General features: G+C 42.1%; 183 protein-coding genes, 3 tRNA genes, 3 rRNA genes and 3 riboswitches (2 of these 192 running past the window's edge). Of the genes, 82 read left to right on the top strand and 107 right to left on the bottom strand.

Annotated elements, in window-relative coordinates:
• Positions 1 to 583, top strand: the 3' end of a protein-coding gene (locus QYC40_RS15450) for a sensor histidine kinase KdpD (protein WP_301991030.1). It extends 1,292 nt beyond the left edge of the window; only the last 583 of its 1,875 coding nucleotides appear in the window; its start codon lies off the left edge, out of view; it ends in the stop codon at positions 581 to 583.
• Positions 584 to 603: 20 nt separating this feature from the next.
• Entirely contained in the window at positions 604 to 1,293 is a 690-nt protein-coding gene (locus QYC40_RS15455; RefSeq protein WP_301991031.1) for a response regulator transcription factor, read from the top strand.
• Positions 1,294 to 1,825: 532 nt separating this feature from the next.
• Here QYC40_RS15455 and QYC40_RS15460 read toward each other — a convergent pair.
• The 4 genes from QYC40_RS15460 to upp all read right to left on the bottom strand — a co-directional run bounded on the left by QYC40_RS15460 (position 1,826) and on the right by upp (position 4,265).
• Positions 1,826 to 2,368, bottom strand: a complete 543-nt coding sequence (locus tag QYC40_RS15460; protein WP_301991032.1) for an ATP-binding protein — start codon at positions 2,366 to 2,368, stop codon at positions 1,826 to 1,828.
• A 12-nt stretch (positions 2,369 to 2,380) separates the two neighbouring features.
• Positions 2,381 to 2,983 carry a nicotinamide riboside transporter PnuC gene (gene pnuC, locus QYC40_RS15465; protein WP_301991033.1) on the bottom strand — a complete coding sequence of 201 codons (603 nt, stop codon included), beginning with the start codon at positions 2,981 to 2,983 and terminating at the stop codon, positions 2,381 to 2,383.
• Between the two features lie 61 nt (positions 2,984 to 3,044).
• The gene (locus QYC40_RS15470; protein ID WP_149524809.1) at positions 3,045 to 3,518 is read right to left on the bottom strand and encodes a ribonuclease H-like YkuK family protein; all 474 of its coding nucleotides are present in this window, start codon (positions 3,516 to 3,518) and stop codon (positions 3,045 to 3,047) included.
• A 102-nt stretch (positions 3,519 to 3,620) separates the two neighbouring features.
• Positions 3,621 to 4,265: a uracil phosphoribosyltransferase gene (gene upp, locus QYC40_RS15475; RefSeq protein ID WP_301991034.1), complete on the bottom strand. Its 645-nt coding sequence runs from the start codon at positions 4,263 to 4,265 to the stop codon at positions 3,621 to 3,623.
• A 113-nt stretch (positions 4,266 to 4,378) separates the two neighbouring features.
• On the opposite strand from upp, the gene uvrB reads away from it, so the two are divergent.
• Positions 4,379 to 6,412 (top strand): excinuclease ABC subunit UvrB, encoded by a 2,034-nt coding sequence (gene uvrB / locus QYC40_RS15480; RefSeq protein ID WP_301991036.1) that lies wholly within the window; start codon positions 4,379 to 4,381, stop codon positions 6,410 to 6,412.
• Between the two features lie 70 nt (positions 6,413 to 6,482).
• Here uvrB and QYC40_RS15485 read toward each other — a convergent pair whose 3' ends face one another.
• From QYC40_RS15485 to QYC40_RS15495, 3 genes are all read right to left on the bottom strand, one after another.
• Positions 6,483 to 7,649: an alpha-hydroxy acid oxidase gene (locus QYC40_RS15485; protein WP_301991037.1), complete on the bottom strand. Its 1,167-nt coding sequence runs from the start codon at positions 7,647 to 7,649 to the stop codon at positions 6,483 to 6,485.
• A 118-nt stretch (positions 7,650 to 7,767) separates the two neighbouring features.
• A complete protein-coding gene (locus QYC40_RS15490) occupies positions 7,768 to 8,295 on the bottom strand; it encodes a DUF4833 domain-containing protein (protein WP_301991038.1) in 528 nt (175 codons plus the stop codon).
• Between the two features lie 68 nt (positions 8,296 to 8,363).
• Complete coding sequence (locus QYC40_RS15495) at positions 8,364 to 8,546, bottom strand: hypothetical protein (RefSeq protein ID WP_301991039.1); 183 nt, start codon at positions 8,544 to 8,546, stop codon at positions 8,364 to 8,366.
• A 183-nt stretch (positions 8,547 to 8,729) separates the two neighbouring features.
• Between QYC40_RS15495 and QYC40_RS15500 the strand changes: the two genes are divergently transcribed.
• The gene (locus QYC40_RS15500; RefSeq protein WP_301991040.1) at positions 8,730 to 10,112 is read left to right on the top strand and encodes an APC family permease; all 1,383 of its coding nucleotides are present in this window, start codon (positions 8,730 to 8,732) and stop codon (positions 10,110 to 10,112) included.
• 89 nt (positions 10,113 to 10,201) lie between these two features.
• Here the strand turns inward: QYC40_RS15500 and metE are convergent, their stop codons facing one another.
• Positions 10,202 to 12,511 carry a 5-methyltetrahydropteroyltriglutamate--homocysteine S-methyltransferase gene (metE, locus tag QYC40_RS15505; protein WP_301991041.1) on the bottom strand — a complete coding sequence of 770 codons (2,310 nt, stop codon included), beginning with the start codon at positions 12,509 to 12,511 and terminating at the stop codon, positions 10,202 to 10,204.
• A gap of 70 nt (positions 12,512 to 12,581) precedes the next feature.
• Positions 12,582 to 12,681, bottom strand: a riboswitch (SAM riboswitch).
• Positions 12,682 to 13,046: 365 nt separating this feature from the next.
• Complete coding sequence (ahcY, locus tag QYC40_RS15510) at positions 13,047 to 14,363, bottom strand: adenosylhomocysteinase (protein ID WP_301991042.1); 1,317 nt, start codon at positions 14,361 to 14,363, stop codon at positions 13,047 to 13,049.
• Between the two features lie 165 nt (positions 14,364 to 14,528).
• On the opposite strand from ahcY, the gene QYC40_RS15515 reads away from it, so the two are divergent.
• Positions 14,529 to 14,939 (top strand): BrxA/BrxB family bacilliredoxin, encoded by a 411-nt coding sequence (locus QYC40_RS15515; protein ID WP_149524801.1) that lies wholly within the window; start codon positions 14,529 to 14,531, stop codon positions 14,937 to 14,939.
• A gap of 110 nt (positions 14,940 to 15,049) precedes the next feature.
• The gene (locus QYC40_RS15520; RefSeq protein WP_301991043.1) at positions 15,050 to 16,699 is read left to right on the top strand and encodes an amidohydrolase; all 1,650 of its coding nucleotides are present in this window, start codon (positions 15,050 to 15,052) and stop codon (positions 16,697 to 16,699) included.
• Here the strand turns inward: QYC40_RS15520 and QYC40_RS15525 are convergent, their stop codons facing one another.
• Entirely contained in the window at positions 16,700 to 17,623 is a 924-nt protein-coding gene (locus tag QYC40_RS15525; protein WP_301991045.1) for a hypothetical protein, read from the bottom strand.
• Positions 17,624 to 17,713: 90 nt separating this feature from the next.
• On the bottom strand, positions 17,714 to 18,595 hold the full coding sequence (gene lipA / locus QYC40_RS15530; protein WP_149524798.1) for a lipoyl synthase: 882 nt from the start codon (positions 18,593 to 18,595) through the stop codon (positions 17,714 to 17,716).
• 482 nt (positions 18,596 to 19,077) lie between these two features.
• On the opposite strand from lipA, the gene carB reads away from it, so the two are divergent.
• On the top strand, positions 19,078 to 21,897 hold the full coding sequence (gene carB / locus QYC40_RS15535) for a carbamoyl-phosphate synthase large subunit (protein ID WP_301991046.1): 2,820 nt from the start codon (positions 19,078 to 19,080) through the stop codon (positions 21,895 to 21,897).
• Positions 21,898 to 22,393: 496 nt separating this feature from the next.
• On the opposite strand, the gene QYC40_RS15540 is transcribed toward carB, so the two are convergent.
• Both QYC40_RS15540 and QYC40_RS15545 read right to left on the bottom strand, forming a co-directional pair.
• Positions 22,394 to 23,467, bottom strand: a complete 1,074-nt coding sequence (locus tag QYC40_RS15540) for a formylglycine-generating enzyme family protein (protein WP_301991047.1) — start codon at positions 23,465 to 23,467, stop codon at positions 22,394 to 22,396.
• Positions 23,468 to 23,729: 262 nt separating this feature from the next.
• Complete coding sequence (locus tag QYC40_RS15545; RefSeq protein WP_301991049.1) at positions 23,730 to 25,142, bottom strand: Gfo/Idh/MocA family protein; 1,413 nt, start codon at positions 25,140 to 25,142, stop codon at positions 23,730 to 23,732.
• Between the two features lie 442 nt (positions 25,143 to 25,584).
• Between QYC40_RS15545 and QYC40_RS15550 the strand changes: the two genes are divergently transcribed.
• A complete protein-coding gene (locus QYC40_RS15550; RefSeq protein ID WP_301991051.1) occupies positions 25,585 to 26,001 on the top strand; it encodes an OsmC family protein in 417 nt (138 codons plus the stop codon).
• Between the two features lies 1 nt (position 26,002).
• Here QYC40_RS15550 and QYC40_RS15555 read toward each other — a convergent pair whose 3' ends face one another.
• The 6 genes from QYC40_RS15555 to QYC40_RS15580 form a co-directional block, all read right to left on the bottom strand.
• Entirely contained in the window at positions 26,003 to 27,013 is a 1,011-nt protein-coding gene (locus QYC40_RS15555; protein ID WP_301991053.1) for a LacI family DNA-binding transcriptional regulator, read from the bottom strand.
• Positions 27,014 to 27,044: 31 nt separating this feature from the next.
• Positions 27,045 to 28,472 (bottom strand): S41 family peptidase, encoded by a 1,428-nt coding sequence (locus tag QYC40_RS15560; protein WP_301991055.1) that lies wholly within the window; start codon positions 28,470 to 28,472, stop codon positions 27,045 to 27,047.
• A 105-nt stretch (positions 28,473 to 28,577) separates the two neighbouring features.
• Positions 28,578 to 30,050 carry a S41 family peptidase gene (locus tag QYC40_RS15565; RefSeq protein WP_301991056.1) on the bottom strand — a complete coding sequence of 491 codons (1,473 nt, stop codon included), beginning with the start codon at positions 30,048 to 30,050 and terminating at the stop codon, positions 28,578 to 28,580.
• Positions 30,051 to 30,055: 5 nt separating this feature from the next.
• Positions 30,056 to 30,610, bottom strand: a complete 555-nt coding sequence (locus QYC40_RS15570) for an HAD family hydrolase (protein ID WP_301991057.1) — start codon at positions 30,608 to 30,610, stop codon at positions 30,056 to 30,058.
• Positions 30,611 to 30,617: 7 nt separating this feature from the next.
• Entirely contained in the window at positions 30,618 to 31,085 is a 468-nt protein-coding gene (locus QYC40_RS15575) for a hypothetical protein (RefSeq protein ID WP_301991059.1), read from the bottom strand.
• Between the two features lies 1 nt (position 31,086).
• Complete coding sequence (locus QYC40_RS15580; RefSeq protein ID WP_301991060.1) at positions 31,087 to 31,740, bottom strand: ABC transporter ATP-binding protein; 654 nt, start codon at positions 31,738 to 31,740, stop codon at positions 31,087 to 31,089.
• Between the two features lie 135 nt (positions 31,741 to 31,875).
• On the opposite strand from QYC40_RS15580, the gene sucC reads away from it, so the two are divergent.
• From sucC to QYC40_RS15595, 3 genes are all read left to right on the top strand, one after another.
• Positions 31,876 to 33,075 (top strand): ADP-forming succinate--CoA ligase subunit beta, encoded by a 1,200-nt coding sequence (gene sucC / locus QYC40_RS15585; RefSeq protein ID WP_301991061.1) that lies wholly within the window; start codon positions 31,876 to 31,878, stop codon positions 33,073 to 33,075.
• A 562-nt stretch (positions 33,076 to 33,637) separates the two neighbouring features.
• A complete protein-coding gene (hemL, locus tag QYC40_RS15590; protein WP_301991062.1) occupies positions 33,638 to 34,951 on the top strand; it encodes a glutamate-1-semialdehyde 2,1-aminomutase in 1,314 nt (437 codons plus the stop codon).
• A gap of 67 nt (positions 34,952 to 35,018) precedes the next feature.
• Positions 35,019 to 35,834, top strand: a complete 816-nt coding sequence (locus QYC40_RS15595) for a hypothetical protein (RefSeq protein ID WP_301991064.1) — start codon at positions 35,019 to 35,021, stop codon at positions 35,832 to 35,834.
• 151 nt (positions 35,835 to 35,985) lie between these two features.
• On the opposite strand, the gene QYC40_RS15600 is transcribed toward QYC40_RS15595, so the two are convergent.
• The 5 genes from QYC40_RS15600 to QYC40_RS15620 all read right to left on the bottom strand — a co-directional run bounded on the left by QYC40_RS15600 (position 35,986) and on the right by QYC40_RS15620 (position 40,363).
• The gene (locus QYC40_RS15600) at positions 35,986 to 36,612 is read right to left on the bottom strand and encodes an FMN-dependent NADH-azoreductase (protein ID WP_301991066.1); all 627 of its coding nucleotides are present in this window, start codon (positions 36,610 to 36,612) and stop codon (positions 35,986 to 35,988) included.
• A gap of 60 nt (positions 36,613 to 36,672) precedes the next feature.
• The gene (locus tag QYC40_RS15605; protein ID WP_301991068.1) at positions 36,673 to 37,257 is read right to left on the bottom strand and encodes a Crp/Fnr family transcriptional regulator; all 585 of its coding nucleotides are present in this window, start codon (positions 37,255 to 37,257) and stop codon (positions 36,673 to 36,675) included.
• 88 nt (positions 37,258 to 37,345) lie between these two features.
• Positions 37,346 to 38,365 carry an N-acetyl-gamma-glutamyl-phosphate reductase gene (argC, locus tag QYC40_RS15610; protein WP_301991069.1) on the bottom strand — a complete coding sequence of 340 codons (1,020 nt, stop codon included), beginning with the start codon at positions 38,363 to 38,365 and terminating at the stop codon, positions 37,346 to 37,348.
• Positions 38,366 to 38,417: 52 nt separating this feature from the next.
• Positions 38,418 to 39,605 carry an argininosuccinate synthase gene (gene argG, locus QYC40_RS15615; protein WP_301991070.1) on the bottom strand — a complete coding sequence of 396 codons (1,188 nt, stop codon included), beginning with the start codon at positions 39,603 to 39,605 and terminating at the stop codon, positions 38,418 to 38,420.
• A gap of 41 nt (positions 39,606 to 39,646) precedes the next feature.
• Positions 39,647 to 40,363: a GNAT family N-acetyltransferase gene (locus QYC40_RS15620; RefSeq protein ID WP_301991071.1), complete on the bottom strand. Its 717-nt coding sequence runs from the start codon at positions 40,361 to 40,363 to the stop codon at positions 39,647 to 39,649.
• A 505-nt stretch (positions 40,364 to 40,868) separates the two neighbouring features.
• On the opposite strand from QYC40_RS15620, the gene QYC40_RS15625 reads away from it, so the two are divergent.
• On the top strand, positions 40,869 to 41,099 hold the full coding sequence (locus tag QYC40_RS15625) for a hypothetical protein (protein ID WP_149524780.1): 231 nt from the start codon (positions 40,869 to 40,871) through the stop codon (positions 41,097 to 41,099).
• Positions 41,100 to 41,387: 288 nt separating this feature from the next.
• Here QYC40_RS15625 and QYC40_RS15630 read toward each other — a convergent pair whose 3' ends face one another.
• Entirely contained in the window at positions 41,388 to 43,505 is a 2,118-nt protein-coding gene (locus QYC40_RS15630; protein WP_301991074.1) for a S9 family peptidase, read from the bottom strand.
• A gap of 158 nt (positions 43,506 to 43,663) precedes the next feature.
• Between QYC40_RS15630 and QYC40_RS15635 the strand changes: the two genes are divergently transcribed.
• Both QYC40_RS15635 and QYC40_RS15640 read left to right on the top strand, forming a co-directional pair.
• Positions 43,664 to 45,295: a S8 family peptidase gene (locus QYC40_RS15635; RefSeq protein WP_301991076.1), complete on the top strand. Its 1,632-nt coding sequence runs from the start codon at positions 43,664 to 43,666 to the stop codon at positions 45,293 to 45,295.
• 71 nt (positions 45,296 to 45,366) lie between these two features.
• Entirely contained in the window at positions 45,367 to 45,555 is a 189-nt protein-coding gene (locus QYC40_RS15640) for a hypothetical protein (protein ID WP_301991077.1), read from the top strand.
• A gap of 159 nt (positions 45,556 to 45,714) precedes the next feature.
• Here the strand turns inward: QYC40_RS15640 and QYC40_RS15645 are convergent, their stop codons facing one another.
• The 9 genes from QYC40_RS15645 to QYC40_RS15685 form a co-directional block, all read right to left on the bottom strand.
• Positions 45,715 to 47,019 carry a TolC family protein gene (locus tag QYC40_RS15645; protein WP_301991078.1) on the bottom strand — a complete coding sequence of 435 codons (1,305 nt, stop codon included), beginning with the start codon at positions 47,017 to 47,019 and terminating at the stop codon, positions 45,715 to 45,717.
• A 4-nt stretch (positions 47,020 to 47,023) separates the two neighbouring features.
• Positions 47,024 to 50,101, bottom strand: a complete 3,078-nt coding sequence (locus tag QYC40_RS15650; RefSeq protein WP_301991079.1) for an efflux RND transporter permease subunit — start codon at positions 50,099 to 50,101, stop codon at positions 47,024 to 47,026.
• Between the two features lie 9 nt (positions 50,102 to 50,110).
• A complete protein-coding gene (locus QYC40_RS15655) occupies positions 50,111 to 51,175 on the bottom strand; it encodes an efflux RND transporter periplasmic adaptor subunit (protein ID WP_301991080.1) in 1,065 nt (354 codons plus the stop codon).
• 209 nt (positions 51,176 to 51,384) lie between these two features.
• Positions 51,385 to 51,765: a response regulator transcription factor gene (locus QYC40_RS15660; RefSeq protein WP_301991082.1), complete on the bottom strand. Its 381-nt coding sequence runs from the start codon at positions 51,763 to 51,765 to the stop codon at positions 51,385 to 51,387.
• A 669-nt stretch (positions 51,766 to 52,434) separates the two neighbouring features.
• A 5S ribosomal RNA gene (gene rrf / locus QYC40_RS15665) occupies positions 52,435 to 52,546 on the bottom strand.
• A 96-nt stretch (positions 52,547 to 52,642) separates the two neighbouring features.
• Positions 52,643 to 55,524, bottom strand: a 23S ribosomal RNA gene (locus QYC40_RS15670).
• Positions 55,525 to 55,749: 225 nt separating this feature from the next.
• Positions 55,750 to 55,823, bottom strand: a tRNA-Ala gene (locus QYC40_RS15675).
• A 12-nt stretch (positions 55,824 to 55,835) separates the two neighbouring features.
• Positions 55,836 to 55,912 (bottom strand) — tRNA-Ile (locus QYC40_RS15680).
• A 122-nt stretch (positions 55,913 to 56,034) separates the two neighbouring features.
• A 16S ribosomal RNA gene (locus QYC40_RS15685) occupies positions 56,035 to 57,563 on the bottom strand.
• The 16S, 23S and 5S rRNA genes sit together here with 2 tRNA genes alongside, the layout of an rRNA operon.
• Before the next feature lie 1,195 nt (positions 57,564 to 58,758).
• Here QYC40_RS15685 and QYC40_RS15690 point away from each other — a divergent pair.
• A complete protein-coding gene (locus QYC40_RS15690) occupies positions 58,759 to 60,039 on the top strand; it encodes a hypothetical protein (protein WP_301991083.1) in 1,281 nt (426 codons plus the stop codon).
• 1 nt (position 60,040) lies between these two features.
• Here QYC40_RS15690 and QYC40_RS15695 read toward each other — a convergent pair whose 3' ends face one another.
• Positions 60,041 to 61,198: an acyl-CoA dehydrogenase family protein gene (locus tag QYC40_RS15695; protein WP_301991084.1), complete on the bottom strand. Its 1,158-nt coding sequence runs from the start codon at positions 61,196 to 61,198 to the stop codon at positions 60,041 to 60,043.
• Positions 61,199 to 61,646: 448 nt separating this feature from the next.
• On the opposite strand from QYC40_RS15695, the gene QYC40_RS15700 reads away from it, so the two are divergent.
• From QYC40_RS15700 to QYC40_RS15725, 6 genes are all read left to right on the top strand, one after another.
• Positions 61,647 to 63,176: an aldehyde dehydrogenase family protein gene (locus QYC40_RS15700; protein ID WP_301991085.1), complete on the top strand. Its 1,530-nt coding sequence runs from the start codon at positions 61,647 to 61,649 to the stop codon at positions 63,174 to 63,176.
• 5 nt (positions 63,177 to 63,181) lie between these two features.
• Positions 63,182 to 64,471, top strand: a complete 1,290-nt coding sequence (gene lat, locus QYC40_RS15705) for an L-lysine 6-transaminase (protein WP_301991087.1) — start codon at positions 63,182 to 63,184, stop codon at positions 64,469 to 64,471.
• Between the two features lie 228 nt (positions 64,472 to 64,699).
• Positions 64,700 to 66,571: a DNA mismatch repair endonuclease MutL gene (gene mutL / locus QYC40_RS15710; protein WP_301991088.1), complete on the top strand. Its 1,872-nt coding sequence runs from the start codon at positions 64,700 to 64,702 to the stop codon at positions 66,569 to 66,571.
• A gap of 19 nt (positions 66,572 to 66,590) precedes the next feature.
• Positions 66,591 to 67,313 (top strand): rhomboid family intramembrane serine protease, encoded by a 723-nt coding sequence (locus QYC40_RS15715; RefSeq protein WP_301991089.1) that lies wholly within the window; start codon positions 66,591 to 66,593, stop codon positions 67,311 to 67,313.
• A 9-nt stretch (positions 67,314 to 67,322) separates the two neighbouring features.
• The gene (locus tag QYC40_RS15720; protein ID WP_301991091.1) at positions 67,323 to 68,198 is read left to right on the top strand and encodes a rhomboid family intramembrane serine protease; all 876 of its coding nucleotides are present in this window, start codon (positions 67,323 to 67,325) and stop codon (positions 68,196 to 68,198) included.
• The gene (locus QYC40_RS15725) at positions 68,198 to 69,307 is read left to right on the top strand and encodes an endonuclease/exonuclease/phosphatase family protein (protein ID WP_301991092.1); all 1,110 of its coding nucleotides are present in this window, start codon (positions 68,198 to 68,200) and stop codon (positions 69,305 to 69,307) included. Before QYC40_RS15720 ends, QYC40_RS15725 begins: the two co-directional genes overlap by 1 nt.
• On the opposite strand, the gene QYC40_RS15730 is transcribed toward QYC40_RS15725, so the two are convergent.
• The gene (locus QYC40_RS15730) at positions 69,304 to 70,905 is read right to left on the bottom strand and encodes a S41 family peptidase (protein ID WP_301991093.1); all 1,602 of its coding nucleotides are present in this window, start codon (positions 70,903 to 70,905) and stop codon (positions 69,304 to 69,306) included. The genes QYC40_RS15725 and QYC40_RS15730 overlap by 4 nt on opposite strands.
• Positions 70,906 to 71,043: 138 nt before the next feature.
• Between QYC40_RS15730 and QYC40_RS15735 the strand changes: the two genes are divergently transcribed.
• The 4 genes from QYC40_RS15735 (at position 71,044) to QYC40_RS15750 (ending at position 74,223) form a co-directional block, all read left to right on the top strand.
• Positions 71,044 to 71,610 (top strand): hypothetical protein, encoded by a 567-nt coding sequence (locus tag QYC40_RS15735; RefSeq protein ID WP_301991094.1) that lies wholly within the window; start codon positions 71,044 to 71,046, stop codon positions 71,608 to 71,610.
• 48 nt (positions 71,611 to 71,658) lie between these two features.
• Entirely contained in the window at positions 71,659 to 72,009 is a 351-nt protein-coding gene (locus tag QYC40_RS15740) for a n-acetylglutamate synthase (protein ID WP_301991096.1), read from the top strand.
• 278 nt (positions 72,010 to 72,287) lie between these two features.
• Positions 72,288 to 73,685, top strand: coding sequence for a class II fumarate hydratase (gene fumC / locus QYC40_RS15745; protein ID WP_260044670.1), 1,398 nt, complete (start codon positions 72,288 to 72,290; stop codon positions 73,683 to 73,685).
• A 34-nt stretch (positions 73,686 to 73,719) separates the two neighbouring features.
• Complete coding sequence (locus tag QYC40_RS15750; RefSeq protein WP_301991097.1) at positions 73,720 to 74,223, top strand: fumarate hydratase; 504 nt, start codon at positions 73,720 to 73,722, stop codon at positions 74,221 to 74,223.
• A 37-nt stretch (positions 74,224 to 74,260) separates the two neighbouring features.
• Here the strand turns inward: QYC40_RS15750 and QYC40_RS15755 are convergent, their stop codons facing one another.
• The 3 genes from QYC40_RS15755 to QYC40_RS15765 all read right to left on the bottom strand — a co-directional run bounded on the left by QYC40_RS15755 (position 74,261) and on the right by QYC40_RS15765 (position 77,795).
• A complete protein-coding gene (locus tag QYC40_RS15755) occupies positions 74,261 to 75,367 on the bottom strand; it encodes a toxic anion resistance protein (protein WP_301991099.1) in 1,107 nt (368 codons plus the stop codon).
• Between the two features lie 6 nt (positions 75,368 to 75,373).
• Entirely contained in the window at positions 75,374 to 76,159 is a 786-nt protein-coding gene (locus tag QYC40_RS15760) for a hypothetical protein (RefSeq protein WP_301991100.1), read from the bottom strand.
• Positions 76,160 to 76,304: 145 nt separating this feature from the next.
• Positions 76,305 to 77,795 carry a hypothetical protein gene (locus QYC40_RS15765; RefSeq protein ID WP_301991102.1) on the bottom strand — a complete coding sequence of 497 codons (1,491 nt, stop codon included), beginning with the start codon at positions 77,793 to 77,795 and terminating at the stop codon, positions 76,305 to 76,307.
• A 130-nt stretch (positions 77,796 to 77,925) separates the two neighbouring features.
• On the opposite strand from QYC40_RS15765, the gene yiaA reads away from it, so the two are divergent.
• From yiaA to QYC40_RS15790, 5 genes are all read left to right on the top strand, one after another.
• The gene (gene yiaA, locus QYC40_RS15770) at positions 77,926 to 78,393 is read left to right on the top strand and encodes an inner membrane protein YiaA (RefSeq protein ID WP_301991104.1); all 468 of its coding nucleotides are present in this window, start codon (positions 77,926 to 77,928) and stop codon (positions 78,391 to 78,393) included.
• A gap of 87 nt (positions 78,394 to 78,480) precedes the next feature.
• Complete coding sequence (locus QYC40_RS15775; protein WP_301991105.1) at positions 78,481 to 79,434, top strand: DUF2157 domain-containing protein; 954 nt, start codon at positions 78,481 to 78,483, stop codon at positions 79,432 to 79,434.
• Entirely contained in the window at positions 79,424 to 80,491 is a 1,068-nt protein-coding gene (locus QYC40_RS15780; RefSeq protein ID WP_301991106.1) for a DUF4401 domain-containing protein, read from the top strand. The genes QYC40_RS15775 and QYC40_RS15780 overlap by 11 nt, the downstream gene beginning before the upstream one ends.
• On the top strand, positions 80,478 to 80,972 hold the full coding sequence (locus QYC40_RS15785; protein WP_301991107.1) for a GDYXXLXY domain-containing protein: 495 nt from the start codon (positions 80,478 to 80,480) through the stop codon (positions 80,970 to 80,972). Before QYC40_RS15780 ends, QYC40_RS15785 begins: the two co-directional genes overlap by 14 nt.
• A 565-nt stretch (positions 80,973 to 81,537) precedes the next feature.
• Positions 81,538 to 82,206, top strand: coding sequence for an OmpW family protein (locus QYC40_RS15790; protein ID WP_301991109.1), 669 nt, complete (start codon positions 81,538 to 81,540; stop codon positions 82,204 to 82,206).
• A gap of 118 nt (positions 82,207 to 82,324) precedes the next feature.
• On the opposite strand, the gene QYC40_RS15795 is transcribed toward QYC40_RS15790, so the two are convergent.
• The gene (locus QYC40_RS15795; RefSeq protein WP_301991110.1) at positions 82,325 to 82,699 is read right to left on the bottom strand and encodes a DUF3127 domain-containing protein; all 375 of its coding nucleotides are present in this window, start codon (positions 82,697 to 82,699) and stop codon (positions 82,325 to 82,327) included.
• A gap of 65 nt (positions 82,700 to 82,764) precedes the next feature.
• Between QYC40_RS15795 and QYC40_RS15800 the strand changes: the two genes are divergently transcribed.
• The 8 genes from QYC40_RS15800 to QYC40_RS15835 all read left to right on the top strand — a co-directional run bounded on the left by QYC40_RS15800 (position 82,765) and on the right by QYC40_RS15835 (position 90,100).
• The gene (locus tag QYC40_RS15800) at positions 82,765 to 83,928 is read left to right on the top strand and encodes a class I SAM-dependent RNA methyltransferase (protein ID WP_301991111.1); all 1,164 of its coding nucleotides are present in this window, start codon (positions 82,765 to 82,767) and stop codon (positions 83,926 to 83,928) included.
• On the top strand, positions 83,906 to 84,574 hold the full coding sequence (locus QYC40_RS15805; RefSeq protein ID WP_301991112.1) for an HD domain-containing protein: 669 nt from the start codon (positions 83,906 to 83,908) through the stop codon (positions 84,572 to 84,574). The genes QYC40_RS15800 and QYC40_RS15805 overlap by 23 nt, the downstream gene beginning before the upstream one ends.
• A 174-nt stretch (positions 84,575 to 84,748) precedes the next feature.
• A complete protein-coding gene (locus tag QYC40_RS15810; protein WP_301991114.1) occupies positions 84,749 to 85,603 on the top strand; it encodes a phosphodiester glycosidase family protein in 855 nt (284 codons plus the stop codon).
• A 12-nt stretch (positions 85,604 to 85,615) separates the two neighbouring features.
• Positions 85,616 to 86,377 (top strand): glycerophosphodiester phosphodiesterase family protein, encoded by a 762-nt coding sequence (locus QYC40_RS15815; RefSeq protein ID WP_301991115.1) that lies wholly within the window; start codon positions 85,616 to 85,618, stop codon positions 86,375 to 86,377.
• Between the two features lies 1 nt (position 86,378).
• Complete coding sequence (locus QYC40_RS15820) at positions 86,379 to 87,230, top strand: endonuclease/exonuclease/phosphatase family protein (protein WP_301991116.1); 852 nt, start codon at positions 86,379 to 86,381, stop codon at positions 87,228 to 87,230.
• A gap of 166 nt (positions 87,231 to 87,396) precedes the next feature.
• Positions 87,397 to 88,173, top strand: a complete 777-nt coding sequence (locus QYC40_RS15825; RefSeq protein ID WP_301991117.1) for a DUF4197 domain-containing protein — start codon at positions 87,397 to 87,399, stop codon at positions 88,171 to 88,173.
• 30 nt (positions 88,174 to 88,203) lie between these two features.
• The gene (gene pepT / locus QYC40_RS15830) at positions 88,204 to 89,457 is read left to right on the top strand and encodes a peptidase T (protein ID WP_301991119.1); all 1,254 of its coding nucleotides are present in this window, start codon (positions 88,204 to 88,206) and stop codon (positions 89,455 to 89,457) included.
• A gap of 76 nt (positions 89,458 to 89,533) precedes the next feature.
• The gene (locus tag QYC40_RS15835; RefSeq protein WP_301991121.1) at positions 89,534 to 90,100 is read left to right on the top strand and encodes a nitroreductase; all 567 of its coding nucleotides are present in this window, start codon (positions 89,534 to 89,536) and stop codon (positions 90,098 to 90,100) included.
• A gap of 33 nt (positions 90,101 to 90,133) precedes the next feature.
• On the opposite strand, the gene QYC40_RS15840 is transcribed toward QYC40_RS15835, so the two are convergent.
• From QYC40_RS15840 to QYC40_RS15895, 12 genes are all read right to left on the bottom strand, one after another.
• Positions 90,134 to 90,775, bottom strand: a complete 642-nt coding sequence (locus QYC40_RS15840; RefSeq protein ID WP_301991122.1) for a hypothetical protein — start codon at positions 90,773 to 90,775, stop codon at positions 90,134 to 90,136.
• Positions 90,775 to 91,311: an RNA polymerase sigma factor gene (locus QYC40_RS15845; protein WP_301991124.1), complete on the bottom strand. Its 537-nt coding sequence runs from the start codon at positions 91,309 to 91,311 to the stop codon at positions 90,775 to 90,777. Before QYC40_RS15845 ends, QYC40_RS15840 begins: the two co-directional genes overlap by 1 nt.
• A gap of 246 nt (positions 91,312 to 91,557) precedes the next feature.
• On the bottom strand, positions 91,558 to 93,246 hold the full coding sequence (locus tag QYC40_RS15850) for a hypothetical protein (RefSeq protein ID WP_301991126.1): 1,689 nt from the start codon (positions 93,244 to 93,246) through the stop codon (positions 91,558 to 91,560).
• 16 nt (positions 93,247 to 93,262) lie between these two features.
• The gene (locus QYC40_RS15855; RefSeq protein WP_301991129.1) at positions 93,263 to 93,697 is read right to left on the bottom strand and encodes a lipocalin family protein; all 435 of its coding nucleotides are present in this window, start codon (positions 93,695 to 93,697) and stop codon (positions 93,263 to 93,265) included.
• Positions 93,698 to 93,872: 175 nt separating this feature from the next.
• Positions 93,873 to 95,126 (bottom strand): YeiH family protein, encoded by a 1,254-nt coding sequence (locus tag QYC40_RS15860; protein ID WP_301991131.1) that lies wholly within the window; start codon positions 95,124 to 95,126, stop codon positions 93,873 to 93,875.
• A gap of 15 nt (positions 95,127 to 95,141) precedes the next feature.
• Positions 95,142 to 96,053, bottom strand: coding sequence for a TIGR01777 family oxidoreductase (locus tag QYC40_RS15865; protein WP_301991132.1), 912 nt, complete (start codon positions 96,051 to 96,053; stop codon positions 95,142 to 95,144).
• Positions 96,053 to 97,486 carry an NAD(P)/FAD-dependent oxidoreductase gene (locus QYC40_RS15870; protein ID WP_301991133.1) on the bottom strand — a complete coding sequence of 478 codons (1,434 nt, stop codon included), beginning with the start codon at positions 97,484 to 97,486 and terminating at the stop codon, positions 96,053 to 96,055. The genes QYC40_RS15865 and QYC40_RS15870 overlap by 1 nt, the downstream gene beginning before the upstream one ends.
• A gap of 235 nt (positions 97,487 to 97,721) precedes the next feature.
• Positions 97,722 to 99,515 carry an acyl-CoA dehydrogenase family protein gene (locus QYC40_RS15875; protein WP_301991135.1) on the bottom strand — a complete coding sequence of 598 codons (1,794 nt, stop codon included), beginning with the start codon at positions 99,513 to 99,515 and terminating at the stop codon, positions 97,722 to 97,724.
• A 35-nt stretch (positions 99,516 to 99,550) separates the two neighbouring features.
• The gene (locus tag QYC40_RS15880) at positions 99,551 to 100,723 is read right to left on the bottom strand and encodes an acetyl-CoA C-acyltransferase (RefSeq protein ID WP_301991136.1); all 1,173 of its coding nucleotides are present in this window, start codon (positions 100,721 to 100,723) and stop codon (positions 99,551 to 99,553) included.
• Positions 100,724 to 100,946: 223 nt separating this feature from the next.
• Positions 100,947 to 101,306, bottom strand: a complete 360-nt coding sequence (locus QYC40_RS15885) for a four helix bundle protein (RefSeq protein WP_301991137.1) — start codon at positions 101,304 to 101,306, stop codon at positions 100,947 to 100,949.
• Between the two features lie 74 nt (positions 101,307 to 101,380).
• The gene (locus QYC40_RS15890; RefSeq protein WP_301991138.1) at positions 101,381 to 103,807 is read right to left on the bottom strand and encodes a 3-hydroxyacyl-CoA dehydrogenase/enoyl-CoA hydratase family protein; all 2,427 of its coding nucleotides are present in this window, start codon (positions 103,805 to 103,807) and stop codon (positions 101,381 to 101,383) included.
• 13 nt (positions 103,808 to 103,820) lie between these two features.
• Positions 103,821 to 104,279, bottom strand: a complete 459-nt coding sequence (locus QYC40_RS15895; protein ID WP_301991140.1) for a MarR family winged helix-turn-helix transcriptional regulator — start codon at positions 104,277 to 104,279, stop codon at positions 103,821 to 103,823.
• Positions 104,280 to 104,553: 274 nt separating this feature from the next.
• Between QYC40_RS15895 and QYC40_RS15900 the strand changes: the two genes are divergently transcribed.
• Positions 104,554 to 105,516, top strand: coding sequence for an isopenicillin N synthase family oxygenase (locus QYC40_RS15900; protein WP_301991142.1), 963 nt, complete (start codon positions 104,554 to 104,556; stop codon positions 105,514 to 105,516).
• 66 nt (positions 105,517 to 105,582) lie between these two features.
• On the opposite strand, the gene QYC40_RS15905 is transcribed toward QYC40_RS15900, so the two are convergent.
• From QYC40_RS15905 to QYC40_RS15920, 4 genes are all read right to left on the bottom strand, one after another.
• Positions 105,583 to 106,350: an outer membrane beta-barrel protein gene (locus QYC40_RS15905; RefSeq protein ID WP_301991143.1), complete on the bottom strand. Its 768-nt coding sequence runs from the start codon at positions 106,348 to 106,350 to the stop codon at positions 105,583 to 105,585.
• Positions 106,350 to 107,480, bottom strand: coding sequence for a PCMD domain-containing protein (locus QYC40_RS15910; RefSeq protein WP_301991144.1), 1,131 nt, complete (start codon positions 107,478 to 107,480; stop codon positions 106,350 to 106,352). The genes QYC40_RS15905 and QYC40_RS15910 overlap by 1 nt, the downstream gene beginning before the upstream one ends.
• Positions 107,481 to 107,645: 165 nt before the next feature.
• Positions 107,646 to 108,005: an MmcQ/YjbR family DNA-binding protein gene (locus QYC40_RS15915; protein ID WP_301991145.1), complete on the bottom strand. Its 360-nt coding sequence runs from the start codon at positions 108,003 to 108,005 to the stop codon at positions 107,646 to 107,648.
• A gap of 459 nt (positions 108,006 to 108,464) precedes the next feature.
• Positions 108,465 to 109,025 carry a thioredoxin family protein gene (locus tag QYC40_RS15920; RefSeq protein ID WP_301991146.1) on the bottom strand — a complete coding sequence of 187 codons (561 nt, stop codon included), beginning with the start codon at positions 109,023 to 109,025 and terminating at the stop codon, positions 108,465 to 108,467.
• Between the two features lie 270 nt (positions 109,026 to 109,295).
• Here QYC40_RS15920 and dnaK point away from each other — a divergent pair, with 270 nt between their 5' ends.
• A complete protein-coding gene (dnaK, locus tag QYC40_RS15925; RefSeq protein WP_301991147.1) occupies positions 109,296 to 111,215 on the top strand; it encodes a molecular chaperone DnaK in 1,920 nt (639 codons plus the stop codon).
• Positions 111,216 to 111,356: 141 nt separating this feature from the next.
• Here dnaK and QYC40_RS15930 read toward each other — a convergent pair whose 3' ends face one another.
• The 3 genes from QYC40_RS15930 to QYC40_RS15940 all read right to left on the bottom strand — a co-directional run bounded on the left by QYC40_RS15930 (position 111,357) and on the right by QYC40_RS15940 (position 114,790).
• Positions 111,357 to 112,040 (bottom strand): TIGR02117 family protein, encoded by a 684-nt coding sequence (locus QYC40_RS15930; RefSeq protein WP_301991148.1) that lies wholly within the window; start codon positions 112,038 to 112,040, stop codon positions 111,357 to 111,359.
• A gap of 229 nt (positions 112,041 to 112,269) precedes the next feature.
• Positions 112,270 to 113,184, bottom strand: a complete 915-nt coding sequence (locus QYC40_RS15935; protein ID WP_301991150.1) for a sugar phosphate nucleotidyltransferase — start codon at positions 113,182 to 113,184, stop codon at positions 112,270 to 112,272.
• Positions 113,185 to 113,239: 55 nt separating this feature from the next.
• Positions 113,240 to 114,790 carry a helicase HerA-like domain-containing protein gene (locus tag QYC40_RS15940; RefSeq protein ID WP_301991151.1) on the bottom strand — a complete coding sequence of 517 codons (1,551 nt, stop codon included), beginning with the start codon at positions 114,788 to 114,790 and terminating at the stop codon, positions 113,240 to 113,242.
• A 184-nt stretch (positions 114,791 to 114,974) separates the two neighbouring features.
• On the opposite strand from QYC40_RS15940, the gene QYC40_RS15945 reads away from it, so the two are divergent.
• The 3 genes from QYC40_RS15945 to QYC40_RS15955 all read left to right on the top strand — a co-directional run bounded on the left by QYC40_RS15945 (position 114,975) and on the right by QYC40_RS15955 (position 117,760).
• Positions 114,975 to 115,337, top strand: coding sequence for a hypothetical protein (locus QYC40_RS15945; RefSeq protein WP_301991152.1), 363 nt, complete (start codon positions 114,975 to 114,977; stop codon positions 115,335 to 115,337).
• 114 nt (positions 115,338 to 115,451) lie between these two features.
• Complete coding sequence (locus QYC40_RS15950; RefSeq protein ID WP_301991153.1) at positions 115,452 to 117,041, top strand: SulP family inorganic anion transporter; 1,590 nt, start codon at positions 115,452 to 115,454, stop codon at positions 117,039 to 117,041.
• A 71-nt stretch (positions 117,042 to 117,112) separates the two neighbouring features.
• Positions 117,113 to 117,760 carry a carbonic anhydrase gene (locus QYC40_RS15955; RefSeq protein ID WP_149524717.1) on the top strand — a complete coding sequence of 216 codons (648 nt, stop codon included), beginning with the start codon at positions 117,113 to 117,115 and terminating at the stop codon, positions 117,758 to 117,760.
• A 76-nt stretch (positions 117,761 to 117,836) separates the two neighbouring features.
• On the opposite strand, the gene QYC40_RS15960 is transcribed toward QYC40_RS15955, so the two are convergent.
• Complete coding sequence (locus QYC40_RS15960) at positions 117,837 to 119,114, bottom strand: FAD-dependent oxidoreductase (RefSeq protein ID WP_301991154.1); 1,278 nt, start codon at positions 119,112 to 119,114, stop codon at positions 117,837 to 117,839.
• 93 nt (positions 119,115 to 119,207) lie between these two features.
• Between QYC40_RS15960 and QYC40_RS15965 the strand changes: the two genes are divergently transcribed.
• The gene (locus QYC40_RS15965) at positions 119,208 to 120,878 is read left to right on the top strand and encodes a glutamine--tRNA ligase/YqeY domain fusion protein (protein WP_301991155.1); all 1,671 of its coding nucleotides are present in this window, start codon (positions 119,208 to 119,210) and stop codon (positions 120,876 to 120,878) included.
• An 83-nt stretch (positions 120,879 to 120,961) separates the two neighbouring features.
• On the opposite strand, the gene QYC40_RS15970 is transcribed toward QYC40_RS15965, so the two are convergent.
• From QYC40_RS15970 to rimM, 3 genes are all read right to left on the bottom strand, one after another.
• On the bottom strand, positions 120,962 to 123,976 hold the full coding sequence (locus tag QYC40_RS15970) for a DUF2723 domain-containing protein (protein ID WP_301991156.1): 3,015 nt from the start codon (positions 123,974 to 123,976) through the stop codon (positions 120,962 to 120,964).
• A 228-nt stretch (positions 123,977 to 124,204) separates the two neighbouring features.
• A complete protein-coding gene (locus tag QYC40_RS15975; protein WP_301991157.1) occupies positions 124,205 to 125,161 on the bottom strand; it encodes a methylenetetrahydrofolate reductase in 957 nt (318 codons plus the stop codon).
• A gap of 45 nt (positions 125,162 to 125,206) precedes the next feature.
• A riboswitch (SAM riboswitch) is annotated at positions 125,207 to 125,305 on the bottom strand.
• A 79-nt stretch (positions 125,306 to 125,384) separates the two neighbouring features.
• Positions 125,385 to 125,912, bottom strand: coding sequence for a ribosome maturation factor RimM (rimM, locus tag QYC40_RS15980; protein WP_301991159.1), 528 nt, complete (start codon positions 125,910 to 125,912; stop codon positions 125,385 to 125,387).
• A gap of 355 nt (positions 125,913 to 126,267) precedes the next feature.
• Between rimM and QYC40_RS15985 the strand changes: the two genes are divergently transcribed.
• Together QYC40_RS15985 and QYC40_RS15990 are read left to right on the top strand one after the other, a co-directional pair.
• Complete coding sequence (locus QYC40_RS15985) at positions 126,268 to 129,351, top strand: SusC/RagA family TonB-linked outer membrane protein (protein WP_301991161.1); 3,084 nt, start codon at positions 126,268 to 126,270, stop codon at positions 129,349 to 129,351.
• Positions 129,352 to 129,369: 18 nt separating this feature from the next.
• Positions 129,370 to 131,091 (top strand): RagB/SusD family nutrient uptake outer membrane protein, encoded by a 1,722-nt coding sequence (locus QYC40_RS15990; protein WP_301991162.1) that lies wholly within the window; start codon positions 129,370 to 129,372, stop codon positions 131,089 to 131,091.
• Positions 131,092 to 131,728: 637 nt separating this feature from the next.
• On the opposite strand, the gene QYC40_RS15995 is transcribed toward QYC40_RS15990, so the two are convergent.
• A complete protein-coding gene (locus tag QYC40_RS15995; RefSeq protein ID WP_301991164.1) occupies positions 131,729 to 132,259 on the bottom strand; it encodes a 30S ribosomal protein S16 in 531 nt (176 codons plus the stop codon).
• A 225-nt stretch (positions 132,260 to 132,484) separates the two neighbouring features.
• Between QYC40_RS15995 and QYC40_RS16000 the strand changes: the two genes are divergently transcribed.
• The 6 genes from QYC40_RS16000 (at position 132,485) to QYC40_RS16025 (ending at position 142,287) form a co-directional block, all read left to right on the top strand.
• Complete coding sequence (locus QYC40_RS16000; RefSeq protein ID WP_301991166.1) at positions 132,485 to 135,841, top strand: exodeoxyribonuclease V subunit beta; 3,357 nt, start codon at positions 132,485 to 132,487, stop codon at positions 135,839 to 135,841.
• Positions 135,842 to 135,850: 9 nt separating this feature from the next.
• Positions 135,851 to 138,742: a PD-(D/E)XK nuclease family protein gene (locus tag QYC40_RS16005; protein WP_301991168.1), complete on the top strand. Its 2,892-nt coding sequence runs from the start codon at positions 135,851 to 135,853 to the stop codon at positions 138,740 to 138,742.
• A 123-nt stretch (positions 138,743 to 138,865) separates the two neighbouring features.
• Positions 138,866 to 139,777, top strand: coding sequence for a LysR family transcriptional regulator (locus QYC40_RS16010; RefSeq protein ID WP_301991170.1), 912 nt, complete (start codon positions 138,866 to 138,868; stop codon positions 139,775 to 139,777).
• Positions 139,778 to 139,837: 60 nt separating this feature from the next.
• Complete coding sequence (locus tag QYC40_RS16015) at positions 139,838 to 140,878, top strand: c-type cytochrome (RefSeq protein ID WP_301991172.1); 1,041 nt, start codon at positions 139,838 to 139,840, stop codon at positions 140,876 to 140,878.
• Positions 140,879 to 140,882: 4 nt separating this feature from the next.
• Complete coding sequence (locus QYC40_RS16020) at positions 140,883 to 141,356, top strand: DsrE family protein (RefSeq protein ID WP_301991173.1); 474 nt, start codon at positions 140,883 to 140,885, stop codon at positions 141,354 to 141,356.
• Between the two features lie 4 nt (positions 141,357 to 141,360).
• On the top strand, positions 141,361 to 142,287 hold the full coding sequence (locus QYC40_RS16025) for a substrate-binding domain-containing protein (protein ID WP_301991174.1): 927 nt from the start codon (positions 141,361 to 141,363) through the stop codon (positions 142,285 to 142,287).
• Between the two features lie 35 nt (positions 142,288 to 142,322).
• On the opposite strand, the gene QYC40_RS16030 is transcribed toward QYC40_RS16025, so the two are convergent.
• The 9 genes from QYC40_RS16030 to QYC40_RS16070 all read right to left on the bottom strand — a co-directional run bounded on the left by QYC40_RS16030 (position 142,323) and on the right by QYC40_RS16070 (position 151,625).
• Positions 142,323 to 143,192, bottom strand: a complete 870-nt coding sequence (locus tag QYC40_RS16030) for a cupin-like domain-containing protein (protein WP_301991176.1) — start codon at positions 143,190 to 143,192, stop codon at positions 142,323 to 142,325.
• 146 nt (positions 143,193 to 143,338) lie between these two features.
• Complete coding sequence (gene gldN / locus QYC40_RS16035) at positions 143,339 to 144,391, bottom strand: gliding motility protein GldN (protein WP_301991177.1); 1,053 nt, start codon at positions 144,389 to 144,391, stop codon at positions 143,339 to 143,341.
• A 21-nt stretch (positions 144,392 to 144,412) separates the two neighbouring features.
• Positions 144,413 to 145,936, bottom strand: coding sequence for a gliding motility protein GldM (gene gldM, locus QYC40_RS16040; RefSeq protein ID WP_301991178.1), 1,524 nt, complete (start codon positions 145,934 to 145,936; stop codon positions 144,413 to 144,415).
• A gap of 50 nt (positions 145,937 to 145,986) precedes the next feature.
• Complete coding sequence (gene gldL, locus QYC40_RS16045; RefSeq protein WP_301991179.1) at positions 145,987 to 146,640, bottom strand: gliding motility protein GldL; 654 nt, start codon at positions 146,638 to 146,640, stop codon at positions 145,987 to 145,989.
• Between the two features lie 44 nt (positions 146,641 to 146,684).
• The gene (locus tag QYC40_RS16050) at positions 146,685 to 147,980 is read right to left on the bottom strand and encodes an SUMF1/EgtB/PvdO family nonheme iron enzyme (protein ID WP_301991180.1); all 1,296 of its coding nucleotides are present in this window, start codon (positions 147,978 to 147,980) and stop codon (positions 146,685 to 146,687) included.
• Positions 147,981 to 148,369: 389 nt separating this feature from the next.
• Positions 148,370 to 149,179, bottom strand: coding sequence for an IS3 family transposase (locus QYC40_RS16055; RefSeq protein WP_301990011.1), 810 nt, complete (start codon positions 149,177 to 149,179; stop codon positions 148,370 to 148,372).
• Positions 149,180 to 149,214: 35 nt separating this feature from the next.
• Positions 149,215 to 149,613, bottom strand: coding sequence for a transposase (locus QYC40_RS16060; RefSeq protein WP_301990012.1), 399 nt, complete (start codon positions 149,611 to 149,613; stop codon positions 149,215 to 149,217).
• Positions 149,614 to 149,869: 256 nt separating this feature from the next.
• Positions 149,870 to 150,637: a uroporphyrinogen-III synthase gene (locus tag QYC40_RS16065; RefSeq protein ID WP_301991182.1), complete on the bottom strand. Its 768-nt coding sequence runs from the start codon at positions 150,635 to 150,637 to the stop codon at positions 149,870 to 149,872.
• Positions 150,638 to 150,647: 10 nt separating this feature from the next.
• Positions 150,648 to 151,625, bottom strand: coding sequence for a DUF4271 domain-containing protein (locus tag QYC40_RS16070; RefSeq protein ID WP_301991183.1), 978 nt, complete (start codon positions 151,623 to 151,625; stop codon positions 150,648 to 150,650).
• A gap of 46 nt (positions 151,626 to 151,671) precedes the next feature.
• Here QYC40_RS16070 and QYC40_RS16075 point away from each other — a divergent pair, with 46 nt between their 5' ends.
• Positions 151,672 to 152,238 (top strand): DNA-3-methyladenine glycosylase I, encoded by a 567-nt coding sequence (locus QYC40_RS16075; protein WP_301991184.1) that lies wholly within the window; start codon positions 151,672 to 151,674, stop codon positions 152,236 to 152,238.
• Here QYC40_RS16075 and QYC40_RS16080 read toward each other — a convergent pair.
• Both QYC40_RS16080 and QYC40_RS16085 read right to left on the bottom strand, forming a co-directional pair.
• Complete coding sequence (locus tag QYC40_RS16080; protein WP_301991186.1) at positions 152,219 to 152,779, bottom strand: phosphoribosyltransferase; 561 nt, start codon at positions 152,777 to 152,779, stop codon at positions 152,219 to 152,221. The genes QYC40_RS16075 and QYC40_RS16080 overlap by 20 nt on opposite strands.
• A 2-nt stretch (positions 152,780 to 152,781) precedes the next feature.
• Positions 152,782 to 154,857, bottom strand: a complete 2,076-nt coding sequence (locus QYC40_RS16085; protein ID WP_301991188.1) for a transglycosylase domain-containing protein — start codon at positions 154,855 to 154,857, stop codon at positions 152,782 to 152,784.
• A 115-nt stretch (positions 154,858 to 154,972) separates the two neighbouring features.
• On the opposite strand from QYC40_RS16085, the gene QYC40_RS16090 reads away from it, so the two are divergent.
• Positions 154,973 to 156,034: an Mrp/NBP35 family ATP-binding protein gene (locus tag QYC40_RS16090; RefSeq protein ID WP_301991190.1), complete on the top strand. Its 1,062-nt coding sequence runs from the start codon at positions 154,973 to 154,975 to the stop codon at positions 156,032 to 156,034.
• Positions 156,035 to 156,402: 368 nt separating this feature from the next.
• Here QYC40_RS16090 and QYC40_RS16095 read toward each other — a convergent pair whose 3' ends face one another.
• From QYC40_RS16095 to QYC40_RS16120, 6 genes are all read right to left on the bottom strand, one after another.
• Positions 156,403 to 157,911 (bottom strand): RagB/SusD family nutrient uptake outer membrane protein, encoded by a 1,509-nt coding sequence (locus QYC40_RS16095; protein ID WP_301991191.1) that lies wholly within the window; start codon positions 157,909 to 157,911, stop codon positions 156,403 to 156,405.
• A gap of 20 nt (positions 157,912 to 157,931) precedes the next feature.
• Complete coding sequence (locus QYC40_RS16100) at positions 157,932 to 161,132, bottom strand: SusC/RagA family TonB-linked outer membrane protein (RefSeq protein WP_301991192.1); 3,201 nt, start codon at positions 161,130 to 161,132, stop codon at positions 157,932 to 157,934.
• A 713-nt stretch (positions 161,133 to 161,845) separates the two neighbouring features.
• Positions 161,846 to 162,532: a TonB family protein gene (locus QYC40_RS16105; protein WP_301991193.1), complete on the bottom strand. Its 687-nt coding sequence runs from the start codon at positions 162,530 to 162,532 to the stop codon at positions 161,846 to 161,848.
• A 66-nt stretch (positions 162,533 to 162,598) separates the two neighbouring features.
• Positions 162,599 to 163,477, bottom strand: coding sequence for a DUF1735 domain-containing protein (locus tag QYC40_RS16110; protein ID WP_301991194.1), 879 nt, complete (start codon positions 163,475 to 163,477; stop codon positions 162,599 to 162,601).
• A gap of 9 nt (positions 163,478 to 163,486) precedes the next feature.
• Positions 163,487 to 165,067, bottom strand: coding sequence for a SusD/RagB family nutrient-binding outer membrane lipoprotein (locus QYC40_RS16115; RefSeq protein ID WP_301991195.1), 1,581 nt, complete (start codon positions 165,065 to 165,067; stop codon positions 163,487 to 163,489).
• 12 nt (positions 165,068 to 165,079) lie between these two features.
• A complete protein-coding gene (locus tag QYC40_RS16120) occupies positions 165,080 to 168,220 on the bottom strand; it encodes a SusC/RagA family TonB-linked outer membrane protein (protein ID WP_301991196.1) in 3,141 nt (1,046 codons plus the stop codon).
• A 406-nt stretch (positions 168,221 to 168,626) separates the two neighbouring features.
• Between QYC40_RS16120 and trmD the strand changes: the two genes are divergently transcribed.
• From trmD to dusB, 5 genes are all read left to right on the top strand, one after another.
• On the top strand, positions 168,627 to 169,304 hold the full coding sequence (trmD, locus tag QYC40_RS16125; protein ID WP_301991197.1) for a tRNA (guanosine(37)-N1)-methyltransferase TrmD: 678 nt from the start codon (positions 168,627 to 168,629) through the stop codon (positions 169,302 to 169,304).
• A gap of 245 nt (positions 169,305 to 169,549) precedes the next feature.
• On the top strand, positions 169,550 to 170,953 hold the full coding sequence (locus tag QYC40_RS16130) for an anthranilate synthase component I family protein (RefSeq protein WP_301991198.1): 1,404 nt from the start codon (positions 169,550 to 169,552) through the stop codon (positions 170,951 to 170,953).
• Position 170,954: 1 nt separating this feature from the next.
• Positions 170,955 to 171,527 (top strand): aminodeoxychorismate/anthranilate synthase component II, encoded by a 573-nt coding sequence (locus QYC40_RS16135; RefSeq protein ID WP_301991201.1) that lies wholly within the window; start codon positions 170,955 to 170,957, stop codon positions 171,525 to 171,527.
• Positions 171,528 to 171,564: 37 nt separating this feature from the next.
• A complete protein-coding gene (gene trpC, locus QYC40_RS16140) occupies positions 171,565 to 172,356 on the top strand; it encodes an indole-3-glycerol phosphate synthase TrpC (RefSeq protein WP_301991202.1) in 792 nt (263 codons plus the stop codon).
• Positions 172,357 to 172,608: 252 nt separating this feature from the next.
• Positions 172,609 to 173,604 carry a tRNA dihydrouridine synthase DusB gene (dusB, locus tag QYC40_RS16145; protein WP_301991204.1) on the top strand — a complete coding sequence of 332 codons (996 nt, stop codon included), beginning with the start codon at positions 172,609 to 172,611 and terminating at the stop codon, positions 173,602 to 173,604.
• An 86-nt stretch (positions 173,605 to 173,690) separates the two neighbouring features.
• Here the strand turns inward: dusB and QYC40_RS16150 are convergent, their stop codons facing one another.
• From QYC40_RS16150 to QYC40_RS16160, 3 genes are read right to left on the bottom strand one after another with little or no spacing between them, the layout of a single operon-like run.
• Entirely contained in the window at positions 173,691 to 175,178 is a 1,488-nt protein-coding gene (locus QYC40_RS16150; protein WP_301991206.1) for a lipopolysaccharide biosynthesis protein, read from the bottom strand.
• Position 175,179: 1 nt separating this feature from the next.
• Positions 175,180 to 175,461: an acylphosphatase gene (locus QYC40_RS16155; protein WP_301991207.1), complete on the bottom strand. Its 282-nt coding sequence runs from the start codon at positions 175,459 to 175,461 to the stop codon at positions 175,180 to 175,182.
• A gap of 32 nt (positions 175,462 to 175,493) precedes the next feature.
• A complete protein-coding gene (locus QYC40_RS16160; protein WP_301991208.1) occupies positions 175,494 to 176,657 on the bottom strand; it encodes an amidohydrolase family protein in 1,164 nt (387 codons plus the stop codon).
• Between the two features lie 167 nt (positions 176,658 to 176,824).
• Positions 176,825 to 176,956, top strand: a riboswitch (TPP riboswitch).
• A gap of 56 nt (positions 176,957 to 177,012) precedes the next feature.
• Here QYC40_RS16160 and QYC40_RS16165 point away from each other — a divergent pair.
• From QYC40_RS16165 to QYC40_RS16175, 3 genes are read left to right on the top strand one after another with little or no spacing between them, the layout of a single operon-like run.
• A complete protein-coding gene (locus tag QYC40_RS16165) occupies positions 177,013 to 179,475 on the top strand; it encodes a TonB-dependent receptor (protein WP_301991210.1) in 2,463 nt (820 codons plus the stop codon).
• 38 nt (positions 179,476 to 179,513) lie between these two features.
• Positions 179,514 to 179,972, top strand: a complete 459-nt coding sequence (gene dtd / locus QYC40_RS16170) for a D-aminoacyl-tRNA deacylase (RefSeq protein ID WP_301991211.1) — start codon at positions 179,514 to 179,516, stop codon at positions 179,970 to 179,972.
• Positions 179,973 to 179,983: 11 nt separating this feature from the next.
• Positions 179,984 to 180,310 carry a nucleotide pyrophosphohydrolase gene (locus tag QYC40_RS16175; RefSeq protein WP_286650321.1) on the top strand — a complete coding sequence of 109 codons (327 nt, stop codon included), beginning with the start codon at positions 179,984 to 179,986 and terminating at the stop codon, positions 180,308 to 180,310.
• Between the two features lie 16 nt (positions 180,311 to 180,326).
• Here QYC40_RS16175 and QYC40_RS16180 read toward each other — a convergent pair whose 3' ends face one another.
• Positions 180,327 to 181,085: an endonuclease/exonuclease/phosphatase family protein gene (locus tag QYC40_RS16180; protein WP_301991213.1), complete on the bottom strand. Its 759-nt coding sequence runs from the start codon at positions 181,083 to 181,085 to the stop codon at positions 180,327 to 180,329.
• Positions 181,086 to 181,149: 64 nt separating this feature from the next.
• Between QYC40_RS16180 and ggt the strand changes: the two genes are divergently transcribed.
• Positions 181,150 to 182,844 (top strand): gamma-glutamyltransferase, encoded by a 1,695-nt coding sequence (ggt, locus tag QYC40_RS16185; RefSeq protein ID WP_301991214.1) that lies wholly within the window; start codon positions 181,150 to 181,152, stop codon positions 182,842 to 182,844.
• Positions 182,845 to 182,874: 30 nt separating this feature from the next.
• Here the strand turns inward: ggt and QYC40_RS16190 are convergent, their stop codons facing one another.
• Together QYC40_RS16190 and QYC40_RS16195 are read right to left on the bottom strand one after the other, a co-directional pair.
• Positions 182,875 to 184,197, bottom strand: a complete 1,323-nt coding sequence (locus QYC40_RS16190; protein WP_301991216.1) for a DNA recombination protein RmuC — start codon at positions 184,195 to 184,197, stop codon at positions 182,875 to 182,877.
• Positions 184,198 to 184,219: 22 nt separating this feature from the next.
• Complete coding sequence (locus QYC40_RS16195) at positions 184,220 to 185,407, bottom strand: formimidoylglutamase (RefSeq protein ID WP_301991217.1); 1,188 nt, start codon at positions 185,405 to 185,407, stop codon at positions 184,220 to 184,222.
• Between the two features lie 208 nt (positions 185,408 to 185,615).
• Between QYC40_RS16195 and QYC40_RS16200 the strand changes: the two genes are divergently transcribed.
• Both QYC40_RS16200 and QYC40_RS16205 read left to right on the top strand, forming a co-directional pair.
• Entirely contained in the window at positions 185,616 to 186,623 is a 1,008-nt protein-coding gene (locus QYC40_RS16200) for an NAD-dependent epimerase/dehydratase family protein (protein WP_301991218.1), read from the top strand.
• 15 nt (positions 186,624 to 186,638) lie between these two features.
• Positions 186,639 to 187,934, top strand: a complete 1,296-nt coding sequence (locus QYC40_RS16205; RefSeq protein ID WP_301991220.1) for an HAD-IB family phosphatase — start codon at positions 186,639 to 186,641, stop codon at positions 187,932 to 187,934.
• Positions 187,935 to 188,316: 382 nt separating this feature from the next.
• Here the strand turns inward: QYC40_RS16205 and QYC40_RS16210 are convergent, their stop codons facing one another.
• The 7 genes from QYC40_RS16210 to QYC40_RS16240 form a co-directional block, all read right to left on the bottom strand.
• Positions 188,317 to 188,892: a 5-formyltetrahydrofolate cyclo-ligase gene (locus QYC40_RS16210; RefSeq protein ID WP_301991221.1), complete on the bottom strand. Its 576-nt coding sequence runs from the start codon at positions 188,890 to 188,892 to the stop codon at positions 188,317 to 188,319.
• A 69-nt stretch (positions 188,893 to 188,961) separates the two neighbouring features.
• Positions 188,962 to 189,522 (bottom strand): elongation factor P, encoded by a 561-nt coding sequence (gene efp / locus QYC40_RS16215; RefSeq protein ID WP_149524671.1) that lies wholly within the window; start codon positions 189,520 to 189,522, stop codon positions 188,962 to 188,964.
• Positions 189,523 to 189,572: 50 nt separating this feature from the next.
• The gene (locus QYC40_RS16220) at positions 189,573 to 190,193 is read right to left on the bottom strand and encodes an ATP-binding cassette domain-containing protein (RefSeq protein WP_301991223.1); all 621 of its coding nucleotides are present in this window, start codon (positions 190,191 to 190,193) and stop codon (positions 189,573 to 189,575) included.
• An 18-nt stretch (positions 190,194 to 190,211) separates the two neighbouring features.
• On the bottom strand, positions 190,212 to 191,006 hold the full coding sequence (lpxA, locus tag QYC40_RS16225; protein ID WP_149524669.1) for an acyl-ACP--UDP-N-acetylglucosamine O-acyltransferase: 795 nt from the start codon (positions 191,004 to 191,006) through the stop codon (positions 190,212 to 190,214).
• A gap of 10 nt (positions 191,007 to 191,016) precedes the next feature.
• Positions 191,017 to 192,411 (bottom strand): bifunctional UDP-3-O-[3-hydroxymyristoyl] N-acetylglucosamine deacetylase/3-hydroxyacyl-ACP dehydratase, encoded by a 1,395-nt coding sequence (locus QYC40_RS16230; RefSeq protein ID WP_301991224.1) that lies wholly within the window; start codon positions 192,409 to 192,411, stop codon positions 191,017 to 191,019.
• Positions 192,412 to 192,446: 35 nt separating this feature from the next.
• Positions 192,447 to 193,484: a UDP-3-O-(3-hydroxymyristoyl)glucosamine N-acyltransferase gene (lpxD, locus tag QYC40_RS16235; protein WP_301991225.1), complete on the bottom strand. Its 1,038-nt coding sequence runs from the start codon at positions 193,482 to 193,484 to the stop codon at positions 192,447 to 192,449.
• Between the two features lie 18 nt (positions 193,485 to 193,502).
• The gene (locus tag QYC40_RS16240; protein ID WP_301993713.1) at positions 193,503 to 194,759 is read right to left on the bottom strand and encodes an HD domain-containing protein; all 1,257 of its coding nucleotides are present in this window, start codon (positions 194,757 to 194,759) and stop codon (positions 193,503 to 193,505) included.
• Positions 194,760 to 195,194: 435 nt separating this feature from the next.
• On the opposite strand from QYC40_RS16240, the gene QYC40_RS16245 reads away from it, so the two are divergent.
• The 6 genes from QYC40_RS16245 to QYC40_RS16270 all read left to right on the top strand — a co-directional run bounded on the left by QYC40_RS16245 (position 195,195) and on the right by QYC40_RS16270 (position 201,323).
• Positions 195,195 to 196,751, top strand: a complete 1,557-nt coding sequence (locus tag QYC40_RS16245; protein WP_301991226.1) for a PglZ domain-containing protein — start codon at positions 195,195 to 195,197, stop codon at positions 196,749 to 196,751.
• A gap of 787 nt (positions 196,752 to 197,538) precedes the next feature.
• The gene (tsaE, locus tag QYC40_RS16250) at positions 197,539 to 197,949 is read left to right on the top strand and encodes a tRNA (adenosine(37)-N6)-threonylcarbamoyltransferase complex ATPase subunit type 1 TsaE (RefSeq protein WP_301991227.1); all 411 of its coding nucleotides are present in this window, start codon (positions 197,539 to 197,541) and stop codon (positions 197,947 to 197,949) included.
• 62 nt (positions 197,950 to 198,011) lie between these two features.
• Positions 198,012 to 198,560 carry an RNA polymerase sigma factor gene (locus QYC40_RS16255; protein ID WP_301991229.1) on the top strand — a complete coding sequence of 183 codons (549 nt, stop codon included), beginning with the start codon at positions 198,012 to 198,014 and terminating at the stop codon, positions 198,558 to 198,560.
• On the top strand, positions 198,557 to 199,327 hold the full coding sequence (locus QYC40_RS16260) for an anti-sigma factor (protein ID WP_301991231.1): 771 nt from the start codon (positions 198,557 to 198,559) through the stop codon (positions 199,325 to 199,327). The genes QYC40_RS16255 and QYC40_RS16260 overlap by 4 nt, the downstream gene beginning before the upstream one ends.
• Before the next feature lie 3 nt (positions 199,328 to 199,330).
• Positions 199,331 to 200,134, top strand: coding sequence for an outer membrane beta-barrel protein (locus QYC40_RS16265; protein WP_301991232.1), 804 nt, complete (start codon positions 199,331 to 199,333; stop codon positions 200,132 to 200,134).
• Between the two features lie 139 nt (positions 200,135 to 200,273).
• Positions 200,274 to 201,323 (top strand): ABC transporter ATP-binding protein, encoded by a 1,050-nt coding sequence (locus QYC40_RS16270; RefSeq protein ID WP_301991234.1) that lies wholly within the window; start codon positions 200,274 to 200,276, stop codon positions 201,321 to 201,323.
• 13 nt (positions 201,324 to 201,336) lie between these two features.
• Here QYC40_RS16270 and QYC40_RS16275 read toward each other — a convergent pair whose 3' ends face one another.
• Both QYC40_RS16275 and QYC40_RS16280 read right to left on the bottom strand, forming a co-directional pair.
• On the bottom strand, positions 201,337 to 202,203 hold the full coding sequence (locus QYC40_RS16275; protein WP_301991236.1) for an alpha/beta hydrolase: 867 nt from the start codon (positions 202,201 to 202,203) through the stop codon (positions 201,337 to 201,339).
• Between the two features lie 3 nt (positions 202,204 to 202,206).
• Positions 202,207 to 203,418, bottom strand: coding sequence for an alanine dehydrogenase (locus QYC40_RS16280; protein WP_301991237.1), 1,212 nt, complete (start codon positions 203,416 to 203,418; stop codon positions 202,207 to 202,209).
• Between the two features lie 132 nt (positions 203,419 to 203,550).
• Here QYC40_RS16280 and QYC40_RS16285 point away from each other — a divergent pair, with 132 nt between their 5' ends.
• The 4 genes from QYC40_RS16285 (at position 203,551) to QYC40_RS16300 (ending at position 207,711) form a co-directional block, all read left to right on the top strand.
• On the top strand, positions 203,551 to 205,485 hold the full coding sequence (locus QYC40_RS16285) for a nucleoside-diphosphate sugar epimerase/dehydratase (protein WP_301991238.1): 1,935 nt from the start codon (positions 203,551 to 203,553) through the stop codon (positions 205,483 to 205,485).
• A gap of 73 nt (positions 205,486 to 205,558) precedes the next feature.
• Positions 205,559 to 206,233, top strand: a complete 675-nt coding sequence (locus QYC40_RS16290; protein ID WP_301991239.1) for a tetratricopeptide repeat protein — start codon at positions 205,559 to 205,561, stop codon at positions 206,231 to 206,233.
• 68 nt (positions 206,234 to 206,301) lie between these two features.
• Positions 206,302 to 206,790 (top strand): 6,7-dimethyl-8-ribityllumazine synthase, encoded by a 489-nt coding sequence (gene ribH / locus QYC40_RS16295; RefSeq protein WP_301991240.1) that lies wholly within the window; start codon positions 206,302 to 206,304, stop codon positions 206,788 to 206,790.
• Positions 206,791 to 206,988: 198 nt separating this feature from the next.
• Positions 206,989 to 207,711 (top strand): hypothetical protein, encoded by a 723-nt coding sequence (locus QYC40_RS16300; protein WP_301991241.1) that lies wholly within the window; start codon positions 206,989 to 206,991, stop codon positions 207,709 to 207,711.
• A gap of 39 nt (positions 207,712 to 207,750) precedes the next feature.
• Here the strand turns inward: QYC40_RS16300 and QYC40_RS16305 are convergent, their stop codons facing one another.
• Positions 207,751 to 210,234 (bottom strand): family 20 glycosylhydrolase, encoded by a 2,484-nt coding sequence (locus QYC40_RS16305; RefSeq protein ID WP_301991243.1) that lies wholly within the window; start codon positions 210,232 to 210,234, stop codon positions 207,751 to 207,753.
• Positions 210,235 to 210,350: 116 nt separating this feature from the next.
• Here QYC40_RS16305 and QYC40_RS16310 point away from each other — a divergent pair.
• Together QYC40_RS16310 and QYC40_RS16315 are read left to right on the top strand one after the other, a co-directional pair.
• Positions 210,351 to 210,422 (top strand) — tRNA-Glu (locus QYC40_RS16310).
• 175 nt (positions 210,423 to 210,597) lie between these two features.
• On the top strand, positions 210,598 to 211,479 hold the full coding sequence (locus tag QYC40_RS16315) for a DUF72 domain-containing protein (RefSeq protein WP_301991244.1): 882 nt from the start codon (positions 210,598 to 210,600) through the stop codon (positions 211,477 to 211,479).
• 279 nt (positions 211,480 to 211,758) lie between these two features.
• On the opposite strand, the gene QYC40_RS16320 is transcribed toward QYC40_RS16315, so the two are convergent.
• The 3 genes from QYC40_RS16320 to QYC40_RS16330 form a co-directional block, all read right to left on the bottom strand.
• Positions 211,759 to 212,187 (bottom strand): cold-shock protein, encoded by a 429-nt coding sequence (locus tag QYC40_RS16320; RefSeq protein WP_301991245.1) that lies wholly within the window; start codon positions 212,185 to 212,187, stop codon positions 211,759 to 211,761.
• A gap of 350 nt (positions 212,188 to 212,537) precedes the next feature.
• The gene (locus QYC40_RS16325; RefSeq protein ID WP_301991246.1) at positions 212,538 to 212,756 is read right to left on the bottom strand and encodes a hypothetical protein; all 219 of its coding nucleotides are present in this window, start codon (positions 212,754 to 212,756) and stop codon (positions 212,538 to 212,540) included.
• A gap of 207 nt (positions 212,757 to 212,963) precedes the next feature.
• On the bottom strand, positions 212,964 to 215,633 hold the full coding sequence (locus QYC40_RS16330) for a DUF5916 domain-containing protein (RefSeq protein ID WP_301991248.1): 2,670 nt from the start codon (positions 215,631 to 215,633) through the stop codon (positions 212,964 to 212,966).
• A 242-nt stretch (positions 215,634 to 215,875) separates the two neighbouring features.
• Here QYC40_RS16330 and QYC40_RS16335 point away from each other — a divergent pair, with 242 nt between their 5' ends.
• Positions 215,876 to 216,115 (top strand): hypothetical protein, encoded by a 240-nt coding sequence (locus QYC40_RS16335; RefSeq protein WP_301991249.1) that lies wholly within the window; start codon positions 215,876 to 215,878, stop codon positions 216,113 to 216,115.
• A 99-nt stretch (positions 216,116 to 216,214) separates the two neighbouring features.
• Here QYC40_RS16335 and QYC40_RS16340 read toward each other — a convergent pair whose 3' ends face one another.
• From QYC40_RS16340 to kduI, 5 genes are all read right to left on the bottom strand, one after another.
• Positions 216,215 to 217,720, bottom strand: a complete 1,506-nt coding sequence (locus QYC40_RS16340) for a RagB/SusD family nutrient uptake outer membrane protein (RefSeq protein ID WP_301991250.1) — start codon at positions 217,718 to 217,720, stop codon at positions 216,215 to 216,217.
• Positions 217,721 to 217,736: 16 nt separating this feature from the next.
• Positions 217,737 to 220,862, bottom strand: a complete 3,126-nt coding sequence (locus QYC40_RS16345; protein ID WP_301991251.1) for a TonB-dependent receptor — start codon at positions 220,860 to 220,862, stop codon at positions 217,737 to 217,739.
• A gap of 378 nt (positions 220,863 to 221,240) precedes the next feature.
• Positions 221,241 to 222,011 carry an SDR family NAD(P)-dependent oxidoreductase gene (locus QYC40_RS16350; protein WP_301991252.1) on the bottom strand — a complete coding sequence of 257 codons (771 nt, stop codon included), beginning with the start codon at positions 222,009 to 222,011 and terminating at the stop codon, positions 221,241 to 221,243.
• A gap of 6 nt (positions 222,012 to 222,017) precedes the next feature.
• Positions 222,018 to 223,136, bottom strand: a complete 1,119-nt coding sequence (locus QYC40_RS16355) for a DUF4861 family protein (RefSeq protein WP_301991254.1) — start codon at positions 223,134 to 223,136, stop codon at positions 222,018 to 222,020.
• Position 223,137: 1 nt separating this feature from the next.
• The gene (gene kduI, locus QYC40_RS16360) at positions 223,138 to 223,983 is read right to left on the bottom strand and encodes a 5-dehydro-4-deoxy-D-glucuronate isomerase (protein ID WP_301991255.1); all 846 of its coding nucleotides are present in this window, start codon (positions 223,981 to 223,983) and stop codon (positions 223,138 to 223,140) included.
• Positions 223,984 to 224,331: 348 nt separating this feature from the next.
• Here kduI and QYC40_RS16365 point away from each other — a divergent pair, with 348 nt between their 5' ends.
• Positions 224,332 to 225,900, top strand: a complete 1,569-nt coding sequence (locus tag QYC40_RS16365) for an MFS transporter (RefSeq protein ID WP_301991256.1) — start codon at positions 224,332 to 224,334, stop codon at positions 225,898 to 225,900.
• Here QYC40_RS16365 and QYC40_RS16370 read toward each other — a convergent pair.
• Both QYC40_RS16370 and QYC40_RS16375 read right to left on the bottom strand, forming a co-directional pair.
• On the bottom strand, positions 225,890 to 226,915 hold the full coding sequence (locus tag QYC40_RS16370) for a LacI family DNA-binding transcriptional regulator (RefSeq protein ID WP_301991257.1): 1,026 nt from the start codon (positions 226,913 to 226,915) through the stop codon (positions 225,890 to 225,892). The genes QYC40_RS16365 and QYC40_RS16370 overlap by 11 nt on opposite strands.
• Before the next feature lie 397 nt (positions 226,916 to 227,312).
• A complete protein-coding gene (locus tag QYC40_RS16375) occupies positions 227,313 to 227,825 on the bottom strand; it encodes a hypothetical protein (RefSeq protein ID WP_301991258.1) in 513 nt (170 codons plus the stop codon).
• Between the two features lie 396 nt (positions 227,826 to 228,221).
• On the opposite strand from QYC40_RS16375, the gene QYC40_RS16380 reads away from it, so the two are divergent.
• The 3 genes from QYC40_RS16380 to QYC40_RS16390 all read left to right on the top strand — a co-directional run.
• Positions 228,222 to 228,788, top strand: coding sequence for an RNA polymerase sigma factor (locus QYC40_RS16380; protein WP_301991259.1), 567 nt, complete (start codon positions 228,222 to 228,224; stop codon positions 228,786 to 228,788).
• Between the two features lie 76 nt (positions 228,789 to 228,864).
• On the top strand, positions 228,865 to 230,001 hold the full coding sequence (locus QYC40_RS16385; RefSeq protein WP_301991260.1) for a FecR family protein: 1,137 nt from the start codon (positions 228,865 to 228,867) through the stop codon (positions 229,999 to 230,001).
• Between the two features lie 294 nt (positions 230,002 to 230,295).
• On the top strand, positions 230,296 to 230,686 hold the 5' end (the start) of the coding sequence (locus QYC40_RS16390) for a SusC/RagA family TonB-linked outer membrane protein (RefSeq protein ID WP_301991262.1). 2,951 nt of this gene lie beyond the right edge of the window; 391 of the gene's 3,342 nt are visible here — the first part of the coding sequence; the start codon lies at positions 230,296 to 230,298; the stop codon falls past the right edge of the window.

A 230,686-nucleotide genomic window follows, 5' to 3' on the forward strand; every position in this document is an offset into this window, starting at 1 on the left:
CAAACTCGCCAATATCATTTATGACGAAAATGTGCGCTTAGGCTCTCACATCGAGCGTGTGCTTAATATTGCCCGACTGGAAAAAGAAAATCTAAAAATAGAACGCACCAATGTGCAGATCAACAACTTAGCCAATGCGGTATTAGAAAGCATGAAGCTGCAGTTGGAAAAAGCGGAAGGAAGCTTGAACATACACCTGGATGCCGAGCATGATTTGGTGATTGGAGATGAACTCCACCTATCGAATGTCATGTACAATCTTGTGGATAACGCCATTAAATACAGTAAAGATCGGCCTGAAATTACATTTAAAACTTTCAATCGCGGAAAGAATATCGTTATTGCTGTTTCCGACAAAGGAATCGGTATGACGAAAGATCAGTCGGAGAAGATTTTTGACCAATTTTACCGTATTCCGACCGGAAATATCCATAACGTGAAGGGCTTTGGATTGGGATTAAGCTATGTTAATGACATTATAAAACGCCTCAATGGAAAGATCACTGTGAAAAGTGAGAAAGATAAAGGCACACAATTTGAAGTAACTTTACCATTAAAGCATGCCTCACAAGAGGTTGCTTAATAAAATAGCAAAGGAATTATATGAATCAAAAAATATTATTAGCCGAAGATGACCCTAACTTGGGCGATCTTTTGAAAGACTATCTGGAACTAAAGGGCAAATTTGATGTGGTATTGAGCAAGGATGGTCAAGAAGCATTGGAAGCCTTTAGAAAGGATAATTTTGACTTATGTATCCTCGATGTCATGATGCCTAAAAAGGATGGCTTCTCCTTAGGTAAAGACATTCGTAAGATCAATCAAACTATACCAATCATCTATGCGACAGCAAAAGGGATGATGGAAGATAAAACCCAAGCTTTCGAGTTAGGCGGCGATGATTATATCACCAAACCATTCCGAGTAGAAGAACTACTCCTAAGAATAAACGCACTCCTAAAAAGAGCTGCAAAAGACAAAGATGAAGAAGTTGCGGATAAATTCGAAATTGGCGATTACTTCTTCGATTACACCAGTCAGATTATATCTTACAAGGGTCAACAACAAAAATTATCTACAAAAGAAGCCGAGCTTCTTCGTCTGTTATGCTTAAAAAAGAACGATGTCCTAACCCGCGAGGAAGCACTAGTTAAAATCTGGCATGACGACAATTATTTCACCGGCCGTAGTATGGATGTTTTCTTAAGTAAATTGAGAAAGTACCTGAAAGAAGACCCCAACGTCGAGATCGTCAATGTACATGGTAAAGGATATAAGCTTTTGGTAAGCTAGTTTTTTTTAGATATAAGATATTAGATTTTAGATATAAGAACCTGCAGCAGTGCAGGTTCTTTTTTTTGTCGCTGCTTTTTAGGAAGAGGATTCTGAATTAGGAGAGGATGAAAATTGTCTTGAACCAGGGAAAAGAGGATTTTAGGATTGACAGGATGTTTTGTCTTTGAACCAGGAAAGGAAGGATGCAAGGATAATCAGGATCAGCGAATTGGTAAAGTTGGAGACGTTTAGTGAAACGTCTTTACGCGGTTCGTCATGATTACCGCCTATATAGTCCAAAATTGTATAGAAGCCAATTGGACGCCAATGAGTAGAGACGTTTCACTAAACGTCTACTATAAAACACAATCGCCCCCTCATATGTCACAATACCCGATCCTGTCAATCCTAAAATCCTTTTTTTCCTGGTTCAAGACAATAGTACTTAGTATAAAGACCCAGCGTAACATTCTGCTCACCCCTAAATCCTTCCTTACTCTCTCTTCAAAATAAGAAAAACTGCACTGTTGCAGTTTCTAATATCTAAAATCTAATATCTGACATCTAAATAAAATCCCACTTCCCGAAGTCCGTTCTGTAGTCTTTCCTCTCCCAATCCTGATACGATCTTATAGTTGGCATTTAGGGCATCTAGCTCATCTTTCCAGACCTGCATAAAGTGCGCTCTTTCTGTTGGAAAGTCTCTAAGTGGGTCATCTTCCCAAGGAAGATCGATATCCATGAGCAGATAAAAATCATAATGCCTTTTCTTAATTTCATCGGTTACAACCTTTGGCGTGTCATTGAAAAGATGGTCGCACCATATCTTGACGGTCAGAATTGTCGTGTCACAAACGATTATAGAAGGCTTAGACGCAAGGAACGCGTCTTCGAGTGCTACTTGTCCATAAAACATGTTGACTTCGTCCTGAAGCGTGTATTCGCGATTTAAATGTTCGCAATAATATCTCGCATATTCCGGAACGGCTAATGTCTTTAGCTCGCTGGCGAGGTATTTCGCCATGGTCGATTTCCCGGTAGACTCCGGTCCGACGACAGCGATCTTGATAGTCTTGTTTTCAGTAGCCTGCATAAAAACACAATATTACTGAAAATTAAGATAGCTTTTTCGCCAATCTCGATATCCATTCCACGCAATAATTGTGAAAGCAATGTATAAAATCGCTGTTAGAATTAAGTCCTTGTGGATATAGAGCGGGATATAACATAAATCAACAAACACCCAGAGCAACCAATTTTGTAGTACTTTGCGCGTCATCAAGAACTGGGCAACCAAACTGGTCGCAGTACAGAACCCATCAATGTAAGGCACATCGGAATTGGTTTTCTGATCTAGGAAATAACCGAGAATACCTGCAATCAATAAAATAATCACAATAGTCAATCCCAATTGCTTGCTGTTGAAGGATGTAATCGGCTTCTCCTCGGAATGTGCTCGCCTATTCCAATAATACCATCCGTATATTGCTGTGCCGAGGAAGTAAACCTGTAAAGCAGAATCCCCATAAAGTTTAGCATGATAGAAAATATACAGATAGAGGCTAACACTGATAATACTAATTGGCCAGTTCCATATATTTTGTCTTGCGGCGAGGAATACACAGAGGAATCCAGAGATGGTTGCAAGCCACTCCAACAAGCTGGTTTCTAGAAATTGTTGGTAAAGTTGAGAGAGAAAATCCTGCATTCTTCAGTTATTAAGGATAACTAAAGATAGCAATAATAAAGAAAGAAAGGTCCTCTACAAGCTATTGAACCAATTTATTGGCGCAGTTTGTACTTGCAAAAGATTCTGGTTTCGCCTTGAAGATGAATCCCATTCCCAAGATATAGCCCATGGCTTCTTTGAGTGCGGTATTGGATTGAAAGTTGGGATTGGTGTTGATGTCAGCGTGGACTTCAAGGTCTACGGAATACTGGTCGAGAAGTGGACAAAGCTCGTAAGCCGTTTCGATGGAGTGTTGTACTTCAAGGAGCATCCTCTCTTTGATACTCATGTTGTGCATTTTGCGATCCTTATGGATGAACATAAAGCCACCGCGATGTTCCCGGAGGAAGACAATAACCGTCGCGAATTCGACAATACCGCGCTTAACTTGGGAGTCGGTGCCGATATAAACCTTTAATTTGTTACCTAGGTTCTGTTCGCGGATAATGGTGTCCTCAACTGCGGATAGGATCGGGAGCTTTAATAATTCTCCATTGTATTTTTGCCATTCCATATACAAAGGTTTTGTTGTCTAAATGTACTGATAAACTGTTCATTATATTTTGATTATATATTAACTAATTGCTAAATGTTTGTTTACTCCTCTGTGAAGCTATTATTCTTTATTGCCATATGCAAGATCACCGGCATCCCCTAAACCAGGAACGATATAAGACTTACTCGTCAACTCATTATCGACCGCCCCTACCCAAACTTGAACTTCCGGAAGGAATGCCCTAACATGCTGAATCCCCTCTTCTGAAGCAATCACTGTCGCGATGTGAAGCTCTTTGATATTATACTCACTCAATAAATCCTTACAGCAAAGTACCAGGCTCTTTCCCGTCGCCAGCATAGGATCAGCCATGATGACCACCTTGTCGTCCAGATTAGGCGTGTTCTGATATTTCTTATGGATTTCAAACTCTCCGCTTTTCTTAGTGTGACGATAGGCGGCAATAAAAGCACTGTCAGCACGATCAAAAACGTTTAATAGTCCTTGATGAAATGGCAAACCCGCGCGCATAATCGTAGCAATAACAGGCTGCTGCGGCATCAAGTGTGTATTTGCCACGCCTAGCGGAGTTTCCACGTTGACATAATGGTACTCTAATGTCTTACTGATTTCATAGGCCATTACTTCTCCAAGACGTTCTAGATTCCGCCGAAACCGCATCCGATCTTGCTGTATCCGTACATCTCTTAATTCTGCCAAAAAATGATTGGCAATGCTGTTCTGTTTTGTTAAGATCGTTATCATGACAAAAAGTCTTGTTGTTAAGCAATTTAATAATTATTTTTCGCAATTGAGTGCGTTAATCAGTTATTCTAGAAACGGAATAATATTTGATAAATTAGCGTGGAAAGGGAAGCATGAAATTTCAATTAACATCTGAATATAAACCCACTGGCGACCAGCCTCAAGCAATCAAAGAGTTAGTTGCTGGCGTTGAACAGGGAGAGCAATATCAAACATTATTAGGGGTAACGGGATCCGGTAAAACATTTACTGTGGCGAATCTAATTCAAGAAACGCAGAAACCAACCCTTATTTTAAGCCACAATAAGACTTTGGCAGCACAGCTGTATGGAGAATTTAAACAGTTCTTCCCCAATAATGCGGTGCATTACTTCGTGTCTTATTACGACTATTATCAACCGGAAGCATTTATAGCTTCTTCCAACACGTATATTGAGAAAGATTTAGCAATCAATGAGGAAATAGAGAAACTTCGATTAGCAACGACTTCTGCGCTGATGTCGGGACGTAGAGACGTTATTGTGGTCTCCTCCGTATCCTGTATTTACGGTATGGGTAACCCTGAAGATTTCTCCCGGTCGATCTTCCGATTTGGCGTAGGTACCACCATTAGCAGAAATGCTTTTTTACATAAATTGGTGGAAATCCTCTACGCAAGGACTACGGCAGACTTCAAACGCGGTACGTTTAGAGTAAAGGGTGATACTGTGGATGTCTATCCCGCTTATATGGATAACGCTTACCGCATTTCTTTCTTCGGCGATGATATCGACGAGCTAAGCGAAATAGATCCCGTGTCGGGAAGAACGCTGCAAAAGCATGAGACCCTAGCTTTATTTCCCGCGAATCTTTTCGTTACACCAAAGGAAAAGTTTACCCAATCAATTTGGGGTATTCAGGAGGAATTGGTCCATCGCAAGGCGCAGCTGGAAGATGAAGGCAAGATGCTGGAGGCCAAGCGACTTGAAGAGCGTGTTAATTACGATTTAGAGATGATGCGCGAACTCGGCTACTGTTCCGGAATTGAGAACTACTCCCGATTTTTCGATGGTAGACAGCCAGGCATGCGCCCCTTCTGTTTGATTGATTATTTTCCGGATGATTATCTGATGGTGATTGATGAAAGCCATGTAACCATCCCACAATTGCGTGCGATGTATGGTGGTGACCGATCAAGAAAGATCTCTTTAGTAGAGCACGGCTTCCGATTGCCGGCGGCATTAGATAACCGTCCATTGAACTTCCCGGAATTCGAATCCCTGACCAATCAAACGGTATATGTTTCGGCTACTCCAGGGGATTATGAATTGCAACAGACCGAAGGTGTTGTTGTCGAGCAAGTCATTCGTCCTACAGGTTTATTAGACCCTATTATAGAAGTCAAGCCTGCTATCAACCAGGTCGATGATTTCTTGGAAGAAGTCGATAAGACCATTAAAGAAGGCGGAAGAGTGCTAGCGACAACCCTGACGAAACGGATGGCGGAAGAACTGACTAAGTATATGACCCGCCTGAATATCAAAGTCCGTTACATCCACTCTGAAGTAAAAACCTTAGAACGCGTGGAAATACTTCGCGGACTGCGCTTGGGCGAATTTGATGTCCTTGTTGGTGTCAACCTATTAAGAGAGGGTTTAGATTTACCGGAAGTGACGTTAGTCGCTATATTAGACGCGGACAAAGAAGGTTTCTTACGGTCTGAACGTTCCTTAATCCAAACGATTGGACGTGCGGCACGTAATGAGAAAGGTCGCGTAATTATGTATGCAGACAAGATGACGGATAGTATGCGGATTACCATCGATGAAACAAACAGACGTCGTGATAAGCAAATCAGTTACAACTTAGAACATGGCATTACCCCGCGTACCGTTGGAAAAACAAAAGAAGAGATTCTAGAGCAAACGTCGGTTGCTGATATGGGCGTAGGACCAAAAGCTTATATTGAACCGGATGCGGCCGCTTCAGTTGCTGCCGATCCACTGATCGAATACATGAGCGATAATGAAATGAAGAAAGCGATAGAAACAGTTCGCAAGCGGATGGAAAAAGCAGCTAAAGAGATGGAATTCTTAGAGGCAGCAAAATTACGCGATGAGATGTTTGCGTTGGAGAAAGCCTATGAAGACAAATTCGGAAAGAAATAGATTCCTCGATTCTTAGAAGAACGCATTATATAGCATTAAAAAGCCACCTTAATTAGGTGGCTTTTTTAGTTTATTTTATCAGTCTACCCGGAAACTGTGTTATATTTTCTAGCGTTAATTGTTGCATAACCTGATACAATTGTGCTTTGAACATCGTTATGGTATGATCGGCACCCTCATCTCCTAATGCTCCGACACCATACATAAATGGGCGTCCCATAAAGTTGAAGTCTGACCCCACGGCATAGGCTCTTCCTAAATCCACCCCAGAGCGTATCCCGCCATCCAACATAATCTTTATCTTTTCCTTATACAGCGGATTTGAAGCCAATTTAATCAATGAATTTATCGAAGACTCACCAGCATCGATTTGTCGGCCACCATGGTTTGAAACAATGACCCCATCGGCACCTACTTGTATTGCAGCTTCCATATCCTCATCGGTGGTAATACCTTTTAACACTAAGGGTCCTTGCCAGATATCACGGATCGCTTTCACTTTCTCCACATTCACTTTCCCCGTGAAAGTACGGTTCATAAACTGTCCGAGTTGCGCAAGATCTAATCCCTTTTCCATATAAGGTTTCAACGTGGCGAAGGAAGGAATCCCGTGCTGAAGCGTCTTAATCCCCCAAGTCGGACATACCATTGCCTGCAAGATGTTTTGGATATTCATCTTAGGCGGCATAGAAAGACCCGATTTAATTTCACGATATCGCAAGCCGAATGAAGGAACATCCACCAATACCACCAAAACAGGACATTCAACATCTTTTAAACGACGTAGAATATCATCTCTCAAGCGATTCTCGGTAGGATGATAAAGCTGAAACCAGGCCTTCCCATCGGATACCTCGGCGATGCGTTCAATAGAACTGGTAGAGACCGTGCTTAAGGTATAAGGTATATCATGCTTGGCAGCGGCTTTCGCTAATATTTCAGGTGCATTAGGCCACATTAATCCTTGTAATCCAATCGGTGAAATCCCAAAAGGAGCAGCATAAGTTCGGCCGAATAAGTTAACCGACATATCAATATCCCCTGCAACATGCAGATACTGCGGCTTTAGAAGAATATCGTCAAAATCATTCTCATTTCTTGCTAAGTTGAGCTCTTCATTGCAACCTCCTTCGAGGTAGTCAAAAGCAAACTTAGGAATTCTTGACTTCGCTTTACGCTTTAAATCAGTAACTGACGGATATTTTGAATTGTATTTGAATAGTATTTTTTTACTCATGGATCTAAATTGATCGGTTAGAACGTTAGACGTCTAATTTAAGGCAAATAATCGACAAGACTGTCCTGTACTCTGATGTACAGGATAGAAAATCGGTAATTAGGAAAATACTAGGAGTTTAATCTTTTATGACCAATTTCTCAACAACAGATCGGTGCCCCGCTTTCCCATAGAAAATTATATGATCCACCTTGGTTCCAAGACCCGATGTTCCCTCCTTCTGTTGAATAAAAATACGCTCTACACGCATTTTCACGTTGTTAACCGTGGTTTCAACATAGGAACCCTTATGTGATTTGATGTGCAGGAAAAACTTTTGACTTGGCAGGGAAACGATGGACGCTTCATAAGTATCCGAATCTACAACTTGCGTAGATATGCCATAAGCGAAGTTTCGCTGAATTACGGAGAGTGGTTTAATTTTTCCATCCTCATCGAATAATTCACGATATACTTCGATGGGATCCTTCTTATTGATGTTGCCATCATCAAGCCGATTCAAAGCGTAGATATAAGTATTATGCCCTCGATTGTGTTGGATGTAAAATAGAACATCCGTCATGTTCGAGGGTTTGGGGTATCCTGATTGCGCAAGAACCGGGAGGATCAAATTAATCAGGCAGACTAATAGCAGCGTATGCTTCATGTGATATGAAATTTGCTTTAAATTACAGCAAATTATATTAAGCAGAGGTAAAGTTTTAGTAAAAAAATTTAATCTACTCCACCGCCACGATTCATGAATTTTGAAATTAACCAAATAATCAAGGCAACAACAATAACTACCATGATAATTCCGGACCACATACCTGCTTTAAAAATCCCTTCAATTGCAGCACAGCTACTTAATAAAGTAGTTACTGCGAATACCATAACTCCTAATGATAATCTGTTCATATTGTTTTCTTCTTTTATTTCAAAACAATAACGATAACAAATAGTTTGAGCTATTCTATTCTTTCCAACGACTTGCTATTCGAAAGTTGCGATAAACCGGTGTGAGTCAGTAAGCTAAAATTTTAGACTCCCCCTTAATTTGTTTCAATTTATTTGTACGTTTATTTTTATAAATCCTAAATAATGAAAAAACAATTATCCCTCTGGGATGGAATCATGATTGTCATGGGTTCGATGATAGGTAGTGGTATCTTCATTGTGAGCTCAGATATGATGCGACAACTTGGCTCCGGATATTGGCTTATTGCCGTATGGTTGATTACCAGCATTGCAACCATTGCAGCCGCAATATGTTATGGCGAGCTCTCCTCGCTGTTCCCAAAAGCAGGCGGACAATATACCTATCTCACAGAAACCTTCGGTAAAATGACGGGCTTTCTTTATGGCTGGAGCTTGTTCGCTGTTATTCAGACGGGAACAATTGCAGCCGTCGCAGTTGCCTTTGGCAAATTTACGGGCTACCTCTTCCCGCAACTAAATGATGCCCCTCCGCTTTACCAAAACGGCAGTTTCATGATCACCTGGATGCAGATCCTCGCTATTCTCGTCATACTCCTGCTGACCTATATCAATACAAAGGGAATACAGAGCGGAAAAATCGTACAGTTTCTTTTTACATCCTCTAAAATCATTGCTTTGATCCTGCTAATAATTGGGGGCGTCTATTTAATAAAATCAAATTTCTTCTTCGAAAACATTTCCTACAGATGGCATGCCTTTCAAAATCTAAAAGGGGAAGGCTGGACTAGTATTTCTGGGGCTACACTGATGGGAGGAATCGCTGCTGCAATGGTAGGTTCCATTTTCAGTAGCGTAGCATGGGAGAATGTGACCTTTGTAGCTGGTGAAATGAAGAACCCCAAACGTGATGTCGTGCGTTCTATGGTGATTGGGACCACCTTAGTCATGGTCTTGTATCTATTCTGTAATTATGTTTATCTCTCAGCACTCAACCGCGATGAGATTGCATTTGCGGCAAACGACAGGGTTGCCGTAGCAGCGGCTGAAAAGCTGCTGGGACATAGTGGCACTATTGCGATGGCCTTGTTGGTTATGGTTTCGACATTTGGCTGTGTGAATGGAATTGTGCTTTCTGGTGCTCGCGTATTTCAGACAATGGCAAAAGACGGCCTTTTTCTTAAACAGGCGATCGCGAACAATAAGCATGATGTTCCCGAAAGATCGCTGTGGTTACAAGGGATATGGGCATCCCTACTGTGCCTTAGTGGACAATACGGTAACCTATTGGATATGGTGTCCTTCGTTATTGTCATCTTCTATATGATCACCGTATTTGGCGTCATCTATCTGCGCGTGAAGAAACCTACGCTAGAAAGAAGTTATAGAACATTCCTCTATCCGATTACGCCATTGATCTATCTCATTATAGGAACTGTATTCTGTGTGCTATTAATCTTGTTCAAGCCGAACTATACCTGGCCAGGATTTATCCTCATTATGATGGGTGTACCAATCTATTACCTGAGCATACGAGCAAATAAATAGCATAGTCGCCGGAAATAGCACAAAAAAACGGTCTGCATATCACTACGCAGACCGTTTCATACGATATTTTATATTACTACAAGCTAAGTTTATTCAGCTCTTAAAATCTTAGCGGCTTCCACCATAGATTCTAGTGCAGCTTTTGTCTCAGGCCAAGCACGAGTTTTCAAACCACAGTCAGGGTTAACCCATAATTGCTCAGCAGGAACTACCGCTTTTGCTTTACGAAGTAAATTCACCATTTCTTCCGTGCTAGGAACACGTGGAGAGTGGATATCATATACACCAGGACCAATATCGTTAGGATATTTAAAGTCAGCAAATGCATCTAATAATTCCATTTGAGAACGTGAAGTCTCGATTGTGATCACGTCAGCATCCATTGCAGCGATATCTTGGATGATATCGTTGAATTCTGAATAACACATGTGCGTGTGGATCTGTGTATCATCATCAACGTTTGACGAAGAAACGCGGAATGAACGTACAGCCCAATCTAAATATGCTTGTTGATCACCTTTACGCAATGGTAAACCTTCGCGAATTGCTGGCTCATCAATTTGAATAATCTTGATACCTGCTTTTTCTAATGCTTGAACTTCGTCAAGAATAGCTAAAGCGATTTGGTATGTCGTTGTCGAACGAGGTTGATCGTTACGTACGAAAGACCATTGTAAGATCGTAACAGGACCTGTTAACATCCCTTTCACTGGACGGTTAGTCAATGATTGTGCATATGCTGACCAACGTACAGTCATATCTTCAGGACGGTACACATCACCATAAATTACCGGAGGTTTAACACAACGAGAACCGTATGATTGAACCCATCCGTTTTGTGTGAATGCGTATCCTGCTAATTGCTCACCGAAGTACTCAACCATGTCGTTACGCTCGAATTCACCGTGTACTAATACATCGATATCTAATTCTTCCTGTAAACGGATTGTTCTTTCAGTTTCTTCTGCGATCTCTTTGTCGTATTGCTCTTGTGTGATTGCACCTTTTTTCAAGTCAGCTCTCCATTTACGAACATCTTTCGTTTGTGGGAATGAACCGATTGTTGTTGTTGCGAATCCTGGCAAGTTAAATTTCGCTTGTTGAGCAGCTTTACGAGCATCGAAGCCTGAAGTACGTTTTGCGTCTTCATCAGTAATGTTATTAACGCGCTCTTTAACTTCAGGTTTGTGGATTAATGGCGATGTACGACGGCTTTCTGCAGCAGCTTTGTTTGCTTCGAAACGCTCTTGCGTCGCAGCATCAACTTCACCATCTGCTAATACGGCTAAGTCTTTAACTTCCGCTAACTTTTGTTTAGCAAATGCTAACCAGTTTTTAACTTCTTTAGGAAGCGACTCTTCGTTATGCTCGTTATCTAAATCGAAAGGAACGTGCAATAATGATGATGAAGGAGCAACCCATACGCGGTCTTTTCCTAAAGCATCTACTGCTTGTTTGATTTTTACTAAAGAGTTTTCGTAGTCATTTTTCCAGATGTTTCTTCCTTCAACAATACCTAAAGATAAAGTCAATGAAGCTGGAACTTTTGATAATATAGTGTCAAGCTGATTTTCACCACGAACCAAGTCTAGGTGTAAAGCGTGAACCGGAAGACTAACTGCTGTGTCTTCGTTGTCACGTAGCGCTTCGAAATAAGTAGCAACGATTAATTTAACGCCTTTCGCAGCAGCAGCAAGTTTTTCAAAAACTTTACCGTACAATGCGCGAGTAGCATCATCAATATCAAGCGCTAAGAAAGGCTCGTCGATTTGAACGTATTGAGCACCAGCTTCCGCTAATTTTGATAAGATTTCTTCGTATACAGGAAGTAAGTTGTCGATAAGGTCGATACGGTTAAATCCTGATTCTTTTTCTTTACCTAATAATAAGTAAGAGATTGGGCCAAGGACAACTGGCTTAGTTTCGATACCCAATTGTTTAGCTTCGTTATATTCGCTTAAGAATTTTTCAGAAGTTAATTTGAATTCTTGGTTTTTTACAAACTCAGGAACGATATAGTGGTAGTTCGTGTCGAACCATTTTGTCATTTCCATAGCCGTAACATCTACGCCACCCTCTTGGAAACCACGTGCCATCGCAAAATATAAGTCTAAGTTATATTGGCGATCGATTTTATTTAATAATGAATTGTAACGAGCAGGGATTGCACCTACAGTTAAAGATAAGTCTAATACTTGATCGTAAAAAGAGAAGTCATTTGATGGGATCAAATCGATACCCGCCTCTTGTTGAGTCTTCCAGTTGCCTTCACGGATTTTCAGTCCAGCTTGCAATAATTCTTCCGCGCTAATTTTTTTCGCCCAGTAAGCTTCGTTAGCTTTCTTTAGCTCGCGGAATGCACCCACACGTGGGTAACCTAAGTTGTTCGTTAATAACATACAGTATTGAATAAATTTTTAATCTACTATTTTACTTTGCTAGAGAAGGCCACTTAGGACTAGTGAACTTGGCTTATCATTCCTTTTTAAAGGTAGAATTTAGCACCTTGTCAAGAGACAGGTTGCTAAGGCTTCATCGGGTCTATTCCCTCTGCCTTTCTCTATAAGCGACGGCTAAGATATGGAGAAGATTTGAATAAAACAAAAAAAGATTTTAGATATTAGATTTTAGACATTAGACTCTTGTTTGAACAAAAAAAGTAGTTAGTATTTAGTAGTTAGTAGTTAGACCTAGGGCGGAAAACCATTTTTAGGCATTAGATAAGAGAACCTGTCTTGAAGCAGGAAACGAAGGATTCAAGGATTGACAGGATATTTGGCATGCGGTAAAAGTGAGGGACAAATTGCCCACCATAGGTCTTTATACTAAGTACTAAATACTAAATACTATTTCAAAACAAACCAAAAAAAAGAACCTGCATTGCTGCAGGTTCTAAAATCTTACATCTAATATCTAAAATCTAGATTCTAAAATCTAGTAACGATACGCTTCCGGTTTGTAAGGACCTTCTACGGTAACACCGATATAGGCTGCTTGTTCTTGTGTTAGTTCCTCTAATTCTACACCGATATGAGCTAAGTGCAAACGAGCAACTTTCTCATCTAGGTGTTTAGGAAGTGTGTACACTTGTTTTTCGTATTGGTCTGTATTAGTCCACAACTCCAGTTGCGCAAGCGTTTGGTTAGTGAACGAGTTTGACATCACGAAAGAAGGGTGACCAGTCGCACAGCCTAAGTTTACTAAACGGCCTTCAGCTAATAAGATAATATCTTTACCGTCGATGGTATATTTATCAACTTGCGGTTTGATTTCCACTTTAGTCGATCCGTAGTTTTCGTTTAACCAAGCAACATCGATTTCATTATCGAAGTGTCCGATATTACAAACAACTGTTTTATCTTTCATTGCTTTGAAGTGTTCTGGACGAACGATATCCTTGTTACCTGTCGTCGTTACAACGATATTAGCTTCAACGATCGCATCAGCCATTTTCTTCACTTCGAAACCTTCCATTGCTGCTTGCAACGCACAGATAGGATCAATTTCCGTAACGATTACGCGAACTCCCGCTGAACGTAACGATTCTGCAGAACCTTTACCCACATCGCCGTAACCTGCTACAACCGCAACTTTTCCTGCTAACATTAAGTCTGTAGCGCGACGGATCGCATCTACTAAAGATTCGCGGCAGCCATATTTATTATCAAATTTCGATTTAGTAACCGAGTCATTTACGTTGATTGCTGGTAAGTGCAATGTACCGTTTTTCATGCGCTCGTATAAACGGTGCACGCCGGTTGTAGTCTCTTCAGAAAGACCTCTGATGCCATCGATTAACTCAGGGAATTGATCGAACACCATATTGGTCAAATCACCACCATCATCTAAAATCATATTTAAAGGTTGACGTTCTTCGCCGAAGAATAAAGTCTGCTCAATACACCAGTTGAATTCCTCTTCGTTCATCCCTTTCCAGGCGTAAACCGGAATTCCCGCTGCAGCGATTGCCGCAGCCGCATGATCTTGTGTTGAGAAGATGTTACATGATGACCAAGATACATCTGCACCTAATTCTACCAATGTCTCGATTAACACAGCAGTCTGAATCGTCATGTGCAAACAGCCGGCAATACGAGCACCTTTTAAAGGTTTAGAAGCACCAAACTCTTTACGAAGGCTCATTAATCCTGGCATCTCTGCTTCTGCCAATTCTATTTCTTTACGACCCCATTCTGCTAAAGAGATATCTTTCACTTTGTAAGGTACGTAGGTAGTTTCTAATGATGACATAAATAATCTTTATTTTAGTTTTTTGCGATACAAAATTACTTGATAGCCAACTCAATTCAAAATGCAATAGCATTATACCTGTAGAAATTGACATTAACTTGAGGAACCTTGCTTGACGTAACTCAGTTTTAAGACTATATTTGCATAAACTAAAAAGTAAAGAAAATGTACCCAGAATATCTAGTAGCTCCAATGCGTCAAGAACTTGTAGACGCAGGATTCCAAGAATTAAAAAGTGTTGAAGAAGTTGATGCAGCGATCCCTTCTGAAGGAACTGTGTTCGTTGTTGTAAACTCCGTATGTGGTTGTGCGGCAGCAAATGCACGCCCTGCTGCGAAAGCTGCAGTAAAAAACGCTAAACATCCGGACAAATTAGTTACGGTATTTGCAGGTATGGAAAAAGACGCTGTAGATAAAGCACGCCAGTATATGTTGCCTTATCCTCCATCGTCTCCAGCAATGGCATTATTTAAAGATGGACAGCTAGTCCACATGATAGAAAGACACATGATTGAAGGCCGTCCGGCTCAAATGATTGCTGACAACTTAGTCGCAGCATTTGACGAATACTGCTAACAATCTTTGTATTTTGAATTTTGAATACTGAAAAAGCTTCTTTTATTTTTAAAAGAAGCTTTTTCTTCATACAGACTTTTCTTTGTATTTTTAGCGATCAACCAACAATTATGAGAAAGGCAAGCCTTTATATTTGCATACTATTCAGTATATCCCTTTTGTTTTCCTGCACCAGCAATCAGCAGATTGACTTAATCGTATACAACGCCAAGGTGTATACGGTAGATTCTTCGTTTCGAACGGTTGAAGCCATCGCCATTAATAATGGTGTTTTCATAGACCGCGGGAATTCGCAAGACCTACTCAATAGATACAATGCTAAAGAAAAGATTGATGCTGCCGGCAAGTTCATCTACCCCGGATTTTACGACTCGCATGGACACTTCTTCCTCCTGGCGGATGCTATGGACGAAGTCAATCTCTTGGGCACGGCTTCCTATGATGAGCTCCTCAGTAGATTACAGACTTATATAGCGGCAAATCCGGATAAGAAATGGATTATTGGTAGTGGTTGGGATCAAAACCTATGGCCGGATAAGCAATTCCCGACCAAAGACTCTTTGGATAAATATTTTCCGGATGTTCCAATCTTCCTTTCTCGTGTAGACTACCATGCTGCTTTGGTCAATAGCAAAGCATTAGCAGCAGCCTCTATCGACAGTGTTTTTATGGTCGAAGGTGGACTGATTTCATCGAATGAAGAAGGTGAATTAGACGGTATCTTGTTGGACAATGCAATGAAGCTCGTTAGCGAGCATATTCCGGTGCAGAACAACGATGTTCTGGTGAAGATGCTTCAAAGAACCCAAGACTCATTATTTTCGGTAGGATTAACCAGCATAGTGGATGCAGGTTTGACCGAACAGCAGATCGACGCACTGAAAGTCTTTTACAACGCCGATTCTTTGCAGATTCGTAACTATGCGATGGTCGCTGCCAATGCGAAAAGCGTAAAGAATTACCTGCGTTCCGGTACCTTTGAGTCTGAGCGTTTAACGGTACGTTCCTTTAAGCTTATGGCAGATGGGGCCCTGGGCTCCCGCGGTGCCTGTTTACTGCACCCCTACCATGACGCGCCGACGAACGGCTTTTTATTGCAGAGCCCCGAAGAATTCGACGATATAATTAAGCAATTAGCTAAAAGCAATTTCCAGGTAAACACGCATGCCATTGGAGATTCTGCCAATCGTCTTATCCTGGACACCTACGGCAAATATCTTAAGGATTCGAAAGACCGTAGATGGCGTATTGAGCACGCCCAAATCATTGCACCCGGCGACTTTAAGAAATTTAAACAGTTCTCCATTATCCCTTCTGTACAGCCTACGCACGCGACTTCTGATATGTATTGGGCAGAAGAACGCTTGGGACATGAGCGCATGAAGGGAGCTTATGCTTATCGAGATTTATTGGAACAATATGGATTGCTCGCTTTGGGAAGCGATTTTCCCGTGGAACATTACAATCCCTTATACGGATTCCACGCAGCAGTTGCTCGCGTCGACAAGAACAATTTTCCGAAAGGCGGTTTTCAATTCGAGAATGCCATCACCAGAGAACAGGCTTTACGCGGCATGACGATCTGGGCGGCCTATGCTTGTTTCCAAGAGAAGAAAAGAGGAAGCATAGAAAAAGGCAAGGATGCCGACTTTATTATCCTGGATGAAGACATCATGCAGGCTGCTCCGGAAAAGCTCCGCGATATTAAAACCCTGCAAACCTTCGTGGCAGGTGAATCAGTCTTTAAAAGAAATAGATAACTATAAATTAGCGAGCTCATGTAGCTCGTTTTTCTTTTGTACACGGTAGATCAACCAACAGAATAACAGCGCAATGGGCAGCCCTAGCATCACATAAACAAACAACATAAACTTTAAGTAGTACAACGAAAGAATATCGCGCTCGACCTCTTGCCCCATATATACGTTGTCGTATTTGCTATTGTAATAGCTATGTGTGGCTGCCAATGCTTGAAACATGCGACGAACTTTATTCTTAGGCAATGCTTCCAGATATGCAAAGTCGCTAATATCGCGCATCTTAAAATGATTGTAGGAACGCCGCAGATGCTCGCCCACTTCTCTCTCGCTACCCCCGATTGCATCTATAATGGAAACGTAGTCCGTATATTTAAAGCCCATCCAAGCCTTGGCCGTTGTCAGATAGGGAACTTTTTTCGAGAACAGTGGTACGACGAACAGGGTAATTAATTCTACCTTTCCCACGTTGGTACCCCCAGCCAACTCGAAATAGGAAAAAGGAATAACACGCATGCGATCCACATGCCAATCATTTAACTCAATAAAATCGAAAGACTCGTAAGGTTTAATATCATTGACCGACTCCAAACGCACCACTTCCGCTAAATTATAGCGAATGCTCTTCCCCATGGGAATAAAGATAAACACGGAAATTAGGCATAGCGACAGGTAAAGGTAAATGTCGACCGCATAGACTTGTGAAAATAGACGGCGCCCCAGATATAAACCTTTAAAATATCGATCGCGCAGAAACCAGATGCTCGCAACGCTAACAAAAATAGGGACTAGCCACATTGCCCACGATGGCCAAAAAGAGCTCCCCCTAATGGAAAAGGCGGCAAAGATCAACCCCAGAACCATAATGATCGTAAAACTCAACAGGATATAAGGCAAAAAAATGTGTTTCCAAAAGGAATGCTTCATAAGGACAGTTTTGGTTTATGAAATATAACAAAACTTTATCAATGAGCGGAACGCACAAAAAAACCTTAGCGAGGCTAAGGTTTCTATATCTTATTGCATATCAAATAAATGTTTCTCTGCGTGGTAAGATGAACGAACCAAAGGTCCTGATTCCACATACTTGAATCCCATCTTCAAACCAATTTCTTTATACTTCTCGAAAGTTTCTGGTGTTACCCACTCCACTACCGGATGGTGTGCCTTTGTAGGCTGTAAATACTGACCGATGGTCAAAATATTCACGCCCGCATCGTATAAGTCTTGCATAGTTTCTACTACATCCTCTTCTGTCTCGCCAAAACCTAGCATAATGCCCGATTTTGTCCGCAAACCAGCAGCAGCAATTCTACGTAAGCATTCCAAGGAGCGATCATATTTCGCTTGGATGCGCACTTCTCTTGTCAGGCGTCGTACTGTTTCAATATTATGAGAAACGACCTCAGGACGTACAGCGATCAAACGATCTAGGTTCTCCCACTGTCCCTTGAAATCGGGAATTAAAGTTTCTAAGGTTGTTTCAGGGCTTTCTCTACGAATAGCTAAAATAGTCTCCGCCCAAATCGTTGAACCTCCGTCTTTCAAATCATCACGGTCAACCGATGTAATTACACAGTGCTTTACCTGCATCAACTTCACCGAGTTTGCAACACGATTAGGCTCATCTGTATCAACTGCCAACGGACGTCCGGTGGCTACCGCACAGAAAGAACACGAACGCGTACAGATATTTCCTAAAATCATGAAAGTAGCCGTACCTGCACCCCAACACTCTCCCATGTTCGGACAGTTACCGCTTTCGCAAATCGTATGTAATTTATGCTCGTCAACCAGGCCTCTCACGTGGCGGTATTCTTTACCCACAGGAAGCTTAACACGCAACCAATCTGGTTTACGCTGTGTCTGGTTTGCTGGAATAACCGGTAGTTCAATCATAGCACAAAGGTAAACATATTTAATTTATTAGTTAGATATTAGATATAAGATTTCAGATATTAGACCAGATCCTGACAATCCTAAAATCCTTCCTTTCCTGGTTCAAGACAAGTTCTAATATCTAAAATCTAACCCCGCCCTAGGTCTAAATGCTAACGCCTCCCTACTAAATACTAATCAAACCCCAATCAAACCCGCTCGTGAGCGGGTTTGATTGGGGTATGAAAGGGTTATACATTGGGTTTATAAAGGGTTTGATCTATCGAATTCTCATTTTTGTGGTATAGCATTGTGGTGGGTGGGCGTTATGGGGCAAGGGTCTGGATAAAGTAAAATTCTAAATAAATATTCGTTCATTATTAAAATAAAAAATGTAACTTTGCACTCCGACAAAGCAGTCGGAATTCCCTCTTACTATCAGACATTTCCTTGTCTGTTTTGTCGGCAACAGTTTTTGTATTTAACAATTGAAATAAATAATAATGCCTAGAAACACCTCCATTAATTCGGTATTAATCATTGGATCTGGACCTATTGTCATCGGTCAAGCCTGTGAATTTGATTACTCAGGATCTCAAGCAGCCTTATCTTTAAAAGAAGAGGGTATTTCAGTTTCCATCATCAACTCTAACCCTGCAACCATTATGACTGATAATGTTGTAGCGGATCATGTTTACCTACTTCCATTAACATGCGAAAGTATTGAGCAGATTCTTCAAGAGCGTCAAATCGATGCTGTTCTACCTACGATGGGTGGACAGACAGCATTGAACTTGTGTATTGAGGCTTCGAATCGCGGACTTTGGGAAAAGTATAACGTGAAAGTAATCGGTGTTGATGTTGCAGCGATTGAAAAAACAGAAAACCGCGAGGAATTCCGTCAATTAATGATCGACATCGGCGTTGGGGTTGCGACTTCAAAAATCGCTAACTCTTTCTTAGAAGGTAAAGAAGCGGCACAAATCATTGGTTTCCCATTGGTTATCCGTCCTTCTTATACATTGGCTGGAACCGGAGGTGGGTTCGTACATAAGAAAGAAGATTTTGACGCAGCTTTAAATCGTGGTCTTCATGCGTCGCCAACACACGAAGTATTGGTTGAGCAAGCGGTATTAGGTTGGAAAGAATTTGAGCTCGAGTTATTGCGCGATACAAATGATAACGTAATTATCATCTGTACGATCGAGAACTTTGACCCAATGGGTATCCACACAGGAGACTCGATCACGGTAGCTCCGGGTATGACCCTATCTGACAAATGTTACCAAGATATGCGTAATCAGGCGATCAAGATGATGCGCTCGATCGGTAACTTCGCTGGCGGTTGTAACGTTCAGTTCTCCGTGAATCCGGAAAATGAAGAAATCATCGCAATCGAAATCAACCCTCGCGTATCTCGTTCTTCAGCATTAGCATCGAAAGCAACAGGTTACCCTATCGCGAAGATTGCTGCGAAATTAGCAATCGGTTATAACTTAGACGAGCTTCAGAATCAAATTACAAAAACTACTTCAGCTTATTTCGAGCCTACGTTAGACTATGTAATCGTGAAAGTTCCTCGTTTCAACTTTGATAAATTCAAAGGTGCAAATAAAGAATTAGGCTTGCAGATGAAAGCTGTTGGTGAGGTGATGGCAATCGGTCGTACATTCATCGAGGCGCTTCAAAAGGCAGCACAATCATTGGAAACTGGCCGCGCGGGTCTAGGTGCCGATGGTCGTCAATCTAGAAACTTAGAAGAAATCATGTACAGCTTGGAGCATCCAAGTGCTGATCGTCTTTTCCATATTAAAGATGCTTTCGAACTAGGTGTTCCATTGGAATCTATTCGTAAAGCAACACTTATCGACAAGTGGTTCTTGGTACAAATTCAAGAGCTAGTTCAATTAGAAGGCGAATTACGTCGCTACCAATTGAACAATATTCCTCGCGATTTCTTCATGACCTTGAAACAAAAAGGATATTCTGATTACCAAATTTCATGGTTGTTGGGGAATGTGACGGAAGATGAGGTTTATGACCGTCGTAAAGAATTAGGTATTAGTCGTGTTTATAAAATGGTGGATACTTGTGCGGCAGAATTTCCTGCACATACACCTTACTACTACTCGACTTTCGAAGATGAGAACGAATCTATCGTTTCTGATCGCAAGAAAATCATCGTATTGGGTTCAGGTCCTAACCGCATCGGTCAGGGTATCGAATTCGATTACTCATGTGTACACGGATTATTAGCTGCGAAAGAGTGTGGGTACGAAGCAATCATGGTTAACTGTAACCCTGAGACGGTTTCTACTGACTTCAACATGGCAGATAAATTATACTTTGAGCCAGTATTCTGGGAGCATGTTCGCGAAATCATCGAACTAGAAAAACCAGAAGGTGTAATCGTACAGTTAGGTGGTCAGACAGCATTGAAGATGGCTGAGCGCTTAGAAGCTTTAGGTGTGAAAATCATCGGTACTTCATTCGAGGACATGGACTTAGCGGAAGATCGCGGTCGTTTCTCGGACTTATTGAAAGATTTAGATATTCCTTATCCTAAATATGGTGTTGCTACGAATGCAGAGGAAGCATTGAAGGTGGCAAACGAAGTTGGTTACCCAGTTTTAGTACGTCCTTCATATGTATTGGGTGGACAAGGAATGAGCATCGTGATCAACGATGAGGACTTGGAGAAAGCAGTAGTTACCCTATTGAAGAGCCTTCCAGGAAACCAGATCTTAATTGACCATTTCTTAGACAGAGCGGAAGAAGCAGAATCGGATTCCATCTGTGATGGTGAAGATGTACACATCATCGGTATGATGGAGCACATTGAGCCTGCAGGTATCCACTCGGGCGACTCATCGGCGGTATTGCCTCCATTCAGCCTATCAGAAGCTGTTCAACAAAAGATGGAAGAGTATTCGATCAAACTAGCGAAAGCGTTGAATGTGAAAGGTTTATTGAATATCCAATTTGCGATCAAAGATGAGAACGTATATGTAATTGAGGCGAACCCTCGTGCATCACGTACAGTTCCTTTCATCGCGAAGGCATACGATGTTCCTTACATCAATATCGCTACGAAAGTGATGTTGGGCGAAAACAAGTTGAAAGACTTTACCATCGTTCGTAAGTTAAAAGGATATGCAATCAAAGAACCTGTGTTCTCATTCTCGAAATTCCCTGAGGTTGATAAACAATTAGGTCCTGAGATGAAATCAACTGGTGAAGCAATTCGTTTCATCAAAGATTTGAACGATCCTCACTTTAGAGAATTGTACAGTCAAAAATCAATGTTTTTAAATGCACAGTAGACGTTAGATTTAAGACATTAGATATAAGAACCTGCAGCAATGCAGGTTTTTTTGTTTTTAGGGTTGTCAATTTTTGAGAAAGGGGGATTCTATTAAGCTGTCTATTTTTGGGAAAGAAGGGTGGCTTTAGTCGGGTGTGTTTGCTGGAAAGAAGGGCGCTTTGTCTGAACCAGGAAAGGAAGGGTTTAAGGATTGTCAGGATCGGGCATGGCGTATGAATGGCCTGCATAGGTCTTTATACTAAGTACTAACTACTAAATACTATTCCTGAACCAGGAAAGGAAGGATGCAAGGATTGTCAGGATCGGATTGAAATGCAGTGTCATGGAGAAAGAATGAGCAGGATCCTGTTTATCCTTTCATCCTTCCTTTCTTGGTTCAAAGACAAAACATCCTGACAAACGTCACATCCTTCCTTTCTAAACCGAAAGTTCAGTCTAGATATTAAGCGGAAATAAAAAAAACCTGCACTGCTGCAGGTTCTTATATCTAAAATCTAATGTCTAATATCTAAAACTTTCACACACCTAAAACCCACATTATTTGTTGGAGAGTTGACCTCTCCTTTTCCTCGGCTGCCGGCTTTATAGCGTTCGCAGTATTGATCGTTACAGAGGAAGGAGCCGCCACGCTGTACGCGTTTTACGGCGCCGGGTTCTTGTGGGTCATAAGATTCGGCAGGACCTTTTGGGTTTTCTTTTGGGGAATTTGCGTAGTAATCTGGTCGGTAAAAATCGGAACACCATTCCCACACATTGCCCTCCATGTCATATAGTCCATAAAGGTTTGGTGGGAAAGATTTCACAGGAGCAGTGCTTTCATAGCCGTCTTCTTTGCTGTTATGGGTTGGAAAGGTTCCTTGGAAGATATTGGCCATCCATTCACCATGTGGCGTTTTTTCGGATCCCCAATAATAGGTTTCATCGCTGTGTTTTCCCTCTTTTGCAGCGAATTCCCATTCGGCTTCGGTTGGCAATCGCTTTCCTGCCCATTTTGCATAGGCTTCAGCATCTTCATACGCTAATTGGGTGACAGGGTGATCGCCTTTCCCCTCTATACTGCTTTCGGGGCCTTCAGGATGACGCCAATTTGCTCCGGGGATATAATCCCACCATTGAAGGTGGTTCTGCATTCCCTGCACCTTATTTGGCGCTTTGAACACTGCAGATCCCGGAACAAGCACCTTTGGATCAACATTCGGAAAATCTTTCGGATCTAAAGGACGTTCTGCTACTGTAATATATCCGGTGGCTTCTACAAATGCAGCATATTGATCATTCGTGACTTCATGCTCATCCATATAGAATGGTGACAGCGTTACTTCGTGAACAGGCTTTGCATCTGCGAAATTTGAAGAGCCCATCTGAAAGGTTCCTCCTTTTATGTAAACCATCTTGACGGTATCTTTTCCCTGTTGTGCAATATTGGCGTTTTTAATCGCCGTAGCACGCGATGGAACGGCCTCAGCATGACAGATCATCTGTGAGGAATCCACTGTAATGGGCTGTTGAGCGAAACCTGGCAATATAGTAGTCGAAGCAATTAAGATAGTGAAGATGAGTTTTCCCATAGATGTAGGCTTTTGCTAGTAATCAATACAAATATAATAGGCTTTTTTAGAATTGAAAGAAATAGTCTACCAATTTAGTAGCATTTCTTACTTAGGGGATGAATTAGCCCAAACATAAAGTAAAAATAGTATTTGCACAAAAAAAGGGGGTTTCCAATAAATTGGAAACCCCCTCTACATTCTTTCAGATTCTACAAGCTATATGACCTATGATTAGGAAGTCCTACTCTAAGGTCTAATATCTTCAATCTAATATCTATTCTTACTGAACATTCAGTTGAACATCTTTTTTGGTCTCTACTTTAGCGCGGATTCCAGTGTTACCACCGCCATTTAAAGTCATGTCATGAGGTTTATTGGTTTTCCAGTTGCCTCTAGTGAAGTCAGGGATATCCACTGTTCTGCTGTTTTTAGCTACCGACTGAACACTCAAAGGAACTACAGCACTCCAAGATGCACCATCATATACAGTTTGATCCAATGGAAGACCATTTCTTAGACAGTCGATTAAACGCCAGTCCATCATAAAGTCCATACCACCGTGACCTCCAACTTGTTTCGCTTGCTCACCGATGAACTTCACTAACTCTGGTGTGTATTTGTCGTATAACGCTTTCAACTCCTCAGGCTTAATATAGCTGTGTCCGAATGCAATACCTTCTTTAGGATATTTCTGCGCGAAACCTTTTGTACCGCTCAATAAGTGGATACGGGAGTACGGACGAGGTGAAGTAACATCATGTTGGATCATCATCGTTTTACCTTTTTCTGTTTTGATCAAGGTTGTATCCATATTTCCTCTATAGCGTTTGCCAACAAATTCTTGGAAGAATGAATCTTTACCTGCCAACTCACGCGCTTTATCCGCCATCATGAAGTCGTTAGATTGCATAGCAACAAGATGATTCATTTTGTCACCGCAGTTGATATTCAAACATTGAGCGATTGGACCAATACCATGCGTTGGGTATAAGTTACCATTCATCTTTATGTTTTCGCGCAATCTCCACATATTATCATAACCGTTCTTGTTGAAGTTAAGGTCTAATAAGTCGTGGATATATGCACCTTCTGCATGTACTAATTCACCGAACATGCCTTGGCGAGTCATGTTAAGAGTCAACATTTCGAAGAAGTCATAACAACAGTTCTCCAACATCATACAATGTTTTTTAGTTGCTTCCGAAGTCTTAACAACTTCCCAAATCTCAGCGATTGTTAAACCAATTGGAACTTCCGTTGCTGCGTGAGCACCAGACTTCATCGCTTCAATTGCCATTGGAGCATGGTATTCCCATGGAGTACAGATATAAACTAGATCTAACTCTTCATTCTTAAGCATGGTTTTCCAACCATCCTCACCTGAATAAGCTTTCGCTTCTTTAAGACCTTTTTTGGTTAAGATAGTTTGAGCCTTGGTTACACCGTCTGCATGTCTGTCGCATAATGCAACAATCTCTGCACCTTCAATATATGAAATACGATCCACAGCACCGGGACCACGCATTCCTAATCCAATAATTGCGACCTTTACTTTGTCAATTTTCGGCGCTGCAAAGCCCGACATATTAAAGTTTTGGGAAGCAAATACTTCGTTTTGTAAAGACGGTAGAGTTATCGCAACACTCGATAACAGGCCAGCCTTCTTCAAGAAATCTCTACGCGAATTATTCATGGTAAATATTTAAATAAGATCTAATTTACAAAATCTTGGGTTTACAAAATTAAGGGGGACACGAAATCCCCCTAAAAATCACCTATTTTAAAACAAACTAAACAGTCAAATTGAAAATACTATCAAATAAATGAACGGTATAATTTGGTTAGGAGTATTATGCATAACTCCATATACAATGATAAAACGAATTTTGAAAAAACAAAAATGATTTGTGCATGCAAACGTTTGTCCTATTTACACAACCGATTGCTTTTCTGTCAAAATCTTGTTATAAAGGCAATTAAGGTCGTGATATCAGCAAATTGTCCTCTCATAAAAGACACTGGGTTGGAATTGCTATTTATTATTGGAACATCATCATTATTGCGTCAAGAGCGCTATAGCGATACATAAATCAACAGGAAATTAGCTATTTTTGATAGACACAATTATCGAAACAATGAAAGTAGAACTACAACGTAAAAATCAAGCTGTTCATTTTGAAGCGTCAGCTCCATCTTCTTCAGTGAAAGTAAATATTGATGGTCCGGATTCTATCGGCGGAGAAGGAAAGGGCGTTCGACCAATGGAATTGGTCTTGATTGCCTTAGGGTCTTGCAGTGTATTCGACCTCACAACCATTTTGGAGAAGCAACGTCAGGAAATTGAAGATATACAAGTGGAGGTGGAAGGACAGCGACGCGATGAAATCCCGAACATCTTTACAAAGATTCACATTACGTTTAAGTTGAAGGGCAATATTGACGAGGTAAAAGCCCAGAAAGCCGCAGAACTAGCAGTGAAAAAATATTGCTCTGTTCATGATATGTTAGCTGCCGGAGGTGTAGATATTACCTACAGCATTCAGCTTGTATAATTTACTTCAATACTAATTTAGAAGGGAAAACAACTTCTTGTGGAGTTTCTACATATTCCTTCTTATCTATACAATCGAATAATATCTCGGCAGCACGGTGAGCTTGCTGTTCGGGATACTGTTCGATACTACCCATAGGCGGATTGTCCATATATTTCCATAACGGATAATTCGCATAACTAATGAAATACATATCTTGATTTAATACAATTCCGCGAAGTTTTGCGTAACGGATAAGATCAAGCGTTACGAAATCATTAAAAGATACCACGGCTGAGGGTCTGTCAGCTAAAGAGCATAATTTCTCCATTGCCTCCTCATTGCCATGTTCCGTTAAGTCGGTATGTACAATATAATTGCTATCAAACGGAATTCCGTTCTTAGTTAATGCCTCGGTATAGGCAGCCGTGCGTTCTTTACTGGCTAGTAAAGATTCAGGACCATTAATCAACGCTATCTTGTTGTGTCCACGCTCGATAAATGCGCTAATTGCCTCTATCATACCTGAAGAAAGGTCGCTATATACCTTATGAACATTGGGTAAGTCCGGTACGCAGTCGAAAAACACAACTGGAATTTCCGTTTTGGCTAAGACCTCCATGAAGTCTGTGTCGCCGGTGTTTTTTCCTAGCGAAACCAGGATACCATCGACACGATGCTTTTTGAAGGTTTGGACGATATTCAACTCCCGCTGCTCATCATCTAAGGATTGCCCTAGCAGTACGGTATATTTTTTCTCCTCAGCGACATTCTCAATTGCAGAGATAGCTTCGGAAAAGAAAGGCTCAGAAAGTTTGGATAAAATAACACCAATCGTAAAAGTCTTACGCTGTTTGAAGAAGATAGCAGTTTGGTTCGGCTCATAGGCCATTTCCTCTGCCATCTTTTTAACGCGCATGGTAGTGACCAAACCGATACTTGGATGGTCATTCAACGCTCTGGACACCGTGGAAGGTGAAATTTTAAGCTTGCGCGCAATTTCTTTTATTGTGGTCGGTTTATTTCCTGCCATGTCGTAAAGTTAAGAATTAAATAATGAAGTTTTAATTCTTTATTAAGTCCCTCTCACGCAACTTATTTATCCTATTTAAAGGCGTTGTAGAAGACGAACCGAATCTTGTGGATGCTCTTGCTTCACGAGCTGTCGTCGTCAAGGATCCTGTAGACAAGTAACTCAATGCTGCGGCTACCATATTCTCATTAGGGTTTCCGAAATCCAGTGTGACATTATCCGTTACATTTTTGATATCCGCCGGAATACCATCCCAATAGTCAGTATATCCTGAAGCATTCACTACTTTGAACGAGGCAACCCAAAGACCGATTTTATCCATAATATCTTGACGGTAAAATCCTACTGGCTTCCCAAAGGTTGCCGACTTTTCTGCCACTAGCTTCACATCCATGTATGGCTTCAATACGCTAATAACAATCTCTGCTGCCGAAGCGGTATATTCTGTAACCAGGAACACTACTTTTTGAATTTCAGTAGTATTGTTTTTATGAAAAATTTCATTGTCAAACTGTGCGTTTCTTCCTGATTTGTACTTTTCTAGATTCTTATTGACATCATATGAGAACATCAATTTTCCGTCACCATTGCTGTTGATGATTTTATTTGCTAGGTATATCGCCGTACTGACATAGCCGCCTGTATTTACTCGAAAATCTAATATTAGTTCATTAACATTGTTTTTCTGGAAATTGTCAAATGCTGCGTTAAGATCGTTTAACATTGCTGTACTGTTACCTCTATCATCGGTCATCTCTTCGAAGGAAGACAAAGCGAGATAGCCGTATTTTTTAGTCCCAACAGTAAGCACGGAATCTTTAGTAACAGGGTTGATGTCATAACTGGTATAAGTCATCTCAGGAACCACAACCTCCTTACCATCGCGCAATACTTTCAGATTTAAATTTGGACCGTCCAATGCCTTTTGTATGTAGGATATGTTATTTTGGCTCATATCCGTATTTCCGTTCATTTCAATTATACGGTCTCCCCTACGCATTCCTTTACTTTCTGCGGGTGACCCACCTTCAATAAAATAGGCATAGAGATACACGGCATTATTTACTCGTGCAAATGTTAAGTAAATTCCGTAGCCATCTGCCAGATCTGCTCGCTTCGCCCTTGAACCGCCATCAGAACTAATATCGTCAATCCTTGAAAATCGATCGATTGGACCATTGTAGCCGGCATGAAAGGGAGTCTGCTGCATCAAAGCACTAAGTACGTTATCCGGAGTATTATATTTATCGGTAAAGCTAGAGATCGGATCATAAGTCCCTACAGACTCTGTCCAATAAGACTGTTCTTTATAATAGTAGTAAACACTATCGCGAAGTTTTTGCTCGTCCGTTCTCGAAGAAATCGGAGTTTCAGGCCTCGGTGGAGGACTTATTTTAGTTATATCTTTTTTGCAACTGAATAATATCAGCAATGCAAAAAGGGGTATTAATTTTTTCATTCAATTTAACGCTTGATGATGTTTTTCAGAGGTATACGAACAAGTAAACTTACTCACCAAAATTCAGACCAATCGATATTAAAAAAGATTAATACCCTAGCTAAATTATTTTATTTGTGGAATATCCTTGTCATTCGCAAATTTGAACATACTCATGGAAATATCGCTTTGCAATGGAACATCAAAAGCTTTAGGCCTGATCTCCTGTCCCGTACTTGTTCTTCGGGTAGACGCCGATGCAGACTGGTAAGTATTATTAGCGATGTGATATAAAGCATCTGCAAACATACGCTCATTAGGATCTCCTAAGGCGTGCTGTATATCATCCGTTGAGTTTTTCTTTGTACCAACTAATCCGCTGAAGTAATTACCATCTCCATTGCTATTCAGCGTTTGGAAAGACGTGATATACAGCTCAGCATAATCATGAACGACGCCAAGCCCGAAGAAACCTACCGGTTTACCATATGAACCAACGCCATTCTGACTAATGATTTCCACTTGCATATGCGGAATAAGCGAATTCATCAACAACTCACTTGCTGACGCTGTACTCTTCGTGACCAAAAAGTAGATTTTAGAGAGATTCAAATTGTTCTCTTTCTTGAATTTCACAGATTTAAATGGCGCTTTCGGATCGCTTTCATCATCCCAACCCCAGCCTTTCAGGTACTCATTAATTTTATAGCTATACATGACACCTGTTCCAACCTTTGTTGGAGCAAGCAAGTTTGCCAATAGTTCTGCCGCATTGGTTGATCCACCTCCATTATAGCGTAAATCTACCACCAGCTCCTGAATACCCTGAGTTTCCAAATTCTTAACGGCCTGCACCAATCCATTGTAATAACTGTTTGTACTTGTCTTTGTAAGAACTTCAACAAAGGAGGTATATGCCAAATAGCCTACTTTCTTCCCGCCACGCTCTATAACTTTATTGGCGATAATAGGATCGATCTGATAGTTTTTCGCGGTCAAATTAACCGTAGACACCTTGCCATCCGTCGGACTTTTAACCTGAATACTGACATTCTCTGAGCCGCCAAATAATTTATTCACCAAGGCAAAACCTTGATTCTTTTGCGTCGTATAATCTATTTTACTATTGCCATCTATACTCAACACTTCCATACCCCGCACGACACCCGCAGCTTCGGCAGGTGAGTTCTTCTGCACAAGCTTGATATAAAGCTTTGCATTTTGCGCAGTTTGGTCCGGAGAGAAATAATCAGGCACCAATCCGAACTCTTTATGCAATCCTTGACCGATCTCTTCACCTACTACCCCTTCACGGTCGATAAAACTGAATCGATCCAATGTCGTATAGCCCTTAACCTTGTCAAGCACTTGCTCCGCTGTAGAAAGATTCCCTGTAAAAGCACGTAAATCAATCTCATCGTTACTCTTCATCTTAGGCTCAGGGATTGAATCTGTCCATAACGATAGTACAAGAGAATAATAATAGGTGGAGTCGCGAAGTAATATTTCTTTATCGGCATCCGGATTAGGCCCATCCTTCTTGCAGGATGCTAACGCTGCTAAGAAAAGAGCGAGAGCAAGAGTAATTCTGAATTTCATAGATTTTATCTAGTCAAATTGGTAGCTGTAAAATGTAAATCTTCCGCATCTACATTATTTTCAGAAGCAATATAACTAAAAGGTTCAATATCTCGGAAAGCTAATTCGTCAACAAAATAAACTTTGAGTTTCTTATCATAACCCTCCCAATCAATGTGTCGCAACTTATTTAACTGTAAGGCAGGGTTGCCCTTTGTCAGAACGGCGATCTGTTTCCCTGACGCAGAAAGTTCCTTGAACAGTTCTTTGATCTCATCGAATAAGAACAACTTCAATGGAAGATGCCCATTTACCTGCAATCGTTCAAAGTTTTCGCGATACGTCTCTTTCAGATCAAACTGCTTTGCAGTCGCATCAAACACCGCGTCTTCCCCTTCGGCCAATAGCCTGTCTTTCATAAAAGCCGTCATCTCTGCCGAGATCGGCCGCGCCTCTGTAAACTCAAGAAATTGAGCAAATAGATAATACACTTGTAACAAGAAATCCTGCTTAGGATATAAAACATCATCTAATTCGAACAGATAGACTTTCTTGTCTTTTGGAAATTCTGAAATCGTCATGATTTGATTAAATAGTACACAATGCAAACTCCTCACCTTCATCCGAAAGCACCACCAGGCCGGAACCTGTATAAGCTACAGGCAATCCATCCAACACATTCACGCCATGATGGACCAACTGCAGTTCCAAGTCTTTATTGGGATTCTGAAGCACAAAAAGCTCTTTCAGTTCCTCTAAATGTGGACCTAGCAAGTGGATATCATATTCTTCGAACAGCAACTTCGCTTCCGCTAAGGTCTCGAGCTCTTTGAATCCCAATGCCAACAGATAATTAATCTGATTATCCAGGCAGAGTTTCAACAATTCATGAGCGAAGGTAGGATTGACTCCGGTAGGAATCGGGATATACTGCTTTTGAAGCACCGACGGAATGGACTCCGAAGTTGCAAACTGCACTTCATACTTCTCTTTTATCATTTGGGCAACACGCTGCGCTAGCGGGCGTGTCCCATAGGTAATCAATATCTTCTGCATACTAGTAAATTAAACCATCACGCATGTGGATGGTACGATCTGAAATGCGAGCCAAGTCCTCATTATGCGTCACGATGACGAAAGTCTGTTGCATCTTATCACGCAAGTCAAAAAACAACTGATGTAAGGATGCCGCGTTCTCTGAATCCAGGTTTCCCGAAGGCTCATCCGCTAGAACAATCGTAGGGTCATTTATCAAAGCCCGGGCAACAGATACCCGCTGCTGCTCCCCTCCCGACATCGCCGAAGGCTTGTGCTTCGCCCGATGGGCAACCCCCAATACATCCAGCAACTCCATCCCTCTCTTCTCCGCCTGCCCCTTATCAACCCCAGCGATATACGCCGGAATGCACACATTCTCTAATGCAGTAAATTCAGGCAACAAGTGATGAAATTGGAACACAAAACCAATATGCTTATTCCTAAAATCACTCAGGTTCTTCTCACTCAATGAAAACACATCGATACCCTCGATCATCAAGGTGCCTTTGTCCGGCTTATCCAATGTTCCCATGATGTGTAAAAGCGTACTCTTGCCGGCACCAGAAGCACCAACAATGGAAACAATTTCACCTTTGTTAACCGATACACTGACTCCCTTCAAGATCGGAAGATCACCGTAAGATTTAAAAATATTATTGGCCTTTAAGATCATACTGCGAAAATAGTAAAAAAATTAGCAGCTCTGTTTCTGCTATTGGTAAACTTCGGCTAGAAATAGACATTTATCAAAATAATAACTTGTCCCTTCCGAATAAATACGCTATTTTTACAGCAAATTTTTTTATCAATGAACATTCACGAATATCAAGGAAAAGAAATACTTAAGAGTTTCGGAGTAGCAGTACAAGAAGGTATTGTTGCTGAAACCCCAGAGCAAGCTGTTGAGGCTGCGAAAAGAATGAAAGAAGAATTCAACTCGGACTGGGTTGTGGTAAAAGCACAAATCCATGCGGGTGGCCGTGGTAAAGGTGGTGGTGTGAAATTAGCAAAAAACCATGATGAAGTATTACAACGTTCTACTGACATCATCGGTATGCAATTAGTAACTCCGCAGACTGGTCCAGAAGGTAAAAAAGTTAACAAAGTTTTAATCGCTCAGGATGTTTACTACCCTGGAGAGAGTGAAACAAAAGAATTCTACATGTCTGTATTGTTAGACCGTGCTACTGGTCGCAACATCATTATGTACTCAACAGAAGGTGGTATGGATATCGAAGAGGTTGCTGAAAAAACTCCTCACTTAATTTTCAAAGAAGAGATCGATCCTAAAGTAGGCTTACAAGGCTTCCAAGCGCGTAAGATTGCTTTCAACTTAGGATTATCAGGCGCTGCACACAAAGACATGGTTAAGTTTGTAGCTGCTCTATACAAAGCATACGATTCTATCGATGCTTCTATGTTCGAAATCAACCCTGTATTAAAAACTTCTGATAACAAAATCTTAGCAGTAGACGCAAAAGTAAACTTAGATGAGAATGCTTTATACCGTCACGCTGATATCGCTGCATTACGCGACATCACGGAAGAAGATCCTACAGAAGTAGAAGCTGGTGAGTCAAACTTAAACTACGTTAAATTAGACGGAAACGTTGGATGTATGGTAAATGGTGCTGGTCTTGCGATGGCTACTATGGACATCATCAAATTAGCTGGTGGTGAACCTGCTAACTTCTTAGACGTAGGTGGTACTGCAAATGCTGAGACTGTAAAAGCTGGTTTCAACATCATCTTAAAAGACCCTAACGTAAAAGCTATCTTAATCAACATCTTCGGTGGTATCGTTCGTTGTGACCGCGTTGCTCAAGGTGTTATTGATGCTTATAACGAAATCGGAAATATCCCTGTGCCAATCATCGTACGTTTACAAGGTACTAACGCGAAAGAAGCGAAAGACCTTATCGATGAATCAGGTTTAAAAGTATACTCAGCAATCTTATTAAAAGAAGCTGCTGAATTAGTAACTAAAGTATTAAACGAAGGAAAATAGGCTGCGCAGTACTTAGTACTTAGTAGTTAGTAGTTAGACCTATGGTCGGCTACTCCTTCAAGAAAAAGCCACCTTATCGGTGGCTTTTTTATGTTTAAATGATGCAAGAGTATCTTGTTATTGTTCGCAGATGATCAAAACTGAAATATCATACCTCTGAGGACATTCCTGCACTGTGTAAAGCAGAAGTATGATGATCAAGATTTCAAAGAACGCTTAAGCCAATTCCTCGCGGATGGCAATCCAATTAAGCTATTTGAAAGCAATAACTTTATCGGGTTAAATACGATACTGTAAACCTATTTTATTTTCCAGAGTAGTCTATATTAAATAAAATGTTTTCCTCGCGACCTCAATCTGTGGAAATTGTGTACCTCACTTTTAATATAAGCTGCTTCCTATTTGTAACATGCTACGCCTTTTTCAAGATGAAAGTCTAACGAATGTAAAGACTAGCTTAAATGCTGAGGAAACCGATGACAAGCAAGGAAAAAGGACTAAATAAAAACCGCTAAGTTCTAAATACTCGTATCTTTGTGTACTTAACAAAATACATTAGACTATGACAACATCTGTTTCAGATATTTCACGCGAAAAATCAGCCGAGTTATTTGAAAAAGCTAAGCAATATTTCCCAGGAGGCGTAAATTCTCCGGTTCGTGCTTTCAAATCCGTGTATGGTACTCCATTATTTATCGAACGTGGTGATAGAGCCCATTTATGGGATGCTGATGGCAATGAATTTATCGACTACTGTTGTTCCTGGGGACCTCTTATCCTAGGTCATAACAATCCTGAAATCCGCGAAGCAGTACAAAATCAACTAGGTAAAGGACTAAGCTTTGGTGCGCCTACTGCCTTAGAGAATGAGCTCGCAGAATTGATCTTAAACAACAATAAGAAAATCGAAAAAATACGTTTTGTAAGCTCTGGAACGGAAGCGGTAATGTCTGCAATTCGTTTAGCTAGAGGATATACCAAACGTGATAAAATCGTGAAATTCGAAGGATGTTATCATGGCCACTCCGATTCCCTTCTTGTAAAGGCAGGATCGGGACTGGTTACATTCGGTGAAACCTCATCGGCAGGGGTTCCAAAATCTTTCGCTGATGAAACCATTGTGATTGCATTAAACGATAAAGCAGCTTTAGAAAAAGTTTTTGCAGATTTCAAAGACCAAATCGCCGCAGTAATTATCGAAGGGGTTCCCGCGAATAACGGACTGCTAATTCAAGAAAAAGAATACATACAATTCCTACGCGATATAACAAAAACAAACGGAGCCTTATTAATCTTTGACGAGGTTATTACCGGCTTCCGCTTAGGTTTTGAAGGTGCTTCAAAATACTACGATATACAACCCGATATTCTAACCTACGGTAAGATTATCGGTGGTGGTATGCCTGTTGGAGCTTATGGGGCATCAAAAGAATTGATGGGCTGTATCTCGCCCGACGGCGCTGTTTATCAAGCTGGAACATTGTCAGGTAATCCCGTAGCCATGGCTGCTGGTATCGCTGCATTATCGATCTTAGCACAACCTGGTTTCTACGAGAAACTGGAACAAACCACCCAAGCTTTCGTTGAAGAATTGCGCAGCTTTATCGCCGAACGCGGGTATCAAATCAAGATCTTTAGCATCGGTTCTATCTTCTGGTTTGCGTTTACTGAACAAGAGAAAATTCAACGCGCCGATCAGATCGACCCTGCTTCCATGGAGTTCTATAAGAAAATGCACCGCGAACTATTGAACCGTGGCATTTACTTTGGCCCATCGGGCTATGAAGTCGGATTTATTTCTGCAGCACATACGGAGGACGATCTAAAACAGACTTTAGCCAAGATCAAAGAATCCTTGGATATTGTATTTCAATAAATCGCAAACAATTATTGCTTTTACTTGTTCGTAATTAATAAACATTTACTCGACTAAATAATTTAATATGAGAACGATGAAAACAGTATGTGCATTGTTAGCGGCGACAGCTCTCTTTGCATCATGTGATAACAAATCCACAAAAAACAAAGATGGAGAGGTAAAAGATTCAACAGCGCTAGCCGATTCAGTAGGTGCTATCGCCGTTAATCCACTTCAACACGCAAAAGAGTTCCCTGGAGCAAGTTTGAAGATCGCTTCAATAGAATCTGTGAAAGCTGGTGCCGACTCTGCTAAAATTACGGTGAAATACGACGTACAGAACTTTAAGTTAACGGAACAGACCGAGCATACGCATCACATGGCAAACTCGCACGATGGACAGCATATCCACTTCATTTTGGATAACACTCCTTACGTTGCATTGTACAAGCCAGAGCATACCTTTACGGTTCCTGTAAACTCAGAGCATTACTTGCTATCTTTCTTGTCGCGCTCATTCCACGAGTCTATCAAAACCGCGGAAGCAGCAAAATTGATTAAATTCAAAGTAGGTGCGGATGCGAAGATTACGGAAGAACCGACTCCGACAGAGCCATCCTTGTTCTACAGCCGTCCGAAAGGAGATTACAAGGGGGATGAAACAAATGTATTATTGTTAGACTTCTTCATCAACAATACAACACTTTCTGCCGACGGAAACAAAGTAAAAGCAACAATCAACGGTCAGGAATTTATTTTGGATCAATGGACACCATACGAAGTGTTGAACCTTCCGAAGGGCGAAGCAACAGTGAAACTTACGCTAATCGATAAAGATGGTAATGCAATCACCGGTGATAATGTATCTGTTGAAAGAAAAATAAATCTGCTGGAAAGATAGATTTTAGATATTAGATTTTAGACGTTAGACATTAGATTTTAGACATTTGACGTCTACTATTCTACAAAATAAAAAGGAACTCGCTGAGCGGGTTCCTTTTTTTATTTTTTAGGAAATGCCGTTGAAAGAGGATCGTTCAATAGCTTTTCACTTATTCTTCGAGCTTGGCAATTTGGTCGAATATCTTTCGTTGAGATTGGGCAAACAACTCTCCTCCAAACTCTTCGTTATCCAATGATAAAGTGGTGATGTCTTTGACACCCAAAATATTAAAAATGAATGTTAGATAAGTAGTTTGGAAGTTCATATGTCCATTTTTCTCGTTTACCCCATATCCACTGTCTCCCCTGCTCGATAAAATAAACATCCTTTTATCTTCTAAAAGCCCGACGTAATCGCCATCAGGCCGTCCAGACCTAAATTTCCACGTTTCATTGATTCGCATAATTTGGTCAATATACGATTTGAGTCCACTAGGTATAGACCAATTGTACATCGGCGTGGCAATCACATAGATGTCTGCCTCTTTTAATTCCTTTACCAAAGTATTACTCAGCTCGAGTATTTTCTGGTTTTCTGCGGTCCTAGCCTCTACTTTGGTGAAAGATGCTCCAATCCATTCATTCGTAATATGTGGAACAGGAGTCAAACCAACCTCCCGATATACATAACTATCGTTTGGATATTTTTTTGACCATGTTTCTACAAAAAGCTTACTAAGCGATCTACTGTGAGAGTACTCCTCTCTTGTGCTCGAATTTACTATCAATACCTTCATTATTACTTAAATTTGTTAAGCAAAAATGGGGCGTATTTATTCAACAAAAATTGACCTAGTTCAAGAGGATTTGTTTTTCTTTCGAATACGGCTGATGAATTCTGCTGACACTCCCAAATAGGAAGCAATTAGATATTGTGGCACTCTAGATGATATTTTGGGATAGGTTTCAAGAAAATCATAATATCTGTGTTCAGCAGTGAATACATTGTTATAGACAATTCTCTGCTGCAGAGTTCCCAAATAACTTTCCAGAATAATCCGGAAATATCTTTCCAACTTCGGGATTTCTACAAGCATATTTTGAAATGAGGAATAACTAATCTGTAAAACGGTAGAATCTTCAATCGCTTGAATACTGTAAATGCTTGGCTTCTGTTTCGAGAAACTATCGATATCCGTTGCCCACCAATCGTCAATTGCAAAATAGACAATCTCCTCGTCCCCACTTGCAGCATTGATGTAAAAGGCTTTTAAAGCACCTGATAACACGTAATTATCATATCTACATACATTTCCATTCCGCAAGAGGTAATCGCCTTTTTTAAAAGTTCTAACTTTCCAAAACCTTTTAAAAAAGGAAATTTCCTCAGGATTTAGAATAACATGCTTTGAAATATTTTCAATTAAAGGTTTGAAATCCATAAAAGGATCAGTTAACTAGACTTCCTAAAATCAGCTAAAACACCCCCAAAAAGTTCTAAAATCTTATGTCTAACGTCTAACATCTAACCTAAAACCCCACCGACTTCAATCTCAGCCCTTCTTTTTCGTCCAACCCAAACATCAGGTTCATATTCTGCACTGCTTGTCCGGAAGCACCTTTCAACAAGTTATCCGTCGCGTTTAAGATCAGCAATTTATTGCCGTGTTTCTCTAAATGGATTATGCTCTTGTTGGTATTGACTACTTGTTTTAAGTCTATATTCGCTTTGGAAACATGGGTAAAAGGATGATTCGCATAATAAGAATCATACAGCTCATATGCCGCATCTTCCGATAAATCAGAATCTACATAGATGGCCGAGAAGATACCCCTTGCAAAATCACCTCGTTGTGGGATAAAATTGATTTTCTCCGCTGCACGTGCTAACAATGAACCCTCGCCTTCGGGAAGAAAACCCTCCTGCAACTGGTCTAAAGATTCAGAGATCTCTTGCAGGTGCTGATGGTCAAATGACTTGTAAGCCGATAAGTTATTGTTTCTCCATGAAAAATGCGTCGTCGCCGAAGGCTTCTGTCCTGCGCCTGTTGATCCGGTCGTCGCATTCACGTGGATTTGCTCCGGCAATAGACCTTTGCTCGCCAGCGGCAATAGGGCCAACTGTATATTGGTTGCAAAACAACCCGGATTAGCGGTATATTGCGCTTCTTTGATCTTATCCTTATTCAATTCGGGTAATCCATAAACGAAGTCCTTCCCTTGATAAGCGCTGTTCGCACGCAGACGATAATCTTGCGACAGATCAATAATCTTTACACTAGGATCAACCGGATTTGCGTCTAAAAACTTCTTCGCATCTCCGTGCCCTACGCACAAAAATAAAACATCAATATTTGAATGAAAATCAGAGGAAAAAGTTAAATCTGTATCGCCAAACAAATCGTTATGCACGTCAGACAGCTTATTTCCAGCGTTCGATGCACTATTAGCAAATACGATTTCCACTTGGGGGTGGAAGATCAGAATACGAAGCAATTCCCCACCTGTATATCCTGCAGATCCAACAATTCCTACTTTTATTTTTTCCATAGTATCTTCAATTAAAAAAGGCACAGTAAACTACTGTGCCTTATGATATATCTTAGCCTTTGCCGTTCACTTTATGCCAGATGATGGTCTGGTTACCAAAGATTTTTGAGAACCCTTTTACATCGTCGCCCGTATAGCCCTCGTTCATTTCGCCATAGCTACCGAATTTGTTCGACATCAAATCATGCTCCGATTCAATTCCGATAATAACGAAACGGTATGGGTGAAGCTCTACGAATACACGCCCTGTTACAGTTTCCTGCGAGCTTTTTAAGAATGCTTCCATATCGCGCATCACCGGATCGTGCATCTGCCCTTCGTGCATGTAGTTACCGTAGAAAGCCGCTAATTGGTCTTTCCAAGATAATTGCCATTTCGTCAAGGTATGTTTTTCCAAAGTATGGTGCGCTTTAATCAGAATCACAGAAGCAGCAGCTTCAAATCCAACGCGTCCTTTGATACCAATGATCGTATCACCAACGTGGATATCACGGCCAATACCGTAAGGCTGTGCAATTGCTTGAAGCTCTTGGATCACCTTTACCGCACCGATCTTCTCCCCATTCAATGCTACCGGCTCGCCTTTTTCGAAGTCGATGGTAATCTGGCGAGGCTCAGTAGAAGTGACAGGCGTAGGCCATGCCGACTCCGGCAGGTATTGGTTGGATGTCAAAGTCTCAGCGCCACCTACGGATGTTCCCCACAAACCTTTATTGATCGAATATTTCGCTTTCTCTGCAGAATACTCGACACCATGATTGTTTAAATACTCAATTTCAGCCTCGCGTGATAATTTTAAATCACGGATTGGCGTAATGATTTCGATTCCCGGAATCAAAGTCTGGAAGATCATATCAAAACGAACCTGATCGTTTCCAGCACCCGTAGAACCATGTGCTACACATTCAGCACCGATTTTCTTACAGTAGTTTGCAATAGCTGTGGCTTGGCAAACACGCTCCGCAGATACTGACAATGGATAAGTCGCGTTCTTCAACACGTTGCCAAAAATCAAATATTTGATTGTATCGCGGTAGTAGTCTTCAGTTTCATCAATGGTAGTATGCGATTTAACGCCCAATTCATAAGCTCTCTTTTCAACAGCTTGCAACTCTTCGTCGGAGAATCCACCTGTGTTTACAATAACAGAATGAACTTCTAAACCCAAATCACGAGATAGATAGATGCAACAGAATGAGGTATCTAATCCGCCACTAAATGCTAAAACTACTTTTTTCATCTTATAATGATTAATATGCTGATAATTACAAAAATAACAATTTAAAATCCTTTAACCGGCTTTACCCCTACAGGAATTACACTGGCAACAAACTTTTTGGTCGATTTCCAAAGCTTCGCTTCAATACGTTTCAACAACGATTGTTTCTTTGAAATACGGTCCAAACGCTCTTTCGCTTCCGCACGACGTTGAATTTTCTCCTTCAACTCCCGTTCTTTCTCTACCGGATCCCATAACATCGCCGTACACATACAGTTCTTACGGTCTTTCGACATCAAGATATCATAGTTAACACATGATTGGCAACCTTTCCAAAACTCCTCGTCTTGGGTCAGCTCTGAGTAGGTAACAGGCTCATAGCCCAAATCAGAGTTGATTTTCATCACCGCCAATCCTGTCGTCAACCCGAAGATCTTAGATTTCGGATATTTCTCTCTAGACAACTCGAACACACGCTTTTTGATCGCTTTTGCCAATCCAACCTTACGAAATTCAGGATTGACAATAAGCCCCGAATTGGCAACGTAATCACCATGGCTCCAAGTTTCAATATAGCAGAAACCCGCCCATCTACCATCTTTATGCAAAGCAATAACGGCTTTGCCCTCATCCATCTTACGAGCAACATATTCCGGCTTTCGACGTGCAATACCTGTTCCGCGAGCCTTTGCAGACTCGAACATTTCATTACAAATATCATCCGCGTACTCCACATGAGCTGCTGTTGCGGGAATAATCAAAAAATCAGAGATTGTCATTAATAATGTCGACCTAAAAAATAAATACCAAGGTATTCTAAAAAACTATAAATAAAATTTCGATCAGAATCCATCGAGCTTGATGAACCTTAAAATTGGAGTTTGCCTGCCTCAGAATCAAGCTCGAGGCAGAATAGGTCGTCGGAATCGTAGAAGCGGACAATTAAATGAACGAAGGGCATAATAAACCTTCACCCCTAGCTTATGTAAAGCTCGGTCGAATGTGTTCATATATACCTTTTTATAGTTCATTATATTCCGTTGTTCGCTGTAATCAGACTGCGCAAAAGTAAACAATTATTTTTTTCTTTTATGCAATATAATTGTAGATTTTTTATTTTATATCCAATAAGCCAAATCCATCATTGCCAGACTGCTAATAAGACTCTCAAATCTTTAAAACGTTTAAAAAAAACAATCTTTTGTCAGAATTTAACCTATTAACCTACCCAATTTTCTGAAGAACAAATAAATACTTAATTTTGTTCCAAATTTTAAAAACAACATGGTAGGTCCTAGCATTTTCTTCTTCGTCATCTTTGTCATCCCTTACGTTTATTTCATGTACTGGTTAGTAAAACAGGACAAGAAAAAGCATGTTTGGGGCATCGTAGTGGTAACGGTAATTGCTATCATTGGATTTCTGGTATCTCAAACCGCCAGCAAGAATGCCGTGCGTAACTATAAACAACATCAAATAGACTCGAGAGAAATCGAAAAGCAGGAGCATCAATAAACTTATCGAGCTTCACTTCTACGCCAGGCCAAATCGAACGCTGGCAAGCAATATCACGTTAAATAATTTCTAAAATTAGGCAAAGCCTCATAGAGGTCGCGCCTTTCGATCTACTTGTCTAAGATTCTTTCTTAGACAATTCTATTTTTGGTCGAAACTGCTTCGACATAGAACCCTTTTAAACCCAATACAAACCCAATACAAACCCCTATCATAACCGTTCTGAAAGGGCTATGATAGGGGTCAGTATTGGGCTTACTTAAATAAAAACTTGTTTAAGACTTGAACTTATTCGCTAATACCTTCCAACTTCAGTAAAAACGAATAGTTTAATGCGACGTCTTTCAGGTAGTCGAAACGACCTGACGCACCACCATGACCATAGTCCATATCGGTTTTTAGTAGGATTATATTATTGCCTTTCTTCACTTTGCGCAACTTCGCAACCCATTTCGCAGGTTCAAAATATTGCACTTGCGAGTCGTGCAAGCCTGTAGTCACCAGAAGATTTGGATATTCTTTGGCTTCTATATTTTCGTATGGAGAATAAGACTTCATATAGTCGTACGCTTCTTTGTTGTTCGGATTTCCCCACTCGTCGTACTCATTCGTCGTTAAAGGGATGGTTTCATCCAACATGGTGTTCACCACGTCTACAAAAGGAACCTGAGCGATTACTCCGTTCCATAAGCTCGGAGCCATATTGATGATAGCACCCATCAATAGACCGCCCGCACTTCCGCCTTGTGCATATAAGTGCTCATTGGAGGTATATTTCTGATCGATCAGGAATTGTCCGCAGTCGATAAAGTCGGTGAAGGTATTCTTTTTCTTCATCATCTTGCCATCCTCATACCACTGGCGTCCCATTTCTTCACCACCACGGATATGTGCAATGGCGTAGATAAAGCCGCGGTCTAAGAGCGAAAGGCGCCCGGAGTTGAAGCTTGGATCCATTGAAGCACCATACGATCCATATGCATATAATAATAATGGTGCCTGTCCATCTTTTTTTGTTCCTTTTTTATAGACAAGGGAAACGGGAATCTGCACGCCGTCTTTCGCTTTCGCCATGATACGCTCCGTTACATATTGCCCTGCATCGTATCCTCCCAAAACCTCCTGCTGTTTCAGCAAGGTTTTCTCCTTGGTTTTCATATCGTAATCAAAGGTCGATGATGGAGTGACCAATGACGTGTATCCATAGCGAAGGACATCCGAATTATACTCGGCGTTTGTGCTCGGATAAACCGTATATGCAGCCTCGCCGAAGTCTAGGTAGTGTTGTGAATTATCTTTCAAATTGCGGATAGCCAAGTTCGTTAGACCATTCTTGCGTTCAGAAATCGCTAAATAATTGGCAAACTCATCGATGCCTTCGATTAAAACGTCCTCACGATGCGGGATATATTCTTTCCAATTTTCTTTTCCGGGTTTGTCTAATGGCGCCTCCATAATTTTGAAGTTCTTCGCCTGATCGTTTGTATGAATCAAGAAACGATCTGCCAGTGGCGTCACATTGTATAGCACATCTTTTATACGCGGCTGAAAAACAGTAAAGCTTGCAGTAGGTTGGTCTGCTTTAATAAATCGGGTTTCTGAACTCAAAGTGCCGCCAGAATAGATAAAAATATATTTATCATCTTTCGATTTCCAAACACCGATGTAATTGGTATTGTCTTTTTCATCATAGACCACGACATCGGCGCTGCTCGGTTGACCAAGGCTATGTCTTTTGATTTTCTCGCTTAATAAGGTTACCGGATGCTTCGCCGTATAAAACAAGGTTTTGTTATCGGCTGCCCATACCGGGTCTCCTGAAGTTTGCGAAATTCTATCCTTCAATATTTCGCCCGTCTCCAGGTTCTTCACATGGATCACATATTCTCTTCTTGAAACCGTATCCACCCCATAGGCGATCATCTTGTTGTCTGGGCTGATTGCCATGCCCGATACCGCGTAATAAGGGAATCCCTCGGCCATCTCATCAACATTTAGGATCACCTCTTCAGGCGCATCCAAACTACCTTTTTTGCGACAGTATTTATAGTATTGCTTGCCTTCCTCAGTTTTACGGTAGTAATAGTACCCGTTCATCAAATAAGGAACAGACTCGTCCGCTTCCTTAATACGATTTTTCATTTCCGTGAAGAGTTTGCTCTGTAGCGCCTCAGTATCCTTCATCATGGTATCCGTATAGGCGTTCTCCGCCTCTAGATAGGCCACGACTGCTGAAGAATCAGCTCCTTTCTTAAAATAGTCGTTCAACCAATAGTAAGGATCATCGACCGACTCGCCATAGATAACGCGCTGATGTGCTTTTTCTGCCGCAACAGGGGCCGTAGCATCGGGCCATTTTATGGCCTTCTTATTGCTGTTCTTATCTGTAGAACAAGAAGATATCATAGTTGCTAAAATTAAACTTATTATCAATTTATTACTCATATCTAGTAAATGGTTTGTTTTGCAACGATAAAAATACTCAAAATTAGCCGCTTTTTAGATTTATTAACAATTCGCAAGCGGCGAATAAATTATATTTGCTAAAACATAAATTTTGAAATATGCATAAAACAAATAAACTATTATGCTACTTAGCGTTCGGACTTTTGCCGACATTTGGATTTGCCCAAGAAAAACAAGATAAAGATGCCCCTCCCGCAAACTGGTATAACCTAGATTTCCAGAAAGACGGGGTAATGGGAATTAGTACAGAGAAAGCTTACGAATTATTGAAAGGCCGTAAATCTACGCCTGTCATCGTCGCGGTGTTAGATAGCGGTGTCGACATCAAGCATGAGGATTTAAAAGATGTACTTTGGACCAATCCGAAAGAGATTCCTGGCAATGGCAAGGACGATGATGGCAACGGTTATATCGACGATGTTCATGGTTGGAACTTTTTGGGAAATGCAAAGGGTGAAAACGTAACGTTCGACAACTTAGAAGTAACTCGCTTAATTCGCCTATACGAGCCTAAATACATATCTGTTCTTCCAACGACGCCTTTGTCGGAAAAGGAACGTAGAGAGTTTGTCGCTTATCAGAAGATGATCACTGAATATACGTCCAAAATGGATGAAGCACAATTCGGAAACTTGAACTACGGCCGTTTGAAGGAAGAGTTCGATGGCATGATCAAAGGATTGAACAAAGAGCCTAAGGATATCACAAAGGCAGACTTAGATGCTTTCCAAGCTACTTCTGACCGCCAGAAGATGGCGATCCGCATTGCGAAAAAAGAACTTGACAAAACATCGTTTGAGAAATTTTACGAAGACTTAAAGGAAGGTGCTACCTACTTCTCTAATCAGGTAGAGTATCATTTAAATAAGGAATACGATTCTAGGCACATTGTTGGAGATAACTATGAGGATGCGACAGAACGTCACTATGGAAATAATGATGTTACGGGTCCAGATGCAGAGCACGGTACGCACGTAGCAGGTATTATTGGCGCGAAGCGCGACAATAAGCTGGGTGTAAACGGGGTTGCGAATAATGTACAGATTATGACCGTTAGAAATGTTCCTGATGGTGATGAGCGCGATAAAGATGTGGCAAACGCTATTCGTTATGCTGTAGATAATGGTGCTCGCGTAATCAACATGAGCTTCGGTAAAGGCTATGTATACAACAAGAAAACGGTTGATGACGCTATTAAATATGCGGAATCCAAAGATGTTCTTTTAGTACATGCGGCAGGTAATGACTCGAAGGATAATGATGTCGTGAAAAACTACCCGATGAAATATTTCACAGACAGTCTAGACGCGGTGGTTGGTGAAGCGAAGAACTGGATTACCGTTGGTGCTACAGGTTGGAAAGTAGATGGCGACTTATTAGCAGAGTTCTCCAACTATGGTTACCGCAGTGTGGATGTATTCGCTCCGGGCGTAAAGATCAACTCTACCGTACCAGGTTCTAAATACAAAGACCAACAAGGTACAAGTATGGCATCGCCTGTTGTAGCCGGTTTGGCCGCATTGATCCGCTCATACTACCCTGACTTGACAGCAGCACAGGTTAAAGACGTGATTTTAAAGAGCGTAACGAAAGTGGATCAGAAAGTTAAGATCAAAGGAGAATCAGGTTCGAAGCGTGTTTATTTAGATGAAATCAGCGTAAGCGGCGGTGTTGTGAATGCATACAAGGCGGTCGTAGAAGCTAATAAACTGTCTTCAAAGAAAAAGTAAAAAAATGTTAAATTTTTCACAATAATACTTTGTATCTTCCGTTTAGATAATAAACATAAATCAAGATGCTTATGGTGGAAAATTCTACTCCTGTAAAAGATGTAAATTACGAAGGTCTTGGTACAGACTTACATGAAGATACTCAACTAGGGGTTTTCGCTGAAAAGATCAAAAACTGCATTCAACAGATTGCAAAAGATCCAAACGAAAAGACGATAGAAAACATCCTCAACTACTCAAAGACATTTCGTAAATTATAAGACAAAGCCGTTCTAGAAAGAGCGGCTTTGTTCGTTTTAGATGTTAGATATTAGATTTTAGACATTAGACTTATAATGTTCTAAATAATAGAATCGAATTACTATTGTTAATTAGCTGGCGTCGTCCGCATCTTATGTCTAATGTCTATTATCTAATATCTAATTCAGATCTATATTCCCAATAATCTCTTTTAACTGCAGTTCTGAGAGCTTTGCTTGGAGTTTTGCGGTATTGAATCGGGATACGGCGTTGATGAAATTCTCCTGGGCGTCGCGGAATTCGACAGCGGAGATGGAGCCTATCTTATATTTTTCCAGGGTTATGTTTAAGTTTTGGCGAGCGATATCCTCGTTGGTTTCTTCGAGACGCGCTAGGGATAGGTTTGTTTGGTAAGTTTGGAATGCTGTCGCAATTGCCGTGTTGATGGTTAGATTCTGCTGTTCGATCAGCAGGTCGGCGCTTTCAATCTGGATTTTTGCGACACGTTCATTGCGGCGTTGGTTGAAGCCATCGAAGATATTGACCGAGGCCGTAACGCCGTAGTTTAGTCCGCGCGAGTTGGATTGGGAAACGAATCCCAGGCTGGATTCCGTTTCGGCAAAGTTATAACCGGTATTAAGCCGAACCGTTGGATAACGTGCGGCTTTCACTCTTTTCAGTTCCAATTCAGCCATTCTCCGGTTGATTGCGATAAGCTGCAGATCGGGGTTATGTTGCTTGGCTTTCTGCATGAGATCATCAAGAATCAAGGTATCATCGTATTCTACATCGCGTTCTACATTAAACTCTACACTGAGGTCGCGCGCCATCAGGCTATTTAAGGTAATCTTTAGATTCTTTACGACATCAGCCTGACGCAATCGACTAGACTCATCCTCATTCAAATTTACCTGCACATTGAGCACTTCCAAGCGTGATGCTTTACCAATGGAAAACCTATTCTCTGCAGTCTGCAACCTCTCTTTCGAGATGATGATACTGGAGTCTATTGCTTGTAAGAGGTTGTTCTGCTCAACAATAGTGTAGTAAGTGGATATCACTTCCGAAACTTTATTTAATATCGTACGCTTCAATTCGACCTCACCGAGCTTCTGATTTTCCTTTAAGATATCATAGCGCGAAAACATGCCTAGTCCATCAAAGATGGTCCAGCCAATGCTTACACCATAGTTCATACTGTTGTTCTTCGCATTCTTCAAGGAACGTTGCTCGCCCGAGGCTTGAGTCTGCGTAGAGTTTTGAAGATTGTTATTTTGAGAAAAATTACCCGTAACAGTCGGCAACATTCCGGCATTGCCGTAAGTTACATTCTCTTGCGCAACGCGTAGATCGTTCTGCGAAAGCTTGATTTCAAAGTTATTTTCTAAAGCAGTTTCCACTGCTTCCCTGACCGTCAACAGTCCTTGTGCCCGAGAGATCGACACAAAGCACACAATAAAGGAAAGGACAGCAACTATTCTCATGTTATTATTCTTCAATTTGATCAAAATCTGGATGTGGCTTCTTGTTTCTGGAAAGCATTAAGTAGAACGCCGGGATTACAAACAAGGTTAACACTAAGGAGAACATCGTGCCACCAACGATGACAACCCCCATACCCATACGGCTGGTCGATGCTGCCCCTAAAGATAATGCAATCGGCAATGCCCCTAAAGCAATGGCTAAAGACGTCATCAAGATGGGTCTTAAGCGTGATTCAGAAGCGACTACCACGGCTTCGTATTTCTTGTGCCCTTGTTCGCGTAATTGATTGGCAAATTCAACAATCAGAATACCGTTCTTCGTCACGAGACCAATCAACATGATGGTTCCGATCTGACTGAAGATGTTCCAGGACTGCCCGAATAGCCATAATGAGAACATCGCGCCTGCCACGGCCATCGGCACGGTAATCAGGATAATAATCGGATCGATGAAGCTTTCGAACTGTGCTGCAAGAATCAAAAAGATCAGTAGCACGGCTAAACCAAATGCAAACATTGTGTTCGACCCACTCTCTACAAAATCTCGCGATTCACCTCCTAGGTCGGTTGTAAAGGTTTCGTCCAACACTTTTTCTTTGACGCGTTCCATGGCATCAATACCGTCGCCCATGCTTCTGCCTGGTGCAAGACCTGCAGATACGGTAGCAGACATGTAACGGTTATTATGGTAAAGCTGTGGTGGGCTGCTACGCTCTTCCAGCTCCACAATATTGTCTAACTGTATCAGCTCGCCACGACTATTCTTTACGAAGATAGCAGCTAAATCCATTGGCGTAGCGCGATCAGCGCGGTCAAACTGCCCCATGACCTGGTATTGCTTGCCATTCATCATGAAGTATCCAAAGCGCTGTCCAGCTAGAGACATTTGTAGCGTTTGGGCAACATCTAAGACCGACACCCCAAGCGTCTGTGCTTTTTCACGATCAATCGATACATAGACCTCTGGTTTATTGAACTTCAAGTTCACATCGGTCATCGAGAAGGTGTTCTCCTTCGCCAACTCGTCCATGAATTCTGGAATCTTCTCTTCCAATTTTTGGAAATTAGGAGCTTGGATGATGTACTGTATTGGCAGACCTCCACGTCGGTTTACTGAGATAGTCGGCTGCTGAGAAACAGCGACACGTCCTTCAGAATAGCCACGTGTTAATCGGGATAGGTCGTCAGCGATCTCCGCCTGACTTCGCTCGCGTTCGTCTGGCTGCACTAATCCCAAGCGTACGAAACCCGAGTTGGAAGATGCAGACCCAAAGCCCGGAGAAGTGATCACCAAACTGACTTTCTTCTCAGGTACCGAATCGTTGATCAACATGGTCAGATCGGTCATAAATCGATCCATATAATCGTATGAAACACCCTCTGGAGCAGTAACCCTTAAACTGATGTAACTTCTATCATCATAAGGAGCTGTTTCCTTCGGTAAGAGCTGGTAGAATAAATAGATTAATGCGAAACAGCCGATAATCGTAGCGAAGCTTAGCCATCTATGCTTCAGGAAGCCTTTTAATGCGCCAGCGTACTCGGTATTCATCATCTCGAAATACTTCTCCGTCCGCATATAGAATTTAGATTTCTTTTGCTCGCCACCTTTCATCAGGTAGGCATTCAGCATCGGGGTCAAGGTTAAAGATACGAAGGCCGATATGAGGACGGCAGCCCCGATGACGACCCCAAACTCTCGAAATAGACGGCCTACGAAGCCCTCTAAGAAGATAACAGGTAGGAAGACGGCCGCTAGGGTGATAGAGATCGAAATAACGGCAAAGAAGATCTCATTGGATCCTTTGATCGCCGCCTGAATAGGCGACATCCCCTCCTCTACCTTTTTGAAGATGTTCTCCGTGACGACAATACCGTCATCCACCACCAGCCCCGTGGCGAGTACGATGGCTAACAAGGTCAAAACGTTGATGGAGAATCCGCATAAATACATGATAAAGAATGTAGCGATTAGGGATACGGGGATATCAATCAAAGGCCTGAAGGCAATCGACCAATTACGGAAGAAGATATAGATAATCAATACGACCAATACGATAGCGATCAAAAGCGTTTCCACGACTTCCAACACGGCTTTCTTCACGAAGAGCGTATTATCGATTGCAATATTGAGTTCAAAGCCTTCCGGCAATTCATTCTGCAGTTTGTCGTATTCTTTATAGAATTGTTCTGCAATCTCCAGGTAGTTGGTGCCTGGTTGTGGAATAATAGCTAAACTTACCATGGGGTATCCGGAGTCTGACATCTTCGTTTCGAAGTTCTCAGCCTCTAAGGCGGCATTTCCCACATCGCCTAACTTCACCACCCGGTTATTATCTGCACGGATGATGATGTTATTGAACTCTTCTTCGGATGCGAGGTTACCAATCGTTTTAATAGCAAGCTCGGTATTGGCACCCGTAAGTTTACCAGAGGGCAACTCCACATTCTGCGTATTCAGTGCTGCACGAACATCCAATACAGTGAGGCCGTAAGAAGCAAGCTTATTCGGGTCGATCCAAAGACGCATGGCGTATTTACGCTGCCCCCATATTTGGACAGAACTTACGCCCGGTATAGTCTGTAGCCTTTGTGCAATGACATTCTCTGCATAATCCGATAGTTCGAGTACATTTCTTGTTGCACTCTGCATCGTCATGGTGATAATCGGTTCAGAGTCCGCATCAGCTTTAGACACCACCGGTGCAGCATCAATATCTTGAGGTAGATTCCGCTGCGCTTGAGACACTTTATCACGGACGTCATTCGCTGCTTCCTCTAAGTTTTTCCCTAAATTAAATTCTATGGTGATATTACTGGAGCCCTGATTGGATGAAGAGGAAATATTACGAATCCCATCAATGGAGTTGATTGACTTTTCTAAGGGTTCTGTAATCTGCGACTCGATAATATCCGCATTGGCTCCGGCATAGCTCGTACGAACGGATATCTGCGCTGGATCGATAGAAGGATATTCCCGGACGCCTAAAAAGGTATAGCCGATGATTCCAAACAGGATCAGCACGAGGTTCATGACGATAGCCAGAACAGGCCTTTTGATACTTATGGTAGATAAACTCATTTTCCTTTGTTATCGCAGCGTCACTTGTACAGGGGTTCCATTCCTCAGTGCCATTACCCCCGAGGTCAATACCGTATCGCCGGGATTGAGTCCTGATGTAATAAGAATATCAGCATCAGTTCTTGCCCCAGTCTCCACCAACACCTCGGTCGCTAGACCGTTCTTCATTACAAAGATCTTCTTTCCGTTTTGAATAGGAATTAAGGCCTCCGCTGGAACTAACAGTCCATTATCAATTGTTTCTAGAGGAAAGACAATATTGGCAAAAGTGCCTGGGATCAGTTGATTTCCGCCATTTGTAGAAATAGCCTTTACTAATAGTGTTCTGGTGTTTGCTTCTACAGAAGGTTCGGTTGCATAGATCTTAGCAGTAAAATCACCTTCGACACCTTGAACATCAAACTTTATCTGATTTCCAACCCGTACTTTATTGGCATATTTCTCAGGAATAGAAAAAGAAACCTTGAGGCGATTCATATTCACAAGCTTCGCAATACTAGTCGCAGGGGTGATATAGCTGCCTTTGGATATATTGCGTAAGCCTATGGTGCCGGAAAATGGAGCACGAATAACTGTTTTGCTCAACTGAGCTTGGATGAGTTGGATCTGAGATTGTGCGGTACGGAAATCAGCGCTAGCGATATCGTATTCCTCCTGACTGATTGCTTCCTTCTCAAGTAATAGCTTCGCACGTCGCTCATTTTCCGCGGCAAGATTATTCCGTGTCCTTGCTTGCGCAAGCTGCGCTTGAAGCTCAGCATCGTTGAGCGTTATCAGCACTTGCCCACTGCCCACTCGTCCACCTTCCGAAAAGTTGATGGACTCCACAATACCTGATATTTCGGTATGCAATTCTATCTGTTCATCAGCTTCAATAGAACCCGATAGCGTTAAAAAGTCCGAGAATGTTTGTTCTTGAATTACTTTAGCATATACTTTAGCAGCCGATCGGCCTCCGCCCCGTGGACCGGCATTTTTCGCATCTTTTTCTTTATTACTGCTAATCCGGTAGAAAATCATCCCCCCTAGTACCGCTAGAGCTACCAGAACAATAATCAGTGTTTTCTTTTTCATAAGTCTTGGAAAATAATTCCCGTACGATTAAGTTGAGTCGTTATAACAATCAGTAAATTAGGAAAAAAAGCCGATACGCTTATGTAATAATGTTATTATAGGGCCTCGAGAGCTAGAACTGAAAGACGGCGCATGTTATAAAATCTGGGAAATAAAATAAAAAAGGTCGATATATAAATACCGACCTTCCTTAAATATATGTGATATACTTAATTGTTGCAAAAGGCAATAATCTCTGAAGCGAGCTTGGTTTGAACTGCGCTTTTTATAACGTAGCTCATCGCACCTTTCTCTATGCAGTTCGCCCTCACCTCAGGACTTTCAACATCCGATACCATGATAATGGTACTTTTGGGGAATAAATGTTGAAGGATGGGAATCCCTGTGACTCCATCGATATCCGGCATCATGATGTCCAATAAAATTACATCCAAGTTCTCATGATGTTGTTGCTGATTTTCAATGCCCACTAAGGTTTCCGCTTCGAATAATATATTGAACTTGTAATCAGGAACAGAGCGCAGAATCATCTTCAGCAATTCACGATAAATAGAACTGTCGTCTATTAGAGCAACATTAATTGATTTCATAGATACCTAGTATAAGTAGGACGGGATTTACTAATTAGAGTAGTCGGTATGGGATGATTTCTGATTTTACCGCTTATCCCGAAGCAATATACGAAAATTGTAAACAATTATCTACAAAACCAATAATTTCCTAATAATTTTCGAACTTACATTATTAAAATAAAATTGTCAAGATCGTTTAATGTTGTAGTAGATATTAGATATGAGATATAAGACATTAGAGTATGACGTCTACTAGACATTAGATATCAGATATAAGATATTAGAGTGTTTCTAGACATTAGATATCAGAAATAAGACATTAGAGTATTTCTGATGTCTTGAACCAGGAAAGGAAGGATATAACGATTGGATCTTGCTAATCTTGTCATCCTTCCTTTCCTGGTTCAGACAAACTTCATAGAAAAACGGTAAGTGTGCTTGATCCTGCTAATCCTCAAATCCTTCCTTTCCTGGTTCAGACAAACTTTCCTTTCTTCCCCGCTGCAAAAAAAACATCTAAAAATCAAAAGATCATCTTTCTCCACTAATCCTTCCCTTTCACGCAAAAACAATCCATAAAAAAAGGCGCTTAATCAGCGCCCTACTCTACTATCTTATATCTCAAATCTAACAGTCTAATAAACCAAAAAAGCCCGTCATCTTTCGATAACGAGCTTTTCGTATAAAAATAGGCGCCGACCTACTCTCCCACCTGTTACGGCAATACCATCGGCTCTGGCGGGCTTAACTTCTCTGTTCGGAATGGGAAGAGGTGGACACCGCCGATATAGGCACCTGAATATCTTTTTGTTGAAGTGGCTACTAGGAGCTCACCAACATTGACATGTTATTGGAAGAAAAGATTCAAAAAGAGAGAGGACAACAGACTATCTGCATTGGAAAGCTTCGGGCTATTAGTATCACTTGGCTTTGGTCTTTCAACCTTTACACCTATGACCTATCAACGTCGTCATCTACAACGACCCTATAAGGAAGTCTCATCTCGTGGCTAGTTTCGCACTTAGATGCTTTCAGCGCTTATCTATCCCGGACGTAGCTACCCTGCCGTACACCTGGCGGCATAACAGGTTCACCAGCGGTCCGTCCAACCCGGTCCTCTCGTACTAAGGTCAGATCCACTCAAACTTCCAACGCCCACAACAGATAGGGACCGAACTGTCTCGCGACGTTCTGAACCCAGCTCGCGTGCCACTTTAATGGGCGAACAGCCCAACCCTTGGGACCTTCTCCAGCCCCAGGATGTGACGAGCCGACATCGAGGTGCCAAACCTCCCCGTCGATATGAGCTCTTGGGGGAGATCAGCCTGTTATCCCCAGAGTACCTTTTATCCTTTGAGCGATGGCCCTTCCATACAGAACCACCGGATCACTATGTCCGTCTTTCGACCCTGGTCGACTTGTAGGTCTCACAGTCAAGCAAGCTTATGCCATTGCACTCCTCGTACGGTTACCAAGCGTACTGAGCTTACCTTTGAAAGCCTCCGTTACCTTTTTGGAGGCGACCACCCCAGTCAAACTACCCACCAAACAATGTCCTCGGCACGGCCGAGTTAGAAACCGAATACAGAAAGGGCGGTATTTCAAGGTTGTATCCACGATTCCTGGCGAAACCGCTTCACATACTCCCGCCTATCCTACACATCCTGTACCCAATTTCAATGTTAAGCTATAGTGAAGGTTCATGGGGTCTTTCCGTCCCGTTGCGGGTAACCGGCGTCTTCACCGATACCACAATTTCACCGAGCTCATGGCTGAGACAGCGCCCAGATCGTTACACCATTCGTGCAGGTCGGAACTTACCCGACAAGGAATTTCGCTACCTTAGGACCGTTATAGTTACGGCCGCCGTTTACTGGGGCTTCGATTCAATGCTTCTCCTTGCGGATGACATCCCCTCTTAACCTTCCAGCACCGGGCAGGTGTCAGGCCTTATACTTCATCTTTCGATTTCGCAAAGCCATATGTTTTTGCTAAACAGTCGCCTGGGCCTTTTCACTGCGGCTTCTCCATCGCTGGAGGAAGCGCCCCTTCTCCCGAAGTTACAGGGCCATTTTGCCGAGTTCCTTAGCCATGATTCACTCGAGCACCTTAGGATTCTCTCCTCGACCACCTGTGTCGGTTTGCGGTACGGGTGTTGATAACCTGAAGCTTAGCGGGTTTTCTTGGAAGTCTGCTTACCTGCACTATCAGCGCCCCCGAGGGTTTGCTGTACTATCAGATTTCAGCTAGACCGGCGGATTTGCCTACCAGTCCAATACCTACGTCCTTCAACGAACTATTCCGTCAGTTCGCGGCAGTGTCACTACTCCGTCACCACATCGCAGTTATCAACAGTACGGGAATATTAACCCGTTGTCCATCGGCGTTCTCCTTTCGGATGAGCCTTAGGCCCCGACTAACCCTGATCCGATTAGCGTTGATCAGGAAACCTGGGTCTTTCGGTGGGCGGGTTTCTCACCCGCCTTATCGTTACTTATGCCTACATTTGCTTTTCTATAAAGTCCACCACAAGTCACCTTGCAGATTCACCCCCTATAGAATGCTCCCCTACCAGTGCAATAAATTGCAATCCATAGCTTCGGTAGTAATCTTGATGCCCGTTTATTATCCACGCCCGGTCGCTCGACTAGTGAGCTGTTACGCACTCTTTAAATGAATGGCTGCTTCCAAGCCAACATCCTAGCTGTCTGGGCAACCGGACCTCGTTAGTTCAACTTAGACTACATTTAGGGACCTTAGCTGATGGTCTGGGTTCTTTCCCTCTCGGCCTTGGACCTTAGCACCCAAAGCCTCACTGCCGGCCATATCTAACAGCATTCGGAGTTCGTCTGGATTTGGTAGGATTTGACTCCCCCGCACCCAATCGGTAGCTCTACCTCTGCTAGACTCAATGCCGACGCTGTTCCTAAAAACATTTCGGGGAGTACGAGCTATTTCCCAGTTTGATTGGCCTTTCACCCCTACCCTCAGGTCATCCGGAAACTTTTCAACGTTTATCGGTTCGGTCCTCCAGTACGTGTTACCGCACCTTCAACCTGCCCAAGGGTAGATCACAAGGTTTCGCGTCTACCTCATCCGACTATGCGCCCTATTCAGACTCGCTTTCGCTTCGGCTCCTTGACTTAATCAATTAACCTTGCCGGACAAGAGTAACTCGTAGGCTCATTATGCAAAAGGCACGCCGTCACGGAATCGCTCCGCTCCGACCGCTTGTAAGCACACGGTTTCAGGTTCTTTTCACTCCTCTGTTCGAGGTTCTTTTCACCTTTCCCTCACGGTACTGGTTCACTATCGGTCTCTCAGGAGTATTTAGCCTTACCAGATGGTGCTGGCAGATTCCCACAGGATTTCTCCGGTCCCGCGGTACTCAGGATACCACTATGCCTGTATTCTTTACCTGTACGGGGCTATCACCCATATCGCGCAGTTTCCCACCTGCTTCCAGTTCATAGCACAGTACAATGTCGTGGTCCTACAACCCCCATATTGCCGTAACAATATGGGTTTGGGCTCTTTCCCGTTCGCTCGCCACTACTTGGGAAATCATTATTATTTTCTCCTCCTACGCTTACTTAGATGTTTCAGTTCGGCGCGTTCGCGTATTATACAATATACCTTCAGTATATTAGGTTGCCCCATTCGGAAATCTACGGATCGAATCGCATTTGCCAATCCCCGTAGCTTATCGCAGCTTATCACGTCCTTCATCGCCTCTGAGAGCCTAGGCATCCCCCGTGTGCCCTTATTTACTTTCTTCACGCTATCACCCCTTTTGCTAAGTGATAGGTTGCTTTCGCTTATTCTACAAGTAGAAAAAGCTTCTGTTGTCTTCTCTTGTGTCTCTTTTCTTCCAATATGTCAAAGAACTCTTTGTCTTCTTTAGATAATAGATGGTAGATATTAGATGGTAGACCCTAGTGCGCCATATAGGCTCTAATGTCTGTTGTCTGATGTCTCACATCTGTCATCTTCGATGACTTGTGGAGAATAACGGATTCGAACCGTTGACCCCCTGCGTGCAAGGCAGGTGCTCTAGCCAGCTGAGCTAATTCCCCATCGTGTCATTATGGTAGTCCCGAGCAGATTTGAACTGCTGACCCCTACATTATCAGTGTAGTGCTCTAACCAACTGAGCTACGGGACTAGCTTAAATTCCTCATCTTCTCAAGATACCATGCCAACTTACGCTGGGCAGGTACTTTCTTCTAATGTGTTTCTTATCTTAACGATCAAATGTTGCGCAGACGAGCCGGAATCAGGCTCTAGAAAGGAGGTATTCCAGCCGCACCTTCCGGTACGGCTACCTTGTTACGACTTAGCCCCAATTACCGGTTTTACCCTAACACGCTCCTTGCGGTTACATGCTTTAGGTACCCCCAGCTTTCATGGCTTGACGGGCGGTGTGTACAAGGCCCGGGAACGTATTCACCGCGTCATTGCTGATACGCGATTACTAGCGAATCCAACTTCACGGGGTCGAGTTGCAGACCCCGATCCGAACTGTGAATGGCTTTTCGAGATTGGCATCATATTGCTATGTAGCTGCCCGCTGTACCATCCATTGTAGCACGTGTGTAGCCCCGGACGTAAGGGCCATGATGACTTGACGTCGTCCCCGCCTTCCTCTCTGCTTGCGCAGGCAGTCTGTTTAGAGTCCCCACCTTAAATGCTGGCAACTAAACATAGGGGTTGCGCTCGTTGCGGGACTTAACCCAACACCTCACGGCACGAGCTGACGACAGCCATGCAGCACCTAGTTTCCTGTCCCGAAGGACGGATGCGTCTCTGCATCCTTCAGTAACTTTCAAGCCCGGGTAAGGTTCCTCGCGTATCATCGAATTAAACCACATGCTCCTCCGCTTGTGCGGGCCCCCGTCAATTCCTTTGAGTTTCACCCTTGCGGGCGTACTCCCCAGGTGGATAACTTAACGCTTTCGCTTGGACGCTTACGGTATATCGCAAACATCGAGTTATCATCGTTTAGGGCGTGGACTACCAGGGTATCTAATCCTGTTCGATCCCCACGCTTTCGTGCATCAGCGTCAATAACGGCTTAGACAGCTGCCTTCGCAATCGGTGTTCTGAGACATATCTATGCATTTCACCGCTACTTGTCTCATTCCGCCGTCTTCAACCGCATTCAAGCACTTCAGTATCAAAGGCACTGCGACAGTTAAGCTGCCGTCTTTCACCCCTGACTTAAAGTGCCGCCTACGCACCCTTTAAACCCAATAAATCCGGATAACGCTCGGATCCTCCGTATTACCGCGGCTGCTGGCACGGAGTTAGCCGATCCTTATTCTTCGAGTACATTCAGCTATCTACACGTAGATAGGTTTATTCCTCGACAAAAGCAGTTTACAACCCATAGGGCAGTCATCCTGCACGCGGCATGGCTGGTTCAGACTTCCGTCCATTGACCAATATTCCTTACTGCTGCCTCCCGTAGGAGTCTGGTCCGTGTCTCAGTACCAGTGTGGGGGATTCTCCTCTCAGAGCCCCTAGACATCGTCGCCTTGGTGAGCCGTTACCTCACCAACTAGCTAATGTCACGCGAGCCCATCCATATCCTATAAATATTTAACTACTTGATGATGCCATCTCGTAGTCTTATGCGGTGTTAATCCGAATTTCTTCGGGCTATCCCCCTGATATGGGTAGGTTGCTCACGCGTTACGCACCCGTGCGCCACTCTCACCAAATGTTAGCAAGCTAACACTTGGATCCCGTTCGACTTGCATGTATTAGGCCTGCCGCTAGCGTTCATCCTGAGCCAGGATCAAACTCTCCATTGTAAAATGAAGTGTAAGATCAAGACTATTTATAATAAATAGAATTGTCTTTATTTAAATATCTGTTTCCCTGGTTCCGATCTGGTTGAATTGATTTATTAAAATCTTCTTGTTCAACTTTCGACTTGCGTCTACTCGCTGCGCTACATGATCATTATTTCTTAAAGAACTTTTCGCTTCCGCATCTCGCTTCCGCTTTTCTTATGTTGTGCGCCTTGTTTCCGTGGCGCTCAAGCTTTCAGTTTTCTAAGCTTCGAGCCTTGCGCTCTCAGCCGTTCCCCGTAGTTGGGACTGCAAAGGTAGAAGGTTTTTTTGAATCTCCAAAATTTATTTTAAAATATTTTTTGAAGATGTTTTTTGAGGTCGATCGTAAGTGCTTTTCAGCGCTGCAGATCCTGCGCTCTCCTTCCCGATGTCATGGCCGTTTCGGCCGTCCCTCCCTTGCGGAGTGGTGCAAAGATAGGGACAAATAACCCATACTTCCAAGACTTGCAAACGAATATTTTTAGGCCGATGTCGTAACTCGCTAGCAATGTGAACAATAATTTATCGAAACACGATGGGAAAAGTGACGTTGCAAGCTGCTTTGGGGGATGCAAGGGGAAAATGACGGGCTTAGGGCAGAAAGAAATGAGGCTTTCTTCGAGAGAAGATGGGGTACGCGTCAGGGCAAAACTAATGCAGACCTCATGCACTCCCCTTTTATAGCCCTCCCCAAGCGGGTTTGATTGGGTTATGTATTGGGTTTGCATTGGGTTTGAAAGGGGTTTAAGCTATCGAATAGTTGTTAGTAGTTAGTACTTAGTAGTTAGTAGTTAGTATTAAGACCTATGGCGTAATATCCGCACAATACATGATCCTGATAATCCTTTCATCCTTCCTTTCGTGTAGTAGTTAGTATTTAGTACTTAGTATTAAGACCTATGGCGTAATATCCGCTACAATACATGATCCTGTCAATCCTTTCATCCTTCCTTTCCTGGTTCAAGACAATAACGTACTACCCTTCCTTTCTTGGTTCAAAACGATACCATCCTTCCCTGGTTCAAGACAAAACATCCAACCGGATAACAAGAAAGCTATGTGCTATCTCTAATTCAACAAACCCCATTCCAGCTCTTAAAAAAAGTTAAATCCAAAAGCGACCGCAGCTATTCCCACCAACATCTATTATATTTAAAGTACTTACTAGCCAAACATGAATACCGACCACGACACTACTGCCACGCGTATGTTTCCGAAACAACCTATATTATTTAGGTTTTGCTTTATTTTCTTTCTATTATTTATCCTGCTGTTCAATAATCATACGTTCCTCTTTCTTACTCCGTTCGTTCCCTTGATGGGCGACGTGATGATTGGGTTCATGAAGAGTATAACCGCAGGATGGCTAGACCTCAATCAAACTGTTCCTTATTATAGGAATGGTAGCGGCGACAGCACGGTGCATTGGCTGATCCTACTATTAATATTGCTGCTATCTATTGTAGCTTGTATAATTTGGTCGCTCATTGATCGAAAAAACAAAGCGTATCCGAAACTTTATTATTGGTTAACGGTGCTTGTGCGTTATTATGTTGGCATCACCATGTTCAACTATGGCGTAATCAAGCTCTTTCAGGGACAGTTCCCCTTCCCTACCTTATACAAGTTGACCGAGCCGCTATATCAGTATTCGCCTATGGGTTTGGCATGGGCATTCTACGGTGCGTCGCATCCTTATAATATAATGATAGGTATCGCTGAGATGTTGGGCGTATTGTTATTGTTTAGGAAGACGATGACAATTGGAGCAATCATAACCTTAGGCGTTAGTATCAACGTGATGGCGACTAATTATTTCTATGATGTGCCCGTCAAGATGCTATCGACAGCTTTGGTCTTATTTTCTCTATATCTATTAGGTCCTAACATCCGTAAATTCTACGAACTGCTCATTCAAGGAAAAGCTATTTCGCTCAGCCCTCCGCCGAGCCTGCAAGTTAATGCACACTGGAAGCGGATTAGCTTGAATGCCATAAAAGTAATTTTGCTCCTTGCAACCGTCGCACCTGCCGTGCAAAGTGTTATAAGGGCAGATAAGTTTATCAAGCAATTCGTACAAACGGAGAGCGATCTATATGGCGTTTACTATTTACCACTGCGCGAATATGAGAACCGGAAGAAACTTCGGATTCCCGATGACTGGCATTTTCTAATTTTTATCAATGAGCAATCGCTGATCGTCCGCGATGCGGAGATGAAAAGTCGCACCTATCAATTGACGAGCGACAGCCTTAAGAAAGAAATCAAGATTATTGGACAGGCTGGTGAGCCCAGTCAGCATTTTCGCTATGAAAAACGTGAAACAGGCATCATGTTAAAAAACATCGAGTCAAATGACTCCATATCCATCTTTGTAAATAAGATAGATATGGAAAATATTGATTTAAAAACCCGAGGCTTGCGATGGGTCAGTGATCTGCCGTATAATAGATAGGTTATTGGAAGGCGTTGATGCCAGTAATATCTTGTCCGGTAATCAATAAGTGTACATCATGGGTACCCTCATAAGTTATCACCGACTCCAGGTTCATCATGTGTCGCATAATTGGATAGTCGCCTACGATTCCCATTGCACCGAGGACTTGGCGCGCTTCGCGTGCCACCTGCAATGCCATATGTACATTATTGCGTTTCGCCATTGAAATTTGCTGCGGACTAGCTTGATCGTTGTTCCTCAAGGTTGCCAGGCGCCAAGAAAGGAGTTGCGCCTTTGTGATCTCCGTCAGCATTTCTGCCAATTTCTTTTGTTGCAATTGGAAGGAAGCAATCGGCTTACCGAACTGTTCCCGTTCTTTAGCGTACTTCAAGGCTACCTCATAACAATCTATTGCTGCACCGATTACGCCCCAGGAGATGCCGTAGCGCGCGGAGTTTAAGCATGAAAGCGGGCCGCGCATACTTTGAACGTGCGGCAGCACATTCTCTTTCGGTATATAGACCTGATCGAAAACGAGCTCGCCCGTCTTGGAAGCACGTAAAGACCATTTATTCAAAGTTTCGGGTGTAGAAAAACCTTCCATCTTCCGCTCGACGATTACCCCACGCACCTTATCTTCCTGATCGCGCGCCCATACAACAGCTATATCGCAAATTGGCGCATTCGTGATCCACATCTTGGAACCGTGTAGGCGGAAACCATCGCCGTCGGGCGTCAATCTTGTTTCCATACTTCCAGGGTCCGATCCGTGGTTAGGTTCGGTCAAGCCAAACGCGCCAATAAATTCACCAGCGCCTAATGCCGGAAGATATTTCTTCCGTTGTTCCTCGGATCCGAAGGAGTAGATCGGATACATCACGAGCGATGATTGCACGGACGCTGCCGAGCGTATCGCGGAGTCGCCTGCTTCCAGTTCTTGCATGATTAGGCCATAAGCCATGTAGTCAAGCCCCGCACCACCATATTCCTGTGGAATAAACGGGCCGAGCGCGCCGACTTCGCCGAGCTTCTTCATCAGATTGGGAATTTCCTTATGCTCCTGTGCGAAATGATCGATTTTAGGACGTATTTCTAAGTTTACAAAGTCGCGGATCGCATCGCGAATTAAGATATGTTCTGCCGTAAGAAGGTCTTCGATTTTAAAGTAGTCAACCATGATGAGATATTAGATATAAGACGTTAGATTTTAGAGTATGGCGCCTTTGATTTGTTAAATATGCGCGCACGTGTATTCGTTTCTATAAAAGGGTTATTCCTTGTGTTTTCATTATTTTTTAGCGCTGTTTATAATGGAAGTTTTGCTTATATGCGCCTCCTTTTTATTAGGCACACAGTAAAGTTAAATATAAGATGTGCTGAACGTTTCGAAAATGACTGCAATCACTAATTTTTTGACGGTTCTATGTGTTTCAGCTTGGCTTGCTGATGATTTCATGGAAGGAAATTTCGTTTTAATCTTTATTTCAGGCACTTAGGAGTTTCTGATAAGATTGAGTTTTCTTCGGAATTGAGGGTAACAAAATTCATATAATTCGATAATTTAATGTAAATAATAAATTATATTCTCTATATTTAGTCAAATATCGAATAATATAAACCAACATATGACATCCAAAGAATTAAAAGCACTAGGAATAGAAGTAGAAAACTTGGGCACAAGTACCGGTAGCAAGTGGTTTTCAAAGGGAGGATTGATCGCGTCATATTCGCCAACCAACGGAAAGCTGATTGCGAAGGTTCAAAGCACGAGCAAGAAGGAATATGAAAAAGTGATGCAGGAAGCAGAGAAGGCTAAACTGCAATGGCGGGATATTCCAGCGCCGAAGCGCGGCGAGATTGTTAGGCAATTGGGCGAAAAACTACGCGAAGTAAAACCGTTATTGGGTAAGCTCGTGTCGTACGAGATGGGTAAATCGTATCAGGAAGGTATGGGTGAGGTTCAGGAAATGATCGACATCTGTGACTTTGCCGTTGGATTATCCAGACAAATGTATGGAAACACAATTCACTCGGAGCGTCCGGGACACCGTATGTATGACCAATATCATCCGCTAGGGATCGTCGGTATCATTACGGCTTTCAATTTCCCTGTTGCTGTTTGGGCATGGAATGCGGCATTAGCATTGGTATGTGGTGATGTTGTGGTTTGGAAAGCAAGTGAGAAAACACCTCTGTGTGCGGTTGCATGTCAGAAAATCATAGCCGACATCTTGAAAGCGAATAAATTGCCGGAGGGCATTTCTTCAATCGTTACGGGCGACAAGGAAGTTGGTGAATGGATTTCTTCCGACGAGCGCATTCCTTTGGTATCCGCGACGGGTTCTACTCGCATGGGTAAGATCGTTGCGACGACCGTTGCGCAACGCCTTGGCAAATCGCTGTTAGAACTAGGCGGAAATAACGCCATCATTGTGACACCAAGCGCTGATTTGAAGATGACGATTATTGGTGCGGTATTCGGAGCTGTAGGAACTGCAGGACAACGCTGTACCAGCACAAGACGCTTGATTATTCATGAGAGCATTTATGATAAGGTGAAAAAATCTTTAGTGGATGCTTATAAGCAAATCAAGATTGGTGATCCACTAGATGTTAAGCATCACATGGGGCCATTAATTGATACGGATGCTGTTCAGATGTATTTGAATGCATTAGACAAAATAAAGGAAGAGGGTGGCAAGCTATTAACGAAGGGAGAAGTATTGACAGGCAAAGGATATGAAAGCGGTTGCTACGTAACGCCGGTTATTGCGGAGGTGGAGAACCATTACGAGATCGTTCAGCATGAAACTTTCGCTCCTATCCTTTATTTAATTAAATATTCGGGCGAATTGGAGGAGGCCATTGCCTTACAAAATGGGGTAAGACAGGGGTTATCTTCGGCGATTATGACGAATAGCCTTCGCGAGTCGGAGCTTTTCTTAAGTCAGAATGGCTCAGACTGTGGTATCGCGAATGTCAACATCGGTACTTCGGGTGCTGAAATCGGCGGAGCTTTCGGTGGAGAGAAGGAGACTGGCGGTGGACGTGAATCCGGATCGGACGCATGGAAAGTTTATATGCGCCGTCAGACCAATACCATTAACTATACGACTAACCTTCCTTTGGCACAAGGAATTAAATTTGATTTATAAGCATTATGAGAGAGACACATCAAAGATTAGCGAAACATATTCTTGCCGACGGCCTGCCAGTCGTTATCGATCTGGAGAAGTCGCACGGATCCTATATTGTGGATGTTGATGGGAACGAGTATTTGGATATGTTCAGCATGTTTGCTTCCTCCCCTGTTGGCTACAACCATCCTCATATTGTAAAAAACGCCGATGCGCTGAAGCACGTTGCGATCAATAAGTTAGCTCTGTCGGACGTATATCCTAGAGAATATGCTGATTTCCTAGACACTTTCGAACGCGTTGGTATCCCTAAGGAGTTAAGTTATTGTTTTTTCATCGATGGCGGCGCTTTGGCGGTCGAAAATGCGTTGAAGGCAGCATTCGATTGGAAAACAAGATTGAATTTAAGCAAAGGAATTGAGCAAGAGGCGAGCCAGGTCATCCACTTTAAGCAGGCGTTTCATGGCCGTTCCGGCTATACTTTGTCCTTAACGAATACGAAGGATCCGCGCAAGTACATGTACTTTCCGAAATTCGATTGGCCAAGGATCAGCAACCCGAAATTGCAGTTCCCGCTGACGGAGGAATCTGTGAATGACACCATTCAAGCGGAAGAGCGAGCAATACAGGAAATTGAGGCTGCTATTGCGAAAAACCCAGCTGATATCGCTTGTTTAATCATCGAGCCTATACAGGCGGAAGGTGGAGATAACCATTTCCGCAATGCGTTTTTCCAGAAGCTGCGTGAGATATGCGATAAGAATGATATCATATTAATCTTGGATGAGGTGCAAACGGGTATCGCGATGACGGGTAAGATGTGGTGCTATGAGCACTTAGGCATTATTCCTGACGTGATTTCTTTCGGAAAGAAGACACAAGTATGTGGGATTTTGGCAAATAAAGAGAAATTTGACCGCGTGGAAAACCATGTATTCAAAGAGTCTAGCCGCATTAACTCGACTTTCGGTGGTAATTTGGTTGACATGGTTCGCTTCCGTTTGATTTTAGAAATCATCGAACAGGAGAACCTTGTAGAAAAAGCAGCGCTGTTGGGCGAATATTTGATTGAGCAATTAAACATTCTTGCAGAAAAGCATCCTAGCATTACCGCTGTTCGTGGCAAAGGATTGCTTTGTGCTTTTGATTTGCCTACCGACAAGGAGCGCGATGATTTGGTTGCCAAAGCGATGGACGAGAAGATGTTGATTTTAGGTTGTGGCGATCGTAGTATCCGCTTCAGACCGCATCTGACTGCTACGAAAGAAGATATTGACAAGGCAATTGCGATTGTTGATAAATTGGTAGACTAAGATCATTTAGGGCAGCACCCTGCGCTAGCCTAAAATAAAAGAACCCTTTTAAGAGCCGTATTTATTTACGGCTCTTTTTTTTAGCACTGTCAATCCGTCATGGATTGCGAACAGAAATACGCTGCTTGATGTTATACTAAAAAAGGCAATAAATTGTTTTTCAGTGGGAAAGGGCTGCGGGACGTTTATCGGGGATGATTAGCATCATTTTTGTTAACTTTGTAGATTATGTCGGATATTATTCAATTGCTTCCCGATTCAGTAGCCAATCAGATCGCGGCGGGTGAGGTTGTTCAGCGACCAGCATCAGCAGTGAAGGAGATGATGGAGAATGCTATCGATGCGGGGGCAGATCAAATAAAACTTATTGTAAAGGATGCGGGGAAGTCATTGATTCAGGTTATTGACAATGGCTGTGGTATGAGCGTTACTGATGCTCGAGTATGTTTTGAGAGGCATGCGACGTCGAAAATCCGTAAGGCAGAGGATTTATTTGCTATCCGTACGATGGGTTTCCGTGGTGAGGCGATGGCTTCCATTGCGGCAATTGCGCACGTGGAACTTCGTACGCGCCGACATGAGGATGAGTTAGGGACTGTTGTTGAGATTGAGGGCTCGGAGGTTGTTCAGCAATATCCGGATCAGACGCCAGCAGGCAGCAGTATTTCTGTTAAAAACTTATTCTACAATATTCCGGCAAGACGGAACTTCCTGAAAAGCAATTCCGTGGAGTTGCGACATATTTTGGATGAATTCCAGCGTATTGCCCTTGCGCATCCTGAGATTTTCTTTTCGCTGCACAGCGATGGCAACGAGATGTTTCACCTTCCGAAGGAGACTTTAAAACAGCGTATTGTCCATCTGTTTGGAAACAGTTATAACCAGCGCCTAGTGCCGGTTGAGGAGACGACGACCATATTGAATATCAAAGGATATATTGGTAAGCCTGAGTTTGCGAAGAAGACCCGCGGCGAGCAGTTTTTCTTTGTGAACAACCGTTTTATCAAGGATCCTTATTTAAACCATGCGGTTTTGAATGCCTATGAAGACATTCTTCCAGCCGATATGTTCCCTTTGTATGTGTTGTTTATCGATATTGATCCTGCGAAGATTGATATCAACGTGCATCCTACAAAGACGGAGATCAAGTACGAAGATGAGAAAGCTATCTATGCTATTCTTCGTTCAGCGGTAAAGCGTTCATTGGGCCGTTATAATATCACGCCCTCTTTGGACTTTGAGCAGGAGACGGGATTTGACACCTTGATTACGCCCAAACCATTGGATGAGATACAGGCGCCGACGATTAATTTTAATCCGAACTTCAATCCCTTTGATGATGGTAATCCGAGTGCACGATCGGCGGTAAGCCGTTCTTATAGTTATCCGGAAGCGTTGGAGCGTAAGACCAGCATTCCGCAGAACTGGGATTCGCTATATCAGATTACCGAGCAAGAGGAGTCTACACAGCTGCCACTCATTCCGGAAGAGCAAGTGAGCGACAGTAGTTTTATTCAGGCATCAGATCAGCCGAAAAAGCAGTTTTTTCAATTGCATAATCGTTATATTGTATCGCAGATTCATTCTGGATTTATGTTGATCGACCAGCAAGCGGCGCATGAGCGTATCTTGTTTGAGCAATTTCAACAACATTTGATCAATAATCAGGGTTCGAGTCAGCAAAGCTTGTTTCCCCAGACGGTAGATTTGAATGCTGCAGATTTTGCACTGATTCAGGACATGTTGCCTGAGATTCATTCATTGGGTTTTCAGCTGCGCCCTTTTGGGAAGACGACCTTTGTTGTTGATGGTATTCCTGCCGACCTGGAGAACGTCAATGAGGGGCAGATTATTGAGCAGTTGCTGGAGGATTTCAAGAACCAGAGCGACCTGCGCTTGAATAAACGCGAGAAACTTGCGAAGAGTTTGGCGAAGAACGCTGCTATTAAAGCAGGCACAAAATTGGATAACCAAGGGATGGAGGATTTAATCGACCGATTATTTGCCTGTGAATTACCGAATATTTCGATTCATGGGAAACCCGTTATCATCACCTATACATTACAAGAATTGGCAGAGCGATTTGCTAGAAACATTTAGACCGATATTTAATTGAAATATGAATAATCTATTAGGAAATTTACCTCCAGTTGTTAAGAACTTACTGATCATCAATGTGGTCTGCTTTATAGGTTCGTTAATATTTACTCAGGCACCAAGATTATTCGGTGTGTTTTATCCTGACTCGCCATTTTTCCATATCTGGCAGCCGATTACCTATATGTTCATGCACGATAATCAGGGCTTTGCGCATATTTTCTTTAACATGTTTTCCCTGGTGATGTTCGGTCCTATCGTAGAACGTGTCTTAGGCTCTAAGAAATTCCTGAACTACTACCTAATCTGTGGTTTAGGCGCTTTGGTTTTGCAGTATGGTGTACAAGCCATCGAGGTGTATCAGATTACTGGAACGGTGCAGGCATCGGATTACGTCAATTTTGATATGCTAAATGATCGGATCTATAGTACGAAGCAGATTTCTCAAGAGAATTTCAATACGCTAGCATCGATTTATGGCACGCCTTTGGTAGGTGCTTCGGGAGCTATTTATGGCTTATTATTGGCTTTTGCAGTTTTGTTTCCAAACATGGAATTGATGTTAATTTTCATTCCTGTTCCTATAAAAGCAAAATACTTTATTCCAATTTTAATAGTTATAGAAGTATACTTAGGATTCTCTAGAGGAGGTTCCTCAATTGCGCACTTAGCCCACGTCGGAGGAGCGCTCTTTGGTTTTATCCTCTTAAAAATGTGGGGAGTACGCCGAGGCAATTATTATTAGTAGATCGTGATGAAGAAAGATAACGCACTGAAAGATTTTTTTAAAACTACTTACAGTAGCCGCTCGCCGATACCTTTTATTTTGTCTGCGCAGATTTTTCTATTCGTTATTATTCATCTTTTCGATCTTTTTGTGGAAGTTGGGATTACTAACTATCCGCTTTATGATAAAGTACTGAGCTACCTGAGTCTTCCTGGCGAATTGAGCAAATTCATCACACAGCCTTGGTCGTTAGTAAGCTATCCATTCCTGTACACGGGCTTATTTAATATTCTATTCGATTGTTTGTGGATTTATTGGCTGGGGAATGTTTTTCTAGGCTTTCTAAACAATCGGCAGTTCCTGACGGTATTCGTAAGTGCTATTTTTATTGGGGGTCTTTCCTTCTTAGCCTTATCGCAGATTCCAGTCTTAGCGAAGGGCCCGCAGACTTTTCTGAACACGAATGCTATGAGCATTGGCGCGTTGATGGGAAGCTTGCTGATCCTAGTTCCGAAGATGGAATTCAGACTCTTTTTGTTTGGCAATGTGAAGTTTCAGACTATTGCGTTCGTCTTTCTGGGGCTGCAGTTTCTTTTCCTATTCTTGATCAACAAACCAGGCGCCATCGCCTTACTGATCAGTACCTCATGGGGCATGTTATTTATTAGTCAGTTGCGTAAAGGAAACGATTGGAGCAAGCTATTTGAGCGAAAACAAGACAGCAAGTTGCGTGTTGTGCATACAGAAAATAAACCTCCGGTTTATAGAAGCTATAAAGGCGATCTACCGAACCAAGAGGTAATTGATGAAATCTTGGATAAAATTTCCCAATACGGCTATGAAAGTCTATCTTCACGGGAAAAAGAAATCCTTTTTAAAGTAAGTAGAGAAGAGCAAGAGTAATGTTAATTAACAAAAAGAACTTAGGTTTTTTCAGTAAAACCGTTATGCTTGGCAATTTGCTTGCAATTGTCGTTCTACTTTTAAGCTACAGCGCTTCGTTTATCGATCCAAAGTCTTTCTGGGGTATTGCGTTTTTGGGATTAGGGTATTTGCCTATTCTGCTTATCAATGTTGGTTTTATTCTTTATTGGATACTGCGAAAGCCCCGGTTTGCACTTCTTTCTCTTGCTGCCATCTTATTAGGTTGGAACTTGATGACGCAGCATATCACGTTTAGTAAGCAAGTTGACTTAGCGCCGTCGGACACGTCGCTTCGCGTTATGTCCTTCAATGCTCATATGTTCTCTCCTATTGACGGTTCTGAAAAACCTCCTAAGGATGAATTCATCGAAATCGTAAATGAAACGAAGCCGGACGTCTTATGTGTGCAAGAGTTCTACAGCACCATCAAAGGCAACAAGCGCTTTAGCGAGACGGTGAAGAACAAAGCCGACTTTGACACCTATTACTTCGCTCCATCGACACAGAACGATTATATGGCCTATGGACAGGCTATTTTCTCTAAATATCCTATTATCAACTCTGGACTGATCAAAAAGAATGAATACGGTATTAACCGCATCATCTATGCTGATATTGTGAAAAACGAAGATACAATCCGTGTTTACAATGTACACCTTCGCTCTTTTGGGTTGCAAAATGAGGATAAGGAATTCATTCAGAACCCCGGCGGAGCGGGAGGTGCGGAAGAGACAGCGACTCGCCGCGTGGGGAGAAAGCTGAAATGGGCTTTCGAGCAGCGCAGTAATCAAGCGGAGTCATTATCTGAACATATGGCAGAAACTCACCTGCCGAAGATTATTATGGGTGATTTTAATGATACACCTATGTCTTACAGCGTCAATCTGATCGGAAAGGATATGAAGAATGCCTTTCAGGAGAAAGGAAATGGTTGGGGTATCACACATTTTGAGATGCTTCCGATCCTTCAGATCGATTATATCTTTGCTGACAAGCAATTCGCTGTCAACAATTACCATATCATTAAGAAGAAGCTATCAGATCACTACCCGATTTGGGCAGATTTAAGTATACACAAAGGAAATTAAGATTGCGTGTTCAGCTGCTGCAAGGCCTTCTCAATAAAGAAATCATAACGGTTCTTCACTTTGAAATAAGCTTCCCTACCGAAGTAATATCTGCCTAGGAGCGCTTCGATATCACTCTGTATCAGATCATGCAAGTCTATCTGCTTTCTTTGGCTTAGTCGTACTCCCCTTTGATTAAGGAAATTAATGAAGCTGCTGTACTCTGAATTTGGAAGAGTATATCCTTGCAAGAAGTTCTCGATAGAGTACGCTGGAAGTTTTTTCGTAAAGCGACTGTAAACAAACTGCTCAACAAGGCTTGATTGAGCTAAATCTTGATAAATAATACTCACCTCGTTAGAATCTACTGGGACTAATAAGTCAGGCACAATACCTCCACCGGAGAAGAGCTTTTTACCCAATCCTGTCTGGTATGATTTCCCATGCGCATAGGTCGTATCTAATGACCACAGCCCACTATACATGGATGCGTAATCTTGCATAATCGACCAGTTAGGACTGTATTTGCGTTGGATGCTACGTCCGAGCGGCGTATAGTATCGCGCGATGCTTAAGTTGATCGTCGATCCATCTGAGAAATCGAAGAGTTCCTGAACAATCCCTTTCCCATAGGTACGACGGCCAATCAGAATACCCCTATCCCAATCTTGCACAGCACCTGCCACAACTTCACTTGCAGAAGCCGTACGTTCATTAACCAGTACCACCAGTTTACCATTGGCGTAGTTACCTTTGCTTTCTGATAGATAATCTCTGCGCGCTTCATGCGCACCTTCAGTATATACTACTAATCGCTGATCGGCAAAGAACTCACTAGCCAGCTTGATCGCAATATGAAAATATCCACCTCCGTTATCTCTCAGGTCGAGGATCAGGTTCTTGGCGCCTTGCTTCTTAAGCTCAATGATTGCATTGCGAAACTCCTCCGCGGTTTTCAAACCGAAACGACGAATACGAATGAAAGCGACTGTAGGTTCGATCATGTAGGCCACATCCAGAGAGCTTACGCTGATCTGATCTCGCTTTGCTTTCAACGGGAATGGCAAAGCGATGGAATCGCGCTGGATGAACATCTCCACCTCCGTACCGCGCTTTCCACGAATAAGTTTCTCAATCTCTTCCTTAGACACCAAATTACCGGCAACAGGCTTATTACTGATCTTTAGAATCCGATCTCCAACTTTGAAGCCCGCTTTATCCGCCGGACCATTGGTGATGACTCCGACCACTAACAATGTGTCGTTCAGATTGAAATACTCCATTCCAATCCCTTCAAAAGTACCTTCAAGAATCTCGGTTTGCGTCTGCGACTCATTGGGCATCAGAAACAGGGAGTAAGGATCTAGATGGGAGATGATATGATTGATGGCACCGTTCTGTACAGAATCCATATTGATGCTATCTACATATCGGGTGGAAATAAGGTCTACGACCTGTTGTATCTTATAAGCATTATCGGAGATACCAATAGGCACCAAGGAACCACCAGAACTGATTCGCTCTTGGTCAGCGTAATTCTGCCCGAGAATCAATCCTAATAGAAGTGTAGCCGCATAAGTAGCTGCAACGAAAATGTTCCTCTTTCTTCCTTTTTGCATTTATGGTCTGGTGCGCAAAATTAACACTTAACGATTTGTTTAAAAGAATAATATAATAAATAATTTATCAACAATTAACAGTCCAAACAAGATTGGTGACGGTAATAATTCAGCAATTTTCAATATTTTTACATAGTCATGCACGAAATAGAACCATATTACAACTGGAGAGACGATTATATTGCCTCAGAAGACGAGCGAAGCCCATTTTATGGCACTGTACATTCAGAATTTGAGTTCGATAAAAAGATCTATAATTTCCTGCTACATCCACAGTGGGATGAGTTTGGATCATCGACACTTTATCTGAAGGTACTGTATGCAGATTATGACAGAGGATTCTGCATTATTGAACTCATCGGCGAATGGAATGATGCAATTTACAACGATATTATGATCCTAAAGAGAGAAATCATCGACCTGATGATCGGCGAAGGCATCAATAAGTTTATCTTGATTGGAGAGAATGTCTTGAACTTCCACGCTTCAGATGACTCCTATTACGAAGAATGGTTTCAAGATGTCGAAGACGGCTGGATTGTAGGAATCAATTTCCGCGAACATGTTCTTCAGGAATTCGAAAGTAACCACATCGACTACTATATTAACTTCGGGCAGTATTTCAACAACTTCCCTTGGCGAACGTTAAAGCCAAAACAACTGTATCATCATATAGAAGAACACATGCAAAAAAGGCTGAATTAACGTTGTTACTGATAGCCTTTCCGATTCATACAAATAAATACCAGCGCCATGAACGTAAGATCTATCAACTACCACAATCGTATATTCCGAACCTTAAGCAATAGCAACAACGGCGAAACCTCCGCAGAAACAGAGTTCCACTATAAGCATATCGGCAATATTGTCTTTGCAGACTACAGTGGCGGAGCCATTAAATATGGACACCTTTTGGGGATAATCTCCGAGTATGGCACAATCGATATGCGCTATCATCAGGTTAATCATGCCGGAGAACTCATGACCGGTGTGTGCCAATCGCGTCCTGAAATCTTAGCAAATGGGAAGATTCGGCTTCATGAAACTTGGCAATGGACTTCTGGTGACCTCAGCAAAGGCGAAAGTATTGTCGAAGAAATATAAGCCTCTCAACATTCTTGCTTAAGGACTAAATGCATAGTCGTAAAATCCTCAAAACAATGCTGTGCAGCCTCAACAATTGGCAAAAAGCAATCAAACCGGCTTTTTTTAAGTATCTTTAGCCTATAATAAAATTCGTAAAAACAATATTCCAATCATCTAGGTTAGGTTGAGTCCACGATGAAAGCAAACAGAGTCCACATCTTTCGTTAACGGCGAAAGAATAAGATTTGGATATCCGTTATGACAGTCCTAAATTTGCCTAACAAAAATTTGTAATTATGTCATTCAGAATAGAAAAAGACACCATGGGCGAGGTTCAAGTACCTGCCGACAAATACTGGGGTGCACAAACTGAACGTTCAAGAAACAACTTTAAAATTGGTCCTGCGGCATCTATGCCACATGAGATCGTAGCAGGCTTCGCTTACCTGAAGAAAGCTGCTGCCTATGCTAACCATGAATTAGGCGTGTTACCTGTAGAGAAGCGTGATGCTATCGCTGCAGTTTGCGACGAAATCTTAGCAGGTAAATTAGATGATCAATTCCCATTGGTAATCTGGCAAACAGGATCAGGAACACAATCTAACATGAATGTGAATGAAGTAGTCGCTAACCGCGCGCAAGTACTTGCAGGTGGAAAGATCGGCGAAGGTGAGCCTGTATTAAAAGCTAATGATGATGTAAACAAATCACAGTCTTCTAACGATACATTCCCTACGGGTATGCACATTGCGGCTTACAAAGCAGTAGTCGAAGTGACCATCCCTGGCGTTGAGAAGCTTCGCGATACGTTGAAGAGAAAATCTGAAGAGTTCATGAACGTCGTAAAGATTGGTCGTACGCACCTAATGGATGCTACTCCATTGACACTAGGTCAAGAACTTTCAGGCTATGTAGCGCAGTTAAATCACGGTCTTAAAGCATTAAGAAATACCTTATCACATCTTGCAGAAGTAGCATTAGGTGGTACAGCAGTTGGTACAGGTTTAAATACCCCTAACGGATACGATGTTGTTGTTGCTAAATATATCGCTGAATTCACTGGCCATCCATTTGTTACTGCAGAGAACAAATTCGAAGCATTAGCAGCACACGATGCTATCGTTGAAACACACGGCGCTTTGAAACAATTAGCAGTAGCATTGAACAAGATTGCTAACGATATCCGCATGTTAGCATCAGGTCCACGTTCAGGTATCGGTGAAATCCTTATCCCGGAGAACGAACCAGGATCATCTATTATGCCGGGCAAAGTAAACCCTACACAATGTGAGGCTTTAACTATGGTTGCAGCACAGGTAATGGGTAATGATGTAGCAATCACGATCGGTGGTACACAAGGTCACTACGAGCTTAACGTATTCAAACCATTAATGGCTGCTAACTTCTTACAGTCTGCAAGACTTATCGGTGATGCATGTGTATCTTTCGAAGAGCACTGTGCAGTAGGTATCGAGCCTAACTATGCACGCATCAAAGAATTGGTAGACAACTCCTTGATGTTAGTAACAGCATTGAACACGAAGATCGGTTACTACAAAGCTGCAGAGATTGCACAAACAGCACACAAAAACAATTCTACATTAAAAGAAACAGCTATCGCATTAGGTTATGTTACTGCCGAGCAATTCGACGAGTGGGTAAAACCGGAAGATATGGTTGGTAGCTTAAAATAATAGAGTGGATAAACGCTTAAAATTACATATTTCAATGAAAGCATACCTTGCCCTCGTGCTAGGTATGCTTTTTATTGGTAGCAGCTGTCAGCGACATTCTGATATGCAGGATGAGGGAGCAGATTGGTTTCAGGGTGTATGGGTGCAAGACAGTATCCCGAACTCAGCAAACATGCTGAATTACACATTACATGAATTCCGTGTGACCTGCGACTCGATCTACACGACCATGAAAGTGCACAATAAGGTAAAAACAATGCCCGACAGTTGCTTTAAAAATGGCGAATGGACAGAGTATGCAAAGGCCGTCTATGTATTGCGCGGCGACAGTATGATTGTCGAAGGCGTCTATACAAAACCCAATTGGAAACAAAAGATCTCTGGATGTTATAAGCAAGGAGAATACTTGCCTCGCTATAAAGTTGCTTACAAAAGCAAGGACAGCGTTGTATTGGAAAACAAATTTGATGCAAGACCTGTCATCCTTAAAAAGATCAAAGACATAACCTGCGTCCCTAAAAAACGATGGGAACTATAAAAAGAGAAAGCCGCTAAACGCGGCTTTCTCTTTTTATCTAGTTGATCAGTCTCGTCTCGTCCGATGACTTCAATATATGGTTCTTCAACTCGGTCTCTGCCTGCAAAAGATCAGCTTCGGCAACCTTACGTTTCTCTCTACCCTCTTTCTGAATACGTAATACCTCTTCAATCGTGGTGATAATATCAGTATTCGCCTTCTTAATGGTTTCTACGTCGATAATACCGCGTTCTGTTTCCTTCGCCACATTGATAGTCGCATCTTTCAACATCTCCGAATTGCGCTTCAACAGTTCATTTGTCGCATCAGTAACCGCACGTTGTGCTTCCAAAGCGCTCTGCGCATGCGCAATACCTAAGGTCAGTACCATTTGGTTCTTCCATAAAGGCAGGGTATTCACAATACTCGACTGTATTTTCTCCATCAAGGAGCTGCTGTTGCTTTGGATCATACGGATCTGCGGAGCCGTCTGCAATACCACCATCCGGGTAAGCTTCAAGTCGTGCACCTTACGTTCGAAACGAACAACATGTTGCTCCATGTCTTTATACTCCTGGATCTTATGCTGATCTCCTGTCGATTCAGCCTCCGCTTTCATCGCTGGCAAAGTCACGGTCAGCACCTCCTGCAACTTCTCCTCCCCTGCTTGAATATGCAAGGAAAGGTCTTTAAAGTATTGCTGATTTTGAACAAACAGCTTATCGAAGATATTCACATCCTTCGCTAAGTTCTTATAGTGTCCCTCCAACTTCAATTCAATGCTGTGAATATTTTTTTCGACAGAAGCATACTCCGTACGAAGACGACCAATCTTTTTCTTGATATTATCGAAGAAAGGAATCAACGGTTTCTTGTTCAATTTCTCATCGAAATTCTTGATCTCGCCACGAAGATTCAACAAGATATCCTCCGCACCACCAAGATCCTTAGTCCGCACCTGTTTCAAAATCTCATTCGAGAAGTTGCTTACATTGGACTGGCTACCGACACCAAATTGGATAATATCAGTGGTCGATCTTAAGTTAATCTTATCCTTATATTGTTGAATTAAGCCCTTCTCTTCCTCTGTAAAGTTTACAGCGATTTCTCCAGGCTTATTCTTGTTCTGGTCATCATCCAAATTAGTCAAATCTAAGTTTGCCATAATATCTTAATCTTTTAAAAGGTTTCTACTTTTTAAGGTCTGCAGATAAACATCGGTCTCCGCCGATACATCCAACATCCCCATCTTAAACTGATTCGTTACTTCCTGCTCAATAGCTACAGAAGCCTGGCGTATCACGTTCTCTAGCTTGCGTTTCGACTCCATCGTAATGCTATTGCTCAGATGCGTATTCTCCAACTCATCATATTGCATCAACACATTTACTACCGTCGAATGTCGCACAAGGAACTTCTCTGCCTCACGAATATCTTTTTTCTCGAGCAATTGAAATAAGCGGATAATCTTATCGATATCTGTTTGAATACTTCGATTATCAATTTGCTTCCTCCAATGTAACAGTCTTTCCACAAAAAACTGCGGAGTATCGATAGATGCCGATTTTAGTTCCAAATACTTCTGTGCCGATGGCGTAGAGATCCAAGTCAATGGACGCACCTCGCCCAGCTCCAAACGCTGTAAATAAGGCTTCGCCTGATTCAATAGCATACCATTACCAACAATATAAGAGACTACAGAGCCACCCATGGTAAGCAGCATTGCAGTACTCAATGTTCCGAAGAAGTATATGAAGGATACTAACAGCGCAATTTCCACTGCCAATAATGCCACCCCTGCAACATACCAGGAACGAACCTTCGTTTTCTTCGCTTGTCCCAACATAACGAAGGGATGTATATGTATAGGCAATGGAATAATCATTAATACAGACAATATCGTCCACATTAATTGTCTGACCTCCCATGGTCTACTTTTCTTAGTTGCCCAACCCATTTTGCAATTTAATTATTTTTATAAAAATACACCAATTCTTATTCCAATGCATACTTCCACCCTAAAAACTAGGTAATTGGCATAAAAACACCTGTCATTACGTCATTTTTATCGGTGAAAATTCCCAAGCCCAATTCCTACAAATCTATACGGTTTGAATTAGCGACAGCGCTAGTTGATACGCTGTCTTTTTCTCCCATTTCGCCATTAGCCAGGCAATAAAGCTTAGGTTAAAGATATCTTTGTTCGCGTCGATATCAATCATAGAACGAACGGAATCCTGATAAGTTTGCTCGCTGACGATGTCAGGCTTTTGTATAGAGCGCTCCACCATACTCAGGAAGGCCATCACCCTTTCTTCCTGAATGCTCATCAAATACTTCTTGTAGCGGCGCTTAAAACTATGCAGGCGCGAAACCGCCAGTTCCGTATTCTCAAATTGCAGATGCACCAAAATTTCCATCAAATTCTTCCGTATTGTCCACAACATCCCCATTTTCTTTTCATACCAATGGTCGGTATGCCCCAATTTCGCCAGGTAGCTTAAGCTGCGTGAATCCCCATGCTGCGCATAGAACATCGTCAGGCTCAGATACAGGTCGTCAATATCCTCTTGGTTGGACTTCTTAGTCACATAGGATAGTCCTTCCTCTATCGCTTCAATTCCCTCTTCAGCCTTGCCTGAAAAGTGATAGTTCAAACCCAGCAACAGTTGATACCGAAGGATAAACTGCTCCTTGTAGGATTTGCTGTTTTCCATCAACATGCGCATCTGCCGGAGATAACTAATGCTTTCGGAGAACTTTTTATTGCGCAAGTTGAAATTTGCCAGGTAATAAAGGATATAGAGGTGATAATACAGATGTCGCTCCTTCGGTTTTTCCAAACCCTGAATATATTGATAGGTCTTACGGACGTATCTTTCAATCAATCCATAGTTCTGATTAATGGCGGCATATTCATTCGCAATATAGAGGATTTGGTACAGCGACTTGTAATTCATCAAATCCAGCACCGCAATCTGATATTTCTTTAGCGTCGCTTCGATTAATTCCGTCAGGTTAACAATCTTCCCTTTCAGATGTATTTCCTGCAGTTCTCTCCGCAGGTAGGCATAAGCCATATGCATCTTTGCTTCCCTTTGCATGTGAGTCTGATTCAAGGTGAAGCGATCTAATAAACGGTCGAAGGCTAAATCTTGATCCAAATGCGCATACTGCATACGCAATAAAAACACTTCGTTGACCAAACCAAACTGCTCTTCCTGCAGTGCTAAACGTTCCGCACGATCCAAAGATTTAAATCCAATCTTCTCCAAATTATTCTCCAATAAGAATCGTGCAACAACGAGGTTCCTCAATATTTCATAGACCGCGCTGTCTTTGCTTTCAAAGGCGCGTTGCGAAAGGAATTGAAGCACATTATCCTGCAATCTTTTGCGAAGTGCATGATAAGCGTCCTTATTTTTTTTATCTGAATATAATTTATTTATATATTTTATATCGTCAGTTTCCAAAATATTGAACAAACGAATATTTTTAACATCCTTACGTTTATTTTTTCTATTCAGAAAATTCTTAAAATCCACTTTGTCCTGATTATTAAGCAAATCAATCAGCTGAGCCAAATCATCCATAATCTCAAATATCTCCTTAAATATATTAAAAATATCTATTTTATATCGTCAGTATTTACACGAAACTTCATTGGCAGAGCGCTCCATTCCCCCGATCTTTACATCGTATTAATCAACAAAAATTAAAAATATGGAACCGCTAAATATCCAATCAGAAGAAAACAACTTGACTCCAAAGGGGTCGGAAAGAACAAAGAATCCGTACAAACCAACTGCCGCCTTCGTAGGGGCTTCCTGGTTAGCATTAATCACCGGTGCGGTGGCATTTTGTATAGGATTGTGGAATGCCGATATGGCACTCAATGAAAAAGGCTATTATTTTACCATTTTACTATTTGGATTATTTGCCGTTATCTCGGTACAGAAAAGCGTACGAGATAAAGCTGAAGGGCTGGCTGTAACTGAGATTTACTATAGCTTAAGCTGGTTTGCGACCATCGCCTCGATCGTATTACTGATCGTTGGCCTATGGAATGCCGACCTGACTTTAAGTGAAAAGGGGTTCTACGGAATATCCTTCGTGCTCAGTGTTTTTGCAGCCATTGCCGTTCAGAAAAACACAAGAGACGCTAAGTTGGCAAACGAAAAGACCTTATAACTTAGCGGTTTCCCCGCAGACCTTGCTTGTCGAGGCTGCGGGTTGTTTAAATAATTTTGGTAACTTAACCTCATAAATCTCCCTCTCATGAAGAGCATTAAACGCGAGGATATACATATTCTTGCACAAAATAGCGATCTATCGGAATCGCAAATTGAGAAAGCATTAAAAACCGAAGTATTCCACCAACGAAACGATTGGTCCAACTTTCTAAAATATGCATTATTAGCGTTAGGCATAGGCTTTTTTGCCGCGGGCGTCATCTTTTTCTTTGCCTACAACTGGGATGATCTAGACAAATTCGCCAAACTCGGTCTTGTGCAAATGCTGGTCATCATCGTCTGCGTCATCGCCCTGCTACCAAAACTAACGCCCAACACGCGCAAAATTTTACTCACCGGAGCCTCCTTATTGGTCGGTGTTATGTTTTCCGTATTCGGGCAAATCTATCAGACCGGAGCAGATGCCTACGACTTTTTCCTTGCATGGACATTATTTATAGGAATTTGGGTGTTGGTCAGTAATTTCCCACCACTCTGGATACTGTTCTTAGGATTAGTCAACACGACATTTATCCTCTACACCACACAGGTGACAAGACATTGGGACGAAGGGCTGAACTTTACAATCTTATTTGTACTCAACTTGATTCCGCTCGTTTCATCACATCTGATTAACCGTTCCTGGAAAGATGTGAGGATACCAACCTATTTTACCAATATCATCGCTTTAGCTGCGCTTAGCTTCGCAACGATCGGCAACCTCGTCTACATCTTCGATTCGAAGACAGGCTTTCCTTATATCGTTCTGTTAACGATTGCATTTTATGCACTAGGAATTGCTTATGGAATGAAGCAGCGTAGTGTCTTCTACCTGTCTGCCATACCGCTCAGCATTATCATCATCCTTACGGGCTGGATTCTAGAAATCACCCGTTGGAAAGATTCCTATCTGCTCATCAGTTTATTTATTCTCGGAAGCATCAGCTTGGTGATCTATAATTTAATTCACATGTTAAAAAAGAATCGTCATGAAAAGTAGATTGAATTTCGACGAACTAACACAAGGGTTGGGATGGTCGGATCTGGAGAACAGCTTTGATCGACAAGCGATAGAGACTGAATTTCAGAAACGCGATGAAACGCAAAGTCTCCCGATAAAGATTCTCTCCATTTTCGGGGGAATCATGGCCAGCAGCACGCTCTCGGGCTTTTTGTTCAGCTTTGGAATCTTAGAGAATAAGCTCGCCCAATTGATCTTCGGATTAATCTTCCTCGTGGGAGCCATCTTCTTTAGCCGAAAAACTAAAATGCTGCTAATGGATACCATTGCTGTCTCCGGCCTTATCCTCGGCTTCATCCTATTAGGTCTTGGGCTAGAAGATTATCACTTGTCAGACGAAGCCGCCTTGCTCATCATCTGTATCGTAGCGACTGTCAGCTTGAACTTTGTACGCAACTACATCATGACGTTCATACTGGTCCTGATTGCCTGTGGAACCTTGCTCGCCTCGCTCAACGCAGCAGACTTGGATAATCTTTCTTATTTCTACGTCCCTGCGCTTGGCTTAGTTTTGGCGCATCTGTACATCAAGGAAGCACGCATCATCAGTAAAAGAAACTTCTTTTCCATCCGATACAACCCCATCCGCACGGCTTTAACCTTTTGCTTAATTGCCGGACTGATCTACTTAACGCTGGACAGCAATTTTATCCTTACAAATTACTATGCGCTGTGTAGCTCCCTATCGTTTATCGTACTCAGTTTTGTTGCCCTGAATTTTGTATTCGAGAAATTGGCGATCGAAAACAAACGAACAATGATTTTATTGTATTTGCTTTGTTTATGCTGTCTGCTGCCAACCATATTCGCTCCTGCCATATCCGGAGCCATATTTTTGATCTTAATCAGCTTCCTCGCAAATTATAAGACAGGATTTGTATTAGGCATCTTACTCCTACTCTATGCAGTTTCCAGATTCTATTACGATTTGGATATATCATTGCTCGACAAATCCATCGCTATGATGATTTCCGGAGCATTTTTTATCATTCTATATTTTGTGAGCCTTAAATTAAGTCGTCATGAAGAAAATTAGCATCATACTCATCGTTGTCAACACGCTATTGTTGTTGATTTATTTCAACTATAGCATTGCGCAGAAAGAAGATACCCTCAAAGAAGGCCATTTAGTGCTGTTGGAATTAGCCCCCGTCGACCCTCGATCGTTGATGCAAGGCGACTACATGATGCTCAACTATCAACTGAGCAACAATGTTCAACCAGACAGCATCCCTCGACGAGGATATGCAGTGCTTAAATTAGACGAGCAGCATGTAGGCACATTACAAAGATTCCAGGCCCAAAAAACCCCATTAACAACCGGAGAACTGTTGATTGCCTATACTAATCCAACGCAATGGCGCATAAAAATCGGGGCGGAATCCTTCTTCTTTCAGGAAGGAACCGGCGAACGATATGAGAAAGCAAAATACGGCGCCCTAAAAGTCGACAATAATGGAAATAGCTTATTAATAGGCTTGTACGACGAAAATAAAAGAGAGATCAAATCTAAGTAAAGTCACAGCTTAAGATAACCCAATGTAAAGCCCAATCAAACCCGCTCACGAGCGGGTTTGATTGGGCTTTACATTGGGTTTGAAAGGGAAGAACAAGGGCTTTGAGTAGTAGTTGGTATTTAGACATTAGATGTAAGATTTAAGACATTAGAGTATTGGCTTTCGAAGTTGAAAGGGAGAAACTTTTTTGGAACGGAAGAAAGGGAGGTTTGTTTTGAACCAAGAAAGAAAGGATTTAAGGATTGACAGGATCCGGCATATCTTTTAATCCTTTCTTTCCTGGTTCAGACTAGAAATTAGATGTAAGACATTAGACCCTATGCTGTCAATCCTCGCATCGTTCCTTTCCCGGTTCAGACCATGTCGTGTACTAAAAAAAGTAGACGCCATACTCTAATATCTAATGTCTCAAATCTTATATCTAATTAGCAAAAATCCAAATAGCATAAAGTTAATTAGTTCAAAATTGTTTAACTATTACATTATTTACTTACTATCCTGATATTCATCATTTATTTTGAGTTTAAGTGACGATATATTTGTGGTATAACAAATCGTTATTGCAATGAAAAAACTATTATTAACTATTGCCGGCCTATTTGCAGTAGGCATGAGCTTTACACAAGCCCAAACAACAGATTTCAACAAGTGGCAGGTACGCTTACGTGGGGTTGCCGTTATTCCTACGCCATCTGCTGACATCGCAACAATCGGTGGTGATGTTGACATCAACACTAAATTTATTCCAGAGCTAGATTTCACGTATTTCTTTACAAAGAACATCGCGGCAGAATTGATCTTAGGAACAACAAAACACAATGTTAATACAACAGGATCAGACCTAACTGCAATCGGATTAGGTGCATCTGAAGATGTAGATCTAGGTTCTGTTTGGTTACTTCCTCCGACATTGACAGCACAGTACCATTTCTATCCAGGAAAATTGGTTAAACCTTATGTTGGTGCCGGTGTGAACTATACAATATTCTATAATGTAGATGAAGGTAACACAGTAAAAGGTGTAGAGTACAAAAACAAATTTGGTTTTGCTACACAAATCGGTACTGACATCAACATTACAGATAAATTCTTCCTTAACGTGGATGCGAAATACATCTTCTTGAAAACAGATGTTGACGTAGATGCTTCCAACTTAGCTGCGGGTTTAGCCATTCCGGCAACAGTTGACATCAATCCATTCTTAGTGGGAGTTGGTATTGGATATAAATTCTAGTAGCATATTATCAAAAGCGCTCCGGTCTAAGCTTGCTCTCTGCTGAAACCGGAGTTTTTTTACCCAAAAAAGGGGACCCCGTCCGGAGTCCCCTTTGCTTTTATCTTTTTCTTTCTAATTAGAAAGGTAAATCGTCATCATCAGCGCCGCTAGACGAGATATCTACGGGAGGCATATCAGCATAACCAGGTGCTGGTGCCGCTGCAGCAGTGTTCGCTAATTTGGTAACACGCCATGCTACTAAAGAGTTGAAGTAAGTTGTAACCCCTTCTTTGTTCGTCCAAGGACGACCACGAAGGTTGAAAGATACTTCTACATCTTCACCTACCGCTAGGTTATCAAATATATTAACGCGATCTTGAGTTGCCTCAAAGCGGATGTATTCTACAAATTGTGGGTTTTCAGCATATGCAACAATCATATCTCTCTTTTTGAAAGATTCTGTAACTTGTTGTGTTGCGCCTACTTCATGTACTTTTCCTCTTATTTCCATAACTAAACTTTTAAACCGTAAAATTAATCAAATTTTGCTAAGAGAATAAGTAACTTTGCAGAAATATGGCAGAAGTTTTCAACACCCAAAGCAAGGTAATCATTACTTGCAACCGTCGCTTATCTCCTTATCTGGAGCAAGAAGTGAGAGATTTAGGATTCGAAATTAAGCGTGCATTCAATACCGGCGTCGAGGTGAAAGCCTCTGTAAATGAGTGTATCAAGTTAAATTTAAACTTACGCACGGCCAGCCAAGTATTGTATGAAATCAAATCGTTCAGGGCGAGTGATGCCAACGAACTATACAAGCAATTATTGGGGATTAGCTGGGAGGATATCATCCCGTTTGACGGCTACTTCTCCGTAACATCCAACGTACATAATGAAACGATCACGACGCCATTATTTGCCAATGTCAAGGTGAAAGATGCAATTGTAGATCGTATAAAAGATAAAAAAGGATTACGTCCGAACACGGGACCAGATTTATCCAAGGCTGTTATCCATTTGCATTGGATGGAAGACCGTGCGGAGATCTTTTTAGATACTTCGGGCGAAACCTTAGCGAAGCATGGCTACCGTAAGCATCCGGGGAAAGCCCCGATGCTGGAAGCATTAGCATCTGCCACAATATTCGCGACACAGTGGGACGGTAAATCGCCTTTTGTAAATCCGATGTGTGGTTCCGGTACTCTGGCGATTGAGGCGGCATTGATTGCGCAGAATCGTAAACCGGGGTTGCAGCGTATGAATTACTCTTTCATGCACTTTATCGGTTATAATGAAGAGGTTTTCTTTGAGGAACGTCGCATATTGAAAGAAATTACCGACAAACAGAACCTACCGCATATCATCGCCTCGGATATTTCAGCAGATGCGATTGAAATATCCAAATCTAATGCCCGTACCGCTGGCGTAGAGCATTTGATTGAATTTGAAGTTTGTGATTTTGCAGATACAACGATTCCAGTAGGTGATGGTGTGATCATGTTCAACCCGGAATATGGCGAACGTTTGGGAGTTCACAGCAAATTGGAGCTTACCTACAAACGCATGGGCGACTTCTTAAAGCAAGATTGCAAAGGCTACCGTGGCTATGTTTTTACGGGAAACCCAGATTTAGCGAAGAAAATCGGCCTACGTGCATCTAGAAGATTTGAATTCTTCAACGGTAAATTAGATTGTCGCTTGTTACAATACGAACTTTATGAAGGAACAAAAGAAAAGTAAGGAAGAGATCCTCGACCTGACGGTTGCTTTTGTTCAGGACACATTGAAAGATGCCGAGTCTGGTCATGACTGGTGGCACATTCAACGAGTGTGGAATAATACCAAGCATATTCTGCAACACGAAAAAGCAGATCCCTTAGTTTGCGAGTTGACGGCCCTATTGCATGATATTGCCGACAGTAAATTCCATGATGGCGATGAAACTATTGGTCCGCGCGTGGCTGGAGAATTCCTTCAATCTATCGATGTGGATCAGGATGTTATACAACATGTGCAACAGATTATCCTGAACATGTCGTTCAAAGCTTCTTTGGGCGAAGTGACTTTCCATTCGAAAGAATTGGAGGTTGTGCAGGATGCAGACCGCTTAGATGCGATTGGTGCTATCGGGATTGTTCGGGCTTTCACCTATGGTGGATTTAAGAACCGTGAAATCTATAATCCGAATATTCCAGTGCAAGTGAATCAAGATAAGGAGTCCTACAAGAATACGACAGCTCCGACAATCAATCATTTCTACGAGAAATTGTTGCTGCTAAAAGATAAGATGAATACGCCGACCGCAAAAGCAATTGCCGAGAAACGCCATCAGTATATGGAAGGTTTCTTGGATCAATTTTATGCGGAATGGAACGGTGAAATGTAAAAGGGGACAGAATTAGAATACTTCCTCTCTACTCTCTTCAATGAAGCGGGATAAAAACAATTATTTATCAATTACCGTTCAATTGCAACAATTTTATTAAGATTTAAACGCTCCAAAGCATTTTTAATAATAACTTAACATAATTTGGGTAACTTCGATAAAATGATTTAAACCATGCATCGAAGTTACTTTTTCAAGCTAAACTACCTTCTTTTCCTATTTTTATCCTGTTCGATTCTGCATAGCCATGCACAATCTTCTGATTCACTCACCGTGGTTAATAAGGAATGGACGGTGAAGAAAGTTGCAAAGGGCGTCGAATGGAAGCAAGGTCATTTCGATAATCTTTTCAACAGTGTGCAAGAAGTCAACTGGATTGAAATAGATTTGAAAAAACAGGGGAAAAATCTGCATCTAGCTGCAGATTCCAAGATACTTAAACCAACCTCTGAATTCGCTTTAGAGAACAATGCTTTGGTCGCTATCAATGGTGGCTTCTTCAATATGAAAGATGGCGGAGCGGTTGATTATATTAGAGTCGATGGACAAGTTATCAACCAGACTGCCAAAGAATCTGACCGGGCAAACGCGGTCTTGAGCATTGACAGGAAGCGTGTAACAATCCAGCCTGCAACCAGAGAAAATGTGGAAGATTCCCAATCTCGCAACCTGATGCTATCGGGTCCACTACTCCTTCAAAGCGCAAACCGCTATAATCTTGGCAAGAACGCATTTAACGATAATCGACACCCTAGAACAGCTGTTGGCATTGCCAAAAAGAACAAATTGATCCTATTGGTTGTCGATGGTAGAAATGCGCAGGCACAGGGCATGAGCCTACATGAGCTTGCCTCGCTGATGAAATGGATTGGCGCACAAGACGCTATGAATCTTGACGGCGGTGGAAGTTCTACCCTTTTTGTAAAAGGCGGAAGTCCGAACGACATCGTCAATTACCCATCAGACAATAAGAAATTCGACCACGAAGGACAAAGAAACGTGGCGAATATTATCTATCTTAAAAACTAACACCATTATAAAATGAAAAAATCCTTTTTATTAGTTGCTATGACTATAGTTTTCCATGTCGGCTTATTCGCGCAAACTTCTATCATCGCGCATCGCGGCGTGTGGAAAAACACACAGCTTCCGCAGAATTCCATCGCATCCTTGAATGCGGCAATCGAACAAAAACTATGGGGCTCTGAATTCGATGTGCATTTGACGAAAGACGATGTGTTAGTCGTATGCCACGACCATGATTTTTACGGATTGGAAATCGAACAATTAACCTATAAAGAGTTACTTGCAAAGAAACATCCCAATGGGGAGTCAATTCCGACCGTAGAAGAGTATTTAACGGCTGGTTTAAAGCAAAAGAACACGAAATTAATTTACGAACTAAAAACAAGCAGAATCAGCAAAGAGCGAACGTTGAAAGCGGTAGAACTTTCCTTAGCAATCGTCAAAAAGATGAAAGCAACGAAAATGGTCGAGTATATTGCTTTCGACTGGGATGCCTGTTTAAAATTCCGCCAGCTAGACAAAAATGCCAAAGTGCATTACCTAAATGGAGATAAAACGCCAGCGCAAGTGAAAGAAGCCAAATTAAACGGTATAGATTACAACCTGAACGTCTTTAAAAAGAATCCAACATGGATTAAGGAAAGTAAGGACTTGAAATTGAAGGTAAACGTTTGGACGGTAAACAACGAAGCAGATATGAAATACTTTTTAAATGAAGAAGTTGATTATATTACCACGGATGAACCAGAACTACTATCAAAAATAATCAACAAATAAAATGAAGAAAATCCTAATCAACCTAACCCTACTATTACTTGTCAGTTTTTCTTATGCTCAAAAGTTCAATGTTGCGACCTTCAATGTAGCGACATTTAATATCCGAATGAAAACAAAAGCGGATACCGGCAACCTTTGGGATGTGAGAAAACATGCGGTAAACAACCTCATCAAATACCACGAATTTGATATTTTCGGCGTTCAAGAAGCCTTTAAGGAACAGTTAGATGATATGCTATCGGCACTTCCTAACTTTCAGTATATCGGCGTAGGACGCGATGATGGCTCCAACAAAGGAGAACATTCCGCGATCCTCTACAATACAAATCGCTTCAAGATCTTGAAGAACGGCACTTTCTGGCTGTCGGCAACCGACACCGAAAAACCGAATAAGGGTTGGGACGCAGCATTACCACGTATTTGTACCTGGGGAGTTTTCCAAGACAAAAACAATGGCAAGAAGTTTATCATGATGAATACTCACTTCGACCATATCGGTAAAGAAGCGCGTGTGGAAAGTGCAAAGCTGATGATGGCAAAAGCGAAAGAATTAGCAAAAGATCTTCCTTTGATCATTACTGGCGACTTCAATGTGGATGAGAACAACCCGGCATATTTCACCTTAGCGAAGAGCAATGTCGTACAAGATGTCTACGACCTATCCCCTATTATCTATGAACCTAATTCGACTTTCAACGCATGGGGAAAAGATATCAAGGAGAAAGGACGTATCGATCATATCTTTATCAGCAAACCTTTCAAAGTATTGAAGTACGGCGTATTGACCGACACTTATCTAGGTCGCTACCCATCCGACCATTTCCCAGTCGCTGCAACGCTTAGCTGGAAATAGTAGTGAGTAGTGAGTAGTTAGTAGTTAGACCTAGGGCGGGATTAGAAGTGAGACATTAGATATAAGATTTTAGACCTTGGGCTCTATCCAAGGTCTAAAATCTAATGTCTTATATCTAATATCTCACTTCTAATATCTAATCCCTATTTTTACAAAAAAATTAACTATGAATAACTATCTCAAAATATCCTTGGGTGCCGCTGTTCTATTTCTTTCAAGCTGCGAAAGTTTAAACACGGGTGGTTTCACCCTTCCTCCACAGGGAACAGGTACAACAGGCACAGGCTCAACGACAACTCCTGCTGGCACTACTGGCAGCATTACACAATCCGAGGCCAATCAAGGCGTTAAACAAGCGCTAAGCAATGGACTGAACGAAAGTATCCGCGTATTATCTCTAAAAGATGGTTTCTTAGGGGATGCTGCGGTTAAGATATTAATGCCAGAGGAAGCGAGAAAAGTAGAATCGGCGCTTCGTGCGGTAGGAATGGGCAATCTATGCGATCAATTCATCATGAGTATGAATCGTGCCGCGGAAACAGCCGTAAAAGAAGCCTCATCGGTCTTTGTGGGTTCTCTTTCGAGAATGACCGTTACTGATGCATTCAACATTCTTCTGAGCGGACAGCAAGATGCTGCAACGCAATTTTTCAAAAGAAGCACTACGGCCGAGTTGACGACTCGTTTCAGTCCTATCATACAGTCGGCAATGGGCAAAAACAATGTTTCCACCTACTGGAATCAATTAACGAGCGCATACAACAAATTGCCTCTAGGCAATAAAATCGAAACAGACTTAACAGCTTATGTGACGCAACGCGCTATCGCTGGTCTTTTCGTGAAAGTTGCTGATCAGGAGCTTAAGATTCGTCAGAACTTGGGCGGATCGAGAAACTCCAGCATCTTGAATAAAGTATTCGGTTGGGCAGACCAACAAAAGTAAGATAGCGTAGAAATTTGTAGATTTGCCATTATGGAAATTAACGATATAAAAGATTTTCAGGTCGCTGAAAACTTCAGAAGATACGTACAGATCGATACGCAATCCGATGTAAATTCTACAACGGTTCCTTCCACCGAGAAGCAAAAAAACCTGAGTCGTGTGCTTGTCGAAGAGCTACTGGCAATAGGCATTGAAGATGCACACCTTGATGAGCTAGGTTATGTCTATGCAACGATCCCTTCGAATACCGATAAAAAAGTACCGGTTATTTGCTTCTGTTCGCATGTTGATACCTCTCCGGACTCTTCAGGAACGGATGTTAAACCCATCATCCACCGCAATTATCAAGGTCAAGACCTGGTGCTTCCGGATGATAATAAAATCGTTATTCGCCTGTCGGAGCATCCTGACTTAAAGGATCAAATCGGAAATGATGTGATTACCGCTAGTGGAAAAACATTACTTGGCGCTGATGATAAAGCTGGTGTAGCAGAAATCATGGATGCTGCGCGCATACTGATGCAGAACCCAGAGATTAAACACGGTGATATCAAGATACTTTTCACTCCTGACGAGGAAATCGGTCGTGGCGTTGACCATGCTGATCTTAAGAAATTAGGTGCAGATTACGGCTACACGATGGACGGAGAACGCGCTGGCACCCTAGAGGATGAAACATTCTCGGCTGATGGCGTTCGCATCAAGATTGACGGTATCTCTATTCACCCGGGATATGCGAAGAACAAAATGGTCAATGCGTTGAAAATTGCAGCAGATTTGATCGACAGTCTTCCAAAAGATAGATTATCACCGGAAACAACATCCGGGAAAGAAGGTTTTGTACACCCGGTCCACATAACAGGTTCGGTAGAAGAGGCAACGATCGACTTTATTATCCGCGATCATGACACTAAGAAATTGGCAGAGCACGAAGCAGAATTAGAGGCTATCGCTAAAGAGGTAGTTGCTAAGTATGCTGGCGCTAGCTTCACTTTTACGGTGAACGAGCAGTACCGCAACATGAAGGAAGTATTGGATCAGCATCCTCGCGTTGTTGATATCGCGATGATGGGAATTGAGCGCGCCGGCATGAAAGCTGAAAAGCGCAGCATCCGCGGAGGAACCGATGGTTCAAGATTATCTTTTATGGGTCTTCCATGTCCGAATATCTTTGCTGGCGGTCATGCATTCCACGGGAAACAAGAATGGGTTTCGGTACAGGATATGCAGAAAGCGGTATTAACGATTTTACATATTGCTGCCCTGTGGGAAGAAGTGGCGTAAGCCGAAATGAAGAGTAAAGGCACATAATTAACTTGTAAAAGTCTATCTTTAGCAATTAAACAGTATACGAAAGGACATGCAAAACAACGAAGTATTAAAAGCAATTCAAACGAGAAGATCTGTATTCCAGACTTCATTCACCAATGAAGAGGTTAGCAGAGAAGATATATTAACGATTTTAGAAGCGGCAAACGCGGCTCCTACGCATAAGCGTACGCAGCCATGGCGCTTCGTCATCTTCCGTAAAGAAGGGTTACTACGCCTAGGCGATGAGCTAGCACGTATTTGCAAAAGCGTAACACCGGCGGAGAAGTATACCGAATTGACAGAACAAAACATGGCGAAGAAAGCGACGCAATCCAACGCAGCAATTGCTATTGTGGTGAACTATACAGGCGATGTGCCTGAATGGGAAGAACTATGTGCTACAGCAGCATCGGTAGAAAACATGTGGTTAGCTGCTCATTCCCTTGGTTTGGGAGGATACTGGGCATCTCCAGGATTGATTAACCATATCGGTCCTTTCTTAAATCTAGAGCCTAATCAGAAATGTATCGGATTCTTCTACTTAGGACACCATGAGTCGGAAGAACGCGAACCTGTTCGCACGCCGATCGAAGATAAAATCAGATGGGAAGAATAATCCCTAAAGAAAAATAGGTGCTCTTAAGAGCACCTATTTTTTTGAATCTATACGTATATCCAACTTCCCTACTTTTCCTGTCCACCTCACCTTTTCTTGCAGGAAGCTGGCAACCGTTATAGCCATGGTGTTATTTGTATTCTTAATAAATTTAATATCCTGCGCTTCACCGTCAATTAAATTAAACTCCAATTGCAATTCCGCATCTCCAACGATGTCTCTCAATTCCGCATTCAATTCTTCGTTAAACATTTCCCATCCGCCTACAGGTAAAGCATCTGAATCTGAAAGTGTGCTAGTCGTTAGGCGTAGGTGTTCTTCCATCAGTAGCACCTCGTTCGTTGTCTCTTTTGCTGGCTGGCTGATAAATTTGAAGAAAATTAAAGAACAGGCTACTAAAAACAACACGGCACCCGCTGCCCCAATAGTCAGCCGTTGCCAGCTGTAAAAACGCTTATCACGCTCGGCACCCTTCGTTGCTAAGCGTTGTGCTAAGCGTTGCTGCAAAATACTTAGCTGATGAACATCGACTCCGTTTTGCGCTCTATAACCGTCAATGGCATCTTGCAGAAAAGGATCATTCAATGCCTCACGCTCCATCTCATACATCTCCTCCTTACTCATGAGCCCCATGACGTAATTATGAATTCTCGATAACTGGTAATTATTTTCCATTACTTCTTCTCCATACATATTTTGAGATTCCGCCTTCCGTTTTGGATGTAGCTCTTCACTTTCGAGAGCTCAAAACCCGTCAGATCGACGATATCCTTATAACACTTTTGTTCCAAATAGAATAGGCGAATACACTGTTGCTGCTCGCTGGCCAAGCCCGAAATACAGACCTCCAGCTTATCAAAATCCTGTTCCTCCCAACGCTGCTCATCCTTGCTGCTCAGTTTCTGCTCGCTTTCATACAGGTTATCTTCTATATCTACCTTGGTAATCTGTTTATCTTTACGCAACTGCATCAAACAATAGTTGCGCGCATAAACATATAACCAACTCTTAAAATTATCGACCTCGTGCGTGCGTAATTTCACAATCAACTCGTCGAATATCTGCATCACCGCATCTTGACTCTGCTCTGCATCCTGAAGGTATTTAAAACAAACACCATAGAGCAGCGACATATAGGGAGAATACAGTTTCCCCAAGCTATCCAAGTTGCCTGTTTGCCTGTAGTGTTGTAGCAGCTCTTTCTCGTTCATACTTTTTTACCTTCATCAATAAGATGATTCAAGATACGTAATTCCATAAATTATTTGCAAAATATGCTAGTCTAGATGGGGGAACAGCAGCATTATAGATAAAAGACTTTCATATTTCCATTGAAATAGAAAGGAATGAATGTTCTTGATGATTGCTGAAAACAGAAATGTTCAAAAAATAAGGGACTGTATATGCATACAGTCCCCGGTTTTACACTTAAACTATTAAATAAAAAATCGCTAGCATTAAAAGTAAAACTTAATACTAGGACTGATGTATTTCAGGGTGGCATCTTTGCCATTTCTAAATTTGGTTATTTGGTATTCGACATCGTTGATGACCTGCGTATCGGAAGTCGCATATAACGGCATATAACCCATACCGTATCCAATACCCAATTGGAAACCTTTTCCAAGACGGTAGCTCAAACCAAGTTTACCTGCTAAATAATAGGTAAAGCCACTAGGATTGATCTCTTCGTCAAAACGGCTCATAATCACACCACCATGTATATCGGTCTCGATATTCGCATGCAGTCCTTTATACAGTCTAGGGTAAAGCGCAAAGCGAAATCCGACGGTGGCTACTTTGACGTCATCCTTGTACTTAAACTCCCCTGCTTCGTTGCCCGATTTCACGTATTCCATTTCATAACTTCGGCTGGGTAGGAAGCTCCACGTGAGGGCAGTGGTAAATTGGAAAAGATCATCTATCGCATCCTTGCTCATCGGTATCGTCACATAATACTGCCTAAACGCGCTTGTTTCGCCTTCTTTCTTTGGTGAAAAGTTATATTCCAATTGGAATGCAAAATCAGCAATAAAGTCCTGAGCGACACTTACCGCTTGGGTAACAACCGCCGCCGTAGTCTCATTATTCTCTAAATACTGCTTAATATTCCTTATTTCTTGATCATAAGGATTGCGCTGCAGATATTCAGCGCTGCTGGAGATCAGGCCTTGTACCATTTTCTCCTTACTAGCACCAAATTGAGAGCCTCCCACATTATAAGCACCTCCAACAATTTGATTGTAATTAGTTACAATATTATATCGCAAGCGCGCGTCGTATTCACTCACACTCATCGGCTTTTCTTCCTCTTTCTTCTTTTCTTCTTTTTTGGCTTCTTCTTTTTTAGCCTCTTCCGGTTTTTCTTCCTCTTTATCCTTCTCGTCTTCTACCTTCTTTTTATCTTCTGCTTCCTTGCGTTTTTTGTTTTCCACCAAGGATGCCAATCGGTTCTTCAAGTTCGCAAGACTGCTGTTGGATGGATCAAGCTGTTCCACCAAGCCAATCTTGGCACTTGCCAGTGCGACGTCTTCTGCACTAATCGCCCGACTAGCTTCCAAAGCAACTTCCGCGGCTTTCTTCTTGTCGGATCCTCCTTTTAAAAACCTTTCAATTGCGGCATTCGCGGCATCAAAGTTATCGATGTCGACCGAGTTGATGACGACTTCGAGCTGTGGACTTTGAACAGATGTCTGCAGAATATTCTTCTCGAACCATTCCGTCGAAACTCCCTCTTTAAATACCTTGTTATTATCGCCTAATGCACCGGAGTTATCCAGATAACCTCCCACATTAATTTGAGCGCCTTTGGAGTCAATTATCCTACCGGCATTATCTTTTGCGGTCAATTGGCCCGTCATACTTTTAACTCGGATCTGTTTGATTTCCGGGAACTGACTAGCGGAATACTTCTTCCCCTTATACACATACTCATCACCGATTTGTACATCCACCGGATTCCATCCGATGAGCAACATATCGCCGTACTTGAACATTCGGACGTTGAGGCCGAATTGCACATACTGTATACCATTGCTCCCTGTGCCGTTATAATAGCCTGAGGTTTTCGTTTTATATTCCTGCCCGTACAAATAATTACCGACGAGAATAAACAGCAAGACAATGCTGTAAATTTTTCCTTTCATGACTTGTTGCTTTAAGTTAATTCGATTTGCGATAAGTCACGCGGAAATATGTTCCCGTAGTGCTGCCGGAGTCCCATGAGATGACGAGGTCGCTAGCATTCAATTTTTCGACTGTACGTGGGAAATCTCCGGTATATTTGGTATAGGTATAAGTCACGGTAGATTGATTGGAAGAGAGTTTCCAAGTTCCCGATATTCCCGTGTTTGCGCCGGCACAAGCTCCTGAGGTCTGGCTAAACTGTCCATCGGCACTGTAGGTCTGCTTTTCTTGCAATCTGCAGGACAAATCACTTACTGGAGCCCAAGTACCATTTACACCGGTCTTACGCTCATAATTTACCACTTGCCAAGTCCCCACAATTGGCGAGTCTTCGGTTTTGTCTTCATCTTTTTCACAGGAGGTGAAAATACATAGCGCGAATAAGATGTAAAGGAATTTCATTGCTTTCATATTCTTAATATTTAGTATTAATTGATGAAGCAAAGCTATTTATCCGGTAAAATGCTGACAATACCGAGCATTCGGTATTTTTTCGAAGATCATGTCTATATGCATAAAAAAGGGGAATGGCATTGCGCCCTTCCCCTTCTTTTTATCAAGAAATTTCTTCTATTATCGTTATTGTTTAGTTGAAGAGTGCCATCGCAATAATTAGCGTCACGAGGATGTTAAATGTCTGCGCAATGATAAATGCGTACAATGGCTTTTTGTTATCTTGTTTGAAAAGATCTTTGAAGTTAGTTTCCAGACCGATAGAGGTAAATGCGAGTGCAAACCACAAGCCTTGAATACTTTTAAGGCTATCTTTCACCATATCGTTGGCCTCCGGCGAAACTACGAATGAGAACATCAAAGACACAAACACAAAGCCCACGACGAACTTTGGAAACCTATCCCAAATAAGCTTTAATGTAGGTTTATCTTTCTTCGTTTCATCATCTACCGACTTGGAATACGTCCAATAAATACTGATGAAAAATGCTGCTATCCCTAATAATACATTCTGAGAAAACTTAACGATGGTACTAATCTTCAACGCTTCTTCACCCACTAATGAGCCTGATGCTACAACGGCACCCGTCGTATCAATACTACCGCCCAGCCAAGCACCCGTTACTTCCTGCGAAAGATTCATCCATTCCGCAAGATAGGGCATGAAGATCATCATCGGAATAGCCGTAATAAGCACTAAGGAAATGACATAAGAAAGCTTCTTTGTATCGCCTTTAATAGCTCCTGAAGTTGCAATTGCTGCCGACACCCCACAGATGGATACCGCACTGGACAACATCAGCGACATTTCTTTATCGATTTTCAATTTACGGCATACCCAATAGGCAAAATACCATACCGACACCACCACTAATAGCGCCTGGATAAGGCCTAATGACCCTGCCTTTAAGATATCTCCAAAGATTACCGTAGTACCCAATAACACTAGACCGATCTTAACATATAGTTCTGTGCTCAGTGCATCCTTGAACCACTGTGGCAATTTAAAGCAATTGCTGATGATCAAGCCGATGGCTAAGGAAAAGATAACAGCTTCCAGATTGTAATTCTTCACCGTCTCATTTCCTGCAATAATCAATGCGACTACGGTCAACAACATCACGATGGGGAATACAATAAGCAATGCTTTGAGGTCTTTGCGAAGCAGTATCGCGCCGAGGATTGCGGTGATATAAACTAATCCGAACTGAGCACCTATAATCTTTAAGTTGTCAAGGCTCAACACCTTATTGGTCAATGTTGCCGAGTCGGCCCAGCTAAAAGAAGGTTTTGGAATAATAACACCCGAAAGCGCTAGGATAATGATCGCAAGTCCTAAAATAACGACTACCCAATCTTCCGATATTGCAAATGGTTTAGTAGACATGAAAGTTTAAATTGATTATTTGATCAACTGTTTTATTGCGTCGTGAAGATAGGGAAAATTAAATTTAAAGCCGTTTTTTAGCGTAACATTTGTCGTTACAGGAACAGTTTCAAGAAGCAGTGTAGGGTCGGTTCCTTTTAGCAGTGCTCCGACCTTGGCAAGCGGCGCCGGCAAGGGCAAACCGATCGAACGACCAACAACCTGACGTAGCGTTTTCATAAAGATCTTATTCGGCTCAGGATGTGGGCTGCAAGCATGGTATATGGGTTCTCGCCGCTCTTGATCGATAATCCAGCAAACTAATCGACAGAAATCTTCCTCGTGTATCCAGGGCATCACCTGTTTTCCGGACCCAATAGTGCCGGCTAAACCCAATTTTGCCAAAGGCGTTAATTCGGAAATAATACCTGACTGTTTTGATAATACGGGGCTCATGCGCAGAATAACCTTCTCCGTTTGAGCTGTACTGGCTTGAGTGCAGGCAGCTTCCCAATCTAAAGAAAGCTTAGCCAGGAAATCATCTCCAAAGTCCTTGCCATGTTCATCTTGAAGTTCTTCCGCCCCATTAAAAATCGCCACTCCCGAGAAATTGATCCACAGTTTAACAGGGTTCTGCGATGATTGGATGGCGATAGCCAGTGCTTTAGTAGGTAACAATCGAGAATCATAGAGGAGCTTTTTGTTTTTCGCTGTAAAGCGCCTATTGATGGAGGCACCACTTAGGTTGATCAGCACGTCGGCACCTTCCAAGGCTTCCTTCCATTCGCCCTGCGTTTCGCCATCCCACATGACGAAATCTATCCCCGGATGATGCTTGACCATCTTTCTTCGCGAAAGGACAACGATCTCATCTTCGCGTTCTCTAAAATAGGGGATTAACAGATTACCTAAATTACCGGTTCCTCCGGCTAACACAATTCTTGCCATTATAGGGTGATTTTAACATTAAAATGATCCTCCAAGGCTATTCTTGCGGCGTGGAATCCACACATGCCATGCACACCTCCGCCTGGAGGCGTTGAAGAGGATGCTATATATACGTTCTTATTTGAAGTTCTATAGGGGGTTAAGGAAAAGCTTGGTCGGGTGTAGAGTTGAGCGAAATCCATAATCCCTCCGTTGATATCTCCGCCGACATAGTTTGGATTATAGCTTTCCATTTGCTGCGTATTGAAAGTATGCTTCGCCAAGATGGTATCTTTGAATCCAGGTGCGAAACGCTCGATCTGGTTTTCTATGATTTTTGTACAATCCGCCGTTGATCCATGTGGAACATGGCAGTATGCCCATGCCGTATGTTTCCCGGCGGGTGCACGTGTTGAATCGAACAGGCTTTGTTGAGATAATAGCACATAGGGTGCATCGGGAATACGTCCCTGCGCCGTATGATATTCCGCACGCGCAATTTCTTCATAAGTGCCGCCCAGATGCACGGTCGAAGACTGCATCACCGCCGCATTGCGAAAAGGAATAGGATCGGACAATGCCCAATCCATCTTAAACACACCCAAACCCTGCCGATAAGCTTTCAACTGGTTTCTATAGCCCGTTCTTAACGCCAATCCTTTGATATTTAAGACTTGCTTCGGAGTCATATCCAACAGTAAGACTTTGTGTTTGGGCAAGTGATTCACGTCATCTACCCAATAGTCGGTTTGAATGTTTCCTCCTATTGCCTTAAAATAAGACGCTAGCGCGTCGGCGACAGCTTGGGAGCCACCAAGGGCCATGGGCCAGCCGAAGCGATGTCCTACCGTCCCTAACATTATTCCAATGGCGGCTGTCGTCAGATTCTCTAAGGGTTGTATGCCATGGGCGCAAAGCCCCGCCCACAAAGCCTTCGCTTCGGTAGTTTCGAAGGTCTTCGCCATCATTGCCGCCGAAGGCAAAGCTTTTAGTCCAAACTTTGCCATCAGCATCGGATTGCGAGGGAATCTTAGGGGTCCAAGTACTGCCTGCGATAGATCATCCCATTGCTTCACAAAAGGCTCGAATAGCACTTTATAAGCGCTGCTGTCCTTACCTAATCCGAGAGCCGTTTGCTCAAGATCGCGATGTAAAATGGCAGCATGCTCTGTATCCAAAGGATGGGCCACTTCATTTGGTGCAAAGACAAACTGAAGACCGTGCTCGGCTAAGGGCAAGGTAGAAAGAAAAGGAGAAGCTAATGCCATGGGATGAATGGCAGAACAGATATCATGTTTAAATCCAGGAAGTGTGATTTCCTTCGTCCGCATCCCACCACCAAGCGTATCAGCGCCCTCAATCAATAAAGTTTGAAGTCCCTGTTGCTGCAATAAAATAGCAGCAGCAAAGCCATTCGGCCCAGAACCTACAACGATAGCATCATATGCGTCCAAAGTGTTATGGATTGGTGAATTATAAATTTAAACAATAAAATAGTATTTAGTACTTAGTACTTAGTATTTAGACCTATGACGCTCGTCTTGAACCAGGAAAGGAAGGACAATACTCTGATGTCTGAAATCTAATGTCTAACGTCTATTCCCGCCCTAGGTCTTTATACTAAGTACTAACTACTAAATACTAAAAAAGCCCCGATCTCTCGGGGCTTTTCCATAATCAACCTTAATACTAGAAACAGTATTTATTTTCTTCGATAAGCTTTTTAGCAATTCGCTGACGAGCATCTTTCACATTGAATGGTTGTGCTTTTGTAAAGCGACGAAGACCAACCAACATCATGTTTAATTCATCTCCTTCAGCGAAAGAGTACAAAGCTTCTTTACCTGCAATATTTACTTTGTCAACAGCTGAGTATAAGTATACTTTCGCCATATCCGCTGCGTAAGCTGCCTTTTCACCACCTACGGTGTGTTGTAATTTTTCTGCGCGCAATAATGCTGATTCAGCCACATATACATATCCAATGATATCAGCGATATTCATCAGGATTTCTTGTTCTTTAGACAAAGACATCATTAGTTTCTGCACTGCTGATCCTGCGATCATCAAACCTGCCTTTTTCAGGTTAGCGATGATTTTCTTCTCTGCAGCAAATGGAGTCTCATCCTCTTCGCCGAAGTCTGGAATAGACATCAATTCGCCAGCTACCGCTGTTGCAGGCCCCATTAAATCAATCTCACCTTTCATCGCACGTTTCAACAACATATCGATTACCAATAAGCGGTTCACCTCGTTGGTACCCTCGAAGATACGGTTGATACGAGCATCGCGGTATGCACGTTCCATCGGTGCATCGGCCGAATAACCCATACCACCATAAATCTGAACACCCTCGTCTACCACGTAGTCTAACATCTCCGAACACCACACTTTAATGATCGCACATTCGATCGCAAACTGCTCTACAGACTTCAACTTCGCTTTCGCTTCGTCCATTCCGCCAGCAATTAACGCATCATAGGCATCATCAATATTCTGTCCGGCACGGTAAGCCGCAGACTCGTTCGCAAACAAACGAATGGCAGACTCCGCAATCTTATAACGAATAGCACCGAATTTGGAAATAGGCAAGTTGAACTGTACGCGTTCGTTAGCATAGTTGATAGCCGTCGATAATACCGCACGAGCAGAACCAATCGTCGCAGCACCTAACTTAATACGACCAATATTTAAAATGTTAACCGCAATCTTGAATCCATTCTCGCGCTCAGATAACATGTTTTCTACAGGAACCGAACAATCGTTAAAGAAGATCTGGCGCGTCGAAGAACCTTTGATACCTAATTTATGCTCTTCAGGGTTCATGGTAATACCGCCGAAGTCTTTCTCTACGATAAATGCCGTTAGGTTTTTATCGTCATCAATCTTCGCGAATACGATATAGATATCAGCAAAGCCACCGTTTGTGATCCACATCTTCTGACCATTGATCAAATAATGCGTTCCTTCGGCATTTAATTTAGCGGATGTCCGACCTGAGTTGGCATCAGAACCCGAGTTAGGCTCTGTCAAGCAGTACGCTGCTTTCCATTCACCAGTACCCAATTTAGGAATATACTTCGCTTTCTGCTCCGCATTTCCATAGTAAAGGATTGGTAAAGTCCCGATACCTGTATGTGCTGACAAGGCTACTGCGAAGGAGAATCCACCACCTACCGCATCAGCTACCAACATGGAAGTATTGAAATTCTTTCCAAAACCTCCATATTCTTCCGGAATAGATACCCCCAACATACCTAGCTCACCCGCTTTGTCCATCAGGCTTTGCATCAATCCTTCCTCTTGCGCATCAATGCGCTCAAGTTTGTTCAACACTTCAGTATCTAAGAAATCGACACATGTTTGGCGAATCATCTGCGCCTCTTCATCGAATTCTTCTGGAATGAATATATCAGTATAAGGTGTTTCACGGATTACGAACTCACCTCCCTTAATTGCTTTATTTTTTACTTCTTCAGACATAATATTTTATTTTAAGCCTTGTTATACGTTTAATCTTATAGTAATTCGAATATACCAGCTGCTCCCTGTCCGGTTCCCACACACATCGTCACCATCCCGTATTTCTTTCCTTGGCGCTTCAATTCGTTCAATACCTGCACGGTCAACTTCGCACCGGTACAACCCAGCGGGTGTCCTAATGCTATTGCTCCACCATTGACATTCACTTTTTCCTCATCCAATCCTAATTCGCGAATCACCGCTAAAGACTGTGAAGCGAATGCCTCATTCAATTCGAATAGGTCGATATCTTCTTTCTTTAATCCGGCTTGCTCCAAAGCCTTCGGAATAGCGTAGATCGGACCGATACCCATAATACGCGGAGGAACACCTGCCACCGCATAGCTTACCAATTTCGCGATAGGCTGCAATCCTAATTCTTTCATCTTTGCTTCAGACATCACCAGTACGAATGCCGCACCATCTGATGTTTGCGATGAGTTACCCGCCGTAACACTACCGTCAGCAGCAAATACAGGTCTTAATTTTGCTAATGCCTCCAAAGTTGTATCCGCTCTAGGACCTTCATCCGTATCCACGACATATTCGCGCGTTGCCATCTTGCCATCTTTCAAGTAGTTTTCTTTAACCGTAATCGGCACAATACCATCTTTCAGATGACCATTTTTAATCGCTGCAACTGCTTTCTGATGCGATTTCAATGCGAAAGCATCTTGATCTTCACGTGAAACCTTATAGTCGTGAGCCACGGCTTCTGCCGTTAAACCCATCCCCCAGTACCAATCCGGATTTTCCTTCGCAACTACAGGGTTCGGAACGATCTTCCAGCCGCCAAAAGGCATCCCAGACATCACTTCCACACCGCCCGCGATAATCACATCGGCCATACCCGACTTAATCTTTGCTACAGCTGTCGCAATAGTTTCCAATCCCGATGCACAATAACGGTTTACCGTCACCCCCGGAACCTTATCCGTCTGCAAGCCCATCAAAGAGATCAAGCGTCCAACATTTAATCCCTGCTCCGCCTCTGGCATCGCATTCCCGACGATCACATCGTCGATTTCTTCTTTATTTAAATTTGGAACAGAGGCCACCAAATGCTTGATGACATCAGCCGCCAAATCATCCGCACGCATAAAGCGAAAACCACCTCTAGGGGCCTTCCCCACCGCTGTACGATATCCTGCTACAATGTATGCTTCCATGTTTTTTTAGATATTAGATGGGAGACATTAGATATTAGAACCTGCATTCTTCCCATTGTTTATACTTTAGATGTTTGAGGGAGACATTAGATATTTGAATCTGCATTCTTCCCATTTACTTAGATATTAGATCGGAGACATTAGACATTAGAATCTGTGGTCCTTCCATTATATCGTTACGATATTTTCTTTTTAAAGTAGAGCGTTTCTCTACTGTAAAGAATCAAACATCCTTCTTCAATTTCTTTTTAAAGCCGTAGATCATCTTTTGGATCTCGACGATATTTTTGCATATCTCTTCAGACTTTGATTTGTCCATTAAACCTAGTTTAGAAGCAATCGTGATTTGCGTTAAAAGTTCATAACAAGAACCATTCGCAATACTGAGAAACCGAGCGAACTCCTTATTTGAGTTCCTTCCTGCTCCCTCAGCGATATTTGATGCTACCGACACTGCTGCCCGCTTTATTTGATTTGACAACCCAAATTTTTCTTCTTTTGGAAAATCAGAAACTACTAGAAAAATCTCTGTCGCAAGCTTTATCGCCTTTTTCCAAACTTTAATTTCCTTCAGGTTATGCATTCTTTTCTATTGCCAGCTTACAGTCTAATGTCTAAAATCTAATGTCTAAAATCTATCTACTAAATACTAACTACTTAATTCCGAAGAGCCTTCCCCTTCGTCAACATATGCTGAATACGCTCTAACGTTTTGCGCTCGCCGCAAAGTTCGAGGAATGCTTTTCTTTCAAGATCCAAAAGGTATTGCTCGGATACTTCTGTTGGGGCTGATAAATCGCCACCACACATAACCCAGCCTAACTTTTCGGAGATCTTCTTGTCGTGGTCGGAGATGTAATTTCCGGCACGCATAGAGGATGCTCCAACATAGACAATCCCTAAACCTTGGTTACCTAGCACCTTGATATCATTTCTTGGTGCGGGTTGTATATAACCTGCATCGGCTAATTCAATTGCTTTTGCTTTCGCGTCTGCAAGTAGGCGAGCACGGTTCATCGTGATCGCGTATTTGCCGGTCTCTAAGTATCCTAATTCGTGGGCTTCAACAGCGGAAGTAGATACTTTAGCTTGACCAACCGTTAAGAAACGATCTTTCAGCGTATTTTGTGTAATCTGGTCGTCTTTGTATTCGTCTGAAGCGCGCAATGCGAATTCTTTCGAACCACCGCCGCCAGGGACAACACCAACGCCGAATTCTACCAATCCCATGTAGGTTTCAGCATGTGCCTGTACAAAGTCAGCATGCATAGAGAACTCACATCCACCACCCAATGCAAGTTGGAATGGCGCCACAACAACCGGAATCGCTGAATAACGGATTCTCATCGATGTATTTTGGAACATACGGATTGCCATATTCAACTCATCGTAATCCTGCTCTACAGCCATCATGAAGATCATTCCGATATTGGCACCAGCAGAGAAGTTCTTGCCGTCATTACCGATTACTAATCCGCGGTATTCTTTCTCCGCCAGGTCGATTGCTTTGTTCAATCCTTGGATCACATCGCCACCGATAGTATTCATCTTCGTGTGGAACTCACAAGCGATAATACCGTCGCCCAGGTCGATAATCGATACACCTGAGTTCTTCCAAATCGTGTTGGTGTCACGAATATGATCCAATACGATCAAGTCCTCAGTACCCGGAATTGGCTTATAAGATTTCGATGCGATATCATAGAAATGACGTACACCGTTCTCTACTTTATAAAAAGATTCAAATCCCGCAGCCAACATATCGTGCACCCATTGAGCAACTTCGCCATCTTGACCCGGAAGACGTTTCTCTTCCTTCTTAATTTTTTCTATTGTTTCGCGTACGCCTAATGCATCCCATACTTCAAACGGACCAATTTCCCAACCAAAACCTGCACGCATCGCATCATCGATACGGAAGAAATCGTCGGTAATCTCAGGAACGCGTTTAGAAACATATTCGAACAATGGGTAATGCATCGCACGGAATAACTCCGCAGCTTTGTCTGTACCCTGCTCGTACACTTTCATACGCTTGCGGATATCTTCTACAGCTTTGGTGGCCTCTAGCGTCGAAGACTTAACCTTTTGCTGTGTACCGTATTCAAAAGTCTTCAGGTTCAACGAAAGAATTTCCGAGTTTCCACTCGCATCCTTCACTTTCTCATAGAAACCTTTCTTGGTTTTCTCGCCCAGCCATTTATTCTCAACCATTTTGGTGATAAAGGATGGCAATTGGAAAACGCCTTTAGCTTCATCGTTAGGCGCATTTTGTGCTAATCCATTGGCCACATTCACCAAGGTATCTAATCCTACAACATCCGCCGTACGGAAAGTTGCCGATTTAGGGTGCCCCATAGCAGGACCTGTATATTTATCAACCTCTTCTACCGTAAGGTCCATTTTCTCCACCAAATGCGTCAAGGCAAGCATGGAGTAAACACCAATACGGTTACCGATAAATGCCGGCGTATCTTTACACAATACCACCGTTTTACCTAACATCTTGTCGCCGAACTCCAATAAGAAATCAACAACTTCTTTTTTGGTATCAGGCGTAGGGATAATCTCTAATAATTGCAAATAGCGTGGCGGGTTGAAGAAGTGGGTTCCACAGAAGTGTGCTTTAAAATCTTCAGAGCGACCTTCTTCCATCAAATGGATTGGGATACCTGAAGTATTCGATGTAATCAGTGTGCCCGGCTTACGGTATTTTTCAACCTGATCAAATACCGATTTCTTAATATCCAAACGCTCAACGACAACCTCGATAACCCAGTCTACCTGAGCAATCTTATGCATATCGTCCTCAAAATTACCGGTAGAGATGCGCTTTGCAAAAGACTTGCTGAATAAGGGCGCAGGGTTCGACTTAATCGCGGTGTCCAAAGAGGTATTCACAATACGATTGCGAACCAATGGACTTTCGAAGGTTAAACCTTTGGCCTCTTCGGCTGGCAAAAGCTCACGTGGAACAATGTCCAACAACAAGACCTCCACACCGATATTAGCAAAGTGGCAAGCAATTCGTGACCCCATGACTCCGGATCCTAATACAGCTACTTTCTTAATATTTCTATTCATATCTCGTGTTTTTCTATTTTATGACTGTCTGCGCTTCTTTTTTTTCTGGCGCATAGTTTAATGCTAATTCATTAATCTTCGCTAAAGCCTTAATTAATGTTGTCCGTTCTCTGTCTGTAAAGGAGTTGTTCAAAAACTCGTTAAACTCCCTAACCACATCCTTGGCAATACCACGCTTCTCTCTGCCCAGCTCCGTTAAATAAACCTTAACCGAACGCTTATCCGTATCGCTCGTCTCTCTGTAGATAAAGCCTAAGCTTTCCAGGTTATTTAAAACGCGTGATAAAGATGTCGTCTTCACACCCGTCGAATTGGCAATCTGCGAAACCGGAGTACCCTCCCGATGTATATTGATCAAAATATATCCAGCAGCTTGAGTGAAGCCATGCTGCGAAGCAATGACATTATATTTGTTAGCAACCGTTTGCCAGGCTGTCTTCAAAAAATAATCTATGGTGTTATCTTGGCTCATAGTTGGAACGCTTCTTTAATATTTATTATGCAAGCATAACAAATTTAACAGATTGATTTTAAAAAACAAACTCTTTTGTGAATTTTTAATAAATCTTTGACATAGATGAATTAGTTTTAGGAGAACAGCCTAGATAAAGACTATGTTTTCAAAATGTGGAAAACTTTTACCCGTTGAAAATCACATCTTTAAGCAGTTTTTAAAACCGGTTATAAACAGCGATCCTCTTTTTACGCTTTTTAATATATTAACTTTGTACTCAAATAAAATTAACATGGCATTAGTAAATATCCCAAGATTAGACTTAACGCACTATACCGCGGGTACAGCCGAGCAACGCGCTCAGTTTGTGCAAGATTTAGGCAAAGCCTTCAACGAAACAGGCTTTGTGACCATTGCCAATCACGGCCTCTCAGACGAACTGATCGATAGTCTTTATGACAGCGTAAAGAAATTCTTCGGACAACCTGAAGAAATAAAACGTAAATATGAATTCCCTGAATTAGCAGGACAACGCGGCTACACTTCCAAAGGAAGAGAGAAAGCCAAGGACTCGACGACCCCAGACTTAAAAGAATTCTGGCAACGCGGTCAAACCATTGTTGGTGAGGAATATTCTAAAGCTGATTTCCCGGACAACCCGGAGGTTGTGGAGCTTCCAGAGTTCAACGCAGCGACATCAGAGATTTATAAGAAACTGGAAGAAGCAGGTCGTAACTTATTGAAAGCAATAGCGACTTACCTGGAATTACCAGAAGATTACTTTGAAAAATATGTGATCAATGGAAACTCTATTCTTCGCGCTATCCACTACTTTCCGATTGAAAACCCCGATGCTATCTCTCCGGAGGCAGTTCGCGCAGGTGCTCACGAGGACATCAACTTGATTACCCTATTGATTGGCGCTAGTGCTGATGGTCTTGAGGTATTGACAAAAGACAACGAATGGTTTCCGATTCGTGCAAAAGGAAAAGATATTGTAGTAAACGTGGGTGATATGTTGCAACGTTTGACGAACAATAAACTAAAATCAACAACCCACCGTGTGGTAAACCCACCGAGAGAATTGATGGGCACTTCGCGTTTTTCAGTGCCATTCTTCTTGCACCCGAAAGCAAGCATGAGTTTAGCGAGCCTGGAATCTTGTATCGATGCGGAACACCCGAAAGCATACGAAGATTATACTGCAGGACAATATCTGGACGAAAGATTAAGAGAAATTGGATTGAAAATGTAATCCAATATTATATAGAAAAGGGGCAATCTTCATCAGACTGCCCCTTTTTATATTTTCGCTTTTGCACTAAAACACGCGCATTCCCACGCCTATATTCATGAAGATATTATGCATATTGAAACTAATGCTTTCGAAGCCCGTTTTCATGATGCTATTGAAACCATAATCAAATTGAGCCAATGCATAGTAGCGCTGAGCAAAGCTGTATTTCCCACCTAAACTCATGCCGACATCGACGTTTCTGATGCTGTTCTTAAAATCATAGGCCGTGTTGTTGATCCCGATCTTCTCACCTGTCGGCTCTTCATCACGCATATAGCCCTCGATTGCCTCGCCGTAGAATTTCTTCATGACCGCAAAAGAAATATAAGGACCAGCCTGCACATTCCAATGCTCGCCAAACTGATAAGTCGCCTGCAAAGGAACCGTTAAATACAGATTTTCTACATTGGTGGAGATATCACCGTAATAGTATCCCCGCACGTTTTCCGAGGGATCCTCTGCCGCATTGAAGGTTGTTTTGTAACCTTTCACATTCGCCTCTGTCTTCATCCCCTTGCCATCCAAAATCAAACCGGCACGAACGCCCCAATGTTGATCGATCGCATAGTTTGCTTTGGCGCCAACAAAAAATGGCATCGCCGGACGGAAACTTTTGATCTCACGAATTTCAACCGGCATGCTCAACGGAGCAGCACCACCAATCTTCGTACCTGCTTCAACATCCAGACTCAATTTACCCGCTTCCTGAACCTGCGCCGAAGCCGAGCTAACCAATGCCAGCGCACAAAAACCTAAAACTGCGTATCTAATATTTTTATATAGTTTATTCATTACTTCGCGTTGATTTTTACGTTGTCTACAATTAATTTACTACCCACTGCACCTTGGAAAACAGCACCATTCTTACTTGCAGAGAACACTACAGCAATATTATAGCGGAAAGCATCAACCTCCGCGCGATTAAATTCTTTCTTGAATTCAAATGGGATAGAAAACTTCACCATGCCATCACCAGCGGTTTTCCCAAGTTCTTTAACCTGAGCTATTGCGACGATATAGGGACTGTCCTTTACATCAGCATCCGTTAACCAGGTACGTCCCGGATAGATAGCATCATTCGCAGTGCCTTTCATCAGTGCGACGCGATCATAAAATACCGCATAGATATCGCACTCATCAGTGACATTGACGGTTTGCCCTTGCGCATTGATCACCTTTGCGCCGGGCTCATATTTATAGAATCCTTCGAATGTCTCCGGCACCTTATTGTATGGCAAACCAAAACGCGTTTCGATTTCAACAATAGACTTGCTGAACAAGGAACCGATAAACAGGTTGCCCGCAGCAATCGGTTTTTTCACCAATCCACCCAGGAATCCCGTAGATTTTGTTTCTAAGTATAAAGCGTGTTTGCCACTGACAACATATTTCGCATCGCTTGTAGACTGCGTAGGGTAAGATTGTTCGGTAGGGTTGTTGCCCGCCGTAAAGGCGAAACCCGAGTTGCCCGAGGCCCAAAGGCTTTGTTGCATCCCCTCCACCTCTTCATAAAAATAAATCCATTTTTTCTTCTCATCCTGCCCGAAAAGCTCAAAGTCAAAAGCCGAAGGCACAGACGATTCGATTAGGGAAACATGGTAAGTCTTCGTGAACTTGCCATCCTCTGAGGTAACCTCATATGTAACGGGTGCTGTAAAGTCCTGTTCGCTACCTGAAACAGGCACAGAAACGGCACCAGGCGTCAGCTCAAACTCGAATGCAAATTTCTTTAAGTCGATCGCTCCCTGCTTAATGTAGATTACGACATTTCGATTGTTGATAATAGGTTTTGTGTTGATCACACTGTCAGGAACATTCACCGAAACGATATCCGCTTCCATGTTCTTGGCCTCGTCTTTAATACAACTTGACAGAAAAAGCAAAATCCCGATGGGAATCAGCCATAGTTTTGAGTACATCATTATAAATACGTATTGTTAATAAAATCGCCATACCTGATGGGCAGGTAATAACCGCGGCAAAGATAGTATTAATAAGGCTGAAAGCTTGTAGAATCCCCCCTTAGATTTCCCAATAAAACAGATTCTTTACATTCGGAAGGGGCTAGCTTATTGTAAACACGTCGATTAGCTCCCCAGTTCTTCCCTACTTTTTTTCGGAAGACCCTGCACAATCAAATCATAGCTATGCTGAATCAGTTTGTAAAGTTCAGCGTCCGGTAGCTGCCGATTCGCATACACCGTATTCCAATGCTTCTTGTTCATATGGTATCCCGGTTTTACAGTATGCTCATATTTCTCGCGCAATTCCACCGCATATTCCGGATCGCACTTCACATTGAATGTTAAATCTTCAATCTGATCTAAACCCACTAGCAAAAAGACTTTGCCCATGACTTTAAAAACTAAGGTATCAGGTCCAAAAGGCGTTTCCTCCGTCGTTCCTTTTTGTACAATGCAATAATCGCGAAGCTCCTCAATATTCATGCGCGTATAGGTTGATCATTAATAATAGTTAAAAATAATATAATCCTGCTAATAACACAAAAGCTAGTTCAGGTTATACCCAATATAGAACCAATGTAAACCCAATTCATACCCCAATCAAACCCGCTTGGAAGCGGGTTTGATTGGGGTATGAATTGGGTAGTATTTAGTAGTTAGTAGTTCGACCTAGGGCGGGATTAGATTTTAGACATTAGATGTATGGCAGTTGTAGAGTTTGTTTTGAACCAGGAAAGAAATAGTATTTAATACTTAGTAGTTAGTATAAAGACCTACGACGACCCCCCCGCCACAATACAAATCCTTCCTTTCGCGGTTCAGACAAAACAGCAACAAACGGACAGCGCAAAATAACTAGAGCACAAAAAAGGCCTTGTTTCCAGGCCCCTTAATAAACTATACAGTTCTAATATCTTATGTCTAAAATCTTATATCTAAAACCTAATACGCTTCCAAAGCTTGTTGCAATTCTTTTTGGATTTCTACGCCTTTATCGTCGTTGTACCAACGTTGGATTGCTTCCTTAATTTCTGGGAAAGGTTTTCCTTCGGCTTTCATCTCTTCGAAGAGGTTTTGCAGCGCGGCAGGGCGTGGGCCCCATATGATTTTGTCATGGCCTACATCGTTGCGGATGATCAACTTAGGGATGGATTTACCACCGTTGGTTAAGTATTCATCAATCAGGAATGGTTCGGTGTCGCGGAGTTGTATATCCAAATCGATAAATGGATTGTCTTTGACAATATTGTAGATTTGGGCTACGGAGTGTGCCGCATCACCACACCAAGGTTCGGTGATCACAATCCAATGTTGTTCATCTTTGATACGCTGAATGCATGCTTTCATCTCTTCTGATGGTTCGAATTTCTTTACCCATCTGTTCATTCTCGACCAATTTAACTTGGTGTAATTTAAGTACTCAGCATCATTGTGGTAGACTTCGTATTTTTCTGTATTTTCTAAAATATCTGCGAAGTACCTCTGGTATTCATCAAAATTCATGTTGGATTATTTTTTCATCAAAAGTACAGAATATTAATATAATTCAGAAAAAACCTGACGAACGTCATGTTATCGGATTGCAATATGAGGTAAAGATGACCGATTTCAGGCGGTCAAATACGTCTTTCAGTGACATATTGTCACAGAACCATGACAATTAACTGTCGGAATGGTTGATTTCGTTGTATAAAAGCTTAAAACAATCCTTTGGCATAAGCGTTGATGAGTATAGAGAAATTAACAACGTAAAAAAGAAAATATATATAAGATATGTCAAAAATTATAGGAATCGACTTAGGAACTACCAACTCATGTGTTGCTGTAATGGAAGGTAACGAACCGGTAGTTATTGCAAACAACGAAGGGAAACGTACGACGCCTTCGATTGTAGCATTTGTAGATGGTGGCGAGCGTAAAGTTGGTGACCCTGCAAAGCGTCAAGCTATCACGAACCCACACAAAACGGTATATTCCATTAAACGTTTTATGGGTACCTCATTTGACGAGGCAAAAAATGAACTTTCTCATGTACCGTATAAAGTGGTAAAGGGCGACAACAATACACCACGTGTAGAAATTGACGACCGTAAATATACACCTCAAGAGATTTCGGCAATGATTCTTCAAAAGATGAAGAAAACTGCTGAAGACTACTTAGGGCAGGAAGTATCTCGCGCAGTAATTACTGTACCTGCATACTTTAACGATGCACAACGTCAAGCAACAAAAGAAGCTGGTGAGATTGCTGGTTTAAAAGTAGAACGTATTATTAACGAACCTACAGCAGCAGCTTTAGCTTACGGTCTTGACAAAGCAAACAAAGACATGAAAATCGCTGTGTTCGACTGTGGTGGTGGTACACATGACGTGTCGGTATTAGAATTAGGCGACGGTGTATTTGAAGTAAAATCTACTGATGGTGATACGCACTTAGGTGGTGATGACTTCGATAATGCAATCATCAACTGGTTAGCGGCAGAATTTGCTGACGAGAACAATGGCTTCGATTTGAAAAAAGACGCTATGGCATTGCAACGTTTGAAAGAAGCTGCAGAGAAAGCGAAGATTGAATTATCAAGCACAACCTCTACAGAGATCAACTTACCATATATCACTGCTGATGCAACAGGTCCTAAACACTTAGTTCGTAATTTATCACGTGCTAAATTCGAAAGCTTAGTTGCTCCATTGGTAGAGCGTACAATCGAGCCTTGCCGTACAGCATTGAAAAACGCTGGCTACAGCACTTCAGATATCGATGAGGTAATCTTAGTAGGTGGTTCTACACGTATCCCTGCAATCCAAGAAGCGGTTAAGAAATTCTTCGGAAAAGAGCCTTCAAAAGGTGTTAACCCTGACGAGGTTGTTGCATTAGGTGCTGCAATCCAAGGTGGTGTATTAACTGGTGAGGTTAAGGATGTATTGTTATTAGACGTTACTCCACTTTCATTAGGTATCGAAACAATGGGAGGTGTGATGACAAAATTAATCGAGTCTAACACAACAATCCCTACACGCAAATCGGAGGTATTCTCGACAGCGTCAGATAACCAACCATCCGTAGAGATCCATGTATTACAAGGTGAGCGCCCGATGGCTGCACAGAACCGTACATTAGGACGTTTCCAATTGACAGACATCCCTCCTGCTCCTCGTGGTATCCCTCAAATCGAAGTAGTATTCGACATCGATGCGAACGGTATCATCAAAGTATCGGCAATCGATAAAGCGACCGGTAAAGAGCAAAACATTCGTATCGAAGCTTCATCAGGTCTATCAGACGAGGAAGTAAAACGTATGAAACAAGAAGCAGAAGCGAACGCTGAAGCGGATAAAAAAGTAAAAGAAGAAGTTGATAAGTTGAACGCTGCTGATGCATTGGTATTCTCTACAGAGAAACAACTGAAAGAATACGGTGACAAGATCTCAGCAGACAAGAAAGCACCTATCGAAGCAGGTTTAGAGAAATTGAAAGCTGCTCACGCTGCTAAAAACTTTGAAGACATCGAAACTGCATCTACTGAGCTACAAAACGCTTGGAACGCAGCATCTGAAGAGATGTATGCAGCATCACAACAAGGCGCAGGCCAAGAGCAAGCGCAAGGCAATGCCGGACAACAAGCCAACAATGGCGGAAACCAAGGCGGCGCAGATGATGTGCAAGATGTAGACTTTGAAGAAGTGAAATAAAAAAACAAAGCCGATTCTAATGAATCGGCTTTGTTTTTAGTAGTTAGTAGTGAGTATTTAGTAGTTAGACCTATGGTCGCTACTAAATACTCACTACTTTTTTGTGGTTTTTAGGTCTAAATACTAAGTACTAAATACTAACTACTCCCTAAAATGCCTCAAAATTCCTTTATCAAATACTGTCCAGATGCCGCTCGGCATATTTGCTTTTTTGAGGGCTTTGTTGGTCCATGTGTTGCAGGAGAAGAACAGGTTGTAGGCGCCTTTGGCTTCGTAGAAGGCGTCGTCTTGGCCGTATTGGGCATTTGTTTGGATGAGGATTGGTTTTCCGTCAGAATCTGTGTCTAGTGCCGCGAGGATGTAGTCTCGCAGGGCTTTGTATTGGGAGCGATCGATGGTTATTTTATAGCAAAGCTCATTTTCAACCATCTGCTTGTAATAGGTGATGTGCAATGCGGTCTCCCCTATGCCGAAGCCGGCGATGAGGGCTGTTTTAAGGGTTAGATCTTTCCATTCGGGGGTATTGAGGTAGAATCCTTTGTCGCCCCAGCCTATGGAAATATATCGTTGATCGGAGTTTCTACCTTTTGTATTCTCGATTGGAAATACCGTCGTCCAGTCTTGTAGATCATCTTTAATCGGCAAGACGATATCGGTATGTACGCCATTGGAAAGAACATAGGCATCGATTTCTAGCGGGAGGGATAAGCTTTGTGACTTGGGTGATGGAATACGCGATAGCAGAGCGTCGGCTCCAAAATAGAGCGCTGCGAATGCAATCAGACCAATTAGGATATAGAGGATAGTTAGCATAAAACGCTTCATAGTTCGATGATTATGCTGCTAATATCGGGAAATAGATGTTAAAAAAGCATTCATGTTTCTTTGTCATCATACATCGGGATGAAACTTTTCGATGACCTCTGAAAACTTTCAACATCCAATGAAATAACAAAAGAGATGAAAGTTTCTGATGTCCTTTGAAAACAGACACATTCAAAAAAAAATGGCAGGTTTTTGAACCTGCCATTGAATATGAATATATCTAAGTTTCTTAGAATAGTTTTTCGGGATAAACACCGTCCGCAACCAACTTAGAGATGCTCTCTTGAACGATTGGCTTATCTTCAACGTATGTTACACCGAACCATTTCGAAGAAGTAGGAATCACGCGGTAATCTGCTAATCCTTCTTTTACCATATAATCCGGGATGGTAGGGATAAAGAATTCTGATTTCGGATTATCGCCATTGTCTTCTACAAACTGAGGGAACAAAGATAAAGCAATATCAAACACTTTTGGAGTAAATCCCCAGAAGTTCATGGATACACGCGTATCGGCAGGTAATTCCGTTTCTACTCCGTTTTCCTCATAAACGATTCTCTTGTTGCCAGCGTCGTCAGTTTTATAGAAAATATTCACACGCTCTGTAACAGAGTCCATATGTCCTTCAGCATTGACTTCACAAACACCTCTGGATACATATCCGTAATCTGACATGGTGTTTCCTAATTCAAAGCCCATTAAAGACATGTGGGTATCATTGACATCGTTTGTTAGGAAGTCTGCCATTTTTTTGAAGGCATCATAGCCGTAGAAGTCATCTGCGTTGATCACACAGAAAGGGCCATCTACTTTATCTTTAGCGCTCATTACCGCATGGGCAGTTCCCCAAGGTTTTGTGCGTTCAATTTCGCGGTCTATGCCAAATTTCTTTAAATTGAAATCTTGGAAGGCATAATCTACTTCGATTTTGCCACTTAATTTCTTGTCGAATTTTTCGCGCATCACTTGCTCAAATTCTTCGCGAATAATAAATACTACTTTCCCAAAACCGGCTCTAATAGCATCATAAATGGAGTAATCAATGATCGTTTCGCCGTGTGGTCCGAATCCGTCTACTTGCTTTAATGAACCATAGCGGCTAGCCATTCCTGCTGCCAGAACTACCAAAGTAGGTTTTCCCATAATTATCTTATTTTATGTTTAGTATTTTAATAGCGTTGCAAATATAGTGTTTTATCTATTTCTTTTTGAAGATCGCGTTTAGGATTCCCGTTGCTATCTTCCCTAATAACTTGGAGCCCTCTCGCGCTAATGTTCGGGAAGCTTGGTTTTGTGCTGCTTCTAGTGGGGTTTGCCTTCTGGAGCTAGATGATGACCTAGACTTGCTTGCTTTCTCCTGCTCTTTGCGGGCCGCCTCCGTTGCCTGCTGCTGTTCGAACTGCGCCATACGCTCGTCTATAATCTCCGCTGCCGTACGACGTTCAACGCGCTCCTGGTATTTCCCTGCATAATCAGAACCATTAACTAGCTCGCTATACAATTGCGGGCTGCATGGTCCCATTACCGCTCTTGCAGGCACTAGATGGGTCGCTACGACTTCCGTAGGGATACCCTTGTCGTTCAATACAGTTACTAATGCTTGACCGGTACCTAAGGAAGTCAACACCTTATCGATTTCATAGAAATCAGATCTTGGGTAAGTTTTTACCGTTTTGCGAAGGTTCTCTGCATCATTTGGAGTAAAAGCACGTAAAGCGTGTTGAATGCGATTTCCCAGCTGTCCTAATACACTCTCTGGGATATCCGTCGCTGCTTGGGTACAAAAGAAGACGCCTATGCCTTTTGAGCGTATTAACCGAACAATCTGCTCAATCTGAGTTAAGAATGCCTTAGAGGCGTCGTTAAACAGCAAATGGGCTTCGTCGAAGAAGAAGACTAATTTGGGTTTATCGAGGTCACCGACTTCCGGCAGATGTTTAAAGAGCTGCGCCAGCAAACTTAACAGGAAGGTAGAGAACAACAGCGGCTGATCTTGTATATCGGAAATATTCAAGAGTGTAATGACTCCTTTTCCATCAACCTTTCCAAATAGATCGTTGATGTCGAACTCTTTCTCTCCGAAAATATGTTCCAGACCTTGCTGCTCAATAGCGACAATCTTCCGGAGAATAGTGCTCGCCGATGCTGAGCTGATCTTTCCGTAATCGGCTTTGATCTCCTCGGCGCCGGGTCCTTCAGAGAGGTAACTCAGCAATTTCTTTAGATCTTGAAAGTCTACAATCGGCAATTGATTGTCGTCGGCATATTTGAATATAGCACTCAGAACACCCGACTGGGTATCATTCAAGTCGAGGATTCTAGACAAGAGCACTGGGCCAAAGTCTTCAACAGTAACACGCATCGGAGCACCAAGCTTGCCACTTAATGAAAATAATTCAATCGGAAAGCTGGAAGGTTCGAAAGGAATGCCCACGGCATTTCCGCGTTCTATGAGCGCATCGTTTGTTTTTCCGGGTTCTGCTAACCCCGAGAGGTCGCCTTTAACGTCGAGCATTAAAACTGGAACACCCGCATCGGAAAGCTGCTCTGCCATCAATTGTAGTGTTCTGGTTTTACCGGTTCCGGTTGCACCGGCAATTAAACCGTGTCGGTTCATCATCTTTAGCGCCAAATTTACTTTGGCATCTGTAACAACCTCTCCTTCTAGGATACCTGATCCTAGTTGTATAAATGGGCCTTTAGGGCTATAAGAAGCGGTAATTTTATCGATAAACGGTTGTGTTATCATAGATTTTTATTCAGGTAATGCTCTCAATAAATAAAGATAATATTCTAATTATAAACTTAAGTAGATTTCTATTATTAACAAATTGTTAGCCAATCAGGATTAAATACATAGTTTTGTCATCATTTCACAATTTAATTCCAAAAAAAGTGATTTTTTAAAATTTAATTTTATTTTTGTGAAGTTTATGATTGCAAAGACTCATTTTTTTTCTAAGACACAACGCGTAATAGCAGCGAAATTATGCTTCTTCATCTTCTTTACGAAGATGCTGATCAGCATGACGCCTATTTTTGTGGACGTGTTAGACCGAGGTACTGTTTTGCAAGTCGTGATGCAATTAGAAATTGAGAACACGGCAAAAGGTAACAACAGTAACAATGAAGATTTGCATGAGCACAGTATCAAGATTTTCAAACCTGATGCTATAGATTTCCTTAGCTTCAACCCTACGGTAGAAAACACTGGGCGTACGAAACACTATCTTAAAAATGAAAGGACGATCTGTGCCTTCCATCCACGCGTTCCTACACCGCCTCCTAACGCGTAATTCAACATCCATCTTATTTAAATCGCCTTTCTGATGCTGCTTTGCTAGGTCTTAATGGCTGTACTGGCGATTGTTACATCGTTAAATGTTGAATTTTAAAAAGTTATTTTTATTATGTTAGGAACACGTTTGTCTGCTTTTCTTAAATTATCGAAGAGAGACTTAAAATATGACTTCCCCGCAAGTATTGTAGTATTTTTAGTGGCATTGCCACTCTGTTTAGGAATTGCCATGGCCTCCGGAGCACCTCTTTTTGCGGGTGTTTTAACAGGAATTATTGGTGGTATTGTTGTCGCATCGATCTCCGGATCGGCACTAAGTGTTAGTGGTCCTGCGGCAGGATTGACGGTTATTGTATTAGGTGCAATCACGCAATTAGGCGCTTACGAAACATTTTTGCTAGCTGTGATGTTAGCGGGTGTTATACAATTAGTCTTAGGAGTGATTAAAGCAGGTATGATCGGAAACTATTTCCCTTCTTCGGTTATCCTAGGGATGCTTGCAGCAATCGGTATTACGATTATCCTGAAGCAGATTCCATTGGCATTTGGTATGACCGAAACACATGCTTTCGAAGTGGAAGATGGCGGCGGGATAGCTGCTTTCACAAACACCATATTCTCTAGCGTGAACTGGGGAGCAACCATCATCTGTTTATTATCGCTAGCCGTATTAATTTTTTGGCCAAATATCAAGAAGCTGAACAAGATTCCTGCGCCGCTAATCGTGGTAATCTTAGGTGTTGGTTTAGGTTTTGTATTCCAAGGAACTTCGCTTGCATTGAATCCAGATCACTTTGTGTCTATTCCGGTCGTATCGTCATTTGCTGAATTCAAGGGTTTATTTATCTTCCCTGACTTTACGCAGATTGTTAATCAAGAAGTGTGGGTAGTAGCATTCACAATCGCAATTATTGCGAGTTTAGAGACGCTATTGAGTATCGAAGCGGTTGACAAGATTGACCCTTTCAAGCGTAATTCACCAACAAATAGAGAGTTGGTAGCTCAAGGTATTGGAAATATGACGAGTGGTTTATTAGGAGGTTTACCAATGACTTCAGTTATCGTGAGATCTTCTGCGAATGCCAACTCCGGTGGACGTACGAGACAATCGGCAATTCTTCATGGTCTATGGTTATTGGTTGCTTTGTTAGCCATTCCATCGATCATCAACTTGATTCCATTGGCTGGTCTAGCGGCAATTTTATTGCATACAGGTTTTAAATTAGCAAAACCTGCTTTGTTCAAACAGATCTACAAAAAGGGATTGGATCAATTTATTCCATTCTTCGTCACAGTAGCAGCGGTAGTATTTACCGATTTGTTAACAGGTGTAGGTATTGGTATCGTGGTAGCAACTTTCTATATTTTGAAGGCGAACATGACGAATGCTTATCAATTCAATATCATCCAGAAGGAAGATACTGACACTGCGGTTCTAACGCTTGCTGAGGAAGTGACATTCTTAAACAAAGCGCCTATACAACAGAAGTTATACAACCTACCAAAGGGTGTTAAGTCGGTGGTCATCGATGGGCAGAAAAGTAAATTTATTGACAAAGATGTTATTGACGTAATCAAAGATTTCGAACAAAATGCTTTGAGCAAGGGCTTGGAAATCGAGCTAAACGATGTAAATTACAAGAAGAAGTCCTTCAATGGTAATTTTCGCTTAAAAAAACAAAAACTTCAAAAAGTAGTTTAATTAATTCAAAGAAATTCTGAAACTTGTGCAACCCTTTTTAGGGTTGCCATAAAAACATATTGACAAAAAACATGGAAAATAAAGTATTAGAAACTGGTTTCAACAACATTAAAGAAGGTAATAAAGAGTGGGTTGAGTTTGTAAAAAACGACGAAACAGGTAGATTTCAGCAATTAGCTAAAGGCCAGAGTCCGGAAGTATTATGGATTGGCTGCGCTGATAGCCGTGTTCCTGCTAACGAATTGACCGGTAAGAAACCAGGAGAAGTATTTGTACATCGTAATATTGCCAACATGTGTGTTCACTCGGACATGAGTATGCTTTCTGTACTTGACTATGCGGTGAATGTATTGAAAGTAAAACATGTTATCGTGGCTGGGCACTATGGCTGCGGTGGCGTCGCGGCTTCTTTAAGTTCTACACAGTATGGTATTATCGACAACTGGTTATGCCATATCAAAGACGTTTACCGCCTACATGCTGAAGAAATCGATGCTATTGAAGATAAAGAACAAAAAGCTGATCGTTTGGTCGAGTTAAACGTGAAAGAACAAGTGTTCAATCTATGCAGTACATCCATTATTCAAAATGCATGGAAAGAGCGTGATGATTTAGCTGTCCATGGGATGGTCATCAATATCGGAACTGGAGAGTTGATCGATCAAGGTTGTACTTATACCGGAACTGATAAACTAGGCAATGTGTTTGCTTTCAAATAGGCCTAACGCATTAAAATTCAACAATAAAAGCTTGTTCGTTCGAACAAGCTTTTATTGTATATAAATATTTTGTCTGCTATTTCTTAAACTGCCCATCAGCATGGATTGCTTTGGCATATGAAGCTGAATAAAGGTCTGTAACAACGGCGAGTTGCCCTCTCGTAACAAAAGCTTCAGGATCGTAACTGCCTTCAAACTTTCTTTTTGTAGACCATTCTTTTATCAGTTGTTGCTCAACCTCATCCCCTTTCAAAGAAACAAACTTGACGAGGCTGATGAGATCTTTCCATTTCATTTCCTCGTTTCGGTAGTTGTCTAAAAACCATAGCTGACTACGCGAGTAGATATCGTTTAGTACTCCTTTCACATCATCAAACCTTACGGCAGTATCCTTATGGAAATACATAGCACCATCTTTTACTTCTCCAAGGAAAAATCCAGTTAAATAGAATTTCTGAATGGATCCATAATGTGGATCATCAATCGCAACATCTACATAAGGATTCAATCTGGCATTAAAAGTCAGTAATTCTGACTGCACTTTCCTTACATCCAATTTATCAACGCTGGTATCAAAAAAAGCGCAATAGCCTGCAATTGCCGCTAGCCCCTGCCCTAAGGCAATGCTCATCGGAATATCATTAGGTGAGTCAGTTAAGTCCTTTCCTGGACCAATGCTAAACATATTCTCATATTGCGCATTTAAAAGCTGTTGTAAGGTCGCTACATATACCGCTCCAGCGCGCTCTTCTACTGCCATGGTCGTACGACTCAAAGGCAATGTTAATTGCGATAGGGGTAAAAATTGGCTTTCTCTCGCCGACAAACTATCTGGTATTCCCAGGTTTCGATAAAGTTTGCCATCTCTGGTTGCATCAATCACTACAGGTACGTTAAAGCGATCTTTGTTAGACAAAATCAGTTGCCAGTTTCTTCTGCCGCGCTCACACTTACTGATTTCTTGCCCTACAATGATCGTCACCCCCTGCATCTTCGCCTTAAAACGCTCAATACTGTTTGACGCTAGCCTTGGGCTAAAATCAGTCTTCACGGTATTCGCTAGCACCTGGTCTTTGGTTTTGCTCATTGCCATATCCATCAGCAATTCCATCCAAATCCCTCCATTCAGATGATACTTCTGATCAATAACAACTTTCTCACCGGAATTGCTCGCTAAAAAGTCTAAATTATCGATTACTAAAATCGTCTCGACATTAGACTTGCCGGCTTGAACAGCAGCAGCCCAGCCCACAAAACCATCAGCATAAATAAGCATCTTCGGCTTCGCCTTTTTTTGCGCGAAAGTCAGCAGCGGAAGTACCAAGAAAATCAGCAGTAAAAATCTAAATCTCATATTGATTATTTAATATCCCGAAAATAAGTAAAAAGCAGTAAGTATTCGGTACCATCTCATCCATTATATCGATGAAATACCTAACTTTGCTACATGGTAGAAGAAGAAAAATCATTGAATTTTATTGAAGAGATTATCGAAGAGGATCTTCGAAATGGGAAGAATGATGGGCGTGTGTTAACCCGCTTCCCTCCCGAGCCTAACGGCTATCTTCATATCGGACATGCAAAATCCATCTGTTTAAACTTCGCATTAGCACAGAAGTATAACGGAAAAACAAACTTACGTTTTGATGATACCAACCCGGTAACGGAAGATGTGGAGTATGTGGATAGTATCAAGCGCGATATTCAATGGTTGGGATTCCAGTGGGCTGAAGAGCTGTACACTTCCGACTATTTCGATACTTTATATTCCTATGCTGTAGACTTAATCAAAAAGGGTCTCGCTTATGTAGATGATAGTACTGCTGAAGAAATCGCAGCAGCAAAAGGTACGCCTACAGAGCCTGGAACTCCTACACCTGCACGCAGCCGTAGCATCGAAGAAAACCTTCAGCTATTTGAAGAAATGCGCGATGGCAAATATAAAGATGGTGAAAAAGTATTACGTGCGAAAATAGATCTTGCAAGCCCTAACATGCATATGCGCGATCCTATTATCTACCGCATCAAGCATGCTCATCACCACCGTACAGGAGATAAATGGTGTATCTATCCGATGTATGATTTTGCACATGGACAATCCGACTCCATCGAAAAAATCACGCATTCTGTTTGTACTCTAGAATTTATCCCACATCGCCCATTATACGATTGGTTGATCGATAAATTAGAGATCTTCCCTTCAAAACAATACGAATTTGCTCGCCTTAATTTAAACTATACGGTAATGAGCAAGCGTAAGTTGCTGCAATTAGTAAATGAGAAATTCGTTGAGGGTTGGGACGATCCACGTATGCCTACGATCTCGGGACTTCGCAGACGCGGCTATACACCGGCAAGTATTCGTAATTTCTGCGAACGCATCGGTATACAAAAGCGTGAAAACATGATTGATGTCAGTCTGTTGGAGTTCTGTATCCGCGAAGATTTAAATAAAACAGCATGGCGCCGAATGGCAGTTCTTGATCCAATTAAGTTGATCATTACGAACTATCCTGAAGGCCAAGTTGAGGAACTACACGGTGAAAACAACCCTGAAGTAGAGGGTGGCGAAGGGTCACGTACTATTCCATTCTCAAAAGAGCTTTGGATCGAACGTGAAGACTTTATGGAAGATGCACCTAAGAAGTTCTTCCGATTAGGCCCGGGTCTTTCGGTACGCTTGAAACATGGCTATATCGTTACTTGCACAGACTTCAAGAAGGATGAGCAAGGCAATGTTACAGAAGTTTATTGTGAATATGCGCCCAACTCCAAATCAGGAGAAGATACTTCCGGCATGAAAGTAAAAGGAACAATCCACTGGGTGTCGGTTCAACATGCTAAAGAAGCGGAAGTGAGACTTTACGACCGTTTATTCCATGATGAAAATCCGGCTGCCGCTGAAGATTTCAAATCTTCAATTAACAAGGATAGTTTGCAGATCATCGAGAAAGCTTATATCGAACCAGACTTGGCAAACGCTGAGGTTGGAAAGGGCTACCAATTTATCCGCCTAGGATACTTTACCCCAGACAATAAACTTTCAACGGCTGAAAAACCAGTGTTCAACCGCACGGTGACATTGAAAGACTCTTGGGCTAAGGAAGCAAAAAAGTAATTTCAGAAAATTATATAGAACAAAAGAGGAGCAAATGCTCCTCTTTTGTTTTATTTAAACTCAACTTATTATTAATAACCCACTTAACTCCCCTGCAGCCAAGCCTGCTCATACTTACTCCAAACCCGATTCCCTTCAGCTATCAATCCCTCATCACCGATCTGTTTCAAGATAGCCTGATACCTTTCCAACGCCCCTAAGCCAAGCTGAATACTATACAGATCATAGCCCTCAGAAGTTTCCATTATCCCCTTCTGATAATTCAACTTCTCGTCGATCGCTTTGATATTCTTTGCGGCCAGTTCTTTAGCTTTATCAAGCTCCTTCACCTTCACTAAGGTATCAGCAACTATGGCATTCAGATAGCTCTGACGCATGCTCTTCGGTTCCTTAGGCTGATGCGCATAAGCGACCAAGGCTAGCTTCTTCGCTTCCGCAAGCTTACTCTTCTGCACTAAACTCTCCAATCCTTGCGCATATAGATTCGGCTGCACATAAGAATCATAGATGAAATTAGAATCCGTATCAAAATAGTCAAGGGTCTTAATATCCGACCACTTGAACTTCTCTACCGCATTCGTATAGATTGCCTCTGTATTGATCAAAGTAGCATCATCCGCTTGTTGACCGACTTCTACCGGCATCAAACGATACACTAAACCTTCCGACGCCAGGTACTTATCCATGCCCATGAAAATATCACTAGGAGCCTGCTTTACAAAGTAAATTGGTCGCTCCCAATTGTTATTTTCCAACAAGCCCATCAGGCTCAGCTCAGCTCGCGACACATAATTCTGATTATAATCCCACTGCATATACTCCGGAATCGCATTTTCCCATTCCTGCGGAACTACCTTATTCTTCAAAACTTGCGCTCTATCAATCTTCAATTGCAACTTCTTGGTCGGCATCACATTCACATACTCCCCAGACTGCAATTGCATCATATTCTGTTGGTTATCCGACAGCATAATATCCAATACGGTCTTCACATCGGTATAACCCTCTACCCCCATATCATAAACCTGAATACCATCCCGTTGCCCACGCTTTACCTTATCATAGGCAAACCCCAATGGCAGAGCTTTCGACTGGTTGATATCCGTTAAAGCCTGCTCCACATACCAATCAGACTGCAGATATCCATAATTCAACACGCGCACATCCGGTCTAACACCTTCTACCTCTTGTAAATACCACAGCGGGAAAGTATCGTTATCCGCATAAGTGAATAGGATGGCATTTGGTGCACAAGAATTTAACATGTTCATGGCGAAATCCCTGGTCATCATTCGCTCCGAGCGGTTATGATCATTCCAATTTTCCTTCAACAGCAATGTCGGTACAGCCAATAAACAGATGGCCGAACTGGCCAAGGCTAAGGTTTTCGCCGGAACCTTCACCAGGCTCTTCAACAAGTCTACAACAGCAATGACCCCTAACCCAATCCATATCGCAAACACGTAGAATGAACCCGCATAAGCATAATCTCGTTCTCTAGGCTGATTAGGCGTCTGATTCAAATAAATCACGATCGCTAAACCCGTGAAAAAGAACAGCAGTCCCAAAATAGCAGTATCCTTCTTGCTCTTCTTCAACTGCCATAATATTCCAAGAAAACCAAGCAATAAAGGCAAGAAGAAATAAGTATTCCTACTCGGATCCTTTAACATGCTATCCGACAGATGCGACTGACCCGGCAGGCGTAGATTATCAAGAAATGTAATTCCCGACAACCAATTGCCCGCATAAACCTGCCCCTGACTAGGGACATCGTTCTGACGGCCAACAAAGTTCCACAGAAAATAACGAGCATACATATGGTTCAACTGATAATTGAAGAAGAACTTCAAATTATCACCCATAGTAGGCGATTGCCCTTCAGGAATATTTAAATACTGACGATAAAATGCAGCATGCTTATCGCTATATATCCTTGGAAACAACATCTCCTTGTCATACACATAGCGGTTATTGCTGCTAATCTTGGTATAGCGATCAGCATCCTTTCGATAGGTCGAACCCGTAGTCATATCGATAGGACGAGCATCGAAACTCTGCCCTTTAAATAAAGGCTCCGATTGATATTGCTCTCGACTTAGATAACTCAATAAATTAAATGCATTATCCGGATCATAATTATTCAACGATATATTGGTTTGTGCGCGGATCAGCAACAAACTATACGACCCGAATCCTAAAAAGATAAAGCTCAAACTCAACAGCGCCAAATGCATAATCGGCTTTGCCTTACGACTCGCATAATAAAGCCCGAAGACAATCCCTCCGACTAATAGCGCGATGAAAAACGCCACACCCGATCCAATCGGAAGCCCCAGACTATTAACAAAGAAAAGATCGAAATTAGCAGCAAAGCGAACGCTATACTGAATAACACCCCATAGCACAAATGCTAAGGCCAATACGCCCCAACCTAAGGATTTAGCAATCCCCTTCCACTCGACCTTACTCGTCTTGCGGAAGTAAATCATCAAAGCGATGACTGGGATAGTCAGCAGATTCAACAAATGCACGCCGATGGAAAGCCCCATCACATAGGCAATGGCCAATAACCACTTATTGCTATCCGCTTCGTCGGCTCTCGCATCCCATTTCAACGCCAACCAAAACACAACGGCGGTACATAGCGACGACATTGAATACACCTCCGACTCCACTGCCGAGTACCAAAAAGAATCTGTAAAACTATAAGCTAATGATCCGACAATCGCGGCACCCAAAACTTGATATAACTTTGCCGAAGTCCATTCCCCATCTTGCAAAACCAGCTTCTTCGCAATCGCGCTGATTGTCCAAAATAAAAAAACAATGGTCAACCCACTGAAAATTGCCGAACCAATGTTCATCCAATAAGCCACTTTACTGACATCCCCCATTGCAAAATTCGAAAACACATTCTGTATCATCAGAAACAATGGTGCTCCAGGTTGATGAACAACCTCTAATTTATGCGCCGAAGCAATAAATTCGCCCGTATCCCACCAGCTGCTGGATTTTTCAACACTCAATATATAAACTATTGTTGCCAGGATTCCACAGCTCCAGCCGAGAAGGTTATTAAGTTTTTGAAAGCTCATAAGAGTAAAGGTTAGTTTTTCGGAATAAAGATAAACTGAAAAGCAGCAACTGCACTCCGCTTAACAAATTTTAACAGAAATCAAGCCCCCAAACAACTCGCCCAATAAAATATTAAAAATAAAAAACCAAGACTCTCGTCTTGGCTCTTCTATCTTATATCACAAAACCGAGTCTAAAACATCGGCTCCACGCTCTAATATCTGATGTCTAAAATCTAATCTCTAATGCTAAACCAACTTCTGCACAATCTTCTTCGTTGGCCCCGGATTACTCATGGTATAGAAATGCAAAACTGGCGCGCCAAACTCAATCAGCTCTTTACACTGCTGAACCAACCATTCCTCACCTACCTGACGTACATCGGCATTTGTTTTACACGCATCCACAGCATCACTCAATTCCTCAGGAATATCCAAGTGGAAGATACGAGGAAGCGTGATTAGTTGGTTCTTCGTGGTCAACGGTTTTAGGCCCGGGATAATCGGAACATTGATGCCATGCTCGCGACACTTCGTCACAAATTCCTTATACTTCTCTACGTTGAAAAACATCTGTGTAACAATAAATTCTGCGCCCATCTCTACCTTCTTCTTCAACCATTTAAAATCGGTGTTGAAGTTTGGCGCCTCGAAGTGCTTCTCCGGATAACCCGCCACACCGATACAGAAATCGGTCTTCGCCGAGCTCTCGATATCCTCATGCAGATAACGACCGTTGTTCATATCCACCACCTGCTCCAAAAGATCCGTTGCGTAGGCATGCCCACCGACGGTAGGGATAAAGTCTGAATCGCCTTTTCTCGCGTCGCCACGCAGTACTAAGACATTATCAATACCCAAGAAGTTAAGATCGATTAAAGCATTCTCCGTTTCCTCCTTCGTGAAACCGCCACAGATCAAATGCGGAACCGCATCCACCTTGTACTTACTCATAATCGCAGCACAGATAGCAACTGTGCCGGGACGCTTCCTATAGGCAACACGCTCTAACAAACCACTGGAATGCTGCTTATACAAGTAATCCTCGCGATGGTAAGTAACATCGATAAAAGGCGGATTGAACTCCATTAGTTCATCCATTGTCTTGAAAATACTCTGGATTCCCTGTCCTTTTGCCGGCGGCAATAACTCAAATGAATATAGGGTCTTCCCCTTTGCGTTCTTAATGTGGTCTACGATTTTCATAAATTTCCTTTAGGCTTAGAGAAAACGCAGCGATACCTGAGTTTCAGCTTATCTTTCCCTAACGGGGTAGAATTTAGCACCTTGTCAAGGGACAGGTTGCTAAGGCTTCAGCGGGTCTAGTCCCTCTGCCTTTCTCTATAAGCGAGGGCTAATATCGCTAATAGAAGCAAGAACTCAAAATGAAAACCAGAAAATAAAATGGAAAAATAACGAAAACCTCGTTCTATTGCTCGAAATACATATCGATCAGTCCTTCAGGAAGTCGAAGTACAACAACCTGTTCCTCAGGATCTATCCCTACAATGAAGTTTTCGTTCAATGGAAACATCACTTCCGTGCCATCCATATCTACGGTAGCAATAAACTGTTGCGGCATCTCTTGCACCTGCGTAATCTCGCCCAACTCACCCTCCTCCTCTTCTATCGCAACATAGCCTACCAAGTCTGTATATCGGAAATCATCAGGATCACGCTCAGGTTTCTGATCCAAGGGCAAATACATTTTCTTGCGGATCAAGGGGTGCGCCTTATCGATATGGTCAATATCCTCAAAAGTAGCGTAGGCCGTACTATTATTATACATCTTCAGCGTATCAACGAAATAGGGTACTAACTTCTTGTTGACCTCGAGAAACAAAACATCAAAATCCAAATCCATATAGTCCTCAAATTCAAAGAATAATTGAACTTCTCCTTTCAACCCGCGGGTTTTACTTATGTAACCTATATAGAATGTTTGATCGATTGTCATAGCCTGAATTAAAATGCAAAAATACAGAAATAATCGGACAATAAAACGCCTTGCGAAAGCTAGACGATCACTCTGAAATTTAACAATTAGGAAAATCAAAAAGATATAAAAATCAGGTAAAAGGCGACCATCTAATCGATTGACAACTAGTTGTTAAAACAACCTAATGTTACCAAAATGTTACGTATTCACCAAAAACGATATTTACACGCTGTTGCATATGCAATCGTTTGCATCAAAATACGCAAACGTTTGAGTTCAAAAAGCATATAGCATTCTATTTACAAAAAGTTAATATTGTCGCAACAATACTAAATTGTGTAGCCAAAATCTACTTTTATTAAACACGACACTTATGTGCAAAAAAAGATTATCCAGGGCATTTCTTGCCAGTACATTTTATCCAATTACATCTGTGCTGACATTAGCCCTACTTACTCCCGATGCCGTGCTTGCATCTAACCTCAAGGAATCCAGCTCGATCCATGCCGTTGCTTTCCAAGAAGTAATAACCGGTACGATCAAAGGTGCAACAGGAGCATTATCCGCTGTCACCATCAGCGTGAAAGAAAATCCGAAAATCATCTCTTCAACAGACGAAAATGGTGCTTTCTCGATCGATGCCAAAATTGGCCAAACGCTAATTATTTCTGCTGTAGGTTATGAAAAGGTAGAGCGGAAAATCGAATCCAACAACATGACCATCAATTTGGAAGAATCAGTAAATTCTTTAGATGAGGTCGTAGTGGTGGGTTATGGTATTCAGCAAAAGAAAGAAAGCTTAACTGGTGCATTGCAAAATGTGAGCGGCCAAAAGCTTAGAGACGTGACGACCCCTTCTGTGGAGAACATGTTGAACGGTAAAGCTGCTGGTGTATATGTTGCACCAAGCACCGGTAAACCGGGAACACGCGGTGCAGTTGTTATCCGCGGACAAGCCTCGGTAAACGGTGTAACTAGCCCACTTTGGGTAATCGATGGGGTAATCGTGGGCTACGGTCCTGGCGATTTAAACCCAGATGATATTGCCAACCTAACGGTCTTGAAAGATGCTGCTTCAACATCACTTTATGGTTCCCAAGGAGCTAACGGTGTTGTGGTCGTGACAACGAAAGCGCCAAGATCACAGAAAATGCAACTAACCTATTCAACAAAACTAGGTTTCAACCAGTTGACGAATGGAAATTTGCAGATGATGAACGGAGCAGAATTATATGATTACTTCGCATCTTTCCAAAACGCAAGCGATATCAAATTCCCTAGATGGAATGAAGAGCTGAGAAACTCAAACTTCGATTGGTGGGATGTTGCAACGCGCAATGGCTTCACCCAAAACCACAACATCTCCCTACAAGGAGGTAATGAAACATTGCAATCATTCCTTTCCTTAGGATATTACAATGAATTAGGTGCTGTCAAAGGTTTTGAGTACGACCGTTACAACATCCGTTTGAATACAGTATACAAGCCTTTTGAATGGTTAAGCATCAAACCTTCCATCGTTGCAGCCCGTCGAGGAACAGACGATAGACAATATGATACAGGTGCGATGGTGACTAACCTACCTTGGGATAGTCCATACGATGCGAACGGAAATCTAGTGCCACACCGTTACAGCGGATGGGTAAACAACGCAAGTACAAACTACTTATACGACTTGCAATGGAATAAATCTGCAACGACGAACTACGAATTGCAAGGTAACTTTGACTTCGATGTTAGATTAACAGATTGGTTGACATTCTCTTCGGTGAACAGTTACCGCACGAATTTATATTCTTCATCGGGCTACACAGATCCACGTTCAAATGGAGGTCAGAGCGTCTTGGGGCGTATCTCGGAATATCGTTTGGATAATACACGCCGCTATACCAACCAATTATTACGTTTCAACAAAACTTGGGACAAGCATGCATTGAATGGTATTGTTGCTTATGAATTCAACGATTTCAACGAAAAGATCATTGATATCTATGGAACAGGCTTCTTACCTGGTTTCGAAGTATTGGATGTTGTTGCTAAACCAGAGCGCACAAAGGGATCAATCAATGAGTGGGCAACGCAGTCTTATTTAGCTAATGCAAACTATGCATACGACAACCGCTATTTAGCACAAGCGTCCTTCCGTAGAGATGGTGCTTCCAACTTCGGTACCGACGTAAAATATGGTAATTTCTTCTCCATCAGTGGAGCCTGGAACATCCATAACGAAAGCTGGTTCAATGTTGATAAAATCAATAACTTAAAACTTCGCGCAGCATACGGTTCTGTAGGTAATAAACCAACATCCCTTTATCCACAGTACGATCTTTATGCCATTACCTCCCAATCAGGCTACAACGGCACGCCGGGGGCATTGATTAGTCAAATCGGAAATCCAAACCTACAATGGGAAAACACCTATACAGCAGGCGTAGGAGTAGACGCGGGATTCTTCAACAATCGCTTACGCTTAACCGCTGATTACTATAACAAAACGACAGACAATGTATTGTTCCAAGTTCCGGTGACTGGCTTAATCGGTGTTACATCAATCTGGAGAAACGTTGGTGAAATGCAGAATAGAGGTTATGAGTTGACTATTGGTGGTGATATCATCAAAAAAGGCGACTGGTTATGGAGCATGGACCTCAACTTAGGACATAATAAAAACAAATTGACGGACCTATACAAAACGCTTCAAAACGGCGAATTGGTTTCTAAGCCTATTATTGCTGGCGATAACTCAGGCATCGCGGGTTCTGCACAACGTCTATTGGAAATCGGCGCTCCTGTAGATACCTATTACATGATCGAATGGGCTGGCGTAAATCCAGACAACGGCAAACCAATGTGGTACAAAGACGATTTGGACGCAGAAGGAAATGTAATCGGCCAAAGCAAAACAGAGAAATATGCCGATGGAACGTACCGTAAAATGGGCAAAGCAGCAGCAGATTTGTTCGGTGGGTTCGGAACATTCGTAGCCTACAAAGATTTCGATTTGACAGCAAACTTCGGTTTCTCTATCGGTGGACAGAAATACAACTATGCACGCCAGGAATTAGATGCTGACGGTGCCTACGTAGACAGAAACCAAATGAAATTGCAAGATGGCTGGAGCCGTTGGGAAAAACCAGGCGACGTGGCAACCCATCCGGTAGCACGCTATAACAACGCCAACAATGGTAACAAAGCATCATCAAGATACCTTGAAAGCAATGATTTCTTAAGATTAAGATCATTAGCTGTAGGTTATTCGTTCAAACTACCTCAATACTATTTAAGCAACGTCAGAGTATTCTTATCCGGCGAAAACTTATTCACATGGACAAACTACTCCGGTGTAGATCCAGAAGCAACCATCAACCCGGAGACAGGAAAATTGTTGGAGACAGCGCTTCCTGCGGTTTACCCAGCGACACGTAAGTTTATGTTTGGTTTAAATGTTACATTTTAATTGAGGGGATTATATCATATGAAAAAGCTATTATTTTTACTATCGGCAACAGCCTTGTTCTCCTCATGCGAGCTCGACAGATTGCCTAAAGGATCAATGGATACAGAGGGGGTGGCAGAAAATCCGCAAGCCCTAATTACAGGTGCATACGCACAATTAAAAGCATGGTCTGACCCCATGCACCGCGCTGGTGAATACGCAGGCGATAACATGATGATTCGTGGAGCATCAACAGATGCTTTCTATGAGTTTATCTCCTTCTCTCGTACGCCAAATAACTACCGCTTATCCAACTTCTGGGACTACAGTTACAAAGCGATAGCACAAGCATCGAACGCAATGAAATTCCTAAAAGAAGGCGAGAGCGTAGAAGTCGACAATCAAATTGGCGAATGTTATTACATCCGCGGTCTAATGTACTTTTATCTGGTGCGTGCATACGGCCGCCCATACTACCAAAGCCCGGAAACAAACTTAGGCGTGCCAATCGTAAATGGTACACCGGAAAATCCGCTTGGCGAATTGAACTTCCCGGACCGTGCAACGGTAAAAGAAACATACGAGCAGATTATTGCTGATTTAACGAAAGCTGAATCATTGCTTACGCTCAAAAAAGGTAATATTTACGCAACCAAAGAAGCAGCGCAAGCGATTCTTTCACGTGTGTATTTATACATGAGCGGAACTTATGAAGCGCCGAATGTGCAATACGCAAAACTGTCAGCAGAGTATGCTGATAAAGTAATCAACTCTGGAAAATACAGCCTGTTAGGCCGTGCGGACTTTATGCGTTACAATACCTTTACGCCAGAGAACAACAAAGAAACGATCTTCGCTGTAAAACGCTTAGCATCTGAATTCTCAGGTAGCGACCATTACTATGGTGTTGGTGGTATGTATGCAAACATCGGTGGTCAAGGTTGGGGTGAAATGTATGCAAGTGCTAAATACATCGATTTATTGAACGAAACCGGAAGAAATGACTGGAGACCGGACAACTACAAGATCGTTGATGCGCGTGCTGCCTTTATCGAGCCTACCTACGACAACAACGGAGGTAAGTTCACCGAAGTTTTCCGATACATCAAACAAGATAGCGAGACTTCTAAAAACTACATGCAAGACACCATCATTCGTGAAGGAAACACATTAATTGCGAAAGAAGTTACTACGGTAGACAAAAAACCTGTTGTAGATCGCTATACCTTATCAGCAGTTGATGCTACGCAGGGCATCTATTCGATCAAACATAAAGACGGAAGAACCTACACCGGTTTCTTAGATTATTATATCTCACTGAACCGTGCTTATCCACAGTTCTACATCGTGAAAGCATCTCGCGAAGGCGAAAACTCGCACCTGCACTCACCAGTAATCAGCAGATTGGGTGAAGTATACTTAAACCGTGCGGAAGCGAACGCTAAACAAGGGAAATATGCTGAAGCATTAGCAGACTTGAACAAAATCCGCACGCGTTCCATCGAAAATGGCGCTTACACAAGCCTTTCAGCTGCCGATGCTAGCCAAAAAATCGACAAAGAACGTCAGTTAGAATTAGCATTCCAAGCAGAACGCAGCTATGATGTATTCCGCAACGGAAAATCCCTAACACGTGACTACCCAGGACCACAAGACCAAAAAGCAGTAATCCCTGCTACCGATTACCGTGTAATCTATTACATTCCACAATCGGCAATTAACTCTTACCCTGGTCAATTGACACAAAATCCAACGAATTAGATCTAGATGTCTCCGTTTAGATATTAGACGTTTAGACATTAGATTTTAGATAGTAAAAATGCCAACCTCGCGGTTGGCATTTTTTACTTTTGACTATCTGGCTTTCTTTCCGCTGCATCGGGACTAGAAGCAGACATACTTTATCTATTGCCTTTTCAGACCCCAATCAAAGCCCTTTCAAAGCGGCTATGATTGGGGTTTATATTGGGTTTGAATTGGGTTTGTATTGGTTCTGTATAGGGTTAATGGCGAAGAAGGTGTTTGTCGTTTATGAGAGAAGGTTGTCTTGAACCAGGAAAGCAAGGATGCAAGGATGTTCAGGATCATGTTGGGCGTGTTAAATGAAAGTGCGGACTGCATACATGTTAGGAGACGTTTAGTGAAAAATGGTATTTGTATCCTTCCTTTCCCGGTTCAAGACAACGTTTTCCATTCTTTTTGCCCGATCCTGCCAATCGTTGCATCCTTCCTTTCATGGTTCAAGACAAACCAAAGGATAAAACAAATATTCTTTCCTGATTCAGAAAAAATCCCTAGCCCGCCCTACTCTAATGTCTAATATCTTATGTCTAATATCTAAAAAAGGCCAGTCTGCGTAGCAGACCGGCCTTTTTTCAATAAAAGATTTTCGAAAGGATTATCCTTCTGTTTCTTCTGTGTTTTCTTCAGCAGCTTCTTCCGTAGCTTCTTCTGCAGCAGCTTCTTCAACTGGCGCATTTTTAGCAGCGATAGCAGCAGCTTTTTCTTCTTTTTTCTTAGCTTCAGCAGCAAGAGCAGCTTTTTTAGCTTCTCCTTTAGATTGTGCTAAGCCAGATTTTTTACCTTCGATTTTCGCATCGTTTCCTTCAGTCCAAGCAGCGAATAATTCTTCTGCTTTAGCCTCATCGAAAGCACCTTTTTTCACACCACCTTGTAAGTGTTTTTTGTAAAGAACACCTTTGTAAGAAAGGATAGCGCGAGCTGTGTCAGTAGGTTGTGCACCATTGTTCACCCATGTTAATGCTTTATCAAAATCTAAAATGATAGTTGCTGGGTTAGTGTTCGGGTTATAAGAACCGATACGCTCAATGAATTTACCATCACGTGGAGCACGTGCATCTGCTACTACTACATGGTAAAAAGGTTTTCCTTTTTTACCGTGTCTTTGCAATCTGATTTTAGTTGCCATGTTTTAATTTATTTTATGTATTCAACATATCCCCCGTTGCTACATGCAGGAGGGGACGCAAAGATACAAAAATTATAATGACTAAAAAGCTAAATATCAAAAGATTGTTAACGCAGCAACAAAGAAGAGAGAGCTGCCTCAAACCGTCGCTTCCTATTTCGGATTAAATTTGAGGATTAAGCCGATATTAACGATATTCAACCTCATAAATCCGCATTCATTGCTATGTCAGGAAAAGCACCTCTAAAGATCGTTAAGGCATCTGCCGGATCTGGAAAAACATTCAGTCTTACAGTACATTACCTCAGCCTGTTGCTCGCAAAAGAAAGCAACTACCGAGAGATACTCGCCGTTACCTTCACCAACAAAGCAACCGCAGAGATGAAAGAACGTATTCTTTCCGTCCTGCATGGTCTTGCAATCGCTGATCCGCATAAGCATATTGAAAGTTACAGAAAACTATTATTAGAACAGTATCCCGAATGGGATGCCGGCACCTTGCAGGAGAAAGCATATCGCGTTTATCGACGCATCCTGCACGACTATAGCCATTTCTCCGTTAGCACCATCGATGGGTTCTCTCAAAAGGTGATCCGTAGCTTCACCTATGAGCTTAATCTGGATGCGGCGTATGCCATAGAGATGAATACCAATAAGGTTAAAAAAGACTTGACCATTATGCTGAATCAGCTTTTGGATGAGAAACCTGAACTATTGGAGTGGATTATTGCCTATGCGGAGCAAAAGATAGACAATAACGAAAACTGGAACTACCGACAGCAACTTATGGCATTGGCTGGTCTTATCTTCTCGGAAAACTTCCAGGAATTTGACTCCTTTTTGCTCACTGCTGACACCAATCAAGTTTTCAATCTACTGCAGAAAGAAATAGCCGAAAAGTCTAAGGCTTTCGTCGCGACTTTTTCGCAGGCCATCGATGCCTTTAAGGAAACTGTCCGCTCCCTGGGCGTAGACGAGTCCGAGATGAAAGGCAAGTCTCGCAACAAGTTGATTTCCGCGAGTAAGGTCGAGAGCAACCTGCATAAGATTAATGAAACGGACCTTCAAAAGCTATTTGATAAGTTCCTGATCCTTCAGGATAATGATGAGGCTTTTACCGACCAGCATAAAGAAGTTCGATATGATCTACAGATTGGTATTCAACCCGCGCTGCAGACTATCTTCGAGATACACAAACTATTTCCGAGCTATATTGCCTATAAAGCGGTCGAAGCAAACCTATATTTCCTTCGCTTATTAAAGGAGATGAGCGACCTCTTGAGTTTATGGCGCAAGGAGAATGCATCGCAACTGATTTCAGACTCGCAGATTCTGTTGAACAAGCTAGGGTTAGATGAAAACAACGACCCCACTTTCATATGGGAGAAGATAGGGAACCGATACAATTATTTCCTATTTGATGAGTTTCAGGACACGTCTAGGATTCAATGGAAAAATTATAGTCCCCTCCTGCTCAACGCCCTGGCAAATTCGCAAGGTAAAATGAGCGAGCATCTTATCGTTGGCGATGTCAAACAAAGTATCTATCGTTGGCGAAACGGCGATTGGCGGATCTTGCTGCAACAAGTCGAGCAGCAGGTATCCGACTCGTTCCACCTGAACGAGCAATCTAGGCCACAATTTATTGACCAAGGTGCGCTGCTGACCAACTACCGCAGCTTGCCGAATATCATTAAGCTGAACAATTACCTCTTCAGCAGTATCCCTCAATTGATGCAGCAGGTATTGAACGAGCAGGTACTCGAATCGCTGAACAAGGAAGGTAGGGAATGGTGGACGGCTACGGGGAATGATCAGATGCTGATCAAAGCTTACGAGGGTAGCAATCAGGAACTCCCGGAGCAGCTGCAGGCAGATGATGCGAATCAAGGTTCTATAGAAATAACCTTTCTTCCGGTAGAGAATGGCGCGTACAGGCGCAATCAGGTCGAGGAAGCATCGATCGATGCCCTCTGCGAAAAGGTTGCCGAGTGGATCAGCAGCGGACGCTACAAGCCTTCGCAGATCGGTATCCTCGTTCGCAGTAATGCACAAGCGAGACTCCTTATTCAGCAATTGATGGATTACAAAAACACCCATCAGTTGAATTATGAGGTGATCTCTGGCGATGCGCTTACTTTGGTTTCGAATCATGCGATCCAGCTATTGGTCGAAACATTCAAAGCGCTAGTCTACCAGTCGGATAAGCATGTTATTCAACATGCCAACATGGCTTACCTCTATCAACTAAGCAAAGGGAACTCTGCCTTTGACCAATCTTATTGGTTAAAATTCAGAGACAATAATATTCAGGAACTTCGGGGTTTAGTGCCTGATGAACTGATTGCACAATGGGATGCATTGCAGAAGATGCCGTTGATACATCTTTCCGAGAAATTGATCGAGATATATGGATTGACCGACGAAAATAGCATTCACCTGCCCTATTTATTGGCATTTAAAGATATCATTACCTCCTTCTCTGCCATGGGCGAGCGCGGGTTGATTCAATTCCTGGAATATTGGCTGGAGGATGGCGAAAAAGCAGTTCTCCCAAGCAACGGAAAGATTGACGCGATTGAGGTTACCACCATACATAAGTCTAAAGGACTGGCATATGATGTGGTTATGCTTCCTTTCTGTTCTTGGAGCTTAGACGGGATGTCGCGAGGCGACTTTTGGATTAATGTAGAAAACAGTCCCTTTGCTGCCTTAGGGAAGATTCCTATAAAATACAGTAAATCCCTCGGCAACTCGATATTCTATCAGCAGTATTTCGAAGAGATGCTCTTCAACTACATGGATGCGTTAAACACGTTCTATGTCGCCAATACCCGTGCGAAACAGCACTTATACATTTCCGCTCCGCAGTTTAAACAGACTGTTGACAAGAAAACCGGTGAAATTAAAGGTTTTGAACCGAGCAACGAGTATATTTCTGATATATTGATACAAGCCCTCTCTGCCGACAACGCGGTATTCAAGTTGGAAAACAATCAGCTCAATATACAGCATATCATCAGCAAAACGGATGAAGCTTTAAAAGCCGAAGGCAATTATATTGCGCTTCAACATTATCCGATTTCCAATGTCTTAGAGAAGGAATGGGAACATGCAAGCACGAGAAGCATCAACAATATCCTGATGATGGAGAAGGCGGCGCAATACGGCGTACTGGCCCATGAAATCGTATCGGAGGCATCACAGGAAAAGGATATTGACTTACTGATCGATAAATATATTCAGGAAGGCATTCTCTCTATGGAAGACCGGGAGGCATTGCTGCAGGAAATTCACGAAATATGGCATCACCCGCAAATCAACAGCTGGTTGAATGGTGATTTCAAGATTTGGAACGAAGCAAGCATTATTACCGCCGATGGCGAAACTATTCGTCCGGACAAGGTATTTACCAGCCCGAATAGCACCATTGTGCTTGACTTCAAATTTACCCAGGGAGACTATGTTGGCCACAAGGCGCAGGTCGATAAATACATGAAAGCCATCCGAAATGTAGGTTATGAAAACGTGAAAGGCTATCTGTATTATGCCAAATCAAAACAATTAGTAGAAGTTATTTAAGCGATCCCTATGAACAAAGCATTTCTACGCCTAGTAGCAGAAGATATACAAAAACGATATGGCAAAGATATCGCTGATATTGCCGTCGTATTCAACAATAAAAGACCGATTACCTACTTGAAAAAACATCTTGTCGATGTCTATCAGCAGGCAATCTGGTCGCCACAATTCTATACCATTCAGGAGTTCTTTAGCTTGTCGACCAGTAAAGTACAGGCGTCTTCGATTAGTCAGTTCTTCTATTTATACGAGCTTCACAATGAGTTGCTTGCCAAGGAGGGCGTCGAACCGGAAACCTTAGAGGAGTTTTATCCCATAGCGGAGATTATCCTCAGCGACTTCAGTCAGCTAGACTACGACCTGGTCGATATTGCGCATATCTTTATGGAGCTTTCCGACACAACGGAGATTGAAATTGCCTTCCAGCATTTCACACCCGAACAGCAGGCATTTATCCGGCAGTTCTGGCAGTCGTTCAGCATACAAGGACATACGGGAGTGCAGAAAAGATTTCTTCGCTTGTGGCGCCGATTACCCACATTATACAGAGCGTTTAAAGAGCGTTTGCAAGCCGAGGGGCAGACAAATTTCCCGACCATTTACCGCGATTTAGCGGAAGGGAAGGAAGAGAACAAGACCTTTGTGGATCAATTTAAGCAAGTTCTTTTTGTGGGCTTCAATGCCCTTAACCGAGCCGAAGCAAAACTATTCAGGGAATGGCAGGAACAGGGCAAAGCGCTTTTCTATTTCGATGCCGACAGCCATTATCTGGATGATAAGCTGCAGGAAGCCGGTCTGTTCATCCGACGCAATATCTTTCAAACGGGCTTATTGAATGCTTTAGGCGATGTTCCAAACATCATCGCGAACCGAGCAGACGATGTACATATTTATCAAAGTCTGGGAAAGATTAGTGAAACGAAGTTACTGTACGATCTGCTGAGCAAACATCAGGATGAGAGCAAGTCATCCGCTATTCTACTTGCCGATGAAGGTTTGCTCGTTCCGCTTTTGCAGAGTTTGCCTTATACCGATGTAAATATTACAACGGGTTATCCATTGATTCAGTCGCCAATCTATGGTTTGTTAGATCTTTGGATGAATGTGCAGGTTTTGATATCTCAGCAGCATAAAGAAAAGATTCCTTATCAGCTGCTGGAAACCTACCTGACCAACCCGATGAGCAAGGTATCGAAGAAACAAAAACAACTAATTCAAACCGAGTCGGCAGATAAGCAATTGTTTGAAGTGGAGGTTAAGGATATCGATATCAGCGAATCGGTGCTGCCGCATTTCTTCCGCAAATTACCGTCTCCGGAACAGACCATACCAACCTTAAGCGCGATGATCGACAGCTTATTGCTTTCGCTGGCAGATAACGACCGCATCCGACAGATTGAGTCTAACCTGTTGATGGAAACGAAGAAGGTTTTGAATCAATTGCAACTCGGTTTCTCCAATCTGGGTAAACTGAGCATCGGGTTCCAAATCGGGTTGATCAGAAAGGCTCTCGGACCCATTAGCTCGGCGATTGAAGGTAATCCGCTAAAAGGTCTGCAGATCATGGGGCTGTTGGAAAGCCGCTGTTTAAATTTCGATCAGGTGTATATTTTGGGGGCTAATGAAGGTATTTTGCCGAAGACATCGAATTCTCCGACTTTCCTGCCCAACAATTTAAGGAAAGCATACGGTCTCCCGGTATTAGAAAATCAAGACGCCCTATCGGCCTATTTATTCTATCGTCATTTCCAATACAGCAGTGATATTCATCTGTTCTACAATGCTGTGGTCAGTGAGAGTAGTTCGGGCGAGGAAAGCCGCTTCATCAAACAATTAGAATTTGAAACGAAGTTCAACTTCATTAAACATACGCAACAGCAACTTTTGACTTTCCCGACGCAGCCGCAGGAATTGGTTATCGAGAAAACGGGCGAGGTATGGAATAAACTATATGGCAGCTACATCAAGCATGGGAAGCGTATTTCTGCATCTGCCTTCACCAGCTACCTGGCTTCGCCTTTGCAATTCTTCTTAAAATATGTCGCTGATATCAAGGAACCGCCTTCGATAAGTCAGGAATTCGAGATGAATAAACTCGGTACTGTCATCCATGAAAGCATGGAAGAACTATTGGCACCGCTCAAGACGGTAGATGATTTTATTCCGACCGAAAGCTTAAAAGCAAAGCTGCAAATTGCGGATCAAGTAGTGCTGAAGCAGATTGGCAATGAATACCTGACAAGTTTCAATACGGTCGATGAACTCAATAGCTTGCAGCGTATCATGCATAAGATTGCGACGGAGTATGTGAAAATGTTCTTGCAGTATGATATCGACCAGTATGAAGCAATCCGGATTGTCGAGCTCGAAAATAGCGACGACTATATCCTGGACTTCCCTATTGAAATAAACGGCAGCATTGAAACGGTTAGCTTATATGGTATTATCGACCGCGTGGATGAAGTCCTTACGAAAGACGGGCAGACGAAGCTTCGTATTGTGGATTACAAAACGGGCGCTGATAGTGTAAAATTCCGAAACCTGGATGTGGTTTTTGCGGCAAATACAGAAAACAAGGCGCTTGTGCAAACGCTATTCTATGCTTATGTATATGAACAAGTAACCGGCCTACGCAATCTTGAGCCACATCTATATGTCGCAAGGCGTATGCGTGAAGATGGGACGGTCTTTAAAAATAATACCGGTAGCTTTGTGCTTAGTGATCAAACATTGGCTGAGCAGAAAGATGTTTTTGTGGCTTTTCTGAAAAGCACATTAGAGGAGCTCTTCGATCAGCAGGTACCGTTCAAACATAATCCCGAAGCTGTGGTTTATCCTTCAGATCCTTTTACACTGTTTTATAAGTATAGCGTGAAGGAAAGCGCAGAAGAAAGTATTTAGTAGTTAGTAGTTGTTTAGTAGTTAGTATATAGTAGTTAGTATTTAGACCGAACGTGTCTATATTAATGCTTCTCTGATTCCAACCAATTTCTCGAATAGACAAACGTTCAATAACATAATCTGATGTTAGAAGTTAATTTTAGAATCAAAGTTTTTTACCATGCTGCGAAGAGCTTAAGCTTTACGAAGACTTCGCGTGAGCTTTTTATCAGTCAGCCTGCGGTTTCGAAGCATATTCAAGAGCTGGAAAGCCTGGTGGGCCATGCGCTGTTTTTGAGGAATGGGAACAGGTTACAGCTGACGGAGGCTGGTAGAACATTGATGGAAGCAGCTAGTACCATTAGCAAACAGTATGAATTGCTCGATTACAGGCTTGGGCTTTTAAATGATAAACTGAAAGGTAACCTCGTTATTGGCGCAAGCACTACCCTATCGCAGTATATCCTACCGCAACTTATCGCGAAATTCACCGAAGAAAATCCTTTAGTCAATATCAAGTTATATAATGGTAATACAGCGCATGTAACAAAGTGGTTATTCGAACAGAAGATTGCGCTGGGGTTCGTTGAAGGTTTGGCGGAGGACAAGTCTTTAAAATACACGAAAATATTAGATGACCAACTGATCTTTATTGCCCGCAGTAGTCATCCGATCTTTAAAAAACCGGAGCTTTCTATAGCTGATTTCAGTCAACAAGAATTTGTTTTTAGAGAACCCGGTTCGGGAACAAATGACATCGTCTTCCAACGGTTTAAAGAGATTGGCATTGACGCAAAACACCTGGTCAACCGTGTTGAAATGTCTAGCTCAGAGTCAATTAAGAAATACATCCAGCATAAAGACAGTATTGGGATACTTTCGAAATTCGCTGTGAAAGAAGAGATGGAGAGCGGCAAATTAGTGGAGGTCATGAACGACAGGTGGGCTATTGCGCGAAACTTGTATCTCGTCCATCTTCATGGTGAAGTTTCGGACCTTCCAAAGCAATTCCTGCGATTCCTCAATCGGGAATTGAAAAGCTTCCATAACATATAGTTATAAGGCATAACAGAATACCGTTTTAGGAGACATGGAAAGTAGACTAAGTTTGCTTCCATGAAAAATGACCACAACCAACCTGTAAACTTACTCCGCGAGATCAATAAGCTGAGCAAAGTCGCCAAAGCGATGTCAATCCTTTTTGTAGTGCTTGTGTTCCTTATTTTCTTGCTACCTTTCATTCCCTACCAACAGCAGCATGCATCCGCTGCGGTCGAGCAGCCTTCGAAGGAAACGGATGGGCAGCTTTTGAATAGCGTGGAAGACTTCAAGTTGAGCCCCTATCCGGATACCGAAGATGGTAAAATGGCCGCCTATGGCGAACAGCTTATCCGCGAGACGTATAAGTATTTGGGTCCTGAGGCTCCTAAAGTTGCTGCCTTTACCGGGAATCGATTAGCCTGTGCGTCCTGTCACCTTGAGGCTGGCACCAAGGCCTATGCAGCGCCCTATGTGGGTCTAAGCGCCTTATTCCCTGTTTATAGTGGTCGTGATGGTAAGGTCGGCACTTTGGAAGATCGCATCAACGGCTGTTTCGAAAGAAGCATGAATGGGAAGAAATTACCGATCGATAGCAAAGAAATGCTGGCTATGGTTAGTTATATCAAACATCTAAGTGCTGATGTAAAAATAGGCAAACGAATAAAAGGACAAGGATTTGTGGACTTAAAAGTGCCCGATCGCAAAGCTGACTTGAACCATGGACAACTCGTTTTCCAGAAACAATGCGTCTCTTGTCATCAACAGGACGGACAAGGATTGCCGAAATTGGCAAACAATCCGAAGGATGGCTATGTTTATCCACCATTATGGGGAGCGGACTCTTTCAATGATGGCGCAGGTATGGCGCGCGTTATTACTGCGGCAAAATTTATCAAGGGCAATATGCCTTTAGGCGTTGATCCGTCAGAGCCTATTTTAAGCGACGAGGAAGCTTTTGATGTTGCCGCCTATATAAACTCCTTCGATCGGCCACAAAAGCCCAACAAGGAGCTGGATTATCCTGTCTTAAGCCAGAAACCTCGGGATGCCGCTTATCCACCATATGCAGATAACATCACACAAGAACAACATAAATACGGACCTTTTAATTTTTAAGAATATGAAAAAATTTATTGTATTAGGCTGCTCACTATTATTGGGAATGAGCCTATACGCCCAAGACAACAAGACTATGGAAACAAAACTGACAGCCAATGCGCAGTATCAAGGCGCTGAAGCGCATAAGAAACACTATCAAGTAATCTACCAGCTGGATAGCAACAACCCCGATATTATTAAAAAAGCTATTCGAAACATCAATAACTTGCTCAACGACCCTCGCCTGAAAGGTAAAGTCGAAGTCGAGTTGATTACCTTCTCAGGCGGTACTGAAGCACTGTTAAAAACATCAGCGTTCGAAACGCAGATCAAAGACCTGATCAACAAAGGCGTACGGGTAGCACAGTGTAGCAACTCCTTGCAAGAGCGCAACTTAACCAAAGAACAGATGTTTGATTTTATTGGCTATGTTCCTAGTGGCAACGGTGAGCTTGTTATTCGCGGATCAGAAGGTTGGACCATCGTAAAACCATAATTTCATGTGCAACGCAGCCTTAAAGAAATCTATTGTCGCATTATTAAGTGTTTTCATCATGCAACAACACAGCAACGCCCAAGAGCATAGATTTGATCCCCCATGGAATCCTTCACCGGAGTCCGCTGTCAATTTCACCATCCCTGGAATTGACAATGTCCCGGATTTATATGGCGATATCGTCGATCCGCAATTGGTGATCTTCTTCGCCGGTAATCAGTTTATGTGCATTCCGGAGCTGATTACAGCCTTTAAAAAGAAACATCCGGAATACGAGCGTATTTTCGTAGAAACCCTGCCTCCAGGTATTCTGGCGAAACAGATTGAAGGAGGCTCCATTACGATCGGAAATCTTCGCATTACGCATAAACCCGATGTTTATGCTGCTGGAACAAACAGAATACAAGGTATGAAGGAGCATTTCAGCAAGATTGACACGTATGCTTTCAATAAACTCACCATTATGGTGCCGGCGGGAAACCCATTGAAAGTAACCGGCATTAAAGATTTGGCTAACCCTAAGTTGCGCATCGCTATGCCTAATCCGGCTTGGGAAGGTGTGGGAAATCAGATCGTATCAGTTTACAACAAGATTGGCGGTAAACAACTGGAACAGCAAATCATGGAAAACAAGGTAAAGGATGGCACGACCTATCTGACGAAGATTCACCATCGCGAAAGTCCGATGCGGATCTTATATCAACAGGCCGACGCTGCGCCAGTATGGTATTCTGAAGTTGTCTTTCAGAAACTGCTTAAGCACCCTGTTGATGAAGTTGCGATTCCAGAAGCTGATAATGTGAGAGCAAAGTATCAGATTGCTAGCCTTAAGAATGCTCCTAGGCCGAAGGCAGCAACAGATTTTCTAAATTTTATGCAGACAAAAGAAGCAAGAGAGATTTATAAGAAATATGGTTTTGAAACACCATAAACATACGAAAGGCTGTCTTTTCAGACAGCCTTCTCTTATTTTTTATATTTTTTGATTGCTCGATTCGCACGAGACTGCGCCGTTTTGATTTTGTAATCAAACCATTTATCCTTAAATATTTTGCGCATCGTATCATCGAAATGACGGGTTACAAACAGATTTCTGGCCCCTTTCAACTTCTCAGCAAGTGAGTTTGCTAAGGCTCGAACAGAGATTGAATATCCTTCTGTTTCGTATTGAATATAGTGCCACCATCCTGCTGGCATATACAATGTCTCGCCCGGACCTATTACCGCCTCATAACCGTCTAAGTATTCAATACCAGGGTATTCATTCACACTGCTCTTTTTCAAGTTAGCAATGCTATGGAAGTTATAAGGAAGCTTATACATTAAATCAGACTGATCATTGGGGAACAACCAAATACGTTTCTTTCCTTGGAACTGCGTGATGAATACATGCGACATATCAATGTCGAAGTGATTACGCGTCGCAGAACCCTCTCCGCCAAAGAACATATAGGGTAGCCACTGAAGAACCTTTCCTCCCGTCACATCATTGAAGATCACATCCTTTTTTAACTCTGGACGTATTTTCATCAAATTGAATAAGAAAAGACGTAATTCGGTTGGTTCTTTGCTAATTTTATCTAGATACTGACCAAAGCTCATTCTCCCCACTGGAGGACTTGCTGCGTGGTTTTGAGACTCTTCCTCGCGCCCATATACATCAATTTGCTCGTTGCCCGCTATTTCCTTGAAATAATCGTAGCTCCACTTGGACCAACAAGGGCTGTCCTTACTTACGAAATCCTTTATGATGACCGGCTGACCCTTCTTCAAATACTCTTTTACAAAGTCATTTGGAGCAATCCCAGAGATACTATTTACAGGTTTTAATTTCACAAGATTACCATTTACGTGTTAGTACAAACATAAAAAAAATATTTCTACAATAAATATTCCCAACGTCTCGCAATTAACATTTTTATCGCGAAACAGTGACAAATTATGTAGAAATATTCTTCTAAAAAATGATAAGCGTCAGATTTCTAGTAAGACCAGAGGTCTTGCTCGTAATCCATGAGCGATTTCTTGATTCTTTCAGATTCAAACAAGCGCTCCATATCATCAGCGATATAATCTTTGATGCGTAGGTCTTCCGGATTAGATTGCTTGACGATATAGCTCGCAAACATGCGCTTGATAAAGATATCGTCATAGCTAAGTCCTGTCGCGTCGTTATGGCGGTTCATTACCTCCTTGTTGACAAGCACATGACGCGCCTCTGGGAAATAAACCCAGAAAGCCGGAGTTGCATCCATCTGCGGGATAAAACTATTGCCGCCTACTGGAGGCAGAGCAACATCTGCCGGAGGGTTCGCATTGGTTGTTGTTTCCGTATTGTTTTGCGCAGGGACAGCGAAAGGATCAAATGGATCTGCTACAGCATTGCTGCCGGCATCTGTTCCCGTTCCGCCAACTGGCATTACAATATCCGAAGCTCCAGGAATCTGAGGAGTAATCAAAGGCGCTATGCCCACAATACGAGCCTCGAATACCGAGCGTTGTTTATCAAATATCCAATCCTCTTTAATACGGAACTTCACTACCTGCGTTGCGTCGAAATCACGCTGCTGATAGCTCGAACCGATTACTTCGTTATTTTCATTGAATTCTTCCACCAAGATAGAATCGCCACCAAAACGAGCCATCACCTGATCCGGTGCTAGCAAAGTCTTAAATGAATCTCCGTTAGGATCATCTTTGGTAGGCGTTGGATCGTATGCGCGCAATTCACCCGCTTGGATCGCCTCCAAGAGAATATTTATTAAACTTGACTTAGGAGATGCGAAAGCTTGATTCATCTTCACACGTAAGTCCATTTCGCGCCATACACGTTTGCTGAAAGCGATATCCGTTTGACGAATATTAGCATAAGGTACGACCTTCCGGTTTTCGAAATCGGATTTCACTACATATCCATCAACTGGAGGCAAGGTATCAACTGCCTGAATAGGGTCTACACTATTGTTCAGGTTCTCCTGCTGCGCCGAGGCTTGCAAGGAGAAAAAAACAGTTGCTGCTAATACTAACTTTTTCATGATACTAATCATCTAAATTGATTAATTGGTAACCTGGAACGTAATAGGGTCCAAGTTTTGGGCAACGCCATCAGGCCCTACCCCTACGATATCATAGATCATTACCACCGAACCACTGGTCACACCTGACAAGCCAGACTTCATCTGTCCGCTAAAGTTAGATCCACTGGTTGTGTAAGGTCCTATTGGATCTACACGTGGTTTTGCGATATACATATTGAATTTTGAGATGCGGAATTTGGCATCAAATTCGAAATTATCTAATGAGGCGGCGACAACGTTCTGTCCGCGCAATTGCGCAGCGGAAATACGACCTCCGGTTTTACCAGCAACGCGAGCCGTTGGTTTAGGAATACGCTTCACACGGAACTTCGTGCTGCTCAACTGCTGTGTCTTGTCGCCAATCTTTGCTGATACATTCACTGTCGCTTCTCCTGTTGAAGATACGCGAGCATTATACTTGCCTCCAGATCCCGAAATCGACACACCGGATCCTGAAACGATCAGATTCTCACGAGCAATACCTGGTGCAGAAACCGAAATAGGATTGTCAACACCGATGTATAACACGTTCATCTTATCTGGAGATACCACTGCCGAAGGGCGAGCCACCTGATAAGAAATCGGATCCGTTTCGTAGGTTTTCACTGTACCGTCGGTTTGCTGTACGCTGATTAAGCCTTTCCAGCTGAACACCCCTTCTGAGGAAGTATTAACCGAGTAGACCCCTTGACCATCAACAACTTGCAAAGGATTCCCATTAACAGAAATCTGAGGTGTAGACTTCGAGTCGTAAGCCGTCAAGAATACTTTTGCTGTGTAAGGCTGCCCTTGGATTAAGTAAGACGTAGGCGCAACAGCAACTGCCGAGAAACGGTCTAAGTTGACTACTGCTTGATCCATCTTGCCAAAAATATGTTTAACCACTGCAGACTCTGCATTCTTTGCGTCTGCATTGATTTTCTCTAATGCTGTGATCGCAGCGGTCAAGGGAATACCATCGCCAAAGTTAGCTTCTTCCCAAGATTTCTTTACCCCTCCGCGAGCCTTCGGATCTGCTGCTAAAAGCGCAAAATCAACCTCGTTGTTGGTTAATTTCTTCAATTCCGCAGCGGTCTTATTAATCAAATCGCGCAATTCTTTTCCGCGACCCTGATTGATCATCAGTCGAGGGGATATATCAACGTTGCTACGTTTGCTTACATCGCCGGTGCTTTCTTCCAAGCCACCACCTTCTTCCATAAACAAGCGATTATACTCAGCTACCTTGCCTGTCAATGCTGCTACTAGTTTCTGTGCTTGCTCCGCTTTGGTTAACAAGGGTTGCGCACGTTCCGGGTTCTCTTTCATTTTCGTTTCACGGAAAGAGAGGAACATATTATCGATACCCGTTTGGGTATTTTCTGTCGAAGTCTTTAAACTATCACCCAAGTTTTTGAAAGCATCTAGAAGAGAATCACTTACATTTAGCGCTACTAGGCCTAGTAGAACCAAATAAAGGATCCCGATCATCTTCTGCCTTGGTGTTTCTTTTATTCCTGCCATAAGTCAGTTTTTCTATTTTTTTAAATGTTAAAAATCTAGTTCAAACTTCGTTATGATCTGTTTCCAGATGTAGGATTCATTGCAGAAAGCATTCCACCATAGATGGCATTCAACGATGATAGGTTCTTATTGAAAGTATTTACTTGCTCTTTAAATTGTTGCATATCCGTTGCCGACTCATTGAATGTCTGCAAATCAGCAGCAGCGCGTTCAAAGGCATGGCTTAATTGTGATGCACCCGTTGCTGCAGCATTTAATTTATCTGCAAACTGATTAGTCGCGGTCGCTGTATCTGCCACTTTGGAAATTGCAGCTACTTTATCGCCGAATGTACGAAGACCGTCTCCTAAGTTACCGATTAGGTTTTCATCAATCTTCGCGTCTTGCAATAATTTATCGAGTGCAGCCGTATTACCGATCGCTGCAGGTTGTGCAACCTGTACCTGTTGCACGCTACGCGTTGGCAATTCACCTTTAAAATCTTCGTCTAACTCCGGATAAACTCGCGTCCAATCCACATCTTCCTCGGCAGATAAAAAACCCATGATGAAGAATAATACAGCTTCTACGGCCAAGCCTATACCAATCATCCACTCACCACCTTTAAAATGAAGAATTTTGAACATTAGTCCAATAATGACTACTGAGGCACCCCAGTTTATAAGCGTGTTGATACCGAATCCGAATCTTTTCTTTCTTGCCATCGTTTATAATATTAATAGTTTATGTTGTTTAGTATCTTGATCGATTATCTATTCAAAACCCCTTTATAGGCTAATACGCTACGGAAGCCCAAATAAGCTTTCGCCGTATCCTGGTATTCGTACTGACGTGTTGAATTTTGCAGGAAGTAGCCGACGTCTTTCCATGAGCCACCACGAATAACCTTGCGCTTCATCGTCTCATGATCAGACGGAGATGCATGGTAAGTATAGGTAGGGTTCATATCATGAACGAATGAATAGGCCGATTCATTGTAACTCGACTGCGTCCATTCTGCCACATTACCGGCCATGTTGTACAATCCATAATCGTTCGGGAAATAGGAATAGACCGGAGCTGTATAGGCAGCACCATCATCTAAGTAATTTCCACGGCCAGGCTTGAAATTCGCCATCAAACAACCTTTAGCATTGCGCGCGGTCGGACCGCCCCAGGGGAATTGAGTACCGATCTTACCGCCACGGGCAGCATACTCCCATTGCGCCTCGGAAGGCAATTGATAAGGAGCACGTTCTTCGCGACGCTTATTCGCAGCATTGTTGTTGAACAATAATGTTCTCCAGGTGTTGAACGCCTGTGCTTGTCGCCAGGTCACCCCTACCACCGGATATTCATCGTAAGAAGCATGCGAGAAATAACTTTCCACTAAGGGCTCATTCTGAGCATAGGAGAAATCTGTTAACCAAACGGTTGTATCCGGATAGATTAACATCGTATCTCTGAGGATAAAATCAGAACGTTTTTTTGAAGGATCATTTTTTGCAGCAACAGCAGCACGTAAGTCGTACCATTCATAATGGTAGGTCAATTGACGTACATCCAATTCATTCTTACCAAAAATGCGATCCTCCCCTTGGTAATACATTTGGTTCAAAGCTTCTTGTTGTGCTTGTGACTGTGCATTCCACGGCGAATTCTTGCGCACTCTCTCCCAATCGATATGTTTAGACTCTCCCGTTGCAGAAGTCTTGAAGTACGAAGGATCATTGAGGTGGTTATAAATTAAGATGGAGTCACGAACCCAGTTTACAAACTGACGATATTCGCTATTTGAAATTTCGGTGTCGTCCATATAGAATGGAGCGATGGTAACTTGTCTATTCTGCGAGGTTTGAGAAAAGGTGATATCTTCATCAGACTGCCCCATAATAAAAGTTCCCCCCGGGATGAGTACCATTCCATAAGGTGTCTTATTCTCCTTTAACCTGTCTAACCGAGTACCAACCAATTCGCCTGAGCTGTCCGGTCTATTACATCCAGTAAGTGCAGCCGTTAAAAATAATGCAACCTGGAGTATACGTTTGAAAGGTTTAAGTATCATTATATAATATTATTCACTATAAATTTCACTAATGAAGATTTGGATAATTGCTATCACCAAAGTCAAAAATCTTAAATGGAATTTTATTAAACAAGAAAAATCCAATTCTTTTTCCAATTTAACACAAAAATCATATTCGAATTACGATAATTCGAACGACTCCAAAATTACCTCGATTACCGTTAAAATCAACCAATATCGATAATAAAACAAGATATTGTAGCCGAAAGTTTATAACATTTATTCCGCTTTTCGATACAACTACAGCAAATATTATAAAAATCTGACGAGGGGAATTAGGGATGAGGATTTGTCACAGTCGCGTAGACATTAGATATTAGACAAAAGATAAAAGACATTTGTCTGTCCCTGAATAGTGTTGACCGTTTTTACAATTTATCAACTTGATCAAATATAGTTATTAGTGGTTTAGGAGACAATATCTCCCTAAACCACTTTTCTTCGAAACTCTCTGGCGACATCCTATGTAATGAGTTGTGCAGTCTTCGTTTATTGTACTGTTTGACAGCTCTATTGACCATTTTTTTTAAGCTTTCGAACGTCTTGGGCTTCCAATAATCCAGATACTCATTCTTGATGGTTCCATTGATCCGCTCAGCGTATGCATTGTCCTGGGCACTCTTGCCCATGCTCACCCTGCAATTATTCTCTTTCAACAGCTGCAGATAAGCTGTCGCATGATATTGGGCACCTCGGTCTGAATGATGATATTGGGGTGCCCCGTTATTCTTAAGGGCCATTCGTAGTGCCTTAAGATTAGCTGTTGACTGCATATGATTGGATACTTGATATCCAACGATCTTTTTGGTGTAAACGTCGATAATGAACACTCCATAGTAGAACCTATCGCCCACGTAGAAGTAGGTGATGTCCGATTGCCAAACCTGATTGGGAGTCCCTACAACCAAGCCATTGATCAGATTAGGGTAGGCTGTGGAAAGCCCGCGAGTCGTCCTGCGATAGTTCTTCTTGACCTTCAATCGATATCCTAAAGACATCATGGTCTCTATGAAACGATCTCTCCCCACAAAATCCGGACGGAGCATATAATACAGTTTTTCCACCCCACAACCGGGATGTTCCTTACGCACTTTATCCGCTTTTTCGATCAGCTCAGCGAATTGAACCTGATAACGGGAATGGCGAACAGCGCGCTGATGCACCGCCTGTTTGCTCATACCAACGGTTCTATAAAGCTGATTGAGGGAATAATCTATTTTTCCTGCGTGTTCCCGGAACCATCCGATGGTGGGGTGTTGAAATTTTTTCTGATATCGACCTTAAGATCCTCTCCAGCGATGTCGATCATCTTCTCCAAGAAATCGATCTTGATCTGCTTCTGGCCGATCATCCGCTCCAGTTCACGGATACGCTGTTCCATGGCTTTTACTTTGTGGGTGCTACTTGATTTCATCTCCATTATACGTTGTCCTTTCTCATTAAAGTTAGAAAATTTATAGATCCAATTATAGATCGTGGGATTACTTATTCCATAAAGCCGCTCTAACTGTAGAACACTCAACTTCCCACTCTCAAATAGGGAAACTATTTCCCGCTTAAAATCATCAGAATAAACCCGTGATTTCCTGATTAACCGCAAATTTGTTTGCATTTAGTACCTCCATTTTGTGGTCAACCTATTTCAGGGATGGACAATTGATACTGATAGACCGTGATGGAGCCGTTATTCACTTTAGATAACTAAAGTTGCTATTTTCTTATATCTAACAACTCATGTCTAATATCTGAACTAAAAAAGCCCCTAGAAATAATTCTAGAGACTTAAAATATCTTCGACAATAACTTATCAATCATTAGACGTCTAGAAATTTCTAATGTCTAATATCTTACATCTAATATCTAGACTACTATTTATTCACTTGCTTAATATACTGCTCGATTGCCATCGTCATGCTTGGAGCATTCGGAGTTGGAGCAGGGATATCAAGAATAAGGTCATGATCTAGAAGCGCCTGTTGCGTGCTGGAGCCGAAAGCTGCGATGCGCGTTTTGTTCTGCACGAAATCAGGGAAGTTTTCGTATAATGACTGCACGCTTGAAGGGCTGAAGAACACGATAATATCGTAGAACACATCCTTTAGATCTTTGATGTCGCTGATCACCGTTCTGAATAATACGGCCGGTGTAAAATCATATCCATTTTCCTGCAACCAACGTTGTGTTTCTTCGTTTGCTACGTCAGAGCATGGGAATAAGAACTTCTCTTTATTGTGCTTTTTCAACACGTCTTCCAGATCTTTTGCAGTTTGCTTCCCGAAGAAAATCTTACGCTTGCGGTACTGTATGTATTTCTGTAAATATAGAGCAATGGTTTCGGAGATACAGAAATATTTCATCTCTGCGGAAACTTCAAAACGCATTTCTTCACAAACTCTAAAGAAGTGATCCACAGCATTTTTACTCGTAAAAATCACTGCAGTATGGTCCGCAAAGTTTACCTTATCTTTTCGTACATCTTTAGCCGGAACGCCCTCCACATGGATAAAACCGCGGAAGTCCAATCGTAGATTGTATTTCTCAGCTAAGGTGAAGTAGGGAGATTTATCGTTTTCAGGTTTTGGTAAAGTAACAAGAATGCTCTTTACTTTTTTGGATCTTTCTACATCAATCTGCATAAATTCTTTCTTATTTACTAAGTGCTCTAACTAATATTAAAATAGGTGCTAGTTCGAGACTGCAAAGATAAAGAATTAAATAAAAAATCGAAAACTTGAAATTCCCGAACAGGTGTAAAGCAGTCCGTAGGAAGCGGTAAGTGAATAAAATTATTATTAAAACAATGTAAACAACCGTAATAAATTGAAAATATTCAACCGGTACGAACAGCAGAGCCAACAAGAAGGGCATCAATAAAAACATACTGTTAAAATAGACGAGGTACAGTACTGCAACATACTCACGCACAATCTTTTCTAAAGAAAATATAAAAGATACAAAGCGAATAATTAAAATCTTAGCAATGAATAAAGCCGCAACGAAAATTGCATTTTTTATAAAATTCTCAAAAGTAAGATAATTTTTGTCGCTGAAACTCGACATAACCAACACAATGAAGAGACCGAGCGACAGGCTAAACAAGGCATACAGAAAAATATAGGGCCAGGAAGTCGCCAAATTATCCTCTTTACTAACTTGTAATAACAACCTCTCCTTGTAATAAGCATCGACGATCGTACGCAATTCCATCGGGAAAACGATGCGTATAATCGCTAAAATTAAGAATAGGAAGAAAACAACAAGCAGCACCCAAATCGGACGCTCCGCTTTGAACTTCCCCGAAACAATCCCCTCCGCACTCGTAGATGCTTGTAATCGTTCCACACCAAACAACAAGTCATAGTGTCCAACTTCCAGCTGTTGCTGAAGACGCTCTGTTAAGAAATTATTATCTTTCCTTAAACCGGGGATGATTTCAGTATATTTAAATGCTGAATCCAAGGAGTCTAACGGCGAATCCTGTGCTAAACTATCGCTAACTAGTAGACTATCAGCAGGTAAGCCCGACTGCGTCGCTCTTACCGGTACAGTAGCAGTACCTTGTTGGGCAAAACCAAACAATACCGTACAAATTAATAGAAAACTGAATAGCACACGATGTTTCATGAATGCCGTAAAGTTAGAATAAAATAATCGCTTTAGAAATTGAAAAATGAGCAATAAAGAGCTAGTTCGCTGTGGCTGGTGCGGCAATGATGCCGAGTATCAAGCCTACCACGATCAGGAGTGGGGAAAACAAGTGAGGGACGACAAAACACTATTTGAGTTTCTCATCCTGGAATCTGCACAAGCAGGTTTAAGCTGGATTACGATCCTACGACGTCGGGAAAACTACAGAAAGGCATTTGCCGATTTCGACGTGGCAAAAGTTGCGGCAATGACAGAGAAAGACCAGGAACGCTTATTACAAGATCCAGGAATTATCAGGAATAAGCTCAAAATTAAAACAACGATCAGCAACGCGCAGATCTTTATGGATATTCAAAAGGAGTTCGGAAGTTTCTACAACTATCTGTATTCGTTTATGCCCGATCAAAAGCCAATCATCAATAGCTATGCGGACTACCGTGAGGCGCCAGCGACCTCCCCTATTTCTGATGCCATTGCCAAGGACTTAAAGAAAAGAGGAATTCGGTTTTTTGGAACCACCATATGCTACGCCTATATGCAGGCGGTAGGCATGGTCAACGACCATATGCTTAGCTGCTCTTTTCGCTAAGCTGCGGATCAAACTGCTTATAGATGTGCTGTAGGTTTCGACATTGACCGTTGTAGTCCAGGCCATAGCCTACGACAAACTCCTTCTCGATCTCGAAACCTACATACATGATATTATCAAAAGTATACAACAAGCAATCGGGTTTCATCAGCAATGTTGCGACAGAAATACTCGCCACCTGAAGCCTTTCCAAAGCCTCAATCGTATGCACCAACGACTTACCTGTATCGACGATATCTTCTACAATCACCACATGGCGCCCTGTCAGATCCATACCCACACCGATCAACTCCGAGATACGGCCCTGGTCTGTGCCAGAATAGGATGCTAATTTAACAAATGACATTTCGCAGGGTATATGGACTTGCTTCATCAAATCTGCCATAAACATAAAACAACCATTCAGCACCCCAATAAAGACCGGATGCTTATCCTCGTAACGAAGATTGATATCAATTCCGATAAGTCGGATACGCTTTTGAATCTGATCATAATCGATCATCAACTCAAAATGCAGGTCGTCTATAATGATGTTTTTCATGCTTAGTTTTCCTCTTTGTTTTCTTCCTTGCCAAATAGCCGCTCACGAATAGACTTGCGCAATTGGTCTTCTAAGTCCATTTCTTCGGCCATATCTTTGATATCATCGAAAGATGCCGCCGTATCCACAGTGCCTTTCGGACGTGGCGGACGTAGATTCGGCTGCAATTGCACCTGATAGAATCCGTAGTTTGCAGGGACGTTCTCATTATCCAATTGTTGCATTTTGTTCATGATGTACCCGTAGGTATTAAAATGTTTCATGACCCAGGGTTTTAACTGACCTGTATACTCAAATGAGGACAATCCTGTTTTCGGTCTGGGAATAATGCTCGACAAGAACAAACTCTCGCCGATGGTAATTTCCGAAGGTTTCTTCCCAAAATAATACTTCGACGCTTCGGCAATCCCGTAGACATTTTTGCCCCATTCAATCACGTTCAGGTAAATCTCCAATAAGCGGTCCTTACTGACCTGCCCCGATTGCTCCATCAGCCAAACGAGAAGGATTTCCTCAAACTTGCGCATCATCGTTTTGTTCCTATTCAGATAAACATTTTTAACCAATTGCATTGAGATGGTACTGGCACCGCGCTTGAATTTCTTCTCTTTGATATTTGTAACGATCGATAATTGGAAGGCTTCCAGCTCGAATCCCTTATGCTTGTAAAAGAAAGGATCCTCCGTGTTCAACACCGTCTTCTTTAAAATCGACGAAACCTGATCCAAGGGTGTAAACATCGGATTTGCAGGACCTACCACGATATCGCGTAGTTTTGTCGTATCATCATAAGCTTCATAAACGAAAGGTTGATTCAAGGCAGCAATATCAGCCTTGCCCCATTTGACGACTTTCAAAGCGGCATCATCGATCTTGGAGCTGAATTTCAGCTGATCGGGATCATCCAAATCAACCTCAAAATCCATGTCATATTGTATATCTCCTTCTACCTGCAAACCGTCTAACTGGTCAAACAAACCTTTTGGTATGGCATCAAAAAAGTTCTGCGCCTTGAATTTGCCCGTGTGCACCGCCATACTCAATATCTTCTTCGGCTTTCGCGTATATTTTAAGCGAGGTTCGAAAGAAAAATCTTTGACTTGCACTTTCGTGCCCTCGATTAACTGAATCGTATTCTCGGACACTTGAAATCCGCCAAGCGCCGAACCTTCGGGAAGAACGATTTGCTCACCCGACAGGCGCCGCTGATAAACCTTTAGGTTTTTTGTAGACCAGCCGCCCAACACTTCCAGCACATCTTTCCCCTTTCGAGAAACATCGTAGAGGTGAAAAGCGAGTTCATCAAAACTAACCTGAAGCCCATATTTTCTGCGCAGGAATGGTAACTCGGCATCCTTATTATCCGAAGTGATTTTAACACTCAGGGTCTGTTTATCTGGATTAACCTCACCACTGAAATTCCATTTCGCATCCTGCTCGTTCAAGAATACATCTACATCATAATCGCCATTATCAATCTCCCCAACAGGAATACGCACCATCTGTGTCCCGGAGCTATCCTGATAGGACAGGTTCACATTGCTCAGGCTCAAATCGCGAGGAACTTTCAAAAAAACTTGCTTAATCAATCGATCCACAGTCTCGGCCAATGTTCTGCTGCTCGTATCTACAGCGGTTGAATCCTTAGCTTTCTTTCTAAATAAAAAATCATAGTTCGATGTACTGTCGGCTTTCAATAAGGTGATATCGGCATTTTCCATTTCGAGGGATCCCAATTTGATGGTTCCCGAAATTAGCGGAAAGAGCTTCACCGACACTTTGAACTTATCCATTGCCGCTAACTGATCTGCAGAGTCCGGAACGACACGTACTTTTTGGAACTCCACCGTAGTCAAGCCGGCAAAATCATAGCTCCCAATACGTAGGTCGAGCTGATAATCCTCCTTCAATTTCTGCTTCACTTTCAGGACCGCCTGATCCAACATTTTCCCGCGAACAGACAGTCCCCAGAATAATCCAACGAGGAAAATTCCTAGAACTGTACCCAGCGAAATTAAAAACCATCGCTTCCGCAAGAACGAAAAATCAAGCTTCTTCAACCATTCTTTTACCAGCATAAATAGACCGTTTCTTCAATATTAATTCGATAAAAATAGATAAAATTCATTAAAAACATCTTTATGACATGATATTGTCCTTCTTTCCTTAAGTTTGTATGAATATTGTGAAACCATGATTACAAAACAACAAATCCTAGATGCTTTGAGTAATGTGGAAGAGCCTGATCTGAAGAAAGATTTAGTCACTCTAAACATGATTGAAAACATCGAAATTCTACCTAATAAGATAAAATTCGACGTTGTACTTACCACTCCAGCTTGCCCACTAAAAGGCCATATAGAACATGCTTGCCGCAACGCTATTGCCTTTTTTGTGTCTAAGGATGTGGACGTAGAAATCAACATGACTGCACGTGTCCGCCCTGTGGAAAACGCTCAACTAAAGAACATCAAAAATATCGTATTAGTATCCTCTGGAAAAGGGGGCGTCGGTAAGTCAACCGTCGCAGCAAATCTAGCATTGGCGCTATCGCAGACCGGAGCAAAAACAGGCTTGTTGGATGCAGATATTTACGGCCCTTCGGTGCCTATCATGTTTGGATTGGACGGCGCAAGACCGGAATCCACACAGACCGCCGACGGACAAACCAAGATTGTTCCCATCGAAAAATTCGGATTGAAATTATTGTCAATCGGATTTTTTACAGACCCGAACCAGCCTATTCCTTGGCGCGGCCCGATGGCTACTTCAGCAATCAAACAGCTATTCAATGATACCGATTGGGGCGAATTGGACTATTTAGTGGTCGATATGCCTCCGGGCACGGGTGATATACATATTACGGTGGCTCAACAATACCCTATTTCGGGTGCTGTCATCGTGACCACACCACAACAAGTGGCGCTTGCCGACGCGATCAAGGGTATGGCGATGTATCAGATGGAGGGCGTGCAAGTACCGATCTTAGGTGTCATCGAAAACATGGCATACTTTACTCCTGCCGAACTTCCGGACAACAGATATTACATCTTCGGAAAAGATGGCGGAAAACGCCTTGCCGAACAGAACAATGTGCCGTTTATCGGAGAGATTCCTTTGGTGAAAGCCGTTGCCGATGCGGGTGATAACGGATTTCCGGTAGCCTTAGATGCTGATGATCCTGTAACGAAGTCCTTCGCAAGTATTGCTGGACGCGTAGCACAGGAACTGAGCATTCTTGCCGCAACGGTATAACGAATGATCTATAAAAAATTAATAAGGGCGACCAACATTGGTCGCCTTTTCTATGGAACTGGAATAAGTTAAAGCCCTTTCAAACCCAATGTAAAACCCATACAAACCCCAATCAAGCCCGCTCTGGAAGGGCTATGCATTGGGTTTACATAGGCTTTGAAAAAGGAGCGACTGCTTTTTGTGCAGAATTGCTTCTGTAGGCATTCGGAAAATGAACAGTGTTGAGCTGAAATTGACACAAAAAGTGTGTGCATTTTTCCATTGAAAACTCCAGCTAGATTGAAGGTGCATAATCTCCGTTGAAGACTGATACTTTCAAAAAAAAGGCCTCGCAATTTGCGAGGCCTTTTCTATTTAGAAAAATCAAATTAATTAATTTGAGGGTTATTCTGAATTTCCACTTGTGGAATTGGGAAGGTCAATTGGTCTGCATTATAGTTGAATGACTGACCTGCGAAATACAAGTGGTTTTCACCTCTTGTAATTGTCGCTTTATTACGTTTCATTGCTAAGTAAGATTTACCTTCACCCCAAAGCTCAATACGAGTTTGTAGATAAATTTCATCTTTTAAGCGTTGACCTGAAAGTGTTGAAAGGTAGCTTGTGTTATCCAAACGCAAATCTAATAATTTCTTCAACGAGGCGATTGCTGCAGCTTCGTTTCCGATTTTAGCGTTTGCTTCTGCATTTAACAAGACCATTTCATCTACGCGCATGTACAAGTAGTCCGTTACGATTTGACGCTGACCCATTTCTTCACGCTCAGGTGTATAGAATTTATTGATTGGCATTAACTCTTCTGCATCGAACTGTCCTTTACGAACGTCGTTTGCAGGAATCTTTGCATAAAGACCTTTGTCGATCGCTTTAGGGTCACCAGCAGCTGCGTAGCTATAGCTCCAGTAATCTACTTGTCCCCACCAGGATACTAAGTCTAAGTTGCTTGCTAATGTTAAATCAACGCCCCACATCCAGCTTGGTGTAGCGATGTTGTTAAAACCACCGTCGCTATTAACCACTAGACCTTGTCCATCAAGAACAGCTGCTGTTTGACTCTTTGTCGTTAACGGGAAGCCACCATTACTGATGATATCATTTGTTAATGTGGCTACTTTTTGCCAGTCTGCTTGCGTACCTCTAGCACCCAATGCATAAGCTAACAAACCTTCAGCAACGTATTTGTTGATTTGGTGTTTACCTGTTCTGTTGAATCCCTCTAAGTATTCTACGGCAGTTTCCAAATCTGAAATGATTAAATCATATACTTCTTTCGTTGTAGAAAGTGGTTGATTTGGCTGATCTGTGTTCGTATAGATAGGTAAGATTTTATCATTACCGGAACCGTACTCAGGAGCATAAAGATTTGCTAGGTAGAAGTAAGCATAAGCGCGCATCGCTTTTGCTTGTCCCATTACAAAACGAGCGTCTTTTTGATCTGCAGGAATCTGCACTTCTGAACCCCCGATAGCATCCATCGCCGAGTTAGCAGACATGATGATTTTGTAATAGTAGTTCCAAGGCTTAGAAGCTTCAGCACGAGTATAATCAGTTGTTGCGATGTAACGAACAACGTTTGAGTACCATCCATAGTTCAAACCAGTTAAAACCATGTCTGATGCTAACATATCCATGTAGATATCGTATCCTTTTTGTCCGAAGTCATCATGATCTTCATCTGCAGGAAGTGCTGTAAATGTTGTGTACATTGTTGCATATAAACCTGTGATATAACCATTCAGCACGTTAGGATCTTGTTTACCGGCTTCTTCGATTTGGTCGGTAGACAACTGCTCTGTTGGGGCGCTGTCTAAGAAATCTTTGCTACAAGAAGCAAAAACTAAAGAGCCTGCCAACAATATATTTAATGTTTTTTTCATTTTCTTAAATGCTTATAAAATTAAAACTTAACTCTTAAACCAGCACTTACCGTTGATAATGGTGAGTATCTGTACATGCTAGAAGAACCAGCTTGGTGAGTTGAAGGGTTAAATCCTTTTCTTGCAGAAGCAATTGCTAAGTTATCCGCAGATACCCATACCGATAATGCTTGAGCACCAAAAGTTTTAATCCAATCTGATTTGAAGTTATATCCTAAACGAACGTTGTTTAACATCAAGTAGTTTGATTTTGTTAAGAATCTAGTCGATACTGAGTTAACATTTGCGTCCCAATCATTGCTTAATCTAGGAACGTCAGTTACGTCGCCTGGTTTTTGCCATCTGTTGAAGATGTCGCTATGCCAGTTGTTGCTACCGATTGCATCGTTGTTCATCAAAATAGCGTATGCACCGTCATAAGCATATCCACCTAGGCTGTACAATAATTGTGCGCTTAAGTCAAATCCTTTGTATCCTGCTCTTAGGTTGAAAGCACCTCTGATAGCTGGAATAGCGGATTTGCCAACGTAATATTGTGTTGCTTGTGAATAGGTTTTTGTTGTTCCTTCTTTGATTTCTTTGTTGTCTGGGTTGTTGAACAATGCCATCGATGCGATTTGCTCACCAGTATTGAATACGCCGTCGCCATTGTCGTCAGTGTAATATACTTTCCACATGCTTAGACCATCTTCAGGATCCACACCTACGAAGTCTCTCATGTAGAAATCATAGATTGAATGACCTTCAGCCCATCCGTAGCTTCCTTGGATATCAATAACTTTTGGTAATTGAGTCGAAGGATCGATTGGCATTTTCGTGATTTTGTTTTTGAAAGCCTCACCGTTGATGCCTAAATCTAAATAGAAGTTTTCGTTCTTAACAATATGACCTACTAAATCAAACTCGATACCTTGGTTTCTTAATTGACCATCATTTACTTTGATTGTTTGGTAACCGATAGATGGTCCCATACCGTAATCAAAGATTAAGTTATCTGTATTTTTGATGTAGTATTCTACTGTACCTGTTAAGAAGTTACCGATTTCGAATTCAACACCTGTTTGGAACATTTTTGAAGTTTCCCAAGTCAGGTCTTCATTACCTTTGTTGTTGAATGTGAATGCAGCTTCGTTATTTACGTTTTCTACGTTGTAAGTGATGTAACCCGGATAGTAACCTACACCTGCTTGATCACCTAACACACCGTATGAAACTTTGTATTTCAAGAACTTGAAGATGTTCTGATCTTTCATGAAGTCTTCATTCGATACAATCCATCCAGCACCTACTGAACCGAAAGTACCCCATTTCTCGTTCTTAAATCTTGAAGATCCATCGCGTCTTAAACTACCAGACAAGTAATACTTGTTTTTGTAATCGTAGTTGATTTGCCCGAAGTAACTTTCTAAAGAGTAGTCCTCAGTCCAAGATTTGATTGGGTTAGAAACAACGACGTTGCTGAAATCTAAAATATCGTTAGATACTAAGTTGTAGCCTGAGTTATCAAGGATATTCGAATCCCATTTTACAGCCTCGTGCGCAGCTAATGCCTCGAAAGAGTGATCACCGAAGTCTTTTCTATAACGTAGTAAGTTTAACAAGTTATAGTAGTTCAACTCAGTACGTCTTTGGTACAATGAGCCGTTTTGACTTGCCGCACTTCCGTAGAATTTGTTGGCTCTATCGTTGTAAATATTGTTGTAGTATTGAATACCTAAAGAGTTTTCGAATGTTAAACCATCAATAATATTGAAGTTAACATATGCTCTACCGTTTAATTCATTACGGTTATGACGTTTGATATCATAAGTAGCATCAGCAATAGCGTTCGTTAATGAACCGAATTTACGTTTTGAAATTGTACCGTAATCGAATACATTTCCACCATAGTAAGGATCTGCGATCGTATTACCGTCAGCATCTCTTTGGAATAATGGGTAGATGGAAGGAATGTTGTCTACGAACCAGAAGATACTTCCTGAGTCCTCAGACTGACCGCCTGTATTGCGCTCTACTTTAGAGTAGTTCGCGTTCATACCCACATTGATGAATTTGTTTACTTTGTGATCTAAGCTTAAACGACCTGTTAAACGCTCGAAATCAGAGCTGATCGAGTAACCTTTATCGCCTAAATAACCTAGGGAAGTAAAGTAGTTTGTTTTTTCGCTAGAACCACCAAATCTTACATTGATATCAGTTCTCGCTGCACTTTGGAATGCATAGTCTTCCCAGCTTTCAGGGTTATATTTACGAGTAACACCTGATTTCACTGTTCTAGTCGTAGGATCGATTAGATCTGCAACGGATGATACGTTCCATATGTTGTTCAATGAATTGATACCCGCACTTGAGAATAAGCGCTGATTAGCGAATGCTACGCCATCTTGTCCTCTTGTAACGCCTTCATTGTACATTGCCTCCCAGCTAAGACCGATATATTCTTCTGGCGATTTGATTACGTCGTAACGTGGAAGTAAAGACATGTTGCTACCGAAGTTAGCATCTGCTTCAACGAATGACTGTTGACCGCGACCTGTTTTTGTCGTAATCAAGATCACACCATTCGCACCACGTGAACCGTAGATTGCAGTGGCAGCAGCATCTTTCAATACCGTAACGTTTTCAATATCAGCATTGTTAATAGATGTAATGTTTCCTGAAAAAGGAACACCATCAACAACGTATAAAGGATCGCGGTTACCATTTACGGAACCAAAACCACGGATACGAATAGTAGCTGAGCTACCTGGCTGACCTGTAGTATTCACTACTTGCAAACCAGCAACCTCACCAGCAATAGCTTGTGAAATGTTGGAAACGTTCTTTTGTTGTAGTTTAGCACCATCAACTTTTTTCGCTGAACCTGTAAAAGCTTCTTTGGTCGTGCTACCGTATCCTACGACAACAACTTCTTCTAAAGTCGCTTCTTCACTTACTAAGGCAGCATTAACAACTGACTTACCAGCAACTGAAATACGTTGAGAAACATAGCCCACGTAAGAGAATGCTAAAGTAGCATTGTCAGCAACAGTAAGGGAATAGTTTCCGGAGTCGTCTGTTTGGGTAGAAGTAGTCGTACCAACGATCATGACAGATACTCCTGATAAAGGAGTGCCCCCATCTGCCGCAGTTACCCGACCACTCACTTGACGATTTTGTGCAAACGCAACCCCAATAAGGCACGTCATCACAAAAATAAAACTGAGTAATTTTTGTTTCATTTTGTTTGTAATAATTAAAGAATTCTGAGCAATAACTGTTAAAAATTGTTAAACAGGCTCCAAATATAGAGTTTCATTAATTTTAGGACAAACAAAATACTGTTTTACTCAATTTTTTGTGAATAATTAAAAATATTGGTTGTTTTTTAAACTTTTCACAAGCAGTTCATGGAAATATGGATGATTTCATAAATTATAGATAAATAAATGTCATTTTCAAATAAATAAAATTTCATTAATAATTAAAGGAAATGACTTTTATCGGCTGTACATCAGACAATTAGCTACAAATAATAATTATAATTAAGAGTTTCATAAAACGATCCCTATATTAGTATCATAGACAACCATTCGAGAAACCTAGTCTAATTCCTGCCAGCTACCTAACTTAGTTGGTCAAACCGACCGCATACTTGTGAAAAATTCTAAATCATTCGTTACTTTTAGAATGAAACAGATAAGGCTGTTCATATTTCAGAATTTTATTCTAAAAAATACGAACCCATCAAATCCATTCCTAATTTTACTGAGAATCAATAATTCAACTATCGCAATAGCTTGATTAGCTTTATCTTATCTTTTAACATAGAAAAGGAGAATGAAATTAATCATCCTCCTTTTCTATTCGTATTAAACCCCTTAGGCTTAGTTTGTAAAATTGTTTGTTACAACGTTAAAATGTAACAAATGTTTTTTTATTTCTTAACAGACTACTAAATATGACGTCTAAACTCTTTCAGTGATAGCGTAAAATCAAAACTAGATGTTGTCTTTGCATATTTCCCGTTCGAAGTGGCAGGTTTCCACTTTCCAGCACGCTTTAAAGCACGTGTCGCATTTTCGAAAATATCAAATCCCGGATCATCAGGCATTTTAATATTCGTAAGAGTTCCATCTTCCTTCACGGTAAAGGTAAGGGTGTAAGTTCCAGAAACGCCAGCCTTAATCGCTGCATCTGGATATTTGAAAGATTTTAGAAAAAGTTCTCTAAACTTATCAATACCGACCTCAGGTTCCGCCAGAACAACGCCCGATAATCTATTTTTAATGTATGTTTCTGACATTAAATGCGAAGGAAATCGAACCACGCTTGAAACGTTATGACCATTTTTCATCGCAGGCTCCCAATTCCCCAGATCAACTATTGTTTTTGCCAAAAGATCGCGTTCAGCATCTGAGCTCGATCGAATAAACCTAAAGGTATCCAACTTTCCAAGATCACTCACTGTAAATTCAAAATCAAAGTCTGTCAACAGCTTCTTATCGCTTATATTGGTTTTACTTTGAATTTCTTCGATAAATTTTTCAATTCCACCTTTGGGTAAAGCAGACTTTTCCTGCGCAAGAAGTAGTGTTGGAAACAGTACTAACATGCTTAACATTTTCAAAATCGATTTCATAGGCATCATCTTTAAGGATAAAAAAAAGGGAGGACTTAATTACCGCCCTCCCTTAAATATACTCAATTATCTTGAACCGGTATAAGTAAACGTTTCTTCAAACGTACGTCCACCGTTTCCTTGTTTCCAATAAACTTTCAACGTTTTAGTTGCCGGATCCCACTTACTACGTGTATCTTGTGGAGTCTGAACGCCTAATGAAGGACATTCTACAGTAACCAAGTTAGTTGCAGGATCAACGTTATAATACACCTCATTCGAATATGTACCAAGTAATCCCGGACTTAATTTCACTCTGTGTGGCCCAACAGTAACAAGTTGTACAGTTTTGTTCGCATTCGGAACTAAGGATGTAGCTGCAGAAGTTCTGTAGTTGTAAGTTCCATCGTAAGGGTTTTTGGCTGCAACGTTAATTACGATATTTCCAAAGTTTCCTGAAACCTCTCCATTGCTTGCCGACTTGATCGTTAAACCGATCGCGTAATCTTTATCAAACGTAAAAAGGTTTGGTTTAAACTGAACTGGAATGGTAGCAACGCGTTCGCCTTTTTTAATGGTAACTTCTGTTGTTGTTACAGCGTAACGGTCGCTCGGTAATACAGCATACTCAATGTCATTCTCTGGATCTTCGTTCAAAAAATCATTATAACGACCCACCAAAGCATTGTTTAGCTCGATTACAACCTTAGTATCTGCTGTTGCCGGCTCAGCGCCCACCACCTTAATTGGCAAGTCTAGCGTTGCTGATGGAACGATGTCATACGCCAATGAATAAACAGGGATAGGACTCGTTACGCCTGATATAGGAGCAGAAACATTTCCAAACTCAACGACATTGGTAATCGCCCCGGGTGCATCCGGACCAATTAATTCATCATCTTTCAAACAAGATGTTGTATTTAGCAGGATTGCTGCTGCTAATATAGATTTTATGATATTTTTCATTTTTTCAAATTATTTTGCCCAGAAAATCTTACTCGAGAATTTGTTCACCGTCGGAACGTTTTCACCATTGTAAGCGGATTCTGTATTTGGATACAATAATCTAGTTGGTAATTTATCAGGAGCCGTAGAAACAGACCCAATTGACACAAAAGTATCATAGTAGTTAGAAGTGTTGTTAGCACCCTTGATTGATGGATACCCAGTTCTTCTGTACTCATTCCAAGCCTCATGACCGAATAAGAAGTTGAATGCGATATACTTTTGCGTAATAATTGCCTCTAATTTCTGAGCTTCGGTAGTCGCAAGCGAAAAGTTAACTAATGGCGATGTTGCATTTTCACTCAAATAAAGTGCTAAATAGTCTGCTGCTGACATTGCCCCAGCAAATGTTCCAACTTCGTTCTTGTTTAAGTACGTATATGAAGCAGCAATACCTTCTTCGAACAATTTCTTCGCATCACCTGATAAGATCCCACGTACAGCAGCTTCAGCAGCTAAGAATTTCGCTTCAGCTAATAAGACTACTGGTTGTGCTGCAGTTGGGCCTTTGACTACTCCAATACCTCTGTAGTTAGTCGCGCTGATCGTTCCGCTTGTTGGGCGCAATACCCATGCAGAAGGAGCTACACCAGTCGGTGGATCCTCTTGGTATCCTAATTGATTTTTAGGAACTGATAAACCATTTGCGAAAGTCACCTTTGCACGCTCGATGTCGTCAATTTTATAACCATCGTAAAATCCGATAACGAAGTAAGTTGGGATAAATTGGGTACCCCATGTTCCAACGGAAGTACCACTAGCAACATATGCCCAAGTATTCCACATTGGATTTTGCTTACCATCCAATTTCGCAAAGCCTGGTTGAACCTGAACGTCGTCTGTAATTAAACCTACCGCATCGATGGCTTCGCTAGCAAAAGTTACTTTCCCTTTTCCTTTGATTACCAATTTCAGCTTTAACGTGTTTGCTAATCTAGCCCAGTTTGTTGCATTTCCTTTGAATACAATATCACCATTGGTAAACTCTTGCGATAATGTAGCATTTGATTTGAAGTATGCAATCGATTTGTCTAAGCGAGCAGCTAAGTCAGCGTAGATATCTTGTGCTTTATCGTATTTCGGATATAAGTTTTCAACGCCTTTGAATGCCTCGCTATAAGGAATATCATTATACGTATCCACTAAATTCATAAAATTATATACCCAAAAAACCTGAGCAGCCTGATGATAAGCGGCCAAATTTTCATCCGCTTCCGTATTCTTCAGCGTATAGGCAATATCCATTAGGACATTATAAGTATTCGTCCATAATGCAGCGTTATCACCTGTAGAGTAGTTGTAATCTAAAAATCCATTACCCCAACCACTCACACCACCAGCGTTTGCAAAGTACATGATGCGTCCGCCATAAGTGCTAAAAGTAGGAACAAGTCGTGAAGTGCCTACAATTGCTTGTGGCAAAACCAATTGCGGAGTTGATTCTGTGGGATTGTTTGGGTTATCGTTAATATCCAAAGCTTTCTCACAAGAACTAAAGCCTGTACTTAGTACAGCTCCAATTAGTGTATATTTTAAAAGTTTCTTAAACATGATCATTCGTAATTAAAAAGTTAACATTACAGAGAAGCCCAAGTAACGTGAAGGAGGAGTTTGTGACAAACCTGTCAAACCAATCGCATTTCCGTTAGATGCACCGTTGCCATCTGAATATTCAGGATCTGTATAAACGTTAGTAGATGGAGTCCAAAGGAATAAGTTTCTTCCTTGCGCACTTACACGAGCAGCCTTGATAACTTTCTGTCTCGCTAAGAATGTTTTCGGAACATTATAAGTCACAGACATCTCTCTGATTTTCCAGAATGCAGCCGATGTTACATAAGTTTCATCGATGTCTGTTCTTGGAGGGCCCATCGTCCAGTAGCTTGAACCACCATCATAAACAGTAATATTCGTGTTTGCCACGTAAGAATTTGACGCTTCATCCCAATATGATGAATTAGGAATAACGAAACGCTCGCGATCGTAAGCAACTGTATTGATACCTGCGCCTGAGAAGTCGAATGAGCTACCACCGTTGTTGAAAATATAGTTTCCAGTACGGTATTCAGCACTTGTGTAGAATGATAAGTCTTTCCACGACAATGATAAATTCAATCCTAAGGTATGCGTAGGCAATGCAGCACCCATGTTGATCAATTGCTCGCTAGCAGTAGGATAACCTGTAATCTTGTCAACAATGATTCTACCTTCTGGATCTCTGTTGTAACCATATCCCATAAGTACAGGGAATTTTTCACCAGCAATCGCGTATGAACCAGTTGTTCCTCCGTATGTTGCTAAAGCAAGTTTATCTAAACCTGCAGCTAATTCTTCTACGCGGTTATCGATATATGTAAAGTTTCCACCTACCGTTAAGTTCCAATCCTGATTACGAATAGGCGTTACTGTTAAACGGCTCTCTAAACCTTTTCCTGATGTGATACCAGCATTCAAAAGGTATTTTTCATAGCCTGATGTAATTGAAACGTTTGTTGGAACCGTATTATCTACTGTTCTGTTGTTGAAGTAAGTTGCTTCAGCAGAGATTCTATTATCTAACCATGAAGATTCGAAACCAACCTCAAACGATCTTGTAATCTCCGGTTTTAGGCCTTTTTGAGGGATTTGATTTTCTAAAGTAAAACCACCTACTCCATTATACGGATATCCAGATCCTTGGGTGAATGTAGGTAATAAACTATATGCACCAAAGTTTATATAATTACCAACGTTCACCTGGCCAACTTTAGACCAGCTTCCACGTAATTTGAAGAAGTTCAAATAACTTAAGTCCTGTAAGCCTTCGATTGCATCAGTTAATACGAATGAAGCTGTTACACCAGGATAGAAGAATGAACGGTTGTTAGGATCTAAGATCGACACCCAGTCATTTCTTCCTGTGAAACTTAAGAATAAATAATTCTTATAAGCAACATCTACTTTACCAGACACACCGAAAACGCGTGCTAAATAGTTAGCTTGACCTGCGCTTGGCGGGTTCACACTATTTCCAAGATTGTAAAGATCATCCAATACCAAACCATTAACTGAAGCTGACATGCCTGAGTTTTGATTTTGAACGTATTGGAATAATGCCGTATAATCTAATTTGAAATCACCGTTTGTATGTGTAGCATGCGCGATGAAATCAGAAACGATGTTTGTTGTATAGTTGAATGCATCCGTAACAGATCCTAAGATATTTGATGCTTTATATGTTCCAGAATGCAAACCTGCCGCATACGGAGTGAATATAAATCTACCTGTATGGTATTTATATGATTGGTTCGCAGTTGTCATACCCACACGACCGGTGAAATCTAACCACTCTAAAGGTTTGAAATCTAATTGCGTATTTCCCATAAAATAATCATTTCTGATATTTTGACGGTTATTCGCTGCTACGAAGTAAGGGTTGTTGTAATACGCATTGTAGTAACCATTCGGATTACCAAAAGGATTATTTTCCCAGTCTTTATAAGAAAGCAATGGAATATGTCCCGGAGATTGTAGCACATTGTCGTAGATCGTAGCATTTGCAGATGTTTGATCGTAACGATTTTGAGCATAGTAAGCTGTATAAGAGATATTCAACATTTCGTGAAGTTCTCTTTGGCCATTTACACGCGCAGATGCTCTGTTATATTTATCGTATGGCACTGTACCTGTAGATTTTAAGTATTGTCCCGAGAAACGGAATGAGCTCTTATCATGTTTAGAAGCCACAGAAAGGTTGGTCATATTCGCAACACCAGTTTCCCAGAAATTGTCTTTATCACCAGTCCAAGAGTACTTACCTTTTTGAATCGTGCCATCTTGCAAAGCCTCACCAATAATAACCTCTGATCCGTCGAATGCAGGACCGTATTGTTGGTTTTCGTAAGACACATAGCCCGGCATATGCGCAGCATAACCCGAACCGAAACGTTTTTGAACGCCTGGCAAGAACACGACATCTTCAAAAGTTGTTGTATTCTCAAGGGTTACTTCCATTCCTTGCGAAGCTGCACCTCTTTTGGTTTTAATAACCAAGGCACCGTTGGACGCTTGAGAACCATATAATGCCGCTGCAGAAGCACCGTTTAACACGGTAATATCCTCAACGTCATCAGGGTTTAAGTTTCCTAACATTGATGAAGGTGAAATAACGTTGTCAATAACGATCAAGGCTTGGTTGTTACCAGTCAATGAACGCATACCACGTAAAATCACACGGTAGTTAGGGTTAACTCCCGAACCAACACCTTGCACTGTTAAACCAGCTACTTTACCAGTCAAACCAGTTACAACGTTTGTAGGCTTAGCTTTCTGAAGATCGTCTGCTTTGATCGTCGTTTGGGCTGCTCCTAAGGAACGCTTTGTTGCTGATAAACCGGCACCCGTAACCACAATTTCATCCAAAGTGTTCTCATTACTTACTAAAGAAACGTTGATGGTTGATTGTGAACCGACCGACACAGTCTTAGTTTCGAAGCCAATGTAGCTATAAACTAAGGTCGCTCCATTTGCGACAGAGAGTTGGTAATTACCTTCGCCATCAGTTTGCGTTCCGACGCTCGTTCCTTGAACTAAAACCGACGCTCCGCTGATAGGTGTGCCATCAGCTGCTGATGTTACTTTACCCCTCACTTGCCGATTTTGCGCATACGATACCCCTACGAATAAAGTACACAGCAAAAAAATACTGAGTAATTTTTGTTTCATGTTTTGTTGTTGTTTAGTTAATCGCTTTTTGGTTTGCTAATTATAACAAAGTGTTAAAATTTTGTTAAAACGCTCAGCAATTTAGGATGGCAAAGTTGTCACTGCAAATAATTCAAGTAAATTTTTAATTTATTTCGTCAAATAAATTAAAAATTTAATTAAACAATATATTTGCAAAATGAACCTTAAACATTGAAAAGTTATCAATCTATACAGTTAGTTTTTATAAATTTTTAAATGAACTTATCAACTGATATTAAGAATTCATAAAAGTAATAATTAAAATCAGCCATATATTTTTGTGTAAAATAAATGTTATGCAACTATTATTTTACAATTACGTAGTTTCATTTTCACCTTGACAGAAACAGCCCAATTTCCAGCCTTTCTTGCTACCTTTGTGGTTATGAGATTTGATATCATTACTGTCCTACCAGACTTACTACAAAGTCCGTTTGCCCATTCTATCTTGCAGAGAGCACAGAAAAAGGGCATTGCAGAAATCCATGTGCACAATCTTCGCGATTACAGTGAAAACAAACAGAAATCTGTAGACGACTATCCCTATGGTGGCGGATCGGGGATGGTGATGCAAATCGCACCATTCGCAGCATGTATCGAAAAATTGCAAGCGGAGCGTACGTACGACGAAGTTATTTATATGACGCCCGATGGTGTTACTTTAAATCAGGATATCGCAAACTCCTTATCTACATTAGAAAATGTCATTATCCTTTGTGGACACTATAAAGGCATCGATCAACGCATCCGAGATATTTATGTAACTCGCGAGATCTCTATTGGAGACTATGTTCTTTCAGGAGGAGAATTGCCGGCAGCAATCCTTGTAGATGCGATCATCCGGTTAATTCCGGGCGTGCTATCGGATGAGACCTCTGCCCTATCGGACTCTTTTCAAGACGGTTTATTGGACGCACCAATATATACTCGACCAGTAGAATGGCGAGGACATAAGGTGCCTGATATCTTATTGAGCGGGCATGAAGCAAAAATTACAGCTTGGCGCCATGAACAACAGCTACAAAGAACAAAAGAAAGGCGCCCAGATTTGCTAAATGATTAATAAAAACTTACTTTCTTTATTTTTTCTTTAAATAAAGTTTGAAATTTCAAAATTTCCTTTAAATTTGTGTGTTAATAATGAGCACATTTCAATATACTAACCGTTGGTGGCTTCTGACTAAATAAGTCGGGAGGGTGGTATATTTTACGATAAGAATTTCATAATCAACCAAAACCACTGAATGGTAAGCCCGACGTAGAGTACGTTGGGCTTTTTTTATTTTTGACACAATATATAAACAACATATGAGCTATATTTTTAAAACGAATCATAAAAACATCCTCGCAGACACGACGACGCCTGTGAGCATGTACTTAAGACTTCGTGATACTTTCCCGAACAGCCTATTGCTGGAGAGTTCAGAATATCACAGCCGCGACAACAACATCAGTTACATCTGCTGTCAACCAGTCGCTGGCATCGTCCTAGAAGGCAAAACCCTGAACATTTCCCTTCCCGACGGGCAGAAAATCAGCAAAAATGCGGAAGGGCTTAACTTACGCGAAGAAGTATCCAACTTCAGAAAATCCTTCCAATCAGAGAATGCTCCTGAGGTAAACGTCATTTCCAACGGAATATTCGGCTATTTCACCTTCGATGCCGTTAATTATTTCGAAGACATCAAGTTAACCACGCCCCCACATCCTGAAAAAGATATCCCCACTCTTCAATATCACGTCTATAAATTTGTTATCGCTATAGATCACTTCAGAAACCAACTGCACATCTTCGAAAATATATTAGACAGCGAAAGCAGTGAGCTAGACCGTCTACAATTTCTTATTCAAAACAAGAATTTCCCGGAATATACCTTCCAAAAGAAAGGTGCAGAAACGTCCAACATGAGCGACGAGGATTTCAAAAACCTGGTATTGAAGATGAAAGAGCATATTCAACGTGGCGATGTTTTCCAAATCGTTCCTTCGCGAGGGTTCAAAACGCCGTTCTCCGGCGATGAATTCAACGTATATCGCGCCCTGCGTTCAATCAATCCTTCTCCGTACCTCTTCTATTTCGATTATGGCGATTTCAAGCTATTCGGGTCATCTCCCGAAGCCCAATTGACCATCAAAAAAGATGTAGCAAGCATCTACCCGATTGCCGGAACCTTCAAACGTACAGGCAATATGGAACAGGACGAAAAGATTGCTGAAGAGTTGAAGAACGACCCGAAAGAATCTGCAGAACATGTGATGTTGGTTGACTTGGCACGAAACGACCTTAGTCGCCACTGCACCCAAGTGGAAGTGAACTCTTATAAAGAAGCACAATACTATTCCCATGTCATCCACCTGGTATCCAAGGTCAGCGGCAAGTTGAATCCCGACGCTAATCCATTCGACGTCGTAGGCGATACTTTCCCTGCAGGCACCTTATCCGGCGCGCCAAAACATATGGCGTTGACACTGATCGACCGTTATGAAGGATTCCAACGCTCCTTTTACTCGGGCGCCATTGGCTATATGGGATTTAATGGCGACTTTAACCATGCCATTATGATCCGCTCCTTTCTGAGCAAGCAGAACAACCTGCACTATCAAGCTGGAGCCGGCATCGTATTGGATTCGGATCCCGAAAAAGAATTACAAGAAGTAAACAATAAAATATCGGCCCTTCGCAGAGCCTTAGAATTAGCGGAAACTATTTAACATGAGCAAGCCAGTTTTAGTAATCGACAATTACGATTCATTCACCTATAATCTCGTTCACCTTTTACAGGAATTGAACAAGCCTTACGTAGTCGTTCGAAACGACAAGTTTGAACTTGCAGACGTAGAACAATACGACAAAATATTACTATCTCCAGGCCCCGGAATTCCTGAGGAAGCCGGTTTGTTGATGGATGTAATCCGCACTTATGCGCCTAGCAAAAGTATCCTGGGCATATGCTTAGGACAACAGGCCATTGCTGAAGTTTTTGGTGGCAGCCTTTACAACATGCCGAAGCCCCTACATGGCGTGGCGACAAGCATTAACATCACCGATCCTGAGGAGAAATTATTCCAGAATTTCCCTTCAGACTCCAAAATCGGGAGATACCATTCTTGGGCAGTAGAGGATAAAACTTTACCCAACTCCTTAAAGATTACAGCGGTGGACCCGGCAGGCGTTATCATGGCATTGTCGCATAAGGAATACGATGTAAGAGGAATGCAATTCCACCCGGAATCAATTTTAACAGACAATGGTAAAATCTTAATTGATAACTGGTTAAAAGATTAACACATAAGTCCCCAGGCTAATTATCCACAGAAAACACATGACCATACTAGATAAAATAGTTGAACGAAAAAAAGAGGAAGTTGCAGAAGCCAAAGCAAAAGTAACGAATGATGAGCTAAAATCTTATCCGCTATTTAACCGAACATGCTACAACCTACGCGAGTCCATCTTGCATCCGGAAAGATCAGGAATTATTGCCGAATATAAACGTGCATCCCCATCCAAGGGCTTGATAAACGGTCGCAATTCAGTACAGGAAGTTGTAAAAGGTTACCAAGATGCCGGAGCATCAGCAATCTCGGTATTAACCGACAAAGACTTCTTTCAGGGCGACCTACAAGATTTGACCGCAGCGCGCGAAGTCCTTCAAATCCCCCTATTGCGCAAGGAGTTTATTGTAGACGAATACCAGATTACCGAAGCAAAGGCCTATGGCGCCGATATCATCCTATTGATAGCTGCCTGCCTGAGCAAAGAGGAGATTCAAAACCTCGCTAGCTATGCAAAAACACTAGGCCTCAATGTACTTTTGGAAGTGCATAATGAAGAGGAGTTAAACAAAAGTCTATTCGACACGATCGACGCTATTGGCGTTAATAACCGTAATCTGAAAGATTTTGTCGTTTCCCTGGACCACTCCTATGATTTGGTGAACACGATTCCGAACCAATATATCAAAGTTTCCGAAAGTGGAATCTCAGACCCTCATACCATCAATGAATTGAAGAAAGCAGGGTTCCAGGCATTCCTGATTGGCGAAAACTTTATGAAAACAGAAAACCCGATGTTGGCAATTCAGGAGTTTACAGAACAAGTTAAGCAGGGCTAGTTCATATCTGCAAGCAGACAGCTCCCATCTAGAGACTATTCATACCCAATGCATACCCCTTTCGAAGCGCTTATGAAAGGGGTTTGTATTGGGTTTGTATTGGGTTTAAAAGGGTTCTGTGTCGAAGCAGGTCTGAAGCAATCTTGTCTCTGAACAGGCGATTGTCAGCTGAATCTCCCATCTATGCAGCTCGCGGCCAGTTTACTATGAAAAAAAGAATTTTGCTTACCTTTGTAAAAATTTTCAACAAAAATGTCAGTAAAGATTGGTGAACATATTGATTTAGGGGAATTTCCATTGTTGCTTGCACCGATGGAAGATGTGAGCGATCCACCGTTCCGTTTTGTGTGTAAACAAAATGGGGTTGATATGATGTATACGGAGTTCATCTCTTCGGAGGGATTGATCCGTGATGCGGCGAAGTCGAGACAGAAGTTGGATATTTTCGAATACGAGCGACCTATCGGGATACAGATTTTCGGATCGGATATTGAGCACATGCGTCAATCTGCCGAAATCTGTTCAGCGGCGAATCCGGATCTGATCGATATTAACTATGGTTGTCCGGTAAAGAATGTGGCATGCCGTGGTGCTGGCGCCAGTTTATTGCAAGACATCGATAAGATGGTGGCGATGACCAAAGCCGTTGTTGAGGCTACGCATCTTCCGGTTACTGTAAAAACACGCTTGGGATGGGACGACAGTACGAAGAACGTGTATGAAGTTGCAGAGCGACTTCAGGATATTGGTATAAAAGCCTTATCTATTCACGGTAGAACGCGGGCGCAGATGTATAAAGGCCAGGCAGACTGGTCGATGATTCGCGATGTAAAGCGCAATCCGCGCATCAAGATTCCTATATTCGGAAACGGAGATGTAGATTCTGTGGATAAAGCAGCCGCTTGGCGTCAGGAATATGAGGTGGACGGCATTATGATCGGTCGTGCATCCATCGGTTACCCTTGGATTTTCCGCGAGGTGAAGCACTTTTTCGAAACAGGTGAGCGATTAGAAGGGCCAACCGTTGCTGAACGTGTTGAAGTGTGCCGCACACACCTGACAAAGTCAATCGAATGGAAAGGCGATAAGACGGGCATCTTCGAAATGAGAAGGCATTATGCCAACTATTTCAAAGGTATCCCTAACTTTAAAGAGTACAGAATGAGACTGGTAGAGCTAATGAAGTATGATGAAATCATCGAAGTCTTAGAAGAAATAAAGCATAATTTTGCTGAGGAAGTCGCTTAAAAAGCGACTTTTCTTTTGCTATTGTATCTCGTCGAATTCCTTTGCTGTATTTCTCTTGAAGAAAGTTAAACGCGGCGCTCCATTGTTTATCGCCTGCGCAAAACCCTCAACAAGGTATTCTTTTCCAAGTAGGCTACTGCAGCTAGGAATACTATAAACAACAGGTTTCCGATCCAAAAATGCAGATGGAATGCTGCAAAAGCGATTCCTACGCCCAAGAACATATAAACGCTGATTTTCTTCAAGTTGTAGGGTATGCTGTAGTTCTTCTGACCCCATACATAGGATAGCGTGACCATCAACAAATAGGTAATGGTCGTGGATATGGCAGCACCTACATAAGAATAGGTTGGAATAAGGGCAAAGTTCAATATAATGGTCGCTAAGGCACCAATCCCGGAGATATAAAGCGCATATCTTGTCTGATCCGACAGCTTGTACCATACCGATAAATTCATGTATATGCCCAACAGAACGTAGTTCAGGAGCAATACCGGAACAATGAAGAGTCCCGACCAATAATTCTGTTCACCCCCCTCTTTGCTCGGAATGAAATGCTTTAACCAATCAATATTCGCACAAATCCCCACCATCACGACCAGCATCGCTATGATAAAATACTCCATAATCATGGCGTAGGTTTTCCTGGCGTTCTCGTTTTTGGAATAACTGAAAAAGAAAGGCTCAGCGCCTAGTCGAAAGGCCGTGACAAACAGATTGAGGAATACGGCAATTTTAGCGACAGCGCCATAGATTCCGAGTTCACTATCTCCCCGTTCGCCGGGAATTAGGCGAGGCAACATCATCTTATCTAAATTCTCATTGATAATAAAGGAGATATTCGCAATCAGGATCGGAAATGTATAGCTTAACATCTGTTTCACCAATGCGCCCTCTACGCGGAATCGGAAACTGATCATCTGCGGAATCAGCATCACGAGCGTAACGACGGATGCGATCAGGTTTGCTATGAACACATTGCCCAGCCATCCTTCACGAAACCAGCCCGAAGCAAACTCTCTCCAGGACGTATATTCGCTCGTTAGATAGGGCAAGAAGTAAAGGAAAAACAGGATAAAAAAGACGTAGATCAGGATGTTCGCAATCTTGATTGCACCGTATTTGATGGGTCTACCTTCCGCACGGAGCTTGGCAAAGGGCACTACCGCAAGTGCATCAGCAGCAAGGATTACCGCAAAATATTTTACGAAAGTGACATATTCGGCTACATTCTGCCCATTGCTCAGCCAGGACCCAATTGGGTTAGCAAACGTTAAAACCGTGAGCACAAACAGCGCACTACTTACTATCGTAACGAAGAAACTGGTATCAAAGACTTTTTGCTTGTCGCCTTCCACTTTCTGCAGGTAGCGGAAATAGGTGGTTTCCATTCCGAATGCGAGAATCGCATTGATCATGGAAGCGTAGGCATATAGATTGGTAAAAACGCCGTAAACTGCTGTTGCAAACTTTTTGGTCAGCAGTGGGGTCATTAAAAAACTAAGCATACGGGATAATATGGTGGTGAGACCATATATCGCCGTATCGCTTATAAATTTCTTTACTACCGACACCTTACTTGATTTTTTTGATGACTTCGAAGTTCTTGAAATGCTTTAGTTCCGTTGTTTCGGTAACTTCTACAGCTTCAACTTCCGCGTCGTAGGGACCTTCCTTGCAAAAGTCCAGCAGAAAATCTAAGGCCATGGCATCTCCTTCGGCCTCCAAATAGACGGTTCCGTCAGGCTGATTCAACACAAATCCCTTTACGCCTAACTGATCGGCAACCGCTTTCGTAGAGGCACGAAAGTACACCCCTTGTACTTTTCCTTTGACCAAAACATTCAAATGCTTCATGGTTACAAAGGTAAAAGAAGAATTAGAAAAAGCTATCGGATTCGCTTAACTTTAATTTTGGGATCCAGCTTAAAGCTTTCCATACCTTCTAATAGAACAAGACCTGGTTTTTTGCCCTCTTCTAACGATCCTAATTCATGGTCAACATTCAGTGCTTTCGCTCCGTTGATTGTTGCCCATTTAATCGTTTCGTTAAAATCAAGATGTGGATATTCAGCGTGAAGCACTTTTAGCTCGTCCAAAATATCTAGCGATGTATTGGATGCTAAGCTATCCGTACCGATCACGATTTCATGGCCTCCCAACAGGAAGTTCTCCACTTTTGGCAGCCTGTTCTCGATGTATAGATTCGCTTTAGGACACAAGCAGAAATATACTTTTCTACCCATGCGATCTACAAAATCTAAATCTTTAATGGAGGTGTATGTATTGTGAACTAAGATTAGTTTATTCTTTGTGGGAATATAGGGTAAGAATGACTGCAGCGAGTTTCTAGCTTGCGCACGGAAACCATCAACAGAAAGCTTCATCTGCTTATAAAAATCGATGAATTCTCCTTTATTATATCTAAAAAGCTTGTTTTCCTCATCGCTTTCCTGATTGTGAATACTGATGATATTATCCTCTCCAACGACTTTCTTAAACGTTTTGAATAAGTTTTTCGAGCAGGAGTATGGTGCATGCGGTGTGATGGACGATCTTTTGTAGTCGAAATGGAATTCAATTTCTTTCGCTTGATCAATGCGTGCATCCACATCAGTATCCGTCATCGCCATCACCTCGATAAACGTATGGTATTGAATCGGACTATTTTCTTTTATTTTGGCCGACACGGCAGAATTGGCATGGTCCCCTACTGCTTGAATACCATTTTCATACATGGCTTTATCCGCAGCTTCCATTGCCTTATCAACTGCCTTTTCCTTCGCTCCACGCTCGGTCATTACCTTCATTAAGAATTGAGGTAAGCCCGTGTGTTGCGGAACAACGCCTTCCATATGCGAGAGTTCGAGATGACAGTGTGCATTTACGAAGCCAGGAATTAGGGCTCCTTTCAAAAATTCTACTTTTGAATCGTCGACTTCACCTTGGTTGTAAATCCCCTTAATTGTTCCATGGTCGTCCATTGCTACGATTCCTTTTTTTATTGCAGGGCCAGTTACTGGAAATACAATATCAGCAGCATAATACTTCATAAATTTTTTAAAACCGTTTTGTTAAAGTTAGCGTAATTCACCCCAGAGGGTTATATAACAGGCAATTTACAAATTTTTCAATAAATGTTAACTAATAAAACAATAATTACAAATTTGTTACAATACCTTACCGATTTTGATTAAAGCTAATAAAAGGTTAATTTTGTCTCATCATATAGGGGTGCCTTGTTGTTCGACAACACAAATAAAGGCTGAGAATATACCCAGCACCGCTTTGTAAAAAGTAGTGCGTACCTGATCTGGATAATGCCAGCGTAGGGAGAGGGCGGTTAAATAAGGGCTATTGTAACCCCTTGCAATAGTGAAGTTTAACTCATTTACACAAACACACATTATGTTAAAAAAGGTATGGGCGACAGTTGCCTTTTGCCACCTGATCATGTTGGGTTTTGCACAGCATGCATTGACTGTAAAAGTCAGTAACAGAGACCACGAACCACTCGCTGGAGCAACGGTAAAATTAGCTACAGAAACCGGTAAAACCGACCAAAACGGACTGTTGGTCTTTAGTAATTTAGCTACAAAAAATTATTTATTACAGGTAACATTTCTCGGATATCAAAATTATTCTGTACAGATTAATCCAAGCGAGCAAAGCAGTCTGAATGTTCAGTTAAAAGAAAGCTCCTTCGTGACAGAAGAGGTTTTCGTAACAGCAACTCGCGCGAAAGAAAATGCCGCGACGACCTACAAAAACATAGACAAGGATGAAATCCGTAAGAATAACTTGGGCCAGGATATTCCATTCTTGATCAATCAAACCCCCGGTGTTGTCGTTAGCTCGGATGCGGGTGCCGGCATTGGCTATACCAGCATGACGGTACGTGGATCGGACAACGAACGTATTAACATCACTTTAAATGGCATACCACTGAATGATGCGGAAAGCATGGGTAGCTTCTTTGTGAATCTTCCGGATTTTGCTTCGTCCGTGCAAAGCATTCAGGTACAGCGTGGTATCGGAACTTCCACGAATGGAGCGGGTGCTTTCGGTGCTTCTTTGAACATCCAGACCGATGCACTTGAGGCAGAGCCTTATGCGGAACTAAACAACTCTTTCGGGTCATACAACTCCTGGAAGAACACGTTAAAAGTAGGTTCGGGATTAATTAATAATAAATATGCTTTTAATGCAAGATTATCTCGCGTAGCATCGGACGGCTATATCAATCGGGCAAGTTCAGATTTGAAGTCTTTTTACGTAGATGGAGGATTGTACACGGACAAGCATATACTAAAAGCGACAGTTTTTTCCGGAAAAGAAAAGACCTATCAATCTTGGTATGGTACGCCGGAACCTTTGATAAGCGGCGACTATACACGTCTGGTAGAGTACGCGGCGGCGATGGAACTGTACACACCCGAAGAACTTAACCGTTTGAAAGAGGAAGGGCGAAAATACAATTACTACACCTACGACAATCAAACAGATAACTACACCCAAACGCATGCGCATCTGCAATACACTTTTGAAGCAAGCGATAAACTGAATCTGAATGCAGCATTGCATTACACGCGCGGTGCAGGTTATTACGAGGAATTTCGTCCGGAGGATAAAATGATTCGCTACGGCATGGACACTGTCTTTCATGGACAGGATACCATCAGCCGTTCAGACCTTATTCGCCGTCGCTGGCTAGACAATCACTTTTATGGGGTAACTTATTCGGCAAACTATAAAGCGAACAGCAAGCTAAGCTTCATCTTTGGTGGGGCCTATAATCAATATCGTGGCAAGCATTATGGTGAGGTGATTTGGGCGCGATACGCGTCAAACAGTAACCTTGGCGATCGCTACTATTACAATGAGGCGGATAAGAACGACTTCAATTTCTTCGTAAAAGCCGACTATCGATTAGACAATTGGTTGTTTAATGCGGATTTGCAGTACAGAAATATTTACTACTTAGGCGAGGGGGATGATGATAAAGTGAAAGATCTTTATTTCAAAGACAAGCTTAACTTCTTCAATCCGAAGATTGGAGCAACTTACTTCATCAATTCGAACAGCAATCTTTATGCATCCTATGCATTTGCAAGCAAGGAGCCAAAGCGTTCGGACTATGTGGAAAATCCATTGAATGAATTCCCGAAACCGGAGCAGATGCAGAATGTGGAGGCGGGTTATCGTTTTAGAGATCAGCAGTTCAATATCGGAGCGAATGTTTACGGGATGTTTTATAAAAATCAGTTGATCCCTACGGGTGCTCTAAATGATGTTGGCGCGGCATTGCGCCAGAATGTGGAGGACAGTTATAGAATTGGTTTTGAATTGGATGCTGCCTGGAATATCAATTCACATTTTGTGTGGGGAGTAACCGCAGCATTGAGTCAGAATAAGATCAAGAACTTCGTGGAGAAGATTGCTGTCTATGATAATGAAAATGATTGGAATTATGTGGGCGAGGAAGAAATTTTCTACAAGTCGACGACTATTGCGAAGTCGCCTGCAGCCGTTCTGTCGAATATCTTTACTTACAAACCTACGGAGGCTTTATCCTTTAGTTTATTGAGTAAGTATGTCTCTAGAATCTACTTGGACAATAGTGGCGCGAAGGAACGTAGCATAGATCCTTCATTTGTGAACAATCTTCAAGGTATTTATAGCTTCTCAGCCTTCGGTATCGAGCGTATCGACCTGAACTTGACGGTGAATAACATCTTCAACAGCAAGTATGAGACGACGGGTTATACCTGGGGCCAGAAGTTTGAAAGCAAAGGGACGCGAGATTATTACAATTTTTACTACCCACAGGCAGAGACTAATTTTATGTTAGGACTGAATATTAGGTTCTAAGGATTGGCAAATCGTTATTATCTTTTTACTTTTAGTGCATGCGAGCAGTAATACAACGAGTGAGCCATGCGAGCTGCACGGTAGACAATCAGATAACGGGAGAAATTAAGGACGGTTTATTGGTACTTCTAGGTGTGGAAGAGGAAGATACAAAGGCTGATATGGAGTGGTTGGGACAGAAGTTAGTGAACTTGCGTATCTTCTCGGATGAGGAGGGGCTGATGAATAGGTCTGTTCAGGATATTGAAGGCAATATTCTGTTGATTTCGCAGTTTACCCTGTTCGCACAGACGAAGAAAGGCAATCGACCATCGTTCATTCGTGCGGGCAAGCCCGATATTGCAAAGCCCATGTATGAAGCCATGGGTAAGTACCTATCTGATTTGCTGAACAAGCCGGTGCAACTAGGAATCTTTGGCGCCGATATGAAAATCGATCTGCGCAATGATGGCCCCGTTACGATTATCATGAATACCAAGGATAAAGATAACTTCTAAATAAAACAGATATGACGATAGCAGAAGCGCAGGCCATAGTGGATAAATGGATAAACAGCACGGGAGTGCGTTATTTCAATGAGCTAACGAATACAGCAATGTTGATGGAGGAGGTTGGCGAAGTGGCGCGTATTATGGCCCGGCAATACGGGGAGCAGTCTTTCAAGAAATCGGACGAGGAAGTTAATCTTGCTGATGAAATGGCAGATGTTCTTTTTGTATTGATCTGTTTAGCCAATCAAACGGGCATCGATCTAACTGATGCTTTGACCAAAAACTTAGATAAAAAGACTAAACGCGATAGCGAGCGGCATAAAAACAACGAGAAGCTGAAATAGCTTCTCGTTGTTTTATCTATTGAATCTGGATCTCTGCAAATAATGGCATATGATCAGAAGCTTGATGCTCTGGTATCACTTTATAGGACTTCCATTTGAATTTAACATTATCCAGAAGCATAATGTAATCTATTTCATTGCGCGGGTTTACATTTGGTGAGGTAGGCGCATTGGATGTAGTATTCCGCACAAAGAACTGCTCTAAAACCTTAATCGGTTCGGATCCGGGCTTAGCATTTAAGTCACCCACCAATATTAGAGGGCTGCTATAAAGCTCGGCCAGCTCGTTAATAAAATGTGCCTGAGCAATTCGATTCTCCTCGTGTAGATCCAGGTGTGTATTCGCCAGGGAAACGCGCTTGCCGTTCGGTAATTCTACATCCACAATCGCTAAAGATCTATTCTCACTTTTTACCGGCATAGGCAGATCGTATCTCCTTTTGCCTACAATCTTATATTTCGAGAGGATCAACGTTCCGTAATATCCTTTCTCCAAATTGATGCCTTTCGAGAAATAATAGTCCATCCCGGTCAGCTCCGCAAGCTTTTCCGCCTGATTGACCATTTCCGATCGGGACACATGGATATCGACTTCTTGAATTCCTACAATCTCTGCGTTCGAGTCGACAATCACTTTTGCAATAGCCGGCAAATCAATAACACCCGGCTTCGCCGGTGGATTCCCATGGTGAATATTATAGCTTAGTATCTTGATGGTTTGTGCTGACAGCGTCAAAGAAATAGAACTCAAGAGTATTATGAAAAGCTGTTTCATGTGTTCAGATTGATATTTGAGGGTTATATTCAAGTAATAGTGCCAAATTTAATATCTTTAGCACATGAAATTACCTAATATATTTTACTTATTATTCATTGCCTTCTATCTTGGTTCCTGTTCTGTTACTCAACAGCAGGCTCAGGATAAGCAAGAATATAACAATGGTGCGGTGGTAACCGCGCATCCTATCGCGTCAGAGGTGGGAGTTGCTATTCTTAAAAAAAGAGGAAATGCTGTCGATGCTGCTATTGCTGTGAAATTTGCTTTAGCTGTTGTCTATCCCAATGCGGGTAACCTCGGAGGGGGTGGATTCATGGTTTACCGCGATAAGTCAGGCTTAGTAAACTCCCTAGATTTTCGTGAGAAGGCACCTGCAAAGGCACAGCGTGATATGTATTTGGATAAGGATGGTAATCCGATTACCGACTTAAGTCTTTACGGACAATTGGCTGCCGGTGTTCCCGGATCAGTTGCCGGTATGGACGAGGCTTTCAAAAAATATGGCAGTTTAAGCTGGAAAGAGCTGTTGGAGCCGGCGATAGCGTTGGCCGAGCAAGGATTCCCGATTACAGCACAACAGGCCGGAGAATTCAACCGATATCAGGAACCTTTCAAAAAACATAATCCCAATGGTGCGGCAATAATCCGCGATGCGGAATGGAAGGCAGGTGATTTGTTTGTACAGAAAGAATTGGGGGAAACATTAAAGCGAATCGCAGAACAAGGTCGTGATGGCTTTTACAAAGGAAAAACAGCAGAATATATCATTGCAGAGATGAAAAAAGGCAATGGTATTATTAGCCTGGAGGATCTTGCAAATTACCAAGCGGTTTGGCGAAACCCTATCGTTGGCAACTACAAAGGATATAAAGTGATTTCTATGCCTCCCCCATCAAGTGGTGGAGTGGCTTTGATGGCGCTATTGCAATCGGTTGAAAAATATCCGTTAGCAAAGTGGGGCTTTCAACATGACAGCACCGTGCGTGCGATGGTTGAAGCCGAACGCCGCGTATATGCTGACCGCGCAACCCACTTGGGAGACCCAGATTTTTACAAAGTACCTGTAGCCAATCTAACGGATGCGAAGTTTAACCAAGATCGCATGGCGAAAGTTAGCTTGAAGCGTGCTACACCTAGCGATGAGGTGAAAGCAGCGAAATTCCCGGGATATGAATCCGAAGAAACAACACATTATAGCATAGTAGACAAGGATGGCAATGCTGTTTCATTGACTACAACGATCAATGGCTCTTATGGCTCGTTAGTATGGGTAGAGGGCGCGGGTTTCTTGTTGAACAATGAGATGGACGACTTCTCCGTTAAGCCGGGCACACCGAATATGTATGGTTTGTTAGGGGGAAAGGCCAATGCCGTAGAGCCTGGCAAACGCATGCTCAGCGCGATGACTCCGACGATTATCGAGAAAGATGGCAAACTGAAGATGGTCGTTGGCACGCCTGGAGGCTCCACCATTATCACCTCTGTTTTCCAGACGATATTAAATGTATTAGAATTTGATATGACCGCGCAGGAATCTGTTAGTGCTCCAAGGTTTCACCACCAATGGAAACCTGAATACATTGACGTAGAAGAAAAAGCAATTGATGCAAAGACCCGCGCGAGCTTAGAGAAGGATGGCTATGCAATCAATAAAAGAGGTCCTATCGGACGCGTTGAAAATATCGTGGTATTGCCCAACGGCAAGCTGCAAACCGGCGCTGACCCACGAGGGGATGATAAAGCCGCAGGATACTAATAAATTAAAGGGTTGTCGATAGACAGCCCTTTATTCTTCCAGATACTTATCGTTGATCTGTTTATTCGCTTTTGCTCCTAATACCTTCAGCGATTCTACTTTCTTGATCACATTTCCAGAGCCTGTAGATAACTTCTTCATGGCATCCTCATGCTTCGAAGCTGCCTTCTGAATAAAGCCTTGTATCTGATCCATATCATCTAAGAAACCAACGAACTTGTCGTATAACAAGCCAGCCTCTTTGGCTATTTCCAAAACATTTCTATTCTGCCGTTCCTGCTTCCAAATGCTCGCGATGGTTCTTAGTGTTGCAAGCAAGGTCGAAGGGCTTACAATGACTACTCGCCTATCCCAAGCGTCGGAAAACAATTCTGGTTTATGGTTAACTGCAAGACTAAGTGAAGATTCGATCGGGATGAACATGAGCACAAACTCTGGTGATACAATCTTGTACAATGATTGATAATCCTTCGCAGAAAGCTCTTTAACATGATTCTCGATAGATTGCACATGCTGTTTAACAAAGAGTGCTCTATCCTCCTCGGTGTCCGCATTAACGGCTCTTTCGTAGGCTACGAGGGATAACTTCGAGTCGACAATCAAGTGTTTCTCATCAGGGAGATAGATGACAGCATCGGGTTGCAGCCTCTTGCCTTCCTGGTCAAGGATGGCTGCTTGCAGTTTATACTCCTGGTCTTTTAATAATCCTGAACGCTCCAAAACGCGCTCTAGAATAACTTCTCCCCAGTTACCCTGTCTCTTATTATCACCTTTTAAGGCTTTCGCAAGATTATTCGCTTCATCTTTAATCTGCATGCTTTGCTGCATCAGTTGTTCGACAACGCCTTTTAAGACGCTGCGTTCCGCAGACTCTTGTTGATAGGTTTTCTCCACCTTCTCCTCAAACGATTTGATCTTTTCCTTCAGGGGATCTAAGATCAAACTGATATTCTGCTGATTCTGCTGAGTAAATTTAAGAGTCTTTTCTTCCAGAATCTTATTTGCGAGTACCTGAAACTCTGTATTGAATTGCTTCTTAAGATTTTCTATCTCTATCTTTTGCTCCGCAAACTTATCCTGTTGTGCTTGCAGGTAAGCATTCGTTCCTTCCAGCGTTCGCTCAATGGCTTGCCTATTGTTGACTTCGGCCATTAATTCCTTATGCAATCTTTCCCGCTCGATACTTAATAATCGCTCTCTCTCCTGCAGCTTGCCATATTCGATCTGTAACTGCTGCTGCTCTTTTATCACATGTTCATGCGTCGAGCGGCTAACTGCCTGTCCATTTCGCCAAAGTGCATAGACTATTATGACCAGCATAATGATGATGATCGCTATATACAAACTTTCCATTCCCAATAATTAAAAAAGAATTCTATTGTAATTTCTGATGTGTTTTCCACCATAAGTCAGGCATTTCACCTGCTACGGCTAGTTGGTAGTCCTCGTATCGACAAGGCACAAGATAAAACCTTTCATTAACGGATTTGGAACCGAAGTAAGGAACCTGCATCCACCAACGATCCGACTTCTTGCTCTTCACGAATACTAGTTCGTAATCTTCTGCTTCCAAAGTCGTACGGTAAATCATATAATTTGATTTTGGATACATTGGCGCATCCTTCTTGCGGCTGTAATACCCATCAACAAAGCACCATATCATTTGCGATATTAACATCGCTGTTTGTCCCATAGGGTCAAAACTAGGGTTATACTCATAAAATCCTACGGACGAGCATTTATCTGACATGCCGGCATAGCGCGCTAATTGGCAGGCCTCATCTCCATATAGACCATTCGGACCTGCATTCGCATTACCACCGGCTTCCGATCCACGGATAGCGCTAATATCAAAGCTTACCATATCAGCCGATCGGATAATAGGCTCCGCTTGGTCTAGCTTGCCGGAAAATGCCCCCAAACGCAAGGCATTAAAGAAAAGCTTATCATACATATTGATCGACTCCTTACTTACCAGATAAGTCTGATAAGCGATATTGCTCAAGTTGAACAGATAATCTGGCTGATGTAGGATAATATGGTTTAAGAAAGTATTTGAATTTAAGGAGGTGTTTTCACTGTAATCCTGGTCCAAGTCAAACTTAGAGTCGATGATGGCAACTTCTACGCGCTGCTCTAAGTTCTCATAAGCCGTGTATTGCGCATAAGTCAGATCATGACCTCCCCCAATTAAAATCGGCAGGATATCATGTTTAATCAGTTCTTCCATCACGAGTTTCACCGCTACATAAGTATCCTTAATGGTAGCTCCCGCTTTAATATTCCCTAGGTCTACGATCTTGACCGTGTAATCCCCCTGATATAAATCATAGAGATGTCTACGCACTTGGTTCGCTCCTTTCGCTGCTCCCTTGTTGTTTACAGCCGCCCTATCCTCTTCAATTCCAATGATGGCAAGGTTCGGTTTTACATCACCTTCAAAGATATCTGGAAAGCTGTCGGTATACTTTTCAATGATCTTTCCGAATTGAGAGTTGTAATAAGTCGTTTCTTCACCTAGATCGGCTAGGGAGATGGGGCTTAGAAAGTCTGCTAATGTCATATATTGCGCTATTGCAGGAAGTTAAAACTATAGCTTCCGTGGATTTTAACAAAGATGCATTTTATAAATAAATATTGCTAAGAACATTTTTTCAACAAAAAGTTAGGAAGTCTTTTTGGATAGTAGCAAAGTACTGGATAGAATATTTACTCAAAAGTAAGATGTACGGTCTAAAAGGACTTGCATAGGACTTTTCAATAGGTTATCTTTGAATTCAGGAATTTTCAACAATAAGTTTAACGTGATTTTAGTTACAGGTGGTACAGGATTTTTAGGTTCAACAGTTTTAAAACACCTTATTGATAATGGCGAGAGTATCGTAGCGTTGAAAAGACCTACATCTATCATTCCCGATCATTTAAAATCCTCTTCTTTAATACAATGGGTAGACGCGGATATCACGGATTATTTTGCGTTGGAAGAGATATTCCCAAGCATTCGACAAGTTTACCACTGCGCTGCTAAAATCTCCTACCATAAGGAAGATGCTACGGCGATGTTTCAAACCAATATCGAAGGCACCAAACACATCGTTAATCTTTCTCTGCTTTATGAGGCACGCCTCGTCCATGTAAGCTCAATTGCGGCATTAGGCACTAATAAACTAGGTCTTCCTATCAAAGAGACCGACAAATGGGAATACAACCGAAAGATTTCGAATTATTCATTAGCCAAATACGAGAGCGAAATGGAAGTATGGCGTGGCATTGTTGAAGGCCTAGACGCGGTGATTGTCAATCCATCTGTCATTATGGGCGTCGGCCCGGGAGAGAACGGCTCCAGAACCATATTCGATGTGGTAAAAAAGGGAAATAAAATCTACCCTTTGGGCAGTGTCGGAATAGTCGATGTGGATGATGTTGCTCAGATTATGATTAAGTTGATGAACTCGGATATTACGGGCGAGCGATTCATCCTCAATGCAGAAAATATAAGTAATCAAGACTTGTTGAGCAAGATCAGCGACTACATGCAGAAACCTAGACCAAGTATTGCTGCCAGTCGTGTTGTTTTGTCGATGGCATGGCGCCTATCGAAAGTTGCCTCTTTTCTCAACGGAAAGCGTCCTGCTTTGACCAAAGAGACCGCGAGAGCAGCAAACAAGAAACTAGAATACGATAATAGCAAGATTACAAAAACCCTTGGTGTATCGTTCAAACCTTTGGACATGACCCTAAAGGAAGTAGTCGACACTTATTACAGGAAAACAATCTAAACAGCATATAATAACGTGAAAAATTACTACATTATTGACTTCGACAGCACCTTCACCCAAGTCGAAGCATTAGACGAATTAGCACGAATTTCGTTAGAGAACAACCCCAACCGCCAAGCAATTTATGAGGAAATCGAACGATTTACGAATCTGGCGATGGAGGGGAAGATTTCATTTCGTGAAAGCCTCGCTGGCCGAGTTAAGCTTTTAGAAGCAAACCGCGATCACCTTGCCAAGTTAATTGTCCATTTAAAGAAAAAGGTCTCCAAATCCTTTAGTCGAAATAAAGAGTTCTTCAAGGACAACGCAGACACCGCTTGGATAGTATCTGGTGGCTTCAAGGAGTTTATTACGCCTGTAGTTACTCCTTATCACATCAAGAAAGAAAACATCTACGCGAACACGTTTAGATTTGATGAAGCCGGCAACATCATTGGATATGATGAAGCAAACCCTTTATCAGATGAGGGCGGAAAGGTTAAACTATTGAAGCAATTGGAAATTCAAGGCCGTATCTTCGGTATTGGAGATGGCTATTCTGATTTTCAACTAAAAGAATCTGGTTTGATTGAGAAGTTCTACGCTTTTACAGAGAACATCGCTCGCCAATCGGTTACTGATAAGGCTGATCATATAGCGCCAAGCTTTGATGAATTCCTTTATGTCAATGACCTTCCGCGCGCAATATCCTATCCAAAGAACCGCATCCTTTGTCTAATCGTCGGAAATGTTCCGGAGATTGCTGCCCATATCTTAAAACGCGACGGATTCTCCATCCGCGTTAAAGAAACCTTCGAAGAGAAATACACCAAAGATGTCGGTATGATCTTATTAGGTTCAGAGATCAGCATCTCGGACGAGCAATTAAGCAGAGCCGACAAGTTGAAGACTATCGGATTCCTGGGCGATATCAAAGGTCATGTCTCAAAGACGATCTGCAATGAAAAAGGAATCGTCGTATTCGACGATAAGAAAGGAAAGAAACGCAATGCGGAGTTCATTCCACGCCGTATGGCGGATTTCATCAACCATGGTGACACCGATCAAAGCCGTAACTTCCCAAACATGTTGTTACCAAAACTTACACGTGCGCACCGCCTCTTGCATATCCATAAAAACGTGCCGGGCATCATGGCGCAAATCAACAATGTATATGCCGAGAATAACATCAATATCTTCTCGCAATTCCTGATGACGCGCGGAGAAATAGGCTACGCCGTAACGGATATCGATGCTGCATACGATAAAAAAATGCTGAAGCAATTGAAGCAAATCGATAATACCATCAAGTTTAGAATACTATACAAGTAAAACAGATAAAAAAAGGGGCCATCCAATCGGATGGCCCTTTCTTTAACTATTACAAGTTAGGATTATATGAATGAATTTCTCTTTTCAAATCTCCTCGTTCTTACAGAAAGAACGTGTCTAAAAAGCTTATGTTAAACTTTTGGCTAAATGATTTCTATTAGCCGGTCATATGCTTCGAAAAGCATCACAGGGAGTAAATAATGAAATTATGTTAATCATAGCTTTTTAGACAACGTCATTTCTATTATCTTAAAGATCGTTGATCTCTCACTCTTTCTGTGTTGCATAGCATCTATGCTCAATCGCATTAATTACTATCAAAACGAAGGTATAGGGATGAAATTGCTAAAGATTCCCTTTAATTTAAGATTTGTAGTCGGGATTAGCCTTCTAGATAAAAAGTTTTACCGGGAGTAAACAGCTGGGAGATAGGGATATCCCAGTCATTAACATCTTCGATCAGCTCAACCGGCTCAAAATACGATATCCCGAACTTCAACACATCGGGGCGACAGTTTGCTAAGAAGCGATCATAGAAGCCCTTGCCATAGCCCACTCGATTGCCCTGCTTATCAACAACCAACAAAGGCGTCAATACAGCGTCTATACTTTCCACAGCAACCTCTTCTGCATCGATAGGCTCGGGTATACCCCATGCGTTGCTGAGCAGCTTCCCATCTTTTTCTAAACGATAGTGATGGAGCTGATGAGTTTCAAAATCAGATTTCGAAGTTACGAGCGTTATTTCCGGATACTGTTGCCAAATCCATTTAATGAACGGCCAGGTGTTGAACTCCTTAAATTTCTCGATAGAAAGATAGAGATGCAGATACTTGATTGCAGACCAATCATATTGCTGCAATTGTTCTAATAGCTGCTCGTCAAGCAAAACCAATTGCTCTGCTGTTAAGCCATTCCGTTGTGCCTTATAGATTTCGCGTAGTTCCTGCTTTCTCATCCCTATTAAACAAAAACGGCCTTGCCGCAGAGCGCTAACAAGACCGAATAATCAACCTAAACCTAAATATTATTTTACACGTTCGATGTAATCACCTGTACGTGTGTCAACTTTAACTTTATCACCTTGGTTAATGAACAAAGGCACATTGATTTCCACTCCTGTTTCTACAGTTGCTTTTTTCAACGCGTTCGTCGATGTATCACCTTTAACCGCAGGCTCTGTATAAGTAATCTCCAATTCAACGTTTTGAGGTGCCTGTGCCATGATTGGCTCATCGCTCTCAAACGCAACGATTACATTCATTCCTTCTTTCAAGAAGCGCGCTGTGCTTCCGAAAAGCAATTTCGGGATATTGAACTGTTCGTAAGTCTCGTTGTCCATAACTACGAAAAAGTCTCCATCCTCATATAAATATTGGTAGTCATTCGTCTCTACGCGAGCAATCTCTACCTCTTCGTCGGTTCTAAATCTGTATTCTACTAATTTACCGGTCTTCACATTGCGCATTCTAGCTTGATAGAACGCACGTAAGTTTCCTGGCGTACGGTGGATAAACTCTTCAACCGTTACTAATTCGCCATTAAAACGTAGGACATTCCCACTTTTTACATCTGAAGCTTTTGCCATAGTCTATATTAATTATTGGTCACAAAAATAGGAAAAGTAACCCAAATTGTCTATTTAAAATCCATTATTTCAAGATATTCGTTGCAGAATGCATACTCGTGTTCCTGATTGGAACCGATGATCAGCAGACGATCATTAACCGTATCCTCCACTAAATCCAAATACCAGGCCTCACCTACCTTATCCAGGTTACTCGTCGGCTCGTCCAGGAATAGCATCTTGCTATCCGAGCAGCAGGCTAAAACCAGTTTCACGCGCTGTTTCATTCCTGAAGAGAAATAACGAATCTCTTTCTGCAGTACATTTGAGCCAAAGCCCAAGCGCTCTTTCACCGCCTCTAAATTAAAGCCATGCAACAGTGGCTTAAACTTAAAATGGAAATCTATCAATTCGTTGAGCGTAAATTCTTCAATCAACTCAACATAAGGGGCAGCAATAGCGGTATGCTTATAAACTTCCTCAATCTCCACTTCCTTCCCGTCCTGCTGATATCCCAAGGTTCCTTCGCTTGGGGTCAATGCACCGGTCAGCACCTTAATCAAGGTCGACTTACCCGAACCATTAGGTCCCAAAATAGCGTAGCGGTTTCCAAAAGAAAAGGTATAATCGATATGTCTAAAAATCCATTCTCGATTATACCTTCTACCAATATCTTGTAAAGTTATATTCAAATAATCACCTGCTTAAAGTTAAATACCCGATCTACCTTGTCCGAAACCTTTGACAACGCCGCGGTTAGACGCTCTGACGAAGCCGAGGATTTCATCTCTCAATTCTGTTGCCTCAAATTCCGCCTCGACGATATCCAAAGCCTTACCTAAATTACTGTGTTGAACAAACAGCACACGGTAAATATTCTGAATCTCATTAATCTGCTCATTGCTGTAACCTCGTCTTCTTAAACCAACCGAGTTGATACCGGCATAAGAGATAGGCTCGCGAGCTGCTTTAATATATGGAGGAACATCCTTACGCACAAGCGTACCACCCGTAACGAAGGCATGTGATCCGATTTTACAAAACTGATGCACGGCTACCATACCCGCTAGCACCACATAATCACCAACAGTGATATGGCCAGCCAGCGTACTTGAGTTGGAGAAGATACAGTTGTCGCCGATAAAACAATCATGCGCTATATGACTATAAGCTTGAATCAAGCAGTTCTTTCCAATTACGGTTCTATAACGATCTTTCGTGCCTCGGTTGATCGTCACACACTCGCGGATCGTTGTGTTATCGCCGATTTCCGCCGTTGTGACCTCGCCTTCAAACTTTAGGTCTTGAGGCTCACCAGAAATTACTGCCCCAGGAAATATCCGGCAGTTCTTGCCAATCCGTGCACCATTCATGATGGTCACATTCGAGCCAATCCACGTTCCCTCGCCAATTTCCACATCCTTGTGTATTGTGCTAAAGGGTTCAATGACTACATTCTGTGCTATTTTAGCTTCAGGATGTATGTATGATAAGGGTTGAATCATTTCTTTTTAATTATCCTTTTACCTTCACGATTTGAGCCATTAATTCAGCTTCACTCACCACTTTGTCTCCAACCATGCCGACACCCTTCATGCGTGCAATACCACGACGAATAGGCTCTAACAATTCACAAGTGAAGATAACTGTATCACCCGGCACCACTTGGTTCTTGAATCTTGCATTTTCAATCTTCAAGAATAGTGTTAACCAGTTTTCAGGATCAGGTACCGTATTTAAAACCAAAATTCCTCCTGTTTGAGCCATCGCTTCGATCTGCAATACTCCAGGAAATAATGGCGCACCAGGGAAATGCCCCATAAATAAGTCCTCATTCATCGTAACATTCTTTAAGCCCACAACATGGGTTTCCGAAAGTTCCAAGATCTTGTCAATCATCAAGAATGGTTGACGGTGAGGGAGGATGTTCATGATCTGAACCGTATCGTAAACCGGCGGAGTATTCGGGTCATAAACTTTCACGTTCTTTTTGTTCTTCTCTCGTTTCATTTGCGCTTTAATACGTTTCGCAAAGGCAACGTTCGCTGCGTGACCAGGACGTGCCGCCATGATATGCCCCTTGATCGGTTTTCCTACTAGTGCCAAATCGCCAATCATATCCAATAACTTATGGCGGGCAGGTTCGTTCTGATGGCGTAAGGAGATGTTATTTAAGATACCTTCCTGCGCAACTTCAACGCGCTTGTGGAACAGTACCTGAAGTTTCTCCAACTCATTGTCTTCAATTTCCTTGTCAACAATGACGATTGCATTCGATAGGTCGCCCCCTTTTATCAGGTTTTGACTAACCAAAGCTTCCAATTCATGCAAGAAACAGAATGTGCGAGAAGAAGCAATTTCTTTGCTAAACTCATCGATATTCGTGATGGAAGCGTGCTGACTTCCTAATACCGGCGAATTAAAATCAATCATACAAGTGATACGGTAGCCATCTACCGGCATTGCTACGATTTCCACTTTGTTTTCAGGGTCGTTGTAATGGATGTTGTCCGTTACTTCGAAGAAATCTCGATCCGCATCCTGATCCTGGAAACCTACTTCTTGTATTTTATCTATAAAGATGGCAGCACTACCATCTAGAATCGGCACTTCAGGGCCATCAATTTCGATCAATACGTTATCCAACTGCAAACCCACAAGGGCAGCCATAAGGTGCTCAATAGTACTTACAGATGCGCCATTCTGAGAAATGGTTGTTCCTCTAGCTGTATTTGTCACATTGTCTGCATCAACACTTACAGTAGGTTCGCCATCTAAATCCACACGTTTAAATTTATACCAATGATTCTCCGGTGCTGGTTTTAACGTTAGGTGCACTTGCTTACCCGTGTGCAACCCAACACCCGAAAATTCGATATCGGACTTAATGGTTCTTTGTTTAACGTTCATATCTATCATTATAGTTTTGCGTAATTCGGGTAAAGTTAGGTATTATTTTTATCTTTTAATTGCTTCTCTAGCTCCGCTAAACGGCGTTCCATTTCCGGTAATTTGGAATATAAAACTTGCGAGCGCAGTTCATTATTATATGGAAATGCCGGGCTTCCCCCCCATTTCTTATTTTCTTCTAAAATAGAACGGTTGATCCCTGATTGCGCCTGCACCTGGGTGCCCTTAGCAATCGTGATATGACCGACCACACCAACCTGCCCTCCTAATACAACGTGTTCTCCGATCTTTGTGCTACCGGAAATTCCAGTTTGTGCTGCAATTACCGTATTTTTCCCGATTTCCACATTGTGTGCAATCTGAATTAGGTTGTCAAGCTTAACGCCTTCACGGATAACGGTTGAGCCCATCGTTGCACGATCGATAACGGTATTTGCGCCAATCTCAACGAAATCCTCAATCACAACATTACCGATCTGCGGAATCTTATCATAAGTTCCATCTTCTTTAGGTGCGAATCCAAATCCATCACTCCCTACAACCGCTCCGGCATGCACGATTACCGACTTGCCGATAATGCAATCTTCGTATACTTTTGCACCAGGAAACAGAACCGTATTATCGCCGATTTGTACATTGTCGCCAATATAAACTTGCGGATAAATCTTAACGCGATTGCCTAATTTCACGTTCTTGCCGATGTAGGCAAAAGCACCTATGTAAGGGTTCTCCCCCATTTGTACCGTCTCGTGTATATGGACAGCGGAATCAATACCCTGACGCTCATTGCGTAATTCATGGTACAATTTAAGCAGTTCTGTGAACGCCGAATATGCGTTCTTTACACGAACCAGTGTAGATTTAACTGGTTTTTGTAGAATAAGATCCTCGTTGATAACGATAATACCAGCTTCGATCTCATAAATAAAATGCTCGTATTTTGGATTGGCCAAAAAGGTTAAACTCGATGAATTAGACTCTTCGATTTTGGAAAGACTATCTACCAACACGGCAGGATTCCCTTCCACTGTTCCTTTCAATAATGTTGCTATCTGTTCAGCGGTGAATTGCATTCGGTAATTATATGTATTTTAACAATCTTCGAGCATCTCGATATTGACATACCCGATTTCTTTGGGATAAGTCACAGCATATTTTTCTACACGTTTCGCCAACGCTTCAATATTGGACAAATCAGAAGCTTCGGCTATGTCACATAGGCGACCGTTCTTCTCCAATACTCGAATACTGTTTATCGAGGTATCATAGGCACTATTTCCTACGACCTGCTCATATAAAAAATAGCCCAAATCTTTCTCTTCGATATCAAATGTTTTCAGAACCCTCTCCTTTATTTCTTCCAGATAGTCTGCAGAAAAAGGCGTTTTGCTCATTTCGGTCCGGAAGAGTTCGCGATGAATAATCTTGGAACATAATAAGCTTAGAATCGGATCCTCGTGGCTTGCCCATATTTTGATAGCCGACATGATATCGGTATCATCCAAACGCGTAAACCAGGTCAGATGCGATTCATCCTGCAGGAAGGTATCCCTGTTGATTTGATTCTTCAGAAAATGAGCTAGTGCTGGTGTCGCAAATAAGCTAACACCCTGATTACTCAATTCTTTTGCTCGGGCTAAAGCTTTGATCATCATCTGCTCGGCGGTAATCACCGTCTTATGCAGATAAACTTGCCAATACATGAGCCTCCGCGCAATCAAGAACTTTTCTACCGAGTAGATCCCTTTGCTCTCGACCACCAATTCATTGTCCTTAACGTTCAACATTTTGATAATCCGATCAAAGGAAATTACCCCCTCAGATACTCCGGTAAAAAAGCTATCTCTATTTAAATAATCCATCCGGTCGGTATCCAACTGTCCGGATACCAACTGATGTAAGAACTTACGGTGATATTTATTGTTAAATATGGTGATCGCCAGGTCTAAACGACCATCAAATTCCTTATTCAACTTATCCATCAGCAACGCTGAAATGATTTCATGTGAAACACCTTCAACTAAGGTATGTTCCAACGAGTGAGAAAATGGACCATGTCCCACATCATGCAGCAAAATAGCCGCTAGAACTGCTTCCTCTTCTTCCTCCGAAATCTCTACCTCTTTTCCGCGAAGCGTCTCGATTGCTAAGCCCATCAAATGCATGGCCCCGATAACATGCTGAAAACGCGTATGCAAAGCCCCCGGATAAACCAAATGGGTCATGCTTACCTGTTTTATGTAGCGTAGGCGCTGTAAAAATGGATGCTGGATGATATCGTAAATGAAACCTGACGGAATTGTTACAAATCCGTACACTGGGTCATTTATTATTTTCTTCTTATTCAACTGACTAATAACTAGCACTTTACACAACCTAGTTTTAACATCAAACCATCTAATACTAGGCTAAGATACGTGCAAAGATACATAGATGGTACTTAATTAATGTTAAAAAAAACGCAAAAAAGACAGTTTAAAGACCTTTTCCCACATAAAACGTAAAGATAATGCTTAAAATCAACAGAATAATAGGCTTACAGTAGTGGAAACCCGACAATTTCTTAAAAACTCAAACGATTGTATTAACTAAAATTCCAAAAAGAAAACTACTATTTTCTGACATTTAAATTACTAATTAAAAACAGACACATATTTTCAGGCTTTTGTAAGTTGATATTTCAAATCAGCAGCTTAGATGGGCTTGTTAATGTTAAGCAAGGTTAATATTCCACTGTCACAAAGAAAAAAGACGTAAATTAGCGAGTATATTCAGGGAATTCCATGCAAAAAACACATATCCTTTGGGCCGATGACGAAATTGAGTTCTTAAAACCTCACATTTTGTTGTTAGAACAAAAAGACTATAAAGTAAAAACCGTAAATAATGGTGCCGATGCCGTCGAAGCGTTCAAAAGTGAACCTTTCGACCTGGTATTTTTAGATGAAAATATGCCGGGACTAACGGGGCTGGAAACACTGAATATCCTGAAGTCCATCAACCCCTCAATCCCTACTGTATTGGTGACGAAAAATGAGGAAGAGCACCTCATGGAGGATGCTATTGGTGCGAAAATCGACGACTACCTGATCAAACCGGTCAACCCGAAGCAGATCCTGCTGACCATCAAAAAGTTTACAGAAAATAGACGACTTGTCAGCGAACGCACTTCAATGGCTTATCAACAGGATTTCCGCCAACTCGGGATGCGAATGAATGACGACCTAAACCATGATGAATGGGTCGAAGCCTACAAAAAGTTGCTCTATTGGGAACTGTCGCTCGAGAAACTTGAAGACGCGGGTATGCATGAAATATTGACCATGCAGAAATCCGATGCCAATTTATTGTTCTCTAAGTTTATTGAAAAAAACTACCTGAATTGGATGAAAAACCCCGATGAGGGCCCCATCTTATCCCATCAGCTATTTAAAAAGAAGGTTTTCCCAAAAATGGAAGCCGATAAGCCAACTTTCTTCTTCCTGATCGACAATCTGCGTTACGACCAATGGAAGGTCATCAATGAGGTAATTTCGGATTATTACCGTGTAGAAGAGGAAGACAGCTATTACAGCATCCTGCCCACCGCCACACAATACGCTCGAAATGCCATATTCTCAGGTTTAACGCCGCTGGAAATGGAGAAACGCTTTCCAAAAGAATGGCAGAATGACGACGATGAAGGTGGCAAGAACTTATACGAAGATGTGTTTCTAGCGGATCAGGTGAAACGAATCTACCGCCGCGACATCAAGCATAGCTATACCAAGGTCATCACGCTTGAGCAAGGAAGAGATGTATTGGAAAACATCAATAAGCATATGCAGATCGACCTGAATGTATTTGTTTACAATTTCGTCGATATGCTTTCACATGCACGAACCGATATGGCGATGATCCGCGAGCTAGCAAACGACGAAGCCGCATACCGTTCATTGACGCTCTCTTGGTTTGAGCACTCCCCGCTATTAGAAGTCTTGAAATGGTTATCGCAAAAAAATGTCCGTGTCATTATCACAACCGACCACGGAACGATTCGCGTCCGCAAACCAAGCAAAATAATCGGCGATAGAAATACCAATACCAACCTGCGCTATAAGCAAGGGAAGAACCTTAATTTTATAGAAAAGGATGTATTTATCATCAAGAACCCACTAGAAGCACAATTACCACGATTAAACGTCAGTTCCACTTTTGTATTTGCAAAGGAAGACACCTATTTTGTGTATCCAAATAATTATAATCACTTCGTCAATCATTTTAGCGGAACATTCCAACATGGTGGAATATCGCTGGAAGAAATGATTATTCCATTTATTACCTACTCTCCGAAACAGTAGTAGTATTAGTAGTTAGTAGTTAGTAGTTAGACCTATGTCGGCTAGGAATGGTTGTCCCAATAAATGTGGACATATTGCCCTTTAGGTCTTTATAGTAAATACTATGTCTGAATCAGGAAAAAAGGATTTAAGGATTGGCGGGATCGGGTCTAACTACTAAGTACTATGTCTGAACCAGGAAAGGAAGGATTTAAGGATTGACAGGATCGTGTAAAACGTCTACTGTCTAATATCTGATATTCCGCCATAGGTCTTTATACTAAGTACTAACTACTAAATACTATTTCTGAACCAGGAAAAAGAGGATTTAAGGATTGACAGGATATTCTGTCCATCGTATTAATCGGCCCCATGTTGCCCGCCAAAGGTCTTTATACTAACTACTAAATACCAAATACTAATTAAACACATTTCACTCCCAAATCATACCCCTTTCGGCGCGGGTTTGAAAGGGTTATTAAAGGGTTAAGTAAGGGTTTTGAATTGGGTTTAAGCAGACGAAGTCTTTAGTAGTTTGTATTTAAGACTTACCCGATCCTGCCAATCCTTAAATCCTTGCTTTCTTGGTTCAGACATAGTAGTTAGTACTTAGTACTTAGTATTTAGACCTATGGCGGACAAAATAGTCGCAACTATGAGGCATACAAAATATCCTACAATCTCTTCTTTTCAAACACAAAAAACAACCTTCCCTCTTATCCTGCCAACCATCCCTGTCCGCCATAGGTCTAAATACTAACTACTAAATACTAACTACTAATTCCCTAGATATTGATTAATTTTGGGCATGGAATACTTGGTAAACTCAACGGAAGACCTGGCTGCTACCGCGCAGTGGTTATTACAACAAAAACCGGATGCGAAGATCTTTCTTTTTAATGGTGCTATGGGTGCTGGAAAAACCACCTTTATCAAAGCTATTTGCGAGGTTTTAAATGTTGAAGACAGCACATCAAGTCCTACCTTTTCCATTGTCAATGAATATGCTGCTGCTGACGGTCCTGTTTACCATTTTGATTTCTATCGTTTGAAGGACGAGCAGGAGGCTTACGACCTAGGTTATGAGGAGTATTTTTACTCGGGGGCATACTGTTTTATCGAGTGGCCGGAGAAAATCCCTAACCTTCTTCCGGATGATGCTGTGAATATTGAGATAGAAATCATTGATACTCAAAGCCGAAAGATAAAAATCAAATAATTTTCTTTTCTGTTGCAACCCTTTTTGCGGGGATGGCGTCTTTATAATAAACCGAACATCAATTGGAGCCACAGAGAATTATACATATTTGGGATCGTTGTAAGCATAACGATCGGAAAGCGCAGGCTGAGCTGTATCAGCATTTCGCTCCCAAAATGTACGCTATCTGTCTTCGTTATGCGAGGGATACGTTTGAAGCTGAGGACATGCTTCAACAAGGATTTATTAAGGTGTTTACAAAAAGTGCACTTTTTGGAGGCACAGGCGTTCTTGAAGGTTGGATCCGTAGAATCATGGTCAATACGGCGATTGAAATTTACAGGAAGAACAAGATAAGTTTTGTATCGACTGATGAAGTTTCGGGCGCGGCGATGGCTGAACATTCCACCCTACAGCTCAACAACTTGGATTATAAAGACCTCTTAAAACTGATCAAAGGGCTACCACTGGGTTATAAAACCGTGTTTAACCTATATGCGATTGAGGGCTATAACCATCGGGAGATTGCGGATATGCTTCAGATTTCGGAAGGCAATTCAAAATCTCAACTATCGCGAGCGCGACAATTGCTTCGAGAACGAATTACTAAAATGGAGGAACTAGGCATATGAAAGATCAAGAATTAGACGACTTGTTTGCCAAGAACTTAAAGGATGCAGAGGCGCAGCCCCCTGCAGGACTATGGGATAAAATCGCTTCGGAGCTACCGGCTGACGAGCCTGTATCGAAAAAACCGATTATATTATGGCGCTATTTTGCTGCTGCCGCAGCAATCATGCTATTCTTCGGCATCGGTATGTATGTCTACCGTTCGAAAGATGCAAGGCAACCTGTTGAGCATAGACAAATAGCGAAAGCACCGGAATTGGCCAATCCGATGGCCCCGGAAGTTGTTGAAACAAGAGAGCCTGTAGGTCCGAACACACCTGTTGTTTCACAGGAAACGTCAAACACATCCAGCGAAGTGGAAAAATCAAACAGGTTGGTTGCCGAAAAACGGATGTCGACGCCAACTTCGAAAGTGGAAAAGCAAGACCAAAAGCTGTATGTCGCTATCGAGAAGCATCCGGTAAAACCTGTTGAAGTCCTAGAAAGAGTGGAGTTGCCCGAATTAAAAGCGATGGATAATGAAATACAGCTTAGCCAGCGTGAGGTCACACCGATACAGCCGCTTGTGAACATTATTGAAAATGAAGAACTGATGTATGCGCAAAAAGCAATTACTGATAAAAAACCAAAACAAAGTATAATAACCAAAGTATTAAATGGAATTGCCGATAATATCAATATTGGTAATGGCGATGTTTCTTTCAGCAATGATGAGGAAGGAAACATACGGATAGATTTAACAAAAAGTTTAGCAAGAAATAGAAGATAAGTTATGAGATCAAGAATTACCCTAGTATTTGCAGCAATTTTATGCTTAGGATTGCAATTGTCGCAAGCGCAAATCACGATTAGCAAAGAAGCGAAAACAGACTCCACGGAAGGAAAAACGCGCACAGAAATTGATATCAATGTGGGAAAAGACGATAAGGACGATGAGAAGAAAATAACCTATCCTCGTACCTTTGGTGGGATTACCTTCTCACGCGTCGATTGGGGGTTCTCGAGATTGGTTGATAACGGCAGCTTTACCCTATCCGAGGGAAATAAAAATTTAGACTATAAAAAAGCATCGAACTTTGGTTTTGATGTTGCCCAATTCGGGGTTCGTTTTAGCGATATCTTTAAAGTGTATGCCTCTGCCGGTTTCGAGTGGAACTACCTGCGCTTAGAAAATGACGTGCTTTTTGTGAAGGATGTTACTCCATTAGAATTTGCTGACCTTGACCCCGACTCCAGATACAAGAAGAACGTATTTACCTCTACATATTTACGCTTACCCCTAACTTTCGAGTTGAGAAGCCACAAGTTGAGCAATGGCAAGCGCTTGAAATTTGCCTTCGGTGCGATGACTGGCGTATTGTTGAAAGGTACACAACGCTTGAAAAGCGAGGAGTTCGGAAAACAGAAATATAAAGACACCTACAACTTAGCGACATTCCAGTATGGAGGATTTGCACGTATAGGCTATGATAATTTCGGCTTGTTTACTAAATATTATATCAACGATATGTTTGAGAAAAGCCCGGCTCAGGAAGGCGTAAGAAACCTTACCTTCGGTTTAACACTGGGTTTTTAATAGTAATTACAGTTTGTAAAATGTATTTTTGTGTCGGGTTGAAAAGCCCGACATTTCTTTTTTTGAATTGTCTGCTTTCATTGAACAACAAGAAATTCATTCATATTGCTGTTTCAATGGGAACATGAAAATTTTATTTATGAGTCAGAAAGCATCTTCTTGTCAATACATATTCTCCGATGTACAGCAACCTAATCTACCCTTAATTCATGGGAAAGACCTGTCCTGCATTTTTGAGGGCACGCAGCGCGTTGTTGCCGTCGATCAGGTAAATTTCGGTATTGAGGAGGGGAAGATTACGGCCATTATCGGTGAATCGGGAAGCGGAAAAAGTACGCTTCTACGCTTAATCTATGGCTTAGCGGAACCTGCAACAGGCGAAGTACGCTATAGAGGCTGGCTGGTTCCGACAAGAAAAGACAAGTTGATCCCGGGACATGATGCGATGAAGCTCGTGTCGCAGGGATTTGATGACCTGAATCTTTATGCCAAGGTTTGGGATAATGTAGCCTCTCAACTGCCCAACACCGATTTGGACAGGAAACGTAATAAGACCCAAGAGGTGTTAGCGAAGCTGCGAATGGATCATTTGGCACAAAAGAGAGTAGCCGATCTTAGTGGCGGGGAGAAACAAAGGGTCGCTATTTGTCGTGCACTGATCAATGATCCGGAGGTTTTGCTCATGGATGAACCTTTCAATCAGGTTGACGCCGCTTTTCGCGACGACCTTCAACAGGATATTCAGCAAATCGTACAAGACACAGGATTGACCGTGGTACTCGTATCACATGATCCGGCAGAGGTGTTGGCGATGGCAGATTACCTGATTGTAATGAAAAACGGGCTGATTGTAGACCAAGGCAATCCCACTGAGCTCTACTACCATCCGCAGAATCCTTATACGGCAAGACTGCTTGCGAAAAGCAATGTATTAACAGCAGAACAAGCTTCGAAGGTAGGTATTGAAGCTAAAGGTTTGATTGCCATTCATCAAGAGGCCGTACAGTTTGAAGAGGCTAGCGAAGGAACATATTGGGTGAAAGACAGCAAATTCAGAGGGATGTTTACCGAATTGATTATTGGAAACGATGAGCTGACCCTGCACGCGGTACAGTTTCCGGCAAAGGCTATCAAAAAAAATACGAGAATAAATATCCTCGTATCTTCTGTTCATCACTTCGAGTCCTAAACTCGAGGGTATTTTAAAATTTCTTTGTTTTCTCTATCCATTGGATCATCGCATCAAACCAATCGCGAGCATCAGTCTTATTGACTAATCCGAAACCATGCCCCCCCTCTTCATAGGTAAAGATCATGTTTTCGACTTTATTCTTTTTCAAAGCCTCCTGATAACGATAGCTATTCTCAATTGGCACGCCTTTATCGTCCTTTGCGCTCATCAAGAAGGTCGGTTGCGAGTTCTCATCGACTTGTTTCTCTAAAGAAAAGAGTTCGATATCCTCCGCCTTGAAATCAGGACCAATGAGGTTGTTTTTGGAGCCCTTATGCGTAATCGCATCATCCATGCTAATAACGGGATAGCATAACACTGAGAAATCAGGGCGCAGGTTGGTATCCTTCAGTTCTGCCGTCTGCGGTCTATTGTATAGGGTACTGAGCGATCCGGCAAGATGTCCTCCTGCAGAAAAACCTAGCACGACTACTCGCTTGCCCGGATTTTCTTTCCTTACTGTTCGCAACGCATATTGCGCATCCTGCAGAGGTCCAAAACGCTTGTCTTTCATTGTCTCGGCTTTAGGCAAACGATATTCCAGCACATAGGCATTGTAGCCCAGATCATTTAATCTATTCGCTACGTCATGCCCCTCATGATTGATTGCAACTCCCGCATAACCGCCTCCCGGGATCACCAAGAATGCCAGATCCTTATTGTTCTGCGCAGCGGGATGTACATATAATTTCGGAATTTCCTTATCAGTCAATTCCTTTGTCGGCTTTGTTGCTCCCGGAATCAGGTCTCCGGTGTACAAGGGTCTCATCTCGCCTTTATCCTGGGCGAACACAGCGCTAGAAAGCATCATGGATAATACAAAAAATAAATTTTTCATGGTTTATAGGTTGGCCATGACGATCAGATCAAGATCCTTGCATGGCAGGTTGAATTTCTCACTCATATCCTTGTTACACAGGTTGCCGTGATATAGGTAGATTGCACTACGAATTCCTTGGTTTGCCCATATCATGGTATTCATCCCTCCGGATTCGCCAATCTCTAATAGAATCGGCGTGAAGATATTCGTTAAAGCGTAGGTCGCGGTACGAGCGACTCTGGATGCAATATTGGGCACACAATAGTGGATTACGTCGTACTTTTTAAATACCGGTTTATCATGATTGGTCACTTCCGACGTTTCGAAACAACCGCCCTGATCGATACTCACGTCGATAAGCACAGAATTAGGTTTCATCTTCGATACCGTATCCTCGGATATCAAACAAGGGGTTCTACCGTTTTTAGCGCGGACTGCGCCGATTACGACATCACAGGTACGAACGGCTTTATTGAGGATAATAGGCTGTATTACGGAAGTAAACACACGGCTTCCGACATTGCTCTGTAAACGGCGAAGACGATAGATGGAACTATCAAACACCTTAACTTGCGCTCCTAAGGCGATCGCTGTGCGTGCAGCAAATTCCCCCACCGTACCGGCTCCGATGATGACCATCTCGGTCGGCGGAACGCCCGTTACACCGCCCAACATGAGGCCTTTACCATCAGAAACATTGCTTAAGTATTCTGCAGCAATCAATACGGAAGTAGCACCGACAATTTCACTCATGGCTCGGACGACGGAAAGGTGTCCGCCCTCGTCCTGTAAATATTCGTATGAAAGAGCCGTTATCTGCTTTTTCATTAATGCTTTGAGTATATCAATGCCCATGAGCGAAGGCTGCTGTGAACTGAAAAGAACCTGACGACTTCGCATCAGTTCGACTTCCTTCAACGTTGGGCTAGATATTTTGATAATAATATCTGCTTTAAATACTTCCTTAGGGTCGTAGACAATTTGAGCGCCTTGCTCGCTATAATGATGGTCGAGGAAGTTCGATTTGTTACCGGCGCCACTTTCCAAGATAATCTCATGTCCGTTCTCGACCAATAGACCGACGGATAGCGGGGTTAGCGCGATTCTATTTTCTTGAAAAGATGTTTCTTTGGGTATTCCTATGGTCAATCGTCCCTTTTTCTTTCCCGTTTTCAGCATGGCTTCTTGAGGTTGTAACACACCTTGCTGAGCAATCTTCGACACGTTTATCATTTAAAACTTAATATGTTAACCTAAAAATACGTAATATTCTTTCAATTAAACAGGGTTTTAAGATTATATTTACTAAAAAATAGGAAGTTCAGAAGTTAAAATAATCGTAAGTTTGCATTCTAACCGATCACAATGAAACTATTAAGACCATTGAATCATATCAGGATTGTTCCAAGATGGATTATATTCATGTTTGATATCGCAGTTTCTGCGATTGCTTTCCTTTTTGCATTCACGCTGTACTATAATTTTAAGCTTGAAGCCTTTTCCAGAGTAGATTTCGCCACGTCTTTTTTGTTTTGTATCAGCTTAACTGCCGTTTCATTTTTTGTATTTAGGTTGTATAGCGGTATTGTTCGTTACACTTCAGCGGTAGATTCGATCCGAATCCTGTCGACGATTGTGTTTACTTCCATTATCATGTTTTTGGTGAAGTTGGTGTTCATCGCTTTTGATGTTCATATTTCTGTTCCAACAAATCTGATCATCATTTATTCATTGTTTGCATTTACAGGACTAACGACCTACAGAACCTGTATCAAGATATTTTTTCAGTACACTAAATCGGCTCGTAATGGTCGCAAAAGTGCAGCAGTTTATGGCGCTGGCGATTTGGGTATCGCTGTGAAACGTACGTTTGAGCATGACTTCCGTTCGGATAAGACGATTGTAGCTTATATTGATGACAATGAGGAGAAGATTGGTAAATCCATCGACGGACTTAAGATTTTTGCTTCTAAGGATTTCCAACGTATTATCGACAAATACGGCATCGACGAGTTGATAATTGCTTCCTCAAGAATTGATATCGACACGAAGAATGCCATTATTGATCAGGCACTCGAGCATAACGTCAATGTATTGACTTTGCCGCCTGTCAATAAAATTATGAATGGTGACCTCTCTCCAAGCCAAATCAAAAAGATAAAGATTGAAGATCTGTTAGAGCGTGCTCCAATTCAGATCTCTAATGAAAAATTGTTAGACCAACTCCGTGGCAAGCGCGTATTAGTAACAGGGGCTGCCGGCTCAATTGGTAGCGAAATCTCGAAACAATTGGGACGCTACGAGCCACAGATGATTATCTTGTGTGACCAAGCGGAATCTCCGCTTCACAACCTTCAACTAGATCTTCAGGATCAGTTTAAAAATCAGATATACCACACCTACATTGCGGATATCCGCAACGAGGAAAGAATGCGCGAGCTGTTCCAAACTTTTAAACCGCATTTTGTATATCATGCTGCTGCTTACAAGCATGTTCCGATGATGGAGAACCATCCTAGCGAGGGCGTCAAAACCAACGTATTCGGCACCTATCTACTAGCAAACCTTGCGGTTGAATTTGAGGTAAGCAAGTTCGTTTTTGTTTCTACAGACAAAGCTGTGAACCCGACCAACGTGATGGGTGCTACAAAACGAATTGCTGAAAAGTATGTCCAGACACTGAACAATTACTTGTTTAACTTAAATGACGGTAAGGGGACCAAGTTCATCACTACGCGATTCGGGAATGTATTAGGATCAAACGGATCCGTAATCCCTCGTTTCAAAGACCAAATTGAAAAAGGAGGCCCGGTTACAGTAACCCATCCAGATATCACCCGTTATTTCATGACGATCCCAGAAGCCTGCCAATTAGTGCTCGAAGCGGGCAACATGGGTAATGGTGGTGAGATCTTCGTATTTGACATGGGTAAATCAGTAAAAATCGTCGACTTAGCGAAGAAGATGATAAAGTTGTCTGGACACACGCCATTTAAGGATATTGAGATCAAATTTACAGGCCTTCGTCCGGGGGAGAAACTATACGAGGAGTTGCTCAACGACTTAGAAAATACAGTTTCCACACACCATGAAAAGATTATGATCGCTAAAGTACGCGAGAATGATTTCGACCTGGTGAAAACCGAGATTGCTAACCTATCGAAAGCACTTAACATGCATAATAACATGAACATTGTGAGGCAGATGAAGGTAATTGTACCAGAGTTTAAGAGTCAAAACTCTATTTATGAGCAATTGGACAAAGAAACTGTCGAAGCTGTTAACTCGCGAACCTCTTAATTATTTTCGGGAAATTATTGCAAGTATTCTATAAAAGTGTATTTTTGCGTTCCGTAATCTATTCAAACTAAGAATGTCACAAAATAAACAAAACGTTTCTTCAACGACTACTGGCGGTTCGAAGAAATCTTTTTTTCAAGAAAACGAAAAGAGCATCATCTTTATTGTAGCTGGTATAATCGTATTGATTTTATTATACATCGGCTATCAAAAATTATATCTAGCACCTAGAGCAGAGAAAGCAGCTTCTGAGATGTACCAAGCGGAGCAATATGCTGCAATTGATTCATTACAGAAGAAAGCGATCGAAGGCGACGGTTCTTTCGCAGGTTTCAAAGAAATTGCGGACGAATACAGCAATACAAAATCAGCGAACATCGCTAATGCATATTTAGGCGGTTTATACCTTCGTCAAAAGAACTTTAAAGAAGCAATCAAATATCTAGAGCAATACTCTGAGACTGGAAGCGCAATCCTTGACCCTTTAATTATTGGTTTATTAGGCGATGCGTATTCTGAAGAGAAGATTTATGATAAAGCTGCAAACTTCTACAAGAAAGCTGCGGAGAAATCATCAAATACATTTACTACTCCAGTATTCTTAAAGAAATTAGGACTAGTTTATGAAGAGCTTCAAGACTATAAAAATGCGGAAGCTACTTATGAGAAGATTCGCAATGACTTCCCAGAGAGCGCAGAAGCAACAACGATCGACAGCTTTATCGCTAGAGTACAAGCGAAACAGTAATTATAAAATTTTAGTAACTTTGAGGGCCCCCAACAGGTGGCCCTTTTTTATAGGATAACATTTTTATTATGTCAAGCAGTTTAAAAAACCTTTCAGATTTTTCCCATATCGAAGTTGGCAGTGCCGAGAACTTAAAGTTCGCCATAGTGGTATCACAATGGAACGCACAGATTACTGGCGCATTATTGAATGGTGCGTATAAAGGTTTATTGGATCACGGTGCTAAAGAAGAGAATATCGAGTTGATTGAGGTTCCGGGGAGTTATGAATTGATCGCTGGAAGCGATATTGCTCTTAGAAACAAAGAGCTTGACGCTGTTATTGCATTAGGCTGCGTCATCCAAGGCGAGACAAGGCATTTTGATTTTATCTGCCAAGCTGTCGGTACTGAACTTGCACAAGTAGGTTTGAAACACAGCAAACCTGTTATTTTCGGCGTTTTAACGACCGACAACCTACAACAAGCAATTGACCGCGCTGGTGGAAAGCATGGCAATAAAGGTGAGGAAGCTGCCATTACAGCCATTCAAATGGGCCTTATTCATAAGAGTCATTAGTGGTATTGTTTTTGATTAACTAGTGTTATGAAGCGTTATCTATTTATAGTTCTGGGTGTTGTGTTCTTAGGAACGAGCATCCTATCTTCATGTGCATCCCAAACGTGCGCTGCCTATGGTTCATATCCCAAAAAGAAATATAGAAGCAGGTAATCACAAAAATAGGGTGTACCCTAGTTCACATAAAATTTCAGTATTATGAAAAATAAGAAGAATATAGTTTACTATATCTACATGTTTTTTATTGTAGTAACAATTCCTTTGCAACCCATCTTCGCTCAAAGCAGTTCGATCAGTGATAAGATTTGGACGGGCATCGGTGGAAAAAGTAAATGGGATAACACAAACTATATGATGTTTACCGTATCAGGTAACAGCAAATTCAGCTCGATCAGTTCGGAGCGCAAATTCCTTTTGGATAAGAAAACCGGAGATGTCCGCTTCGAAGGTGGAATCAATAACGAAAGTGTCGTATTATTATTCAACGTACGCACGCAGAAATTAACAGGGGTATTCAATGAGAACGGAGCTACTTTACCCGTTCAAGAATATAAAGATGATCTTTCAGATGTAATCGAACAATATAATCTGGATTTAAAGGTATTGTCGCTACCCGTTACGTTATTATCCAATTCTACGCTGAGCGATCAGACTGAAAGCAAGATTATCAATGCGGAGCGTTTGAAGAAAATTATGTTCAATAACTTCCTCGGTAAGTCAGGTAGCATCTATGTTAACGAAGAAACTGGCCTAATCAAGCGTATAGACGTCGACAGCAAGAGTTATATCGTTAATGGCTATAAAGACATCGGAAGTGGCTTAGTGCTCCCTACGAGCTTTAAAGGTAGCTCAGACAGCATCTCTTACCAGAAGGTTGCATCCTTTACTGATATGGAAAAACAAAAGTTTAAAACATTCTAATAGAAAAGCCCGCGAATCGCGGGCTTTTTCTCTGCTTTATTATTCCTGGATAAACTCACTCACCCGTCCTACTCGACCATCGGTAGAAACAGTAGCAAGCTTAATTATCTGTCCTTTTTGTACCTTAATTCCTTCGTTAGGGAATACCTGACTGTTTGCATTCGGTTCGGAACCGTCAGTTGTGTAATGTATCACGAATCCTGGGTATTCAATGTTCGCAAGTAGTTTATCGCCTTGTTGCTTCACGCCTACGGATGGCAAACGGTATTGGAATCCTCCTGCAAGCGGTTGTAACTTCGGAAGCTCTTGCTTTCCTACCTTATTGATAAAGGCAGAATAGGATTTATCAAAAGCTTTCTTATCGAACTTAAAGTCATCTTCCCAAGCGTGCGCAGGTCTCCATGCGCGTTCTGCTAAAGCATATAAGCGTGGCAGAAGCATATAATCCATTCGTTCAGCCGTGAGTACCGTTTCTTGCCATAAAGCAGCCTTTAGGCCTACTAGATTTGATTTTCCTTTCTCTGTCAATCTTACTTTTCCTTTGATATAGCTGTCTTCCAGCTTAGCGCCCGCATCGGTATACTTCATATTGGCAAAGAACGACTCAGGAAGCAGGGCGAAAGATTGATAAAGATCAGAAATGGACGCCCACTTAAGACCTGGTTCACGGAAATCCTTATCCCACACCATATCAAGATAGTAGTTTGCACAGCTCGCGAACACCGTCTTATATCCCGCATTCGCCAGCTTATAGGCTAAATCCTCTTGTCCTCCTCCGATTACGTTATTCCAAACATCCAGCAACATATTCTTATGTGCCAGCTCTTCATTAACGACCATGCCATTCCCCTTATTAACCATTCCTATCTCTTCCCATCCGGCCATCTGTAAATCTTTAGCAGCACAGATTTCCTGGATCCTGCCAATGTAATATGGCCACACCTCATAAACTGACTTGAAGCCTTCCTTAGCCATCAATTCTTTGATCTTCGGTGAATTTTCCCAAGAACCTGACGGAACCTCATCACCTCCTAAGGAAATGGTCTCCAACTTCAATCCAGCTTCCGTATACATTTGCTGAATTTCGCTGATAACGACGTCTAGAAAGCGATATACTGAAGGGAGTGCCGGGTTCATCACATTATCGTCCCAGTATTGCGCCGAGCTGTATACCGATTTATCTTCGGCTTCGTACAACAAAAACTCTTCCGCCTCCTTCTGCTTGCCTTGCGCCATCAGACGCTTATAACGAGCTTCCATAGCCTTGATTGCAGCGCGTGCATGTCCAGGAGTTTCAACCTCAGGAATAACCGTGATATAGCGAGCCGCGGCATACTTTAATATCTCTTGAAAGTCTGCTTTGGAAAGAAAATGCCCGTTGGTTACTGTGGTTCCCGAGCCATAAGCTGGTTGCAAACTCTGACCATCCTGAAAATAAGGCGAGCGTACCGATCCAATGTCCGTTAGTTCTGGCAACGCAGGAATCTCCAGACGCCATCCCTCATCATCAATAAAATGAAGATGCAGCTTATTGATTTTGTACATCGCCATCAGATCGAGGTATTTCAAGATAACTTGTTTATCCTTAAAATTTCTAGCAATGTCAATCATCAACCCCCTATATTCGTAACGGGGTTTATCATGAACTTCTAAAAATGGTAGATTCACATTTCCGATGCCATTTAATTGATCCGCAGTCATTAAAGACTTCAGCGATTGTATGGCATAGAATGCTCCAGATGGCTTACCTGCCTTAATTTCCACAGCATTCGAATTGATCGACAGTTTATATTCTTCTTCCCCTAAAGTCTTGTCAAATAATACCCTAACCTTCGCGGCGTTCTGCTGTGCATCCGTAAAATTCAATTGCCTAAGTTGCGCAGCGAATTCCTGAAACATGCTCATCTCAAAATTGAACGCAGCATCGATGTAATATCCCACCGAGCCCGAAAGTCTCAGCGTGCCTCTACCCTCCTTGATCGACATCGGAGTCGGAAGAATCAACTGATTGGCATCGCCTGCTCTTGCGGCATTTTTATCATAAAGTGCGCTTAGAAACTGCTGTTGCTCAGCGCTCGACAACTTCAACGGGGTAATTGTAGGATCGCCAATCTCGATAACTTTCTTAGGATCATTATGCTGCTGTAAGTAGAAGCCATTCGGGATAAGCGAGGTATGTGCAATCGGATAAGGCGATTGATACTTGATCAATAAAGAGTCCTTCGCGGCAATTGCTTGCGCATTGAAGTCTATACTGTATAAATTCCCATTTCGATTATGGATGGTATAAGCGCCAAAGTTTCCCTCCTTAATGGGATACATCGAGCTGAACCATAAAGCGTAATCGTTGAGATTTAAGGTATTGTTTGATTTATTAATTAATGTAAGTTGAAGTCCTAAATCGTCCTTTCCATTGTAGGTCTTTCCATAATCCCATTTTAGGTTAAGGTCCTGACCCAGCACAGATAGGCTAGACATGCTTGTCATGAGAATCATAAGTCCCATTTTCGTTAATAGCTGCATAATTTAATTAAAGTTAATGCTTAAAAGTAGGTAAAAAACGTAGTTATTCAATTTTTATCAAAAATATTTTGCGAATAAAAAAGTAAGTTCTATATTTGCACACCGAAACACAATAAGGCCCGTTCGTCTAGGGGTTAGGACGCAAGATTTTCATTCTTGAAACAGGGGTTCGATTCCCCTACGGGCTACGAAAAGCGACTTGAAAAAGTCGCTTTTTTTATGCCCTAAAGCACCCTGTAACGACGCACAAACTCAATGATCCTTCTTCCTCCTAATCCTTCTCCCGGGTTATTTATCCCAACCCCATCAACATTCTCCTCCTAACATTGTTAATTAATTATCACTCCATAAACATCATTCAGCATGAAATTCGGACAAGTAGCAGATCCATCATCCATCGACTTCAAACTCCCCAAAACCCCAAAGGAAACGCTTGCGCTATTAAAAAAGCATAAAAGCAAGAAACCCCTGTCCATATACGTAGGATGTGCAAAATGGAACCGCAGCGATCTGAAAGGCTTCTATCCTCGGGGCACAAAAGACGAGCTGACTTACTACGCTACGCAGTTCAATTCCATTGAAATGAATGCTACGTTCTATAAATCGCCAACCAAGGATCAGGTGGAAACCTGGAAAAACAAAACACCGGATGGCTTTAAATTCTTTCCGAAGATTACGCAGTCCATATCCCATTACGGTCGACTCCTGAACTTCGAAGAAAAACTAGAAGCCTTTGTCGATTCCACCGTATTGTTCGAAAAGAAACTCGAAATGGCGTTCTTACAGATGATCAACAACTTTAAGCCGAAGGATTTTGATCGCGTTGAGCGCTTCGTCGAGAAGTTTCCGAAAGGATATCCATTGGCGGTGGAAGTGCGAAATGAAGAATGGTTTGAGCCGGAAAATGCCGAAAAACTTTACAGCTTGCTCGAGAAAAATAAAATAACCAACATAATTGTCGACACACCCGGTCGTCGCGATATGTTGCACATGCGACTGACGACCCCTACGGCATTTGTTCGTTTCGTTGGAGCAAACCATCCTATCGATTATCCTCGTTTGGACGAGTGGGTAGAGCGGATTGCAGCTTGGAAAAAGGCAGGCCTGCAGAATCTCTATTTTTTCATCCACGAACGAACGGAAATAGATTCGCCCCTATTGGCGACGCATTTTATCCAGCAACTGAATCAAGAACTCGGCACGAAGCTACGCGTTCCGGAAAAGGCTAATATAAATCAAAAATAAGGATGCTTTCCTACAAGAGGAGTCAGCATTCTATGCGCTACAAGGCTAAGTCTGACATCGAATAGCGCAATCCCTATCCATATTCAATTCAAACCCATATCATACCCCTTCCAGAGCGCTTATGATTGGGGTTTGCATTGGGTTTGAAAGGGCTTTACATTGGGTTTGAGTCGACGAAGTCTCCATGAAGGCTCGACTGAGGAGTAGACAAAAGCCATATAAACGAGAAGAAGCCACCCTTCAGGACAGCTTCTAATTTATCTCGTAGGAAAGTAAAGATTAAATCTTCTCTACTTCCGTAATTTGATTTCCTTGCTTAGAACGCGCGTATTTGTATTTAACCGCTTGGTTAAGATTCAATACCATACCCGCTAAGTTGTCATTAAAATAAACAGTTTCTCTCGTTTCGTTGTCACGGATAAAACCATAATGACCTACTTCGTTGTAGAAAGACACTTTTCCGAAATGGTATTCTTCCGTCGGGTCAGCTGGACGCTGAAGGTCTTCTTCTTTGAATTTGTAAGGTTGCGATGGTGGCGTATCTGAAATATTTCCAAACTCGTCCACGTAAGCAAACATTTCTTCAAGAGCTTTGCCCTTATTGTTGTTCGACTTGTTGATTTCTCTTCGTTCTTGTTTTTCTTGCTTCTTCTGAAGCTTCTTCTTTGCAGTTTCTTTTTTCTTAAATGTGAGTTGACTTTTAGCCATTAAATAGAATTAAGGGTGAATAAATAAGGAAGATTAATATCTTAAGCAGGGAGATGCGCCTTGGACAGAAGAGTTATGATCCTTTGTGAATAAATCAAAGATACGAAATATTAAGCAAATTATCAAGTAAATGCTAGCAGCGTAACGCCAGTCTTAACCTACACATCCTTCTTCCTGTAAACGATGATATAGGCCTGTTCTCCATGTAACATTGGCGATTCTATATAAACATAAGTCCCATCATTTCTTTACGTATTTCTCTTATGATGGGACTTCCGCTAAGTTGTTTGTTTCAATAAACAGAAGCTGTTTTAAAGGCAGGGGGAGTTTTGTTTGCGTTGAGATCGCGATTACTCCTCATACAATCTTTCTGCATCAAGGCCTAGTGCAGAAATACAAGTCAAGATGTTGACAATTTGCATATTGATCCCTTTGAGGGAGACCAAATAGCCGTCAACATAGGGGGCAATTTGCCATTCATTGACGGAACTCAGGTCGTTCAATACTTCTTGAACTCTTTGCAGCTGTTGCTGCGTGGCGGTGCTGATTTCGAATTTTAAGCTGTCCATGATCGTGGTCCTCCTATTTAATATGTTATTGATGATAGCAATCTTGATGTTGTACGTCTGCTGATGCGAATGGAGATTCGCGACATTTAGCAGACATTTTATCGTTTTTGCTACCTACAATTTAACAATTAAATCACTGACTTACAAATCATTGTGAAAAAACCGTAATAAATACTGGTTTTAACGGCATTAACACGGTTTTTCAAATTACAGGGCAAACCAGTAGTTCATCTTGAGCATCAAGGTGTTTACACCTTGGAATCCGAACATGCGATCGATGTTGTTTCCCCAGGTTGGATAGTAGCGTGGATCCTGTCTGGAGCGATTATGTTCCCAGACCAAATAAACCGTCGAACCGGGCTTGTATTCCCATCGGGCGACGAGGTTCGATCGAAACTCATTGAAACTAAAGTTCGGATCTTTAAAACTAAAAGACTTCCCATCCTTTATTACCGCATAGTTTCCATCTCCTGCGCTTATCTCCTGTTCGGCGATGGCAGAGAATCGATCTTCGTAGTGATGCGATCGGGTATCCAATGCAGTTTTAAATCGATCATATTTTGCAGTCGAAGTAAACGGAGAACCATAGTATTGGATGGAAATATCCGGCGTCAGGTTCACTTGCATATTCATGGTGACACCATACGTACGTTGCTTCATTCGGCCCAAAACATATTCGGTGCTTTCCTCGTTCCCAGCACTAGCCTTTACCGTGTTCACATATTGTAGCTCGTCGCTATTGTTGGCATAGTTGAATTGTGTAGTCAGCTTTACGTGATTGCCGATTCGGAAAATAAAACTTGGCTGTAAGGTATTGTAAGCTGTTTTTTCTTCCATATAATGCCGTCCGTTGTAGAGAACCTTAAAAACGACCCGCTTGGCACGGTCGGTACTCAAATCGACATTTGTTTCGAAGTTAGATCCATAGCGCATATCGGGACCGCCGCGTAGCCTACGGCTATCTACTGTATTCCAGCTGAAGGTTTCTTTCACGTCCATTTCAAACCGATGGACGGTACTTAAGCTACGAAAGCGGACAGCGACATCGTTATTGATCGCCTGCCCTCCGAAATTCCAGATGTTCTTTTGGGTCAAATTGATGCCTGCAAATCGGAAAGGACCCCAAGGGTCGGTCTTGCGGAAGGCAACTTCCGATTCGTTCAGCATGTAATCCGACTCTTTGTTATAGCCCACGTCATTCAAGTCAAAACCCGGCGAAGACCAGTTAAAGGTTTGCGAATAATTCCATTGAGCATTCCCCTTTTTTCCCGCCTTCACATAACCTCCTGTACCGGCGAGCGTAGTCGCTGTAGGATCCAGATCCAGGTAATCTATACCCGATGCCCGATGATAATAATGTGTGGCATTGCGCTTTTTCATCAATATCGAGCTGGCGGAGCCGTTTAAGCTACTATACATCGCCTTAGCGTCGATATAATACAATCGCTTATTGAAATACTGGGTAAAGTCCAACCCTGCTGTAAAGGCGTTCTCTACGAGCGCCTCTTTTAAATGATCCTCATCCAGCTTCCGGTTCACGGAAGTAATCATTCCACCGAACAGCGTATTTCCGTCCCAGTTCTTCTGCAAGCGGGCGACAGTATAATTCGTTAGGGGTTCGGTCAGTTCCTCGCCGCGAATACCTTTTCTTGAGGTCTGAGACTGTGTTTTTGCCGTGATGCTTTCCAGTAAGCCTACAGTAAGCCCATTTTTGTTGGTCCCCGTCAGTTTTAGTGCCCCCAAAATAGGGATAAAGCCAGGTGTACTGGCGAAGTTCTCTACATTATCTATTCCTTGTGGTTTGTAAGATGGCATTGCACCGATACGACGCGAATAAAACATCATCCCCCGCTCGTTATTATCAAATTCTAGGATATGTTTCCCCTCCAAGAAAAATGGTCGTTTTTCATCATAGAAGACCTCATAGGCCGTCAAGTTCATAACCGAAGGGTCTAATTCCACCTGCCCGTAATCGGGATTGATCGTCATGTCGAAGGTATAATCGCTCAGGGAGAACTTCGCGTCCAGCCCCGCATTCAGGTGAAACTTCTGACCTTTCTGAAAAGGACTATTCGGAATCTTCGGTTCATTTACATATTTCGTCATCGCATAGGGCAGGAATTCGATGCCTCTCGGCTTCGGAAGATCCGTCATACCGTGCATCTCGCCGAAAGAAAAGACATGTCCGTTATTTTTAATAGGAATTAAGCTCCAGTTCTGCACCTCATTGTTTCTCCGGATAATTCGGCGAACATGCAGCCCCCATACACCATCTTCGTTTTCCTGATTGTAGCGAAGCTGGCTGAAGGGGATCCGCAGCTCTGCCGTCCAGGAAGAGTCCTGCATATTAATATGCGTCCTCCCCTCCCATACAGCATTCCAGCTAAGGTTTACCGATAGCTTGTCTGTTACCGTTAGATCCGTTTTATTACCGCCAAGATTGATATTGAATTCCGGCGCGACCCGGTAATCATGATAGGTATCAAAAGCAATACTGATCAAATCGCCATTGCTATTATCGTCGCGATTCCCTATAAACGCATTCATCGTCTCGGGATGCTCATCTTTGCAATACACACCTACATAAATATTCTGATCATCGTAAAATAGCTTAACGCGTGTCCAGGAATTCGTATGGACGCGCTCGAAAGGAATAACCTGTGAGAATTTCTCCGACCACATCCCCTGCTTCTGCCAAATATCCTCGTCTAGCTTTCCATCAATCTGGGGCTTTTGGTTTTCTATTTTGCTGATATTGTAGGTTCGTTTGTAGGCGTCTTCAAAAGTAACTACCTCTTTTCTTGGGTCCTGAGCCTTTGCTGTTGATGCTACGCAAACAAGCAACGAAAGGGCAATTCCCATTATTAAATTCTTCAAGGCGATCTAGGTTTTGTTGATGGTATCAAATGTATTAAAAAATACGCGCATGTTTCTATGGTAACAACAATGAGATAAAAAGCAGAGTACTACATTAAAATACCTTCTAAATCCCTCAACAAAGATGCCGACGAACAGGTATGCAAACGCTATGTAACTCAAGTTACCAACACTGTTCGTCTAAGCTGATATCTTTGAAATAAGAAGATTGATATTTTGTTGATAAAAGAAAGGACGAGGATATGAATTATTTAAGAAGTTGGAATGTGGTCAGGTTGCTCCGCTTGGTGATGGGTATAATCATTACTATTCAGGGAATTATGGCGTCACATTGGCTAATAGCAGGCTTAGGCGCACTTTTCACCCTACTGCCGATATTAAATATTAGCACTTGTTCTTCAGGTGCATGCGAAGTGCCAAGGAGAAAGCCTGTAACGAGCAAGCGAGAGCATGACCCTAGCATCTATGAAAAACTAAATTAAGTTGAACGAAGAAGCTGCCCAAATGGACAGCTTCTTCGTTCATTATGCCTTTATCGATGCTTTCATATAAGCTGGGCATGCATTCGATAATTATAAATATTAATACCCCGGATTCTGTGGCAACAAGTTTTGATTTCTGTTGATCTCATCCTGTGGCACTGGCAATAGCTTATGATGTTCTTTCACATTAGCCTGCTTTTCTAAAGCATCTGGTTTGGTAAAAGATTCCACTACGATATTCCAACGCTTGATATCATACCAACGCTTCCATTCGAATGCCAGTTCTACACGACGTTCTTCGCGAACTGCCGCCCTGAATTGTGCCTGTGTCATCCCCGCAGCATCGGCAGGATAAGCCTGTTGTCCTTGCGGTGTATAGCGCGCACGAGCCCTAACAGCATTCAGATAACTGTAAGCCTCAGCCGTAGGACCGCCTTTGCTCTCGTTGATTGCTTCCGCAGCCATCAATAGCACCTCCGCATAACGGAAGATAACGTGCTTGATATCCGAGTCTGCGCCATCAGCACCTGCATTATCGCCCGGAAACAAACACCACTTCGCGGTATGGATCTTAGGCCAACGGAACTTATTCCAAGGTGTCATCACCCCCTTAATTGGTGTTTCTAACAGGTAGCTAACCTTTTTGCGATAATCCTGATCGGAGAAACTGCTGAACATGCCATTGGACGGCACTAATACACTCCAACCCTGCATATCGGCATCACGAACGCCCGTCATTGGCGCCGTATAATCCACGTTCGAGCTGTTCTCTCCCGTGATACCACCCGCAAAGTCTGCTACCCATACATGCTCCGATTGATAACCTAGGTCTGCTTTCCATAGATCCTGGAAGTCTTTTACCAAAGCATAGTTATAAGAGCTCGCAGCCTTGATTACAGCGTCCGCCTCGGTCGCTGCCTCGGCCCACTTCCCTTGTATCATGTAAATTGACGCTAATAATGTCTGTGCTGAACCTTTTGAGGGTCTTGCACGATTATTACTCGCATACGTATTCGGTAGATTCGCCACCCCAAACTTACAATCTTCGATCATATGACCATACACTTCATCTGCCTTCGTTCTCGAGATGTCAGTTACTGTTGCTGGATCCGTAACACTAGCGCCCATATAAGGCACATCGCCAAACAACTGCACTAAATGCGAATAGAACAAGGCTCTCAATACCCTAGCTTCCGCAATAAGGGCATTTTTCTTCTTTTCATCCATCTGAACTTTCGGAATCCCGTCGATAGCCGCATTGGCAGCTCCAATTCCTAAGTAGGCTGTTCGCCATACCGCGAGGATATCCTGATTACTAGCATCATGACTAAAGTTATTGAGTTGGATACGACTGGATTGCGTACCGATATCAGCAATATCCATATCATCACCCAATAGTTGCAGCACCATCGTCAAACGTCGTCCATAACCATCTCCATTAGAAACTAAACTATATATACCCATCACCGCAGCCTCAGCATCGGCTTCTGTATTGAAATACTGTGAGGGAACTAATATGCTGGTCGGTTCTTCATCTAACTTCGTACAGGAAGCTGATACAACACATAACCCAGCGATAACAAAAAACTTAAATATCTTTTTCATAATTAATTGAGTCGAATTAAAATCTTGCATTAATACCAAAAGTGAAAGACTTGATGTTTGGATAGCCCATGTAGTCTAAACCGATGTTGCGGTTAGAATCCTGGAAGCTAACTTCAGGATCAAATCCCGAGTAATTGGTCCATGTCCAGATATTCTGTGCACTAGCAAATAAGCGCAATTGATCTATCCCGATTTTACCGATGGCAGTCTTCGGAACATTATAGCCCAAGGCTAAGTTCTTCAGACGTAGGTAAGAACCATCTTCAACCCAACGAGAGGATACTTCCGGGTTGTTAGAAGCACTCGCACGCGGCACATCTGTATTGGTATTTGTTGGTGTCCAGCGGTTTAATGCATCTTTCGTTGCATTTCCTTTACCTGCCATCCAGTCTAACTCCATACGTGTGATATTCAACATGTCATTACCGTAAGACCCTTGGAAAAAGATATTTAAATCAAAGTTCTTGTATTTGAAATCATTGTTGAAACCGAAGATAAAGTCCGGATGAGGATTACCGATGATTGTTCTATCATCTGCATTAATCTTGCCATCAGCTCCGGCTACTAGGTTATTAGAAGCATCACGACCAAAGATATCCTTATACTTTACGTCGCCCGGTTTTTTGCTAGGTTGCGGACTAAAGTCATCGCCTTGTTGGTATACTCCATCAAAAACCCAACCGTAAAACGCTCCTACCACTTCACCTTCGCGCAATATCTGCGAGTCGGTAGACAACATATGCCCAGGAATAGTATTATAACGAATATCGCCACCCGGCAATTGAAGAATTTTGTTTCTGTTGAAAGTGATATTGAAGTCGGTATTCCATTTCAATTCACGATCGATATTCGTTGTTCCTAATGCAAATTCCCATCCTTTGTTCTCTACACTCCCCACGTTTTGTAGAGAGCCTGTATATCCGGAATAAATTGGCAATGGAACAGAATACAGTAAGTCTATTGTTTTCTTGTAATAGTAATCTACTGTCAGGTTGATTTTATTATTTAAGAATCCGATGTCGATACCTGCATCTGTTTGTTTCGTCGTTTCCCAAGTTAAGTTCGGGTTGGCAACGTTCGTAGGACGAACAGCATTTACAGGTACTCCAGCCATAGTCGCTAAGGTTGCTGAATAGCGCGCTAAGGACTGATATGAACCGATCTCAGAGTTACCGGTCTCTCCGTAACTTGTTCTGATCTTTAAGTTGGAAATCGCTTCAACAGACTCCATGAAAGGCTCTTGGTTAACATTCCATGCAAAGGCTGCCGACGGGAAAAACGCCCATTTATTGTTTTCTCCAAATCGGGAGGAACCATCATAACGACCAGTTGCGGTGAACAGGTATCTTCCCAAGAGATTATAATTGATACGACCGTAGAAAGAAGACATGATCCAGTCCTCCAAATTCGAAGAGGCATTCTGATAATTAGAACCGGCGCCTAAATTCCAATAAGAGAAGCTGTCGGAGATAAAGTTCCTATTGTTTGCTTGCCATGACTCATTTCTCGAACTCTGATAAGAGTAACCAACCATCGCGTCTAAGTTATTCGCCTCGTTGATCTTCAGATTATAGTTCAAATAGTTCTCACTGATTACATTCGTATTTTTATGTGCTGCGATGGAGCCTATCCCTCCAAAGTTACGTCCCTCTACCAATCGTTTTGATACGTAATTACCGGTACGTTGGTTGCTAACCTGCAAACCTACCGTACTGCGGAAAATCAAATCCTTTAATAAGGTAAGCTCCAGATAGCCATTCCCTTGGAACAAGTCGGTTTTCACTTCATTCGCTCTTTCTCTAGCTGCAGCAACAGGGTTGTCATGCGGATCGCCGAACTTCTTTAAGGTATAGTTTCCTGCGTCGTCAAAGATGCCCTGCGTAGGCTCGAAGCGTAAAGCGCCGGAGATAACACCTGCAGCGGTCGTACCACTACTACTCTCTTGTGTTCTTACACCGTTTAATATGCTTCTGTTGAATAGCAAACGCGTTCCGATCTTAATGCGATCGTTGACCTTCATGTCCAAATTCGACGTACCTGAGAAACGACGGTAATCCGATTCAATAACAGTACCTTTTTGTCCGTAATGATTGACCGCAGTGTAGTATCGAATATTATCTGAGCCGCCGGATACCGATAATTGGTTGCTCAGAAGATTACCATTGCGGAAAACCAGATCCTGCCAATCTGTACCCTCGCCCAAAGATTCCGGATTAGGAAAAGGGATATTATTATTGCCACCATTCACATAAACATCATTAATATACGCCCCGAATTCCGATGCGTTCAACAGATCCAATCGCTTTCCGACTTGTTGCGTGGCGATAGAATTATTGAACTCGACCATAGGTTTTCCGATCTTACCCTTTTTCGTTGTAATCATGATAACCCCATTAGCACCACGGGAACCATATATTGCAGTTGCCGAGGCATCCTTCAGAATCTCGATCGACTCGACATCCTCAGGTGCAGGCGGAGTACTGCCCGGGAAACCATCCACTACATATAAAGGGTCAGAGCTAGCATTGATGGAAGTTCCTCCACGAACGCGAACGCGTGGCGCCCGCCCAGGCTCGCCATTGATACTGGACACCGATACCCCCGGAGCACGCCCCTGTAATGCCTGCGCTGTACCCGCCAGCGGGAAAGCATTGATTTTCTCCGAACCTACGGAAGAAACTGAACCCGTCAGGTCGCTCTTTTTCTGAGTACCATATCCGATTACGACAACCTGTTCGATATCTGTATCGGCAGAAGCCAAACTAACATTTACATTGCTTTGCCCGCGCAATGGAACCTCTTGTGTAGTGAAACCAACCATCGTAAAGACTAGTGTTGCATTCGGGTTATCCACCTGAACACTGAACTCACCGTTCGCATTGGTCGTCGTTCCTGATCCCGCTACCCCCTTCATCGTTACGGAAACCCCTTGCACCGGAGAGCCGCCATCTGTTACTCGCCCATTTACTGTTGATTGCTTAGAAATACTGTTGTGGATACTGCTCGTAGTTGAAGGAGCAAGCGCATGCGCTTGTGTACTGCCCATCACCAAAAAAGAGGCAATAATAGACAGAATCTTGCCATTCATCCTTCTAGACGCCAAACCATTGAGGCCCGGCCGTACATCATAATTTTTGTACATGATTTCTTGTTTAAAATGGTTAATTCATTAATAGTTTATATAGGTTATTTATTATTGTGTGGAGCCAGAATAACAAGACCCACAAAGCACACGGTGCCCCGCGGAACCCTGAAATCTAAAATCCAATACGTATATTTTTTACTTAAGTCCCCCTATGGTTAGTGTGGAGATCGACGATACCAATGTACGTCAAAAGTTTATAAAGGTTGAAGCCAAATAATCTTAATGATTAGCAAGCTATTTGGCGTCGATTATCTCTTTACCCGAACAATACACGCGGTAGAAATAATCATGTTCTCTCGCGAGAAGGTTATAAGGAAGCTTCAAGTTGATGATATAGCCTGAAGCTTCCAAGTTTATTAATCTTTAGTAAGGGTATTATCTACCCATCCAACCGCCATCTACGGTTAGGATAGTGCCATGCACATAATCTGCTGCCTTAGAAGCGAGGAATACCGCCGGACCTTTAAAGTCCTCCGCCTCTCCCCAGCGACCCGCAGGAATGCGATCTAGGATCGATGCCGAACGGTTAGCATCATTGCGCAAAGCTTCGGTATTATCGGTCGCAATGTATCCCGGGGCTATTGCATTGACATTTACGCCTTTGCTTGCCCATTCGTTGGCAAATGCTTTCGTAAGCGAAGCAATTGCTCCCTTCGACGCCGCATAGCCAGGCACATTGATACCACCCTGGAAAGAAAGTAGAGAAGCCGTAAATACAATCTTGCCGGAACCTCTAGCAACCATATCCTTACCTATTTCACGCGTCAGGATAAACTGCGCATTCTGGTTGATTTCAATGATTTCATCCCAATACTCATCCGGATGTTCTGCCGCAGGCTTGCGCAGGATATTTCCCGCATTGTTAAACAAAATATCAATAGTAGGATGATTTTGCTTGACCTGCTTGATGAACGCATAAAGCGACTCTCTGTTCGCAAAATCACATTGGTAGGCGTAAAACTTTCTTCCCAAGCTCTCGATAGACTTTTGCACCGCCGAACCTTCCAATTCCAAAGTTGCCGAAACACCGATGATATCCGCTCCTGCCTCCGCTAATCCCTCAGCCATAGCCTTCCCGATACCACGTTTACAACCCGTAACGATCGCTACTTTGCCCTTTAAATCAAACGTATTCAAAACACTCATTATTTCTTATTTTAAAACTACCTTCAAAGGTTTCTTTAATTTATTCTTATACTCCTCAACCGCTTTATTCCAAGCCGCTCCATTGGTTATTTTCCCAGCACGATCCCATGCCGCTCCATTGTAGTAAACGAAGTCATCGCCGCTCTTTGCCGAGCTGATCAGCAGAGCTTGCTCCGGTAGGTTATTATCGTACTTAACCTTCTGATTAGGCACGATGACCGCCACACCCGTACGACCACTAGCATTGATCTCCGGCTCCCAGTAGACTAAGGAATTATTCCCTTTCCCTAATGTTAATAAAGGATTCTCTTCCTTTCTTTTCACTACACCGATAGCAATAGGCGTCGCTTTATTAGTCGAATTATTTACATGCAAGGCAATCTTGTTGAAATGACTTCCCGCATCCAAACTAATAGTTTTGCTTAGTGTAATCTGTTGTCCGTCGACCTCCTCAGGATCAAATTCTAAACGGAAGGTTGTGCGCAGCGGCCCATTGTCCAATACTTGATACCGACGGTAATGTTTCGTGTATTTCAACGCATCGTTAAAGTACAAAGCAACATCTCCCGCTCCTAGCGTTTGTCCTACTGAATAGTAGTCCATTCCTTCCCCGTGGTCCTTATGATAGTCATCGGTTTTATACCATTTATTGATGACAAGCTGATCGGTGCGTTTCGCCCAGTAATCCATTCCCTGCGCATCATCTTTGCGGCCCTCGAGCGCCTTACCATACATTCGGAATGCTACTACATCATTTTCCCATGCAAAATCGTCAAACCGTTCAGGAACATAGCGTGCATAGGTTTTCGACGCAACAGCAGTCGGCTTACCCTCAGCAACCGTCAATGTAACGCGTTCCTTCGGCGCTAAAGCAACCTGTACCAATACGTTCACTGGCGTTTGGCCACCTAATCGCTCGATTTGGTGAGGCAAGGTATTTCCATTGGCATCCTTCACCGTAAAAAGAGTATCCAATTTAAAGTGCTCCTGAAAGCTCGCATAAGGAATAGAAATCAATTCCTGCCGGCTCAGGTTACTAGGGTTCGACAGCAGGATATGCTGCTGGGCATAGCTGTTGTAAACAGCCCCAGCACTCATTAAGCATAGGAAAAGTAATTTTTTCATATTATCTCAGTTCTGTAATTGGACTCTTGTCCATATCGTCATAATCCATATTCTCGCCTGCCATACCCCAAATAAACGTATAATTGCTGGTACCTGCACCCGAGTGGATAGACCAGGGTGGAGAGATAACCGCCTGTTCGTTCTGCATCCAAATATGACGTGTTTCGTCAACTGGCCCCATAAAATGAGATACAGACTGACCTTCCGGAAGATCAAAATAGAAATACACTTCCATTCTTCTGTCGTGGGTATGCGCTGGCATGGTGTTCCACACGGAACCTGGCTTCAATTCAGTCATCCCCATTTGCAGTTGGCAAGTTTCGATAACTGTATGCAGCAACATTTGATTGATTACGCGGTGATTGGAAGTCTCCAATGCACCCAATTCAATTTTATTCGCCTGTTCTTTTGTTACTTTCTTCGTCGGATAGCTATGGTGGGCTGGTGTAGAGTTCAGATAAAATTTTGCAGGCTCTGCCGCATTCTTACTGCTGAAATAAACCTCCTTCACACCTTTGCCTATATATAAGGCCTCCTTGGTTCCTAAGTCAATTTGTTCGCCGTCCACTTCTACTGTGCCTGCCCCACCTACATTGATGATTCCTAATTCGCGACGGCTTAAGAAGAACTCCTCTTTTAAAAGAGGTTCAATCGTTTCAAGCTTTAACTTCTGGTCGACCGGCATAGCACCCCCCGCCATGTAACGGTCAAAATGTGTGTAAACAAAGTGAATGCGATCATTCCAAAATAACCTGTCGATCAAAAAGTTCTCACGCAGTCCTTTTGTGTCTAAAGTTTTGGTTTCATTTGGTCCAATAGCATACCGGCTTTCAAAGGTAGTTTCCATAACATAGTTTGTTTAATTTGATTAATATAGGACTAACAATTAGCGATAAGCCCTTTTATCTGCGAAATCGATTTCGACTAAGTCCGTAATTTTATCAGATAGCATCTCCTTTCCTCCCCGCAGCCCTCAGGTACACTTGGCGCTACGTATTGCCTGTATTGTTAGCTCCGATAAATCTTCGAAAACGATAGCGTAACTAAAGTTTTCAAATACGAGAGATATTTAATAAAATTGGGAATATTATAAACGCTATACCAGTAGGTCGGTCTGACAGCACAACCCAAAACCTAACAATCAAACGGTTCCTGCTCAGTTTTGCCTAAAGCACTTAACCAAGATCATAAACTAATGAACGAACAGAAAGCAGGAAAATATAGGTGGACCATTTGTGCGTTGCTATTTTTCGCCACAACGATCAATTACTTGGACAGGCAAGTGTTATCGCTTACCTGGAAAGACTTTATCTCGCCAGAATTTCATTGGACAAATAATGATTACGGACTTATAACCGCCCTATTCTCCATATTCTACGCCGTAGGGATGCTCTTTGCTGGTCGCTTTGTCGATTGGATGGACACCAAGAAAGGTTTTCTATGGGCTATAGGCGTATGGTCGGTCGGTGCAATTCTTCATGCTTACTGTGGTATTGCGACTTCGGGCATCCTCGCCGGCGAATGGTTCGTTGGTTTTGAAGGTGCGAAAGAGGCTATTGCCAATGTGCATGATGTTGCGCGTGTAGTCAATGTGTCTGTGGTACTCTTCATCTTCGCCCGATTCGTGTTAGCAATCGGTGAAGCCGGAAACTTCCCTGCCGCGATTAAAACGACAGCAGAATATTTCCCGAAAAAAGATAGAGCGTTAGCAACTAGTATTTTCAATGCAGGTTCGACCATCGGAGCACTTGCAGCCCCTCTTTCTATCCCCGTTATCGCAAAATGGTATGGCTGGGAAATGTCTTTTATTATTATCGGTGCGCTCGGATTTGTATGGATGGGCTTCTGGATATACATGTATGATAAGCCCGAGGTACACCCTAAGGTAAACGAAGCAGAATTAGAATATATACAGCAGGATGATATTTTGGAAGCGCAGCAAGCAACGAATGCGGATGTGGTTCCGACCGGTAAAGTAACAATCATGAACTGTTTGAAACATAAGCAAACCTGGGCATTCGCTATTGGTAAGTTTATGACAGATGGCGTATGGTGGTTCTACCTGTTCTGGATGCCGGCTTACTTAAGTTCGGTATATGGCATCAAATCGTCTGATTTGAACGGTCAGTTAGCACTTTTCGTTCTCTATAGCATCACGATGCTGTCCATTATTGGTGGCTGGCTCCCTTCTTATTTCATCAATAAAGGGATGGATGCCTATGCCGGACGTATGCGCGCCATGTTGATCTTTGCTTTCTTCCCTTTATTGGTATTGCTTGCACAGCCATACGGACACGTGTCGTTCTGGGTACCTGTTCTATTAATTGGTGTTGGCGCAGCAGCTCACCAGTCATGGTCGGCAAATATCTTCTCGACTGTGGGCGATATGTTCCCTAAAAAAGCGATTGCAACGGTTACGGGAATTGGCGGACTAGCGGGTGGATTGGGCTCGTTTTTTATTAATATCTATTCAGGAAAGCTGTTTGACCATGCCGAAACCAACTGGAGCCAAGTCAATGGCGAAAACCTGGTTACTCGATTTCCGGAGCTGGCTAATGTAGAGACGAAGAAGGCTTTCTTTGAGCAGAACGGTGTAGCCAATATTGAAGAATTCTTAAAACAGCTAGCTGCGCAGGGCCAGACGGTAGTAAATGGGATTGACAAAGGGTATATGATTATATTTACCTTTTGCGCTGTTGCATACCTGATTGCCTGGTGTATTATGAAAATATTAGTACCGAGAATGAAACCTGTTAAGCTTTAGAAGAGCGGCGCGGGATAATCGTGGTATCCAGTATGGTCGTGTCGAAATCAACTTGAGAGCGGTTTTTCGACTCGACCAATTCTATTAATTTCTCCACCCCCTTATAGCCAATATCGAATGCAGGCTGAATAATCGTCGATAAAGACGGATTGAGCGACTCGGCGACCTCCGTATTTGCAAATCCAATAACCGCAACCTGCTCCGGAACGGAAACACCCAATTTGGAAAGAATACCCAAGGCGCTAACGGTTAGCGTATCTGTCGTACCCAATAATCCGATTGGATCTTTGTGCTCTTGCAATTTCTTTGCTAGTATATTGGTCAGATTTTTTATCAGATCTTCGCGAGATTGTCCGTAGTCGACTTGGATAATATTTTCTACCTTATCCGGTAAGTAATTAGCCAATAACGCCTTTCTGTAACCTGCAATTCGCTTCTGGCTGACACCAATATTCATCCCACAGAGCACGACAATATCCTTTCTGCCCATATCGATAAGATGCTGTGTAGCGTCGAAAGCACCCTTTTCATTATTGACACCAATTTTGAAGGTATCCAGCTCAAAGTCGATACGATCCACCAAAACAAGAGGACAGTTCTGATGAAACTGCTTGAGATATTTCAGGTCGCTGTTTGCGGATGGCGTGATGATGACGCCGTCAATATTTTGTTGATGTAATGTGCGTAAAGAGTCTCGCTCCAAATCGGCATTCTCCCTGCTTTGCATGAAAACCAGCTTATAGTTACGCTCATAGGCCGCCTGTTGGGCGCCCTCCAAAATCTGCGACTGAAAAGGATTTGCCAGATAGGGAATAATGACCGCGATGGTATTGCTACGCCCTGTTTTGAGGCTTTTCGCCAGGATGTTTGGTCTATAGTCATATTCATCAGCCATGTCACGAACGCGTTGTTTCGTTTCATCACTAATTTCAAAACTGTCGTTCAAGGCTTTCGATACTGTAGATACCGAAATCCCCAACTTTTTAGCCAACTCCTTTAGGGTAATATTACTCATCGTCGCTTTCTTCCTGTTATATCGTTTCTAGTGCGCTGATCGAACAAGGACTATGAACAAGTCTTCTGGTTTTTACAGCGAATCTCCTCCGACTAAAATAGGAAATATATTTCTATAAAGGCAATGGATGAAATGTGGACCGCAATAGGCGTCTATTCGCTTACGCTCTTCTTCAACCCTTCGAGGAGAATGCGACAGCTTAAACCCGTTACTCTCCCCTTTCAAACCCAATGCAGAACCCTTTCAGACCCGTTATAGAACGGGTATGCATTGGGTTTGAAAAGGACTTGATTAGTAAGTGAGTAGAACGTGTTGTTAAGAAGAATCCCATCATTTTAGAAGGGACTGAATTCAAGTTATTTAAAATGTTCGGACGAGTGAAATATTTGCTTAGGCTTTATCTGACAATATAGTCTATATTATTTTCTTTAGCAAAAACACTAGCTACTGCGACCATATTATTTTGCTTCGATAGCATTTCAGTTTCCGTTGCAGTAAACATTTGATCGATTGCGATTTTTACCTCCTCCGGAGATTTTCCGGCGTCGATCATTTCTGCAATACGTAGATATTCTTTCTCAAAAAGGTGTTTACCAGTCTCCATGTAATCCAATGAGGTGCTAATCAATTCTTGAGAATCTTTCGCTTGTTTAAGGTCCTTAACTTTCTCGATGGCCTCATTCAGCGGAGCAATTGTTCTAGAGCTGACGTATTCCTTAGCGCTCGTTGGCAGGTTGTTTTTTGCTTTCTGTTCCAGGATTTCACTAAAATATATGGGCCGATAGGCCGACGAAACTAGGTTGGCATTCAATGCTGTCCGTTGAAAAATCTGTTCTTTCGTTGGCGATGAACAGGCGAAGAATAAGACGGGTAGTAAAAGGAGTGGCAATAATTTCAGGAGATGTTTCATGCTGTTGTTTGTTTTCGGTTGGTGATGCGCTTTTAAAAGAGTATGATTGGTGTTGTTTTTTGAGGCTGCAATTTTCTAGCCAAAAGATAGGGTTTTAGGATTTTTCCCATTAAAAATCGGAAGAAACATTTTTTTAGTTGTTTAGTAAACAATTGAATTCCACAATTCCAACATGCCTCAGGGACTCTCGTGAATTTTGTTCTTATCCTAGCTTTTCGTTAATTTAGACAATTAATTAATTTGATATTCTTTCTGATATAACGAAACGCATCTAGCAATTGTTTTTTACGAAAATTTCACCATATTAACCTCTTTAAAAGAAATATTGTTGATGTTAACAAATTTATCAAAGCTATTTAAGACTTTTTATCTCCTAACTTTACGATTTTAGCAATAATGTCAAACGAAGAATCTCATTCCTATAACCAATTGTTGGAAGCTATCAGTGATGGTAATGAGCGTGCCTTTTCGTTGTTTTATGATTTATTCGCTACCGAACTATCCAGGCATATCCTTTCAAAGGTCAACGACCATGAAGTTGCGGAAGATATCCTGCATGATCTTTTTCTCTCACTTTGGAAAAACAGAAGTCGATTGACGGAAATTAAGTCGGTGCCTGCATATCTATATTCTTCCTGTCGATACCTCATATTGGCCTTTTACAGAAAGCGAGATCGAACAAATACGATGCAGTTGGACCTTACTTCTATTGATGTTTTAGATGATGATATTCCAATTGAAGACCGTCTTTATTATCGCTATACACTGGATATTATTGAGAGTGAGATCGAAAATTTACCGACGAAATGCAGGCAAATTTTCAAAATGAGTCGAATAGAACATCTTAGTAATAAGGATATAGCAGAAAAACTGTCCATAGCTGAATCGACTGTGGAAAAACACATCAATAAGGCTATCAGCCGATTACGTAAATTTTCAAGACCTTATTTACTTTTTTTATAATTTTTTTAAAAAAAGAATAGAAGCTACCCACCTTTTCTATCACTTGGTATATACAGGATACCGATATTAAATCGTCATGCAGAAAAACCAACTACCAAAAGAGACTTTAGATTTCTTAAAAGGCACCTCGAGCAAAGAAGAGGATGCTCGAGTTATTGCTTGGTACGATCAATTGGATTTTACGCAGCAAAATACCGATGAATTGGTCAATCAAATTAGCTCTAGATCAAAAGAAAAGATATTTCAGAAGATCGGAAAAGAGAAAAATCGGGCTTCTATTTATTCTTGGTCGCGACTGGTAGCTGCAGCTGTATTGCTAATTGTTGGATTTTTTGCGTGGAAGACTATTTCTCGATCCAATAACCTATCTCAGGATGCAACGGAGTCCCAACTCGCCATGATCAAGCCTGCCAGAGAACGTGCAATCATAACCCTAGAGACAGGCGAAGAAATTAATTTAGATAATTTAAAGATTAACGAATCGATACAAATTGGTGATATCACCGTTGTTAAAAATAGTCAGGGACAAGTATCCTATATCAACAGTAAAACTGGGGAACCGCAGATGAATTCGATTCGTATTCCGAAAGCATCCATATATACCGTCACGTTAAGCGATGGAAGTAAAGTGACTTTGAACTCGGAATCTAAACTTACTTACCCCAGCGTATTTAAGAATGGTGATAGAACAGTGGTACTAGAGGGCGAAGGATATTTTGAGATCGAACATACGCCGAACAAAGATCGATTCATCGTACAAACTGAACAGCAAGAAGTGGAAGTTTTGGGGACAAAATTCAATATCAAAGCCTTCGACAGAGAGAACACAACTTTTACTACACTTGCCTCGGGATCCGTCAAGGTCAATAGCCGATCAAAACCTGAACATCAAGTAATAAAACCTGGACAACAGGCGTATTCCGCACGGAATGGAAGCCTCGCTATTCAAGCTGTTGACTTAGAAAAGGTACTTGGCTGGACGAATGGTCAATTCATTTTTGACGGCACGAACAACAAGGAAACTTTCGATGAAATCGCTCGTTGGTATGATGTGGATATTCAGCATCAAGCAAACAGCAGAAATAACGAGTATATCGGTAAGATTCCACGTCACCTCACATTAGACAAATTAATCAGTTTAATGAACTATGCGGAAATAGACATTCAAGCAAGAATCGATAAGAATAATCGAATTAAATTATTGATAAACTAATAACAAAACCAAAAATGACCATTATGATAGAAAAACAAAACAGCAGCTAATCGCTCATCTAGTCCATAAAAAAACGAACCCTGTTGGCGCAGGATTCGTAAAATTCTATGGCTGAATAATGAGGTTAAAAAAATACGAGTTCTTAATCATTTACAACCAACTACTAATTTAATGAATTTTTATTTATATCCATTCTTGGGTATCTGGGGGAAATCCACCTTTTCTTTAAAACAATCTAAAGATACTACACAACACAGACCCCAGCATTACTCAAGACATTTATCCAACGTACTAATGAGGTTGAATATAGTCTTACTATTGTTAGGAATTTTATTATCCCAAGCAAATGCACGTTCTCTCGCTCAGGAAATTACCCTTAGCAGGAAGAATACGGCTTTGTCTGCGGTCTTAAAAGACATCGAAAAACAATCGGGATACACATTTTTCTATAACAAGAACGACATCAATGCCAATAAACGAATCAACTTAGCTGTGCATAAAATGCCGCTAAGAACTGTATTGGAAGACATCCTAAAGCAAGAAAACCTTACTTATGATTTTTTTGATAAGACGATTGTAATCAAAAAGAATCCAAGTGTGGCGAGTGGAAGCATGAAGCCCCACGGCAGTATTCAGGAAATCAAACCTGCTACGCAGGTTCAGCTGATGGTTAGAGGTACTATTG

The sequence above is a fragment of the Sphingobacterium sp. BN32 genome, assembly GCF_030503615.1.
GTDB lineage: Bacteria > Bacteroidota > Bacteroidia > Sphingobacteriales > Sphingobacteriaceae > Sphingobacterium.

Excerpts from the sequence above, each read along its gene's own strand:
- QYC40_RS15455 (WP_301991031.1), top strand. The coding sequence starts at position 604 with ATGAATCAAAAAATATTATTAGCCGAAGATGACCCTAACTTGGGCGAT.
- QYC40_RS15460 (WP_301991032.1), bottom strand. The coding sequence starts at position 2,368 with ATGCAGGCTACTGAAAACAAGACTATCAAGATCGCTGTCGTCGGACCG.
- pnuC (WP_301991033.1), bottom strand. The coding sequence starts at position 2,983 with ATGCAGGATTTTCTCTCTCAACTTTACCAACAATTTCTAGAAACCAGC.
- QYC40_RS15470 (WP_149524809.1), bottom strand. The coding sequence starts at position 3,518 with ATGGAATGGCAAAAATACAATGGAGAATTATTAAAGCTCCCGATCCTA.
- upp (WP_301991034.1), bottom strand. The coding sequence starts at position 4,265 with ATGATAACGATCTTAACAAAACAGAACAGCATTGCCAATCATTTTTTG.
- uvrB (WP_301991036.1), top strand. The coding sequence starts at position 4,379 with ATGAAATTTCAATTAACATCTGAATATAAACCCACTGGCGACCAGCCT.
- QYC40_RS15485 (WP_301991037.1), bottom strand. The coding sequence starts at position 7,649 with ATGAGTAAAAAAATACTATTCAAATACAATTCAAAATATCCGTCAGTT.
- QYC40_RS15490 (WP_301991038.1), bottom strand. The coding sequence starts at position 8,295 with ATGAAGCATACGCTGCTATTAGTCTGCCTGATTAATTTGATCCTCCCG.
- QYC40_RS15495 (WP_301991039.1), bottom strand. The coding sequence starts at position 8,546 with ATGAACAGATTATCATTAGGAGTTATGGTATTCGCAGTAACTACTTTA.
- QYC40_RS15500 (WP_301991040.1), top strand. The coding sequence starts at position 8,730 with ATGAAAAAACAATTATCCCTCTGGGATGGAATCATGATTGTCATGGGT.
- metE (WP_301991041.1), bottom strand. The coding sequence starts at position 12,511 with ATGTTATTAACGAACAACTTAGGTTACCCACGTGTGGGTGCATTCCGC.
- ahcY (WP_301991042.1), bottom strand. The coding sequence starts at position 14,363 with ATGTCATCATTAGAAACTACCTACGTACCTTACAAAGTGAAAGATATC.
- QYC40_RS15515 (WP_149524801.1), top strand. The coding sequence starts at position 14,529 with ATGTACCCAGAATATCTAGTAGCTCCAATGCGTCAAGAACTTGTAGAC.
- QYC40_RS15520 (WP_301991043.1), top strand. The coding sequence starts at position 15,050 with ATGAGAAAGGCAAGCCTTTATATTTGCATACTATTCAGTATATCCCTT.
- QYC40_RS15525 (WP_301991045.1), bottom strand. The coding sequence starts at position 17,623 with ATGAAGCATTCCTTTTGGAAACACATTTTTTTGCCTTATATCCTGTTG.
- lipA (WP_149524798.1), bottom strand. The coding sequence starts at position 18,595 with ATGATTGAACTACCGGTTATTCCAGCAAACCAGACACAGCGTAAACCA.
- carB (WP_301991046.1), top strand. The coding sequence starts at position 19,078 with ATGCCTAGAAACACCTCCATTAATTCGGTATTAATCATTGGATCTGGA.
- QYC40_RS15540 (WP_301991047.1), bottom strand. The coding sequence starts at position 23,467 with ATGGGAAAACTCATCTTCACTATCTTAATTGCTTCGACTACTATATTG.
- QYC40_RS15545 (WP_301991049.1), bottom strand. The coding sequence starts at position 25,142 with ATGAATAATTCGCGTAGAGATTTCTTGAAGAAGGCTGGCCTGTTATCG.
- QYC40_RS15550 (WP_301991051.1), top strand. The coding sequence starts at position 25,585 with ATGAAAGTAGAACTACAACGTAAAAATCAAGCTGTTCATTTTGAAGCG.
- QYC40_RS15555 (WP_301991053.1), bottom strand. The coding sequence starts at position 27,013 with ATGGCAGGAAATAAACCGACCACAATAAAAGAAATTGCGCGCAAGCTT.
- QYC40_RS15560 (WP_301991055.1), bottom strand. The coding sequence starts at position 28,472 with ATGAAAAAATTAATACCCCTTTTTGCATTGCTGATATTATTCAGTTGC.
- QYC40_RS15565 (WP_301991056.1), bottom strand. The coding sequence starts at position 30,050 with ATGAAATTCAGAATTACTCTTGCTCTCGCTCTTTTCTTAGCAGCGTTA.
- QYC40_RS15570 (WP_301991057.1), bottom strand. The coding sequence starts at position 30,610 with ATGACGATTTCAGAATTTCCAAAAGACAAGAAAGTCTATCTGTTCGAA.
- QYC40_RS15575 (WP_301991059.1), bottom strand. The coding sequence starts at position 31,085 with ATGCAGAAGATATTGATTACCTATGGGACACGCCCGCTAGCGCAGCGT.
- QYC40_RS15580 (WP_301991060.1), bottom strand. The coding sequence starts at position 31,740 with ATGATCTTAAAGGCCAATAATATTTTTAAATCTTACGGTGATCTTCCG.
- sucC (WP_301991061.1), top strand. The coding sequence starts at position 31,876 with ATGAACATTCACGAATATCAAGGAAAAGAAATACTTAAGAGTTTCGGA.
- hemL (WP_301991062.1), top strand. The coding sequence starts at position 33,638 with ATGACAACATCTGTTTCAGATATTTCACGCGAAAAATCAGCCGAGTTA.
- QYC40_RS15595 (WP_301991064.1), top strand. The coding sequence starts at position 35,019 with ATGAGAACGATGAAAACAGTATGTGCATTGTTAGCGGCGACAGCTCTC.
- QYC40_RS15600 (WP_301991066.1), bottom strand. The coding sequence starts at position 36,612 with ATGAAGGTATTGATAGTAAATTCGAGCACAAGAGAGGAGTACTCTCAC.
- QYC40_RS15605 (WP_301991068.1), bottom strand. The coding sequence starts at position 37,257 with ATGGATTTCAAACCTTTAATTGAAAATATTTCAAAGCATGTTATTCTA.
- argC (WP_301991069.1), bottom strand. The coding sequence starts at position 38,365 with ATGGAAAAAATAAAAGTAGGAATTGTTGGATCTGCAGGATATACAGGT.
- argG (WP_301991070.1), bottom strand. The coding sequence starts at position 39,605 with ATGAAAAAAGTAGTTTTAGCATTTAGTGGCGGATTAGATACCTCATTC.
- QYC40_RS15620 (WP_301991071.1), bottom strand. The coding sequence starts at position 40,363 with ATGACAATCTCTGATTTTTTGATTATTCCCGCAACAGCAGCTCATGTG.
- QYC40_RS15625 (WP_149524780.1), top strand. The coding sequence starts at position 40,869 with ATGGTAGGTCCTAGCATTTTCTTCTTCGTCATCTTTGTCATCCCTTAC.
- QYC40_RS15630 (WP_301991074.1), bottom strand. The coding sequence starts at position 43,505 with ATGATATCTTCTTGTTCTACAGATAAGAACAGCAATAAGAAGGCCATA.
- QYC40_RS15635 (WP_301991076.1), top strand. The coding sequence starts at position 43,664 with ATGCATAAAACAAATAAACTATTATGCTACTTAGCGTTCGGACTTTTG.
- QYC40_RS15640 (WP_301991077.1), top strand. The coding sequence starts at position 45,367 with ATGGTGGAAAATTCTACTCCTGTAAAAGATGTAAATTACGAAGGTCTT.
- QYC40_RS15645 (WP_301991078.1), bottom strand. The coding sequence starts at position 47,019 with ATGAGAATAGTTGCTGTCCTTTCCTTTATTGTGTGCTTTGTGTCGATC.
- QYC40_RS15650 (WP_301991079.1), bottom strand. The coding sequence starts at position 50,101 with ATGAGTTTATCTACCATAAGTATCAAAAGGCCTGTTCTGGCTATCGTC.
- QYC40_RS15655 (WP_301991080.1), bottom strand. The coding sequence starts at position 51,175 with ATGAAAAAGAAAACACTGATTATTGTTCTGGTAGCTCTAGCGGTACTA.
- QYC40_RS15660 (WP_301991082.1), bottom strand. The coding sequence starts at position 51,765 with ATGAAATCAATTAATGTTGCTCTAATAGACGACAGTTCTATTTATCGT.
- QYC40_RS15690 (WP_301991083.1), top strand. The coding sequence starts at position 58,759 with ATGAATACCGACCACGACACTACTGCCACGCGTATGTTTCCGAAACAA.
- QYC40_RS15695 (WP_301991084.1), bottom strand. The coding sequence starts at position 61,198 with ATGGTTGACTACTTTAAAATCGAAGACCTTCTTACGGCAGAACATATC.
- QYC40_RS15700 (WP_301991085.1), top strand. The coding sequence starts at position 61,647 with ATGACATCCAAAGAATTAAAAGCACTAGGAATAGAAGTAGAAAACTTG.
- lat (WP_301991087.1), top strand. The coding sequence starts at position 63,182 with ATGAGAGAGACACATCAAAGATTAGCGAAACATATTCTTGCCGACGGC.
- mutL (WP_301991088.1), top strand. The coding sequence starts at position 64,700 with ATGTCGGATATTATTCAATTGCTTCCCGATTCAGTAGCCAATCAGATC.
- QYC40_RS15715 (WP_301991089.1), top strand. The coding sequence starts at position 66,591 with ATGAATAATCTATTAGGAAATTTACCTCCAGTTGTTAAGAACTTACTG.
- QYC40_RS15720 (WP_301991091.1), top strand. The coding sequence starts at position 67,323 with ATGAAGAAAGATAACGCACTGAAAGATTTTTTTAAAACTACTTACAGT.
- QYC40_RS15725 (WP_301991092.1), top strand. The coding sequence starts at position 68,198 with ATGTTAATTAACAAAAAGAACTTAGGTTTTTTCAGTAAAACCGTTATG.
- QYC40_RS15730 (WP_301991093.1), bottom strand. The coding sequence starts at position 70,905 with ATGCAAAAAGGAAGAAAGAGGAACATTTTCGTTGCAGCTACTTATGCG.
- QYC40_RS15735 (WP_301991094.1), top strand. The coding sequence starts at position 71,044 with ATGCACGAAATAGAACCATATTACAACTGGAGAGACGATTATATTGCC.
- QYC40_RS15740 (WP_301991096.1), top strand. The coding sequence starts at position 71,659 with ATGAACGTAAGATCTATCAACTACCACAATCGTATATTCCGAACCTTA.
- fumC (WP_260044670.1), top strand. The coding sequence starts at position 72,288 with ATGTCATTCAGAATAGAAAAAGACACCATGGGCGAGGTTCAAGTACCT.
- QYC40_RS15750 (WP_301991097.1), top strand. The coding sequence starts at position 73,720 with ATGAAAGCATACCTTGCCCTCGTGCTAGGTATGCTTTTTATTGGTAGC.
- QYC40_RS15755 (WP_301991099.1), bottom strand. The coding sequence starts at position 75,367 with ATGGCAAACTTAGATTTGACTAATTTGGATGATGACCAGAACAAGAAT.
- QYC40_RS15760 (WP_301991100.1), bottom strand. The coding sequence starts at position 76,159 with ATGGGTTGGGCAACTAAGAAAAGTAGACCATGGGAGGTCAGACAATTA.
- QYC40_RS15765 (WP_301991102.1), bottom strand. The coding sequence starts at position 77,795 with ATGGATGATTTGGCTCAGCTGATTGATTTGCTTAATAATCAGGACAAA.
- yiaA (WP_301991104.1), top strand. The coding sequence starts at position 77,926 with ATGGAACCGCTAAATATCCAATCAGAAGAAAACAACTTGACTCCAAAG.
- QYC40_RS15775 (WP_301991105.1), top strand. The coding sequence starts at position 78,481 with ATGAAGAGCATTAAACGCGAGGATATACATATTCTTGCACAAAATAGC.
- QYC40_RS15780 (WP_301991106.1), top strand. The coding sequence starts at position 79,424 with ATGAAAAGTAGATTGAATTTCGACGAACTAACACAAGGGTTGGGATGG.
- QYC40_RS15785 (WP_301991107.1), top strand. The coding sequence starts at position 80,478 with ATGAAGAAAATTAGCATCATACTCATCGTTGTCAACACGCTATTGTTG.
- QYC40_RS15790 (WP_301991109.1), top strand. The coding sequence starts at position 81,538 with ATGAAAAAACTATTATTAACTATTGCCGGCCTATTTGCAGTAGGCATG.
- QYC40_RS15795 (WP_301991110.1), bottom strand. The coding sequence starts at position 82,699 with ATGGAAATAAGAGGAAAAGTACATGAAGTAGGCGCAACACAACAAGTT.
- QYC40_RS15800 (WP_301991111.1), top strand. The coding sequence starts at position 82,765 with ATGGCAGAAGTTTTCAACACCCAAAGCAAGGTAATCATTACTTGCAAC.
- QYC40_RS15805 (WP_301991112.1), top strand. The coding sequence starts at position 83,906 with ATGAAGGAACAAAAGAAAAGTAAGGAAGAGATCCTCGACCTGACGGTT.
- QYC40_RS15810 (WP_301991114.1), top strand. The coding sequence starts at position 84,749 with ATGCATCGAAGTTACTTTTTCAAGCTAAACTACCTTCTTTTCCTATTT.
- QYC40_RS15815 (WP_301991115.1), top strand. The coding sequence starts at position 85,616 with ATGAAAAAATCCTTTTTATTAGTTGCTATGACTATAGTTTTCCATGTC.
- QYC40_RS15820 (WP_301991116.1), top strand. The coding sequence starts at position 86,379 with ATGAAGAAAATCCTAATCAACCTAACCCTACTATTACTTGTCAGTTTT.
- QYC40_RS15825 (WP_301991117.1), top strand. The coding sequence starts at position 87,397 with ATGAATAACTATCTCAAAATATCCTTGGGTGCCGCTGTTCTATTTCTT.
- pepT (WP_301991119.1), top strand. The coding sequence starts at position 88,204 with ATGGAAATTAACGATATAAAAGATTTTCAGGTCGCTGAAAACTTCAGA.
- QYC40_RS15835 (WP_301991121.1), top strand. The coding sequence starts at position 89,534 with ATGCAAAACAACGAAGTATTAAAAGCAATTCAAACGAGAAGATCTGTA.
- QYC40_RS15840 (WP_301991122.1), bottom strand. The coding sequence starts at position 90,775 with ATGGAAAATAATTACCAGTTATCGAGAATTCATAATTACGTCATGGGG.
- QYC40_RS15845 (WP_301991124.1), bottom strand. The coding sequence starts at position 91,311 with ATGAACGAGAAAGAGCTGCTACAACACTACAGGCAAACAGGCAACTTG.
- QYC40_RS15850 (WP_301991126.1), bottom strand. The coding sequence starts at position 93,246 with ATGAAAGGAAAAATTTACAGCATTGTCTTGCTGTTTATTCTCGTCGGT.
- QYC40_RS15855 (WP_301991129.1), bottom strand. The coding sequence starts at position 93,697 with ATGAAAGCAATGAAATTCCTTTACATCTTATTCGCGCTATGTATTTTC.
- QYC40_RS15860 (WP_301991131.1), bottom strand. The coding sequence starts at position 95,126 with ATGTCTACTAAACCATTTGCAATATCGGAAGATTGGGTAGTCGTTATT.
- QYC40_RS15865 (WP_301991132.1), bottom strand. The coding sequence starts at position 96,053 with ATGGCAAGAATTGTGTTAGCCGGAGGAACCGGTAATTTAGGTAATCTG.
- QYC40_RS15875 (WP_301991135.1), bottom strand. The coding sequence starts at position 99,515 with ATGTCTGAAGAAGTAAAAAATAAAGCAATTAAGGGAGGTGAGTTCGTA.
- QYC40_RS15880 (WP_301991136.1), bottom strand. The coding sequence starts at position 100,723 with ATGGAAGCATACATTGTAGCAGGATATCGTACAGCGGTGGGGAAGGCC.
- QYC40_RS15885 (WP_301991137.1), bottom strand. The coding sequence starts at position 101,306 with ATGCATAACCTGAAGGAAATTAAAGTTTGGAAAAAGGCGATAAAGCTT.
- QYC40_RS15890 (WP_301991138.1), bottom strand. The coding sequence starts at position 103,807 with ATGAATAGAAATATTAAGAAAGTAGCTGTATTAGGATCCGGAGTCATG.
- QYC40_RS15895 (WP_301991140.1), bottom strand. The coding sequence starts at position 104,279 with ATGAGCCAAGATAACACCATAGATTATTTTTTGAAGACAGCCTGGCAA.
- QYC40_RS15900 (WP_301991142.1), top strand. The coding sequence starts at position 104,554 with ATGGCATTAGTAAATATCCCAAGATTAGACTTAACGCACTATACCGCG.
- QYC40_RS15905 (WP_301991143.1), bottom strand. The coding sequence starts at position 106,350 with ATGAATAAACTATATAAAAATATTAGATACGCAGTTTTAGGTTTTTGT.
- QYC40_RS15910 (WP_301991144.1), bottom strand. The coding sequence starts at position 107,480 with ATGATGTACTCAAAACTATGGCTGATTCCCATCGGGATTTTGCTTTTT.
- QYC40_RS15915 (WP_301991145.1), bottom strand. The coding sequence starts at position 108,005 with ATGAATATTGAGGAGCTTCGCGATTATTGCATTGTACAAAAAGGAACG.
- QYC40_RS15920 (WP_301991146.1), bottom strand. The coding sequence starts at position 109,025 with ATGAATTTTGATGAATACCAGAGGTACTTCGCAGATATTTTAGAAAAT.
- dnaK (WP_301991147.1), top strand. The coding sequence starts at position 109,296 with ATGTCAAAAATTATAGGAATCGACTTAGGAACTACCAACTCATGTGTT.
- QYC40_RS15930 (WP_301991148.1), bottom strand. The coding sequence starts at position 112,040 with ATGAAGCGTTTTATGCTAACTATCCTCTATATCCTAATTGGTCTGATT.
- QYC40_RS15935 (WP_301991150.1), bottom strand. The coding sequence starts at position 113,184 with ATGGGAAAACCTACTTTGGTAGTTCTGGCAGCAGGAATGGCTAGCCGC.
- QYC40_RS15940 (WP_301991151.1), bottom strand. The coding sequence starts at position 114,790 with ATGATAACACAACCGTTTATCGATAAAATTACCGCTTCTTATAGCCCT.
- QYC40_RS15945 (WP_301991152.1), top strand. The coding sequence starts at position 114,975 with ATGATTGCAAAGACTCATTTTTTTTCTAAGACACAACGCGTAATAGCA.
- QYC40_RS15950 (WP_301991153.1), top strand. The coding sequence starts at position 115,452 with ATGTTAGGAACACGTTTGTCTGCTTTTCTTAAATTATCGAAGAGAGAC.
- QYC40_RS15955 (WP_149524717.1), top strand. The coding sequence starts at position 117,113 with ATGGAAAATAAAGTATTAGAAACTGGTTTCAACAACATTAAAGAAGGT.
- QYC40_RS15960 (WP_301991154.1), bottom strand. The coding sequence starts at position 119,114 with ATGAGATTTAGATTTTTACTGCTGATTTTCTTGGTACTTCCGCTGCTG.
- QYC40_RS15965 (WP_301991155.1), top strand. The coding sequence starts at position 119,208 with ATGGTAGAAGAAGAAAAATCATTGAATTTTATTGAAGAGATTATCGAA.
- QYC40_RS15970 (WP_301991156.1), bottom strand. The coding sequence starts at position 123,976 with ATGAGCTTTCAAAAACTTAATAACCTTCTCGGCTGGAGCTGTGGAATC.
- QYC40_RS15975 (WP_301991157.1), bottom strand. The coding sequence starts at position 125,161 with ATGAAAATCGTAGACCACATTAAGAACGCAAAGGGGAAGACCCTATAT.
- rimM (WP_301991159.1), bottom strand. The coding sequence starts at position 125,912 with ATGACAATCGATCAAACATTCTATATAGGTTACATAAGTAAAACCCGC.
- QYC40_RS15985 (WP_301991161.1), top strand. The coding sequence starts at position 126,268 with ATGTGCAAAAAAAGATTATCCAGGGCATTTCTTGCCAGTACATTTTAT.
- QYC40_RS15990 (WP_301991162.1), top strand. The coding sequence starts at position 129,370 with ATGAAAAAGCTATTATTTTTACTATCGGCAACAGCCTTGTTCTCCTCA.
- QYC40_RS15995 (WP_301991164.1), bottom strand. The coding sequence starts at position 132,259 with ATGGCAACTAAAATCAGATTGCAAAGACACGGTAAAAAAGGAAAACCT.
- QYC40_RS16000 (WP_301991166.1), top strand. The coding sequence starts at position 132,485 with ATGTCAGGAAAAGCACCTCTAAAGATCGTTAAGGCATCTGCCGGATCT.
- QYC40_RS16005 (WP_301991168.1), top strand. The coding sequence starts at position 135,851 with ATGAACAAAGCATTTCTACGCCTAGTAGCAGAAGATATACAAAAACGA.
- QYC40_RS16010 (WP_301991170.1), top strand. The coding sequence starts at position 138,866 with ATGTTAGAAGTTAATTTTAGAATCAAAGTTTTTTACCATGCTGCGAAG.
- QYC40_RS16015 (WP_301991172.1), top strand. The coding sequence starts at position 139,838 with ATGAAAAATGACCACAACCAACCTGTAAACTTACTCCGCGAGATCAAT.
- QYC40_RS16020 (WP_301991173.1), top strand. The coding sequence starts at position 140,883 with ATGAAAAAATTTATTGTATTAGGCTGCTCACTATTATTGGGAATGAGC.
- QYC40_RS16025 (WP_301991174.1), top strand. The coding sequence starts at position 141,361 with ATGTGCAACGCAGCCTTAAAGAAATCTATTGTCGCATTATTAAGTGTT.
- gldN (WP_301991177.1), bottom strand. The coding sequence starts at position 144,391 with ATGAAAAAGTTAGTATTAGCAGCAACTGTTTTTTTCTCCTTGCAAGCC.
- gldM (WP_301991178.1), bottom strand. The coding sequence starts at position 145,936 with ATGGCAGGAATAAAAGAAACACCAAGGCAGAAGATGATCGGGATCCTT.
- gldL (WP_301991179.1), bottom strand. The coding sequence starts at position 146,640 with ATGGCAAGAAAGAAAAGATTCGGATTCGGTATCAACACGCTTATAAAC.
- QYC40_RS16050 (WP_301991180.1), bottom strand. The coding sequence starts at position 147,980 with ATGATACTTAAACCTTTCAAACGTATACTCCAGGTTGCATTATTTTTA.
- QYC40_RS16055 (WP_301990011.1), bottom strand. The coding sequence starts at position 149,179 with ATGAGCAAACAGGCGGTGCATCAGCGCGCTGTTCGCCATTCCCGTTAT.
- QYC40_RS16060 (WP_301990012.1), bottom strand. The coding sequence starts at position 149,613 with ATGCAAACAAATTTGCGGTTAATCAGGAAATCACGGGTTTATTCTGAT.
- QYC40_RS16065 (WP_301991182.1), bottom strand. The coding sequence starts at position 150,637 with ATGCAGATTGATGTAGAAAGATCCAAAAAAGTAAAGAGCATTCTTGTT.
- QYC40_RS16070 (WP_301991183.1), bottom strand. The coding sequence starts at position 151,625 with ATGAAACATCGTGTGCTATTCAGTTTTCTATTAATTTGTACGGTATTG.
- QYC40_RS16075 (WP_301991184.1), top strand. The coding sequence starts at position 151,672 with ATGAGCAATAAAGAGCTAGTTCGCTGTGGCTGGTGCGGCAATGATGCC.
- QYC40_RS16080 (WP_301991186.1), bottom strand. The coding sequence starts at position 152,779 with ATGAAAAACATCATTATAGACGACCTGCATTTTGAGTTGATGATCGAT.
- QYC40_RS16085 (WP_301991188.1), bottom strand. The coding sequence starts at position 154,857 with ATGCTGGTAAAAGAATGGTTGAAGAAGCTTGATTTTTCGTTCTTGCGG.
- QYC40_RS16090 (WP_301991190.1), top strand. The coding sequence starts at position 154,973 with ATGATTACAAAACAACAAATCCTAGATGCTTTGAGTAATGTGGAAGAG.
- QYC40_RS16095 (WP_301991191.1), bottom strand. The coding sequence starts at position 157,911 with ATGAAAAAAACATTAAATATATTGTTGGCAGGCTCTTTAGTTTTTGCT.
- QYC40_RS16100 (WP_301991192.1), bottom strand. The coding sequence starts at position 161,132 with ATGAAACAAAAATTACTCAGTTTTATTTTTGTGATGACGTGCCTTATT.
- QYC40_RS16105 (WP_301991193.1), bottom strand. The coding sequence starts at position 162,532 with ATGAAATCGATTTTGAAAATGTTAAGCATGTTAGTACTGTTTCCAACA.
- QYC40_RS16110 (WP_301991194.1), bottom strand. The coding sequence starts at position 163,477 with ATGAAAAATATCATAAAATCTATATTAGCAGCAGCAATCCTGCTAAAT.
- QYC40_RS16115 (WP_301991195.1), bottom strand. The coding sequence starts at position 165,067 with ATGTTTAAGAAACTTTTAAAATATACACTAATTGGAGCTGTACTAAGT.
- QYC40_RS16120 (WP_301991196.1), bottom strand. The coding sequence starts at position 168,220 with ATGAAACAAAAATTACTCAGTATTTTTTTGCTGTGTACTTTATTCGTA.
- trmD (WP_301991197.1), top strand. The coding sequence starts at position 168,627 with ATGAGATTTGATATCATTACTGTCCTACCAGACTTACTACAAAGTCCG.
- QYC40_RS16130 (WP_301991198.1), top strand. The coding sequence starts at position 169,550 with ATGAGCTATATTTTTAAAACGAATCATAAAAACATCCTCGCAGACACG.
- QYC40_RS16135 (WP_301991201.1), top strand. The coding sequence starts at position 170,955 with ATGAGCAAGCCAGTTTTAGTAATCGACAATTACGATTCATTCACCTAT.
- trpC (WP_301991202.1), top strand. The coding sequence starts at position 171,565 with ATGACCATACTAGATAAAATAGTTGAACGAAAAAAAGAGGAAGTTGCA.
- dusB (WP_301991204.1), top strand. The coding sequence starts at position 172,609 with ATGTCAGTAAAGATTGGTGAACATATTGATTTAGGGGAATTTCCATTG.
- QYC40_RS16155 (WP_301991207.1), bottom strand. The coding sequence starts at position 175,461 with ATGAAGCATTTGAATGTTTTGGTCAAAGGAAAAGTACAAGGGGTGTAC.
- QYC40_RS16160 (WP_301991208.1), bottom strand. The coding sequence starts at position 176,657 with ATGAAGTATTATGCTGCTGATATTGTATTTCCAGTAACTGGCCCTGCA.
- QYC40_RS16165 (WP_301991210.1), top strand. The coding sequence starts at position 177,013 with ATGTTAAAAAAGGTATGGGCGACAGTTGCCTTTTGCCACCTGATCATG.
- dtd (WP_301991211.1), top strand. The coding sequence starts at position 179,514 with ATGCGAGCAGTAATACAACGAGTGAGCCATGCGAGCTGCACGGTAGAC.
- QYC40_RS16175 (WP_286650321.1), top strand. The coding sequence starts at position 179,984 with ATGACGATAGCAGAAGCGCAGGCCATAGTGGATAAATGGATAAACAGC.
- QYC40_RS16180 (WP_301991213.1), bottom strand. The coding sequence starts at position 181,085 with ATGAAACAGCTTTTCATAATACTCTTGAGTTCTATTTCTTTGACGCTG.
- ggt (WP_301991214.1), top strand. The coding sequence starts at position 181,150 with ATGAAATTACCTAATATATTTTACTTATTATTCATTGCCTTCTATCTT.
- QYC40_RS16190 (WP_301991216.1), bottom strand. The coding sequence starts at position 184,197 with ATGGAAAGTTTGTATATAGCGATCATCATCATTATGCTGGTCATAATA.
- QYC40_RS16195 (WP_301991217.1), bottom strand. The coding sequence starts at position 185,407 with ATGACATTAGCAGACTTTCTAAGCCCCATCTCCCTAGCCGATCTAGGT.
- QYC40_RS16210 (WP_301991221.1), bottom strand. The coding sequence starts at position 188,892 with ATGAGAAAGCAGGAACTACGCGAAATCTATAAGGCACAACGGAATGGC.
- efp (WP_149524671.1), bottom strand. The coding sequence starts at position 189,522 with ATGGCAAAAGCTTCAGATGTAAAAAGTGGGAATGTCCTACGTTTTAAT.
- lpxA (WP_149524669.1), bottom strand. The coding sequence starts at position 191,006 with ATGATTCAACCCTTATCATACATACATCCTGAAGCTAAAATAGCACAG.
- QYC40_RS16230 (WP_301991224.1), bottom strand. The coding sequence starts at position 192,411 with ATGAACGTTAAACAAAGAACCATTAAGTCCGATATCGAATTTTCGGGT.
- lpxD (WP_301991225.1), bottom strand. The coding sequence starts at position 193,484 with ATGCAATTCACCGCTGAACAGATAGCAACATTATTGAAAGGAACAGTG.
- QYC40_RS16245 (WP_301991226.1), top strand. The coding sequence starts at position 195,195 with ATGCAAAAAACACATATCCTTTGGGCCGATGACGAAATTGAGTTCTTA.
- tsaE (WP_301991227.1), top strand. The coding sequence starts at position 197,539 with ATGGAATACTTGGTAAACTCAACGGAAGACCTGGCTGCTACCGCGCAG.
- QYC40_RS16260 (WP_301991231.1), top strand. The coding sequence starts at position 198,557 with ATGAAAGATCAAGAATTAGACGACTTGTTTGCCAAGAACTTAAAGGAT.
- QYC40_RS16265 (WP_301991232.1), top strand. The coding sequence starts at position 199,331 with ATGAGATCAAGAATTACCCTAGTATTTGCAGCAATTTTATGCTTAGGA.
- QYC40_RS16270 (WP_301991234.1), top strand. The coding sequence starts at position 200,274 with ATGAGTCAGAAAGCATCTTCTTGTCAATACATATTCTCCGATGTACAG.
- QYC40_RS16275 (WP_301991236.1), bottom strand. The coding sequence starts at position 202,203 with ATGAAAAATTTATTTTTTGTATTATCCATGATGCTTTCTAGCGCTGTG.
- QYC40_RS16280 (WP_301991237.1), bottom strand. The coding sequence starts at position 203,418 with ATGATAAACGTGTCGAAGATTGCTCAGCAAGGTGTGTTACAACCTCAA.
- QYC40_RS16285 (WP_301991238.1), top strand. The coding sequence starts at position 203,551 with ATGAAACTATTAAGACCATTGAATCATATCAGGATTGTTCCAAGATGG.
- QYC40_RS16290 (WP_301991239.1), top strand. The coding sequence starts at position 205,559 with ATGTCACAAAATAAACAAAACGTTTCTTCAACGACTACTGGCGGTTCG.
- ribH (WP_301991240.1), top strand. The coding sequence starts at position 206,302 with ATGTCAAGCAGTTTAAAAAACCTTTCAGATTTTTCCCATATCGAAGTT.
- QYC40_RS16300 (WP_301991241.1), top strand. The coding sequence starts at position 206,989 with ATGAAAAATAAGAAGAATATAGTTTACTATATCTACATGTTTTTTATT.
- QYC40_RS16305 (WP_301991243.1), bottom strand. The coding sequence starts at position 210,234 with ATGCAGCTATTAACGAAAATGGGACTTATGATTCTCATGACAAGCATG.
- QYC40_RS16315 (WP_301991244.1), top strand. The coding sequence starts at position 210,598 with ATGAAATTCGGACAAGTAGCAGATCCATCATCCATCGACTTCAAACTC.
- QYC40_RS16320 (WP_301991245.1), bottom strand. The coding sequence starts at position 212,187 with ATGGCTAAAAGTCAACTCACATTTAAGAAAAAAGAAACTGCAAAGAAG.
- QYC40_RS16325 (WP_301991246.1), bottom strand. The coding sequence starts at position 212,756 with ATGGACAGCTTAAAATTCGAAATCAGCACCGCCACGCAGCAACAGCTG.
- QYC40_RS16335 (WP_301991249.1), top strand. The coding sequence starts at position 215,876 with ATGAATTATTTAAGAAGTTGGAATGTGGTCAGGTTGCTCCGCTTGGTG.
- QYC40_RS16340 (WP_301991250.1), bottom strand. The coding sequence starts at position 217,720 with ATGAAAAAGATATTTAAGTTTTTTGTTATCGCTGGGTTATGTGTTGTA.
- QYC40_RS16345 (WP_301991251.1), bottom strand. The coding sequence starts at position 220,862 with ATGTACAAAAATTATGATGTACGGCCGGGCCTCAATGGTTTGGCGTCT.
- QYC40_RS16350 (WP_301991252.1), bottom strand. The coding sequence starts at position 222,011 with ATGAGTGTTTTGAATACGTTTGATTTAAAGGGCAAAGTAGCGATCGTT.
- QYC40_RS16355 (WP_301991254.1), bottom strand. The coding sequence starts at position 223,136 with ATGAAAAAATTACTTTTCCTATGCTTAATGAGTGCTGGGGCTGTTTAC.
- kduI (WP_301991255.1), bottom strand. The coding sequence starts at position 223,983 with ATGGAAACTACCTTTGAAAGCCGGTATGCTATTGGACCAAATGAAACC.
- QYC40_RS16365 (WP_301991256.1), top strand. The coding sequence starts at position 224,332 with ATGAACGAACAGAAAGCAGGAAAATATAGGTGGACCATTTGTGCGTTG.
- QYC40_RS16370 (WP_301991257.1), bottom strand. The coding sequence starts at position 226,915 with ATGAGTAATATTACCCTAAAGGAGTTGGCTAAAAAGTTGGGGATTTCG.
- QYC40_RS16375 (WP_301991258.1), bottom strand. The coding sequence starts at position 227,825 with ATGAAACATCTCCTGAAATTATTGCCACTCCTTTTACTACCCGTCTTA.
- QYC40_RS16380 (WP_301991259.1), top strand. The coding sequence starts at position 228,222 with ATGTCAAACGAAGAATCTCATTCCTATAACCAATTGTTGGAAGCTATC.
- QYC40_RS16385 (WP_301991260.1), top strand. The coding sequence starts at position 228,865 with ATGCAGAAAAACCAACTACCAAAAGAGACTTTAGATTTCTTAAAAGGC.